The 229661-nt window shown below is 68.8% G+C and carries 206 protein-coding genes, 1 tRNA gene, 2 pseudogenes and 1 riboswitch (2 of these 210 only partly in view); of the genes and pseudogenes, 106 read left to right on the forward strand and 103 right to left on the reverse strand.

The genetic code is table 11. The features are described 5' to 3' along the window. From NVV32_RS03190 to NVV32_RS03200, 3 genes are all read left to right on the forward strand, one after another. Positions 1-1172, forward strand: the 3' portion of a protein-coding gene (locus NVV32_RS03190) for a purine-cytosine permease family protein (RefSeq protein ID WP_422391350.1). Its footprint begins 262 nt before the window's first position; 1172 of the gene's 1434 nt are visible here — the last part of the coding sequence; its start codon lies beyond the left edge, outside the window; the stop codon is at positions 1170-1172. Next, complete coding sequence (locus NVV32_RS03195) at positions 1169-2266, forward strand: alcohol dehydrogenase catalytic domain-containing protein (RefSeq protein ID WP_422391351.1); 1098 nt, start codon at positions 1169-1171, stop codon at positions 2264-2266. The genes NVV32_RS03190 and NVV32_RS03195 overlap by 4 nt, the downstream gene beginning before the upstream one ends. A gap of 86 nt (positions 2267-2352) precedes the next feature. Then, positions 2353-2967, forward strand: coding sequence for a TetR/AcrR family transcriptional regulator (locus tag NVV32_RS03200; protein ID WP_055769763.1), 615 nt, complete (start codon positions 2353-2355; stop codon positions 2965-2967). A 24-nt stretch (positions 2968-2991) separates the two neighbouring features. Here the strand turns inward: NVV32_RS03200 and NVV32_RS03205 are convergent, their stop codons facing one another. Together NVV32_RS03205 and NVV32_RS03210 are read right to left on the reverse strand one after the other, a co-directional pair. Beyond that, positions 2992-4362 carry an ammonium transporter gene (locus tag NVV32_RS03205; RefSeq protein ID WP_422391352.1) on the reverse strand — a complete coding sequence of 457 codons (1371 nt, stop codon included), beginning with the start codon at positions 4360-4362 and terminating at the stop codon, positions 2992-2994. Between the two features lie 124 nt (positions 4363-4486). Beyond that, a complete protein-coding gene (locus NVV32_RS03210) occupies positions 4487-5194 on the reverse strand; it encodes a TetR/AcrR family transcriptional regulator (protein WP_422391353.1) in 708 nt (235 codons plus the stop codon). Between the two features lie 191 nt (positions 5195-5385). Here NVV32_RS03210 and glnT point away from each other — a divergent pair, with 191 nt between their 5' ends. From glnT to NVV32_RS03225, 3 genes are all read left to right on the forward strand, one after another. Next, positions 5386-6747 carry a type III glutamate--ammonia ligase gene (glnT, locus tag NVV32_RS03215; protein WP_422391354.1) on the forward strand — a complete coding sequence of 454 codons (1362 nt, stop codon included), beginning with the start codon at positions 5386-5388 and terminating at the stop codon, positions 6745-6747. Between the two features lie 6 nt (positions 6748-6753). Then, complete coding sequence (locus tag NVV32_RS03220; protein WP_422391355.1) at positions 6754-7749, forward strand: alpha/beta fold hydrolase; 996 nt, start codon at positions 6754-6756, stop codon at positions 7747-7749. A 105-nt stretch (positions 7750-7854) separates the two neighbouring features. Further along, the gene (locus NVV32_RS03225) at positions 7855-8739 is read left to right on the forward strand and encodes an NAD-dependent epimerase/dehydratase family protein (protein WP_055769770.1); all 885 of its coding nucleotides are present in this window, start codon (positions 7855-7857) and stop codon (positions 8737-8739) included. 223 nt (positions 8740-8962) lie between these two features. On the opposite strand, the gene NVV32_RS03230 is transcribed toward NVV32_RS03225, so the two are convergent. The 7 genes from NVV32_RS03230 to NVV32_RS03260 form a co-directional block, all read right to left on the reverse strand. Continuing rightward, positions 8963-10663 carry a DUF222 domain-containing protein gene (locus tag NVV32_RS03230; protein WP_422391356.1) on the reverse strand — a complete coding sequence of 567 codons (1701 nt, stop codon included), beginning with the start codon at positions 10661-10663 and terminating at the stop codon, positions 8963-8965. A gap of 189 nt (positions 10664-10852) precedes the next feature. Continuing rightward, positions 10853-11731 (reverse strand): GntR family transcriptional regulator, encoded by an 879-nt coding sequence (locus tag NVV32_RS03235; RefSeq protein ID WP_422391357.1) that lies wholly within the window; start codon positions 11729-11731, stop codon positions 10853-10855. A 20-nt stretch (positions 11732-11751) separates the two neighbouring features. After that, a complete protein-coding gene (locus tag NVV32_RS03240) occupies positions 11752-11895 on the reverse strand; it encodes a hypothetical protein (protein WP_422391358.1) in 144 nt (47 codons plus the stop codon). Between the two features lie 97 nt (positions 11896-11992). Beyond that, a complete protein-coding gene (pdxA, locus tag NVV32_RS03245; protein ID WP_422391359.1) occupies positions 11993-13018 on the reverse strand; it encodes a 4-hydroxythreonine-4-phosphate dehydrogenase PdxA in 1026 nt (341 codons plus the stop codon). Continuing rightward, positions 13015-14310, reverse strand: coding sequence for a four-carbon acid sugar kinase family protein (locus NVV32_RS03250; protein WP_422391360.1), 1296 nt, complete (start codon positions 14308-14310; stop codon positions 13015-13017). Before NVV32_RS03250 ends, pdxA begins: the two co-directional genes overlap by 4 nt. Beyond that, positions 14307-15392, reverse strand: a complete 1086-nt coding sequence (locus NVV32_RS03255) for a 2-keto-3-deoxygluconate permease (protein WP_422391361.1) — start codon at positions 15390-15392, stop codon at positions 14307-14309. Before NVV32_RS03255 ends, NVV32_RS03250 begins: the two co-directional genes overlap by 4 nt. A 651-nt stretch (positions 15393-16043) precedes the next feature. Continuing rightward, positions 16044-16175, reverse strand: a complete 132-nt coding sequence (locus tag NVV32_RS03260; protein WP_422391362.1) for an NIPSNAP family protein — start codon at positions 16173-16175, stop codon at positions 16044-16046. Between the two features lie 250 nt (positions 16176-16425). Here NVV32_RS03260 and NVV32_RS03265 point away from each other — a divergent pair, with 250 nt between their 5' ends. After that, a complete protein-coding gene (locus NVV32_RS03265) occupies positions 16426-16884 on the forward strand; it encodes a hypothetical protein (protein WP_422391363.1) in 459 nt (152 codons plus the stop codon). Positions 16885-17384: 500 nt separating this feature from the next. Here NVV32_RS03265 and NVV32_RS03270 read toward each other — a convergent pair whose 3' ends face one another. The 6 genes and pseudogenes from NVV32_RS03270 to NVV32_RS03295 all read right to left on the reverse strand — a co-directional run. Next, positions 17385-18293, reverse strand: coding sequence for an HNH endonuclease (locus NVV32_RS03270; protein WP_422391364.1), 909 nt, complete (start codon positions 18291-18293; stop codon positions 17385-17387). 488 nt (positions 18294-18781) lie between these two features. Next, on the reverse strand, positions 18782-19393 hold the full coding sequence (locus NVV32_RS03275; RefSeq protein ID WP_422391365.1) for a hypothetical protein: 612 nt from the start codon (positions 19391-19393) through the stop codon (positions 18782-18784). Between the two features lie 1222 nt (positions 19394-20615). Continuing rightward, the gene (locus tag NVV32_RS03280) at positions 20616-20897 is read right to left on the reverse strand and encodes a hypothetical protein (RefSeq protein ID WP_422391366.1); all 282 of its coding nucleotides are present in this window, start codon (positions 20895-20897) and stop codon (positions 20616-20618) included. Positions 20898-21094: 197 nt separating this feature from the next. Beyond that, positions 21095-21490 carry a very short patch repair endonuclease gene (locus NVV32_RS03285; RefSeq protein WP_422391990.1) on the reverse strand — a complete coding sequence of 132 codons (396 nt, stop codon included), beginning with the start codon at positions 21488-21490 and terminating at the stop codon, positions 21095-21097. 453 nt (positions 21491-21943) lie between these two features. Then, entirely contained in the window at positions 21944-23068 is a 1125-nt protein-coding gene (locus tag NVV32_RS03290) for a DNA cytosine methyltransferase (protein WP_422391367.1), read from the reverse strand. Between the two features lie 62 nt (positions 23069-23130). Next, positions 23131-23398 (reverse strand): annotated as a pseudogene (locus NVV32_RS03295) (DDE-type integrase/transposase/recombinase); the annotation flags it as partial. A 791-nt stretch (positions 23399-24189) separates the two neighbouring features. Here NVV32_RS03295 and NVV32_RS03300 point away from each other — a divergent pair. From NVV32_RS03300 to NVV32_RS03310, 3 genes are read left to right on the forward strand one after another with little or no spacing between them, the layout of a single operon-like run. Further along, entirely contained in the window at positions 24190-24756 is a 567-nt protein-coding gene (locus NVV32_RS03300) for a hypothetical protein (protein WP_422391368.1), read from the forward strand. Next, complete coding sequence (locus NVV32_RS03305) at positions 24753-28037, forward strand: UvrD-helicase domain-containing protein (protein WP_422391369.1); 3285 nt, start codon at positions 24753-24755, stop codon at positions 28035-28037. Before NVV32_RS03300 ends, NVV32_RS03305 begins: the two co-directional genes overlap by 4 nt. A 21-nt stretch (positions 28038-28058) precedes the next feature. Continuing rightward, positions 28059-30815 carry a hypothetical protein gene (locus NVV32_RS03310; protein ID WP_422391370.1) on the forward strand — a complete coding sequence of 919 codons (2757 nt, stop codon included), beginning with the start codon at positions 28059-28061 and terminating at the stop codon, positions 30813-30815. 313 nt (positions 30816-31128) lie between these two features. Here NVV32_RS03310 and NVV32_RS03315 read toward each other — a convergent pair whose 3' ends face one another. Next, positions 31129-32211, reverse strand: a complete 1083-nt coding sequence (locus NVV32_RS03315) for a restriction endonuclease PLD domain-containing protein (RefSeq protein ID WP_422391371.1) — start codon at positions 32209-32211, stop codon at positions 31129-31131. Between the two features lie 297 nt (positions 32212-32508). On the opposite strand from NVV32_RS03315, the gene NVV32_RS03320 reads away from it, so the two are divergent. The 4 genes from NVV32_RS03320 to NVV32_RS03335 are packed head-to-tail and all read left to right on the forward strand — an operon-like array spanning position 32509 to position 38793. Next, a complete protein-coding gene (locus tag NVV32_RS03320) occupies positions 32509-35181 on the forward strand; it encodes a Z1 domain-containing protein (protein WP_422391372.1) in 2673 nt (890 codons plus the stop codon). Continuing rightward, the gene (locus tag NVV32_RS03325) at positions 35178-37148 is read left to right on the forward strand and encodes a hypothetical protein (RefSeq protein WP_422391373.1); all 1971 of its coding nucleotides are present in this window, start codon (positions 35178-35180) and stop codon (positions 37146-37148) included. The genes NVV32_RS03320 and NVV32_RS03325 overlap by 4 nt, the downstream gene beginning before the upstream one ends. Beyond that, entirely contained in the window at positions 37148-38056 is a 909-nt protein-coding gene (locus NVV32_RS03330; protein WP_422391374.1) for a hypothetical protein, read from the forward strand. The genes NVV32_RS03325 and NVV32_RS03330 overlap by 1 nt, the downstream gene beginning before the upstream one ends. Beyond that, positions 38053-38793, forward strand: coding sequence for a hypothetical protein (locus NVV32_RS03335; RefSeq protein ID WP_422391375.1), 741 nt, complete (start codon positions 38053-38055; stop codon positions 38791-38793). The genes NVV32_RS03330 and NVV32_RS03335 overlap by 4 nt, the downstream gene beginning before the upstream one ends. Positions 38794-39102: 309 nt before the next feature. Here the strand turns inward: NVV32_RS03335 and NVV32_RS03340 are convergent, their stop codons facing one another. Then, entirely contained in the window at positions 39103-39747 is a 645-nt protein-coding gene (locus tag NVV32_RS03340; protein WP_422391376.1) for an SHOCT domain-containing protein, read from the reverse strand. A gap of 1056 nt (positions 39748-40803) precedes the next feature. Continuing rightward, positions 40804-41505, reverse strand: a complete 702-nt coding sequence (locus tag NVV32_RS03345) for a hypothetical protein (protein ID WP_422391377.1) — start codon at positions 41503-41505, stop codon at positions 40804-40806. A 271-nt stretch (positions 41506-41776) separates the two neighbouring features. On the opposite strand from NVV32_RS03345, the gene NVV32_RS03350 reads away from it, so the two are divergent. Next, on the forward strand, positions 41777-43606 hold the full coding sequence (locus NVV32_RS03350; RefSeq protein WP_422391378.1) for a LuxR C-terminal-related transcriptional regulator: 1830 nt from the start codon (positions 41777-41779) through the stop codon (positions 43604-43606). Positions 43607-43681: 75 nt separating this feature from the next. Here the strand turns inward: NVV32_RS03350 and NVV32_RS03355 are convergent, their stop codons facing one another. Continuing rightward, entirely contained in the window at positions 43682-44473 is a 792-nt protein-coding gene (locus tag NVV32_RS03355) for an alpha/beta fold hydrolase (protein ID WP_422391379.1), read from the reverse strand. A 103-nt stretch (positions 44474-44576) separates the two neighbouring features. Between NVV32_RS03355 and NVV32_RS03360 the strand changes: the two genes are divergently transcribed. Beyond that, positions 44577-45077 carry an SRPBCC family protein gene (locus NVV32_RS03360; RefSeq protein ID WP_422391380.1) on the forward strand — a complete coding sequence of 167 codons (501 nt, stop codon included), beginning with the start codon at positions 44577-44579 and terminating at the stop codon, positions 45075-45077. A gap of 24 nt (positions 45078-45101) precedes the next feature. On the opposite strand, the gene NVV32_RS03365 is transcribed toward NVV32_RS03360, so the two are convergent. Further along, positions 45102-45539 carry a GlcG/HbpS family heme-binding protein gene (locus tag NVV32_RS03365; protein ID WP_422391381.1) on the reverse strand — a complete coding sequence of 146 codons (438 nt, stop codon included), beginning with the start codon at positions 45537-45539 and terminating at the stop codon, positions 45102-45104. 173 nt (positions 45540-45712) lie between these two features. Between NVV32_RS03365 and NVV32_RS03370 the strand changes: the two genes are divergently transcribed. From NVV32_RS03370 to NVV32_RS03390, 5 genes are all read left to right on the forward strand, one after another. Then, entirely contained in the window at positions 45713-46576 is an 864-nt protein-coding gene (locus NVV32_RS03370; protein ID WP_422391382.1) for a class II fructose-bisphosphate aldolase, read from the forward strand. Positions 46577-46578: 2 nt separating this feature from the next. After that, positions 46579-47391 carry an HAD-IA family hydrolase gene (locus NVV32_RS03375; RefSeq protein ID WP_422391383.1) on the forward strand — a complete coding sequence of 271 codons (813 nt, stop codon included), beginning with the start codon at positions 46579-46581 and terminating at the stop codon, positions 47389-47391. After that, a complete protein-coding gene (gene dhaL / locus NVV32_RS03380; RefSeq protein WP_422391384.1) occupies positions 47388-48020 on the forward strand; it encodes a dihydroxyacetone kinase subunit DhaL in 633 nt (210 codons plus the stop codon). The genes NVV32_RS03375 and dhaL overlap by 4 nt, the downstream gene beginning before the upstream one ends. A 49-nt stretch (positions 48021-48069) precedes the next feature. After that, a complete protein-coding gene (dhaK, locus tag NVV32_RS03385) occupies positions 48070-49065 on the forward strand; it encodes a dihydroxyacetone kinase subunit DhaK (RefSeq protein WP_422391385.1) in 996 nt (331 codons plus the stop codon). Between the two features lie 74 nt (positions 49066-49139). After that, positions 49140-49880, forward strand: coding sequence for a hypothetical protein (locus NVV32_RS03390; protein WP_422391386.1), 741 nt, complete (start codon positions 49140-49142; stop codon positions 49878-49880). A gap of 83 nt (positions 49881-49963) precedes the next feature. Here the strand turns inward: NVV32_RS03390 and NVV32_RS03395 are convergent, their stop codons facing one another. After that, a complete protein-coding gene (locus NVV32_RS03395; RefSeq protein WP_422391387.1) occupies positions 49964-50578 on the reverse strand; it encodes a DUF4230 domain-containing protein in 615 nt (204 codons plus the stop codon). Between the two features lie 225 nt (positions 50579-50803). On the opposite strand from NVV32_RS03395, the gene NVV32_RS03400 reads away from it, so the two are divergent. Both NVV32_RS03400 and NVV32_RS03405 read left to right on the forward strand, forming a co-directional pair. Beyond that, on the forward strand, positions 50804-51904 hold the full coding sequence (locus NVV32_RS03400) for a type I restriction endonuclease (RefSeq protein WP_422391388.1): 1101 nt from the start codon (positions 50804-50806) through the stop codon (positions 51902-51904). Between the two features lie 150 nt (positions 51905-52054). Next, on the forward strand, positions 52055-52777 hold the full coding sequence (locus NVV32_RS03405) for an EcsC family protein (RefSeq protein ID WP_422391389.1): 723 nt from the start codon (positions 52055-52057) through the stop codon (positions 52775-52777). 52 nt (positions 52778-52829) lie between these two features. Here the strand turns inward: NVV32_RS03405 and NVV32_RS03410 are convergent, their stop codons facing one another. Together NVV32_RS03410 and NVV32_RS03415 are read right to left on the reverse strand one after the other, a co-directional pair. Further along, positions 52830-53591: a hypothetical protein gene (locus tag NVV32_RS03410; protein ID WP_422391390.1), complete on the reverse strand. Its 762-nt coding sequence runs from the start codon at positions 53589-53591 to the stop codon at positions 52830-52832. A gap of 255 nt (positions 53592-53846) precedes the next feature. Then, complete coding sequence (locus NVV32_RS03415) at positions 53847-54530, reverse strand: class F sortase (RefSeq protein ID WP_422391391.1); 684 nt, start codon at positions 54528-54530, stop codon at positions 53847-53849. Between the two features lie 258 nt (positions 54531-54788). Here NVV32_RS03415 and NVV32_RS03420 point away from each other — a divergent pair, with 258 nt between their 5' ends. Then, positions 54789-56270, forward strand: a complete 1482-nt coding sequence (locus tag NVV32_RS03420; protein WP_422391392.1) for an excalibur calcium-binding domain-containing protein — start codon at positions 54789-54791, stop codon at positions 56268-56270. 76 nt (positions 56271-56346) lie between these two features. Here the strand turns inward: NVV32_RS03420 and NVV32_RS03425 are convergent, their stop codons facing one another. Continuing rightward, on the reverse strand, positions 56347-57249 hold the full coding sequence (locus tag NVV32_RS03425) for an aldo/keto reductase (RefSeq protein WP_422391393.1): 903 nt from the start codon (positions 57247-57249) through the stop codon (positions 56347-56349). A gap of 69 nt (positions 57250-57318) precedes the next feature. On the opposite strand from NVV32_RS03425, the gene NVV32_RS03430 reads away from it, so the two are divergent. Together NVV32_RS03430 and NVV32_RS03435 are read left to right on the forward strand one after the other, a co-directional pair. Then, positions 57319-57510, forward strand: coding sequence for a hypothetical protein (locus tag NVV32_RS03430; RefSeq protein WP_422391394.1), 192 nt, complete (start codon positions 57319-57321; stop codon positions 57508-57510). A gap of 7 nt (positions 57511-57517) precedes the next feature. Then, positions 57518-58909, forward strand: a complete 1392-nt coding sequence (locus tag NVV32_RS03435) for an amidase (protein ID WP_422391395.1) — start codon at positions 57518-57520, stop codon at positions 58907-58909. A gap of 38 nt (positions 58910-58947) precedes the next feature. Here NVV32_RS03435 and NVV32_RS03440 read toward each other — a convergent pair whose 3' ends face one another. Beyond that, positions 58948-59658: a DUF6318 family protein gene (locus tag NVV32_RS03440; RefSeq protein WP_422391396.1), complete on the reverse strand. Its 711-nt coding sequence runs from the start codon at positions 59656-59658 to the stop codon at positions 58948-58950. Between the two features lie 175 nt (positions 59659-59833). On the opposite strand from NVV32_RS03440, the gene NVV32_RS03445 reads away from it, so the two are divergent. Then, positions 59834-61066: an amidohydrolase gene (locus tag NVV32_RS03445; protein WP_422391397.1), complete on the forward strand. Its 1233-nt coding sequence runs from the start codon at positions 59834-59836 to the stop codon at positions 61064-61066. Then, a complete protein-coding gene (locus NVV32_RS03450; protein WP_422391398.1) occupies positions 61063-62472 on the forward strand; it encodes an amidase in 1410 nt (469 codons plus the stop codon). The genes NVV32_RS03445 and NVV32_RS03450 overlap by 4 nt, the downstream gene beginning before the upstream one ends. Positions 62473-62490: 18 nt before the next feature. Here the strand turns inward: NVV32_RS03450 and NVV32_RS03455 are convergent, their stop codons facing one another. The 7 genes from NVV32_RS03455 to NVV32_RS03485 form a co-directional block, all read right to left on the reverse strand. Beyond that, positions 62491-62859 (reverse strand): PH domain-containing protein, encoded by a 369-nt coding sequence (locus tag NVV32_RS03455; protein ID WP_055769840.1) that lies wholly within the window; start codon positions 62857-62859, stop codon positions 62491-62493. 89 nt (positions 62860-62948) lie between these two features. Beyond that, positions 62949-64112 carry a hypothetical protein gene (locus NVV32_RS03460; protein ID WP_422391399.1) on the reverse strand — a complete coding sequence of 388 codons (1164 nt, stop codon included), beginning with the start codon at positions 64110-64112 and terminating at the stop codon, positions 62949-62951. Positions 64113-64148: 36 nt separating this feature from the next. Then, positions 64149-64976 carry a nuclease-related domain-containing protein gene (locus NVV32_RS03465; protein WP_422391400.1) on the reverse strand — a complete coding sequence of 276 codons (828 nt, stop codon included), beginning with the start codon at positions 64974-64976 and terminating at the stop codon, positions 64149-64151. A 173-nt stretch (positions 64977-65149) separates the two neighbouring features. Beyond that, the gene (locus NVV32_RS03470; RefSeq protein ID WP_235498732.1) at positions 65150-66013 is read right to left on the reverse strand and encodes an ABC transporter permease; all 864 of its coding nucleotides are present in this window, start codon (positions 66011-66013) and stop codon (positions 65150-65152) included. Beyond that, positions 66003-66950, reverse strand: a complete 948-nt coding sequence (locus NVV32_RS03475) for an ABC transporter ATP-binding protein (protein ID WP_055770716.1) — start codon at positions 66948-66950, stop codon at positions 66003-66005. The genes NVV32_RS03470 and NVV32_RS03475 overlap by 11 nt, the downstream gene beginning before the upstream one ends. Before the next feature lie 55 nt (positions 66951-67005). Beyond that, the gene (locus NVV32_RS03480) at positions 67006-68202 is read right to left on the reverse strand and encodes a LolA family protein (protein WP_055769846.1); all 1197 of its coding nucleotides are present in this window, start codon (positions 68200-68202) and stop codon (positions 67006-67008) included. 220 nt (positions 68203-68422) lie between these two features. Continuing rightward, the gene (locus tag NVV32_RS03485; RefSeq protein ID WP_055769848.1) at positions 68423-68683 is read right to left on the reverse strand and encodes a GlsB/YeaQ/YmgE family stress response membrane protein; all 261 of its coding nucleotides are present in this window, start codon (positions 68681-68683) and stop codon (positions 68423-68425) included. Between the two features lie 191 nt (positions 68684-68874). On the opposite strand from NVV32_RS03485, the gene NVV32_RS03490 reads away from it, so the two are divergent. Both NVV32_RS03490 and NVV32_RS03495 read left to right on the forward strand, forming a co-directional pair. Beyond that, the gene (locus NVV32_RS03490; RefSeq protein ID WP_082471396.1) at positions 68875-69357 is read left to right on the forward strand and encodes a PGPGW domain-containing protein; all 483 of its coding nucleotides are present in this window, start codon (positions 68875-68877) and stop codon (positions 69355-69357) included. 110 nt (positions 69358-69467) lie between these two features. Further along, a complete protein-coding gene (locus NVV32_RS03495; RefSeq protein WP_422391401.1) occupies positions 69468-69872 on the forward strand; it encodes a four-helix bundle copper-binding protein in 405 nt (134 codons plus the stop codon). 37 nt (positions 69873-69909) lie between these two features. Here NVV32_RS03495 and NVV32_RS03500 read toward each other — a convergent pair whose 3' ends face one another. The 7 genes from NVV32_RS03500 to NVV32_RS03530 form a co-directional block, all read right to left on the reverse strand. Next, entirely contained in the window at positions 69910-71139 is a 1230-nt protein-coding gene (locus tag NVV32_RS03500) for a helix-turn-helix domain-containing protein (protein ID WP_422391402.1), read from the reverse strand. A gap of 102 nt (positions 71140-71241) precedes the next feature. Further along, entirely contained in the window at positions 71242-71940 is a 699-nt protein-coding gene (locus NVV32_RS03505) for a glycosyltransferase (protein ID WP_422391403.1), read from the reverse strand. Then, positions 71937-73304, reverse strand: a complete 1368-nt coding sequence (locus tag NVV32_RS03510) for a PIG-L family deacetylase (RefSeq protein WP_422391404.1) — start codon at positions 73302-73304, stop codon at positions 71937-71939. Before NVV32_RS03510 ends, NVV32_RS03505 begins: the two co-directional genes overlap by 4 nt. Next, positions 73298-74347 carry an acyl-CoA dehydrogenase gene (locus NVV32_RS03515; protein WP_422391405.1) on the reverse strand — a complete coding sequence of 350 codons (1050 nt, stop codon included), beginning with the start codon at positions 74345-74347 and terminating at the stop codon, positions 73298-73300. Before NVV32_RS03515 ends, NVV32_RS03510 begins: the two co-directional genes overlap by 7 nt. A 142-nt stretch (positions 74348-74489) precedes the next feature. Further along, on the reverse strand, positions 74490-75758 hold the full coding sequence (locus NVV32_RS03520) for an MFS transporter (RefSeq protein ID WP_422391406.1): 1269 nt from the start codon (positions 75756-75758) through the stop codon (positions 74490-74492). Continuing rightward, entirely contained in the window at positions 75755-76369 is a 615-nt protein-coding gene (locus NVV32_RS03525; RefSeq protein ID WP_422391407.1) for a TetR/AcrR family transcriptional regulator, read from the reverse strand. The genes NVV32_RS03520 and NVV32_RS03525 overlap by 4 nt, the downstream gene beginning before the upstream one ends. Before the next feature lie 154 nt (positions 76370-76523). Then, entirely contained in the window at positions 76524-76973 is a 450-nt protein-coding gene (locus NVV32_RS03530) for a hypothetical protein (protein ID WP_152815392.1), read from the reverse strand. Between the two features lie 291 nt (positions 76974-77264). Between NVV32_RS03530 and NVV32_RS03535 the strand changes: the two genes are divergently transcribed. Then, positions 77265-78647, forward strand: a complete 1383-nt coding sequence (locus NVV32_RS03535) for an MFS transporter (protein ID WP_422391408.1) — start codon at positions 77265-77267, stop codon at positions 78645-78647. A gap of 126 nt (positions 78648-78773) precedes the next feature. Here NVV32_RS03535 and NVV32_RS03540 read toward each other — a convergent pair whose 3' ends face one another. Further along, a complete protein-coding gene (locus NVV32_RS03540; RefSeq protein ID WP_422391409.1) occupies positions 78774-79679 on the reverse strand; it encodes a LysR family transcriptional regulator in 906 nt (301 codons plus the stop codon). 121 nt (positions 79680-79800) lie between these two features. Here NVV32_RS03540 and mmsB (NVV32_RS03545) point away from each other — a divergent pair, with 121 nt between their 5' ends. Then, entirely contained in the window at positions 79801-80691 is an 891-nt protein-coding gene (gene mmsB / locus NVV32_RS03545; protein WP_422391410.1) for a 3-hydroxyisobutyrate dehydrogenase, read from the forward strand. Between the two features lie 23 nt (positions 80692-80714). Continuing rightward, positions 80715-82199, forward strand: a complete 1485-nt coding sequence (locus NVV32_RS03550; protein WP_422391411.1) for a CoA-acylating methylmalonate-semialdehyde dehydrogenase — start codon at positions 80715-80717, stop codon at positions 82197-82199. Between the two features lie 120 nt (positions 82200-82319). Here NVV32_RS03550 and NVV32_RS03555 read toward each other — a convergent pair whose 3' ends face one another. The 3 genes from NVV32_RS03555 to NVV32_RS03565 all read right to left on the reverse strand — a co-directional run bounded on the left by NVV32_RS03555 (position 82320) and on the right by NVV32_RS03565 (position 85108). Continuing rightward, positions 82320-83162 carry an NAD(P)-dependent oxidoreductase gene (locus NVV32_RS03555; RefSeq protein ID WP_422391412.1) on the reverse strand — a complete coding sequence of 281 codons (843 nt, stop codon included), beginning with the start codon at positions 83160-83162 and terminating at the stop codon, positions 82320-82322. 62 nt (positions 83163-83224) lie between these two features. Next, positions 83225-83890 carry an SDR family NAD(P)-dependent oxidoreductase gene (locus NVV32_RS03560; RefSeq protein ID WP_422391413.1) on the reverse strand — a complete coding sequence of 222 codons (666 nt, stop codon included), beginning with the start codon at positions 83888-83890 and terminating at the stop codon, positions 83225-83227. A 78-nt stretch (positions 83891-83968) separates the two neighbouring features. Next, a complete protein-coding gene (locus NVV32_RS03565) occupies positions 83969-85108 on the reverse strand; it encodes an ROK family protein (RefSeq protein WP_422391414.1) in 1140 nt (379 codons plus the stop codon). A 205-nt stretch (positions 85109-85313) separates the two neighbouring features. Here NVV32_RS03565 and NVV32_RS03570 point away from each other — a divergent pair, with 205 nt between their 5' ends. Beyond that, positions 85314-86948: a glycoside hydrolase family 13 protein gene (locus NVV32_RS03570; RefSeq protein WP_422391991.1), complete on the forward strand. Its 1635-nt coding sequence runs from the start codon at positions 85314-85316 to the stop codon at positions 86946-86948. A 142-nt stretch (positions 86949-87090) separates the two neighbouring features. Continuing rightward, positions 87091-87855: a DUF1992 domain-containing protein gene (locus tag NVV32_RS03575; RefSeq protein WP_422391415.1), complete on the forward strand. Its 765-nt coding sequence runs from the start codon at positions 87091-87093 to the stop codon at positions 87853-87855. A gap of 13 nt (positions 87856-87868) precedes the next feature. Here NVV32_RS03575 and opgC read toward each other — a convergent pair whose 3' ends face one another. Beyond that, the gene (opgC, locus tag NVV32_RS03580; RefSeq protein WP_422391416.1) at positions 87869-90478 is read right to left on the reverse strand and encodes an OpgC domain-containing protein; all 2610 of its coding nucleotides are present in this window, start codon (positions 90476-90478) and stop codon (positions 87869-87871) included. Then, the gene (locus NVV32_RS03585; protein ID WP_082471399.1) at positions 90475-92547 is read right to left on the reverse strand and encodes a glycosyltransferase; all 2073 of its coding nucleotides are present in this window, start codon (positions 92545-92547) and stop codon (positions 90475-90477) included. The genes opgC and NVV32_RS03585 overlap by 4 nt, the downstream gene beginning before the upstream one ends. 274 nt (positions 92548-92821) lie before the next feature. After that, a riboswitch (cyclic di-GMP riboswitch) is annotated at positions 92822-92896 on the forward strand. Positions 92897-92911: 15 nt separating this feature from the next. Between NVV32_RS03585 and NVV32_RS03590 the strand changes: the two genes are divergently transcribed. Continuing rightward, positions 92912-94264, forward strand: a complete 1353-nt coding sequence (locus NVV32_RS03590; protein WP_422391417.1) for a hypothetical protein — start codon at positions 92912-92914, stop codon at positions 94262-94264. Between the two features lie 50 nt (positions 94265-94314). On the opposite strand, the gene NVV32_RS03595 is transcribed toward NVV32_RS03590, so the two are convergent. The 3 genes from NVV32_RS03595 to NVV32_RS03605 all read right to left on the reverse strand — a co-directional run bounded on the left by NVV32_RS03595 (position 94315) and on the right by NVV32_RS03605 (position 97419). Further along, positions 94315-94998, reverse strand: a complete 684-nt coding sequence (locus NVV32_RS03595) for an NADPH-dependent F420 reductase (RefSeq protein WP_055769880.1) — start codon at positions 94996-94998, stop codon at positions 94315-94317. Positions 94999-95077: 79 nt separating this feature from the next. Beyond that, on the reverse strand, positions 95078-95830 hold the full coding sequence (locus NVV32_RS03600) for a response regulator (protein ID WP_422391418.1): 753 nt from the start codon (positions 95828-95830) through the stop codon (positions 95078-95080). Next, on the reverse strand, positions 95827-97419 hold the full coding sequence (locus NVV32_RS03605; RefSeq protein WP_422391419.1) for an ATP-binding protein: 1593 nt from the start codon (positions 97417-97419) through the stop codon (positions 95827-95829). The genes NVV32_RS03600 and NVV32_RS03605 overlap by 4 nt, the downstream gene beginning before the upstream one ends. 218 nt (positions 97420-97637) lie before the next feature. Here NVV32_RS03605 and NVV32_RS03610 point away from each other — a divergent pair, with 218 nt between their 5' ends. The 5 genes from NVV32_RS03610 (at position 97638) to NVV32_RS03630 (ending at position 102052) form a co-directional block, all read left to right on the forward strand. Then, on the forward strand, positions 97638-98645 hold the full coding sequence (locus tag NVV32_RS03610; protein ID WP_055769886.1) for a Bug family tripartite tricarboxylate transporter substrate binding protein: 1008 nt from the start codon (positions 97638-97640) through the stop codon (positions 98643-98645). A gap of 3 nt (positions 98646-98648) precedes the next feature. Then, entirely contained in the window at positions 98649-99191 is a 543-nt protein-coding gene (locus NVV32_RS03615) for a tripartite tricarboxylate transporter TctB family protein (protein WP_055769887.1), read from the forward strand. Further along, positions 99184-100803, forward strand: coding sequence for a tripartite tricarboxylate transporter permease (locus NVV32_RS03620; RefSeq protein ID WP_082471400.1), 1620 nt, complete (start codon positions 99184-99186; stop codon positions 100801-100803). The genes NVV32_RS03615 and NVV32_RS03620 overlap by 8 nt, the downstream gene beginning before the upstream one ends. Then, positions 100800-101195, forward strand: a complete 396-nt coding sequence (locus NVV32_RS03625; protein WP_422391420.1) for a universal stress protein — start codon at positions 100800-100802, stop codon at positions 101193-101195. Before NVV32_RS03620 ends, NVV32_RS03625 begins: the two co-directional genes overlap by 4 nt. Before the next feature lie 260 nt (positions 101196-101455). Beyond that, on the forward strand, positions 101456-102052 hold the full coding sequence (locus NVV32_RS03630) for a GAF domain-containing protein (protein WP_082471401.1): 597 nt from the start codon (positions 101456-101458) through the stop codon (positions 102050-102052). A gap of 18 nt (positions 102053-102070) precedes the next feature. Here the strand turns inward: NVV32_RS03630 and NVV32_RS03635 are convergent, their stop codons facing one another. After that, a complete protein-coding gene (locus NVV32_RS03635) occupies positions 102071-102487 on the reverse strand; it encodes a VOC family protein (protein ID WP_055769893.1) in 417 nt (138 codons plus the stop codon). 108 nt (positions 102488-102595) lie between these two features. On the opposite strand from NVV32_RS03635, the gene NVV32_RS03640 reads away from it, so the two are divergent. Then, complete coding sequence (locus tag NVV32_RS03640; RefSeq protein ID WP_422391421.1) at positions 102596-103615, forward strand: LLM class flavin-dependent oxidoreductase; 1020 nt, start codon at positions 102596-102598, stop codon at positions 103613-103615. A 12-nt stretch (positions 103616-103627) separates the two neighbouring features. On the opposite strand, the gene NVV32_RS03645 is transcribed toward NVV32_RS03640, so the two are convergent. Next, on the reverse strand, positions 103628-104251 hold the full coding sequence (locus tag NVV32_RS03645; protein WP_422391422.1) for a sigma factor-like helix-turn-helix DNA-binding protein: 624 nt from the start codon (positions 104249-104251) through the stop codon (positions 103628-103630). After that, positions 104248-104535, reverse strand: coding sequence for a hypothetical protein (locus NVV32_RS03650; RefSeq protein ID WP_422391423.1), 288 nt, complete (start codon positions 104533-104535; stop codon positions 104248-104250). Before NVV32_RS03650 ends, NVV32_RS03645 begins: the two co-directional genes overlap by 4 nt. 411 nt (positions 104536-104946) lie before the next feature. On the opposite strand from NVV32_RS03650, the gene NVV32_RS03655 reads away from it, so the two are divergent. Next, the gene (locus NVV32_RS03655; RefSeq protein WP_422391424.1) at positions 104947-105867 is read left to right on the forward strand and encodes an alpha/beta hydrolase family protein; all 921 of its coding nucleotides are present in this window, start codon (positions 104947-104949) and stop codon (positions 105865-105867) included. A 79-nt stretch (positions 105868-105946) separates the two neighbouring features. On the opposite strand, the gene NVV32_RS03660 is transcribed toward NVV32_RS03655, so the two are convergent. Next, positions 105947-106666, reverse strand: coding sequence for a GAF and ANTAR domain-containing protein (locus NVV32_RS03660; protein WP_422391425.1), 720 nt, complete (start codon positions 106664-106666; stop codon positions 105947-105949). Positions 106667-106906: 240 nt separating this feature from the next. Between NVV32_RS03660 and NVV32_RS03665 the strand changes: the two genes are divergently transcribed. After that, positions 106907-107647 (forward strand): GAF and ANTAR domain-containing protein, encoded by a 741-nt coding sequence (locus NVV32_RS03665; RefSeq protein WP_422391426.1) that lies wholly within the window; start codon positions 106907-106909, stop codon positions 107645-107647. Positions 107648-107743: 96 nt separating this feature from the next. Here NVV32_RS03665 and NVV32_RS03670 read toward each other — a convergent pair whose 3' ends face one another. From NVV32_RS03670 to NVV32_RS03680, 3 genes are all read right to left on the reverse strand, one after another. Beyond that, positions 107744-108454: a GAF and ANTAR domain-containing protein gene (locus NVV32_RS03670; protein WP_422391427.1), complete on the reverse strand. Its 711-nt coding sequence runs from the start codon at positions 108452-108454 to the stop codon at positions 107744-107746. A gap of 118 nt (positions 108455-108572) precedes the next feature. After that, positions 108573-109541, reverse strand: a complete 969-nt coding sequence (locus tag NVV32_RS03675; RefSeq protein ID WP_422391428.1) for a hypothetical protein — start codon at positions 109539-109541, stop codon at positions 108573-108575. 61 nt (positions 109542-109602) lie between these two features. Then, complete coding sequence (locus NVV32_RS03680) at positions 109603-110346, reverse strand: DUF429 domain-containing protein (RefSeq protein WP_422391429.1); 744 nt, start codon at positions 110344-110346, stop codon at positions 109603-109605. 342 nt (positions 110347-110688) lie between these two features. Here NVV32_RS03680 and NVV32_RS03685 point away from each other — a divergent pair, with 342 nt between their 5' ends. Continuing rightward, complete coding sequence (locus NVV32_RS03685) at positions 110689-110844, forward strand: hypothetical protein (RefSeq protein WP_191931883.1); 156 nt, start codon at positions 110689-110691, stop codon at positions 110842-110844. A gap of 106 nt (positions 110845-110950) precedes the next feature. On the opposite strand, the gene NVV32_RS03690 is transcribed toward NVV32_RS03685, so the two are convergent. After that, entirely contained in the window at positions 110951-111184 is a 234-nt protein-coding gene (locus NVV32_RS03690; protein ID WP_055769911.1) for a hypothetical protein, read from the reverse strand. Positions 111185-111284: 100 nt separating this feature from the next. Continuing rightward, positions 111285-111731, reverse strand: coding sequence for a hypothetical protein (locus NVV32_RS03695; protein WP_422391430.1), 447 nt, complete (start codon positions 111729-111731; stop codon positions 111285-111287). An 83-nt stretch (positions 111732-111814) separates the two neighbouring features. Here NVV32_RS03695 and NVV32_RS03700 point away from each other — a divergent pair, with 83 nt between their 5' ends. After that, entirely contained in the window at positions 111815-112627 is an 813-nt protein-coding gene (locus tag NVV32_RS03700; RefSeq protein ID WP_422391431.1) for an SDR family oxidoreductase, read from the forward strand. A 108-nt stretch (positions 112628-112735) separates the two neighbouring features. Here the strand turns inward: NVV32_RS03700 and NVV32_RS03705 are convergent, their stop codons facing one another. Both NVV32_RS03705 and NVV32_RS03710 read right to left on the reverse strand, forming a co-directional pair. Then, positions 112736-114433, reverse strand: coding sequence for an amidohydrolase (locus NVV32_RS03705; protein WP_422391432.1), 1698 nt, complete (start codon positions 114431-114433; stop codon positions 112736-112738). A gap of 161 nt (positions 114434-114594) precedes the next feature. Then, entirely contained in the window at positions 114595-115569 is a 975-nt protein-coding gene (locus NVV32_RS03710) for an aldo/keto reductase (protein ID WP_422391433.1), read from the reverse strand. A 194-nt stretch (positions 115570-115763) separates the two neighbouring features. Here NVV32_RS03710 and NVV32_RS03715 point away from each other — a divergent pair, with 194 nt between their 5' ends. The 3 genes from NVV32_RS03715 (at position 115764) to NVV32_RS03725 (ending at position 120156) form a co-directional block, all read left to right on the forward strand. After that, positions 115764-117794: a putative bifunctional diguanylate cyclase/phosphodiesterase gene (locus tag NVV32_RS03715; RefSeq protein WP_422391434.1), complete on the forward strand. Its 2031-nt coding sequence runs from the start codon at positions 115764-115766 to the stop codon at positions 117792-117794. A gap of 66 nt (positions 117795-117860) precedes the next feature. Next, the gene (locus NVV32_RS03720; protein ID WP_422391435.1) at positions 117861-119186 is read left to right on the forward strand and encodes an AI-2E family transporter; all 1326 of its coding nucleotides are present in this window, start codon (positions 117861-117863) and stop codon (positions 119184-119186) included. Further along, on the forward strand, positions 119179-120156 hold the full coding sequence (locus NVV32_RS03725) for a D-2-hydroxyacid dehydrogenase (RefSeq protein ID WP_422391436.1): 978 nt from the start codon (positions 119179-119181) through the stop codon (positions 120154-120156). Before NVV32_RS03720 ends, NVV32_RS03725 begins: the two co-directional genes overlap by 8 nt. Here NVV32_RS03725 and NVV32_RS03730 read toward each other — a convergent pair. Continuing rightward, positions 120153-121100: an NAD-dependent epimerase/dehydratase family protein gene (locus NVV32_RS03730; RefSeq protein WP_422391992.1), complete on the reverse strand. Its 948-nt coding sequence runs from the start codon at positions 121098-121100 to the stop codon at positions 120153-120155. The two genes, NVV32_RS03725 and NVV32_RS03730, sit on opposite strands and share 4 nt — an antisense overlap. Before the next feature lie 129 nt (positions 121101-121229). Between NVV32_RS03730 and NVV32_RS03735 the strand changes: the two genes are divergently transcribed. Further along, positions 121230-121982, forward strand: coding sequence for a TetR/AcrR family transcriptional regulator (locus NVV32_RS03735; protein WP_422391437.1), 753 nt, complete (start codon positions 121230-121232; stop codon positions 121980-121982). A 42-nt stretch (positions 121983-122024) separates the two neighbouring features. Further along, positions 122025-123284 carry a hypothetical protein gene (locus NVV32_RS03740; RefSeq protein WP_422391438.1) on the forward strand — a complete coding sequence of 420 codons (1260 nt, stop codon included), beginning with the start codon at positions 122025-122027 and terminating at the stop codon, positions 123282-123284. On the opposite strand, the gene NVV32_RS03745 is transcribed toward NVV32_RS03740, so the two are convergent. Then, positions 123271-124122, reverse strand: a complete 852-nt coding sequence (locus tag NVV32_RS03745; RefSeq protein ID WP_422391439.1) for an NAD-dependent epimerase/dehydratase family protein — start codon at positions 124120-124122, stop codon at positions 123271-123273. The two genes, NVV32_RS03740 and NVV32_RS03745, sit on opposite strands and share 14 nt — an antisense overlap. Before the next feature lie 189 nt (positions 124123-124311). Between NVV32_RS03745 and NVV32_RS03750 the strand changes: the two genes are divergently transcribed. Continuing rightward, complete coding sequence (locus tag NVV32_RS03750; protein WP_422391440.1) at positions 124312-124809, forward strand: SRPBCC family protein; 498 nt, start codon at positions 124312-124314, stop codon at positions 124807-124809. Between the two features lie 242 nt (positions 124810-125051). On the opposite strand, the gene glsA is transcribed toward NVV32_RS03750, so the two are convergent. From glsA to NVV32_RS03765, 3 genes are all read right to left on the reverse strand, one after another. After that, positions 125052-126866: a glutaminase A gene (gene glsA / locus NVV32_RS03755; protein ID WP_422391441.1), complete on the reverse strand. Its 1815-nt coding sequence runs from the start codon at positions 126864-126866 to the stop codon at positions 125052-125054. Between the two features lie 45 nt (positions 126867-126911). Continuing rightward, a complete protein-coding gene (locus tag NVV32_RS03760; RefSeq protein ID WP_422391442.1) occupies positions 126912-127376 on the reverse strand; it encodes a hypothetical protein in 465 nt (154 codons plus the stop codon). Between the two features lie 70 nt (positions 127377-127446). Further along, positions 127447-127593 (reverse strand): hypothetical protein, encoded by a 147-nt coding sequence (locus tag NVV32_RS03765; RefSeq protein ID WP_157365831.1) that lies wholly within the window; start codon positions 127591-127593, stop codon positions 127447-127449. A gap of 39 nt (positions 127594-127632) precedes the next feature. On the opposite strand from NVV32_RS03765, the gene NVV32_RS03770 reads away from it, so the two are divergent. Continuing rightward, positions 127633-128304 carry a pentapeptide repeat-containing protein gene (locus tag NVV32_RS03770; RefSeq protein WP_422391443.1) on the forward strand — a complete coding sequence of 224 codons (672 nt, stop codon included), beginning with the start codon at positions 127633-127635 and terminating at the stop codon, positions 128302-128304. Between the two features lie 131 nt (positions 128305-128435). Here NVV32_RS03770 and NVV32_RS03775 read toward each other — a convergent pair whose 3' ends face one another. Both NVV32_RS03775 and NVV32_RS03780 read right to left on the reverse strand, forming a co-directional pair. Further along, positions 128436-129860: a type II CAAX prenyl endopeptidase Rce1 family protein gene (locus tag NVV32_RS03775; RefSeq protein ID WP_422391444.1), complete on the reverse strand. Its 1425-nt coding sequence runs from the start codon at positions 129858-129860 to the stop codon at positions 128436-128438. Between the two features lie 4 nt (positions 129861-129864). Then, complete coding sequence (locus NVV32_RS03780) at positions 129865-130605, reverse strand: YoaK family protein (RefSeq protein ID WP_422391445.1); 741 nt, start codon at positions 130603-130605, stop codon at positions 129865-129867. A 144-nt stretch (positions 130606-130749) separates the two neighbouring features. Here NVV32_RS03780 and NVV32_RS03785 point away from each other — a divergent pair, with 144 nt between their 5' ends. Genes NVV32_RS03785 through NVV32_RS03810 form a run of 6 tightly spaced genes read left to right on the forward strand, consistent with a single transcriptional unit; the run spans position 130750 to position 138448 of the window. After that, the gene (locus NVV32_RS03785) at positions 130750-132441 is read left to right on the forward strand and encodes an ABC transporter substrate-binding protein (RefSeq protein ID WP_422391446.1); all 1692 of its coding nucleotides are present in this window, start codon (positions 130750-130752) and stop codon (positions 132439-132441) included. A gap of 1 nt (position 132442) precedes the next feature. After that, positions 132443-133396: an ABC transporter permease gene (locus NVV32_RS03790; RefSeq protein ID WP_055769948.1), complete on the forward strand. Its 954-nt coding sequence runs from the start codon at positions 132443-132445 to the stop codon at positions 133394-133396. Next, on the forward strand, positions 133396-134286 hold the full coding sequence (locus NVV32_RS03795; protein ID WP_055769951.1) for an ABC transporter permease: 891 nt from the start codon (positions 133396-133398) through the stop codon (positions 134284-134286). The genes NVV32_RS03790 and NVV32_RS03795 overlap by 1 nt, the downstream gene beginning before the upstream one ends. Positions 134287-134291: 5 nt before the next feature. Further along, complete coding sequence (locus tag NVV32_RS03800; protein ID WP_422391447.1) at positions 134292-136100, forward strand: gamma-glutamyltransferase family protein; 1809 nt, start codon at positions 134292-134294, stop codon at positions 136098-136100. After that, entirely contained in the window at positions 136084-137742 is a 1659-nt protein-coding gene (locus tag NVV32_RS03805; RefSeq protein ID WP_422391448.1) for a dipeptide ABC transporter ATP-binding protein, read from the forward strand. Before NVV32_RS03800 ends, NVV32_RS03805 begins: the two co-directional genes overlap by 17 nt. Then, the gene (locus tag NVV32_RS03810; protein WP_422391449.1) at positions 137732-138448 is read left to right on the forward strand and encodes a GntR family transcriptional regulator; all 717 of its coding nucleotides are present in this window, start codon (positions 137732-137734) and stop codon (positions 138446-138448) included. Before NVV32_RS03805 ends, NVV32_RS03810 begins: the two co-directional genes overlap by 11 nt. Before the next feature lie 44 nt (positions 138449-138492). Here NVV32_RS03810 and NVV32_RS03815 read toward each other — a convergent pair whose 3' ends face one another. Together NVV32_RS03815 and NVV32_RS03820 are read right to left on the reverse strand one after the other, a co-directional pair. Beyond that, positions 138493-139749 (reverse strand): phospholipase D-like domain-containing protein, encoded by a 1257-nt coding sequence (locus NVV32_RS03815; protein ID WP_055769957.1) that lies wholly within the window; start codon positions 139747-139749, stop codon positions 138493-138495. A 51-nt stretch (positions 139750-139800) separates the two neighbouring features. Then, a complete protein-coding gene (locus NVV32_RS03820; RefSeq protein WP_422391450.1) occupies positions 139801-140544 on the reverse strand; it encodes an MBL fold metallo-hydrolase in 744 nt (247 codons plus the stop codon). A gap of 221 nt (positions 140545-140765) precedes the next feature. On the opposite strand from NVV32_RS03820, the gene NVV32_RS03825 reads away from it, so the two are divergent. Beyond that, on the forward strand, positions 140766-141035 hold the full coding sequence (locus tag NVV32_RS03825; protein ID WP_422391451.1) for a hypothetical protein: 270 nt from the start codon (positions 140766-140768) through the stop codon (positions 141033-141035). Here the strand turns inward: NVV32_RS03825 and NVV32_RS03830 are convergent. The 5 genes from NVV32_RS03830 to NVV32_RS03850 all read right to left on the reverse strand — a co-directional run bounded on the left by NVV32_RS03830 (position 141032) and on the right by NVV32_RS03850 (position 143922). Next, positions 141032-141787 (reverse strand): SOS response-associated peptidase, encoded by a 756-nt coding sequence (locus tag NVV32_RS03830; RefSeq protein WP_422391452.1) that lies wholly within the window; start codon positions 141785-141787, stop codon positions 141032-141034. The genes NVV32_RS03825 and NVV32_RS03830 overlap by 4 nt on opposite strands. A gap of 70 nt (positions 141788-141857) precedes the next feature. Then, positions 141858-142268 carry a hypothetical protein gene (locus tag NVV32_RS03835; protein ID WP_152815536.1) on the reverse strand — a complete coding sequence of 137 codons (411 nt, stop codon included), beginning with the start codon at positions 142266-142268 and terminating at the stop codon, positions 141858-141860. 75 nt (positions 142269-142343) lie between these two features. Beyond that, positions 142344-142742: a hypothetical protein gene (locus tag NVV32_RS03840; RefSeq protein WP_055769972.1), complete on the reverse strand. Its 399-nt coding sequence runs from the start codon at positions 142740-142742 to the stop codon at positions 142344-142346. Continuing rightward, positions 142739-143350, reverse strand: a complete 612-nt coding sequence (locus tag NVV32_RS03845; RefSeq protein WP_055769975.1) for an Asp23/Gls24 family envelope stress response protein — start codon at positions 143348-143350, stop codon at positions 142739-142741. The genes NVV32_RS03840 and NVV32_RS03845 overlap by 4 nt, the downstream gene beginning before the upstream one ends. Next, the gene (locus NVV32_RS03850; RefSeq protein WP_422391453.1) at positions 143347-143922 is read right to left on the reverse strand and encodes an RNA polymerase sigma factor; all 576 of its coding nucleotides are present in this window, start codon (positions 143920-143922) and stop codon (positions 143347-143349) included. The genes NVV32_RS03845 and NVV32_RS03850 overlap by 4 nt, the downstream gene beginning before the upstream one ends. A gap of 243 nt (positions 143923-144165) precedes the next feature. Here NVV32_RS03850 and NVV32_RS03855 point away from each other — a divergent pair, with 243 nt between their 5' ends. Further along, positions 144166-145035: a phosphodiesterase gene (locus NVV32_RS03855; protein WP_422391454.1), complete on the forward strand. Its 870-nt coding sequence runs from the start codon at positions 144166-144168 to the stop codon at positions 145033-145035. Between the two features lie 84 nt (positions 145036-145119). On the opposite strand, the gene NVV32_RS03860 is transcribed toward NVV32_RS03855, so the two are convergent. The 3 genes from NVV32_RS03860 to NVV32_RS03870 form a co-directional block, all read right to left on the reverse strand. Beyond that, positions 145120-145917, reverse strand: a complete 798-nt coding sequence (locus tag NVV32_RS03860; RefSeq protein WP_055769982.1) for an MSMEG_6728 family protein — start codon at positions 145915-145917, stop codon at positions 145120-145122. A gap of 42 nt (positions 145918-145959) precedes the next feature. Beyond that, entirely contained in the window at positions 145960-147585 is a 1626-nt protein-coding gene (locus NVV32_RS03865; protein ID WP_055770749.1) for a stealth family protein, read from the reverse strand. Positions 147586-147773: 188 nt separating this feature from the next. Beyond that, positions 147774-148409 carry a DUF1684 domain-containing protein gene (locus NVV32_RS03870; protein ID WP_422391455.1) on the reverse strand — a complete coding sequence of 212 codons (636 nt, stop codon included), beginning with the start codon at positions 148407-148409 and terminating at the stop codon, positions 147774-147776. Between the two features lie 58 nt (positions 148410-148467). Here NVV32_RS03870 and NVV32_RS03875 point away from each other — a divergent pair, with 58 nt between their 5' ends. Continuing rightward, positions 148468-149220 (forward strand): sulfite exporter TauE/SafE family protein, encoded by a 753-nt coding sequence (locus NVV32_RS03875; RefSeq protein ID WP_422391456.1) that lies wholly within the window; start codon positions 148468-148470, stop codon positions 149218-149220. Positions 149221-149310: 90 nt separating this feature from the next. Beyond that, entirely contained in the window at positions 149311-150591 is a 1281-nt protein-coding gene (locus tag NVV32_RS03880) for a DUF6350 family protein (RefSeq protein WP_422391457.1), read from the forward strand. Between the two features lie 12 nt (positions 150592-150603). Here the strand turns inward: NVV32_RS03880 and NVV32_RS03885 are convergent, their stop codons facing one another. Beyond that, complete coding sequence (locus NVV32_RS03885) at positions 150604-151041, reverse strand: hypothetical protein (protein ID WP_422391458.1); 438 nt, start codon at positions 151039-151041, stop codon at positions 150604-150606. 56 nt (positions 151042-151097) lie between these two features. Here NVV32_RS03885 and purN point away from each other — a divergent pair, with 56 nt between their 5' ends. Continuing rightward, positions 151098-151703 (forward strand): phosphoribosylglycinamide formyltransferase, encoded by a 606-nt coding sequence (gene purN / locus NVV32_RS03890; RefSeq protein ID WP_422391459.1) that lies wholly within the window; start codon positions 151098-151100, stop codon positions 151701-151703. Between the two features lies 1 nt (position 151704). Then, on the forward strand, positions 151705-152721 hold the full coding sequence (gene corA, locus NVV32_RS03895) for a magnesium/cobalt transporter CorA (RefSeq protein ID WP_055769998.1): 1017 nt from the start codon (positions 151705-151707) through the stop codon (positions 152719-152721). Positions 152722-153026: 305 nt separating this feature from the next. Here corA and NVV32_RS03900 read toward each other — a convergent pair whose 3' ends face one another. Next, on the reverse strand, positions 153027-155741 hold the full coding sequence (locus tag NVV32_RS03900) for an alpha-amylase family glycosyl hydrolase (protein WP_422391460.1): 2715 nt from the start codon (positions 155739-155741) through the stop codon (positions 153027-153029). Positions 155742-155883: 142 nt separating this feature from the next. Between NVV32_RS03900 and NVV32_RS03905 the strand changes: the two genes are divergently transcribed. Next, positions 155884-156486, forward strand: coding sequence for a DUF6318 family protein (locus NVV32_RS03905; protein WP_055770000.1), 603 nt, complete (start codon positions 155884-155886; stop codon positions 156484-156486). Positions 156487-156629: 143 nt separating this feature from the next. On the opposite strand, the gene NVV32_RS03910 is transcribed toward NVV32_RS03905, so the two are convergent. Next, the gene (locus NVV32_RS03910; RefSeq protein ID WP_422391461.1) at positions 156630-157982 is read right to left on the reverse strand and encodes an MFS transporter; all 1353 of its coding nucleotides are present in this window, start codon (positions 157980-157982) and stop codon (positions 156630-156632) included. Between the two features lie 246 nt (positions 157983-158228). On the opposite strand from NVV32_RS03910, the gene NVV32_RS03915 reads away from it, so the two are divergent. The 5 genes from NVV32_RS03915 to NVV32_RS03935 all read left to right on the forward strand — a co-directional run bounded on the left by NVV32_RS03915 (position 158229) and on the right by NVV32_RS03935 (position 166746). After that, positions 158229-159173, forward strand: coding sequence for an endonuclease domain-containing protein (locus NVV32_RS03915; RefSeq protein ID WP_422391462.1), 945 nt, complete (start codon positions 158229-158231; stop codon positions 159171-159173). A 274-nt stretch (positions 159174-159447) separates the two neighbouring features. Beyond that, positions 159448-161052, forward strand: a complete 1605-nt coding sequence (gene purH, locus NVV32_RS03920; protein ID WP_422391463.1) for a bifunctional phosphoribosylaminoimidazolecarboxamide formyltransferase/IMP cyclohydrolase — start codon at positions 159448-159450, stop codon at positions 161050-161052. Positions 161053-161223: 171 nt separating this feature from the next. Then, positions 161224-163446, forward strand: a complete 2223-nt coding sequence (locus NVV32_RS03925; RefSeq protein WP_055770008.1) for an NADP-dependent isocitrate dehydrogenase — start codon at positions 161224-161226, stop codon at positions 163444-163446. A gap of 134 nt (positions 163447-163580) precedes the next feature. Next, on the forward strand, positions 163581-164654 hold the full coding sequence (locus NVV32_RS03930) for a hypothetical protein (protein WP_422391464.1): 1074 nt from the start codon (positions 163581-163583) through the stop codon (positions 164652-164654). 85 nt (positions 164655-164739) lie between these two features. Continuing rightward, a complete protein-coding gene (locus NVV32_RS03935; RefSeq protein ID WP_422391465.1) occupies positions 164740-166746 on the forward strand; it encodes a hypothetical protein in 2007 nt (668 codons plus the stop codon). An 80-nt stretch (positions 166747-166826) separates the two neighbouring features. Here the strand turns inward: NVV32_RS03935 and NVV32_RS03940 are convergent, their stop codons facing one another. The 8 genes from NVV32_RS03940 to NVV32_RS03975 all read right to left on the reverse strand — a co-directional run bounded on the left by NVV32_RS03940 (position 166827) and on the right by NVV32_RS03975 (position 176090). Continuing rightward, positions 166827-167906: a Gfo/Idh/MocA family protein gene (locus NVV32_RS03940; RefSeq protein WP_422391466.1), complete on the reverse strand. Its 1080-nt coding sequence runs from the start codon at positions 167904-167906 to the stop codon at positions 166827-166829. Positions 167907-168065: 159 nt separating this feature from the next. Further along, positions 168066-169169, reverse strand: a complete 1104-nt coding sequence (locus NVV32_RS03945; RefSeq protein WP_055770021.1) for a sugar-binding protein — start codon at positions 169167-169169, stop codon at positions 168066-168068. Positions 169170-169245: 76 nt separating this feature from the next. Next, positions 169246-170547 carry a multiple monosaccharide ABC transporter permease gene (mmsB, locus tag NVV32_RS03950; RefSeq protein WP_055770024.1) on the reverse strand — a complete coding sequence of 434 codons (1302 nt, stop codon included), beginning with the start codon at positions 170545-170547 and terminating at the stop codon, positions 169246-169248. A 25-nt stretch (positions 170548-170572) separates the two neighbouring features. Further along, positions 170573-172111, reverse strand: coding sequence for a multiple monosaccharide ABC transporter ATP-binding protein (gene mmsA, locus NVV32_RS03955; RefSeq protein ID WP_152815606.1), 1539 nt, complete (start codon positions 172109-172111; stop codon positions 170573-170575). A 124-nt stretch (positions 172112-172235) separates the two neighbouring features. Continuing rightward, positions 172236-173459 (reverse strand): ROK family transcriptional regulator, encoded by a 1224-nt coding sequence (locus tag NVV32_RS03960; protein WP_055770029.1) that lies wholly within the window; start codon positions 173457-173459, stop codon positions 172236-172238. A gap of 32 nt (positions 173460-173491) precedes the next feature. Then, complete coding sequence (locus tag NVV32_RS03965) at positions 173492-174010, reverse strand: gamma carbonic anhydrase family protein (protein ID WP_055770032.1); 519 nt, start codon at positions 174008-174010, stop codon at positions 173492-173494. Between the two features lie 40 nt (positions 174011-174050). Next, positions 174051-174920: a formyltetrahydrofolate deformylase gene (purU, locus tag NVV32_RS03970; protein WP_422391467.1), complete on the reverse strand. Its 870-nt coding sequence runs from the start codon at positions 174918-174920 to the stop codon at positions 174051-174053. Next, positions 174921-176090, reverse strand: a complete 1170-nt coding sequence (locus tag NVV32_RS03975) for an FAD-dependent oxidoreductase (protein ID WP_422391468.1) — start codon at positions 176088-176090, stop codon at positions 174921-174923. A 343-nt stretch (positions 176091-176433) separates the two neighbouring features. Here NVV32_RS03975 and glyA point away from each other — a divergent pair, with 343 nt between their 5' ends. From glyA to NVV32_RS04000, 5 genes are all read left to right on the forward strand, one after another. Then, the gene (glyA, locus tag NVV32_RS03980) at positions 176434-177741 is read left to right on the forward strand and encodes a serine hydroxymethyltransferase (RefSeq protein WP_321166891.1); all 1308 of its coding nucleotides are present in this window, start codon (positions 176434-176436) and stop codon (positions 177739-177741) included. Between the two features lie 153 nt (positions 177742-177894). Continuing rightward, positions 177895-178785, forward strand: coding sequence for a bifunctional methylenetetrahydrofolate dehydrogenase/methenyltetrahydrofolate cyclohydrolase (locus NVV32_RS03985; RefSeq protein WP_422391469.1), 891 nt, complete (start codon positions 177895-177897; stop codon positions 178783-178785). Between the two features lie 55 nt (positions 178786-178840). Beyond that, positions 178841-179782 carry an ABC transporter ATP-binding protein gene (locus NVV32_RS03990; RefSeq protein WP_055770042.1) on the forward strand — a complete coding sequence of 314 codons (942 nt, stop codon included), beginning with the start codon at positions 178841-178843 and terminating at the stop codon, positions 179780-179782. Next, positions 179775-180647, forward strand: a complete 873-nt coding sequence (locus tag NVV32_RS03995) for an ABC transporter permease (protein ID WP_422391470.1) — start codon at positions 179775-179777, stop codon at positions 180645-180647. Before NVV32_RS03990 ends, NVV32_RS03995 begins: the two co-directional genes overlap by 8 nt. Beyond that, positions 180644-181477 carry an ABC transporter permease gene (locus NVV32_RS04000; protein WP_055770049.1) on the forward strand — a complete coding sequence of 278 codons (834 nt, stop codon included), beginning with the start codon at positions 180644-180646 and terminating at the stop codon, positions 181475-181477. Before NVV32_RS03995 ends, NVV32_RS04000 begins: the two co-directional genes overlap by 4 nt. A gap of 144 nt (positions 181478-181621) precedes the next feature. Here the strand turns inward: NVV32_RS04000 and NVV32_RS04005 are convergent, their stop codons facing one another. Both NVV32_RS04005 and NVV32_RS04010 read right to left on the reverse strand, forming a co-directional pair. Beyond that, positions 181622-182326 (reverse strand): class F sortase, encoded by a 705-nt coding sequence (locus tag NVV32_RS04005; protein WP_422391471.1) that lies wholly within the window; start codon positions 182324-182326, stop codon positions 181622-181624. Between the two features lie 13 nt (positions 182327-182339). Continuing rightward, the gene (locus NVV32_RS04010; protein WP_055770055.1) at positions 182340-183119 is read right to left on the reverse strand and encodes a hypothetical protein; all 780 of its coding nucleotides are present in this window, start codon (positions 183117-183119) and stop codon (positions 182340-182342) included. 171 nt (positions 183120-183290) lie between these two features. Here NVV32_RS04010 and NVV32_RS04015 point away from each other — a divergent pair, with 171 nt between their 5' ends. The 5 genes from NVV32_RS04015 to NVV32_RS04035 all read left to right on the forward strand — a co-directional run bounded on the left by NVV32_RS04015 (position 183291) and on the right by NVV32_RS04035 (position 187370). Further along, complete coding sequence (locus tag NVV32_RS04015) at positions 183291-183779, forward strand: hypothetical protein (protein ID WP_055770762.1); 489 nt, start codon at positions 183291-183293, stop codon at positions 183777-183779. A gap of 52 nt (positions 183780-183831) precedes the next feature. Further along, positions 183832-184683, forward strand: coding sequence for an exodeoxyribonuclease III (locus NVV32_RS04020; RefSeq protein WP_422391472.1), 852 nt, complete (start codon positions 183832-183834; stop codon positions 184681-184683). Beyond that, a complete protein-coding gene (gene trpS, locus NVV32_RS04025) occupies positions 184676-185719 on the forward strand; it encodes a tryptophan--tRNA ligase (RefSeq protein ID WP_055770063.1) in 1044 nt (347 codons plus the stop codon). Before NVV32_RS04020 ends, trpS begins: the two co-directional genes overlap by 8 nt. 75 nt (positions 185720-185794) lie before the next feature. After that, positions 185795-186322, forward strand: a complete 528-nt coding sequence (locus tag NVV32_RS04030) for a 2'-5' RNA ligase family protein (RefSeq protein WP_422391473.1) — start codon at positions 185795-185797, stop codon at positions 186320-186322. Further along, on the forward strand, positions 186282-187370 hold the full coding sequence (locus NVV32_RS04035) for a YihY/virulence factor BrkB family protein (protein WP_422391474.1): 1089 nt from the start codon (positions 186282-186284) through the stop codon (positions 187368-187370). Before NVV32_RS04030 ends, NVV32_RS04035 begins: the two co-directional genes overlap by 41 nt. Before the next feature lie 257 nt (positions 187371-187627). Here NVV32_RS04035 and NVV32_RS04040 read toward each other — a convergent pair whose 3' ends face one another. From NVV32_RS04040 to sdhC, 4 genes are all read right to left on the reverse strand, one after another. Continuing rightward, positions 187628-188416, reverse strand: a complete 789-nt coding sequence (locus NVV32_RS04040; RefSeq protein WP_055770072.1) for a succinate dehydrogenase iron-sulfur subunit — start codon at positions 188414-188416, stop codon at positions 187628-187630. Then, a complete protein-coding gene (gene sdhA / locus NVV32_RS04045) occupies positions 188416-190194 on the reverse strand; it encodes a succinate dehydrogenase flavoprotein subunit (RefSeq protein ID WP_055770074.1) in 1779 nt (592 codons plus the stop codon). The genes NVV32_RS04040 and sdhA overlap by 1 nt, the downstream gene beginning before the upstream one ends. A gap of 107 nt (positions 190195-190301) precedes the next feature. Continuing rightward, entirely contained in the window at positions 190302-190769 is a 468-nt protein-coding gene (locus NVV32_RS04050; protein WP_055770077.1) for a succinate dehydrogenase hydrophobic membrane anchor subunit, read from the reverse strand. Between the two features lie 5 nt (positions 190770-190774). Continuing rightward, positions 190775-191170 (reverse strand): succinate dehydrogenase, cytochrome b556 subunit, encoded by a 396-nt coding sequence (sdhC, locus tag NVV32_RS04055; protein ID WP_055770080.1) that lies wholly within the window; start codon positions 191168-191170, stop codon positions 190775-190777. Between the two features lie 201 nt (positions 191171-191371). Here sdhC and NVV32_RS04060 point away from each other — a divergent pair, with 201 nt between their 5' ends. From NVV32_RS04060 to NVV32_RS04150, 19 genes and pseudogenes are all read left to right on the forward strand, one after another. Further along, positions 191372-192511, forward strand: a complete 1140-nt coding sequence (locus NVV32_RS04060; RefSeq protein WP_055770083.1) for a mannose-1-phosphate guanylyltransferase — start codon at positions 191372-191374, stop codon at positions 192509-192511. Between the two features lie 191 nt (positions 192512-192702). Next, positions 192703-193902, forward strand: a complete 1200-nt coding sequence (locus tag NVV32_RS04065; protein ID WP_422391475.1) for an amidohydrolase — start codon at positions 192703-192705, stop codon at positions 193900-193902. A gap of 313 nt (positions 193903-194215) precedes the next feature. Beyond that, positions 194216-195331 (forward strand): BMP family lipoprotein, encoded by a 1116-nt coding sequence (locus NVV32_RS04070; RefSeq protein WP_055770089.1) that lies wholly within the window; start codon positions 194216-194218, stop codon positions 195329-195331. A 175-nt stretch (positions 195332-195506) separates the two neighbouring features. Further along, positions 195507-197051 carry an ABC transporter ATP-binding protein gene (locus tag NVV32_RS04075; RefSeq protein WP_055770091.1) on the forward strand — a complete coding sequence of 515 codons (1545 nt, stop codon included), beginning with the start codon at positions 195507-195509 and terminating at the stop codon, positions 197049-197051. Further along, positions 197048-198454 carry an ABC transporter permease gene (locus tag NVV32_RS04080; protein WP_422391476.1) on the forward strand — a complete coding sequence of 469 codons (1407 nt, stop codon included), beginning with the start codon at positions 197048-197050 and terminating at the stop codon, positions 198452-198454. Before NVV32_RS04075 ends, NVV32_RS04080 begins: the two co-directional genes overlap by 4 nt. After that, positions 198451-199737 carry an ABC transporter permease gene (locus NVV32_RS04085; protein ID WP_422391477.1) on the forward strand — a complete coding sequence of 429 codons (1287 nt, stop codon included), beginning with the start codon at positions 198451-198453 and terminating at the stop codon, positions 199735-199737. The genes NVV32_RS04080 and NVV32_RS04085 overlap by 4 nt, the downstream gene beginning before the upstream one ends. Positions 199738-199747: 10 nt before the next feature. Continuing rightward, complete coding sequence (locus tag NVV32_RS04090; protein WP_055770097.1) at positions 199748-200143, forward strand: cytidine deaminase; 396 nt, start codon at positions 199748-199750, stop codon at positions 200141-200143. 134 nt (positions 200144-200277) lie between these two features. After that, a pseudogene (locus tag NVV32_RS04095) lies at positions 200278-201563 on the forward strand (thymidine phosphorylase). A gap of 368 nt (positions 201564-201931) precedes the next feature. Continuing rightward, positions 201932-202615, forward strand: a complete 684-nt coding sequence (locus NVV32_RS04100; RefSeq protein WP_055770102.1) for a DedA family protein — start codon at positions 201932-201934, stop codon at positions 202613-202615. A gap of 24 nt (positions 202616-202639) precedes the next feature. Continuing rightward, the gene (locus tag NVV32_RS04105; RefSeq protein WP_055770105.1) at positions 202640-203797 is read left to right on the forward strand and encodes an adenosine deaminase; all 1158 of its coding nucleotides are present in this window, start codon (positions 202640-202642) and stop codon (positions 203795-203797) included. A gap of 7 nt (positions 203798-203804) precedes the next feature. Further along, positions 203805-204599, forward strand: a complete 795-nt coding sequence (locus tag NVV32_RS04110) for a MazG nucleotide pyrophosphohydrolase domain-containing protein (protein ID WP_235498737.1) — start codon at positions 203805-203807, stop codon at positions 204597-204599. 220 nt (positions 204600-204819) lie between these two features. Further along, positions 204820-206100: a phosphopyruvate hydratase gene (gene eno, locus NVV32_RS04115; RefSeq protein WP_055770108.1), complete on the forward strand. Its 1281-nt coding sequence runs from the start codon at positions 204820-204822 to the stop codon at positions 206098-206100. A 217-nt stretch (positions 206101-206317) separates the two neighbouring features. After that, on the forward strand, positions 206318-207031 hold the full coding sequence (locus NVV32_RS04120) for an FtsB family cell division protein (protein ID WP_422391478.1): 714 nt from the start codon (positions 206318-206320) through the stop codon (positions 207029-207031). A 134-nt stretch (positions 207032-207165) separates the two neighbouring features. Next, a complete protein-coding gene (locus NVV32_RS04125) occupies positions 207166-207969 on the forward strand; it encodes a DUF501 domain-containing protein (RefSeq protein ID WP_422391479.1) in 804 nt (267 codons plus the stop codon). Then, entirely contained in the window at positions 207969-208913 is a 945-nt protein-coding gene (locus NVV32_RS04130) for an exopolyphosphatase (protein WP_422391480.1), read from the forward strand. Before NVV32_RS04125 ends, NVV32_RS04130 begins: the two co-directional genes overlap by 1 nt. 4 nt (positions 208914-208917) lie before the next feature. Beyond that, entirely contained in the window at positions 208918-210423 is a 1506-nt protein-coding gene (locus tag NVV32_RS04135; RefSeq protein ID WP_422391481.1) for a S8 family serine peptidase, read from the forward strand. Positions 210424-210457: 34 nt separating this feature from the next. Next, the gene (locus NVV32_RS04140) at positions 210458-211897 is read left to right on the forward strand and encodes an NAD(P)/FAD-dependent oxidoreductase (RefSeq protein WP_422391482.1); all 1440 of its coding nucleotides are present in this window, start codon (positions 210458-210460) and stop codon (positions 211895-211897) included. Positions 211898-212037: 140 nt separating this feature from the next. Further along, positions 212038-212110: transfer RNA gene (locus NVV32_RS04145), tRNA-Leu, on the forward strand. 230 nt (positions 212111-212340) lie between these two features. Further along, positions 212341-213738 (forward strand): ABC transporter substrate-binding protein, encoded by a 1398-nt coding sequence (locus NVV32_RS04150; RefSeq protein ID WP_055770121.1) that lies wholly within the window; start codon positions 212341-212343, stop codon positions 213736-213738. A gap of 96 nt (positions 213739-213834) precedes the next feature. Here NVV32_RS04150 and NVV32_RS04155 read toward each other — a convergent pair whose 3' ends face one another. The 5 genes from NVV32_RS04155 to NVV32_RS04175 all read right to left on the reverse strand — a co-directional run bounded on the left by NVV32_RS04155 (position 213835) and on the right by NVV32_RS04175 (position 218911). Beyond that, positions 213835-214545, reverse strand: coding sequence for a hypothetical protein (locus tag NVV32_RS04155; protein WP_422391483.1), 711 nt, complete (start codon positions 214543-214545; stop codon positions 213835-213837). Between the two features lie 222 nt (positions 214546-214767). Then, entirely contained in the window at positions 214768-215514 is a 747-nt protein-coding gene (locus tag NVV32_RS04160) for an ABC transporter ATP-binding protein (RefSeq protein ID WP_055770124.1), read from the reverse strand. Next, positions 215511-216497, reverse strand: coding sequence for an ABC transporter ATP-binding protein (locus NVV32_RS04165; RefSeq protein WP_422391993.1), 987 nt, complete (start codon positions 216495-216497; stop codon positions 215511-215513). The genes NVV32_RS04160 and NVV32_RS04165 overlap by 4 nt, the downstream gene beginning before the upstream one ends. A 119-nt stretch (positions 216498-216616) precedes the next feature. Further along, complete coding sequence (locus NVV32_RS04170; protein ID WP_055770127.1) at positions 216617-217597, reverse strand: branched-chain amino acid ABC transporter permease; 981 nt, start codon at positions 217595-217597, stop codon at positions 216617-216619. Positions 217598-217606: 9 nt separating this feature from the next. Then, positions 217607-218911 carry a branched-chain amino acid ABC transporter permease gene (locus NVV32_RS04175; protein ID WP_082471469.1) on the reverse strand — a complete coding sequence of 435 codons (1305 nt, stop codon included), beginning with the start codon at positions 218909-218911 and terminating at the stop codon, positions 217607-217609. A 344-nt stretch (positions 218912-219255) separates the two neighbouring features. Between NVV32_RS04175 and NVV32_RS04180 the strand changes: the two genes are divergently transcribed. Further along, the gene (locus tag NVV32_RS04180; protein WP_422391484.1) at positions 219256-220104 is read left to right on the forward strand and encodes a Bax inhibitor-1/YccA family protein; all 849 of its coding nucleotides are present in this window, start codon (positions 219256-219258) and stop codon (positions 220102-220104) included. A 123-nt stretch (positions 220105-220227) separates the two neighbouring features. Here the strand turns inward: NVV32_RS04180 and galK are convergent, their stop codons facing one another. The 3 genes from galK to NVV32_RS04195 are packed head-to-tail and all read right to left on the reverse strand — an operon-like array spanning position 220228 to position 223342. Beyond that, the gene (gene galK / locus NVV32_RS04185) at positions 220228-221385 is read right to left on the reverse strand and encodes a galactokinase (RefSeq protein ID WP_055770133.1); all 1158 of its coding nucleotides are present in this window, start codon (positions 221383-221385) and stop codon (positions 220228-220230) included. Continuing rightward, the gene (gene galT / locus NVV32_RS04190) at positions 221382-222545 is read right to left on the reverse strand and encodes a galactose-1-phosphate uridylyltransferase (protein ID WP_422391485.1); all 1164 of its coding nucleotides are present in this window, start codon (positions 222543-222545) and stop codon (positions 221382-221384) included. Before galT ends, galK begins: the two co-directional genes overlap by 4 nt. Further along, positions 222542-223342: a DeoR/GlpR family DNA-binding transcription regulator gene (locus NVV32_RS04195; protein ID WP_422391486.1), complete on the reverse strand. Its 801-nt coding sequence runs from the start codon at positions 223340-223342 to the stop codon at positions 222542-222544. The genes galT and NVV32_RS04195 overlap by 4 nt, the downstream gene beginning before the upstream one ends. A gap of 132 nt (positions 223343-223474) precedes the next feature. On the opposite strand from NVV32_RS04195, the gene NVV32_RS04200 reads away from it, so the two are divergent. From NVV32_RS04200 to NVV32_RS04215, 4 genes are read left to right on the forward strand one after another with little or no spacing between them, the layout of a single operon-like run. Beyond that, the gene (locus NVV32_RS04200; protein WP_422391487.1) at positions 223475-224461 is read left to right on the forward strand and encodes an aldose 1-epimerase family protein; all 987 of its coding nucleotides are present in this window, start codon (positions 223475-223477) and stop codon (positions 224459-224461) included. A 35-nt stretch (positions 224462-224496) separates the two neighbouring features. Beyond that, positions 224497-225819, forward strand: a complete 1323-nt coding sequence (locus NVV32_RS04205; RefSeq protein ID WP_422391488.1) for an AI-2E family transporter — start codon at positions 224497-224499, stop codon at positions 225817-225819. After that, positions 225816-227156 (forward strand): threonine ammonia-lyase, encoded by a 1341-nt coding sequence (gene ilvA, locus NVV32_RS04210; RefSeq protein WP_422391489.1) that lies wholly within the window; start codon positions 225816-225818, stop codon positions 227154-227156. Before NVV32_RS04205 ends, ilvA begins: the two co-directional genes overlap by 4 nt. Positions 227157-227167: 11 nt before the next feature. Further along, positions 227168-227767 carry a rhomboid family intramembrane serine protease gene (locus tag NVV32_RS04215; RefSeq protein ID WP_422391490.1) on the forward strand — a complete coding sequence of 200 codons (600 nt, stop codon included), beginning with the start codon at positions 227168-227170 and terminating at the stop codon, positions 227765-227767. Positions 227768-227777: 10 nt separating this feature from the next. Here the strand turns inward: NVV32_RS04215 and greA are convergent, their stop codons facing one another. Together greA and NVV32_RS04225 are read right to left on the reverse strand one after the other, a co-directional pair. Beyond that, entirely contained in the window at positions 227778-228266 is a 489-nt protein-coding gene (gene greA / locus NVV32_RS04220; RefSeq protein ID WP_422391491.1) for a transcription elongation factor GreA, read from the reverse strand. Positions 228267-228468: 202 nt separating this feature from the next. Continuing rightward, positions 228469-228903 (reverse strand): DUF4307 domain-containing protein, encoded by a 435-nt coding sequence (locus NVV32_RS04225; RefSeq protein WP_235498739.1) that lies wholly within the window; start codon positions 228901-228903, stop codon positions 228469-228471. 72 nt (positions 228904-228975) lie between these two features. Here NVV32_RS04225 and mca point away from each other — a divergent pair, with 72 nt between their 5' ends. Then, a protein-coding gene (gene mca / locus NVV32_RS04230; RefSeq protein WP_422391492.1) for a mycothiol conjugate amidase Mca crosses the window boundary here: on the forward strand, positions 228976-229661 show its 5' portion. It continues 238 nt past the right edge of the window; only the first 686 of its 924 coding nucleotides appear in the window; the start codon lies at positions 228976-228978; the stop codon falls past the right edge of the window.

Consider the following 229661-nt stretch of genomic DNA (forward strand, 5'->3'; position numbering starts at 1 on the left):
CGATCCTCCGGCCGGTCTTCGGGGTCGTCGGCGTGGGCATCCTTGTCTTCACCGTCATCCTGATCACCGAGATGGGCTGGTCCTCACTGCTGGCCATCATGGTGGGCCGAGCGGTCACCCAGGTGTCCAATTCGGCGTTCGGCACCGGCTTCGACCCCGAGAGCCTGATGGTCACGTTCTTCGCGCTCGTCGCCATCGCCGTGTCCTGGTGGATCCTGTCGCGCGGCCCCGTGACGATCGGCCGGTTCAACAAGTTCGTCGCGCCTGGCCTGATCGTGGTGACCGTCTTCCTGATGATCTTCCTCGTCCTCAACACCTCCTGGGAAACCCTGCTCACCGCCGCCCCGCTCGCCCCGTTCGAGGACGACCGCCTCAACTTCGCCCTCGCCGTGGAGTTCAATGCCGGCGTCGGCGTCTCCTGGTACCCCGTCATGGGTTCACTCGCCCGGCTGACCAAGACCCCGAAAGCAGCCCTCTGGCCCTCCTACCTCGGGCTGCTCGGCGCCACGCTGATCGCGCAGGTCGTGGGGATGGCCGCAGCACTGACCCTCGGGGACTCGGACCCGACCGTCTGGATGCTGCCCTTCGGCGGACCCGTGCTCGGGGCGTTCATCCTGCTGTTCATCGCGTTCGCCAACATCACCAGTACGTCGTCGATCGTCTACTCGACCGTCCTCGCCATCCGGCAAGCCAGCGGCAACCTGCTCTCACGGGTCCGGTGGGCATGGCTCTGTGCCGCGTTCTTCGTGCTGCCGGCCATCCTCGCCTTCTTCCCGGGATTCATGTACCAGCGGTTCATGACCTTCGTGACGCTCAGTGGAGCCTTCCTCGCGCCCATGTGCGGTGCGATCATCGCCGACTACTTCCTGCTGCGCCGCCAACGGGTGGTGCTCGAGGACCTCTACCGGCACCGAGAGCAGAGCGCCTATCACTTCTCCGGTGGGATCAACTGGGCAGGGCTCGGGGCAGTCGTCGTCGGTGCTGCCTTCTACCTCGTGATCTACAACCCGGTCACCCTCACCACGCTGCCCGTCTTCAGCTACATCACGGCGTCGTTCCCGTCCGCGATCGTCGGCGCGCTGGTCTACCTCGTGCTCGCGCGCGTCCTGTACGTGGGCCGCGGCGTCGGCGACTACGCTCCCACCACCACGAAAGTCGAGGGCCGTTCATGAGCCGCACGTCCCGAGCAGCCGTCCACCGCAGCGGCAGGCCGGATCTCGACCTGACGACCGTCGACGTCGCCGATCCCGTACCCGGAACCGTCCTCGTCCGCATGGGTGCCTCGGGTGTCTGCGGGTCCGACCGGCACGTGCTCGACGGCGACTGGACGCTGCCCTCGCCCACGGTCATGGGCCACGAGGGCGCAGGAACCGTCGAGGCGATCGGCGACGGCGTCACCGACGTCGAAGTGGGCGACCACGTGATCCTCTCGTGGTTCTACCCCTGCCGGCGCTGCACCGCCTGCCTCTCCGGGAAGTCCTACGTCTGCTCCGGCAGCCGATCCGAGGAGTGCCTCCTGCCGGACGGCAGCACCCCGCTCTCGCTCGACGGCGAGCGCGTGTTCCCCTACCTGACCGTCGGGTCCATGAGCGAGTATGCCGTCGTGCCCGAAGCCGGCGCGATCCGCGTGCCGAAGGACGTCCCGTTCGACGTCGCCAGCCTCATCGGGTGCTCGGTTGCCACGGGCTTCGGCGCCGTGGTCAACGACGCCTGCGTGGAGGCGGGCACGTCCGCCGTCGTCGTCGGCACCGGGGGAGTGGGCCTCTCCATCATCATGGCGCTGCGGCTGGTCGGCGCGAACCCGATCATCGCCGTCGACCTCAGCGAGGAGAAGCTGACTGCCGCCCGGGACTTCGGGGCGACCCACACGCTCGTGCCCTCCGCGGACCTGGTGGAGGAGATCGGCACGCTGACGGGGGGAGGCGCGGCCTATGCGTTCGAGGCGATCGGCCGGGTGCAGACCATCGAGTCGCTCCCGTCGCTGATCGCAGCGGGTGGCAAGGCCGTCATCGTGGGGCTGCCGCCCGAGGACAGCCCGGTGTCGATCGACGCTCTGGCGCTCGCGGAGAGTGGCAAGTCGCTCATCGGCTCGAACTACGGGTCCACGGTACCGGGGCGGGACTTCCCCCGGCTCGCGGAGCTGTTCCTCGCCGGTAGGCTGCCTGTCGACCGGCTCATCTCGGACCGCATCGGGCTCGACGACGTCAACGAGGCCTTCGAGGCGATGCGGCGGGGGGAGCGCGCGCGGAGCGTTATCGTCTTCTAGCGACGGCTTGTCGGGCGACGACGGCGTTTTCCGCCTCGCGACCCGTAACATCACTCGGCGGCTCGGCCGCTTCTGTCAGGGGGACCATGGGGCGGCCACGCCAGGCGATTCTGTCGCCGGAGAAGATCTATAGGGCTGCACTGGACCTGGTGGACGAGTTCGGCGACTTCACGTTGCCCGGGCTCGCGAAACGGCTCTCGGTCAGTCCGTCGTCGATCTACCACCATGTGCAGGGGCGGCCGGAGATCATCAACGGGATCCGGTCCGTCATCGGCGCCGATGCCCTCGCGTCGGGCGACTTCTTCACGGCGGGAGCCGACTGGCGGGACAGGGCAGCGGCGTGGGCGCGGAGCTACCGGAGGGCCCTGGGGCAGCACGCGAAGTGCATTCCGCTGCTCGTCGGTGAGGCCGTGACGGACCACGCGACGCTCGAGATATACGAGCACCTCGCCGCGCTCTTCGTCGAGCAGGGATTCTCCGCGAATGACGTGGTGGTCGCGGTGACGGTGCTCGACAACTTCATGCTCGGATCAGCCCTGGACGTCGCTGCGCCCGAGTCGGCCTGGCTCGCCGATGCCGAGGCTCAGCCCGCGCTGCACGCCGCGTTCGCCGATGCATCGCTGGCTGGGCCGCGCTCCGATCTCAGCTTCGAGGTGGGGGTGGCGGCGATCATCGCGCACCTGGGGACGCTGGTGGCCTGACCGGCACCAGCGCCCCGGGTGCCGTCACGGATGACGCTGCGGCTCGACGTTCTCCGCGACATCGGACTCCACGCGCGGGTCGGCCTCCAGCTCATGCAACTGCTCGGCGTGGCCACGGGGTGAGTGGGCCTTGTCCGAGCCGTTCTCGTAGGCGTTCTCGGCGTGGAGCGCGAGATCGAGCCCGCGTGCTTCGACGTCGGCCGGGACCCGGATGCCCATGGTCCTGTCGAGGACCTTCGCCAGCACCCAGGTGACGGTGAAGGTGTAGGTGAAGACGGCCACGATGGCGATGGCCTGGCGGCCCAGGAGATCGAAGCCACCACCGTGGAGCAGGCCCGTCGCTCCGCTCGGGGCCTCCGGCGTCGCGATGAGGCCGATCAGCAGGCCGCCCACCACGCCCCCGATGAAGTGCAGGGCCGTGACGTCGAGCGCGTCATCGAAGCCCAGCTTGTACTTCAGCGACACGGCGAAGTAGCAGACGGCACCCGCCGCGGCACCGATGGCCAGGGCGCCGAGGGGCGTGACCGCACCGCACGACGGCGTGATCGCGACCAGCGCGGCGATGGCGCCGGAGGAGGCGCCGAGAGTGGTGGCGTGTCCGTCGCGGAGGCGCTCGACCAGGAGCCACACACAGACGCCGGCACAGGTGGCGGCGACCGTGTTGAAGGCCGCGACGGCTGCGTTGTTGTCGGCGGCACCGAGGCCGCTGCCGTCGAAGCCGATCCAGCCCGTGAACAGGAGCCCTACGCCGAGCAGCGTGAAGGGTAGGTTGTGTGCCTTCGGCTGGACGGGCCAGGTGCGGCGCTTGCCCAGGACCAGCGCCAGTGCGAGGGCGGCGACGCCCGAGTTGACGTGGATGGCTGTGCTTCCGGCGTAGTCGATGGCGCCGAGCGTGTTGGCGATCCAGCCGCCTTGCACAGCACCGTCCGCCGAATCGAAGGCGAAGACCCAGTGCGCCACCGGGAAGTACACGAGGGTGGCCCACAGGCCGGTGAAGACGAGCCAGGCGCTGAACTTCATGCGGTCTGCGGCGGCGCCGGCCACGATGCCTGCGGTGAGGCCGGCGAACATGAGATGCAGGGCGGCGAGGGCGAGGGGAGGCAGCGCGGCGTCGTCGGGGGCCGTGAGCAGCTGCCCCAGGCCGGCGTACTCGAGCGGGTTGCCGAGCAGGCCCAGCCCGCCGAGGGACGAACCGAAGACCGCGGAGTAGCCGAAGGCCACCCACAGGACTCCGACGACGCAGAAGGAGCCGAACACCATGAGCATCATGTTCATGGTGGTCCGACGGCTGACCATCCCGCCGTAGAAGAGGGCAAGCCCCGGAAGCATCAGTGCGACGGCGACGACGGCGGTCAGAACCCACGCCGTGTTGCCCGCGATTGCAGCAGTGTCCATTCGATTCTCCCTGACGGCTAGAAGCAGGCACCCCGCGGTGGCCGCAGGTAGCAGCGTTTCGATACGCTATCTAAATGCTCGGGGCATGCCTTTTCGATGCCATATCGATATCGTTACGGCCGCGTTAACTCTCGGTCGCCAGATCGACGCCCGCGGACAGGGTTGCCGCCTCGGTCTGGACCGCGGGAAGATCGTCGGGGGCCCGGAGGAGCGACGCGAGCGTGGTGTCGGCACTCAGGGCGGAGACGTCGTCGGACGTGTAGGTGCGCAGGCCGGGTAGTGGCTGGCGGTAGTGGCGCTGGAGGCCCTCGTTGAGGCTCAACGCGGCGGTCGCGGCGGCCTCCGGGTCGACGTCCCTCAGCTCGCCGGCGTCCATGCCCTGCCGGATGATCGATGAGGCAAGCCGATGCAGATCACCGTAGTCCTCGAAGAAGGCGCCGAAGTTCTGCGGTTGCGAGCGTGCGACGCGTTCGAACTCGTAGAAGTCCAGGGGAGAGGCGCACAGCTGGACGGCGTCCGCGTGGAGTACCGCATAGAGCCTGGCTGCTGCGGAGCCCGGTGCGGGTTCCAGCGCCTCTGCCACCTGGAGGGAGCCGCGATTCTCCTCGAGGAGGGCCTGCAGGATGTGCTCTTTGCGGGCGAACCAGTAGTAGACGGACGACTGCCGCAGCCCGGCGCTGCGGGCGATCTCGCTCATCGTCGTCTCGGCGTACCCTTTGGCGACGAACAGTGCCGTCGCCTCGCGGATGATCTCCTGGCGGGGGGATTCGCCGGTCGATCCGCTCAGGCGGGGACGGCCCGCCGTCGCTCCGGTGGTCTTCATCGCTTCCATCCCTGCTCCTAGTGTCATCCGGCGTGCGGCCCGACGGCAGACTATGTCCCCGATCCGTCGAGCAGGTGCGCCCGGCCCGGGTTTTACGCCGCCGTAACAATATCGACACTCTATCGAAATTGCTCGCCGCCAGACTTTCTATAGCTTATCGAAACACTGGTGGGCGTCCCGGAACCGAACAGGAGATCGTCATGAGCGTGACAACAGCAGAAGCAGCCGTCGAGACCGTCCAGCGCAGGCTTCGGGAGGCGGGCGTGAAGTATGCGATGTCGAGCTTCGTGGACCTCCACGGGAACATCAAGACAAAGTTCGTCCCCTTGGCCCACCTGCCGCAGATGGCCGCGGGATCGGAGCTCTTCACCGGCGCCGCGCTCGATGGACTTCCCCAGGACATCAGCGACGAGGAGCTCTCGGCGCGGCCCGATCTCGACAGTGCGGTCCAGCTGCCCTGGCGCAAGGAGGTCGCGTACTTCTCCAGCGACCTGTACCACGAGGGCCAGCCGTTCGAGGCGGCGTCGCGGAACATCCTCAAGCGCCAGCTGGAGGCCGCCAAGGAGCTCGGATTCACGTTCAACCTGGGCATCGAGACCGAGTTCTTCGTCCTCAAGGACACCCCCGACGGCCCCGTGGAGGTCAGCGACCGGGACAACCTCAGCAAGCCCTGCTACACGGCGCCCGCCGCGCTGGACAACTTCGAGTGGCTCACCGAGATAGTGGAGGCGATGAACGAGATGGGCTGGGGCGTCTACTCCTTCGACCATGAGGATGCCCAGGGCCAGTTCGAGATCGACTTCACGTACGCCGACGCCCTCACCATGGCGGACCGCGCCGTCTTCTTCCGCCTGATGGCCAACGAGATGGTCCGGAAGCACGGCTACTTCGCCACCTTCATGCCCAAGCCGTTCGCCGACCGCAGCGGATCCGGCGCGCACTTCAACATGTCCCTCGCGGACATCGAGACCGGCGAAAACCTCTTCGAGACCAACGACGACCCCCGCGGCTGCGGCATCTCCGCCCTCGGCTACCAGTTCATCGCTGGCGTCCTCAAGCACGCGCCCGCCATCTGCGCCGTCATCGCCCCCACGGTGAACAGCTACAAGCGGCTGGTCCGCAAGGGCAGCATGTCCGGATCGACGTGGGCGCCGGTGTTCGTGAGCTACGGCAACAACAACCGCACCAACATGATCCGGGTGCCCCTCGTGGGCGGCCGGGTGGAGTGCCGTGCCGCGGACATCAGCGGCAATCCCTACCTGGGTGCCGCGATCATCCTCGCCGCCGGACTGGAGGGCATCCGCGAGAACCTCGACCCGGGGGAGCCGCACACCGAGAATATGTACAACTACAGCGAGACGGAGATCATCTCCAACGGCCTCGGCCTGCTGCCCCGCAGCTTGGGGGAGGCCATCGAGGAGTTTGCGGCCGACAGCCTGTCCCGCGAGGTCTTCGGCGAGAAGATGTACAACGCCTACATCGACTACAAGAGCCAGGAATGGGACGAATACCAGGCACACGTCTCCGAGTGGGAGACCAAGCGCTACCTGAAGTTCTTCTAGGTCGCCATGCTCGCTGACGTCGACCTCGGCAGGTTCGGGCTGGTCTCCGGCTCGAACCTGCCCTCGGCGCGCCTGGCCTACGAGACGCACGGGAACCTGAACGACGACGGCAGCAACTGCGTTCTGCTGCCCTCCTACTACACGGGCACGTCTTCCAGTTACGCACGGTGGATCGGCCCGGGCCGGCTGTTCGATCCGGCGGACTGGTTCATCGTCGCGGTGAACCTCTTCGGGAACGGGGTGTCCACGTCGCCCTCGCTGGCCCATCCGGACATCGCGGGGGCGGACTTCCCCGACGTGGACATCGCCGACAACGTGATCGCCCAGCACCGGCTCCTCACCCAGCTGGGCGTGAGGCGGATCCGCCTCATCGCTGGCTGGTCGATGGGGGCCCTGCAGGCGTACGAGTGGGCGGCGCGGTACCCGGACCAGGTGGACGCGATCCTCCCGATCGCCGGGGCGGCACGGTGCTCACCGCACAATCTCGTCTTCCTCGAGGGCGTGAAGTCGGCTCTGCTGGCCGATCCGGCCTTTCGGGCGGGTCGTTACGCCGCACCACCGGTGCAGGGGCTCCGCGCATTCGGCACGGTCTACGCGGGGTGGGCGTACTCGCAGGCCTTCTTCCGCGACGGGATGTACCGAGAGTTCGGGTATGCGTCAGTGAACGCGGTGATCCAGGGCTGGGCCACCGATCATGAGCGGGAGGACGCGAACGACCTCCTCGCGATGCTCGGCACCTGGCAACGGGCCGACGTCGGGAAGCACCACCCCGGTGGATTCGAGGGGGCAATGGGAAGCATCACGGCCCGGGCGATCGTGATGCCCGGCAGCACCGACCTCTACTTCCCGCAGGCCGACAGCGAGCGGGAGGTGGAGCTTCTCCAGCATGGGGAGCTGCGTCCGCTGGTGTCCGACCTGGGTCATGTCGCGGGGCGTCCGGGTGTCCGGGAGGCCGAGACTGCGCAGATCGCCACCGTGGTGCGGGAGCTGCTGCGAGGGTGACTCCGTCGGGTGGATGACCGCGGCGTCGTGTATAGGTGAGGACATACGTTCAGAGGTCATCCGTGGCCTGATGCTCGTCACAGCCGTCACCCTCAAGGAGAGTTCATGAAAGTCCTGATCACCGGAGCACACGGCAAAGTAGGCCGAGCCACCACCCAGGCGATGATCGACGCCGGGCACGAGGTCATGACCACCGATCTGACCCGCCCGGGCTTCGACCGCAAGCCCGAGGGCGCCCCGAAGTACACGATGGCCGACCTGACGGACGCGGGCGAGGCTTATGCCGTCGTGCGCGGCGTGGACGCCGTCGTCCACATCGCTGCTATCCCGGAGCCGACCGGCAACCCACCCCACGTGGTCTTCCAGACCAATCTGATGGCGACGTTTAACGTCCTCGAGGCCGCCATCAGCTTCGGGATCAAGCGATTCGTGTACATCTCGAGCGAGACCGTGCCGGGCTTCTTCTTTCCGGAGCGGGATTTCCTCCCCGACTACGCTCCCGTGGACGAGGAGCACCCCATCCGTCCCCAGGATCCGTACGCACTATCAAAGCATTTCGGTGAGCAGCTGATGGACGCGGCCGTTCGGCGGTCGGACATCCAGTGCATCTCGATCCGCCCGTGCTGGGTGCAGTTCGAGGGCAACTACGAACTGAACCTCGGCCCGCAGATCCGCGACAGTTCCGTGTTGAGCCCCAATCTGTGGAGCTACATCGACGCCTACGACCTGGCCGACGCCATCGTGCTCGCCACGGAATCGGACCTGCCGGGTCACGAGGTGTTCTACATCGCGTCGCCCGACAACGTGGGGGGCTACGACTTCGCCGAAGTCCTCGCGCAGTACTACGGCGACCAGATCGAACTCCGTGAGCTGAGCCGGCCGGACGCCTCAGGCATCTCGAGCGCGAAGGCACAGCGGATGCTGGGCTGGACGCCCAAGCGTTCGTGGCGCGACTACCTCGATGCGGACGGCAAGGCCGTTCAGCAGTAGTGCCTGGTACGACACAGGGCGGGACTGGCGTCCCGCCCTGTGTCAGGTCTCGACCGCGCACCCCCTCTCAGTGGGTCCGGTCGGTCCCACGCCTGGCCGCGCTGTCCCTCGCGGGGAAGCTGCCCGTGGACCGGCTGATCTCGCACCGCATCGGCCTCGACGAGGTCAACGAGGCGTCCGACGCAATGCGTCGCGGCGAGCGCGCCCGGAGCGTCATAGTGTTCTAGCCGACGACGACGGCGGAGGTGGCTGGGGCGGCCGTCGTCGAGTACAGCAGCGGGGCGCTTGCAGCAGACCGTCCGCGTTCGGCGCCACGAAGCTGCTCGTGGACGGCGTCCTCCACCTGCCAGTAGGTATTTCTTCGGGGACTCCGATTCGGGTCAAGGTATCCCGGTGGAGTGAACCAAGGGATTCCGTACTTCGGTTCGACGTTCCACTTCCCTTCGTGAATCACATGATGATGCCGCGAGCACAGGAGGACGCCTTGGCTGATACTCGTTGTGCCACCTTTGGCCCAGGGCGTTATGTGGTGGGCCTCGCACCAGGTTGCCGGAATGGAGCAGTCCGGGAACGCGCAGCCCTTGTCTCTCGCAACGAGTGCCCGTCGCAGATGGGCGGGGAAGAGGCGTTGTGCCCGCCCGATGTCGAGGATCTGACCTTGTCCGCCGAGGACCATCGGAATGATGTCTGCATCACAGGCCAGCGTGCGGATGCTCCGTGCGCTCATCTGCTGCCCGAACACAGCGTGGCCGGCACGCTCCATCTGGCCAACGAGGTCGGAATAGCTGATGGTCACCATGACCTGGGGCCGGTGTCCGGCTGCTGCGGGAAGCCTGTCGGTCGACAAAGCGATCCTGCAGGCTGCGACCAGCCCGTCGAGGAGGCTTTGCGGGCGTGTCGGCCGATCTGTATCGCCCGCGCGGATGTCGGCCACGCCGTCATCGCCGGCTTCGCTCTGGCGCCTGCCCGTGGCGCTCCCACCGACGCCACACTCTTCGTTCTCGGCGGCCATCATGTCGGCTCTGTCTCCACCGATGATCGGGTCCCCGGTGTTCTGAAGGGTAATCACATTCCTCCTCGGATTCGTCGCGGTGTTCATGACGGTGACCAGATGCTCGAACTGCTCGTCGGTGGCGCCGATCTCCAGAAGATGCAGACCGTTGCGTCTGCCCTTGAGGAAGACACCCTGCCGTGCCTTGAGGACCTTTTCGGTGGGTTCCAGCCCGTCCTGGTTGAGCACGCCCTCCCAGCGTCGCGCGAGGACCCGCAGGAGGTCTTCGTCCGATTCGACTGCTTGCCGCGTGAGGTGCTGCTCCATCGAAGCGAGTTGCACCGGCGTTGCGAAGGACCGCACCCGTTGCACCGCCTCATGGACGATCGAAGCAGCGCGTCCGCTGACCTGGCCCGCGCTCGTTGCAGCACCGAGGGTGCTCATCGACGCGGGAGTGGCAGAGCCGATTGCAGTGACGCCGGGCAGGAGACTTGCCGCGAGCCTCAATCGGCGGTTCGCCTCAGTGCGGCTGATGCCGAGCCGGGCCCGCAGGAAGTCAGCACAGGTCCTGAATTCGGGGCGGAACCCATCATCGTTCCGCTGTTCGGCGCCTGCTGAAGTGCTGCCGCCGTCGTTGACGTCGTCCTGCACTGTCGACAGGCTTTGCTGCGCCCGCACGCGGAGGGATCCAGCGGCCTCCTGCTCCCCGGCGCCGGTGACTCCGTGTTCCTGCGCAGCTCCAGCGGCAACGATCTGGAGATGATCGATGACCTTCGAGAGCTCTTCGATGTCCACGAGTGCTCGCACGACGTCGTGCCTGCTGAGAAGGAGGTGACGCCCCTTCAGTTCCCGCGCGAAAGCGAGCAAGTCCGACCGCATCGACTCCAGGGAGGTACCAAGTCCCTCGGAATGCTCGAGCGGTGCGATGTCCATGCCTCATTTTATCGAACACGCGTACTATTACAGTGGGCCCGGACTCTTTGTGGAGGAGGAGTCGAGCACTCTTCCTCCACCGCCGTCGGCTGTCATCGCCGGTCGTGCCAGCGAGTCGGTGTACCGGAAAATCGCCGAGCCGTGGCGCCATCAGGCACATCTTGCTCGTACAGCCTGGGCTGAAGCCGATCAGCGCTCCGTGGTCGAGAGACCATCCGCGAAGCGCATGAGCTCTGCGCCCAGCCGGCGGGCGCGGTCGGCCAACGCCTCAGCGGTATCAACAGCAGACGGCGCCGGGCTGCCCGCCGGAACCTGCGCGACGGGCTCCCGCTGGATGTCGATGTCGAACACCACGTGGTCCGGGTGGTGCCAGGTCGAGAACACCTCGACCGGTCGACCGTCCTGATCGAAGCTCGTCCCCTCCAGCAGCAGCACGGGTGACGACGCTTCCAGCTGCAGCAGCCGCAGCAGGTCGCCGTCGCCCGGAACCGCCCGGATCTGCCGCTTGCCGGAGGTGATGCGCACTCCGTACTTCTCACCGAGCACCTCATGGAGGGACGCATCGTGTAGGGCTTCCGCGGTCAGGTCGGCGAATGTCGGTGCCGGTAGCCACGTGTGGATGACGGCGATGGGCACGCCGTCGGCCGTCCGCAACCGCTCGAGGAAGAGGACCTGCGGCGTCTCGAGGACCGCGGTCGATGGATCGGCGTCCTGCAGGGACAATGACAGCACTTCAGTACCGACGCTCGCCCCGGTACTGCCCAGCTGTGCCGATAGCCCTGAGGTGCGGTGCACCAGCCGGTGGTGTTCCCGCCGGGGGGCAACGGTGCTGCCGCGCCCGCGGCCGCGCTCGATCAGCCCTTCATCGGTCAGTGCACCGAGGGCCTGGCGCACCACGGACCGGGACACGCCGTAGCGCACCTGAAGCTGCGCCTCGCTGGGCAGCGAGGTGCCCGGCGGCAGTGAATGGTTCAGGATCTGCGCCCGCAGATGCCCTCGGAGCTGCAGGTGCAGCGGCTCGCTGCTCCCCGCGTCGAGGAGGCGGCCAGGGGTGTCAGGTGTGTCCATCTCGACCACTGTCCCTGCCGTCAGGACGCAGAGTCGGACTCATCCGACTGCGCCGGATTGTCGTCGTCGTGCTCTTCGAGGACCTTGCCGTCGTGGACCCGCTTGAGCTCGATGCCCTCGAGGTAGCTGGGGATGGGTGGGTCGAGGTCTTCGTCGCTGGTCATGATTCCGATCCTAGGCGTCCGGAGAGGACAAGCCGCGACGGCGTCGGTGGCTTGTCCTCTCCTGGTCGTCGGGCACGGTGGTTCACCGCGGGAAGACCTACTTCTTCTGCGCGGTCCGCCAGACGTGGTCCCAGCCTGGCGCCAGGGCAGCAGCCCGGCGCATCGACAGCACGAGGCTCGCCTCGCGGGCGATGCCCTGCCCGGCGATGTCGAACGCCGTGCCGTGGTCCACCGAGACACGGACGACAGGCAGGCCGACGGTGATGTTCACGCCGTCGTCGCCGTAGACCGCCTTGAAGGGTGCGTGGCCCTGGTCGTGGTAGCAGGCGATGACCATGTTCCACTTGCCCTTGACCGCGGCGGGGATGAGCGCGTCCGCGGGAATGGGTCCATGCACGTTGATGCCGTTCTCGCGGGCGGCGGCGACGGCGGGGGCGAGGATGTCGGCGTCCTCGTCGCCGAACAGGCGGTTCTCGCCGGCGTGCGGGTTGAGTCCGGCGAGGCCGATCGGCTCGTCCGGGTTGCCGAGGGCCTTCGTGAACGCACTGACGAGTTCGATCACGTTGGTGGTGCGTTCCGGCGTGACGTCCTCGATGGCCTGCCGCAGGGAGACGTGGGTGGTGAGGTGGAAGAAGTAGAGGTCGCCCGCGGAGAGGACGAGGCTGAAGTTCTCCACGCCGAACTCGTGCGCGAGCAGCTCGGTGTGGCCGGGCCATTTGTGCCCGCCGGCGTGCATCGCGGCCTTGTTGAGCGGTGCGGTGACGATGCCCTGGACCTTGCCTTCGCGGGCCAGGCGACAGGCCTCGACGACGAAGCGGTAGGAGCCGTCGCCCGCGGCGGGGCTGAGCTCGCCGAGCTTGACGTCTGCGAGTGACGGGCCGGTCTGGAGAAGCTCGATGATGCCGGGCTCGTTCGTCGCGTCCTCGATCGAGGACAGCACGCGGACCGTGTCCGGGTCGCCGCCCACGTTGGTGACGCCCTGGCGCATGGCGGCCTCGTCGCCGATGACGACGGGCACGCATTCCTGCCGGACGTCGTCGTGCCCGAGGAGGGACTTCGCGGTGATCTCCGGCCCGATGCCGGCGACGTCGCCGAGGGTGACGGCGAGGGTGGGGATGCTCATGTGGATGCCTCCGTGGGATGTTCGCGGGTGGTGAGGGTTCGGGTGAGTTCGGTGACAGTGTCGAGCAGGGCGGTGACGGGCCCGAAGCCGCCGGCCTTCGTGACGACAATCATTCCAGCGGCGGTGCCGCCTTCGACGACGCCGACCGGGATGCCCTCCTGGATGGCGCCGGTGATGCGCAGCGCCTGGGCGCGCGTGGCGTCGAGCACGGCGCGGGCTCCGTCGCCGCCGACGAGCACGAGGGCTCCGACGGAGGCGCGGGCCAGGGTCTGCTGCACCACCGACGCGAGGCTGTTCGCGATGGCGGCGCCGCTGAGGGTCTCGGAGCCACCAATCGCCTCGGGGGAGAGGATGACCACCACCCGCGGGAGGGACTCCGGTGACTCCAACTCCCCGGCGGCCCATTGCGCGAGGCCGTTCGGCAGGTCGAGCAGCGAGTCCCCGGGCTGCAGGATGCGGAGCTCGGACGCGTCCAGGTGGGCGCGCAGGTGGTCGGTCTGCGCGCGGGCGACGTCGTGCAAGGAACTGACGACGACGACGATCCGCTGCCCCTGCGCCGCGGGCGCCGGTTCCGGGGCAGTCAGCTCCCTGGCGGCGTCGGCCCAGGCTTCCGCCATCGCCGCGGCGAGACCCGCTGACCCGGCAGGGATCGCCGTCGGACCGGCGACGACGAGCGCGGCCGCGAGGGTGCCGAGGTCGTCGTCGGAGGCCGCATTGACGACGACGACGCCGCTACCCGCCGCGTCCCGAAGGGCCTGTGCATCCCGGTCGGCCGAGCCGCTGAGGCTGATCGTCGTCTTGCCGGGCAGGAGCTGCGAGAACTCGCTCGTCGGGACCGGCGTGACCGGATCACGGCCCGCGGGGGAGTCCTCGACCGGTCTGCCGTGCACGCGCAGCAGGCCGTCCTCGACGGTGCGCCCCATCGCCGGGTAGGCCGGGCAAACGACGGCGAAGGAGCCGGGGTGCCGCTCCTGCCAGGCGTCGAGGGCCCCGGCCACCTGTGCCGGGACGCTGCCGCGCATGGTGGAGTCGATCTTCAGGTACAGGCGGTCGGCCCCGGCGGTGACGAGGTTCCTGATGGCGCTCGCCGTGGCCTGCCGGGCGGTCGTCGGATCCATGGCGCGGGCGTCGGTGTTGACCGCCAGGGCGCTGCCGGGTGCCACCGAATCCGGGAGCAGTTCGCCCAGCAGCAGCCGGGAGGACCAGCCGGTGCGGGAGAACTGGACCACGGAGTCCGTGGCGCCGGTGACGTCGTCGGCCGCGATGCCGACGATGGGTGCGGACGGTGTCACGACTGGTCGTCGTCCTGCGTGCGGCGGCGTCGGGTGGTGGGCGCGGACGGATCACCCGCAGGTGGGAGTTCGGAGGCGGACGTCGGGGTGACCGCGACGGCGTCGTCCGTGTCCAGCCCGCCCTGGCGCTTGAGCACCCAGGTGGCCAGCAGCGGGGCGAAGATCGCGGTGACCAGGACGGCCGAGGCGACCTGCGCCGTCGCGACCTCCACGAACGGCGAGAAGGTCGGGTCGGCAGCTGCGACGATCGCCGGGGTCGCGATCGAATTGCCGGCCGTGGTCGCGGAGGCGATACCGATGCCTGACTTGATGCCGCGGCGGAGGATGAACCGGTAGCCGATGTAGACGAGGGTGCCGGTGATGAGGGTGGCGGCGATGCCGACGAAGATGCCGCTGAGGCCGCCAGTGATGACGTTGCGGAGGTCGATGCCGGTGCCGAGGGCGAAGGCGAAGAACGGGATCACGATGTTCGGCACGGGCCGCATGACCTCGGTCCACTTGGCGTCGAGGTTGCCGACGATGAAGCCGAGGATCAGGGGGATGACGGCGGCGAGCAAAGTGAGGAACGGAATGTTTCCGAGGCCGGAGATGCCGAGGAAGAGGAGTGTGAAGAAGGGGCCGTCGTTGACGGCGGACGCCATGTAGGCGCCGCGGTCGCGGTAGTCGCCGTAGCGTCCGGTGAAGGCGAGCCAGAGGCCACCGTTGCTGTTGTCGAAGCTCGCGAGGAGGGCGAGGATCGAGATCCCGAGGATGCCGTCGATGCCCACCACGAGGCCGAGGCCTGCCACGAGGGCGGCTGGGATGATCGTCTTGAACAGCAGGACGACGCCAGTGGTCGCGAGCACGGGGCCGGAGGCCTTGGCGGTGATCTGCATGCCGGTGGCGAAGATCAGCACGGCGATCAGCGGGAGGGCCGATTCGGCGAACAGGGCGGTGGTGAAGCTGCCGAGTTCGAGGAAGCCGGGAGCGAACGTCCCGACGATCGAACCGAGGATCAGGGGGATCAGCATGAGGCCGCCGGGGATGCGGTTCATGCCGTCGAACAGGGGAATGCGGGACTTTGGAAGCGATTCGGCTGCCATGGCGAATCTTCTCTCTGTGCGCGGAGGTGGGTGCGTACTTGGAGTACGGACAAGATGTACCAATGGTACGGGGAGTGCCGCGGGTCACACAAGCAATTCAGTAGCCTTCTGGTTTCCCAAGCCTTGGGAGCTACTGCCCGCTGATGATCGGAGTCTGGGAGACCATCCCAGACTCCGGCGCGGGCCCGCACCACGGCGGCAACGGCCCGGACGTGGCATACCGCTTCTTGAGGAACGGCACCGTTGCAATTCATGACGACGGCTGTTCACTTATCCGTGGGTGTGAAAGGGAGCGAGCCCGGGGCGCGCGGCACAACATGGATCGCCCGCGCGGACGGCACGCGCATCGCGGCGAGCTGCTTCCGCGGTGTGGGAGCGGGCTGGAGGAGCAGATAGGCGAGCAGTCCCAAGGCTTTCCGGCCGCGGGGCTACCGGTCTCCTTCCGTCGCCTGCGCGGTGGCTACCGGGCGGCGGCGACCGGGTAGAGGTCGGTGCCCTCGAGCATCACCGAGTCGATCTTCGCCGACAGCGCGCCGTCTACCTCGGACGCCGACTTCGCATCAATCTACCGCTGGTCCGCCTGGAAGGTTGCCCAGTTCACCTTCGGGTCGCCGTCGTGCTCGAGGATGTAGACGAGGACGTCGTCGGTTCCTAGGGGGCCCAATCGCCGAGGCTCTTCATGTTGTGCTCGGTGAGAAGATTGATCGTGTTGTCCCGGAAGCGCGCCATCAGGGCAGCCATCCTGCCCGGGTTGGCGGTGTAAGTGCGGAGTTCGTAGGTCATGCGTGCTCCTGTGCAGACGACGGCAGCGTGGACGACGAATGGAGGCGCTGGCGCCCACGACCCAGCCCAGCATAGGCACGGGCACCGCCGACTCGACGCATTCTTCGGACTGGCAGATTCCCGGTCCGGTGGTGGTCCACTGAAGCCCACGACGTCGCAATTCGTGCCGCCGGAGCTTGTTGTCTTTGCCCAAATGTCGGTGCCGCCACCGACCATGGTCCTTTATGGGAGCTGTTGCGATGGAGACTGAATGCTCGGAATAGCGGAACTGACCGATACCCACCTCGAACTGATGCTTGGTTTCCAGTGGGAGGAATCCCTGGAATGGCGGGCCCAGTTAGGCCGACGCCACACGGGCTGGCACGAGCTGACATCGGTCAGTCAACTGGTGGGACTCGTCCAGATGATTGGCGGAGAGGGTGACTGGTTCACGGCACAGACCAGGGGAGAGGCGCCCCGTCGGTATGCGCAGGCGATGAACACCGGTTCTGGGTACCTGGTGGAGGTTGCGCAGGTGGACGGCGGAATCACGCGTAACTGGCGGATCGGACTAGGTGTCGCGGCAGACAATGCAGGAAACCTGCCCTTCTCGGCCCCCACCCAGGCACAGAATCTCATTTTCGCAGCAGTGGTGGAGGTGCTCATCTCCTGGTTTCGAGGGAGCGGTCTCCCGCTGGGGTACGGAGCTGCACTGCGGATCTACGGCTGAGACCCGGTATCTTCGGCATTGCCAGACCGTGGTCTTCGGCTCCTTCTGGATTGAGCGCCGCGGAGCCTCATGTGAGTCAGTCGGGCTGTAGAAGTCACCGACGATTCGCTTATATCTACTCCGTCCTGTTGGCGGTGACGGTTCGTTCACTGGAGCCTGAAATCCTGATGCATTCCTGTACTTTTTCCTTCAGAGTCAGGCATCGGGGCTCTCCTAGGCTTACTCAGCAGAGACATGGGGCAGACAACGTGGAAGCAGGAAGTGGCGTTGCCGAGAAAGCGCAACGAATAGGTGAGTGTGTTTTCGGGTTGGAAGCAGAACTCAAGCAGCTGAAGGCCGACCTCGAGCAATCGCGGAAGGCGTAGCAGGCATGGCTCGCCGGCATAAGGGCAATAAGTTCGGCGCCTGGTTCCCGAGTAGCCGGCGTAGCTTTTGGAGAAGCGCTTTTGCCACGCCCCGGCGTGCCCGCTGCTCCTCAGGTCACCGACGTTTCATAGAGGTTACGCAAGCTCTTGCCGGTGTTGTTGCCAGTGAAGCTTCAACCACTTCCTCTGACCGGGGCTCAGGGTGACCTGCAGTGGCTGCGAATCAAGCCTTACGTACTCCGGGAACCCATCAAGGCCCCGCTGACTGATGAGCATTGTCGTAGGTTCTACCGCCAGGCACCCCAGGTCGAAAAGTTGGTGCAGGTCTTTTCGAAGTAGTAGACCGCCTTCCTCGTGGTGCTCTCCACTAGTTGCGAAGCTGTACAAGTGAGCGGCGTCAAGAGCTTCTTTAGGACAGGGGCCAGAGATTGCACAATTCTCTTTGTACCTATCCAGCAACCGTTGCCGGAACGCGGCCTGACCTATGCGCACACGCACAGTTGCGAGTGAGTGCCCTCCGGCGATCTGCTTTTGCAGGTTCACAACCTGTTGGAGCGGAGCGGAACCTGTTCTCTCAACTACTGCCTCGGAGAACTTCTTCCAGTCGATCCGCCTGATGCTGTGCTGCGTTCCCTCACTCCCAAGACACATAGCTCTGAGGTCCTGGCTCGGGACCGTGGTGAGGTTCTTCCACCCGAAGGAGTACAGCGCCGTGTAATGAGTAACCGCGACCTCCCTCGACGTCGGGTCGGTAAAGCCCTCCCGTCCTTTTTCGCAACTTCCGCACCGGTAGTTTCCAAGCGTCTTCCGGTAGTTGATGTTCGAACCTCCGCAGAACTTGCACCACCTCAGTGTTTTCACGCCGTCCTCGGGGACGACTCTTTCGATCACGGAGTATCCGAGACTGATCTTCTTGTTGCGAACCACGATGTAATCGCCATCTTTGATCTCTCTACTGTGGGCGACGTTGCTGTCCCAGCGGTACAGGGACTCTGGTTCGTCGGCATACCCGTCGTTTCCGCCGTAGGTCCGGACGTCCCCCATGGCTGAGACCAGCCAAGCATTACCTGTCATCTGCTTTGTGCCCCCGCATCTGCGTCTGATATCTGTACTCCGATAATCACACAGCTACGTGCGTGGGACGGGTTGCACGAAGTCGAGTCCTGGTAAATTTTCTTGTTTCTAAGGGGGGCGTCCATATGGGCAGTTCTCGGACGGCGTCGCGCCTTGCCCTCCGTCGCACCTGCAGCGCCAACCGTCAGGGAACGTCCATTGTCAGGAGTGTCCGAATGATGAAGATGCCCCGCTTTCGGCCACTTCGTACATGTAGCCGACGTACTCCTTGAGCTTCACCAGCTCGGCATGCCGCCGACCAAGGCCACCAACCTGGCTCGCAGACAATGCACAGGCTCCACGAGGGCGTACGTCTGCGACTATCCCACCGCGATTTCCTCGGTGACGCTAGACCCTGTCATGAAGCGGCACTAGTTGATTATCTGAAGACCATTTGGAAGCTTCGTCGGTGACGACCGCTATTCAGTGCGGCTCGCACCGTCCGGAACCCAGCCATAGTTATTCAGTTCTCGTTGCGCCTTTCGAGCTTGTGTACCAGCCTTGCTCAACTTTCGGAACTGAGAAGGCTCTATCCAGGCCAGCACGCTCTCCTTCACCGAAGCAATGAACGACGCCAATTGTCCAAAGATTGCGAAGGTATCAAGAGCCTTCGAAAGATCCTGATTCCCGACGAACTGGCGAACCACAAGCCAAAGCACAATTACACCTAAATATACGAGGATGGCAGTTGCGGCATCAACCCGTTGCTTCTGAGTGCCATGAGGGTGTGCGCCATAAGCAAAAGCGGTCAAAACAACCACGAAAGGTGTTGCGGAAAGCAGAAAAGGAAAGAATTGATCCGATCCCGAAAACCCAAGCCAAGCGGCGATGCAGACCGCACCCGCACCTATCGAAACGAGCATCTTCAATCCGTGGTCAGCAGCACCGTGCTCCCATTTCAAAGAGTCATCAATGTTGGCTTGTTCTTGCAGTTCGCGGTAAGGCTTGAGGGACGCTTGCTGCCGAGCAGGGAATGTTCGAGCCAATTCTTCTCGGGCGGCTTTGACCGTACTTGGCTTATGTCGTGTCACTTAGTTCCTAAGGTCGATTCTTCCAGTGGCTCCCAAACTTCCATTCAAGGAGCAACAACTCTCACTTTGAGCGCTGTCATAAGTATTCGGCAACCGTATCTAAAAATTCTCCTCGCCCAGGCCAAGCCTAAGCACTAACGTTGGAGTCGATGGCTCGCGTCCAGCGAACCAGAACGCAGCATCTTTCGTGCGTCCCTGCTACCGTCAACAGCGCTCCTCCTGGATAACACCTTATGCCGGCCCTTTGCTCGCAACTTCATCATTGACTGCCCACTCATGAGCGCTCTGAAGGATCAGCTGCGGCGGAAAGCTGCCTTGCCCGGGCGTTCAGCAATGCTTCAGCCATCCGGCACGGTACGGCCACGCATTTCGAGTGCACAACCACTGCACCTGCACGGTTGCCCAATTTCTCACCATAGCGCCCTTCACGACCTGGACGACTTCACCGGGATAGATGAGGCCAGCCCAAGCCGGTAGGGGCTTCTTTGTCGTCTGGTACATGCCTGGGTCGGCTCCGGTTGCGACGCGAGCGGAACGAACCGGTCCTGTTACGGAGGGGGCACGCCAGTCAGTGTAAGGTGCTTTCTCTGTGGATGACCGTGACGTTCCCCTATGGCTATGGGCCCTACCCGGGTTCACTTGGTAAGCCCTTTTGAGCCATTGCTTTGTCTTTCAGCGCTTTCGCCACGGCACTGGTTTGTGGCTGCTCCCTAGTGAGGCCATCTCGATTGATTGAGGTTTTGGCTTGAACAGGAGCCGGCGTTCCACGGCAAGAAGCGCATGCGCTTTGAAGACAGTGTTGGCGATGTCATGGAGATGCTTGAACCGGTTCCCGCCCCCGCTGTCCGCCCAGAACGTGCTGAAATGTCCGTCGAAGCTGTCATCCGGCGAATTGTCGCCAGCGGCACGCTAGGCGAGGATCCCGGCGGCGACGTCGTTGATGCACCCCTGCTGGTTGCTCTCCCCGTAGGTGATGACGAGCTTGGCCGCCGCGTCCTGCGCCAAAACGTCCGTCAACGAGGGGGTCGTATAGCAGCTGGAGGACGAAGGGACGGACCTCGAACTGCCAGGTCCATAAGTCTGCGCCTGTCGCGGCCGTTTTGGGAGACGCTGGGAAACTGGTGCTTCATGACCTGCTGCGTTAGCACCGGCGCCGGGTCCGCGCCCCGGGCAAGTGCTTCATCTGCAAGCGTCAGGAAGAGTCGGGACTCGGGTCCGTCCGTCACCCCGGGTGCCTCTTTAGGTTGAACACCAGCCCCAGGGAGATGAGCCACGCCATGTTGGTCCGGCCGCCTCGAGTCCCGTCGCGCCTGCGGCCGGGTCTCTTGATTTCTGCGTGTTCGAGCATCTCCTCGAAGCGCACGTGGACTTTGCATTGCCCGAACCACTCGGCCTCCGCCAGGACCTCCTCGACGAGGGCGAGCTCCAGCGGAACGACCGTCAACTCCCGGGCGGGTCGGGAGAACATTCGGTAGCGGTAGGACGGTTCGGTGGCGCCGAGCATGCGTTGAGATCCTTTTGTAGTGTGCCGGGAACGGGCCAACCACTGCGCCATCAGCGGAGCCAGACCATCGGCACCGGCGTATGCCGTCTGCCCGCTCACCAGGGGTGCGACAAGCTCAACAGCTTCACGCAGGCCCTCCGAAGAGTGCGAAATCCTCAAGAAGAGTGCGTTCTGCACACGGTGTCCTGGCTTCCCGCCTATTCCGGTGGATTGCGCGCTGGGGCCGGGGCCCGAGCCGCCGTCTCAACTGCGTCGGCCGCGTTCAATAAGTCCCCGTGCTCCCAAAATCTGAGAACTGTCCATCCTGCAACCTGCAACCGGTCGTTAGTGTCAGCGTCTCGCGCCCGGTTGCCATCAAGCTTGCGTTGCCACCAGGATTGATTGTTCTTCGGCTGAGTTCCGTGCATGGGGCACCCGTGCCAAAAGCATCCATCGATGAATACCGCCACCTTGGCACGCGTAAATAGGATGTCCGCTCGCCGGCGGGGAATGCCCGGGAGCGGAGCGTCCACCCGATACCGCAGACCCCGGCGGTGGAGTTCTCGGCGGAGAATCATCTCCGGAGCGGTGTCCCTCCTGGGGTAACGAGCCATACGAAGGGACAGAGCTGGATCCACCCATGCTTCTGCGGGGAAGGGAGGAATGACCAGCGAGCTCCGGTACTCATCGTCTTTCACGAACACTTCCTTTGTGTGGGAAGGCGGTCTTCAATGCATTCTGCAGGATTAATTCTCAGAGCCGATGCGATAAGTTGGAGAACCGTATAGGCCGATGACCTTCTGGTTGTGGTGGTCCAATCAGGCTGATGAGCGCCACCACTTTTGACGCAGTGTCGGCGGTGCCTTTCCTGGACGTGATTCCTTGATGCATTGGCTATTGGTCGAAGAGTGGGCCGGCGACGTGCGGGATCGCGTCTAGCCGATTGTGGTGAAGCATTTTAGGCGTACTAGGAAAGCCAGCTTCGTCTCCGATGTTCACTCGGTCCTCGTTGCAGGTTCCCGGCCGGGGCGCTAAGCCGTGGTATCCAAAACGGTACGAAAAGGGGTCTATTCCTTCGGAATAAGATTGGCCAAAGACGGCTCCACGGATTCATACTCCACGCCCGCGAAACTGTCTAGGAGAGCTTCGAAAATTACACGAGCGCCCTCGACTGGCACTGCCATACCAATTTGCTTTCGCACAGACTCCTTCGAGCCGTGGAAGATAAAGCGGTCTGGAAAGGTTTGAAGGCGCGCGCGCTCCCGGTTGGTTAGAGCACGAGGTTCCGTCCAGTGATAGATGTGGGTTCCGCCACCGCCCGAGCCGGTGACCGTGTAAGCGGGCCTTTCCGGATGCAGTCGCTTGTAGATCGAGGAAAGTTTCGTCTTAGTCTTGATCTGAAGGTGCTCCGGGATGTCTGCATGCCAGGCGTTGCCACCGGCCGGTATGAATCCCAGGCGCTCAATGACGGTGTCGGACTGCTTTGTTGGCTCCTGGTTGGTAGCCCACGTGGGTATGCCTTCCAAAGCAGTCCTGGCGCTCACGTCTCGATCAGCGTAGGGCTTTGGGCTGGGCACCTTGAATTCGACCTCCAGCTCCTTCTTGATGCCGATGACGATCATTCGGTGTCGAGCCTGCGGGACACCGTACTGCTCGAAGCGGTAGTAGTGCGGGTAGATGCGGTAGCCGGCCGCGATCATATCGGAGAAGATGCGCTTCAGTGCGACCCCGCCGTCGGCCCGAATGCCCCCGACGTTCTCGGCCAGAAACCAGTCGGGCTTGAACTCCTCTAGAGCCTTGACGCCGTAGGTGTAGAGCGGGCCGAACTTGCCGTCAAAGCCCTTACGCTCTCCTACGAGGCTGAAGTCGTTGCACGGGAAGCCGAACGCTAGACCGTCGATTCCGCCAAGTTGCTTGAGCACCTCGTAGTCCAATGTGCGGATGTCGTGCTGCACCACTGACTTATCATCGGGGTCGTTGCAGACGTTTTGGGCGTAGGTGCGGCAGGTGTCCGCGTCGTAGTCAGTTGCCCACTGGTGGACGATCTCGTATCCGGGTCGAGATGCCAGCTTCGCGGCCAGGCCGAGCCCGCCTGGACCGGAGAACAGCTCGCCGAACCGAAATGTCTTGGTTTTGGTACTTGCGGGAGTGTCGGCGGTGGTCTTTTGGGGGTGTTCAGCTGCGATGGTCACGAGACTCATCCTATCCGCGCAGCTGCTGTTCCGCAGCCTCGCGACCCCGACGTCGATTGCGTCACCGTCTCGGCCAGAGCACTGTCATGTGAGTCGCCAACAGTCCCCCATCGAAGGCGTAGCGCCGATCTCCGGGAGGCGTTGGCCGTAACGAATCGACGAGAACTAGCTGCCCGCATCGCTATGACAGCGCAAATCATCATGGTGGTCACCGCGGTTCCACCTCGCCATCTCGATCGCGTTGAGAACCGTCTCGGTACGCATGCGACTGGCACACCGCCAACCTACGATTATGCGCGAGTACGTATCGATAATGGAGCAGGCATAAGCGAGGTTACGAGACGGCGCAGCGGTGGCTTCAGCTCTCGCCGATCGGCGGCGGCATCCGGTGCGTCGAGAAAGGTATCCAACTGGCAGCGCCCCAGGAAACCGAAGCCTCGAGTCGCTTTCACGCGCTTTGTCGGGAGCACGGCGCCACAGGCGCGGGGTTCCTCCCCGTCCGTCAGGCAGAAGTTGATGGAGAACTGATCGACGCGGAGGATTGGGTCCGCGTAGGTGCCGCACTCGTGCGGGCGCTGGTCGAAGCGGGAATCTAAACCCAATGGCGTGGCGCGGGCGCTTTCAAAGCCATCCTTGATTCACTAACCGGTGTTGCAACCCCTTGGGGCCGACCTTTTAGTCCTATCACCGTCCACGTGCCGCGCACCGCGTCAAGAAGTTCCAATTCATTTCGGAGAATTTGTCGCCGACGTCCCTGATCCCGATTCGTCGACCCTGATGCCGTCGGGAATCGTTCACTCTTGGGTCGTCGGCGACGAAGCTCCAGCTATCGCCACGACCCTATGGAAGGAGACGTCGTTGCAGGGACAGGCAGCTCTCCTTCACCTGATGCCAGTGGCCCTCGCGTACTTCCGTCCGACCTGCGTGGTTAATCTGCAGCACAACATGCTTTTGAGCTCTAGCTTCTAGAGTGACCAGAATAGGTTGCTACAGCGAATAAATCTTCTGGCTGGGGGAAGCGGAGTGCTAGACAGTGCGGTCCAAGTGTTCACGGTGGCCAATTTACAGCCGTTGAGAACGGCATGACGGCACGACCGTACTCCCTACTGAAGATTTGGCAGTTGGAAGAACTCGCCCGGTCAGGAAAAGGTAATCCGGAGGTGTCGCGGCGCTTGATTGCCGAGCTCGAGCTACGCAAGAGCCCTAGAGCTCGGCTGCTCAAGTCCCAGCTGGAAAACCAGGATCAGTCCCGGCTTGACGGGGCACCAGTTCGAAGCCGGACTCGCAACACATCACGCCCGGCCCCGCTGCCTCCTGCGAAGCCGACCCAGGAGGTCACGGTCAATGCCGTCTTTCCTACGGTTCCATCACCGGCCGGAGAGGACGAGGCGTTGTTGCGGAAGTATGAGTCTCTCCGCGCGACGTTCACGGTTGAGGCCGAGCTGCTGGCCCGCTGGGGCATGACGGCCGCGCTTCCCCGTGATATGCAGGAGCTCATGTTCAAAGAGTGGTGCAAGAGGTTGCAGAGCGGGCCGGATGAGGTTGGGCGTTCCGCGGATGCCCTGGCTGAAGACCGGCTCCGGATCGCCCATGAGCGGGACGCTCTTCGCAGCGCTACAAAACCCCCTCGTGTCGTTCCTGCACTCTCCAACTTTGGTCGCGCAACCCTTGGTGGAAAAGAGCGATGAGACCAGAGCATGAGCAGGAGAACGCCGCATGGCGCCGGTGTGAGACAGCGTGGTCTGACTGGTTGCAGTCCGAGCGCTACACCGTTGTGCACCTCAGCGAAGCTGTGGGCAATACATCGGGGACGAGGGCGCCTCTGATTGCAGCCGGCGGCAAGCACTTGAGAGCGCCGGACCTGCTTGCAACAAAAGCTGGAACCAGCGAGTACTGGGAGGTCAAGTTCCGGAGTCGGCCCAACGTGGACCCGCTGACCGGCGAACGTGTGCACTGGACCGCGTACGAAGCGCTCAGGGACTACCTCAACGTCGTCAAGGAGACCGGATGCAAGGTCTGGCTGATCTTGTTCGAGGCGCCCACGTCGACGTCCCCGGGAAGGTGGATGCGTGCGGAGGTCCGTGAACTGCGCGAGCAGGGGCGGAAAGGCCTGCGCTTGGGGCGGGGAGGTGAGGAAGTCGCGGCCTGGATCTGGCCGGTTGCGGCGATGGAGGTCGTCCCCGGTCCTGGTGTGGACCTCCACGCTGCCCCGATGGACCTGCTACCAGCCGAGGGAATGCGCGAGGCCCTGGAGCCGGCACACCTGGAGTCGTTCGAGCGGAGGCTGAGAAAGCGCAGACCGGCTACAGGCGCAGAAGGAACGGACAACGCAGCCCCTATTGTGCCCGACCCCGCGACGATCCTGGAGAGCGATCCCGCGGTGGGCCTGGATGTCCTGCGCCGGTCACTGGGGATCCCGGCGCTTCCGCGGTACTCCGTCCTCAGGGTGGGCCTGGGTGGCGTGGACGTCGACGGTCTTCTCGGCCTTCTGCACTACGGAATCCGTGTGTTCCTGGTCAGCGGCACTGAAGCTGAGACCACTCTGGACCCGGCTGAGATGCAGGCGTTCAAGGACAGCCGCCTACTGGAGTGGGCGGTTGTCGGAAATGCCCTGGACGACGAGGTCGGTGCGTGGGTGGTTGATGGCGCCCTTCCTACTCCTCTTCCCGAAGGGCTGGCGCAGGCTTTCAGCGCCGCGGACGACGTGGGCGGGATCAACGTCGGGCAGTACCGCATCGTCCATGCTCCTTCGGACTCCGACCTGCTGGTCACCGCAGGAGCCGGCACGGGCAAGACGGAGACGATGTCGGAACGTGTGGTCTACCTGCTGGCCACGTGCCAGGGCACGGAGGACAGGCAGGAACCAGGTATCTCCAGGCCCTTTGACCTCCGCGCGGACGACATCGTCCTGATGACTTTCACCCGCGAGGCAGCCCGCCAGATGCGAGAAAGGATCGGCCGCACCCTCATGCTCCGGCAGAGGCTGTGCCGCCGTTGCGTGCTTCCTGCGCTGGCGTGGATGATGCAGCTCAGCAACGCTGAGATCGTCACCATCCACACCTATGCGAAGCACCTGGTGCAGTCGGGCGGTGGTGTACTCGGCCTCGGGCCGGGACTGGCAGTGAGCCGTCAGACCATGAATTTTCGGGCCCTCGTCCAAGAGGCCCTGTCACCCCGTCTTGCAGAGCTGATCGACCGGCACCACGCGCATGTGCCAGCGTCTCACCTCTGGCAGGACCACATCCAGGCTGTGTGGGACGCCCTTGAGAACAACGGTGTGGAGATGATGCCTGTCACCGGCTGCTCCGGAGAGGTTCCCCGTGTGGACTGGGGAGCGACGGGTTCAGACGGGTTGCGGGCCGCCGTGGAAGATGCGACCCGTCTCGTGGTGAACGAGGTGGCCGCCCGGTTCCGGGAGCTGTGCCTGCAGAACCAATCGATCCCTGCCTCTGAGCTCGTTTCCTTCGCACTGGCCACCATGAGGAGCAAGGATAGACCGCGTGTCAGGGAGCCGCGGTATCTCTTCGTCGACGAGTTCCAGGACACGGACGCCCTCCAGATGGACCTCATCCTGGAAGTCAGCACCAGACTCGGAGCCAGACTGTTCGTAGTCGGTGATGCGAAGCAGGGCATCTACCGGTTCCGGGGGGCGGAAGGCAACGCGTTCGAAGAGTTGCGGTCCAGAGTCCGAGTTCGAAGGCTTGACAGCTTGGAGGAATACCCGCTGACGCGGAACTTTCGCTCCGGTGCCCATCTTCTCAATTCCCTGCACCCCCATTTCACGGCGTGGGGCGTGGCCGACCTGCTGGTTTACGGGGAGTCAGAGCGTCTGCGGCCCCAAGTCCAGAGCCGGGACACCAGCAGGACGATTGACCTCCGGGAGGTTCCGTCCAAGGAGTTCGCACAGTATGCCGCGGCAGACGTGCAGAAATGGCGTTCAGAGAGTCCAGATGCGACGATCGCCATCCTCTGCCGCCGGAACCGGCACGCGATGCAGGTGCGGTCGGCGGTCCAAAAGCTGGGAATTTCGTGCAATCTGCTGGTTGGGGGCAGTTTCTTCACCTCGCCAGCAGTTAGGGAACTCCATGTCCTCCTCGAAGCTGTGGCGCAACCGTCCGACGACGCCGCCCTGCTCCAGCTCTGCGAAACGCGGTGGGCCGCTGGCATCCTCCACGGGCAACCGCCGCAGGGGGTGTCCGGCGCGGCGTGGGAAGCCCCCACCCCGCCGCTCTACGGATGGCACGACAGAATCGCGTCACTGGCGTCGTCGGATACATACGACAGGTCGGACCTCGAGCCGATGCGACAACGGATCAAGTCCCTAAGGACACTGCTCAACACCTTGCCGATGATGGCGTGGATTGTGGAGTGCGCCCGGGCGTTCGTCCCCGAGGGCTCGGCGCTTCCCTCCGTAGACGATGGTTCCGAACGGCGCCGGTACGCCCGTTGCTTCGACCACCTGGTCATACTCATGGATGCGAACTTCAAGGACGGACCAGCGACCCTGCACAGGGTCATCTCGTGGCTCCAGCTGCAGATCGCCACCAACCGGGCTGAGGACGAGCCGACCGAATGGGGCGACCTCCAGGGCAGGACCACCGCTCTCACCGTCCACAAGGCCAAGGGGCTGGAGTTCGACCGTGTGCTGGTGCCGAACACCTGGACAAAGTTCGAGACACCGAGTCACGTGAAGACACGGGTCTCAGTACTGCGCGACGAAGGCGACAGCCGACCCCGCCTCGCATGGCAGTGGAACGACGGGAATGGCCACAGGTTCTCCAACGTTTCTGCCGAGGAGAAGCACCTCTGGGACCAAGACGACTGGGAGACTGCCCGCGAAGAAGCCCGACTGCTCTACGTCGCACTCACACGCGCCAAGGACCAGCTACGGGTCTACCTGCCGAACGGCAGAAGCAGGCAAAACGTCCAGCACGCGTCTTGGGCTGATCTCATATCCCTCAGGAGGTAGACAGTGGGTGGATGGAAGGCCGTGTCCAGCGGCAAGGTCGACGAGCAGTCCCTGCGGGCACTCCTGAGCGCGCACGGGAGCAGCTGGGAGACCGTCTCTCACGTCACGGCTACAACCTCGCTGGCGAAGAGCATTAGGGATTCGCAAGTCGTTGGCCTGCCCATCGCGACTCTCACGGACCTCATCGTGCTTCCGGGCGTGCCAGACATGGCTTTGCCGCTCGACAGGTTCCCCGGACCGGACGTGCTGGGCGGGGAAGGCCCTGCGTCCTACAGACGAGCACTCTCGACCTGGCAGCAGTGGGCCACCGGCCGGAGGCTGAGAATGGGCATACAGTTCGACGACGCCCTGAGACGGTACTGCCGTGATGAATGTCCCGGTCAGGTGGCAGAAGAGCTGCTGGTCAGATCCCGGCGTGAGTTCTCCCGGACCGTACATGGATTGATTGCCGCGGGCATCCATCCCGACGAGCTCTCCGTGGACGGCGAGCTTCCCCGCGCCGCTGTGGCCGCGTGGAACCAGTTGGAGAAGGGTATCCCCTCGCTGACAGCCTTGCGGGACGACCTCTGGATCGATCTCGACGACTTCCAAAGGCAGTCAACCCCCCACGCCCGGAATCTTCGCGCCCGGATCGAGGAGGCCCTGCAGCGCGCGTTCGGCGTCCCCCGAGGCAGAAGGGTAGTGGTCCACCACGGCTTCTACTTTTTCACCCCGCCTCAGTGGGCCCTGTTCCAGCTGCTGCGGCGGATCCCCGATGTGGACCAGCTCTTCGTAGTCCACGACGACGGCGTCAACCCCGCGTTTGAGACGTGGCGGCGGTTTTTCGTGGACGAGTGGGACATGCCGGTGCCCATGGATGTCCGCCTCCCGCCAGGGAGTGAGCAGAGAGTCACGGGGCCCGGCCCTGGAGCGAAAGCACTTCTCCAGGCGCTCAGCGGCGAAGCGGTTGCTTCGGACGGTCTCGCAGAAAGCCTCACCGTTCTGGAGTGCCGCAACCCGGCGGAGCTCGTGCGCCATTGGCGGGACGAAACCACCGACCGAGAGAGGCCCCTTTCCCGCCGGTTCGCCGCGGATGCGGAGTCGGTCGAGCGGTTCGTCCGGCGGCTGGGCAGGGACGCTGACTCAGGCCCCACGGACCTGGCCCAGCTGCCGATCGGGTCGTTCCTCCTCGCCGTGCACGACTGCATCCAGCCGCGCGCTGGCGGCGGCGCAGATGTGGTCCTGAGCAGTGAGGCCGTCCTGGACATCGCGGCCAGCGGCTACCTCGAGACCCAGGGGCTGGAGAGGCCGACCACGGACTATGTCAGTGCCCTGCGGCGCGCACTGCCCTTCTTCCACGGATGCGTGACCGGAGACCAGTGGAAGGAACGGGCACAACACCTCCATCGCCTGGTCATCGCCGAGGTGGAGCCTCTGGGGGGCAGGGACCCCGGCGTGACGGATGTAGAGAGGATCCGGCTCGCTGCCCACAACCCCTTGCGACTGGTGCCATGGGGGGACCTGAGCCGTGATGAGGCGGCCGGAGTTGTACGAGTGGTCACCTCCACTGCGGCTTTGGTGGATCAAATAGCCGCACGTGAACGTGTCACGCTGAAGGGCCACATGCATTTCCTCAAGAGCAAGCTGGCGCAAGGCATGCGGGAGCTTCCCGAGGAGGAACGGCTCGAGATCACCGCCAAGGTGGACGGCTTCTCCGTCGGTCTTGACGACGAGATCGACGTCGAAGGCCTCGTCGACGTGGTGACCATGCTCCTGGGCCGGAAGGCTGAGTTCGATGCCCTCGGTGAGCGGGACACCAGCACCGGTGCGATCGGTGAGCTCCGTGCACTGGACGCACTCGGGCTCCACCCGCTGGCCCAGGACCTGCACGTGACGAACCTGGCCGAGGGGACCTTCCCCTCACCCGCCCCAGCAGTCTGGTGGCCCTTCCGCGCCGACGACATGGTCGGTGCCCCAGACCCAGCCGACCCCGTCACCGTCGAAATCCTGAAAGCACGGTCGGAGACCGCAGCCCTGAGCGACCTCTACCTGATGTGGCTGGCCCTGGACGGGGTCGAGCGCGGCCGCAGAGTCACCCTCAGCTGGATATCCGACATCGGAGGCGAACTGCGCAGTCCGTCCTCGATTCTCTCGCTCCTCACTCGCCCAGAAATGAAGGGCTCTGCGGTGCAGGCCAGGGCAGGCGGGCTCCAGGTGAAATCAGTGAGGTCCCCCGCGGACATGCCAGCTACCACGCAGCGCCCCGTGCCCGCTCTCCGCTCAGTCCCGGCGGCGCAGGTGGCTCAGTCCGTCGGAATGATCGATCCCTACGCAAGCGCCTCGGCAGTGGCCTGCGCCCGACGGCTGGCCCTCCAGTGGGTTCTCGGCCAATCACCCGCCTTCCAGTCCGAGCACCACCACGCGATGATGCACGGGAACGTCGCCGGCGCACTTGTCAAACTCAAGCTCATGAGCAGAGACGACGCGCTGAGGGCCGCCAACGATTTCTGGCGCCACTTCACGCCAGGGCAGAGGGCCAGCAGCCGCGAAAAGCGCGTAGTCCACCCGGTTGGACGCTCGGCAAAGGGGCCCTGGATCCTGACTCTCTCGGGTAGCTGGAAGGGGAAGGACCTGCTTAGCCAGGCCTACCGAATGGCGTCGCAGGAGGAGAGTCCGGCCCCAGAAATCCTCGTTCCCTCTGGTAGCGCGTACCTCCCCCCGGGGGTGAATGACGCTGAGGTCTGCAGGCACTGCCCAGTCCGTCTCAGCTGCGCCGTCTGGGCGGAGGACCCGGACTGAGGGCTAGCTGGGAGTAAAGCGTACTTCAGCCCGAGGGACTGATGGACGAATAGGTGACGTTGATGGTGGAAGGTCTTCATACCTTCGCCGATGCGGTGAAGGTAGGCGACTCGCTCCTGAGCCGGGCCTACCAGGTCAGACTGCAGTTTCCCATCCCCTGAAAGGGCTTTATGCCTGAAGGATGAGATTGGCCAGCGACGGCTCGACGGACTCGTACTCCACACCCGCGAAGCTGTCGAGCAGAGCTCCCGGACCATCGAAGAACCGGCGCCAGTAAGACCGTGCCACGGTGCGCTACTCGAGCCGGAGGGCGTCATCCCTCGTCCAGATCAGGAAGGCCTGCCTCCTCCAACCCTGTGAAGTCTCCGGGGCCGAGTGCGGAGAAGTCGAGGTAGTAGTCACCGCTCTGGAGGCGGGACAGCGTGAAATATGCCCGGCCGTAGTCAGAGAGTTCTTCCATGCCCACGTACTGACCGGACTGCAGACCCATCCGCCCCCGCAGGTAGGCGCCCAGGGTCGCGTTGGAGGGAATCGAGGTGAGGTCCTTTCCGGACGGCTGCTTCTCGTCCCCGCTGGCACCCCTGAGCACAAGGATCTCGCCGTCGTCGCAGTGCACCGTGATGGGGGTGTTCTTCAGCGGCAGGAAATCAGATCGGCTGACTGCGGCTGAGATTGCGGCATATGCCTCGTTGCGGTCTCTGGTGCCCCTGTGACCCCAGTTGATTCCGCCACCGGGCTCGTAGGCCTGGCCCTCCCGTTTCTTGTACAGGTAGAACTTGACCCTGCCGGCGTCAGCATCGGGTCGGCTAGGTCCGGGTTTGCCAGTGGGAGCAGCTGGCAACTGAACGTCGTCCTGGTGCACCGGAAAGTCAATGAGGTCCTCGACCCCGGGTGAAAGGCAGTCGAGAGCGAGACTGTAGCGCTGCTCGAAATACACGGAGACTGCAACAGGGTCGACATTGCTCATGACGTTCTCCTGGACGTGGTTGCCGATTCCCATGCCGGCGTTGGTCATGTTCGCCGAACCCGAGAACCCTGCCAGGGGGCGGAGTATCTCGTCCTTCCAAAGGTAGGCCTTCGTGTGGATGTCCGACTGGAAGTTCGGGTGAGGGTAACGGACCTCGAGGTGGCCCTGGGAGCCGGCACAGAGGCGCATGTACATTTCGTGCTCGGCACGAGTGACTCCGGAGGCCCCCGCCATGCCGATCAGCAGTCGAATTTTGGGCATGACCTGCGTGATCTTCAGCTCGGGGCTGGATGACACCATTCTGCTGGGGTCACCGTCTGAAAGGCACCACAAGAGGGCGGACGGTGAGGCGTACCCGCTCACCACATCGAGGTTCGTGCCATCCTGCGGGGCGCGCAGGATGAGTTCGGCGAGGTTGTCGTAGAACATGGGGCTCCGTCCCGTGGACGCCTGGACAGCCACCCAACCCGAGTGCGAGTGAGGAGGTATCCGGCGAAGCTGTGATGGGCCATCTGCGGGCAGATGGCCTCGGCGAGGGCTGTCTTGATCACCCTCAACATAGCAACCGTTCGGGCGGAAAGGCTTCCACTAACGGTGTTGTTAGCTGCGCGCCCGTGTCCTGGTTCCATGTCGTGTCGCTCCCCGCGCATAGGATTCAATTGGGAAATTCATTGGGTGAGATCTAATGAGGACCTTTCTCCACCGCCGATGAAGGAGCAATGCGAAGTGCTGAACAAGCCGGGTTTGAAAAAGATGATTGACGGCCACAAGCTCCTGGGTAACTCGTTCAACGAAGCCATCGGCTTCTACATGGAGCAGGTGGGCGCTTTCCCCGGGGTGGCCGAGCTCCTGGCGGAAATTAAGAAGGAGCACGAAGAGGGCATCGAGCAGTACAACGCGAAGAACAGCGGGGAAGTGGTCGACGGGAAGCCCGCAGAAGACGGCGGAGGGTGGTACGACAACAACAAGGACCCCGGACTCGTGTGGGGCCAGATCGAACAAAAGATGTCAGCCGGACCTCTTGCCGGTGCAGTGGCAATAATCGACAAGGAATCGGGTCTGATCGTCAAGGGCCTGGCCAACCCCAAGGTTAAGGGTGACAAGGTCAGAGGACTCGTAATCGGCTATGTCCAGTCCGGGAAGACTGCCAACTACACCGCAGTGGTGGCCAAGGCCCTCGACGAGGGATACCGGATGGTGATCGTCCTCGCTGGCATGCACAACAATCTCAGGCAGCAGACACAGGAGCGTCTCGACAGAGATCTCTTCAGCACCCGTGCTTCCTGGTATCCCCTGACGGACGCCACAGGTGATATTAGCGCGTCGCTGGCTGGCACCCAGGTCCTCGGGAAATCCAACTTTTACGTGACCGCCGTCGTCAAGAAGAATCCCAGCAGACTCACCAACCTCTTGAACTTCCTGAAAACGGCCCGGAGACTGGGCGCTCTGGCGAAGACGCCGGTCCTCATCATCGACGACGAGTCCGACCAGGCGACACCGAACACGGAGGCCAAGAAGGAGAAGTACTCGGGCATCAACAATCTGGTCCGTCAGGTCTGGGAACTCGTCGAGACCGGATCCTACGTCGCCTACACGGCCACTCCGTTCGCGAACATCTTCATGGACCCCGACGATGGCGGCGAGCTCTACCCTGCTAACTTCATCTACCCCCTGAGTCGACCCGAAACCTACATCGGTGCGAGGAAGGTCTTTGGGGTCTCTGGGGAGTTCTCGGAGGACGGCTCCGACGACGGAATGGGAATTGTCCGGTACGTTCCCGAGGAAGAAGTCGAGATCATCGTGCCCAAGTCACCGCAGGCGCAGGAGAAGACTGGCGAGTACTACGACCCCGAAATAGTGCCCTCGCTGGCGGCCGCGGTGCAGTGGTTTGTGATTGCCTCCGCGGTGCGACGATCCCGAGGCCACGGAGACTTCCACTCCTCCATGCTCGTCCACACAGCCGCGTGGAAAGACTCCCACTTCGCCCTCCAGGCAGTCCTGCAGGAGTATGTGCACGAACTGCGCGAAACGGTCGCATCTGGAGACTGCACGCGCCTTGAAGCGCTCTACAGCGCTGAAAACACACAGGTCGAGCCTGAAGGCCAGGCCAACCCCGCATGGGACCAGATCCGACCCATGGTGGCGGACGTGCTCGCAGACCTGGAGGTGCTGGCGGACAACGGCGCATCCAGCTACAGGGTGAAATATCCTGACGGACGTCCTCGTACGGTGGTTGTTGTGGGCGGCAACACCCTCGCCAGGGGCCTCACCCTTGAAGGCCTCGTCACGTCCTACTTTGTCCGCGGCGCGTCTGCCTACGACACGTTGTTGCAGATGGGACGGTGGTTCGGCTACCGACCGGACTACGCAGACCTCCTCCGCATCTGGACTTCCGCGGAACTCGCCGTGGACTACGCCTTCCTCGCAGGCGTCGAAGAAGAGCTCAGGGACAAGGTTCGTCAGATGGCTCAGGCCGGTAGCCCGCCCAGTGAGGTGGGAGTCGCAGTTAGGACCCACCCCGGACGGCTCGAGATCACCTCACGCAACAAGATGACAATGACCGAGAAGGTAACCCTGGCGCTGGGAGGCCACCGCCACCAGACGACCAGGTTCGAGGAGCACGACGGCGCCACTCTGAGAAGCAACCAGGAAAAGGCTAACGAGCTCGTCCAGGGGGCCCTTGCAGGGGGCATCACACCTATCGTGGACAAGCTCACCGGGTCCGTGATGCTCCGTGAGGTCCCAGCTTCTCTGGTGGCGGCCTTCCTTTCCGGATACGCCGTCAACCCAGATCACACGCCGCTACAGCCTGAGAGAACAGTTCCCTGGATTGAGAAGCACGCCGACCGGGGCTGGAACGTCGTGCTGCGGGCCTCGAGCAACGCGGAATCGAAGAGCGGAGGTACCTACTCCTACGCGCACGGGGCCGACGTCCCGCTGACACAGCGGCCCCCGTTGCAGGAGTCCGGATGCACCGCCAGTGCCAATATCAAGGCACTCATGGCTGGCAACGACGTTCTGATCGATCTCCAAATCCAGGAGCGCCGAGCTGGCACCACTGGCGGGTCGAAGGAACAGAAGACCGTCGAAGAGCAACTAAGATTCCGCCAGCTGAACGGCAACGTCCCCCTGCTGGTGCTCTACGCCATCGACAAGGACTCACAGGCCGACCACTACGGCAAGGCATCGAAGAACCGGCGCAACATGGACGCCGATGAGCACATCATCGGGTTGGGACTGGTGCTGCCCGACGCTGGGCACGGAGACGTCGAGTACGTCGCCGTCACCCCCACCCTCGACGACGGGGACCTCGACGTCGTTGTCGACTTCGTGGTCGAAGACGACAACGAAGAGGACTACGTGCCCGCTCCGCCCGCTGACGGGGGAGAAGCGCTTTGAATGCACTGTTCTCTCGTCGGAGGTCTCCAGAGACGGACGGGGAAGAGAGCGTTCCCGAAGAAACACTGGATTGGTTTCCGCTCGAGTTCGGGGTCGGCAGCATGGATGCCTCCGGAACTGATCGTCTGCTGGGGCAACCGGAGGTGGAGATCGTCGAGCTGCTCATCCGCGAGTCCGCACAGAATTCCTGGGACGCCCGTGAGCCGGGGGCTACGCCCGAGTTTGGCCTCCAGTGCAAGGTCTTCAGCCGGGAGGCTGAGCAGATGCTCAGCAGGGTGGTGTTCGCGCAGGGCACCGGGTTCACGAACCTCCATGAGAGCTTTGCACGGCAGTCCACAGGCGCTCTGGAGATCTGGGACCGGGGCACCACTGGGCTCAACGGACCGGTCCGCTCCGACCTCGCAGTGCCTTCCGGTACCCCCACCAACTTCATCGACTTGGTGTTCAACGTTGGCACTGCAAACAAGGGCGCAGGCACCGGGGGCTCCTTCGGCTTCGGAAAGAGCAGTGCATTCAAGGCGAGCCGAGCGAAAACAGTCGTCTACTGGTCGGTGTGCGCGACGGAAAACGGGAATCTCGAGCACCGGCTCATCGTCAGCGGCCTGGGGCGCGCGTTCGACCACGACGGCAGGCGGTACACAGGTCGCCACTGGTGGGGACACATCCCCGAGGCGGCCCAAGAGGGCGAGCGGACGAGGGTAGAGCCGTTGCGCGGAGCCCGGGCACGAAAGATTGGGGAGGCTCTGTTTGACAGAAGGTTCGAACCCGGGGAAACGGGAACTTCGATGCTCGTCCTGGACCCCGACCCGGCGACTCTGCTCTACAACGAGGAGTCCGATCTGGCAGTCGTCACGCACGGCGTCCTCGGCGGCATCCACGACCGTCTGAGAAAGCTGGTGGTGAAAAATCTCTGGCCGAAGCTGCTCGACTTCTCGGGCGTCCCGGCCTTGAGGATATTCGTCGGTGAGGAGGAGATGAACGCCGAGAGCCTGGACCTGATCCCAGGCATGGATGGCTACCGCTCAGCCCTGGAGACGGTGCGCAAGGTGCAGGCGGTAGTCGGGGCAGGTGAGCCATCAATCTCGCCGGGAACGCACACGAAGGAGATTTGGTGCGGGAGTCCACGCAGACTGCTGGGTCACCTCGGTGTGGACGTGGGACCGGCACCGGTGGCAAAAGACCCGTCCAAAGAGTACGCCGGACAGCAGGTCAAGGTGCCTGTCGATGCCGTGTGCCTGATGCGCAACCAGGCTGAGCTCGTGGTGAAGTACCTGCCCGTGGGCGAACCGATCGCGACGCAAGAGCTGTGCTGGACTGCCGTGTTCAAGCCCATTCCCGCCATGGACGATGCCTTCGCCCGGTCTGAGACCCCCGCACACGACGACTGGGTCCCCACATCCATGACCAAGTCCCACGCGAAGACCTTCGTCAGAGTGGCACTCAGAGAGATCCGGTCCGAAGTCCGTTCGCTGCTCAAGTCATACGGCGAAACCCCGGTGACCGTGTCGGAGGGCTCGGCGGCGGCTTTGTCTGCGGAGTTGTCGGACCTGGGCGGGTTTACGGCAGAGCCCGAAGTGAGACGCAAGGGCGGCACGGGGGGCGGCGGCACCAAGAGGGGCGGCGTGTCGCGGTCCTTGGAGATCGAGTCGATCGGTCTTCTCGGCGCGGAAGGTGCCGGACGTCAGCGCCAGCGCATCGGCCTCACCCTCGCAGGGAAGTGGGGGGACCGGGATAGGCTCATGCTGTCGGTCCGGGTGGCTACCGCTGAGGGCGGTCTGGACCTCGAGACCGACGAGAAGGTGGAGTTGCACTGGGGTCCTGCATTCGCAGAAGGTCAGCAGTGGATCGTGTCCGGTTCGGCAACCGCCGTCGTGGCATCCGGGGCGATAGGTTCGCGACCTCCGGCCTATGTGGACGTGGTCCTGCCCGATGACCTCTCATTCGCGATCGGGGCAGAGACTCTCTGATGGCTGGCCAGAAAATTGTAGCCTTCCCCCACATCACCGTCTCGCCTGGCGCGCTGGGATGGACTCCCTGGGAGATCGTGCACCCGTCAGGATTGGACTTCTCCACCGTGGCAGACCGGTGGGACTACGCCGTGGACCTCCACTTGCGGATCGCGGTGGAGTGCCCTGCGTCCGCCATAGTCCGTGCGGTTGGGCGCACGGAAGCTGTCGACGTCAAGCTAGTCGGAGAGGTGGTGTGCCGGGAGAGCGCCTGGCGTTCCACGGTCTCTGTCCCCCTGCTTTCTTTGAGCGAAGGCGTCCTCGGAGCCGAGCTCACTGTTCCAGTTCCCGGGAACCGGGTCGACGGACGGCTCGTGGCGTCCGCGCACCTGGTCGGCCCTGGACTCCGGCACGGACATCCGGAACGCACTCCTGGAGCCCGTCTGGCCAGGGGACCAGTCGAACAGGTCGACCTCTCGACCGCTCCTGATCAGTTGCCGATCACGCCGGTCAGCTTTCAGGAGCAGGGGTGGAACGCATCGCCGTGGCGGTTCATGGTCGACGTCGACGACCTCCAAGCTCCCTACGGACGATGCGCCCGGCTCTATCTCAACTCCGACCTCCCCGTCGCCCAGGAGCTGATGCAACCCGGCGGCGGTGAATTGCGGAGAAGGGCTTTGGCCAGCGTGCGCCGCGACGTGGTTCTCGCGCTGCTTTTGCAGATGTCAGCCAGAGCCGACGGAGACGCAGACCTCGCAGGAGCCGCTGACTGCGGGAAGGGAAGCCTGGGCCATGTGGCTGAGCAACTCTGCCGCCACCATTTTGGAATCAGTTTGTTGTCCACTGTACGCCGGATCTCTCACGCCCCCACCAACGTCGTGCTGGAGCTGGAGGAGTCGGTGGGCTACTACGGAGGAGCTCAAGAGTGAATACCGGTCAGTTGCTGTACCACCGGATCAACAAGCACGAGGCAGAGCGACGCCTCCAGGAGCTCCAAGCCGCAGGCCCCCTTCCTCCGGACTCGCCTGCCACCCCCGTGGACCTGGTCAGCGCCAGCCCTAGGGCAACAGGCGGAGTTCCCGTAACCCAGCAACACCTGCAACTCCTCCGGACCAGGACATCGGAGGTCATTGCAGAGTTGGACGGGCTGGGCGCCAACCAGGCATCCGCGGAGTTCGACCGCAGAATCAGCGCGGTGCTGTGGGACACCCTCGACATCGTCCCGGCGGAAGCAGCGTCCATGGAGGTCTGGTGGTTCCTCGGACTGGCGGTCCTTCCCGGAACGGCGGCGTCGCGGTTCCCTCTGAGCATCGCAGCACGGCATGTTGGTTCGCCCCGCCGCCATGTACTGCGTCGTCTGTGGTTCCGTCGCCAGGCCCTGGGCGATCTGCTGGACGCCTCAACCAACCCCCTGGTAGAGGACGAACTAGTGGGCCTCACAGAGCGCACGATTTTCGTCTCCGACCCACGGCTTGCTAGAGCTGCCGCGCAGTCCATTCTCGGGTACGAAGGTGTGGACCGCAGCCACCTGTACACCAGGAGATTCCTGCGCGAGATCCAAGCGCGGACCGGCACCACCGTCATCGGGGCGCTGAACGATACCGAGCTGGCAGGACTGGTGAACGGCGCGGATCAACGGGTCCGGCAGCACCTGGAGCGTATGTGAGCCCTGGTCCTGGGCGGCACAGTGTTGGCGTTCGCGCGGCTCGAGCGTGACAGCGGCCGGGCGAACCAGGGTAGGCATGGCAGTGGTTGCTGAGCACGGGCGAGGGCCGGCCGGCGGGAGATGACCGCTGACCATGCGAAGGTTAGACGCCCCCCCCGCCCCGCGAGTTGCAGGCCCAGGGGCTCAGTCCGGCGGAAATCGGAAGGTCATCGGTGCGAGCCGGGCGACGGTGTGCAGCTATCCGGATATCAGTCGTGATAAGCGGGAATGAGCGCGGTCCGGCATCACGGACGTCGCGCCAGCTGACACCTAGATTCGCTCGAGCAGCTCGGCCTTCTTGGATGTGAACTCTTCCTCAGTCAGGATCCCCGCATCTCTCAGGCTGGCAAGTTTGACCAGTTGATCTGCGATGTCGGGCTGCGGTGTCACCACTGACCCTGCGGCCTCTGGTCCGCCGGCACTTGTTTGCGATGTGCGGTCTCTAACGAAGCCAGAGAGAAGCGTAAGTGCTTGCTCGGTGACGCCAGGAGCTCCGAGTACTTGCTCTGCTTTCGGAACGGGCGTCTTTGCCGTCTCGACTTGACGGCTCTCGAGAACCAAGGCCAGGTGGGTGAAGAGCTTGTCGGGCAGTTTGATGAGTGATTGCTTTCCATCAACCCATGAGATGCGGACCGTTCGCGGGGGACGCATCGTGGAATCGATGGCCGCACCGACTGCGGTGGAAGCGTTCTTACTGATCAGGCGAGGGAGGACGGCTCCAGTGATAGCTTGGCCGACCGCGTTTGCTACTCCGGCCTTCTGGTCCGACAGGACCTCTTCCCACTCAGCAACCTGCGTTTCGTCGAGCTTCCGCCGTTTTAGGCCGGCCTGAACAACGAGGTCACTGCCGATGACCGCTGGCTGAACTGCGGCGTTCAAGTAGTGGCCTCCGATAACACGCCCATAAGTCAGCATAGGAGCATCATAACGGCGCCTGGCTACCTGCATCTTCTGTGGGCTTCGCGGAGGAGCGGGCAATGAGGTTCACTCGCCTCGTGCTAGCTAGGTGGTTTCCCGGCTAACATCAGCGGATGAAGCTTGATTGCGATGTTGCATGTAGATGGTTTGGGCTCGCGGTGTCAGGGTGGCATTGAGCCGGTGGGTACCGCCGAGCAGGGCAACCAACGACTCCACGGGGTCCTTGACTGGGGGCCAGCTTGGACATGCTTGATCTTTCCTCGAGAAGAGCGCTCAATCTTCATCGATGGTTTAGTCGGTTACCTGAGCTGCCATCCGTTGTCAGTTCGATAGATGAAATCATTGAAGTGACCGTCGTCGGATCTCTAGAAGTTCCGTAGTGCTCATGCAGGATGAAAAGGTGGGTGTCTTGACTGGCCATCCGCTGTGATTCAGAGGAGCGGCAGTTGACGATGCTCGTCGAAGCCTTGAAATTGCCGAAGCGAGAAGGGATTCCGCGAGATACCGACTTTATGGCAACGATTACTCTGAATTCGACCGACGGTCGCTGCCAGTTCTGGTTGAGGCACTGGAGGGTGAAGCTACTGCTCTATAGCTTGGCCATGCGATGATTGCAAGGCGGAGACAAACGTTGGAAACCTGCGCGTTGGTTCACTCCTGCAGAAGAACCTTCTCCATCGGCAGAGGTGCGCGACGAAGGAAGACCTGGGACTCGCGATCGTGACCTTGATCGAGCGGCGGACCTATCAGCGAAGGCCGCCAATGAGCCCTCGACGGACTGACCTGGTCCACTTCGAGGTACTAGGACAAGCCGACACTGAAGCGGCCCGAAACCAGCAACACCGACTGGACGCTAAACCTTTAGCAGTCCCGCCAGAGCCTGCTGGCGTCCTTGCTGAGGCTGCCGCAGGGCGCAGTAACTGCCGTTGCGTACGACTTGCGTCAAAGCCGCTCAGTCAGCGTCGTGTGCGAAGCTTCGATCGCCAAAGACTTGCAGGTGCCCCGGGGCGACGGTGGGCTGGCGTGCGTTTAGGGCTATCGGCCCGGCCTGCGTCAAGAGCTCCTGTAGCCGGCGCCAAAGCCGAACATGTCGAGCACCTTTGCCGCGGTGATCGCTCGCGAGCTTAGGTTGCCCGAGGCGAAATCGAGCGTCGTGTGCTGCTGGACCAGAGCATCGATCTCAGTACGGTGGGCCGAGTAGAACTGGCCTAAGAGAGTAAGCGAAGTGTCACTGACAGTTCTGAAGGCTGTTTCTTCCATGCGTCCTTCGGCGAGGCGCCTAAATCCCTTCATGAAATAAGTATCAAAAGATGGGATCACGCCCCAGACGCCCATCATCACTTTGCTTACAAGAGTCGTGTGAGATCCTCCCTTCGGGAGAAGCACGGAGCGAAGATCGCCGTACGCAGCGAGAATGGATTGTCGTGCGTGAGGATCTGCGTAGTCTCGAGCGTCGAGACCGTTCACGTCGGGGTTGTGCTTTTCGATTACACGAACAGCGTCTGAGTAATGCCGGGCGTTCGTGCTTGTGAATAGATACGACGAACCGCGTAGCATGCCCCAACTCGCCAGGTAGTAGCCGAGTTGAAGGCAACTCAACTCGATGTCGCCGGTTGGCCGGGGGTTTGACTGGAAGTGGTTGAAGCAAAAGTCCCAACTCCGCGTTCTGCTCGCGAGGGCTGGTTTTCCGTCCTCCCCAATCTCTAGGAAAGTTTCCACGCTTCGTGTTATCTGTGCAGCTTCTGCTTTCTCCATCTACGAAGGCTAGCCTTCTTCGGCACTAAGCGGGCACGCGCCACTCGAACCGAAGATCGCCGAGTCGTAGAGATCGAGTTTCGGCTCAGAGCTGCGCGACCGAGCAGAACCGGTCCTCATTCATTCCAAAGTTGTCTGTTGCCGAACAGATGCCGAGCGGAGCGCCCTGTCTGCGACGACTCACGTACTCTACTGTTCTCTATTGTTCGGCCCGCTATCCTGAAACCCCGTGCGCAGCGTCGCGCCGGGATGCAGGAGACAGGTGCCGTACATGCAGCAGCTTCCCACGCCCAGCAACACCCAGAACCAGCACAACCCTCCGCCCTCCCAACTGGACCGCATCACAGAACTCGCCGGCGACCTCGCCGGGCAGTTCGAACTGGTGCCGCTCCTCGAGCGCGTGCTCGGGCATGCCGTCGCACTGCTCGACTGCGAGAGCGGTTCTATCTCGATCGTTCACGAGGCCGAGGGGTACTACCGCAAGGAAGTGGACCAGGGCGTCGGCTGCCACCAGGGTCAGACCTTCCCACTGACCGAGGGTCTGACCGGCCAGATCGTCGCCACCCGCGGGACGGTCATTCTCGGCCGCTACGCCTCCGTGGCCATCGGACACATCGACCCCTCTGACCCGCGGTGGGGGAGCGCCGTCATTGGCGTACCCATAGCGTGGGACGGGGCCATCATCGGCACGTTCGCCATCTTCAGCAACGGGCCTGGCCGTATCTTCAGTGCAACCGATGCCTCGCTCGTGGAGCTCTTCGCCAACCACTCAGCCATCGCCATCATGAACTCCCGGCTCCACCAGGCCGCTGCAGCAAAGGCACGCGAGGCTGCTATTGCAGGCGAACGTGAACGCGCCGTACAGGAGGTCCACGAGACCATCGCCCGGTCCCTGGGCTCGCTCCTGTTGCACCTCGACCGCGCGGACAAGGCGACGCCGGGCGGCTCGTCCTCCACCCAGCACATCGACTCTGCCCGGGTGCTCGCCCACGAGGCGCTCTTCGAGACCCGCCGTACCGTGCTGGGACTCGGTCCCTCCAGCCTGGCGGACCGCTCACTCGAGGAAACGGTCCGCCAGGAACTCGACCGGGTGAGCGCGATCGACCCGATGGACGTGACGCTCCTCGTGACCGGCAACCCCCATGAACTGGCACCCGTCGTCGCCCATCAGCTCTTCATGATCATCCAGGAAGCCGTGGCCAACGCGGTGGCGCATGCCAGCGCCACTGCATGCCGGGTGGGCATCTTCTACGACACCACCGGCATCACGGCCGTCGTCGAGGACAACGGCCGCGGCTTCGAGGGCCGGGAGGTCACGGACCTGAAGGGCAGCCGGCTCGGCCTGCACGGCATGGCAGCACGGGCCCACTACCTCCGGGGCGAACTCCACGTGGAGTCGACGCTGGGCTGGGGGACGAGCATCCGGGCGCAGGTGCCGTACTCCTCGAACGGCGATGCCTCCCGCGAACGGTGGAAGGTCCTCGTCGCCTGCACCCAGCCCCTTCTCCGCGCCGGACTCGTCCGGCTGCTCGAGACGTCCGAGCCGTCGGTCCAGGTCCTCGGCGAGTTCGGGACACTCGAGGACCTCACGGAGTCGGTGTCCCTTCTGCAGCCGGACATGATCGTGCTCGACGAGCACCTGCTGTCCCGGTATGCCGAAGCCCGGGTGACGGAGGCGGACACCGTGGAGCGGCCGGTGGTCGCCGTCGTCGACCATTTCACGGACGAGCTGCTGGCGGCCGCGGCGTCGTCGGGCGTACGCGGCTTCCTTTCACTCTCCTCCACGCCCGCGGAGGTGGCGCGCGTCGTCGTCGCTGCCGCCCGCGGTGACGCCCTGCTGGACGGGGCGATGTTCACGCGGCTCACGGGGAGTCGCGCGGCGGACACAGGTGAGGCGATATCACTGACGGCCCGCGAACTCGAGGTACGGGACCTCCTGGCCGAGGGGCTGGCGGACAAGCAGATCGCCACGCGGCTCGCCATCTCGGTGAAGACGGTCGAGAAGCATGTGAGCGCCATGCTGCGGAAGACCGGCGCACGTAACCGCACCATGCTGGTGGGCCTGCAGCACCAAGGTCAGGCAATCGCGAACTCCAGGTAGGCGGCGGCGCCCGTTCCCAGCCGACGCACTGAGGCGCCAGCAGCACGCTTGCCAGGTGTGCGGCTCAGAGGATGGCTACGACGACCCAGCGGCGGTGGCGTCGAGGATGAACCGGGCCGTCTCCTGCGGCTGGTCCCAGTGCGGGAAGTGCCCGCAGTCCTCGAAGACATGCAGGGTGGCGTCCGGATAGAGAGACATGGCGACGGCGGCCTCACTGAGCGGGGTGACCCTGTCCGACCCGCCCCAGCCGAACGCCAGCGTGCCCTTGATCGTCCCCTGTGGCGCACCTGCCTGGCGCGGTCCGTGCGCGAGCGACTTACGCGCTTCGTCAAGACTGGGCGAGGTGGCGAATCCGCGGAGCTCCGTTAGGACGAGCTCCGGGTCGAGCTTCCAGGGGGCCGCCGAGAATTGGGCGAGCAGCGCCGTCCGGCCCGCAGCCTGCTGGACGAGTGACGGTAGGACGGGCTGGAGACGCCGTACCAGCGCAATGGACGCGGTGATGCTGCCGTTGAAGATGCGCACCTGGGTGTCGTTCCAGAATCCTCCGGGATCGAGGGCGACGACGTTGCCGGCGTGACCCCGACGCGCCAGCTCCACCACGATCCGCGCACCCATCGAGCTTCCGACGATATCCGCGTCTCGCAGGTTCTCCTGCTCAAGGAACTGCCCGACGGCGTTCGTGAGGGTCGCGACGGTCACCTCGCCTAAGAGCGGCTCGCTGCTGCCGAACCCGGGGAGGTCGATAGCGATGACCTCGCGCTGTTCCTGCAGCAGGGGGAGGACGGGGTCCCAGGTGCGGACGCTCGAGCCGAGCCCATGCACGAGGACGAGTGGCCTTCCGGTGCCGGTCCGTTCGGTGTTCAACATGTGAGGGCCTTCCGTAGGCAGCGCGAGGCCCCAGTCTATGCGTGCACAGATCGCTCCAGCCGATGCCCGCAGGACGAGGGGATTCCTCTGTGAGAATGGGCGCATGAGCCAGACCGAGATCCGCCACCACCAGGAGTCCGTCACGATTCAGGCGTCGATGGAGGCCGTCTACGACCTGGTCTCCGACATCACCCGCACGGGCGAGTGGAGCCCGGTGTGTACGCGGTGCTGGTGGGAGGACGACGCCGACGCCGGTCGGATCGGTGCGTGGTTCGTCGGGCGCAATGAGCTTCCGCACCGCACGTGGGAGACCCGGTCGCAGGTCGTGGCCGCGGAGCGCGGCCGTGAGTTCGCCTGGGTGGTTGGCGGCGACAGGGTCCGCTGGGGCTACACGCTGACGCCGGCCGGCACCGGGACCACCCTGATCGAATCCTGGGATTTCCTGCCGGGCGGCATCGCCTTCTTCGAGGAGAAATTCGGGGACGCTGCACCCGTGCAGATCGCCGACCGGACCCGGCTCGCACACGACGGCATCCCGAGGACCCTCGCCGCCATCAAGCGCATCGCCGAATCCGACACATCTCGCGAGGATGACCGGTCCTAGCGCGCTGACCCTGCGGGACCAGGGTCAGGCGATCGCGAACTCGAGGTAGGCAGCGGCGCCGGCGGAGGCGACTTCCTGGTCCTGCTCGATGGTGCCCGTGGAGACGCCGATGGCGCCCATGATGTTGCCGTCGCGCACCAGCGGGATGCCGCCGGGGAACACCGCGAGCCGGCCGCCGTGCGCGTCGCTCAGCCCGTAGATGGGCCCGTCCTGCCGGGTGACGCCCTGCAGGTCGCCGGTCTCGCACTGGAACGCGACGGACGTGTAGGCCTTGTTGATCGAGATGGTGATGCTGCCGATGTTCGCGCCGTCCATCCGCACGTGCGCCTTCAGGTTGCCGCCTGCATCGACCACGGCGATGTCCATGGGCTGGCCGATCTCCTCCGCCTTCGCGGCCGCGGCGTCGATGACGAGGCGGGCCTCTTTGGACGAGATGGTTTCGAGTACTGATCCGGGAGTCATAGGGGGTCCTTCGTCGTCGAAGTGGGTGGCCGGACAGCCGCGGCCCACTCAACCACGCGCATCCGTTGCTGACGAGGTGGTGATTACCCCCAGGGGGAGGGCGGGAGAACCCCCATACCCAGCGTGGCCTCGCCCACCTAGCGTGGGGGTCAGCCTGACAAGGAGGAATCACCATGGCCGTTGTGCCGCTGAAGGACATCGTCGACCCCGCATTCGAGGCACGCTACGGGGTGCCCGCCATCAACATCTTCAATGATCTGACCATGGAGGGCGTGCTCGCCGGAGCCGTGGAGGCCAACTCCCCGGTGATCCTGCAGACCTCCGTGAAGACCGTGCGCTCCATCGGCTCGCGGGTGCTGTTCGACATGTGGCAGTCCATGACGCGCGGCATCGAGGTGCCCGTCACCCTGCACCTGGACCACTGCCCCGACCGCGCGGTGGTCACCGAATGCCTGAAGGCCGGCTGGAACTCGGTGCTGTTCGACGCCTCCGAGCTGCCGGTGGAGGAGAACCAGCGCCAGACCATCGACGTCGTCGCCGAGGCCCGCAGCTACGGTGCCCAGGTGGAGGGCGAGATCGAGGCCATCACCGGCGTCGAGGACGATCACGGCTCCGACGAGGTGTCCAAGCAGCAGAGCCTCGAGGTGGCACTCGCGTTCATCGACGCCACCGGGATCGATGTCTTCGCCCCCTCGATCGGCAACGCCCACGGCAGCTACAAGGCGGCCCCCGTGCTCGACGTCGAACGCGTCACCCAGATCGTGGAGGCACGGAACCTGCCCATCGCCCTGCACGGCGGCAGCGGGCTCAGCCCCGAGCAGTTCGCCGACCTCATTGCCCGCGGCTGCGCGAAGGTCAACATCTCCACGGCCCTCAAGGAGCAGTACATGCAGTCCAGCCTGGCGTTCCTCAAGCAGGCCGAGCAGAACAACAAGTGGGATCCGCCGTCGCTGTTCAAGCACACCCGGGCCGACACCGTCGCGATGGTCATGGACCTCTGCACGCAGTTCGGCAGCGCGGGCAAGGGCGGCCGCTGAGCATGCCGGCCCTCATCTTCGACTGCGACGGCGTGCTCGCCGACACCGAGCAGTACGGCCACCTCCCCGCCTTCAACCAGACCTTCTCCGACTTCGGCGTGCCCGTGCAGTGGAGCGTTTCGGACTACGCGGAGAAGGTGAAAATCGGCGGCGGTAAGGAGCGGATGCGGAGCATCCTGACACCCGATCTGGCCGCCTCGCTCGGCCTGCAGGACGACGCCGTCGACGCCGCAATCCTCTCCTGGCACAAGCGGAAGACCGAGGTCTACAAGGGCCTCGTCGAAAGTGGTGTCATGCCGGCACGGCCGGGCATCGCGCGCATCGTGCAGGAGGCGCGCGACGCCGGCTGGACCCTCGCCGTCGCGTCCACGTCCGCCGAACCCGCGGTGCGCGCCGTCCTGACGCACGCCGTCGGGGAGTCGCTCGCCGCGCACTTCTCGGTGTTCGCCGGGGACGTGGTGCCGGCCAAGAAACCCGCCCCGGACATCTACCTCCTGGCCCTGCGGGAGCTCGAAGTGTCCACGGAGGATGCGATCGTCGTCGAGGACAGCGGCAACGGGCTGCGCGCAGCCGTCGCCGCCGGACTCCGGACCGTGGTGACCGTCAGCGGCTTCACGCGCGAGGAGGACTTCACGGGCGCTTCGCTCGTGGTCAGTTCCCTCGGGGATCCCGACGGCGAGCAGGCCGAAATCCTGGCGAGTCCCGCCGGCGTCGAGCCCTCCGGCGTCGTCACCCTCGCCACCCTGCAGGAGCTGCTGTCCGCCTCAGCCCCGACCACCGCGGCTCACCCATTCACCGAAACGGAGACCCAATGAGCGCCACCGACCTCGCCGACGTCGAATACGCCGTCCACTCCCTGGCGCAGACCGCCGTAAATAAGGAGAAGGAGTTCGCCGACCTCGACGCCGTGGTGGGCGACGGCGACCTCGGCTACTCCCTCGCCCGCGGCTTCGAGAAGGTGCTGGCGGACTGGGACTCGTTCAAGCGCGACGACGTCGCCACGTTCCTGCAGCAGATCGCGCTCGCCATCTCCAGCAGGATCGGCGGCACCTCGGGGCCGCTGTGGGGGACCGCGTTCCTGCGCGCCTCTGCGGCGGCGAAGGCGGCGGACACGATCGACGGTGCCGCCGTCGTCGCCATGCTGCGCGGAGCCACCGACGGCATCAAGGCCCGCGGCAATGCCGACCTCGGCGACAAGACCCTGCTCGACGCCCTGATCCCGGCGACCGACGAGCTCGAACGGCGGCTGGCAGCCGGTGCGTCGCCTGAGGAGTGCCGGACGGCGTTCGCGACGACGATCCGCGAGTGCGCGGATGCGACGTCGACCCTGCAGGCCAAGCGCGGCCGTGCCAGCTACAGCGGGGAACGCAGCATCGGTTCACCCGACGCCGGGGCGGTGGCCGTGGCCATCATCGTCGAAGGCATCGTGGCCGACTGGCCCTGACTCTCTACACCTACCAACTCACCCCTACTCACAATGATGTGGAGTCCCCATGAAGAAGTTCGTCAACGATCCGCAGCAGTTCGTCCCGGAGATGCTCGAGGGCCTGGCGCTCGCGAACCCGGACACCCTGAAGTACGTGCCCGAATACAACCTGATCATGCGCGCCGACGGTCCCGACCAGAACAAGGTGTCGATCGTGCAGGGCTCGGGGTCCGGGCACGAGCCGGCGCACGTGATGATCGTGGGCAAGGGCATGCTCGACGCCGCCTGCCCGGGTGACGTGTTCGCGGCGCCGCCGTTCGACTACGTGTACGAGACGACCAAGCTCATGGCCTCGCCGAAGGGCGTGCTGCTGCTGGTCAACAACTACACGGGCGACAAGATGGTCTTCGAGATGGCCCAGGAGATGAGCTCGGCGGAGGGTATCGAGGTGAAGACGCTCTTCATCAACGACGACGTCTCCGTGGAGGACTCGACCTACACGATCGGCCGCCGCGGGGTGGCGGGCAACTTCTTCGTGATCAAGGCCGTCGCCGCGGCCGCGGAGCGCGGGGCGGACCTCGACGAGGTCATCCGCATCGGCGAGAAGGTGAACTCCGTGACGCGCACCATGGGCGTCGCGCTCACCGCGTGTACTCCGCCGGCGAAGGGCAGCCCGCTGTTCGAGCTCGGCGAGGACGAGATCGAGATGGGTGTCGGCATCCACGGTGAGCCGGGACGCCGCCGGGCGAAGATGATGCCGGCCAACGAGATCGTCGAGGAGCTCCTGGCACCGGTGGTGAAGGACCTGCCGTTCGGCGACGGCGACCGCGTGGCCCTCATGGTCAACGGCCTTGGCGGCACCCCGATCAGCGAGTTGTACCTGCTGTACGGGCAGGCGCACAAGCGCCTCGCGGAGCAGGGCATCAGCGTGGGCCGCAGCTACGTGGGGGAGTACTGCACGTCCCTGGACATGGCCGGTGCATCCATCACGCTGGTGAAGCTTGACGACGAGATCGAGTCGCTGCTCATGGATCCGGCGGAGATTCCCATTCGCACGTTCTAGGTTCCGATGCACGACGGCGGGCCGGTCACCTGCGGGTGGGCGGCCCGCCGCTCTGCGTAGGAGAGGATGCTCCTATGGAATCTGCTGAGCTACCGCCGTCGATGATCGCCCGCCTGCTCGAGGAGATCTCATGGGAGAAGGCGACGAAGTACCGACGCGGCGGGCGCGGCATGGAAAACGTTCTGACGGCCGAGGTGCTGATCGCCCTGGATCTTTTGCCGCGCAGCCACTTTCTCGCTGCCGTGATCAATTCTTGTAGCGGAGCAGTGGCAACTCGGAAACGACTCATCGAGCAGACCGAGCAGGCGGAGATCTCGCTCCTGTCCGGGGATATGTCCGTCAACCCGTCGGAAGCGACGGCTTCCACGTTCATCGTCCAACCCGACGCTCTGATCACGTCGGCGGGTGTCTTTACATTCGTGGAGGCGAAGCGGATCAGGACCAGCGCTTTCCAGCCGGAACAGCTTGCGCGGGAGCTTGTTGCGGTGATGAGCAATGTAGGTGATCGGATACCTCTGCTGTTCCTCCTGGGCGTCGAGCCTCCCGTGGCGGTCAAAGGGCTGGGCAAGATGCCACTGCATGACGCGATACAGCTGCACCTCCCGGCAGTCCTCGAGCGTGCCGGGGACATCGGTACGAGCGAGGAGGAACTGATGACCAAGGTGGCCGACGTCGTCTGCTGGATTTCCTGGCCAACCCTAGCGGCGACAGTCGAAGCGCAGCTGGCTTCATTCTCGTGCGGGGATGACAGCACCGACGCTTCAATACAGCGAACAGGCAAGCAGCTGTTGAGCGCTATCGCCTGGCACTCCTAGTCGGCGTGATAATTGTGGCGTGTGGCCAGTGGACGGCGGCGCCATCTCCGAGCTCGGACAGTTCCTCTCCATAGTTGGAGTGATCAGTCGAGAAAAGCCACCTGCATGTCGAGCGACGCGAACATGCCGGTCAGCATCGCGCGAGTGTTCTCGGAAGCCTGCGCACGTAGCTCAGATTCCTCGGCGGCTGCGGTCATCCGCGTCTCCGCGTCTTGATAGAACTCGGACTGTTCAGGCAAAACAAACGCGTCGGCCACCCGCTCGAAGGCACCTCGATCCTGCGAGAAGAGGTACGAGCGTTCCTGGTCGAGATTGGGGTCGGCCAATTCCGCCTCAGGCAGCCGTATGGAGACAGTGGTGCCATCGGGAGACGTCACGAGGTCGCCGTCGCTCAAGCCTGACATGTCGACATACGCGTCGACGGATCCAGCCGCAACAAAGAGAGTGCGTCGTCCCGCAAGGACATCTGGCAACCACGGGACGTCGTCTTCGACATCGAGTAGAACCTCGAAATTTCCGACAGCGGCGTGGTACTGGCTGATGTCCTGGATCGAGGTCAGTAGTGCTGGCTGGCTCCGGTCGGTGCGATTGAGTTGAAACGGATTGATGCCGTTCAACGTCAGCAAGCCGACGCCTGTGATAATCACGAGAAGCATTCCCGTCACCACGAGTGCAAGATTCTTCAGTGCTCTCTTCATTACCGGTCCCCTTACCGCAGAAGGGCCGCTGAGAGACCGATCCTGTGTTGCCAGCTCGGACCTGACGCCGGCTGGTATGTGCGGTTGAAGTGTAGCGCGTGCGGTAGGGGATGGTTCGACCTGATACGAGCGCTGCTTGTTTGGGCGCGTGTCGCTGGCTCATCCGGCCACAGGAAACACCTCGGGGAATAGGGTGAGTACGACCAATTCGATGCAGGGGGATTTGTGGAGTTTGCAGAGCGATTGACCGCGCTGGCCGCGAAGGTGCGGCAGCAGATGTCTCAGATCGAGACGGAAGAAGCGACGAAGAACGCCTTCATCATGCCGTTCATTTCGACCATCCTCGGGTACGACGTCTTCAATCCGCTAGAGGTGGTACCCGAGTTCACAGCCGATGTGGGAGTGAAGAAGGGCGAGAAGATCGACTACGCGATCATGCATGGGGGGACCGTGCAGATACTGATCGAGTGCAAGAAGTCCAAGGAGCCTCTCAAGATCGAGCACGCTTCACAGCTCTACAGGTACTTCGCAGTGACCAACGCGCGAATCGCGATCCTCACGAACGGTGAGGTGTACGAGTTCTTCACGGATCTGGACGCGCCGAACAGGATGGACGTCAAGCCCTTCCTGGTGTTGGACCTTAACGAGATCGACGAGACACTGATACCTGAGCTGATGAAGCTCACGAAGGATGTCTTCGATCTCGACTCGATCATCAACGCAGCGGGCGAGCTTAAGTACATCGGGCAAATCAAGCGGACGCTGGCATCGCAGTTCAAGGAGCCGGATGCCGAATGGATCAAAGCACTCACCATGCGGGTGTATGACAGTGGCGCATACACGCAGAAGGTACGCGAGCAGTTCACTCCGCTGGTGACCAAAGCGACCAAGCAGTTCCTCAACGAGCAGGTGAATGAACGTCTTAAGGCGGCTCTTGGCGCTCCTAATTTCCCGATGGCCAGCGACTCGGTGATCGCTGCAACCGTCACAAGCGCAGAGGCTGTGGAGAATGATCTCGCCGAGACAGGTGTGGAGACGACGCTGGAGGAGATGGAAGGCTTCCAGATAGTCCGAGCGATCGTCTGTAACGAGGTTAAGCCCCCACGCGTTGTGCACCGCGACGCGAAGTCTTACTTTGCAGTCCTTCTCGATGACAACAATCGGAAGCCGATTGCCCGATTGCACTTCAACAGGGTGCAGAAGTACCTCGGTGTCTTCGACGAGCAAAAGGTGGAGCAACGCATCCCCATCAGCTCGCTCGATGAGATCTACGAGCACGCAGATGCGCTTCGTTCCAGCGTCAGGGCGTATCTGACGGCAGGATGACCTGTACCTGACAAGGACGCGTCAGGTGGAGGCCGCGTCTGGACAGATTGCTCTCGCGCAGTCCGTGCGTCGGTACTTCCGGTCACGGTGCACATACTTACCTGCCCATCGGCGTCGGACATAAAACGGCCTCACTAGGAAGGACGAATCATGGCGGATACGACAGAGTCAAAGGTCGACGAAGAACAGGGCGGGATCGCTCAGAAGGCTTCCGATCAACTTCAGAAGATGGTCGGCAGGGTAGTCGATACCGGGATCGGGCCTCTCACGGGGTCCATTCAGTGGGCCGAGGATCGGCTCGCCCGAGTTCAGGGCGAGCGTTATGTGCCGAACTCAGAACCAACTCGGCCGACAAGGATGGATGAGCAAGAGGACGTAGATAAAGTCATCAAGCGCCTGATCAGGGAGTCCGTCGAAGCTGCAGGAGTGAATGGCTTTGTGACCGGCTTGGGAGGCTTCATTGCCATGCCGGTCACCATCCCCGCAAACATGGCGGGTGGTTTGATCGTCAACGCGCGGCTGGCAGCAGCTATCGCTTACCTCCGTGGATACGACCCGTCGGATCCTCACGTACGCACTACCGTAACTCTCGTAGCTATTGGGTCGAGTACTCAGCAAATTGCAAGAACCATCGGAATGAAGGTGGGCGAGAAGGTCGCGATGAACGCCATTAGAAAGCTTCCCTACTCCGTGCTTAAGGAGATCAACAAGAAGGTCGGGTTCTCGCTCTTGGCAAAGTATGGAACAAAGCGCTCGGTAATCACGCTGGCGAAAGGCGTACCACTTGTGGGGGGCGTGGTGGGCGGTGGAGTGGATGCGACGATGACGGGTGTCATCGGTCGAACCTCGAAAGCGATGTTCCCCGCGGAGTGACTCGCCCCTACGGCCGTCTTGTACTTCTGCGGGATGTCTCGACTGCGGAGGACTAACCGCCCGCCAGCACGTCCACATGCACGTGGTCGATGTGCCGCAGGATCTCGTTCGCCGGCGCAGGGGCTTCGTAGGGGTGCCACCCGCCCTGGGCGATGCGGGCGCTCCAGAACTGGTCGTCGAAGATGACGTATTGGATGTCCAGGTCTTCGGCATGGGCGACGAGCCAGTGGGAGAGCACCCAGCCCTGACGCCGGTTCTCTTCGGACACGGGACGGAAGAACACATCGATGGCGCGCCCGTCGTAGTGCGTCGATTCCCCGCCGTGCCCGGAGCCGACGCCGCCGGGCTCGAATCCGCCGAGGCTCTGCTCGCCGAACACCTCGGCCATGGATGTCCGCACTTGCTCGGCCCTCGGCGTCAGGCCCGACGGCGTCAGCTCCTCCACCTGAAGGTCCGCGTCCACGCTGCCCCGGCAACTGAGGACCGGCCCGGCGTCATTCACGGGCCCGCTGGCAAGGGCCTGCAGAACGCCTTCCTCGACGTCCTCAGGCGCCGTAGCCTCGACGCCTCGCGCCTGCAGCGCTACCGCCGTCGTCGCCTGTTGGGCCTGATCGCGTGTCAGCCCGACCTCGCCGTCCGGCGTCTGCACCGTGCACTCCGACCCACCGAGGAGTGGACCGCTGCCGGCGCGCAGCCCACCGACGAACCCCGGACCCAGCAGCACGAGCACCGCTGCGACGGCTGCGACCACCACGAGCCCGAACAGGGCCGCGGCAGCGCGCCGTCGGCGCTGCGCAGCGCTGCTACTGACCACAGCTGGCACCAGCTTCGGGAAGAACCGGGAACGCACCCCACGCCGTCGCATCTCGGCAGGTATGCGTTGTGCTGGTCCAGCTCACTGAGGCCAACCCTTCCGTTGCGATGCGATGATTCGCCCGACCGTCGGGAAGAGCGTCTGAAGGATAAAGGGACGGGAGACCCGGAAGGTTCCTTGCAACGGATCAATGTCGGAGGAGTCGAGGACTGAGAGCAGAGGACCTGCCGGGCCACCCGCCTGCCAGCCAGCGGTTCAGGTCACCTGCAGGGTCGCGTAGACGACGTAGTTGTCATCGAACAGGCCGGTCTCCGGGTCGTACCCGTCGCAGGTGATCAGGCGCAGTTCCGCCCCGTTGGTGTTGCCGTAGACCTGGATCGTGGGGAACTCGTCCTTCGCGTACTGCTCGCCCCGCTGGACGACGAACGTCGCCACGGAGCCGTCCTTTCGGGTCACCTTGATCGTGTCGCCCTCGCCGAGGTCGCGGAGGGAGGCGAAGACACCCGCTCCGCCATCGGTGGCATTGACGTGCCCGAGGAAGACGGCGGGGCCGCGCTCGCCTGGCGTAGGCGACTGGTTGTACCAACCCGCGGGTGATCCCGGCTCGCCGGGTGGGACCTCGAGGGACCCGTCGTCCTGCAGCCCGAGCGACATGAGGTCCGTAGTCGTACCGGTGGACGGCAGGCTCAAGGTAACAGGCTCGGACCGTGGCAGAACCTCCGGCAGAGCGTCAGGAACGGCAGCGGGAGGGGTCGCGGCGTCGGGCGTCGGCACACCGGCCGTGGCCGTCGCCGTCGCCGTCGCGGATGCCGACGGCGGCGCCGGCGCGGGGGAGTTTACGACAGTTGCCTGCTCCGTGGCGCAGCCTGCCAGGAGATGAACGGCGATCGCCGCGGAGACGGCGAAGCGCCCATGGCGGACGAAGGAGGAGTCGATCATCGCCTCATTCTCTACGACGCGGCTGAACGGTGCGCGTGTACGGATGGTCCGGGGTACAGAGCTTCATCTCAGGCCGATATCCACCTACGCCCTCGTGTCCAATCTTCTGCGCGCGTTCATGCCTGAACGGACGTTCTACACTTCAGACTGTCGCGTCGTCACTCGATGACAGCGCCTCCTCACGTACACCAATGGGGTTCCATGCTGCCGTCTTCACCTCCGCCTGCCCCCAAGCCGTCACCCACGGGAGGCTTCTACGTGCAGAGGTCCACCGCTGTAGTTGCGGGTGTCGCCCTGTTCCTCGTCGTGATCGGCCTCATCGTCGGCGGTCTGAGCGGGGGCATCATCATGGCGGCCCTCGTCGCCCTCGTCACCGGTCTCTACACGGCTGTGACGAACCGGCCCTCATGGGTGCGGCTGAATGGGCGCAGGGCGGGCGCCATCACCGCCGGCGCGAGCGTCGTCGCGCTCCTCATCGGTGGAGCGATAGCGCCGGCCGACGAGTCCGTACCGACCGCAGTCGCCGAGCAGACCCAGGAGGCTGCGCCCGAGGCGACGCCGACGACGGCCGCCTCGACAGCCCCGGCCACGCCGTCGCCCTCCGCGCGCCCGACGCCCACGCGCACGCCGTCGGCCACTCCGACTCCGACGGTCTCCGACGTGGCACCCCTCGACGGCGACGCCGTCGTCGATGCAGCAGGGACGCCGCGTGCGCCGGCCGAGCAGCCGGCCGCGAACACGACGGCGCTGGCACTCCTCGAGACCCTGGCCATCAAGGGCCGTGCACCGAAGACCGGGTACGACCGCGAGCAGTTCGGCCAGGCCTGGCTCGACGTCGACAGGAACGGCTGCGACACCCGCAACGACATGCTCAACCGTGACCTGACGGACATCGTCCACACGAACTCCGTGCCCTGCAAGGTGCAGTCGGGCATGCTGGCCGACCCGTACACGGCGATGTCGATCGCCTTCCAGCGTGGACAGTCGACGAGCACGAAGGTGCAGATCGACCACGTCGTGGCCCTGTCCGACGCCTGGCAGAAGGGCGCACAGCAGCTCACCTTCGACCAGCGCGTCGCGTTCGCCAACGATCCGCTGAACCTGCAGTCCACCGACGGTCCGACGAACCAGCAGAAGGGTGCGGGCGACGCCGCCACCTGGCTGCCGCCGAACAAGGGCTACCGCTGCGAGTACGTCGCGCGGCAGGTCTCCGTGAAGGCGACCTACACCCTCTGGGTGACGCAGGCGGAGCACGACGCGATGGCGCGCATCCTCTCCGACTGCAACGGCATCCTCGCCCCGACCAACCAGATGGCGCCGTCGGTGACAGCACCGCCCGAGCCGATCGAGACCGCACCATCACCGGAGCCGGTACCGGAGGCGCCCGTCGTCGCGCCCGCGCCGGGCCCGTTCGCGAACTGCAGCGAGGCTGCAGCAGCCGGTTTCTCGAACATCCCCGTCGACTCGGCCGCCTACTCGCCGAACCAGGACGGCGACGGCGACGGCGTCGCCTGCGAGGGCGGAGCGTCGGAGCCGGTCGCTCCGGCACCGGTGCCGGCAGCGCCAGCTCCGGTGGTACCGGCTCCGGTGGCACCTGCTCCCGTCGCGCCGGCCCCCGCACCGTTCTACGCCAACTGTGACGCGGTCCGCGCAGCGGGTGCCGCACCGATCTACGCCGGCACACCTGGCTTCCAGCCGAAGTTCGACCGGGACGGCGACGGCATCGGCTGCGACAGCTAGCCCGGCTCCACCACGAGCGACGGCGGGGCAGTCACCGAGAGTGGCTGCCCCGCCGTCGTCGTCTGCGCGGGACGACCTACATGCTCCAGAGCTCCGCGTGCACATCCGTCTCGTCCGACCAGCGGCGCTGCAGGGCGAAGAGCTCGTCGACGATGTCCCGCGGCAGAGGCTCGATGTACCGGCTGAACGAGAGGAGCTCGCGCAGGTTCTCCTCGCGGCTCGCCGACCCGACCGTGGAGACGACCTGCGACGTGCTGTGCGCGAAGCGCAGGCAGAACTCCGCCCAGCTCGCGACGCCGGAACGCTCGAAGATGGGAGCCACCTCGACCGCACGCTCCTGCAGGTACGGCTTCCAGGCGGCGCCCGGCACGTCACGCAGGGCGTGGACGGGGGCGCCGGCGACGGTGCGCATCGAGATGATCGCCTTGTCCTGCGCGAGCAGCTCGTCCCACAGCTCGTTCGACGCGAAGCGCTGCAGCGGGTTGAGGTAGAAGATGTAGCCGTCGATCAGCCCGTCGAGGTGCCCGGCCCGGAGCGCTGCGAGGGGAGCCTCCGATGTCCAGGGGAAGATTTCGAGGACGAAGCGTCCCACCAGCCCTTCGTCCCTGATGCGCTGCAGCTCGCTGAGCACCGGCCCGCCGGTTCGCATGTCATCGGCGAACTCCCCGACTCCGGTGAGCTGGCCGATGTCGATGGAGCTGATTCCCAGCGGCTTGATGTTCTCCGCGATGGTCGCCCGGACGTCGTCGGCCGTCCCGCCGCCGAGCTTCACGATGACCGGCGGGACCTTCGCGCGGTCCTCGTCGAACGCGGCGCCGAGGACCTCGAGGGCGTGGTCGTACTGCCGGGAGGTGTGCAGCCACAGACCGGCGTCGATGGCGGTCCGGGCCATATGGGCCTGCTGGTCGCGGGGGACGTCGTCGTGCCCCAGCCGGGTGGTGCCGTAGATGTAGGGAGGGAGGTCTGCGAGAGGCTTCATTGCCTCAGGCTACCGGTCCTCTTCGGCGTCGACACCGAGGTGCTCCCGCGCACCGGCTACGGTCGAGGGATGAGCGAATCCACCCCTGACCAGGCGTTCGTGCGGGCCATCGCCCTGCAGGCCCGCCTAGACCTCCCCGAGGAGCGCGTCGCGGACCTGGCGGCGGCGGCCGCACCGATCCATGCCCGGCTCCGCACCCTCTCCGCCGTCGACCTCGGCGAGACCGCACCGGCCCTGTCCTTCGACGCGTCGTGGGACTGAGGCACCCATGCAGCCCTATGAACTGACCCTCACCGAGGCCTCCGCCCGCATCTCCTCCGGCGAGCTCTCACCCCGCGAACTGACCGAGTCCGCGCTCACCCGCATCGAGGCCGTGGAGGGGCGCGTCCATGCCTTCGCCGCCGTCACCGCGGAGATCGCGCTCGCCCAGGCGGACCGCGCCACCGCCGAGATCGCCCGGGGGACCTACCGCGGACCGCTGCACGGGATCCCCGTGGGCATCAAGGACCTGATGAACACCGCGGGGACCGCCACCACCGCCAGCTCGAAGGTCCGCGCGCAGTTCGTGCCCGACGCCGACGCAGCCGTCGTGGAGGCCGTCGGGCGCGCGGGGATGGTCATGGTGGGGAAGACCCACACCCACGAATTCGCGTACGGGGGAGTTACGCCCACCACCCGCAACCCGTGGAACCTCGAGCGCATGGCGGGTGGCTCGAGTGGCGGATCCGCCGCGGCGGTCGGCTACGGGGGAGTGCTCGCGGCCCTGGGCTCCGACACCGGCGGGTCCATCCGGATCCCGGCGTCGTTCTGTGGCACGGTGGGCCTCAAGCCGACCTTCGGCCGGGTCTCCCGCGTCGGCGTCGCCTCCCTGGCCTGGTCCCTGGACACCGTGGGGCCGCTGACCCGCAACGTCAGCGACGCGGCATTGGTCCTGAACGCGATCGCCGGCCACGACCCGCGCGACCCCGGGTCCGCGCGGACGCCCGTCCCCGACTTCACCGAGCGGCTGGAGGACGGCGTGGACGGCCTCCGGATCGGGATCCCGACCAACTTCTTCACGGAGGACCTCGACGGTGAGACGGACGCTGCCGTCGCGGCAGCCGTGCGGGTACTGGAGGGTCTCGGCGCCGTCGTCGTGCCCGTCGTGATCCCGCAGGCCGAGCACCTCGGTGCGGTGATCACCGGGATCATGATGCCCGAGGCCAGCGCCTACCACCGGCGGGCGCTGCGCGAGACGCCGGAACTGTTCACCGAGGAGGTCCGCAGCCTGCTGGAGGTGGGCGAGACCATCCTCGCGACCGACTACATCGACGCCCTCCGCTTCCGGCAGTCGATGAAGGACGCGTGGAAGGACATGATGCGGGCGGTGGACGTCGTCGTCGCCCCGACCGTCCTCACCCCGGCGCTCCCCGCGCAGGACACGGAACGCTTCCGGCCGGACGGCACCAGCGAGGACGCGAACGTCGAGTTCGGCCGGCTGTCCATCCCGGCGAATCTCCTCGGGTTGCCGTCGCTCCAGGTGCCCTGCGGGTTCTCCGCCGCGGGCCTGCCGCTGGGCGTGCAGATCATGGGCAGGCCCTTCGCCGAGCAGACCGTGCTCGCCGTCGGCCGGGCGTACGAGCTGGCGACGGACACGGTGGGGAGGATCGCGCCCCTCTGATGCGGGCCGACCAGCGGGAACCCCGTCCGCCGCTGTGCCTAGCCCTCGGGTGACTCGGTCACGGGTGGTGCCGTGTAGCCAATCAGCTGCCAGGCGCCATCGACATAGCGCGCCGTCACGGTGTACGGGGAGTTCGGGCTTGCCTCGCTCGAACCGAGCCACCCCTCGCCGGAGAAGTAGAAGATCTCGGCCTGCGTGGTGGTGATCTCCGCGGTGTAGGTCCCGGCGGCATCCGGGACGAAGTCGGTGGAGAAGTCTGCCAGGGTGGTGGCTCCTCCGAGAGCCCATCCGAGCTGATAGATCTGCGCCATAGCGGTTTCGGCGTCCGCGCAGAAGGTGCACGCCGGGTCGCTGACGGCTCGGAGTGGCTCGAGGTCGTTCGCCTCGTAGGAGTACGACAGCAGACTCAGCCAGTGCGACGTGAAGGCCTCCAGCCCCTCGCGCGACTCGTCGTCCGCTTCCGCCGGCACTGCCGGGATCGGCAGATTCGCGGCGGGCGCGGCCGACGACGCCGGCCTCGGCTCGGCGCGGGCAGCGGTGGGTTGCGCCGAGGCGTCGGGCGGCGCCGTCTCGGTCGCCGTTCCCGTCGACGGTGATGCCTCCGTAGCCGTAGCAGTAGCCGTCGTCGCCCTCGCCTCGCGCGCTTCGTCCCCCGTCCCTGCCGGCGCGTCGCAGGCCGTCAGCGACAATGCGACACCAAGGGCAAGGGCGAGCACGGAGCTGCGAGCCCGACTGAACGTGATGGACATACGATCTCCTCCTGCACGACGCCAGAGAAGGAGTGGAAGCCATCATGACCTATCGGGGAGGGCCGCGCGTCACCGTGGACGCAGTGTCGAGGTCGGAGTTCCGGGGCTCGCTCTCGCGTCGGGGAACCACCACCTGATGTACTCGTGAACGGGCCACTACTTCCGAAAGGACACCATGACCATCGACACCGCCGTCTTCGACCTCTCCGATGCGCACACCACCGCGATGCACGAGCTGTACCGGCACCTGCACGCGCACCCCGAGCTCTCCATGCAGGAGACGCACACCGCGGCCTTCATCCTCGAGAAGCTCACGCACCTCGGACTGGAGACGTTCATGTGCGGCGGGACCGGCGTCGTCGGGATCCTGCGCAACGGCGACGGACCGGTGGTCGGCTACCGTGCCGACACGGACGGCCTGCCCATGCAGGAGGACACGGGCCTCGACTACGCGAGCACGACGACGGGCACGCTGGCCGACGGGACGGACGTCCCGGTGATGCACGGCTGCGGCCACGACACGCACATCACCGTCGGCCTGACAGCGGCACAGCTGCTGACCGAGCACCGCGAGGCGTGGGCCGGCACGGTGGTGTTCATCTTCCAGCCCGGTGAGGAGATCGGTGAGGGCGCCGAGGCGATGGTCGAGGACGGGCTGTGGGACAAGGCGCCGAAGCCGTCCATCATCTACGGGCAGCACGTCTGGCCCGGACTGGCCGGGACCGTGAACATCAGCAAGGGTACGGCGATGGCGATGGCCGACTCCTGGCGGGTCACGGTGCACGGCAGGCAGGCCCACGGTTCGCAGCCCGAGCAGTCGATCGACCCCATCGTGCTCGGCGCCCACATGGTGGTCCGCATCCAGACGATCGTCTCGCGGGAGGTGCACCCCATGAAGTCGGCCGTTGTCACGATCGGCACGTTCCACGGCGGGCTCAAGGAGAACATCATCCCCGCCTCGGCGGAGTTCACCCTCAACGTGCGGACGTTCGATTCCGAGGTGCGGGACCGCGTGCTGGCCTCGCTCCGGCGGATCATCAGCGCCGAGGCCGCGGCGTCGGGTGCGCCGGAGCCGACCATCGAGGAGATCACCAGCTTCCCCCAGTGCTACAACGACCCCTCGTCCACCACGGACCTGATGGCCGTGCTCGGCGAGGTGCTGGGCGAGGACGCCGTCATCGAGGCGCCGCCCGTCATGGGCAGCGAGGACTTCGGCCTCCTCGCCGAGGCCATCGGCGTCCTCAGCGTCTACTGGTTCTTTGGCGGGCACGCGCAGGACAGGCTCGACGCCGGCACCCCGCCCGGCAACCACTCGCCGTTCTTCGCACCGGTGATCGAGCCGACCCTGACCACCGGCGTCCGCGCGGCGATGACCGCGCTGCTGTCGACGGTGGGGACGACGGCGTGAGCGCTGCGCTGCACGAGCTGTCCGCCGTCGAACTGACCGGTGCCATCCGCCGTCGCGAGGTGTCTGCGCGGGAGGCGCTCGACGCGCACGTCGCACGGATCGACGCCGTCAACGGGCCGATCAACGCGGTCATCACGGAGGACCGGGAGGGTGCGGCGGCGCTCGCGGCCGCGGCGGACCGGCTGACGACGTCGGGCGCTGATCTTCCGCCGCTCCACGGCCTGCCGATGACGCACAAGGACACCCACAACACGCGGGGACTGCGGACCACGCAGGGGTCGGCGATCTTCAAGGACTTCGTCCCGACGTTCGACGACCTCATCATCGGGCGCCTCAAAAAGGCCGGAGTCGTCACCACCGGCAAGACCAACGTGCCGGAGTTCGCCGCCGGATCGCACACCTTCAACGAGGTCTTCGGGACGACCCTGAATCCCTACGACACGAGCCGCAGTGCCGGGGGTAGCAGCGGGGGAGTGGCGGCATCGATCGCGGCACGGATCCAGCCGCTGGGCGACGGCAGCGACATGGGCGGGTCGCTGCGCATCCCGGCGTCGTTCTGCAACGTCGTCGGGTACCGGCCGTCCATCGGTGTGGTGCCGTCCCTGCCCACGCGGAACGCCTGGGCGTGGCTCTCGCGGCACGGGCTGATGGCGCGCGACGTCGAGGACATCGCCCTGGGGATGACCGCGATCGCCGGGCCCGACCCGGCGAGCCCGTTCGGCTACCCCATCACCGGCTCCTTCGCCGATCCCCTGCAGCGGGATCTCACGGGCCTGCGGATCGGGTGGTCACCGGACTTCGGTCTCGGCATGCCGGTGGACCGCGAGGTGCTCCGCGTGCTCGAGGTTCAGCTGCAGGTCTTCACGGACCTCGGCGCGACCGTCGAGGAGGCGGCGCCGGACCTGCGCGACGCCGACCAGGTGTTCGGGACGACGCGCGCCTTCGACTTCGTGCTCGGCCTCGGCGAACTGGCCGCGAAGCACGGCGACGCGATCAAGCCGGAGATCCGATGGAACATCGAGCAGGGGCGGAAGCTGACGGCGCAGGACCTGGTGGACGCGGCCCTCGCCCGGACCCGGCTCGACACCAGCGTGCGCCGCTACTTCGGCAGGTACGACGTCTTCGCGAGCCCTGCCGCGCAGGTGCTGCCCTTCGACGCGGCGTCTCGGTACCCGACGTCGGTCAACGGCGTCGACTTCGCGACGTACCTCGACTGGATGCGCTCGGCGTGCCTCGTCTCGGCAACCGGCCTGCCGGCGGTCTCGGTCCCGGCAGGGTTCAGCGAGGGCGGCCTGCCGGTCGGGCTGCAGCTCGCGATGCCGCACGGGAGCGACGTCGGACTCCTGCAGGTCGCGTACGCGTTCGAGCAGGCGACGGGCTGGGCGAAGCGGGCGCCGGCCCTGTAGGAGCTCCGTCACGACAGCTCATCGGTTGATGATGTGCCAGAGGATGACGTCGTGGGCGTGCTTCGCCTTCTCGTCACCCCGGAAGTCGGCCTCGAACGCCTTGGACCCCGCGGAGACGGCGATGGACGAGCTCGACGCGAACTTGCCGAGCATCGACTTGTTCGTCAGCATCGACACGGCCTGGATGTTCCGATAGGGCACTGACGTCAGCGCCACCTTGTTGCCGACGAAGCTCTTGTCCTGCAGGATCACGCGCTGGTTCGTCAGCCCGATGAATCCCGTGCCGACACCGATGCAGTCGTACACCGCGATGACCTGCTCGCCCTGTAGCAGGCCCGCGAGGATCATCTGGAGCTGTTCCGGCCGGTCGTGGACGATCTGGTTCATGCGGTTCCCCCTCGATGTGTCGGACTCGATGCCCGCCGTCCTGATCCTAGGCGTACTCAGGGTGGGCTGCCTCGCACTCCTCTCCTGGCTCACGTGCGGCGTGCGAGCCGGACGACCGACGGGTCCACCGGATCCTTGACCACCCCGACTCCTGCCGCCGCCGCCGCCTGCGCGAGGCACCACGTCACGAGGCCGCCGAGGGCAAGGCTCGCGAGCTTCCTGTCCCGGTCGAGGCGCTGCCCCACAAGTGCACCGAATTGCCCCACGTACACTCCGCTCGCGCGTAGCTGCCCGTCCTGCAGGGCCGCGAGGAAGGCCGCACGGACGTGCTCGGGACCGGCCGACGGTGGGACGTGCTGCACGACGTGTCGCCGCAGGTGTCCGCTGACCGAGGTGGTCCTCGGGGGCGTTCCGGCGACGGGAGGTGCTGCTGGTGGCGGGGCCACAACGGCCGGGGCACCCGCCGGCGCCTTCGCAGCGGCAACCGCTGCTGCCGGTCGCACCGGAACCGCGGCTGCCGCCGGGGCGGGTGCTGCTGCCGAAGTGAGCTCCTGCTCGGCGAGCGCAGCGAGTTCCAGATGTAGCGCAGCCAGTTCGCGGTGGATGGCAGCGACCCTCGACGGCGGGCCCGGCGTACCGGCACCGGTCGCGAGCTTGCGGCGGATCACGTTCGAGACTGCGCAGCGGAACAGCGCGGCCAGTGTCTCCGCGAGCGCAGTCCTCCCCGCGTCGGCCGCGACCACCAGGGATACGGGCGAGGAGCGGCTCTCGATGGTCCGGGCCAGTTCCTCGAGCGATCCGTGCACCGCCCCGAACCGCAGGCGCTCCTCCTGCGTCGCCGGCCCGACCTGCGGCGAGTAGACGCTCTGGAAGGGGTTGATGGAGACGAGGTCAGCGGACGGGAAGTGGTCCTTCGCAACGACCTGCCGGAGGACCCTGCGGACCGCGTCGAGTTGCCGCGCCACCTGTTCGACCGGGTTCGGCACGCCGGCGCCGGTCACGAGGACCCACGGCTCGCCCACGTCCCGCACCCGGGAGACCGCCGCCGGGTACCGTTTCCGCTCGCTGAGGATGAACGTGCCCCTGGTCTCGTTGTAGAAGAGCCAGTCCACCTCGGCGACCGGGAATCCCGGCGCGTCGACCCGACAGTTGCTGAACGCCCAGACGTGGTCGCCGAGAAGCTGATGCAGGCGGTGAACGTCTGCCGGAGCGGCCGTATGGGCGGCAGTGTTCGTCGAGGGGAAATGGAGCACGGGTGTCTTTTCGGCAGGAGGGGAGGGGCGGACCGGTCAGAACGGCGGCAGGACGCCGGCCACGGTGGCGAGGGCGGCGGCCGGCATGGCCAGGAGCCAGCCGATGCGCCGCCGTCGTGCCTGGTGCACCAGGTGCTGGAGGGCAGAGAACCGGGCGACGACGTCGGCGGGCGAGTGCAGCTCCGGTGGCGTGCGGCGCCAGGTGGACGGCTGGGCCGCTGCCGCTGCGAGGATGGCGACGTGGTCGGCGGTCAGGACCACGGGGCGACGGGTGAGCCAGCGGAGGAGCTGGTCGGAGGTCAGGACGGTGACGCTGCTGTGCTTCTCCTTGACCGTCAGCCTGCGGGCTCCGACGACGACGATCGCCGCGTCCACGGTGACCTGATGGCACACCGCTGCGGCCAGGAGCTTCGCGGCCCTGGTGGCCTCGTGCTCCGCGTTGCGGACGTGCGGCTGCCGCACACCGTTCACCATGAACGTGCCCTTCGCCGTCCAGATGGCCTGGCCCGCGTGATGCTTCGTGTTGAGCGTGTAGACACCGGTGGGGCCGATCACCACGTGGTCGATGTCGGAACCCTTCTCGCCGACCGGCACGGCGTGGAGCACCCGCCAGTCCGGGCCGAGGGCTGCCAGGCGCCGCCCGACGGCGCGCTCCCCGAGCGCGCCCTGGTACCAGGGCCAGGCGGAGGCTCCGAGCGGGCTGGCTCCGAAGAGGCGCTGCAGGCGTCCACGGGCCGGCTGCCCGGACTGGAGGGCCAGCACTTCCTCCATGACCGACTGTCCCGGCTCCCGCCGCATGAGGAGGCCGACCGTCTTCCCGGTCATCAGCCCCGGGTGCTCCTCCATCGGCTCGGCAATGCTCATCGCCTGTTCCTGCCCGTTCGATCGGTTCCCGACGGGACCCGTCCAGCCCCAAGGTGACCCGGGCGGTCTAAGCCCCGCCCGGGTCACCTTGAATCTATCGGGGAGTCCTCAGGGCGGATCCGTCACGAGCTGCCGTGGGACGGCAAGATTGCCTCAGGGTTTCCGCAGCCCCGTCAGCTCAGGATGTCCTTGGTGCTGAACCGCCCATAGGCCAGCGTGCCGAAGACGGCGATGTACCCGGTCTGCAGCACGGCGTTGTCGATGAAGGAGGACCAGACGATGGGCTGCCGCAGGAAGTCCGCGAAGCCCAGCCAGTAGTTCGTGAACAGCCAGGGGTGAAGCCATTCCAGCTGGGGCAGCGCTCCGAGGATCTGCGCGACGGCCGCGAGCGCCGCGGTCGCCGCCATCGCTCCGACCGGGATGGTGGTGAGCGTCGAGATGAACAGGCCGATGGCGCTGAGTCCCATGAGGGACACCGTGACGTAGAGGGCGAGCAGCAGGAGCCGCCCGAAGTACCCGCCGATGCCCACGGTGTCGCCGGACAGCAGCGTCACCGGACCCACGGGGAACAGCAGCGCGCCGATGATGGCGCCCGTGATCACGACCGTGAGCGTGGCGACGAAGCAGAACAGGGCCGCGCCGGCGTACTTCACGAGCAGCAGCCGGATGCGCCCGGCAGGAGCGACCAGCAGGTACCGCAGGGTGCCGAGGTTCGCCTCGCCGGCGATGGTATCGCCCGCCACGACCCCGATGGTCAGCGGGAGGAAGAGCGGGATGGCGACGGTGAGCGCGGTCAGCGACACGAACAGGCCGTTCTCCGTGATGCTGTTGAGGAAGGCGGGTCCGCGGCCGCTGGCCGAACCATCGGAGGACACGCGGACGACGACGGCGATCAGGATGGGGATCAGCGCGAGCGCCCCGATCATCGCCCACGTGCGGAGCCTCCGGAACAGCACGGTGACCTCGGACAGCACGAGCGTGAGCCCGAGCGATCCTCCGGCGCGAGGTGGGCGGGTGACTGCGGATTCAGCCGGCAACGTCGAACCCCTCTCCGGTGAGTGCGACGAAACGGTCCTCGAGCGAGGCACCGCTGGCTTCGAAGCCGCGGACCCGCACGTCGGCACGCACGAGTGCGGCGTTGACGGTCTCGGGCAGGAGCCCGGGTACCGAGAGTTCGGCCGTGATGACATCGTCGCGTCCGTGCGGTTCGGGCGTCAGCCCGAGTCCGCTGAGGACGCGGTGCGCGTCCGCGAAGTCCGGCGTGGCCACGCGGACGCGAGCCGTGCCTGCGGACCTGAGCTCGTCGAGAGTGCCCTGGGCGACCAGCTGACCGGCGCTCATGACCGCGATGCGGTCGCACATCTGCTCGACCTCGGCCAGCAGGTGGCTCGAGACGAAGATGGTGGTGCCGTCATCGGACAGGGACCGGATGAGGCTGCGGACCTCCCGGGTGCCCTGCGGATCGAGTCCGTTGGTCGGCTCGTCGAGGATGAGCAGGTCCCGCGGGGCGAGCAGCGCGTTCGCGATGCCCAGCCTCTGCTTCATGCCGAGGGAGTAGGCGTGCGCCCGCTTCTTCGCGGCATGGCTGAGGCCCACCCGTTCGAGGGCGGCGTCGACGCGGGCGTTCCGGGTGGCGGGCGAGGTGTGGCGGTCCGCGGCGTCGAAGCGCTGCAGGTTGGCGCGCCCCGAGAGGAACGGGTAGATGGCCGGGCCTTCGACCAGGGCGCCGACCCGCGGCAGGACCGCCCGCGCATCCTTCGGCATGACGCCGTCGAGCAGGCGGATCTCCCCGCTCGATGCGGCAGCCAGTCCGAGGAGCATGCGGATGGTGGTCGTCTTGCCTGAACCGTTCGGGCCGAGGAAGCCGAAGACCGAGCCACGGGGAACGGCGAGATCGACGCCATTGACGGCCTTCTGCCTGCCGAAGACCTTGGTCAGACCGAGCGTCTCGATCGCGAGGGTGTCCCCGCTCACGAGCGGGCCCGCACTGTCCGTGCGGGCCCGCTCGAGAACCTCGGTGGTGCTCCGGTCACTGCTGGGCGGCGGCGACGAGCTGGTCGACCCCGACCGCGCCTGCGAGGATTCGGCCGTCATCGGTGACGAGCACCGAAACGAGCGAGGTCTGCAGGGCCTTGCCGCCGTCCACCTCGGTGAGTGCCTGCTGCAGGAGCGCCTGGGCTCCGGCGACTTCCTCGGGGTCCATGCCGGGCTTGATCTCCATGATCTCGCCCATTCCCGCGGCTTCCCCGTCGCCGAGGTCCAGGCCGAGCTGACCCGCACTGCCGGCGGGCAGCTCCACGATGGTGCTCCAGTCCTCGCCGATGACGGTCGGCTGCTCCGGCGTCTCGGCCGGTGCTCCCTCTGCCTCCAGCTTCGCCCGGGCCTCGTCCGCGGTAGGTGCTTCCGTGACGGTGGCTCCGGCAGGAGGCGTGAAGTCGAAGATGCCGGCATCAGGGGTGCTGAAGTCGACGGCGCTGAAGCCCGCCGTGAAGGCCGGATCCTCCTGGCCCTTGGCCTGGACGGTGACGCTCAGCGGCACACCTGTCTCGGCGTCGACGCTGACGGCGATGGAGCCGATCAGTGTTGCAGGGTCCTCAGGGGTGAGCAGGAGCTGGTACGCGCTGCGTCCCGCGACGCGGCTGGTGCCGTCCACGGCCACCTCGGTGCTGGGGTCGATCCTCGCGAGGAAGGTCTGGGCCAGTTCGGCGGGTGTGCGGGGGACGTTCTGCAGCTCCGGGTATTCAGCAGCTTTCTGCTGCAGCTTCGCTTCGAGCTCGGCCTTCGCGGCGTCCTGGTCCGGCAGCACGGCGTGCGTGGCCTCGTTGGACTGCGAGTCGTAGTACCAGGCGTCGGTGGTGTTCACGACGACGTCCCGCTGCGCGAGCTGGTCCAGGACCTGGACGCGTGCCTTGTCCGGACCGTCGACGTACACCTGCGCGGTGTGGTCGCCGGTCAGCAGTTCGAGGGCCATGGAGGTCGGGTCCGAGCTCGATGTCCCGCCCGGGGGAGTGGCCATGCCGATGTCCGGGAGGCCGAGGTCCGAGGACTGCTCCACCGTGCCGGAGTAGGCGTCGTCGCTACTCGTCGCGACGAATTCGAGCAGCTCCTGCGCGGTCTTCGCGGGGAGTTGCGGTTGGGCTTCGGCCACTGCGGACCCACTCACGGCGGCAGCGACGATGACGACTGGGACGATGCCGGCGGGGAGCCAGCGCCAGTTCTTGTTCATGATTGAGCCTTCCGAACGTTTCTGTGCCCCATCTGATGTCAACGCTACACCTGCACGGTGACAGTTCTCCGGGCACGTGTACTGGGTGAACGAGCGGGAGGGCCGAGGCGTGCCGGCATCCGCAGGACGGCGTTGCACGGCGCGGAATACGGCGTCGGCGGCGGACCGGTGACACGAAGAAGGGGCGGCCGGAGCCGCCCCTTTCGTGCCTCGATGGGCCCTAGCGCGTGACGCGGCGGCGACCGGCGAGGGACTCGGCGACGCCGATGAGCAGCACGGCGGCGATCACGGCGAGGACGAAGCCCAAGACGTTGAGTTCGAAGATGCCGCCCGTGTTGAAGAACTGCGCGATGAGCCCGCCGATGATGGAGCCCACGAGGCCGAGCAGGAGGGTCGCGAGCAGCCCGAGGTTCTGCTTGCCCGGCTTGATGAGGCGGGCGAGTGCCCCGATGATGAGGCCTGCGACGAGGAATCCGATCATGATGTTCTCCTTCTGTAGCGGTCCGCCCTGAGGGCGGGAAGTCTGCGAGTGATCGTGCCGGTCACGGACCCTGATGTCGAACCACTTCCTCGAGGGGGAAGCAACCCGGTGCCGAGCGGTGTCGGAGTCCTTGCAACGATCTGGTGTCCCCCCAACGATAGAGGAATGCACAGCTGGCTGAGTACTTCGTGATGGCACGATCTCCTCGACAACGGCGCGGGCGCGGGTCCGTGTTCGCCGGACGGACGCGCCCCCACGGCGTCGGCCGCATCCTCGGCCTGGTGGTCGGGTGGCTGCTGGTGGTCGTCGGCCTCGCGGCGCTCGTGCTTCCCGGGCCCGGCCTCCTTGCGCTCGTGGCAGGCCTCGCGGTGCTCGCCCAGCAGTACGAATGGGCGCGGCGCTGGCTGCAACCCGTCAAACGCAAGGCCTTCGCCGCAGCCGCGCAGGGCGTGAAGAGCATCCGGAACATCGTCATCAGCTTCCTCGGCGCCCTGGTGCTGGTGCTGCTCGGTGTCCTCTGGGGTCTCAACCCGCCGGTGCCCGCCTGGTGGCCGCTCGATGAACGGTGGTGGTTGCCCGGTGGCTGGAGTGTCGGATCGAGCCTGATCCTCTCCGGGCTCCTTGCTGCGGCCTTCATCGTCTACAGCATCCGGCGCTTCCGCCCTGTGGGCTGACGATCACCGGTCGGTCCCGATCCGAGGATCCGGTGGCGGAACGGAAAGTAGTAAGCGTACTGTCGAATGCGTGTCCGGCCGGGCACGAGACCGATCCGAAGGAGTCTGCCATGACGAACGCCGGTGCGATGCTCGACACCTACCCGCAGGACCGCGACGGCTTCGACCGCGATCTGCTGGTCGCCTGCCTGGAAGCGTGCTTCGACTGCGCCCAGACGTGCTCGGCCTGTGCGGACGCCTGCCTTGCGGAGGACATGGTGGCCGAGCTGCGGACATGCATCGGGACCAACCTCGACTGCGCCGACATCTGCGTGACGACGGGGCGCATCCTGTCCCGCCACACGGGGTACGACGCGAACCTGAGCCGCGCCGTCCTCGAAGCCTGCCGTGCGGCCTGCACGGCCTGCGGTGACGAGTGCTCGCAGCACGCGGACATGCATGAGCACTGCCGGATCTGCGCCGAGGCCTGCCGTCGCTGCGAGCAGACCTGCGAGGCCCTGCTCGCGTCGATGTAGGCGACAGCCCGTACGGCCGAACGACCGAATCGTCGCTTCAGGCGTCGAGCGCTCGTATCTGGTCCGTCAGCTCACGGGCCTTCTCATCGGCGCCTGCCTCCGCGTACAGGCGGGCCGCCTCGCCGAGGTGGCGCGACGCCTGCCTGCCGGAGCCCAGAGCCGTGTAGTACAGCCCGAGGCACTCCTCCAGGTCTGTCAGGGTCTCGAAATCCAGAAGCTCCCTCTGCCCCGACACCGTCCCCAGGAAGCGGCCGGCGGTGTCGAGGTCGGCCACCAGCAGAGCGTACCGGGCGAGCGCGAGCGCGAGTTCGAGCCGTTGCGCCTCCGTGCCGATCACCGTGAACCCGAGCTCGGCGAAGTCCAGGGACCGGCGGACGGACGCGTCCGCGAGACCTGCCTGCAGGTGCAGGGTGGCACTCGATCGGTGGAACTGGGCCCACGCGGCCAGATCGGCCTGCGGCAGGAGGAGCCGTGCGGCGAGTGCGTGGTATTCGCGGCCCTTCTCGATGTCCCCCCGGCGGAAGGCGATGTTGCCGACGGCCCAGGCTCCCCGGGCGATGAGCAGTGACGGCACCGTCACCGAATCGGGTATCAGGTCGAGGCCGGTCGCGACGTCCCACGCGTCGTCGAGGTCGCCCTTCACCGACAGGGCGGCGATGAGGATGAACGTCGCCTGGAAGCGGACGGACGCGTCATGGTCCGCCAGGTGTTCGACGATCTGCACGGCCTCCTGCGCGAGCGCCACGGCCTCGTCGAGCCGTCCGAGGCTCCGCGCGATGATCGAGAGACGTCCGAGGACGATCGAGGACATCTCGGGTGTCGGGGCCAGCAGGGGCGAGCTATGCATGCGCCGGAGTACGGCCTCGGCCTCCTCGAGGCGACGCCGGGAGATCAGGGACTGCGCCTGGAGCATCGACATGTCCCACCAGGCCGGTGCGTTCTGCTGTTCGTGGGCGATGACGGCGGCGTGCTCGGCCTCCGAGGCGGCGAGGGAATCGTCCTGTAGGTCCCGGGCGTAGTTCGCGGCGAACATCGCGGTCGCGAGCGCGGGCTGGTCATCCGCGGCAGGAGATTCCACCCACCAGCCCAGCGTCTGCACGTCCATGCCGAGCTGTGCGGCGAAGTGCCGCACCATGTCCGGCGTCGGCTGGCGTTGCCCCTGCTCCAGCAGGGAGATGAAGCTCGGGGAGTAGACCTCGGCCCCCAGTTCGGCCTGTGTCAGCCCTTTGGCGCCGCGCGCCTGGCGCAGCATCTCCCCGAATCGCATGACCGTGTTCTTCCCCCCAAGGTGCCCCGCAACCCGCTCCGTACGGCGGGCCGCTGATGACAGGTCCTGTCTAACAGATCCCCCGGACATTCAGGAAAAACGTCAGACCGCCTGCACGCCGAGGGCTCCGAGGTAGGTCGAGAAGCCGGCGGGGACGCGTCCCACGGTGCGCGACGACGTCGTGACCTGCAGCGCCCCTGAGGCGGTCCACCGCGCCCCGGCTTCCCGGGCACGGTGCACGAGATCGACGTCCTCGTCCTGGGCCAGCGCCCGGAACCCGCCGATGTCCTCGTAGGTGCTGCCGCGGACACCGAGGTTGGCGCCGTGGACGTGGTGGTGCCCGTCGTCGGGTGTGTACGCCTTCGACCAGAGCTGCAGGCGGTCCGCGTTGTCCGCGGTCAGGGTGGGGCGGACCGTGCCGAGGACGACGTCGTGCGTGGAGCCGAGGCGGTGGTGGCCGACCAGCCAGTCGCGCGGGACGAGCGTGTCCGCGTCGGTGTTGGCCAACCACATGCGCGCAGGCTGGCTGCGGGACCGGGCGAGGGCGTAGCGCACACCGGCAGCGCGTGCCGCACCGACCGAGCCGAAGTTCCCGGCGATGACGGAGACACCGGGCATGCTGCGGGCCGCGGCCTCGGAGCGGTCGGTACAGCGATCGAGCACCACCGTGACCGAGACCAGGACGCGGGGGACGGTCCGCAGGAGATGCACGCGCGCGGTGTCGATCGCGGCGAGGCACGCGGGCAGCCACTGCTCCTCGTCGCGCGCGGGGACGACGACGGCGACGTGGCCGGGGATCACAGCAGGCCTTCGCGGCGTGCCACGGAAACGGCCGGCGCGGGGACGAGGACCTCCAGGAGGAAGTCCTCCTCGGTGTGGAGGGCCAGCGTCGCCAGGCCGGACTGCCGGCGGACGCGCTCGTGCACCGCGTCGCCGTCCAGCTCCCAGCCCTCGATGGGGTGGCGCCAGTGGCACAGGACCAGGACGCCGTCCTCGTCGAGGGAACCGAGGATCAGCCGGAGGACGTCGTCGAGCTGGTCCGACGAGAGGAAGTACCCGGTCTCGGACAGGACCACGAGGTCGAAGGGTCCGTCCTCCCGCGGCCAGTCGCGGGGCACCGTGGCGAGGCGGGCCGAGGCTGCGTCCGCCAGGACGAGCGCCTCGTTGGTGCGCCGGACCGCGGTCTCGCTCGTGTCGAGGGCCAGCAGGTTGTCCGAGATCGCCGCGAGCTCACGGGTCAGCGCCCCGACGGAGCAACCGATCTCCAGCGTGCGGGAGAAGCGGCTCCGCGGCAGGCTGGCCAGGGTCAGGGCGCGCTTGCGCTGCTCGTAGAACCGCTCGGCCACCTCCCAGGGATCGGCGTGGTCGCGGTGCAGCCGCTCGAAGGTGGAGCGGCCCTCGGTCACGAAGAACGCCTCGACGTTCCGGCTGAAGTGCTCCAGCACATCGGGCGTCAGCAGGACCTCGTCGCCTGGCGCGTCCGAGAGCGGCTGGGTCTGGGAGACGTGCGTGGCGAGCGCGGACTCCTTCCGGGTGTGGTCCTCCGCGCCGAGCGGCAGCAGGAGGATCCCGTCGAGCTCCTCCTCCTGCTCCTCGACGGACCCCCAGTGCCAGAGCCAGATCGGGTACTCGAGCAGGGGGATGTCGCGTTCGGTGCACACCCCTGCCGCCGCCCGGCCCGCGGCGTCGTGGTCGGGATGCCCGTCACTGCGCCACGGGGCGGCGACGAGCGTGCGGGTGTCCTCGCCGTCGGCGAGTTCGCGCCGCAGCACGGCGGCGACGTCGTCGTCGGCCACCCCGCCGTCAGGCAATCCCTCGAAGGACACCCGGGCGGCGGGTGCGAGCACCTGGACGGCGCTCAGGACCTCCTCGCGCCGCACCTCGGCCAGCCGCGCCGGCGTGTGCGTGGGGGAGTCCGGGTGCGAGCCCTCCCCGTCGGTGAGGACGACGACGTCGCACCGGACGCCGTCGTGCGCGAGCCGCGCCAGGAGGCCGCCGGCGCCGAGGGTTTCGTCGTCCGGGTGTGCTGCGAGCAGGAGGAACCGGGCCGGGAGCCGGCCGTCGAACAGGGCTTCGACCTGCAGGTCGCCTGCGGTGCGGTCGTGCTCCCACGTGCGCCAGTGCGATTCCGGCGTGCCTGCGCCGTCGTGCGTGAAGCTCACCATGCCGGACCTCCCGCCGCCGCGCGTTCGAGGACGCGCCGGCCGAGGGCGGCGTCGTCACGCTCGGCGTGGTGCTGGCGGAGGTAGAGGTGTAGGTCCGCGACGCGCCCGGCGTGGCGGTCGTCAAAGGCCAGCGGCGCGGGGCCGAGGCCGTGGGCGGCCGCGTCGAGCACGAGCTCGGCGCAGCGGAAGGCGGTCGCGCGGACGCGGGCCGCGAGGAGCGCTCCGTCCTGTCCGGTGGCGCGGCCGGCGTCCACCTCGTCCGCCGCCCGGGTGAGCAGGGTGCGCGTCTCGTGCAGGGCGGCGTCCACCCGGCCGAGGTGCATCAGCGCGATCTGGTCGGGGGTGCGGCGCCGGGCGGCGTCGAGCAGGGTGCGGGCGATGCCGAGGGCTCCGCCGTACCAGCAGGCCGCGACGCCGATGCCGCCCCAGGCGAAGCCGTCCCGCGTGAGGTACCAGTCGGTCCCGCCGATCGGTGCGGCCGTGACGCCGTCGAAGCGGACGGGCGCGCTCGTGACGGTCGGCAGGCCACGGCTGATCCACGTCCCCGCCGGCTCGGCCGTGACGCCGGCGCTGCGGAGGTCCACGGCGAAGGCCCGCCGGCCGCCGTCGTCCAGGTGTGCCGTGACGACCGCGCGGTCGAGGTGTCCGGCGAGGGAGCACCACGGTTTGGTGCCGGTCAGGGTCCAGGCGTCGCCCGTCCCCGAGGTGGCGGTGAGGGCGAGGCCGGGCTGCTCGGCCGCGAAGACGCCCCAGGTTCCGTGGTCGCCCGGAGCGGCCGCGTCGGGCAGTCCGGCCTGGTCGAGGATGGCGAGTGCATCGAGGTGGGGTTCGACGACGCGGGCCACGGTGAGGTCCGCCGCGGCGAGGGTGGTCAGCAGCTGCCAGGTCACGGCGGTGCGGCCCGAGCCGGGGAGGGGCACCGCGGCGCCGAGGTCGAGCGCGAGCTCGAGGGTCCGGGGGAGGGAGTCCCGTACGGCCTCGACCCTGTCCGTGAGGAACCGGAGCGAGGGGTCCGAGGTGTCCGCGGGCGATCCGGCCGTCACGCGAGGAGGTCCTGACTGCACCGCTGCGCCTGCGGCCCCGCTCGGCGGCGTCACGGACGTGGGATTCTCGGGGACCCGGCGGGGATGCGCAACATATTCGAAGTGTACTGACGTTCCCCGGAAGTGCTTGCGCCGTACGGCATCAGCGGTGGGGGTGTACCCTCCGCGGCAGCACGCCGGAGGCGAGCAGGGTGAGGATCCCGGCGAGCGGCACCACCACCAGGCCCACGCGGAGCGAGGAGACGTCCGCGATGGCCCCGACGATCGGGGGTGAGAGAAGGAACCCGAGGCGCATGAGCCAGCTGATCACGGTCAGGCCCGTCCCGGTACGCAGGCCCGGCAGTTCGTCCGCCGAGTGCATGGCCGCGGGCACCAGCGTGGCGACGCCGAGCCCGGCGAGGCCGAAGCCGAGGATGGTGAGCGGCACGGACGGGACGAGGAGCGCGATACCCATGCCAGCCGCCGTCAGCACCCCGCCCGCCTGGGCCACGGCACGCTGTCCGAACCGGTCCACGAGGCGGTCCCCGAAGAGCCGTCCCACGAACTGCAGCCCGACGAGCGCCACGAAGCCGAGCCCGGCGACGGTCGGCGTCGCCTCGAGGGAGGTGCTGAGGTAGACCGCGGCCCAGGTGCTGCCGGCATCCTCGACGAGGGCTCCGGCGATCCCGATGACCACGAGGGCGGCCAGGATGCCGGCGGTCGCGAGGGATCGCCGTCGGGCCCGCGCACCACCGGCACCCTCGGTGCCGGTACCTGCCGCGTCGGCGGTGCCGGATGTGTCCGCAGGGTCCGCAGGGTCCTTCGGGTCCGCGGGCTCGGCGCCGGGCAGGAGATGGCGGTAGCTCACGAGGGTCAGGGCGCTGAAGAGTAGGAAGGACACCGTCAGGTGGAGTCCGCGCGGAACGGCGAGACCTGCCGCCGCCGCGCCCATCAGCCCGCCGATCACCGCGCCGATGCTCCATACGGCATGGAAGGAGTTGAGGATGGAGCGCCGGTACAGCTTCTGCACGCGGAGGCCGTGCGAGTTCTGGGCGACGTCGGTGATCGCGTCCATCGCCCCGGCCAGGAACAGGGTGACGGTGAGGACCGCCCAGGAGGGTGCGATCCCGGCGAGGAGGATCGACAGGCCGATGATCCAGGTCCCCGCGGTGGCGACCCGGGAGGACCGGAAGCGGCGGACCAGGGCGCCCGAGGCCAGGCCCGCCGTGATCGCACCGAGCGGGAACGCGGCCACGGAGATGCCGAACGCCGCGTTGCTGAGGTCCAGGCCGTCCTTGATGGCCGGGTAGTGCGGCAGGATGTTCGCGAACAGGGCGCCGTTGGCGAGGAACAGGGCGCTGACGGCGAAGCGCGCGCGGGCGAGGCGGCGGGGTGTGTACTCCGTCTCCTGCGTCGGGGTGGTGGCGCTCATGGCCGGACGATCCTCAGGATCGCGGCGCGGACCGTCCCGACGCCCATGGGGTCGAGGGAGAGGGCGCGGTGGAGCGTGGTGCCCTCGATGAGTGCGTCGAGCATGAGTGCGGTCTCCGGATCGAAGTGGGTGTGCAGGGCGGCGCGGCTGCGCGCCATCCAAGCGTCGGTGATGCTGCGGAACGCGGGACGCCGGGCGGCCAGCGCATACAGCTCGAGGCTGGCGAGCATGGTCTCCGGCGACGTCAGGGTAGTGCCGGTGATGAGCCCGACGACGGCCTCGCCGGCGTCCGCCCTGCTGGTGGCGGCGGAGAGTGTCGCGTCGAAGACGTCCGCCGTCCGCTCGGCGAGCACGGTGAAGGCCGCGTGCAGGAGGTCGTCCATGCCGTCGAAGTGGTAGGTCATGGAGCCGAGCGGCACATCTGCGGCCGCTGCGATGCGGCGGTGCGTGGTGCCGGTGACACCGTGCTCGGCGATGACGCCGAGGGCCACGTCGATGAGCCGCTCGCGGCGCTGCGGGTCGTGGCGGCGGGCACGCGTCGGGTCTCCCGCGGCAGGAGCGGCTGGTGCCCCTCGGTCCGCAGACCTGTGCGCGGCCGGACCGGGCGTCACGGGGCGAGCCGGCGCATGGTACGTCCGTCGTCCTCGAGGAATTCGTGCCGGGTCATGCGTTACCTGCCGTCGTCGATACCGATGGGTACGATCGTACGCATCATACGTACAGATGTACACACCAGTCGTCGGAATTGACGGCGGCAGGAGCGGCTCAGGCCTCCGGGGGGAGCGCCTCGTGGTGTTCCTTGCCCTTGGTGCGGCGGTCTTCCTTCATCTCCGCCTCGAACAGGTGCCGCTTGCCCTGGACCAGCGAGTCGCGGGCTTCCTTCTCGAAGGACTTGAACTCGGAGTAGTAGTGGTCGTCGTAATCCTCCATGATCTGGAACGTCCACCGGCCCTCGATCACGTTGCGGCCGATGATCTCGGTGGCGAGCTTGTCCGCGATCTCGGTGTGGCCGGCCTTCCGGAACAGGTCCTCGGCATCGGACAGGTTGAGGTCGGCCTTGCCGGTGAGGCGGTGGAAGCCGTAGAGGTAGCCCCGGGCGTGCTCCACGACCTCGAGGGCCTCGGAGAGCTTTCCGAGGGCCTCGACGGTGAGGTCGGAGACGCCGTCGGGGCGCTGGTGGGTTGCATCGGGACCGGGGGTGTCAGGGGTAGCCATATGCGTACCGTACCCAGAAGCTCCGACACTCACACGGGTGCAACCGAGCCGGTGCACGTGGCCCGTCGGTTGCCGTGGTCGACGCCGGTGCGCCGGGAGTGGGCCGGACGGCGATGGTGGACCCTCCTGTGCGTAAATGCAGAAGTGGTCTGCACTAATCGGCGTTGATCAGCCCACTGGGCAGCGCAATACTCGTAACGCCCCGATGTGTGCTCCGTCACAGTGCGCATCGGCCAGCGGAGGCCGGTCACGGCCGGCCGTGTCAACGAAGACACCGAAGGAGCAGCCCGCATGAGTTCAGCGCAGCACACACCACCGCAGCGGCAGGAGCCCGACGTCGAGCAGTCGGGTCTCAAGAAGGTCGTGGTCGCCTCGATGGCCGGCACCGTGGTCGAGTGGTACGAGTTCTTCCTCTACGCCGCGGCGGCCACGCTCGTCTTCGCCACCGTCTTCTTCCCGAGCGCCGACTCCGAGCTCGACGCGATCATCGCCGGGTTCCTGACCTACGCTGTCGGCTTCGTCGCCCGGCCCATCGGCGGGATCGTCTTCGGACACTTCGGCGACAAGTACGGGCGCAAGCAGCTGCTCCAGCTCAGCATCGTCCTCGTGGGCGTCTCCACCTTCCTCATGGGCTGCCTTCCCACCTTCGACCAGGTGGGCTACTGGGCTCCCGGACTCCTCGTGGTGCTGCGGTTCATCCAGGGCTTCGCGGTCGGCGGCGAGTGGGGCGGAGCCGTCCTGCTGGTCGCCGAGCACAGCCCGAGCAGGAGCCGCGGCTTCTGGTCGAGCTGGCCGCAGTCCGCCGTGCCCATGGGCAACCTGCTCGCCACCGGCGTGCTCTTCGGCCTGTCGGCCGTCCTCGACGAGGCGTCCTTCCTCGGCTGGGGCTGGCGCGTGGCCTTCTGGCTCTCCGCCGTGATCGTGATCATCGGCTACTACATCCGCACCAAGGTCAATGACGCCCCGATCTTCCTCGAGGCCCGCAAGGAGGTCGTGGACGAGGCCAAGGGCTACGGCGTCGTCGAGGTGTTCAAGCGCTACCCGCGCGGCGTCTTCACCGCCATGGGTCTGCGCTTCGCCGAGAACATCCTCTACTACCTGGTGGTCACCTTCAGTATCACCTACCTCAGCACCGTGGTCGGGGAGGACCGGACGCGGATCCTGCTGCTGCTGCTCGTCGCGCACTTCCTTCACTTCTGCGCCGTGCCGATCGTCGGCCGGTACTCCGACCGCTTCGGCCGGAAGCCGGTGTACCTCGCCGGCGCCGTCCTCGGTGCGACCTGGGGCTTCTTCGCCTTCCCGATGATGGATACCGGCAATGACCTGATCATCCTCGCGGCCGTGACGATCGGGCTCTTCTTCCACGCCCTCATGTACGCGGGACAGCCGGCCATCATGGCCGAGATGTTCCCCACGCGCATGCGCTACTCCGGGGTGTCGCTCGGGTACCAGGTCACCTCGATCGTCGCCGGTTCACTTGCTCCGATCATCGCCGCGACCCTGCTGCGGGACTACGGCTCCTCGACGCCGGTGGCCATCTACCTGCTCCTGGCTTGCTGCGTGACGATCGTCGCCGTGCTCCTGCTGAAGGAGACCCGCGGCATCTCCCTGCTCGACGTGGACGAGGCCGACGCCCGCGGCACGGCGGACCTCCTCGCCGCCTCGAAGAAGTAACGGCCCGACGGCCATGGCACGGGACGACGACGGCGGCGGGACCGCGCCGTCGTCGTCCCGTGTCCTGAGCGGCATGACGGTGATGCTGCGATGTGGGCGCCCGAGGTGTCGGTGCGTGCCGAGCGGTCAGGCGGCCAGCTCGTCCGCGCGCTCGCCGATCTCCCGACGGATCGCCGCGACCGCGACCTGCACGGCTGCGGACCGGAGCGACTCCGGTCTCGCCACCGCCCAGATGGGCAGCTGACGGTGGAAACCGTCGTGGAGCACCGGCAGCAGCGCGGAGCCGGCGGGCACCATGAAGCTCGGCAGCAGGCCGATCCCCGCCCCCGCGTGGACCGCCTCGACCTGGGCGAAGATGCTCGTCGACTGGAAGGACGAGACGGGCAGGGGCAGCTGGGAGGAGCGGTGACCGAGCTCCTGCACCTGGAGCGCCGACTCCACGTAGGAGACGAAGCTGTGGTGCCGGATGTCCTCGAGCCGCTCGGGCAGGCCGCGCCGCTCCGCGTACGCCGGCCCGGCATAGAGGCGCAGGAAGTAGTTGGTGAGGAAGATGGGCTCCGCCGTCGCGGTCTCGGTGCGTCCCACCACCACCTCGAGATCGACGCCGGAGCGGTTCTGGCTGGCCTTCCGCGTGCCACTGAGCATCTCCACGTCGAGCCGTGGGTTCTCCTGCTGCAGCCGCACGAGCGCGGGGGTGACGAAGCGGGCGCCGAAGCCGTCGGGCGTGCTGATGCGGAGCATCCCGGTCAGGGCGTCGGACCTGGAGCGGCGCGCCTCGAGGTCCCCGAGGCTCTGCTCGATCGCCTCGGCGGCGGTGACGGCGTCCGCTCCGAGCGCGGTGAGCTCCCAGCCCTGCGGAGAGCGCTCGAGGGTGCGTCCACCCAGCTGCCGGTCGAGGGCGACGATCCGGCGGGAGATCGTGGTGTGCGTGGTGCCGAGTGCTTCCGCGACGGCGTTGAAGCGGCCCAGGCGGGCGACGGTCAGCAGGATGAGGAGATCGTCCGGACTCGGCAGGCGGCGGACGTCGACCATGGTCCTCCTCCGTCCGCGCCTGTGCAGAAACGTTCACACCGTCTGTGATTTCTTCCCTTGATCGCACTGTAACAGCGGGAGAGGCTGACATGGAGACACCCACGAGCAAAGGAGCTTGGACATGGCAACGATCGGCTGGATAGGACTCGGGAACATGGGCGGTCCGATGACCGCCAACCTGGTGCGGGCGGGCCACACGGTGCAGGGTTTCGACCTCAGCGCCGACGCCGTCGCGGCCGCAGTGGCGGAGGGCGTGACGGCGGTGGAGGGGATCGCCGGGGCCGTCCAGGGCGCGGACGTGGTCTTCACGATGCTGCCGAAGGGCGACCACGCACGGGCGGTGTACCTCGGTGAGGACGGCGTCCTCGCGCACGCGGACACCTCGACCCTCCTGATCGACTCCTCGACGATCGACATCGAGTCCGCAGCCGCGCTGCACGAGGCCGCCGCGGAGCGGGGCTTCCGGTTCGTCGACGCCCCGGTCTCGGGCGGCATCAGCGGGGCGAAGGCCGCGACCCTGACGTTCATGATCGGCGGCGAGGACGGCGCGGTGAAGGAAGCCACCGGATTCATCGAGCCGATGGCGAGGAACATCATCCCGACGGGCGGGGCAACCACCGGGCAGGCCGCCAAGATCTGCAACAACCTGATGCTGTTCGTCAACCTCGCCTCGACCGCGGAGGGAGCCGTGCTCGCCGACCGCCTGGGCCTCGACAAGCAGGTGTTCTGGGACATCGCGTCCGTGTCTTCCGGGGACAGCTGGGCCCTGCGCACCTGGTACCCGGTGCCCGGCGTCGTCGACACGGCGGCGTCGAACAACGACTTCGCCCCCACCTTCACCACCGAACTGGCGAACAAGGACATCGGACTCGCCATCGCCGCTGCGCGGGGCACCGATACGCCCCTCGAGATCGGCGAGCACGTCCAGCAGCTCTTCCAGCGCCTCATCGACCAGGGCGAGGGCGGCAGGGACTGCTCCATGATCATCAAACTCGTCGACGGCTCGCTCTGATCCCCCCGAGAGGACTCACCCCCATGCAGCAGATCCCGCACTACATCAACGGAGCACGCGTGGCCGACGCCGAGCGCTTCGGTCCCGTGTTCGACCCCGCCACGGGCCGGCAGGAAAAGGAGGTGGCCCTGGCCTCGCCGGCGCGCGTGGACGAAGCGGTCCGGGCTGCCGAGGCGGCCCTTCCCGGCTGGCGGTCGGCGAGCCTCGCGAAGCGTGCCGCGGTCTTCTACCGGGTCCGGCAGCTGCTCACCGAGCGGAAGTCCGAGCTCGCGGCGATCCTCACCAGTGAGCACGGCAAGGTGCTCTCCGACGCCGAGGGGGAGATCTCCCGCGGCCTCGAGAACATCGAGTTCGCCACGGGACTCGGCCACATGCTGAAGGGCGAGCGGTCCGAGCAGGTCTCCACGGGGGTGGACGTGCACTCGATCCGCCAGCCCGTCGGCGTCGTCGCCTGCATCACGCCCTTCAACTTCCCGGCGATGGTCCCGCTGTGGATGATCGGCAGCGCGATCGCCTGCGGCAACACCGTGCTGCTGAAGCCCAGCGAGAAGGATCCGTCCTCGTCCGTGTTCATCGCCGAGCTGTTCACCGAGGCGGGACTGCCGGACGGCGTGCTGAACGTGGTGCACGGTGATCGCGAGGCCGTGGAGACCATCCTCGACCACCCGGGCGTGAAGGCGGTGAGCTTCGTCGGCTCCACCCCGATCGCGAGGACCATCTACACGCGGGCCGCCGCCAACGGGAAGCGCGTCCAGGCGCTGGGCGGTGCGAAGAACCACATGGTGGTCCTGCCCGACGCGGACCTGGACATGGCTGCCGACGCCGCGATCTCCGCCGCCTACGGCTCCGCGGGGGAGCGCTGCATGGCGATCAGCGTCATGGTCGCGGTGGGCGAGATCGCGGACGATCTCGTCGAGGCGGTCCGCTCGCGCATGGCGGGCCTGAGGATCGGACCCGGCACGGACCCGTCGTCCGAGATGGGGCCGCTCATCACGGCCGAGCACCGCGACCGGGTCGCGTCCTACGTGACCGGCGCATCCTCCGAGGGCGCCACGGTGGTCGTCGACGGGACGCAGCAGGAGTTCGGCTCGGACGGCTTCTTCATCGGTGTCTCCCTCGTGGACCACGTGAAGCCGGGCATGAAGGTGTACGACGACGAGATCTTCGGGCCCGTGCTCTCCGTGGTCCGGGTGGCGACGTACGCCGACGCCGTCCGGCTCGTGAACGAGAACCAGTACGGCAACGGCGTCGCGATCTTCACGCGCGACGGCGGTGCGGCGCGGCAGTTCGAGGTCGAGGCCGAGGCCGGCATGGTGGGCGTCAACGTGCCCATCCCGGTGCCGGTGGGCACCTACTCCTTCGGCGGCTGGAAGGACTCCCTGTTCGGGGACACGCACATGTACGGCCCGGACAGCATCCGCTTCTACACGCGGGGGAAGGTCGTCACCACGCGCTGGCCGGACCCGTCGACGTCGGCGATAGACCTCGGCTTCCCGCAGGTCGACTGAGGCCTCGGCGGACGGGGCGCAGGTTCTCGCGGACGTGCGTCCCGCCCTTCGAGGAACCCCGCGCGGGTAGCGAGCCATCGCTGCCCGCAATGGGCGACGCAGGCCCGGACGGGCGGACGGCTACAGTTCGGGCTTCGCGATCACCGCGATGTCGTCGTCGCCCGCGCCGGCGCGCTGTGCCTCGGTGAGCGACTGGAGGACGGCCGTGACCGCGGGCAGGGGATCGGGCGTGGAGCGCAGCATGAGGCGCGCGTCCTTCGCGAGGAGATCCGCGGAGAACTGGGTGTCGCCGAAGGTCCCGTCGGTGATGACGGGGCCCTTCATCCCGGCGATCACGCCGAGGCCGGTGCCCTTCAGCAGGTCCAGGACGGCTGCGGCGTCGAGCCCGTTGGCCTTGCCGAGGCGCAGGGCCTCGACCAGGCCCTGCAGCGTGATCCCGAGGGCGAGGTTGGCGAGCAGCTTCCCGGTCGCGGCGTCCGCCGGCGTTGCCACGCGCCGCAGGCGCTCGGCGTCGGCCCAGAGGGCTGCGAGGGGCTCGACGACGTCGATGTCCTCCGCGGCACCCCCTAGGAGGACGCCCAGCTGTCCGGCCCGGGCCGGTGCGAGGCTCCCGATCACGGGTCCGTGGACGTAGCGGACGCCGGCGGCGGTCGCGTAGTCGGCGAACTCACGGGCATCCTCGGGGGAGACGGTGGTGACGTCGAACCAGACGGCCTCGGCCGGAACCTCCAGGCCCGAGAGCACCACCTCGCGGACGGTGTCCGGACCGAAGAGGACCGTCATGACGACGTCGGCGTCCTGCACCGCGGCCTCGGGGGAGTCGGCGTGCGTGGCGCCGGCATCACGGAGGCGCTCCGCGGCGGCGGGCGTCCGGTTCCAGACCGTGAGGTCGTGGCCCGCCTGGAGCAGGTGCACTCCGAGCTCGTGTCCCATGCGGCCGATGCCGAGCAGTGCGATCTTCATGAAGTCCTCCGGGTAGGGGTTCGTCGGGGTGGTCCGGGCCGCCGGTGCGGCGTACCGGCCGGTCAGTCGGCGCTGACCTGGTGGCGGAACGTGGAGCGCTGGGTGTGGAGGTCCCAGAGGATCCCGGCGAGGACCGCAGGGTCCTTCTCCGGATCGCCCTCGATGATACGGCCGCCGATGATGAGCTGCGACACCTGGATCCCCTCCTCGCCGAGCACCTCGTTCAGCAACTGGGCGTAGGCGGCCTGGCCGGCGAACGCGATCGAGGTGCCGGTCACCGCGCGGCCCGGCTTCACGGCGGATCCGCCGTTGACGAAGAGGATGGTCCCGCGGTTCTCGCCGAGGAAGCGCATGCCGGGCACCACCTGGTGGACGGCGGCCACGGGTCCGTAGATGGAGAACTCGATGGGCCCCTTGAGATCGGCCGGCGTGGTCTCGAGGACCGGCCGCATGAAGTCCTTCTGCGGCAGGGGGCTGTACTGGAGGACTTCGATGGGACCGAGCGTCTCCGTGGCCGCCTCGAGTGCTGCGGCGATGGATTCGGGATCGCGCACGTCGGCTGCGAATCCCCGGGCGTGGATGCCCTCCTTGCCCAGGTCCTCCGCGAGGGCGTCGAGCTTGCCCTGGCTGCGGGAGATGAGGGCCACGGCCATCCCCTCGGCTCCGAAACGCCGTGCCACGGCGGCGCCGAGGCCGCGTCCTGCTCCGATGATCGCGATAGTTGTCATGTGGGTGCAATTGATCAGGAGGCTGAATAATTCCGCGCGGACCGAGGCCCGCGTCCCGTCGCGAGCGGGGGAGCGCGATCAGTGCAGGGTGCCGAGGATGGTGCGCTGGATGACGACGGCGGACGCGCCCCGCGCCCACTGGGCGAAGTCGGTCGGCTGGCGGCTCAGCCGGATCGGGACGGCCTCCGGATCACGGTGATAGGCGATCGAGGCCTGCACGGCCGGTGCTGCGACCTCGGCGAGGTCCATGCCCTCGCCGGAGAGCACCACGAGGTCCACCATGGTCAGGTTGGCCACCGCCGAGATCAGCAGTCCCAGGGCCGTGCCCGCGGAGCGCACCACGCGGTCCGCGACGGGATGTCCGGCCACCGCCAGCGCGAGGATCTCGTCGTAGCTCCGCTGTTCCCCGGTCGACGCGGTGAACTGCGAGCGGATCGCGCGGATGGTCAGGACGGCGGACGAGCAGCCGACGTGTCCCTCGCTGCAGCGCGGCCCGGAGGGATCCAGCGGGTAGTGCCCCGCCAGACCGAGGCCGGCGTCCGGAGGGGCGATGACGGTGTCATTGATGACCAGCCCGTACCCCACGCCCGCTCCTACCGTCAGGACGGCGAAGTGCTTCTCCCCACGGCCCGCGCCGAACCACTGCTCCGCGACGGTCAGGGCGACGACGTCGTTCTCGACGACGACCGGCAGGCCCGTCCGCTCGTGCAGGAGATCCGCGAGGGGGACGTCCCGCCAGCCGAGGAACGGAGCCCGGAGGACCTCTCCGCCAGCGCCCACCTTGCCGCCGATGCTCACGCCGATCCCGCTGAACCCGGAGAGCGGGCCGAGATCGGCGATGGCCTCCACGATGGTGTCGAGGACGTCGCCCACCCCGTGGCCGGGCAGCCTGCGCTCGCCGGAGGCGACGACGTCGGCCTTCAGGTTCGTGACGACCACCGCTGCGGAGTCGCCGGTCAGTTTGACGCCGATGAAGCGGTGCGCATCCGGGCTGATCTCGAGCGGCCGGACGGGCCGTCCGATGGCCGCCGCGGTGGCTTCCTCCGATTCGCGCAGCACGCCGGCCTCCAGCAGCGGCCTGCTGAGCCGGGTGAGGCTCGCGACGGACAGGCCCAGGCGGGCCGCGAGGTCCGCCCGGGAGATGGGCCCGCGAACGAGCACCTCGCGCGCGAGGGCCCGGGCCGGGCTCTGGAGCGACAGGGACATGAGCGCCTGCATGGCATCACTTCCTTCAGGCTCGGTTCCTCGTTGACAGTATCTTTATTTCTACCGTAGAAATAAAGAGGGGAAGTCGATTGCCTTCCTCCGCAAAGCCGTTCCACCACCGAGAGGCCAGACCCACGTGACTTCGACCGTCAACCCCGATCTCGACTCGGCCGTCGACGCGACGGCGGACTTCGCCCCCGCTGCCCTCGACGAGCGCATGCAGGACCCGAACTGGTGGCGCCAGGCCGCCGTCTACCAGATCTACCCGCGCAGCTTCGCCGACTCCAACGGCGACGGCATCGGTGACCTCAAGGGCATCACCTCGCGGATCCCCTATCTGAAGTCCCTCGGCATCGACGCCGTCTGGCTCAGCCCGTTCTATCCGTCCGCCCTCGCGGACGGCGGCTACGACGTCGACGACTACCGCGACGTCGACCCGAAGCTCGGCACGCTCGAGGACTTCGACGAGATGATCGCCGCCCTGCACGAGGCCGGCATCAAGTTCATCGCGGACATCGTCCCCAACCACACCTCCAACCGGCACGTATGGTTCCAGGAGGCCCTCGCCTCGCCGAAGGGCTCGGCCGCACGCAACCGCTACATCTTCCGCGACGGGAAGGGACCGGACGGCGCCGAGCCGCCGTCGGACTGGGATTCCGTATTCGGCGGCCCCGCCTGGGAGCGCACCGAGGACGGGCAGTGGTACATGCACATTTTCGCCCGCGAGCAGCCGGACCTGAACTGGGACAACCGCGAGGTCCGGGACGATTTCCTCACCACCCTCCGCTTCTGGTCCGACCGCGGGGTGGACGGCTTCCGCGTCGACGTGGCGCACGCCCTCACCAAGGACATGACCGAGCCGCTGCCGCTGAAGGCCGCGCTCGGCTCCGAGAGCGAGAACAACAACGGGCAGCACCCCTTCTGGGACCGCGACGAGGTCCACGAAGTCTTCGCCGAGTGGCGGGCGGTGTTCAACGAGTACACCCCGCCGCGCACGGCCGTGGCCGAGGCCTGGGTCCATGCCGAGCGCCGCGCCCGGTACGCCAGCCCCGAGGGACTGGGCCAGGCCTTCAACTTCGACCTGCTGCAGGCCGACTGGAACCCGGCGCAGTTCCGCGAGATCATCACCAGGAACCTCACCGAGGCGACCTCCTCCGGGGCGTCGTCCACCTGGGTCTTCTCCAACCACGACGTCGTCCGGCACGCCACCCGCTACGGCCTGCCGGCCGCCGGCCCGGACAGCACCCCGGCGGAGACCAGCAGGAACTGGCTGCTGAGCGGCGGCACCGCACCCACGCTCGACCGCGGGCTGGGGGAGCGCCGGGCACGCGCGGTCTCGCAGCTCATGCTGGCCCTGCCCGGCTCGGCCTACGTCTACCAGGGCGAGGAGCTCGGGTTGCACGAGGTCGCGGACATCGCCGACGAGGACCGCCAGGACCCCACCTTCTTCCGCAACACCGGCGTCGACGTGGGCCGCGACGGCTGCCGCGTCCCGCTGCCCTGGACGAAGGACGGTACGTCCTTCGGCTTCGGCTTCGACGGGGCGCACCTGCCGCAGCCCGCCTGGTTCGGGGAGTACGCGGTCGAGGTGCAGGAGGGTGACCCCGGATCGCACCTCAGCTTCTACCGCCGCGCGCTCGACCTGCGGCGCGAGCTGCAGGGCGACGAGGACTTCACCTGGGAGGACGGGACCATCGCCGATGTCCTCCACTTCACGCGGCCCAGCGGCTGGCAGAGCATCACCAACTTCGGCTCGGCGTCGGTGGACCTGCCGGCGGGACGCGTGCTGCTGAGCAGCTCGCCCCTCGAGGACGGGAAGCTCCCCGCGGACACGACGGCCTGGCTGGTCTGACGAGCGGACCTACGACGGCGGGTCACCCCGGCTCCGGGGTGGCCCGCCGTCGTCGTGTGCGCCGTGCCCCGGGGCAGACGTGCGGGCTGCCGGATCCGCTCCGCCGGGCTCGACGCGCCACGTCCGGCTGCCGGATCGCGGGATGGCTGCCGGGCTGATGCGCCTGCCGGGCGTACACCCTCGGAGGGCAGGACGCTCGTCTGCGGGCACGGTTGCACAGCGTGCGGCGTCCTCGGAATACTGGGATGCCAGGCACGACGGCGGACCGACGCGGGAGGGCAGCGGCATCAGCAGGTCGAACGAGCACGAGGAGCGCCTGCGCAAGGCCGCCCAGTACCGCGCCGCGCACGAGGGCGGCGACGCCGCGGACGCCATGGCCGAACTCGACCGCCAGCACGACGACGGCGGTTCCGCGGACAGCGGGATGGCGCCCCTGCGCCAGGGTGAGGACGAGGTCAGACGGGCCCGGCTGATCGTGGACCGCGCGATCGCCCGCGGCGAGTTCGACAACCTGGCGCTCGCCGGCAAGCCCATCCCCGGGCTGGGGGAGGCCCATGACCCGGACTGGTGGGTCAAGAGCCTCATCCAGCGGGAGAACATCACGGGGCTCGGACCGCGGGCCATCCTGCTCCGTACCGAGGACGCCGAGCTCGACGACCGCCTGGACCGCCAGTACACCGAGAAGCAGGTGCGGGACATCCTCGAGGACTTCAACGACCGCGTCGTGGACGCGAGACGCCAGCTGCTCGGCGGTCCGCCCGTCATCACCGGACTCCGCGACGTCGACGCCGAGGTGGAGCGCTGGCGTGCGCGCCGGGACGCCGCCCGCCGCGCCGCCGAGGCAGCCGCTCCGCCCGAGCCCCGGAGGACGTCCTTCTGGCGGAGGGTGTGGCGCGGCTCGACCTAGGCCGGAGCCGGTATCAGTTGGGGATGACCGAGAACAGGACCTTCTTCTTCACCATGGCCCAGATGATCAGGGTGACCACGGCGTGGATGACCAGGCCCTGCCAGAAGCTGGTGCGGTCCAGTCCGGGCAGGTTCCCGACCGCGAGCACGAAGAACACGTGGACGATGAACACGTACAGGCTGGACTGCCCGAGCGGGATGTAGAGCCAGCCGAAGGCCCTGTTCAGCGGCTTCCAGAAGGAGGTCAGGATGGCGTGCGCCGCCACGACGAAGAACGCCAGGTCGATCAGGCGCCCCGGCTGCATGAAGACGCGGACGTACCCGGCGTCGTACAGGCTCTCGTAGAAGCCGGCGGGGATGAACGGGAGCTGCAGGCGGAACGTCGAATCGAGCCAGAGCAGGCCGAGGCCGAGTGCGTAGAGGCCGAGCAGCGTGCCGATGAGGAGCTTGCCCCAGCTCCGGCTCAGCGTGTCGATGATGCGGCGGCGGTAGAAGCCGATCACGATGCCGTGCACGAAGATCACCTGCCAGGTCAGCAGCGGGAACACGTCCTGGAACTGCGAGTCGAGCACACGGACGTGGACGATGCTGTCCAGCACGTACAGGGCCCAGCTGACCAGGAGCAGCAGCCACCACAGCTTCCTGCGCAGCAGCTCGACGAGCAGCGGTACCGAGAGGGTCAGCACCACGAACAGTCCCATGATGTTGAACGTCCACGGCCCCATGCTGAGCAGCAGCAGGTCCTGGATGGCATAGCCGGGCGGTGGGTAGTCGAAGAGGCGTGCCGCGTTCGGGTAGAGGTCGTAGACCCGCCCGACGGCGCCCTCCCCGGTGTCCCCCGTCCCGCGGTCGGTGAAGGTGGTGATCACGGAGGCGTCGATGAACGGCACGAGCGAGAGCAGGTAGACGGCGATCACGACGCCGAGGGCGGTGAGGTAGAGGCGCAGGGCGCGCTTCATGTTGCCCTTGAGGGCGGGCATCGGACCGAGCTTCCGGACGGCGATGGGATAGACCATCCCCATCACGACGCCGGAGAGCAGCACGAACAGCTCGGCCCCGGTGATCGCGCCGACGATGTTGAGCGCCACGAAGGACCACGGCCCCGCCACCTCGATGTGCGTGACGACGACGGCGGTGATGATCCAGCCGCGCAGCAGGTCCAGGCGCATGTCCCGCGGGTTCTGCTCGTTCGGGTAGCGCCACTGCGGCACGACCTTCCGGGCCAGGCCCGCGAGGAGCACCAGTAGGAACAGCCCGACGACGGAGGCCACCAACCAGCTCATCGCCGTGTTGGTCGAGGCCCCGGACTGCCAGACCTGCGACGTCGACTCGTTGGCGTCCTCCTGCCGGATGACGTCGGTGACGGGTCCCAGGCGGAGGTCCGCGGAGATGCCGAGCGTGTCCGTGAGCGCCGCCGTCGCCCCGTCCTCGACGCCCAGGCGCCAGTCGACGATGTGGCCCTCGGCCTCCGGTTCGGGCCTGGACGCCTCGAGCCAGGCGACCATCCCGAGCTCGGGGTACTCCGCGGCGATCGTGGGATCGAACAGCTGGTCCAGCCAGGCGGCCTTGATGTCGGCCTCGGGCGCACTGTCGGCGTCCTCGGGATCGAAGAGGGCCGCGGTCTGCACCAGGAACCGCTTGTCCTTCCCGGCGGCGTACACCTTGGCGAAGTCGATCGTCGGGGCACCGGGTGCGATGCCGTAGGTGCCGGCGAGCTGGTCGGCGAACTTGTCCGGCTCGGGGAGCACGGAGGTCTCGATGGCCCCGGAGTACTCGCGGGTGCCGTCGGCACTCGTCGTCGGGCCCTGCTCGTAGCTCCCGAAGTGGTACATCGACAGGCCCACCCAGTCCACAACGTCGTCGCCCGGGTAGTACGGGGCGTACGGGTCGTCGCCGCCGTCGATCAGGCCGTTGCCGTTCGTGTCGAGGGCGGTGACCGAGCCGGCCTCGAGCCCCTCGACGGCCCCGTACGCCTCGGTGAACGGGTAGCCGGCGGCGTAGGACGGTGCCCAGACCAGGGCGGCACCCGGTACGCGCCCGTGCACGGCGCCCGCCACGGCCCGGAAGGCGTCGACGTAGGCGTCCGGCTGCTGGCCCCAGCTGTGCCAGGTGCCGTTCATCTCGGGTGCGAAGCGGAGGAAGAAGGAGGTGCGGAACTCGTCGCCGATGCGCGCGAGCGTGTCCGCGAGGAGCTCGGCGTCCGCCGTGGTCAGTTCCTCGAGCGGCCTCGAGGGTTCGAGCGTCACGACGGCGAGCGCACCGAGCGGTGCGTCCTGGCGGGCGAGATCTGCGAGGTCCCGCTCGGCCTCGGCGTCAAGCGGATAGGCCACGGGCCGGCTGAAGAACGACGGCGTGATGCCGGTGCGGTCGGCGTAGGCGCGGGCGTTGTCGGCGGACCAGTCGAGCTCCGGGCCGAAGTACCGCCCCTTCGCGAGGCCGGTCGGGTCCTCGACCGGGAGCTGCTCGGCCCCCGCGCTGATGGTGGCATCCACCGTGGCGGCGGGCTGGTTCCCGGCCAGGGCGTGGGCAGGGGTGCCACCGCCGAGGATCCCGGTCACCAGGACCAGGAGGAGGACCAGGGCCCGCAGGCCGGCGGCTGTCGCCGTGGTCACCGTCGCGCTCACGCCTTCGCGTCCTGCCGGGCCTTCGCCTCCGCGATGTCCGCCTGGTAGTGCTCGTATCCGCGGTAGCGGACGGCCTCGATGATGACGCTGAAGATCACCAGGTCGAAGACGACCCAGACGATGTTCACCGAGGTGCCGAGGATGTCGGCCTGTCCCACGAGCATGCGGACGACGCCGATGATCACGGCGGCGACCAGCAGGCCCATCGCCCACAGCTGGGGTCTCACGAGGTCCCAGCGGAGCTGGTGGTCCTGCTGCAGGGTCTTCGGCGTGACGGCGAAGTCCAGGCTCCGGCCGAGGTAGACGTTGCCGAACGCCGAGGTGATGGACCGGATCCAGATGGGGAACAGGGCGAGCGAGTACTGCTGCCCGCGCCACGTCTTCACGCCCTTCCCGACGACGGCGAACAGCAGCTGGTTGACCAGCAGGAACGGGATCAGGCGGATGAAGAACTCCGTGCTGATGGAGCTGACGGGGAGGATGCCGAAGATCAGGTAGATGATCGGCGCGGCGATGTAGATGATCGCGGCGAAGCCCGAGAGGTAGCTCCACATGGTCGCCCCGTACATCAGTTTCTGGGCGATCGTGAGGCCCTTCTGCGCGAAGGGGTTCTCGCGGAACAGTACCTGGATGGTGCCCTGCGCCCAGCGCAGGCGCTGGGTGAGCATGGAGTTCAGGTCCTCGGGCGCCAGTCCGTCGGCGAGTTTCTCGTGGTGGTAGGCCGTCTCCCACTTGAGGGAGTGCAGGCGCATGCACGTGGCCATGTCCTCCGTGACGGAGATGGTGGCCATGGGCATCACGGCCTGCGCCTCGCCGCCGCGGTCCGCGTTGACCGACTCGATGAGCACCCGGACGGCGTCGATCGCGGCGAGGGGCGACCAGGAGCGCTGGGCCAGCTGGTCGAGCGCGGCGTCGTCGACGACGGCGAGCCCGGGCGTGCTGATGGAGGCGTCCTGCAGTCCCTCCTCCAGCCCGATGATGTCGAGGTCCGCGAGGGAGGCGAGGTCCTCGTGGAAGGCGGCGATGTCCGCGGCGACGAGCCCGCGGGTCACGGCCTGCATGCGCTGCTGGAACTCGTAGGTGACCTCGGAGATGCCGTGGCCCTTCCCGAGGCGCCGGCGCACGCGCCGGATGTCCTTCGCCACGAGGTCGAGGGCTTCCTCGACCCGCTCGGAGTCGGGGCCCAGGCCTTTCTTGGCCTTGGCGATGACCTTGTCCGAGGTCTTCAGCGCCTTGTGGAGGGCCAGTTCGATCTCCGTCACGTACCGCGTGACGCCGAGCTGCATGAGGGCCTCGCGGCGGATGATCGCGTTGGACCCGCAGAAGAACGCCGCGTTCCAGCCGTCCTTGCCCTGCTGGATGGGTCCATAGAACAGGGGGGCCTGGCTGCCCAGGGGATCGGAGTCCGGGACGTTGACGAAGACCTGCGGCGTCTGGACCAGGGCCATCTTCTCGTTGGTGAAGTAGCCGAGCGTCCTGTCGAGGATGAGCGGATCCGGGATCTGGTCGGCGTCCAGGATCACGAGGAATTCCCCGTCCGTGGACATCAGGGCGTTGTTGAGGTTGCCGGCCTTCGCGTGGCGCGGCATGTCCTTCCAGTCGGCGGAGCGCGTGATCCAGCCGATGCCCTCCGCCTCGGCTGCTGCGCGCACCTCGGCGCGGTTGCCGTCGTCGAGGATCCACGTCCGGTGCGGGTAGCGGATGGCCTTGGCGGCGCGCGCCGTGGTGAGGACGAGGTCCAGCGGCTCGTTGTAGGTGGTGATGAAGACGTCCACGGTGAGGCCCTCGGGTGCCTCGGGCGGCGTGCGCTTCTTCAGCCTCCACACCGTGAAGCCGAACAGCAGGGAGTCGATCAGCGAGTAGGTCTCCGCGAGGATCAGCGGGATGGCGATCCACCAGGCGTCCCAGTTGATGGAGAAGAGCCACCGCCACGCGATGTAGTTGATGCCGAGCACCGCGGTGACCAGCACGATCGCCCGGACGAGGAGCGTCCTGCCCTTCGGGAGGTCGTCGCTCGCGGCGCGGCGCCGGGTGCGCGCGGACAGCCCGGTCGTCGGAGTGTTCCCCATGCTTCTGTGCTCTCCATCTGCTGCGCACGCGCTGAGGCGCGTCGCTTCGGTGACTTGTGTGCGCCGGGCCGGCCGCACTGAGACGCTCACCGGGCCACGAGGGACCGTGCAGCATGCACCAAAGGTACCCGAGCGTGCTCCTGCTGCCACGTCGGGCATGGACTTGCGGCAATGCTGGGCACAATCTGCGCCGGCGCGTGGTTCCGGCCGCATGCCGGTGCGGGAGGATTGAACGGTCGGCAGCGCGAGCGTCGGCACCGCCGGGGCAGCCGCCCGGTGAGAAGGGCAAACCCGGTGCGAGCCGGAGACGCAAAGCCACGGGGCCCCAGGGGTCAGCCGGGCTACCGAACCAGAAGGCCTGTGCATGCTCCGTCGTCCAGCACTCCGTTCCGCCCTCAGCGGGGTCCTCGCGGCCCTCCTGCTCGCCGTCTCCGTGCCCACGCCGGTCGTCGCCGCGGACACGACCCCGATGGCTGCCGTTCCCGGTCCCGTGGGTGATTTCGCCTGGAAGGGCCTCAATTGGGAGAAGCGCTGGTGGAGCGGCGCACCGAACTACAACAAGCAGTTCGACCCCGCCAACGTCAGCAGCCCTGACGCCGACGGCCACGTGACCATGACGCTCTCGAATCCGACCGGCGCGGCCACCATCGGGGCCGAGTTCAACACGACCCGCCACGGTTTCGGCTACGGCACCTACAGCACCACCATCGAGAAGGACCTCACCACGCTCCAGAAGGAGGTGGTGTGGGGATGCCTGTTCACCTACGACCCCGCCGTCGCCCCGGGCTACAACGAGATGGACCTTTGCGAGGCCAGTTCATGGGGCGGTGGCAGCAACTACGGCCAGGTGTGGCCCATCACGCAGGGGCACGGCTACTGGTTCGACGCGAGCAAGGGACCCGGGGTCGGCAACGACACGGCGATCTTCGGCGTCACGGACCACCCGATCCTCACGCATCGCCTGGTGTGGGAGCCGGACAGGCTGACGTTCGAGACCTTCGCGGGGGAGGGCTACGGCGGCCCCCTGCTCAAGCGCACCGTGATGCAGGGCCCGAACGTCCCCGAGCCGGCCCGGGAGACCATCCACTTCAACCTCTGGGTGACCGACGGCGGGGGAGGGGATCCCGCGGCAGTGAAACCGGAGAAGGTGGTGGTGAGGGACTTCTCGTTCACGCCGGCGCCGGTGACGGCTCCCACCCCGTCGCCGACCGCTCCTGCGCCGTCGCCGTCCGCAAGCCCGTCGGCGACCCCGACGAAGCCGGCGCCGTCGCCGTCCGCGAGCCCGACAGCCGCACCGACGAGGCCGGCCCCGTCGCCGTCCGCGAGCCCGACAGCCGCACCGACGAGGCCGGCGCCGTCGCCGTCCGCGAGCCCGACACTTGCTCCGACGAAGCCGGCGCCGTCGCCGTCCGCGAGCCCGACACTTGCTCCGACGAAGCCGGCCCCGTCGCCGACCCCGACGAAGCCGTTGCCGAAGCCGACCGTCCAGCCCAAGGCCATCACGCTCGCGGCCAGGAACACCACGGCGCACCGCCTGTACGCGACGACGCTGACGTGGTCCCGGGCTCAGGGGTCCACGGTCACCCTGGTGGCGGACGGGAGCCGCCGCCCGGTCGTGAACTCGGGCCGGGTGGCGACCTCGTCGAAGTCACCCTCCGCGCGGTACCAGATCTGTGACGCGTCCCGCTGCTCACCGATCGTCCTCGGCGGGCGCTGACGCCACGGCCGACCAGGCGGTCGGCGACGGCTGACGGTCGGGCACCGGAGCTACATGTCGGCGTAGCGCCTGGCCTGCCCGAGTGCTTCGCGCATGGCGTCCGCGGAGAGCTGGGGCCCGTAGGCGGCCGTGTCCCGCTGGAAGCGCCAGCCCTCGGTGAGCGGTCCGGCATCGACGGTGTCGAAGCCGAACTCGTCGAGCAGCTCGGTGACGGCCTGCTTCGCGTCGGAATCGTCCCCGGCGATCGGCAGGGCGCGGCGGTCCGGTGTCCCCGCGGGCGTCCCGTCCGTCGTCAGCTGCGCGAAGTGGATGTTGTTGAAGACCTTCACCACGGAGGAACCGGGTAGGTGGCGCTGCACCAGCTCGCTCGTCGTCGTGCTCTCGTCGTCGAGCTCGGCGATGTGGCCGTCGCGCTCGGGGTAGTAGTTGCACGTGTCGATGACCAGCTTGCCGGCGAGTGGCTGCACGGGAACCGCGCCGATGTCCTTCAGCGGGATGGTGACGACGACGACGTCGCCCTGCGTCGCCGCGTCCTCCGCGGTGCCGGCGCGGGCTCCGTCACCGAGGTCCGCGACGAGGTCCTGAAGCGTCTCCGGACCACGGGAGTTGCTCATGATCACCTGGTAGCCGCGCTCCACGGCGAGGCGTGCCAGCTGCGAGCCGATGTTGCCGCTGCCGATGAAACCGATGGTGCTGCGGGGTGCGCCCGACGGTGCTGCCGTATTTTCTGTCATGTCCTGCACAACCCCCTCCAGCGGTGGATATTCCTGCCGGACGTCCTGCCCGGGGCAGCGACGACGCCGAGCCCGCAGGTCAGCCCTGCCCGCCGTCCGTCCACACGTAGAACTTCTCCGGCCGCCCTGCGGATCCGTACTGCGGCACGATGCGCGCCTGCCCGCGTGAGACCAGGAATTCCAGGTAGCGCCGGGCACTCACCCGGGCCATCCCGAGGCGGTCGGCCACATCCGACGCCGACGTCCCCCGGCCGTGCCCCCGGAGGTCCAGCATGACGGCGTCGAGCGTCGGCGCGGAGAGCCCTTTCGGGGTGACCAGCGTGGCCGTGCGGGCGGTGCCCGGGACCGCGCCGATCGGCGCCGTCGTGCGCAGGAGCTGATCGATCCGCCCCTGGTCGAGGGCAGAGGCACCCTGCGACGCATGCAAGTGGAGCTCGCGCCGGTACTCCACGTAGTGGTCCAGGCGCTGGTTGAGCACGGCGGCGCTGAACGGCTTCACGAGGTAGTGCAGCACGCCCCCCGCGACGGCGGCCCGCACGGTGTCGAGCTCCCGCGCCGCGGTGATGGCGATGACGTCGAGCGGCTCCCCGGGCCGGTTCCGCAGGGCGCGCAGCACGTCGATGCCCGTCATGTCGGGGAGGTGGATGTCGAGCAGGACGAGGCGGGGTCGCAGCAGCTCCGCGAGCTCCAGCGCGCGCGCACCCGTGTGGGCGGCGCCGACGACGTCGAAGGCGCCGTGCGCGAGCAGGAACCCCGTGTGGATGCCGGCCACCTCGTGGTCGTCGTCGACCACGAGCGTCGGGATCAGGGGTGCTGCGGGTGGGGTGCTCATGGCACCTGCAGGGTGGTGCGCGGGGCGTCGACGAGCGAGGGTGCCAGCCAGACGGTGAACTCCGCGCCGCCGAGCTCGGCGTCGTCCACCACCACGTGCCCCGACCGTCGCCGTGCGATGCGGTCGACGAGGGCGAGCCCGAAGCCCCGCGTCCCGGTGTGCCCGCCGTCCTTCGTGGAGTAGCCGGAGGAGAAGATGCCGTCGACGTCCCCGGGCGCCACACCCGGCCCGTTGTCAGCGACCTCGATCCGGACGGCGTCGGGCTCGGTGTGCAGGAGGACCGCGATGGCGCCGTCGGTCCGCCCGCTCCCCGTGACGGCCTCCATCGCGTTGTCGATCAGGATGCCGAGGACGGTGACGACGTCGGTGGTGCCGTCGGGCTCCAGCGTCGAGGTGTCGTCGATCGAGAGGGTGATGCCCTTCTCCGCGGCGATGGTGCTCTTGGTCATGAGCAGGCTCGCGGCGTCCGGGTCCTGGATGCCCGGCGCGATGGTGCCCGACACGAGGGAGCCGCCGTGCCCGGAGCGGGAGATGAAGTCGACCGCCTGGTCGGTGCGCCCGAGCTCGAGCAGACCGGAGATGGTGTGCATCCGGTTGGCGAACTCGTGCGCCTGCGCACGGAGGGCCTGTGTCACGTCGCGCTCGCCGTCGAGGTCGGTGAGCAGCTGGTAGAGCTCGGTGCGGTCGCGGAGAATCATGACGCGGCCCACGCGCGTGCCGTCCACGAGGGCGTCCGAGGTACGGGCGAGCAGCACGCGCTCGCCGGACAGGACGGTCTCGTCGGTGTCCGCGGGGTCGGTCAGGAGGCGGGCGAGGGCCGGCTCCATCACGTCCTCGGCGCGCAGCCCGGTAGCGGCGTCGTCGAGCCCCAGCAGCCGCTTGGCCTCGTCGTTCAGCAGGGCGATCCGGTGGTCCTCGTCGACCGCCACCATGCCCTCGCTGATGCCGTGGATCATGGCGTCCCGCGTCTCGAGGAGCGAGGCGATCTGCTCCGGCTCGAGACGGTAGATCCGCCGCCACACGAGCCGGGAGATCCAGATGGCGCCGGCGGATCCGACGAGGGCCGCGACGATCAGCCAGGCCAGCAGGCGGGGCAGGTCCTCGTACAGGTCGGCGTCGAGCTCGGACTCCAGCGTGCCCACCGACGCCGTGCCGATGATCTCGCCGCCGTCACCGTAGATGGGGACCTTGACGCGCCAGGACTTGCCGAGCGTGCCGGTCTGGGTCCCGACGAAGGTGTCACCGGAGAGGGGGATGGAGGGGTCGGTGGACACGAGCTGCCCGATGAGCTCGGGGTTGGGGTGCGAGTACCGGATCCCGTCGGCATCCGTGACCACCACGTAGGTCACCCCGGTGGACTGGCGGATGAGATCGGCGATCGGCTGGATGGCGGCGCTGGGGTCGGGCTGGTCGAAGGCCTCCACGACGGACGGCAGCTGCGCCACGGACTGCGCGACGCCGACCATGCGGTCCTCGTACTGCTCGCGGATCTGGAGACGCTGCATGGCGACGGCAGTGGACCCGGCGACGGCGACGATGACGAGCACGATGGTCAGCTGCAGGAAGAACAGCTGAGATCGAAGCGACATCGTCCTGATCATCCTCACAGTGTGACACGCTGCGTCGCGTCACACCCGGGCCGCCCGGCCTCGTGGACCGACTCCCGTGACCACAAAGACCAATACGAGCACTACGACCGCATGCTTTACCGCTGCGCAGGGGCCTTCCTACCCTGAGGACAGCAGTGGTGATCCGCATCACATCTCCCGCTCGGCACGAGCAACCACATCTCAAGGAAAAGAACATCATGACGATCGATCGCACAACGGCGCGCCGTTCGACCCTCACCGCCCTGGCCCTCGCCTCCGCCCTCGCCCTCTCGGCCTGCAGCTCCATGACGGAGAGCACGACGGCGGGCGAGGAGAGCGGCGCCATCGAGAAGCTCAACATCGTGGTCCCCGCCGATCCCGGCGGAGGATGGGACCAGACGGGCCGTGCCATGGAGGCGGACCTCAAGGAGAACGACCTCGTGGGCAACGCCTCCGTGGTCAACGTCGGTGGTGCCGGTGGCACCAACGGCCTCGCGCAGCTCGCCACGGAGACGGATCCCAACACGCTGATGGTCATGGGCTACGTCATGGTCGGCGCGGTGGAGACCAACAACGCCGCCAACCGGATCGAGGACACCACGCCGATCGCCCGCCTGACCGAGGAGCCCCTCGTGATCGTGGTCCCCGCGGACTCGCCGTACCAGACCGTGCAGGACCTGCTCGACGACATCGAGTCCAAGGGCCAGGGCGTCTCCATCACGGGCGGCTCCGCCGGCGGAGCCGACCACATCCTCGCCGGGTCCGTGCTGAAGGAAGCGGGCATCACCCCCGACAACCTGAACTACATCCCGTACTCGGGCGGCGGCGAGTCCCTCGCGGCGCTCCTCGGCAACAAGGTGAACGCCGGGATCTCGGGTGTCGGTGAGTACGCGGAGCAGGTGAACGCAGGCAAGCTGCGCGCCCTCGCGGTCTCCGGCGAGGAAGCCGCCCCGCAGCTGCCCGACACCCCCACCCTCACCGAGGAGGGCATCGACCTGGTCCTCACCAACTGGCGCGGCGTCGTGGCCCCCGGGAACATCGACGACGCCCAGGCGGAGAAGCTGACGCAGCTGGTCACCGACCTCCACGAGACCGAGACCTGGACGGCCACGCTCGAGGAGAACAACTGGTCGGACGCCTTCCTCGCCGGCGAGGAGTTCCAGACCTTCCTCGACGAGGACATCACCAGCGTCAAGACGACCCTCACCGACATCGGGCTGCTCTAGGCCATGAGTACCTCCGTACAGAACGCCCCCGGGAGCGGCACGGCCGCCGCTCCCGGAGCGCCGGTCGGTGAGCTGGTCTTCGCGCTCATCATCGTGAGCATCGGCGTGGTCGGGTTCGTGGCGGGCGCCGGTATCCAGACCCCGCCGTCGGCCAGCGACATCGGCCCCCGTGCCTTCCCCTTCGCCGTCTCCGCCCTGCTCGTGGTGGTCGGAGCGGGCCTGGTGCTCCAGGTCCTGCGCGGCCACCGCGGTGCGGCCGACGAGGGCGAGGACGTGGACCTCGAGGCGAAGACCGACTGGCTGACGGTCGGCAAGCTCAGCGGGTTCGTCCTCCTGCACGCCTTCCTGATCGTGCCGCTCGGCTGGCCCGTCGCCGCCGCGCTCCTGTTCTTCGGTGCCGCCTGGTCGCTCGGAGCCCGCCCGTGGTGGCGCAACCTCATGACCGCGATCATCCTGGCGCTGGTGCTGCAGTTCGTCTTCGGCGGGCTGCTCGGTGTGTCCCTGCCGCCCGGCTTCCTGGAAGGGTTCGGTGTCTTCGGTGGATAACTTCTTCCTGCTCATGGAGGGCTTCGCCACGGCGATGCAGCCCATGTACCTCCTCTACGCGCTCGGCGGCGTCCTCGTCGGCACCGCCGTCGGCGTGCTGCCGGGTATCGGGCCGGCCATGACCGTGGCCCTGCTGATGCCGATCACCTACAGCCTGGAGCCGACGGCGGCGATCATCGTCTTCGCCGGCATCTACTACGGCGGGATGTACGGCGGCTCGACGACCTCCATCCTGCTCAACACCCCCGGGGAGTCGTCGTCGATCGTCACGGCGCTCGAGGGCAACAAGATGGCCAAGGCCGGCAGGGGAGCGGCAGCCCTGGCGACGGCGGCGGTCGGCTCCTTCGTGGCCGGCACCATCGCGACGGTGCTGCTGAGCTTCGTGGCCCCCTATGTCGCGGCCTTCGCCGTGCAGATCGGCCCCGTCGAGTACGTGGCCCTGATGGTCGTCGCCTTCCTCACGGTGGGCGCGCTGCTCGGGTCCTCGGTGCTGCGCGGACTCGCTTCCCTGGGGCTCGGCCTGTTCATCGCCCTCGTCGGGTTCGATGCGCTCACCGCCCAGCAGCGCTACACCTTCGGCAGCCCCTTCCTCGCGGACGGGATCGACGTCGTCCTCGTGGCGGTCGCGCTCTTCGCCGTCGGCGAGGCGCTCTACGTGGGCTCGCGCCTGCGCCACGGCCCGATCAAGATCATCCCGGTGACCGGCGGCTGGACCAGCTGGCTCCGCAAGGAGGATCTGCGCCGCTCGTGGAAGCCCTGGCTCCGCGGCACGGCGATCGGCTTCCCCGTCGGGACCATCCCCGCCGGCGGTGCGGACGTCGCGACCTTCCTGTCCTACGCCTCCGAGCGCAAGCTCGCGAAGGGGAAGAACAAGAAGGAGTTCGGCAAGGGCGCCATCGAGGGCGTCGCCGGTCCGGAGGCCGCCAACAACGCGGCAGCCGCAGGTGTGCTCGTGCCTCTCCTGACGCTCGGCATCCCGACCACGGCGACCGCCGCCATGATGCTGGTGGCGTTCCAGCGCTACCAGATCCCGGTGGGCCCGCAGCTCTTCGAGTCCAACAGCACGCTGGTCTGGGCGCTCATCGCGAGCCTCTACGTCGGCAACCTGATGCTCCTGGTGCTCAACCTGCCGCTGGTCGGCATCTGGGTCAAGATCCTCCAGATCCCGCGGCCCTACCTGTACTCGGGCATCCTGGTGTTCGCTGTGCTCGGTGCGTTCTCCGTGAACTTCACGCCGATCGACGTCATCATCCTGCTGATCGTCGGCATCCTCGGGTTCTTCATGCGCCGCTACGGCTACCCGATCGCGCCGATGGTGGTGGGACTCATCCTCGGGCCCATCTTCGAGAGCCAGCTGCGGCGCTCGCTCGCGATCTCGCAGGGTGATCCCGTGGCGCTGGTGCAGTCGCCGGTCGCGGCCACCATCTACGTGGTGCTCCTGGTGATCTTCGCGCTGTCCATGCTCCTGAAGCGCCGGCAGCGCCAGTTCGAGGCGATGGTGGCGGCGAACGCCGACGCCCCCGACGTCGTCCGTGGTTCCGCCACGGCACCCGAGACCGCCGTCGCTCCCGTGACGCGCGCATCCGACACCCGAGAGGACACCGACCGATGAGCAGCATCGTGGTGGGCTACGTGCCCAACGCCCTGGGCGAGGCCGCCGTCACGCAGGCGGTGGAGGAGGCGCGGCGTCGCGGCACCGAGCTCGTGGTGATCAACACCACCCGGGCGGACCGCCTCGTCAACCCGGCGTACGCGGATTCCGAGGACGTCTCCAAGCTCGAGGGCATGCTGAACGCCACGGGGGTGCCCTACTCGATCCGGCACAGCATCTCCGAGGCCACGGCGGCCGAGGAGGTGGTCGACGTGGCGGAGGAGATCGATGCGGAGCTGATCGTGATCGGACTGCGCCACCGGACACCGGTGGGCAAGCTGATCATGGGCTCGACGGCGCAGACGATCCTGCTCTCCGCCCGTTGCAACGTGCTCGCGGTCAAGCTGCCCTGACGCACTGCCCTGACGCACTGTCCTGACGCACGGACGGACGACGCCGGCCCCTCCTCGGAGGCGGCCGGCGTCCTGCTGTGGCGGGCATCACAGGTTCTCCACCGTGCGGATCGGGTGTCCGGCAACGACCTACCTGTAGCAGGACGGGCCCCATCCGCCCCCTCGGGGCCCGTCCTGTCTCCCACGCTTGTGCAAACGTTCGGTAAAGCTTTGGTCCGGAGGGCCCGAATGACGCCCTGGCTTGATGCGGAGCAGGCAGGATGAAGATATCCCTCCCCACTTGCGGGACCTGGTCTCACCCCATCGAGCGGATCCACCTTTTGCCCTTCTCCCCACCCCCCGGAGCGCCCGTCGCCCTGGACCCGTCCATCACCCTCCCCTCGCGGCGGGAGTCCGAGCGCCAGCGCCTGCGCTCCCTGCGCCGCACCGGGCTGCTCGACTCGCCGCAGGAGGAGCGGTTCGACCGCCTGACCCGCGATGCCCAGTCCTATTTCGGCGTGCAGACCGTGATCATCTCCTTCATCTCCGAGGACCGTCAGTTCCTGAAGTCCTTCGTCGGAGACCTGCCACGCACCATCCCCCGGGACCTCGCCCTCTGCGACACCACGATCAAGCAGGACGGACTCCTGCTGATCCCGGACATGCGGATCGACCCGCGGTTCAGCACCCACCCCTTCGTGGTCGGGGAGCCCTTCGCCCGCTTCTACGCGGGCATACCGCTGCGCGGTCCGAGCGGCTGGTTCGTGGGAAGCCTGTGCCTCGTCGACACGGAGCCCCGCCACCTCTGCGCCAGGGAGCGGGCGTATCTCGGCACGCTGGCGGACCTGGCCGAGATCGAGGTGAACGCGGGCGCCTGAAGCCCGGACCGCTACCCGTCAGGCCTGCGGAGCGAAGAGTTCGAGGGCGATGTTGTCCGGGTCCCGGAACTCGAGGATGCAGCCCGCGCCGATGTCCTTCACGCCGCCGTGCGCGATGCCCCGACCGTCGAGGAACGACGCGGCATCGTCGAGCACGGAGCGGTCGGCGACGGTGAAGGCGAGGTGGTCGAGCCCCACACGGTTCTCGCTGAAGCGGTCCTCGGCCACCGGCCGCAGGCCGAGCAGGGTGTCGCCGAGCTGGTAGATCACGCCGCCGTACAGGAACCCGAGCTGCTCCCGGGTCGCGTCGTCCGCGTCGTCGGGTACCTCGAAGGCCACGGGCAGCCCGAAGACGGCGTCGTAGAAGGCACGGGAAGCATCGATGTCGGTGACCGTGAGGCGGACGTGGGCGTAGGCCTTGATGGGGATCGTCATGATCGGAGTCTCGCATGCTCCGCCCGATGGATGCTCCCGCGTCCACCCACCGGACAGCGCGGCCGCCGGCACGGGAATGCGCGACGCCCGCGGTGCGCTTCACCGGGTATGAAAAAGATCGGGTTCCTGTCCTTCGGCCACTACCAGGACGTGCGCGGCTCGCTGGTCCCCACCCCGCAGGAGGCCCTCGTGCAGGCCGTGGAGCTGGCCGTGGCCGCCGAGGAGCTCGGCGTCGACGGCGCGTACATGCGTGTCCACCACTTCGCGCCGCAGTACTCGGCACCATTCCCGCTGCTCGCAGCCATGGCCGCGCGGACGAGGACCATCGAACTCGGCACGAGCGTGATCGACATGCGCTACGAGAATCCGCTGTACATGGCGGAGGAGGCGGCCGTCACCGACCTCATCAGCAACAGGCGCCTCCAGCTCGGCATCAGCCGCGGTTCCCCGGAGACCGCACTCGAGGGCTCCCGTGCCTTCGGCTACCAGCCGGAGGAGGGTGGCACCGACGCCGACCTCGCGCGGGACAAGGCAGCGCTGTTCCGCCGGGCCATCGCGGGCCACGGCATCGCCGAGCCCAATCCCCGGATGTCCGGCAGCACTGCGCGGCTGCCGGTGGACCCGCTCTCGCCCGGTCTGCCCGAGCGCATCTGGTGGGGGTCGGGTACCAGGGCCACGGCACAGTGGGCGGGTGAGCAGGGCATGAACCTGATGAGCTCCACCCTGCTCACCGAGGACACCGGGGTCCCCTTCGACGAACTGCAGGCCGAGCAGATCGACATTTTCCGGAAGGCCTGGGCCGGGGCAGGGCACGGCTGGACGCCGAGGGTCTCGGTCAGCCGGAGCATCCTGCCGATCGTCAGCGAGGCGGACGAGTACTACTTCGGCCTCCAGGCCCAGCGCGAGTCCCGTGACCAGGTGGGTATCCTCGACGGCGCCCGGTCCCGCTTCGGCCGCAGCTACATCGGCGCACCGGACGTCATCGCCGAACAGCTCGCCGCCGATGCCGCCGTGCAGTCCGCGGACACCCTGCTCGTCACCATCCCCAACCAGCTCGGTGTGGATTTCAATGCCGCCCTGCTGGGTAACATCGTGTCCCTCGTGGGGCCGGCGGCCGGCCTCCGCTGAGAGCCTCCGCGGTCAGCGGGGCTTCCGTGGGAGCACGGCGATCGACGGCGGGGACTCCGGGGGTCGTGCGACGTCCATCCCCTGGTGCAGCCGGGCGAGGGCGGTGCTGACCCGGAGGCGCAGGGTGGAGCGGTCGACACCCAGTTTCCTAGCCGCATCGGCATGGGTCAGGCCGCCGAAGTAGGCGAGTTCGAGCGCCTCCACCTGCTCGGGCGTCAGCAGGGACAGCGAGCGCCCGGCCGCCCCGGCGGCGATCGCGGGCAGCAGGGGCTGCTCGTGTCGGGCCCGGGCGCTCGGGGCTGCGGCCGCCCTGGCGCCGTCGACCGCGCAGCGATGGGTGAGGCTGACGAGCCAGCTCTCGGCCGAGCCCAGCGTGCGCCGGTAGGTGTGGGCGCCGACCCAGATACGGACGTAGATGTCCCGCGTGACCTCGGCGCTCGCTGCCTCGTCCGCGAGGATGCGGCGCACCAGCGCGTAGACGCTGCCGGCCGTCCGGCGGTACAGCTCCTCGAAGGCCCGCCGATTACCCGTCGCGACACGCTCGATCAGGGCACCGAGGTCCGGGCGGGGGAGCTGGACGCCGGTGGCGTCCCGGCCGGGGAAGGAGATCCGGACCCTGCGCACCGGCGGCGTCATTGCGCGAGGCCGGATCCGATCAGCCGCCCGCCCTCTCCTGGCCGGGACAGCCGGTCCACCTCACGCAGGGCATGGAGTTGCTCATCGCAGCGGTGGATGTCACCGACGGCCCGCGCGAGTTCCCAGGCGGCGCCGTCGCGCTCCTCCGCCCGGAAGGGATCGGCGAACACGTCCGCGCAGGCGCAGCGCAGCGAGAACATCGTCTCGAGCAACCGGGCGCGGGTGTCCTCGAGGAGCGTCAGCTGCTCGTGCTCGGCGGCGGGCAGGGCGTTGTCGAAGTACATGTGAGACCTCACCGGCGTCGACCGTGCCGGTCCTTCCAGCACGGAACGTGCTTCGATGCGGATGCGTGGACGCCGGGGCGCCTGTGCCCAGAGTAGGCAGGGCCTGCGCGAAGAGGACAGTCCGACGCTCCCGGCGGCGATTCCCGATGCCCAAGCGTTACCGACCGCCACCACCGCCACCGCCGACGCGACCGTTCCGGCGGGCAACATCCCACCGTCCCACGACTCCCGCCCGAAGACCAGAGCCCGGCGAATTCCCTTGCCGGGTGCGGAACGCGGTCCTACTCTCGGTCGGGGACGGAGCTCACCGGCGTCGCGCCGCAGGTGGGTTCCGGCAGGATCTTCGCTTCCACCCGGATGTTCCGGCGCTTCCCTGCGCCCGCCATCGACACCACCCACGAGGAGAACCCCTTGAGACCGACACGCCTCACCCGCGCCTCCGCCACGGCAATCGTCGTCACCTCCCTCCTGCTCGGTACCGCGCTCAGCGGATCCGCGGCTCCCTCCGTTCCGGCCGTGACGGCCGCCGTCGAGCCCGCGGGGGTGGTGGCGGCCAACCCCTACGAGCGCGGCCCGGCCCCGACCCGGGCGAGCATCGAGGCGTCCCGCGGAAGCTTCGCCACGGCGACCACCACGGTGTCCCGCACTGCTGCGCGCTCCTTCGGTGGCGGCACCATCTACTACCCGAGCACGACGACGGCGGGCACCTTCGGTGCCGTGGCGATCTCGCCCGGGTACACGGCGTCGCAGTCGAGCATCTCGTGGCTGGGGCCGCGCCTCGCGTCGCAGGGCTTCGTGGTCATCACCATCGACACCCTCTCCCGCTACGACCAGCCCTCCGAGCGGGGTGACCAGCTCAACGCGGCCCTCACCTACCTGACGCAGTCGAGTTCCGTACGCGACCGCATCGACCCGACGCGCCTCGCGGTCATGGGCCACTCGATGGGTGGCGGCGGCACGCTGGAGGCCGCGAAGGACAACCCGGCGCTCCAGGCCACCATCGGCATGACCCCGTACAACCTGGACAAGACGTGGCCCGAGGTGACGACCCCGAGCCTCATCATCGGCGCGCAGAACGACAGCGTGGCGCCCGTCGGCCGCCACGCCATCCCCTTCTACAACGGCCTCACGAACCTGTCCCGGAAGGCGTACGTGGAACTGCGCGGAGCATCGCACTACGCACCGAACACGAGCAACACCACCATCGCGGCGACAAGCATCTCCTGGCTCAAGAGGTTCGTCGACGACGACCTGCGGTACTCGCAGTTCCTCTGCCCGGCGCCCGGCACCAGCACGGCCGTCGCCGACTACCGGACACCCTGCGGGTACTGACGGCTCCCGATCCCGGCCGGCCGACCGGCAGGAGCGTCAGCAGGACCGCCCCCGCCACACGGCGGCGGCGGTCCTGCTGTCAGGCGACCGGTGTGCCGGAACCGCCCGTCAGCTCCAGCGCGATGTCCGCCACCGATCGCCGGCCCTCCTCGGCCCGGGTCACCAGTTCCCGGAAGGCCGACCGGTCGTCGATGCCGAGTTGTGCCATGAGGATGCCCTTGGCCATGCCGATGCGGTCCCGCAGCTGCAGGGCGGCGGAGAGCTCCGAACGGATCTGCTGCGGCGTCTCGGTCGTCTGGACATGGCTGAGCAGGGCGGCGGCCGGGACGGCGAAGCGCGTCAGGGCCCGCTCCGTGGTCTCGTCGAACGCGCCGGCGTCCGTGGAGTAGACCTTCATGGCCCCGATCGTCGTGCGGCCCTGGATGAGGGGCACGCTCTGGCACGAGCGGACCGACATCGCGGCGGCGGCTGCGGCCCAGCGGGCCCACCGCTGGTCCGGCGCCAGGGTGTCGTCCGTCCTCACAGGGCTCGAGGTGGACCAGGCACTGAGGCACGGCCCCTCGGAGAGTTCGTACTGCAGTTCGTCCGCGCGGCGGACCAGGGTGTCGGTGGCACCGGTGCTGGTGCGCTGTCCCTGATGGATGAGGGATACCCCAGCGCCGAACGCGCCCGGGATGAGGTCGCGGGCTGCTTCCGCGAGGAGGTCGATGGCGTGCTGCACCGTCTGTTCCGTGAGGAGGAGGCCGCGGACGCGGCCGAAGACGACGGCTAGTTCGTTGAGGTTGGGCTCTGAGTCCAAGGGAGACCTCGAAATGTCCTGACGCCGGATGTGCCGGCTCTCTTCGGCGCCCCCTGCTGGACAAGGATCAAGATAGCGATTCCGGGGGTGGTCAGGCAAATCCCGGGCGGCCCGACACGCGGTCCGGTCTAGCCCGGAAGGATCCCGCGTCGGTAGCATGGTCCGCAGTTGTTGAGCAGCCGGCAGCTTTGTTGTTCGTGGTGCCCGTGCCCGGGCGCCCGAATCATGAGGGGGTAGGCGATGGGGAACGACGTCGGAATCCGTCCGGAGACGGATCTGCAGGGCTTCCTGCAGGACCTCGTGGTCGTCAGTGCGGGTCTCGACGATTTCCTCGAAGGATTCGTGGAAGCGACGTCGGCCGCTTCCGGGTTCGGACCCCACGACACGACCACGAGCGTCGCACTCCTCAGACCGCGGGCCCATCCCCTCCTCGTCGGATCGACGAGAGATGCACGGCGTCTCGCGCGGCTCGAGGTCCACCTGCACGACGGGCCCTCCGTGCGGGCCGCCGCGAGCGGCCGCACCGTGGAGGTGCCGGACTTCTCCTTCGCCGGTGAGGATCCCCTCTTCGGATCCGCCGCGCTCCGTCATGGGGTGCGCTCGGCCTTCTCGACGCCGATCGCCGTCCAAGGGCCGGAACGGGCGGTGATCACGTCCTACTCATCGAGGCCCTCATGCTTCACCGACGAACACCGCTGCGCTGCGGAGCGACTGGCCGCCGCAGGCGCCACGTCCCTGGGGCTGGCGTTGCGGCTGGCCCGGCTGAGGGACCGCGCCGATCACCTCGCGGCCGCCATGGAGTCCCGCACCACCATCGATCTCGCCGCGGGGGTCCTGATGGCCCAGAACAGGTGCAGCCAGGAGGAGGCCATCGAGATCCTTCGTGCTGCCTCGAGTGCGCGGAACATGAAGCTCCGTGAGCTCGCCCGGAACGTGCTGACCAGTACGGTCGACGCCCCCGTCTCCACGCACTTCGACTGAATCCCCCTGCGTCCGGCCGCTGCGCTCCGCCGTCGGTTCGGCGGCGCACAGCCGGGGCGCGGAGTGGATCGGGGGCTGTTCAGGGGGTTCCGTCGGTCAGGGACGCTCCGTCGCCGACGCGACGACGCGCTCGGCGACCAGCCGCAGCTTGACGTTCCGGCTGCTCGATGCGCGCTGCAGGATGGCCAGGGCATCCGCCTGCGAGCACTTGTTCTGGAACATGATGATCCCGACGGCGGTGTTGATGGTCTGCCGCGAGGACAGTGCAGCCTCCAGGTCGTGCCGCTCGTCATCAGCGGATGCTGCGCGCACGGCGAAGCGCAGGGAGGAGGACGCGGCCTCGGCCAGCGCCTCCGCGGCCCTGATGCCCGCCGGGTCGAACGCGTCGACCCGGCTCGAGTAGAGGTTGAGTGCGGCCATGCCGCTGGTCTCGAGGGCGAACGAGACACCGAGGATGGAGCGGATGTGCCCGGAGTCGAGCCTTGCGAGATAGGCGGGCCAGCGCGAGTCCGTCGACGTGTCGCGGCAGTACACGGATGACTGCGTCTGGGCGGCCTGCAGGCACGGTCCCTTGTGGAACCGGTTCTGGAACTCGTCCGCACGGCGCGCCACGTCGTCACTCGCGGCCAGGGTCCCGGCCCTCTTCCGACGCACGAGCGTGATGGCGCAGGAGGCGTCGCCGGTGGAGGACAGGCGCTGCGCAGCCATCACCGCGAACTCGTCGAGGAACTCCTGGATGCCTGCGGTCTCTGTCAACAGCGCGAACAAATCGTCGTTGACGTCGCTCAGTACTTCCTGTTCGGTCACGGTTCCTTCCTGGCGTCGCGGGCCCATCTCGTCCGACACATCCTACGCCGCGCCTCCGGTTCGGGGCCCGGTCCCGGATCCCGTCGGCCGGCACGCCGTAGCCCGATCCCGCCTCACATCAGGGATCGAGGTCGGCGAGCGAGCTCCTGGCAGCCCTGACGGCCTGCTCGGCACCCTCGAGCGCTTCCTGCGCGGACTCCTGTTCACGACGCCGGTCCGCGGCCTCCTCATCGAGGTCCGCCAGCTCCCTGCGCAGTGCGCCGATGCGGTCCTCGAGGTCCTCGAGGGTAGCTGTCAGGCCGTCCCTCCGCATGGCGATCCGCTGCACGGCCCGCTCCGTCCGGGCTGCCTCGTCCTGGGCACTCTCGAGGGCGTCCCGGGCCGCCCTCGCCGTAGCCTCCGCGACCCGCCGGCCGGCGGCGGACCGCTTCTGGGGCGATGCCCGTCCCGGCCGGCGGGCGTCCTCGGCGCCGCCCCTGCCGCGACTGTCCGTGCTGTCGTCCGTGTCGTCCGTGTTGTCCGCGTCGTCCGTGTCGTTCGCGTCGTCCGCGTCGTCCACCGGGCGCGCCGGGGCGTCGAACGGGCCGCCGACCGCGCCGTCCAGGTCCACGGCCTCCCACCCCGTGGCTTCCAGCGTCCGGACGAGCCGCCCGGTCAGGACCGCCTCCGCCGCAGCGGGATCGGCGAGTGCCGCCCGGAGCGTCTGTTCGACGTCGGGCAGGGCGGCAGGTCCGACGTCGTGCCCCGCCTCGGACGCCGCGTCGAGGGATTGCCGGGCGACGGCGGCGAGGAGGCGCTGCCGCTGCTGCCCGAGGGCATGCAGCTGCGCGCGGTCGGGACTCGACTGCGCCTCCCTCAGGGACGCGGCGAGCTCGAGCACCTGCTCCACCTCCTCCCGACGGCGGGAGACGAGCAGGTTGACGAGCCACGCGGCGGACGAGGGCTTGGGGAGCTTCCTCAGGGTAGCGGCGAGGTCCTTGTCACCGCCCTGCGCGGCCTCCTTCGCGGCGAGGTTCCTCGCGGCGACGAACCCGTCGAGGGGGAGTGCGTAGAGGGCTGCAGCCCTGCCCACCAGATCCATGCTCAAGCGCTCCTCGTCTCCGATGTGTCGGGTGGTGCGGTCGGGTGTGGTCGGAAGTCCGCCCCGGTCAGGGCGCCAGGTCCTCCAAGCGGCCCACGGGCAGCGCGATCCAGCCCTCGCGGCCCGCCTGGTCGCGGTACTCCTCGGGGACGGGATGCGTCAGCCCGAGGGCATGGGCCCGGGCTGCCAGCGCGGCGATCACGGCGTCGAACGCATCGTCGGAGACCTCCATCAGGCGCCGGTCCTCCGGTCGGAGGAGCAGCCACGGCGCGCGCTCGAGGACGCGGGCCAGCAGTGCGGCGCGGATGACCGCGTCGTTCTTGTAGCCCTTCGTCCCGAAGTCCCAGCCGCGCAGGGTGGCTCCGGGATAGACCTCGACGGCGGTCCCGCCACCGGAGCGGTCGACGGGCGTCCCGAGGGCTGCGCTCACCGCGTCGAGGAGCACGGCGCAGTGCATGGCGGTCAGGCCGAGGCGGTCCGTGGCGACGCTGAGCGGCCACCTGCCCGTGATCTCCCGCGTGGCGCGGTCCGTCGCGCGGTAGGAGAGCCGGCGTCGCCAGGCCATCCCCTCGTCGAGGCCCGCGTCCACCCGCTCCCCGGCGGCATGGCGCGTGATGAACGTGACGAAGTCGTCCGGCCAGCCGAAGGCGCAGTCGATCCCGAGACGCTCGACGTCCGGGGCGACGGCGGCGATGGCCTCGTCGGCGATGCCGAGCTCCACGTGGACCGTGACGGAGGTCCCGGACCAGTCGAGGACGGCCAGGGCCGTCCCCCGGGATTCGGCGGCGAGATCCACTCCGGCTGTGAGCACCCCCGATTATAGGCATCGAAGCGGCACCTGACGACGGGGATCCGGCCCTGTGCCGACCCGACGGGCAGGGGGTCGGATGGATACGGCCCGCCGGGCGTGGACGCCGTCCGACGCATCCCAGCAGATCCCGTCTACGCCCCGGCTCGCCCGAGCGCCGACATCCTCGGGCGGCGCGGAGGGCGGGCTAGCCGCCGGCGCGCCGTCCGTCACGTCCCCCCGGCGTACGGCACGCGTGTGGCGCCGCGTGTCCGGGCGGTGTGTACTGGGCTGATCGCCACTCCGGCAGCCGGTACCGTCCGCATCGATCCGGCGCCGACCCCGACGCATGGAGAGGACGTACCGATGGAAGCCCGATGCCCCAGCTGCGGTTCCGCCCTGATCGAACTGAGCGAGGACCAGTGGCCTGCGGAAGGGCCCGTACCGGCGGGAACGCTCGCCGTGTACCAGTGCGAGCGGAACCACCGCATCACCGTGGGGGAGACACAGGTCTCCGCCTGACCGGACCGACGGGGCAGCCGGAGGTCTCGCAGCCAGGCGTCGTCCGGCCATCACGTCGACGAATGATCAGTCGGTCGCCGTCAGGGACCCGTGGTCATCGTGCGGATCAGGGTCCGCCGGTCCTGGCGTCGTCGATCAGGCGGGTCAGTTCGTCGCGGAGTGCGCGCGCCTCGTCCACCGAGAGTTCGAGCTGCTGGTCCTGTTCCACCCAGCCGATGTGCACCATCGGATTCCCGTCCGGACCGGGAGAGGGCGAGAGTCCGACGGCGAGCGCCCGGCCTCCCGTGTGCGTCACGTCGCCGACGATCAGTTCGCCGCCGTCGTCCTCCGCTACTGCCATGGTGCCTCCCGGTCGTCGCGTCCTGCTGTCCGTGTCCCCCATGCTAGGCGCGCCCCGCACCACTGTGTCCAGCAGGAGATGTGCGCGGCGGGTGGACGGGTCATCCGGCGTCGGCGGGCCGGACCGCCAGGTTCGGATGCAGTAGCTCGAAGCCCTCGTCCGTGAGGTCGTTGCGGTCGACGTCGTCGGGCAGGAGGACCGCGGTCACCCGGCTGTCGCGGATGGTCGCGCCGGCTGCCCCGCGGGCGAGCGGTGCGCACTCGAGCCCCACACCGATCCCTTCCTCGATCAGGAGGCACACCGTGTCCTCGTCGCTGTTCCCCTGCACCGGCCGTGCCGCGAAGTACTCGACGCCCTCGCGCTCGGCGAGGAAGCGGGTGGTCGCGAGGTCGATCCCGTCGAGGTCCGTCCGGATGGTCAGCCGGTCCCGATCGGTCTGCTCCTGATCCAGGAGGCCGAGCACCGGGCCCGAGCAGGCCGCCAGGCCGAGGACGGAGAGACCGATGCCTGCTGCCAGGAGGCGGGAGCGGGGGACCGGACGGTGCATGGGACTCCTAGGGCGACGGGACGGGATGGGGACCGCCGGACGTGGTCCCAGCCTAGCGAAGCCCACCGACCTAGGCTGGGCGGATGGACACCACCTACCCCCTCAGCGGGCGCTCCTTCGTCGTGACCGGGGTGAGCCGCCGCAAGGGCATCGGCCACGCCGTCGCCGCACGCCTGGCCGACCTGGGCGCCGGCCTGTTCCTCCACCACTACGCGCCCCACGACGAGGAGCAGCCGTGGGGCGCGGATCGACTCGAGGACGTCGTCGACTCCATCGGCGCACGGCTCCGCGGGGGCGCCTCCCTCGCGCACGGCAGTGTCGACCTCGCGGAGGACGACGGCGCCGAGCGGCTCATCGAGCTGGCCGGCGCCTCGCTCGGACACCTGGACGGTCTCATCTGCAACCACGCGCGCAGCGGCGGGGACGGCACCCTCGACGAGATCACAGGCGAAGCCCTCGACGCCCACTGGCGGGTGAACACGCGGTCCACCATCCTCGCCACCAGGTTCTTCGCCGACCAGCACGACGGCCGAGAGGGCGGGCGCGTCATCTGGATGACGTCCGGGCAGGTGGCGGGCCCCATGCCGTCGGAGATCGCCTACGCGGCGTCGAAGGCCGCGCTCGCAGGGCTGACGGCGTCGGTCGCGGACCGGCTCATCGAGCGGCGGATCGTCCTCAACACGGTGAATCCGGGACCGGTGAACACGGGCTATCTCGACCCGGACACCGCGGACCGGCCGCTCGAGACGCTCCAAGCCGTGCTGGCGCACTTCCCGGGCGGGCGCTTCGGGGAGCCGGACGATCCCGCGCGGCTCATCGCGTGGCTGGTGAGTGACGAGGGCCGGTGGATGGTGGGCCAGGTGCTCAGCTCGGAGGGCGGCTTCCGCCGCTGGTGACGCCGGCAGCGCCGGGCTGGTCGCTGGTGACGCCGGCAGCGCCGGGCTGGTCGGTGCGGAGGGCGACGACGGCGGACGCCGCCCGGTCAGCAGTTCGACGGGGATGGTTCATGCGCGGTGGGCTGCCCGCTCGAACACCACGCGGCCGCCCACGATCGTCAGGTCCGCGCGGGTCCGGTGCAGGGCGGGAGCGTCCGGCCCGAACGGATCGGAGGAGAGGACCGCGAGATCTGCCGGTGCCCCTGGCCGCAGCACGCCTGCGGGCGAGCGCGTCACCCGGGCAGACCCGGCGGTGTAGGCACTCAGCGCCGTCGTGAGATCCAGGGCCTCCGCGGCAACCAGCGGTCCGGTGTCGCCGTGGTCCGGGTGCGCCCGATGCACTGCGACGTGGATGGCCTGCCAAGGATCGGCGTCGGAGACGGGCCAGTCCGAGCCCATCGCCAGGGGTGCTCCGCCCGCGAGCATCGACGCGAACGGGTACTGCCAGCGCGCGCGCTCCGCCCCGATCAGCGGGACGGTGAGGGAACGCATCTGCTCGTCGCTGCAGGCCCAGAGCGCCTGGGCGTTGACCGTGACCCCGAGGTGGCCGAAGCGGGGGACGTCGTCCGGGTGCACGAGTTGCACGTGCGCCATCGTGTGCCGGGGCTCCCAGGATCGCGATCCGCCCGGCGTCGGGTGCAGGACCACCGCGGCGCGGCCGACGGCGTCGAGGGCCGTCCGGACGGCCCGGTCCCCGATGGCGTGCAGGTGGAGGTCGAACCGGGCCGCCTCCAGGGCCTCGGCCGCGGCGTCCAGCACCTCGGGTGGGAGGTACGTGGGGCCTCGGTCCGTCCCGGTCCGGCCCCCGCACGTGCACCCGGCGCTTTCGTAGGGCTCGAGCATGGCAGCGGTGCGGTTCTCCGGGACGCCGTCGACCATGATCTTGGCGCTCGACGTCGGGAACCCGGCGGCGGCGTTCAGGTCCCGGCGGGCACGGAACGAGTCGACGAGGCCGGGGAGGTCCCCGAGCGTGAGGCCGCGGGGCACCCAGAGAGCACCCGAGGCCCGTCCGGTCAGGCGGCCGGAGGCGGCGAGGGAGCGGTACGCCGGGGCGGCGTCGGGGTAGCCGGCGTACTCGCCGATGATCGCCTCCTGCCACCCCGTGACGCCGAGAGCGTGCAGGTGCGCCTGACCGTGGAGGATGCCCGCTTCCACGGCCTCCCGGGTGATCGGCGGGAGCAGCCGGGCCACGAGCGACATGGCGCCCTCGTGCAGGATCCCGCTCGCCGAGCCGTCCGGCCTCCGGCCGATCCTCCCGTCCGCCGGATCCGGGGTGCGGTCGTCGATCCCGGCGAGGTGAAGCGCCGCGGTGTTCACCCACGCGCTGTGGTGGTCGCGGTTGATGAGGTAGACGGGTCGGTGGGGGACGGCGGCGTCGAGCACGGAGGCGTCCGGGAACCCGCCGTCGTAGTGTCCCTTGTACCAGCCGGCGCCGGTGATCCAGGGGGAGTCGCCGGGATCGGTGGAGCGGGCATACCGGGACACCTCGGCCTGCACCTCGTCGGCGCCCCCGCAGTGCCCGACGTCGCACGCGAGCGCCTCGATGCCTCCCATGAACGTGTGGGCGTGCGCGTCGATGAGACCCGGGCTCACGAGGCGGCCCTGCAGATCCACGATCTCGGTGCGGGATCCTGCGGCGGCTCGGACCGCTGCCTCCGGTCCGACGGCGGTGATCCTGCCGCCCTCGACGGCGACAGCGGTGGCGGTGGGGTGCACGGAGAACCCGTCGAACACCCGGCCACCCCGCAGGACGAGGTCAGCCGTCACGGCGCCCGGACTCCTGTGGCGCCGCGCCCGGCGCGTCCCGGCCGATCGGCGTCGTGCGGCCCGTGCCGGCTGCCGGCCGCGCTGGACGTGCCCTCGTCGCTCGTCCTTCCGCCGGTCCGTCGGCCGGCACCACCGGGGTGAGGTGCAGCATCCGGGAGCGGCTAGAAGCCGACGAGCGGATGCGGGACGTAGTGCTCCTCGAGGGCACGGACCTCGTCCTCGGTCAGCTCGATGTCCAGGGACGCGAGGGCGTCCTCGAGGTGGTGGGGCTTGCCGACGCCGACGATCGGGGCGGAGACCACCGGGTTCCGCGACACCCAGGCGAGGGCCACCTGCGCCCGCGTCACCCCGCGGTCCGCCGCGACGGCCCCGACGGCATCCGAGACGCGGCGGTCGGCGTCGAGCGTGCCGTAGAGGGTCTTACCGAACTGGTCGGATTCGGACCGCGACGTCGTCTCGTCCCAGCGCCGGGCGAGCTTGCCGCGGGCGAGCGGGCTCCAGGGGAGGACGCCGATGCCCTGGTCCGCGCAGAGTCCGTACATCTCGCGTTCCTCCTCGCGGTTGATCAGGTTGTAGTGGTCCTGCATCGACACGAAGCGGGACCAGCCGTTCATGCGCTGCAGGTACAGGGCCTTGGAGAACTGCCACGCGTACATGGAGGACGCACCGAGGTAGCGCACCTTGCCGGCCTTCACGACGTCGTGCAGTGCCTCGAGCGTCTCCTCCAGCGGTGTCGCCGGGTCGAACCGGTGGATCTGGTACAGGTCCACGTAGTCCGTGCCGAGGCGCCGCAGGCTGTTGTCCAGCTCCGCGATGATCGCCTTGCGGGAGAGGCCCGCGCCGTTCGGGCCCTCGTGCATGCGGCCGTGCACCTTCGTGGCGATCACGATGTCCTCGCGGCGCGTGAACTCGGCCAGCGCCCGGCCCACGATCTCCTCGCTCGAGCCGTCGGAGTAGACGTTGGCGGTGTCGAAGAACGTGATGCCGGCGTCGACCGCCGCCCTGATCAGGGGGCGGCTCTCCTCCTCGGGCAGAGTCCAGGCGTGGTTGCCGCGATCCGGCGTTCCGTAGCTCATGCAGCCGAGGGCGATGGGGGAGATGTCGAGTCCGGTGGAGCCGAGTTTCACGGAGCGCATGGGTGACCTTCTGCCGACGTCGGGGATGTCCTCCCCACCCTAGTCCCGGGGATCGGCGAGCGGTGCGCCAGGACGCGCGGGTCAGGCGCCCATCACCCATTCTGGGTCAGGCGGCTACGATCCTTGCTAGGAGGCCGCCAGGCCACGGACCGCGGCCGGGATCACCGTGGCACTGCGCAGCGGGAGGGCGGAACATGCACGGGGTGAACGGGCCGCACTTCGGCGAGGGCAGGGTGCCGGAGGATCTGCTCATCCAGGCGATGGCCGCCACGTCCGAGATCTCGCTCATCGCCGACGCCGACCAGAAGATCCTGCACGTTTCCGACTCCTTCGTGAACATCACCGGGTACGGCCGTGAGGAGGCCCTCGGGCGCAATTGCCGCATGCTGCAGGGCCCGGGCACCGACCCGGAGACGACGGCGGCCATCCGCCACGCCCTCACCGCCGGCACGCCCTTCAACGGGGAGATCCTCAACTACCGCAAGGACGGTTCTGCCTTCTGGAACGCGCTGCGCATCACGCCGCTGCGGTCCGCGAGCGGCGCCGTCACGCATTTCGTCAGTGTCCAGCGGGACATCAACACCAGGATGGCGCTTCACGAACAGCTGCGTTTCCAGGCCCTGCACGACCAGGTGACGGGTCTGCCCAACCGCGCGGCCATGGGGGAGCGCATCAGGCTGCTCCTCGGGTCCGGCACCGCGGGGGAGCACGTCCCCGCCATCGGGCTGATCGACCTCGACGACTTCCGCGACATCAACAACAGCTACGGTCACGAGGCCGGCGACGAGCTCCTGCGGGAGTGGGCGCTGCGGCTCCAGGGGCTGCTCCGCGACGGGGACGTCCTCGGCAGGATGGGTGGCGACGAGTTCCTCGTGATCTTCAGGGACATCCCGCCGGCGGACGCGGACGCTGCCTTCCGCCGGTTGCTCGAGCCTCTGCTCGAGATGGCGGGGACGCCCTTCCTGGTCGGCGGCAGCGACGTCACGATCGGGATGAGCATGGGGATCGCCCTGCTGCCTGCCGAGGGCGCCGATGATGCCGACGTCCTCCGTGCGGCCGACGAAGCGCTCTACGCCGTGAAGCAGCGCAAGGCCGACCGCGTGCAGTGGTGGGAACTCGGGGCCGCCGTCGGAGGGGAGCCGGACCCGGACGTCACGGGCGACGATGGCCCTGTGCGACCGCCCGAGGAGATCGGGCGGTCCTACCGGCGGGCCCTGGACACGGGTGTCGTGGTACACCTCCAGCCGGTGGTCGACCTCAGGAAGGGGGGCGTCCACCTCTTCGAGGCGCTCGCACGGCTGGAGCTGCCGGGCGGTCGTCTCGCCGCGCCCGGTGAGTTCCTGCCCCACCTCGACGCCGCCGATCTCGACCGGCTGTTCTCGCGGGTGCTCGACGAGTCGCTGGACCGTTTCAGCGCCTGGTACCGCGACGGGGTCTGCGACGGGATCTCGGTGAACCTGCCGCCCTCCGTGCTCCTGCGCCCGGCCCTGGTCGGCGACCTGGCATCCTCGCTCGCCCGGCACGCCGTGCCCGCCGGATGCCTCACGCTGGAGCTGCTGGAATCGGACAGCGTCGACTCCGAGGCGCAGAGCGAGGTGCTGCAGGAGATCGCCGGGCTCGGCGTCGGTGTGGCGATGGATGATCTCGGAGCCGGCTACAGCAGTCTCAAGCGTCTCTCCACGCTGCCGTTCACCACCATCAAGCTGGACCGTGATCTCCTTGCAGGCATCCACACGCGCCCCACGGATGCGCTGAGCATGATCGCCACCCTGATCCAGATGGGCCGGGACTTCGGGATGAAGGTGGTGATCGAGGGCATCGAGGACCGCAGCGTCGCCGAGGCCGTCACGGTGCTGGGTGCCGCCCTCGGGCAGGGGTACTACTTCTGCCGGCCCATCCCGGCCGCCGAGGTGCCCGCCTTCGCCGGCCGCTTCGGCGAGGCCTTCCACCCCGATCTCTTCCGGACCCACCTCGGAGCGCTCGCCTACCACTGGCAGTTCGCGCGCCTCGGGTCCCCGCACCCGCGCGAGCTCGCCGACTGTCCGCTCAGCCACTTCCTGTCCGCGGTCGGCTCGCCGACCGACGTGGAGCGCTGGCACGCACAGCAGCATGACGGGCGCGCCGTGCACCTCGGCGCCGGACAGCTCATGGTCGACTGGCTCGTCCAGCAGGTCCGGCTGACGGCCGAGCAGGTCAGCGCCCTCCCGGTGGCCGGCGCATCCTGAGTTGCAAGGGGTCACGCCGCCCTGCGCGGTGAGCCCGCAGCCGCCCGCTTAGGGCAGGATGGCTACGTGACAGAAGCAGACGCCGGTAGCCCGGACACCGAGACCCCATCTCCACGACGGTCTGCGCGGCGATGGAAACCCGCGCCCCGGCCTGTCCCCGCGGCACACGGCTCCTCCGTCGCCCGCCGCTTCAGGCCGCACGCCTTCGCCGACGGCCTCACGGTGAGTGCCGCGTGGACGGCGCGTTCCATCATCGTCCTCGCCGGGCTGGTGGTCCTCTGGTACCTCACGAAGGCACTCTGGTCCATCGTCCTGCCCACGCTCTTCGCCCTCCTGCTCGCCTCGGTGCTCTGGCCCGTCAACAGGTTCCTGCGCCGCGGCCTCCCGAAGGTCCTCGCCGCACTCGTGACTCTGCTGGGGTTCATCGGGATCGTCGTGGGGATCGGGGCGCTGACCATCCCCGCGATCGCGAGCGGCGTCACGGACCTCTCCGGACTCGCGCGGGACAACATCGCCGACCTCGCCGCGTTCGTGGCCGGGCCGCCGCTGAACCTCGACACCCCGAACCTCGACAGCATCGTGGACACGGCACTGAGCCAGGTCCAGGCCAACGTGGGGAACATCGTCAGCGGCATCACGACGGGCCTGGGCGAGCTGACGTCCGGCACGGTGGTGGTGCTGCTGGCCCTCGTCTTCACCTTCTTCTGCCTCAAGGACGGCGACCGCTTCATGCCCTGGGCGGCGCGCTGGACCAATTCGACGGCGTTCGGCCATGCGTCCATGATCGCGAGCGGGACGTGGAGGGCCCTCTCCTCCTACATCTTCGCGCAGGCCACGGTGGCTCTGGTCGATGCCGTGTTCATCGGGCTCGGCCTGGTGCTCCTCGACATCCCGCTCGCCATCCCGCTGGCCGTGCTGGTGTTCTTCTCCGCCTTCATCCCGGTGGTCGGGGCGATCGTCTCCGGGCTCGTCGCGACGCTCGTCGCGTTCCTCGCCTACGGCTGGGTGAGCGCGCTCGCGGTGCTCGGTCTCGTGGTCCTGGTCCAGCAGCTCGAGAGCAACTTCATCCAGCCCCTGCTCGTGGGGCGGACCCTCGAGATCCATCCCGCCGTCGTGCTCGCCTCGGTGACGGCCGGCGGCACGCTCTTCGGGATCATCGGGGCGTTCCTCGCGGTCCCCACGACGGCGGTGGCGATCGTGGTGCTGCGGTACCTGCGCGACCAGTCGATCGAGAACAGACCGGCGACCGGCGTCGCCTCCGGGGACCCCGGCGCCGTTCCGCCCGCGCCGAGCACGGCGTCCGGCGAGGGCCCGGCCGCGACGGCGTCGGACGACGAGCCCAGTGCCCCGGCGGGGCCGGTGGGGCACCGCTCGGAGCAGTCCGGTGGCTAGGCGGCCGGTCGTCGCAGTCCTCGAGGGAGCCCGCCCGGTGCGTGGGCTCGAGCGCGTGGCCGGACTCGCCGACGTCCGCATCGCGCAGGCCGGGGACCTGGACCGGGCGCTCGACGGCGCGGAGGTGCTCTACCTCTGGGACTACTTCTCGGGAGCGCTGCCCGCGGCCTGGCACGCCGCGGGCTCGCTGCGCTGGCTGCACGTCGCGGCGGCCGGGGTGGACAGGCTGCTGTTCCCCGGGCTGGTGGCCTCCGGCGTCGTCGTCACCAACGCCCACGGCATCTTCGACCAGCCGATGGCCGAGTACGTCCTCGGCGGCATGCTGCACGCGGCCAAGGGGTTCGGTCCCCTCCGCGACCGGCAGAACGAGGGGGTCTGGGCGTGGCGTGAGGGCAGGAACATCGCCGGGACCCGAGCCCTGGTGGTGGGTACCGGCAGCATCGGCCGCCACACGGCCCGCCTGCTCCGCGCGGTCGGCGTGCGGGTCGAGGGGGTGGGTCGCACCGCGCGCGGGGACGACGCCGACTTCGGCCGCGTGCACGCCTCGAGCGACCTGGAGCGGATCGTCGGGGACGTCGACTGGCTCGTCCTCGTCGCACCGCTCACCCCGGCCACCGAGCATCTCGTGGACGCCCGGGTCATCGACGCGCTCCCGTCCACTGCCGTGCTGGTCAACGCCGGCCGCGGCCGGCTCGTCGACGAGGACGCCCTCGTGCGGCGCCTGACCGCGGGAACCCTGGCGGGAGCCGTGCTCGACACCTTCGCCGTCGAGCCGCTGCCCGGGGACCACCCGTTCTGGTCCCTGCCGTCGGTGCTCGTGACGCCGCACATGGCGAGCAATGCCGATTCCTGGCTGGATGATCTCGCCGCTCAGTTCGAACGCAACTTCCTGCTGTGGGCCGCGGGGGAGCCGCTCCCCGGCGTGGTCGACAAGGCCCTCGGGTACGTACCGTCACGCCCCGTGCCCTAGGCGGCTGATCCGGCCACGGCCAGGTCCTCCCGCCACCACCGGACGGTCTCCGCGGCACCCTGTTCGAGGGGAGTAGGGGCGAGCCCGAGGAGCCGCTCGGAGGCCGAGGAATCCATGACGAAGGGCCGGTCGAACTGGTACGCCAGCTCGGCGATCTCCCGCACGGACGGCAGTACGGTGCCGAGCGCCCGCAGCAGCCACCCGGGAATGCCCCTGAGCGGAGGCACGACGACGCCCGCCGCCAGGGCGAACGCCTCCGCCATCGCGCGCTGGGACAGCGCCGGGAGGGTGGGTGCGTGCAGCATCCGGTCCGCGGCGCGGGGCAGGCCGGCCGCGGTGATCATCGCCGCCGCGAGATCGGGCACGTACGTGAAGGAGTGCGGTGCCCCGGGATCGCCGACCAGCTGGATCGCCTTGCCCGCCAGGATGGCCGGGATCATCCGTTCACCCGCGTGGGCCATGCGGGCCCGCGGACCGTAGAAGTCCGAGGCGATCACCAAGACCGTGCACGCCGGCGAGGCCGCCCGCGCCGCCAGGAGTGCCGTCCGGACGCCGCGCTTGCCTCCGGTGGCCGCGCGCTCGCCGTCCTCGGTCATGACGGTGTCCGGGTGGCTGTAGGAGTAGAGGCTCTCCGGGAACACGACGACGGTGCCGGCGCGATGTGCCGCGTCGAGCACCACGGCCTCGGCGGCGGGCAGTTCGCGCCGCCAGGATCCGGCGGTGTAGGCGCTGCCGTGGATGCAGTGGAAGACGGCGGCGGCCCCGGCGATGGCCGAGGCCAGTGCCCCGGGGTCCGAGGCGTCTGCCCGCAGCTTCTCCACCGACGGGTGGTCGGGACCGCTGCCCGAGCGGGTGAGGAGACGGACGGTGTCTCCGCGCTCGGCGAGCTGCTCGGCGATGGTCCAGCCGACGGGTCCTGCTCCGGTGACGACGTAGAGCGTCATGATCGTGCCTTTCGTGAATGGAAGTGAGAGCACTGCTCTCAGAACAAGTGTGCGCGTCCTCCCCGTCGAGGTCAAGAGCACTGCTCTCATCAGTTGACGGTGCTCTCTCCCGCATGCAAGGCTGGCGCCATGCCAGGAACACCGAGGGCCCGGGCCCGGGAGCAGACACTCGGGGACATCACCAGCATCGGGCGCCGCCACCTCGGCGAGGTCGGCGCCGCCGCGCTCTCCCTGCGCGCGGTGGCGCGGGAGCTCGGCGTCGTCTCGTCCGCCGTCTACCGGTACGTGGCCAACCGTGACGAGTTGCTGACGCTCCTCGTCGTCGATGCCTACACCGAACTGGGGGACGAGGTCGACGCCGCGGTGGAGGCCGCGGGGACGGCCGCCGCCGACCGCTTCAGGGCGCTGGCGCAGGCGGTGCGCGCCTGGGCCGTCCGCGAGCCGTCCCGCTATGCGCTGCTCTACGGCAGTCCCGTCCCGGGGTACGCCGCTCCGGCCGAACGCACCACCGCCGAGGGCACGCGCGTGGTCACGCTGCTCGCTCTGATCATCGACGGTGCCTGGCGATCGGGGGAGCTCGACGGCACGGCCGAACCCGTCGCGCCCGTGCTCGCACCGGATCTGCGGGCCATCCGCGACCAGCTCTCACTCGCCGTGCCGGACCGGGTGATCGCGGCAACGGTGCAGGCCTGGTCCGCCCTCTTCGGTGCCGTCTCCTTCGAGGTCTTCGGCCAGTACGGTCCCTCCACCTTCGCCGACCCGGCGGCGCTGTTCGACCTCGTGGTGGACCGGATCGCCGTCCAGCTCGGCCTCCGGCGGCTGACGCATCCCGTCCCCGCCGGGAGCAGGCGGAAAGATTGGCGCACGCCGCGCACCGGGTGAGAGACTGGCCGCTGCCGCCACCACCCCGACCAGGAGCAACCCGTGCGCATCCGCCTGCCCAGCCCGGAGACCCGGAACACCGCCCGCTCGGTCTGGCTGTTCTTCGCGGTCATCCACGCGGGCTTCCTGGCCCGGCTGCTGCCGTTCATCATCGGTGGGGGAGTGCTCAGTGACATCCGCTTCTACCGCGAATGGGCCTACAGCGCACTGAACGACGGCGTCTGGGAAGGCATCGACACGGCGTGGGTGTACCCCGTGGGGGCGCTCGCGCCCATGGTGCTCGCCGCGGCCTTCGGTCCGTTCCTCTACCAGCTGGCCTGGTTCGCGCTCTTCGCCGGGCTCAACGCCCTGGGAACCGCCGCCCTGCTGCGACGCGGCACGCCGTCGGCGTTCACCGCCGCGTACTGGTGGCTGACCGCCACCGCGTTGCTCGGCCCCGTCGCCGTCGGCAGGATCGACGGGCTGACGGCCCCGCTCGTCATCACAGGGCTCCTCGTCGTCGCCGCCCGCCCCTTCGTGGCCTCCCTGCTCCTCAGCGCCGCCACCTGGATGAAGGTGTGGCCCGCCGCCGTGGTGCTCGCGGCACTCGTGGTGGTCCGTGACGGCAGGCTGCGCATCGTGGGGGCCGGCCTCGCCCTCACCGCCGCGATCGCCGCAGCGGTCACGGCCTTCGGGGACGTCCGGAACCTCACCGGCTTCCTCAGTGCCCAGGGCGCCCGCGGCATGCAGCTCGAGGCCCCGCTCAGCACCCCCGGTGTCTGGCAGGCCATCACCGGTTCCTCGGGCGCCTACTTCTTCGAGGACGAGGTCATCAACACCATGGAGGTCCGGGGCGCGCTCAGCGGCGTGGTCGGCGACCTCATGACACCGCTGCTGGTCCTGACCGTGCTGGTGGTGGCTGCCGCCCTGGCCGTCGCCCTGCACCGCGGGGCCGCCGCCGGGAGCCTGCTCGCCACCGGTTCGCTCGCCCTCGTCGCCACGCTCGTGGTCTTCAACAAGGTCGGCTCGCCGCAGTTCATGCTGTGGATCGCGGCGGTGATCGCCGCAGGGCTGGTCCTGGACGGCGTGGCGGGCTGGCGGTACCCCGCCCTCGCGATGCTGGCCACGGCCGCCCTCACCACGCTGGTCTACCCGGTGTTCTACGACGCCCTGCGCTACGAGCTCAACCCCGCTGTCGCCGTCCTGCTCACCCTGCGCAACCTGCTCGTCGTGAGTATCTTCGTCTGGTCCCTCGTGCGCCTCGGACGGCTCGCAGCCGGCACGCGCACGGCGGGGTCCGCACCATCCGTCAGGGGTGCCTGACGCCCTCCCCGGCGAGCACGGCGCGATACCCCACACGGTAGGTCGGGTAGGTGAACGAGAAGCCCGACGCGCGCAGGCGCCTACTGTCCACGCGGCGGGCCCCGCCCCGGACCGGACCGCCGGAGCCGTCGCCGGCCGGCGGCTCCGGGAGGGTGAGCTCGGCGGCGAGGAAGCGCAGCACCTCGGCGAGGTCCACGGGCAGTTCGTCGCTGCCGAGGTAGATCCGCTCCGGTTCCTCGACGTCCAGCACGAGGTGCACGATCGCGGCGGCGGCGTCGTCCCGGTGGATCCGGTTGGTCCACTGCACCTCCTGCGGCAGGACCGCGCTGCCGCCGGTCACCTGGTCGATGAGACGCGTGCGCCCCGGACCGTAGATCCCCGAGAGGCGCAGCACCGTCCCGTGGTCGGTCCGTGTGAGGAGGACGTCCTCGGCCTCCTTCACGAGGCGCGCGGTCGGGGCGGTGCTCTCCGCGGGTGAGTCCTCCGAGACCCAGCAACCGCCGAAATCCCCGTACACGGCGGTGGAGGAGACGAAGAGGACCCGGCGCGGGGTGACGCCGTCGCGCTCGAGGGCATCGAGCACGTTGCCGGTCGCGTCCACGTAGGCGCTGCGGTACGCCTCCTCCGTCCTGCCGCCCGCCGCGGTGGCGATGACGACGACGTCGGTATCAGCCGGGACCGGGGGCAGCGGCTGCGTCAGGTCGGCGCGCACCCCCTCGATGCCGGCCGGCAGGCGCTCCGGCGAGCGGCGCCAGCCGACCACGCGCTCCCCCCGGGCGGCGAGCCGCAGCCCGACCTCCGTGCCCAGGTCCCCGCATCCCGCGATCAGTACCGTCATGCGCCGTCCGTCCTTCCGTCACGGGCCTGGTTCGGCCATGTCCGACCGCCAGTCTAGGGCGGTGCCGACCGTGGCGGTGCCGGTCGGGACGCCGGCGGGGAGGGAAGGGGAGGCGCCGTAGACTGGCCCGCGGCGCCCCGCTCCCACCGGGCCGGGTCCGGCCAGGTATCCGAGCGAGGGGGGGAACGCATGGGACGGGTGATCTCGGTCCAGGACAGCGTGGTGATCGCGCAGTCGCCGCAGGTGCTGTACGGCATGGTCAGCGACGTGGTGCGGATGGGCGAGTGGAGCCCGGAGAACAGGGGAGCGGTGCTCGCGGCACCGGGCGTGCCCATCGGGGTCGGGACGGTGTTCGACGGCGCCAACACGCGGGGACGGGTCAGCTGGACCACCCGCTGCACCGTGACGGCCGCGGAGCCGGGCCGGGAGTTCGCCTTCCGCGTCCATGCGATCGGCGGGCGGACGCGGCGGCTGCCCGCGAGGATCGCCGCATGGCGCTACACCTTCGAGGAGGGCGACGGCGGCACGCTCGTCACCGAGACCTGGACGGACGACCGACCCTGGCACGATGCCGCGGCACGCGCCTTCGACTACGTCGCGACGGGTGGCACGACCTTCGCCGCCTTCCAGCGCGGCAACATCCGCCGGACCCTCAGGAACCTGAAGGCCGCGGCCGAGACCGCCTGAGGCCCGCCGCATACCGGACGTCCCGGCATAGAGGAGGCAGGATCACCGTGACGGTGATCCTGCCTTTTTCGGAGCCAGTGCTCAGCGGCGGCTTCGCCTGGTCGCCGTCCGCAGCTGGATGATCCGCACCGCACCCACGAGAGCGACGATGGCCCCGCCGCCGACGGCGGCGATGAACAGAGCCAGGCCGAGGGCGATGGATCCCTCGAAGCCGAACGGGGTCCAGGACGCAGGCAGGGTCGTCAGCCGCGGATGCGCACCGCGGTCTCCCGGAGGTAGAGGTCCACCCGCGTGTAGGCGTCCCGGGTCAGGGCCTTCCACAGTTCCACGGCGAGCGGCGGATCCTCCTTCTCGATGCTCCTGATGGCCTGCGCCGTGAGGACCTTCACATGGACGTCCTCGAGGGCCTTCACGGTGGTCTCCTGCCGGTCGTCGTTGCCGAGGGCCAGCTCCCCGAAGGTCATGCCGGCGCTCAGCGTGGTCAGCCTGAGCCGCTCGCCGGAAGGACCGGGTACCGACGTGGCGATCTTCCCGGACAGGATGAAGAACACCCCGCCGAAGCTCTGCCCGACGCGGCGCACCACGTGCCCCTTCTCGTAGGTCCTGTCCTCCATCCGGAGCGTCAGTGCCTCGACGGCCTCCTCGGACAGCGGGCTCAGGGCGGGGCACTGGGCCACCTCCACCCGTGCGGGCAGGACCAGATCGCCGCCGTAGCGGGTGATCAGCTCGTTCTCGCACCACTCCACGGCGGCCGTGCGCGTGTCGAAGGTCGGCACGGCCCGGTCGACGTCCTTGAAGGTCTCGGCGAGGGTGCTCTCGCCGTCGATCAGCACCAGCTCGCAGTCCACCGCCTCGAGGTTCGCCCGGACCTCGCCGAGCAGGCGCAGCGACACGTCCGCCACCTCGTCGACGCGGCGCAGGTCGAGGATCACGACATCGACGTCGTCGTCCAGCCCGCTGAGCTCGCGCACCATCGACTCGGTCCCCGCGAAGAGCAGGTCCCCGTGGAGCTCGATCACCATGGCGCGGTGGCCGTGGTCGCGGAGGACCTCCATGGCCTCGTCGGTCCTGCGGATACCCGACGGCGCCGCCGTGATGTCGTAGGTGGCGCGGATGGCCGAGCGCCCGGCGCGCGCGGCCCGGACGAAGTGCAGTTCCATGTCGCGGGAGAGCCGCTGGCTGGTGGCCATCCCGCGGACGCTGCTCCCGTGCTCGTCCAGGGGCGGGGAGTACACGGCGAGCCCCACCTGGCCGGGCAGGACGGCGATGGTACCGCCGCCCACCCCGCTCTTCGCCGGCATGCCGACGGTGCTGATCCACGAACCGGCGTCGTCGTACATCCCGCACGTCGTCATCACCGAGAGGACGCGCTCGACGGCGAGGATGTCCATCGCCTCCACCCCGGTGAGCGGATTACGGCCCGAATTCGCGAGCGTCGCGGCCATGACGGAGAGGTCGACGCAGTTGACCATGACCGAGCACTGCCGGAAGTAGTCCTCGATGACCGGCGTCGGATCGTCCTCGATGATGTCGAAGGAGCGCAGGAGGTAGGCGAGGGCGCGGTTCCGGTGCCCGTGTTCCAGCTCCGACCGGAAGATCTCCTGGTTCACGCCGAGCTGGCGGCCGGCGAACGCCGAATAGGCGTTCACGATCCGCTTGAACCGGGTGTTGCCGCCGCGCGACTGCACCAGCGACGTGGCCGTCAGGGCTCCGGCGTTGATCATCGCGTTCGACGGGCGTCCCGTCCCGGGGGCGAGGGAGACCTCGTTGAAGGAATCCCCCGACGGCTCGACGTCCACCTTCGCGTCCACCGCCTCCATGCCGAGGTCCGCGAGGGCGAGCCCGTACGTGAAGGGCTTGGAGATCGACTGGATGGTGAACTCCTCGCGGGTGTCACCGACCTCGTACATGTAGCCGTCCACGGTTGTCAGGCAGATGCCGAAGTTGTCCGGATCGACGTTCGCCATGGCGGGGATGGTGCTGTAAGGCTTGCCGTCCCGCAGCTCGGAGATCTCTCGGTGGATGGTCCTGAGGTACGTGTCGATCGGCGATTCCATGCTTCCCAGCCTACGGGCGCGGCCGGTGGCGGACTGCCCGCCCGGTCAGCGCGTGCGCAGGGTGTGCCGGATGGAGAGGACGAAGAGCTGGGCGACGGCGGTCGCCAGGCCGAGGAGGATCAGCGGCGGGGCCGCCAGCACCGTGGTGTTGAACCAGGGGTTGACGTACATCCCGTTCGCCTGTCCGTTCATCATGGCTTCGTCGAAGGCCCTCTGGTACATGCTCGGCGCAGCGAAGAAGTACACCCCGAGCGCGGTGAGGACGGCGGCCGCCACCCAGATCCAGACGTCGAGAGGATTGCGGGGTCGTGGCTCCTCGGTCTCCTGCGCGGTGTCCGGTCCCACCTCGACGATCCCCGGGATGGCTGCCTCGTCGGGCGGGGCGACGGGAAGGGCGGGAGCGGGAGGGGCCTCGGAGGTCATCCGCGGCACCGCATCGGTGGCGCCGCCCCGCTGGTAGATGCCCTCGTAGCGGGGATCGTAGGTGCCCTGCAGCCGGTCCGTGCTCATCGCTGTTCCTCCCCCTGGACTGCCGAATGCTGTCCAGTAAAGCACGGCGGCTGATCGTCGGGCCCCGCCCTCACCTGCGCGCGGCGAGCTCGTCGAGCAGGCGCTCCTCGGCGTCGTGCGGGGTGACGCAGAGGAGGACCGCGATCCAGCCGATGAGCGCGCCCCCGTTGCCCGCGCTGCCCGATCCGACACCGGCCCGTGATTGGATCAGGATCACCTGCCCAGCCGGTGGAGCGGGTCAGGACCGGAAGGAACCATGCCACCCCGATCAGCACGCACGTCGACCGAAGCCCCTCGCCTCGCCCTGCACGCACCGTCGAACCTCACGCGGGTCGATGACCCCGTCCTCCTCGACGGCGAGCACCGGGAGGGCGAGCTCTACGCGCGCGCCGTCCTCGATGCGGGCGACCTCGCGGGCATCACGCTGCAGGAGTGCCTGCTGCAGAATGTCTCCCTCGACGGGACGGAACTGCGGGGCGCGCGCTTCCTCGAGTGTTCCTTCGAGGATCTGTTCGCGCCGGTTTTCCGGGCCTCCCGCACCAGCTGGCGGGGGACGTCGCTGCGCGGTACGCGCTGGGGATCCGCCGAGCTGTACGACAGCAGGTTCGACGCCGTGCACCTCGACGGCGGGAAGCTCGACTTCGTGAACCTGCGCGGTGCCCGTCTCACGGATGTCCTGATCAGCGGGTGCATCATCGGAGAACTGGACCTTACGGGCTGCACGGCCACGCGCGTGGCCCTGCAGGACTGCACGGTCGGCACACTCACGCTCGACGGGGCCCGGCTCAGGGACACGGATCTGCGGACGAGCAGCTTCCGCACCATCAACGGTATCGACGGGTTGCGGGGAGCGACCATCGACGACGGGCAGATGCTCCTCCTCGCGCCGTTCCTCGCCGAGAGCATGGGTCTCCGGGTGGAGGGTTGACGCCGGTGCCGGAGGTGCCGGCGGGCGTCGTCGGGTAGGGGTGGCGCCGGGCTCGTCCCCGGACCGATGGCCGTCGTCCTGGGCCGGCGCCCGGCGCCCGGCGTCGTGCCAGTGGGCGTCGCGGGGCAGGGTCAGCGTCCGGGCTCGTCCCCGGACCGATCGCCGTCGTCGTCCCGGGCCTCCTGGCCGTCACCAGAGTCCGGGCGCGCCGCGGACGCGGCCGAGGTCGCCGCGGGGTAGCCGGGACCGGACGGGTAGGGCGTGCCGGCGGGGTAGCCCGGACCGCCGGGATGAGAGGGTCCGGGCGGATGACGGTCGGCGGTGTAGTCGCGCCCCGGCGCGGGCTGCGCAGCGCCTGCCCGCGGGCGGTCGACGGGCGATCCGAACGGGTCCTGCCATGCCGGGCGCTGCAGGGGTGCCGGCGTCGGCCCGGCCGGATGCTGGACCAGCGGGGCGGCGGAGGGGGCAGTGATCGGGGCGTCGACGTGCCCGTCGGTCCCGTGCCGGCCCGTCCCGTACTGGGTCGGGTCCCATGATCGGACCTGGACCGGGACCCCGGCGACGGCGTGCATCCCCCCGGGGAAGCCGGGGTGTGCGCCCTGGCCGGCTCCCGCCGGTACGGGGTCGGGCCGGGCCGCCGTGGGACCGGCCGCACCGGGGCGTGTCCGTCCGATCCCGCGCCGGTTCGCCAGCCGCACGATCACGGCTGCCGTGACGGCCATGGTCGCCACCGAGACGACCAGCCCGCCCACCGAGCCCTCGGTGTTGTTCACGTCCACCACCCCGACGGCGCCGAGGACGAAGATGGTCATGTTGTTGATGGCGTGGACGGCGATCGCCGCCTCCAGTCCGCCTGTACGCCAGGTGATCCACCCGGCGAAGAGGGCGAAGACCGCGACGTCGGCCTGGCCGAGGGGATCGTACCCGTGACCGAGCACGAAGAGGGGGATGGGGAGGAGGATCGCGAACGCCGGATGCCGCAGCCAGCCACCGATCGCCTGCATCAGGTATCCACGGAACACGTACTCCTCGGCGGCTGCCTGGAACGGGACCGCGAGCAGGGAGAGCGCGAGCAAGATCCAGAGGGCCGACGTGTCCTGCTGAGCGGACGGCGCTGGGCCGTCCTCGGGGAACACCACGGTGAGGAGGGTCGAGACGAGCAGGCTCGCGAGGAAGACGGCGATCGCCGTGACGACGCAGGTCACCAGCCAGCGCCAGCGGATCCGCCCCGCCACGGAGGAGAGCAGGCCGATGGGCTTCGGGCCGATGATGAACGTCGCCATGCCCAGGGCGGGGATCATGAGGATCAGGGACACCAGGGTGAAGGCGAAGATCACCGGGTTGCTGAGATCGAGCGCCTCCGCAGCCTCCATGATCCGCTGCGTGTCGGCGGAGGTCGCGAGCGCCGCGACCACGCCGACGACGAGCAGCAGTACCGTGAGCGCGAGGTAGAAGGCCAGTCCGAGCAGCCCGGTCAGGAGCGGTTTCCACCACCGGTACTGCGGCCATGAACGGGCGAGGCGGTGGTACGCGTAGTGCTGGTCGAGCTGATCCATACTCCTACCGTAATGCGGTTTCCTTGGCGTTCTCCGCCGTCGCCGAGCGGCGGTCCGTCCGATGGCGCAGGTGCCCCACCAGGGTCACGACGCCGGACAGCAGCGCGGACACGGCGATGCCCAGCCACAGGTCCACCGTCAGGGTGAGCGCCCCGACGACGGCACCGGCCATGATGAGCGCGATGGCGGAGAAGCGGCGCGCCCAGAAGGGACTCCTGCCGCCGGCCAGCCGGGAGTCGGACGCGAGGCCCGTGATGGTGGAGGTGACGACGACGGTGGTGATCTCGGCGACCTTGAGGCGTTTCGCCGTGGCGGCCTGGATGCCCATCGCGGTGGCGAGCACCGACGTCGTGATGCTGCCCAGGATCTCCGCGGCATGCACGTCGACGAGGGCCACGTAGACGGCGAGCGCGGTGAGTCCGAGCGTCACCGTGAGCAGCGTGCTCGAGGTGCGCCCCGACCAGCCCTCCGGTCCCTTCCGCAGCACGCGCCCGGCCAGAGCCGCGCCGACCATGAAGAAGACGAGGGCGAGGGCGGGCCGGAGGATCGGGAGGTCCGCCCCGCCGGCGAAGGCCATCCCGAGGAGGACGACGTTCCCCGTCATGTTCCCGGTGAAGACGCGGTCGAGCCCGAGGTAGCCGACGGCGTCGATCACGCCCGTCGAGAAGGTGAGGACGAGCATGAGCCACAGGTGCAGGCGGTCCGTCGCGACGCGCGGGTTCTTCTTCGCCTTCTTCTTCGCCATGAATTCCCTCGGTAACAGTCTTGAAACGAATGTATACGAAGCTTATCGTCGTACGAGCGATTGTATTCAATCCTTTCGCCCGTGCAGAAGCTGTATCCCGCAGCGCAGCAGCAGTTCCGTCCCGTCCGTTCGTGAGGAACCCCCATGCAGCACCAGAACCAGCACCTGCAGGCCCGCAGTGCGCGCGGCAGGAGGTACGGCAGAGCCGCCGGACTCCTGGCCGCTGCCGCCATCGCGGTCACGGCCTTGACCGCCTGCCAACCGATCCAGCCCCTGCCGGCAGCGCCGGTCCGCGAGGACGTGACGGGCGTTCCCCTCGGGGAAGCCATGGTCCGGGAGGGCGGTGACCTCGTGATGGCGCTCTCGGCCGAACCGGACCGCCTCGACCCGACGACGTCGTCCTCCCTCTACACGCGGTACGTCATGCAGACCATGTGCCAGAAGCTCTACGACATCGACGCCGAGGGGGAGATCGTCCCGCAGCTCGCCACCGCGCTGCCGGAGGTCTCCGAGGACGGCCTCACGGTCACCATCCCGGTCCGCACGGACGCCGTGTTCGCGGACGGCGTCCCGTTCGACGCCGAGGCCGTCCGGACCACGCTCGAACGCCACCTGACCCTCGAGGGCTCGACCCGCAAGAGTGAACTGGGCCCGATCACCGGGATCCGCGCGGTCGGCGAGGACCGCGTCGAGATCAGCTACGAGCGGCCGTTCGCTCCCCTGACCGCCGCGCTCGCCGACCGCGCCGGGATGATGCTCTCGCCGCAGGCCATCGCCGAGAACGGGGCGGACTTCGGCGTCAGCCCGGTCTGCGTGGGGCCGTTCAAGTTCGTGGACCGCGTGCCCCAGACCTCGATCACCGTGGAGCGCGATCCGCTCTACTACGACGCCGAGGACGTCCACCTCGACACCATCACCTACCGCATCATCACGGACGCCAACATCAGGGCCGCGAACCTGCGCTCCGGCGACGTCCAGGTGGCGGACACCATCTCCCCGCAGGACGTCGACGCGCTGCTCAAGGAGGACGGCGTGGGCGTGCTCCAGGTCGGCTCCCTCGGCTACCAGGCCCTCACCGTGAACGTCGGTAACGTGGACGGGGCGGGGGAGCCGCCCGGCACCATCGACACGCCCATCGCCCAGGAGAGCGCCATCAGGATGGCGCTGTCCATGTCGATCGACCGTGAGGCACTGGTCAACACCGTGTTCAACAGCTGGTTCGAACCCGCCTGCTCCCCGGTGTCCCCGGACAGCCCGTACTCCTCCGCACTGAGCGAGGCCTGCCCACCCTACGACCCGGAGGGCGCGCGGCAGCTGCTCGAGGACGCCGGCGTCGAGACCCCGTACCCGCTGGAGATGCAGGTCACCAACACCCCGGACACCCTGCGCTTCGGCCAGGCCCTGCAGGCCGCGGTGGCGGACGGCGGCTTCGACCTCACCGTGGTGCCCGTGGAGTACTCGACGCTCCTCGACGTGCAGTCGCAGGGCGATTTCGAGGCGCTGCAGCTCGGCTGGTCCGGGCGGATCGACCCGCACGGCAACATGTTCAACTTCCTCTCGACCGGTGGCGGCAACAACTACTCGGGCTACAGCAACCCGGAACTGGACGAGGTGCTCACGAGTGCGGCGCAGATCAACGACGTCGAGGGCCGCGCGGAGCTCTACGGCAAGGCCGTCGAGCTCGTGCAGCGCGACAACCCGATCATCTACCTCTACCGCCAGCGGAACCTGACCGCCTACAGCACCGACGTCGTCGGCGTCGAGACCTTCACGGACGGCGTGGTCCACCTGAGCGACGCCGCGTTCATCGAGCCCACCGACGAGACGGAGAACTGACATGGGCCGCTACCTCCTCACCCGGCTCTGGCAGTCGGTCGTCACCCTCGTCCTCGCCTCCCTCGTCGTCTTCATCGGCGTGCGCCAGCTGCCCGGGGACCCCGCCCTCGCCATGGCGGGGGAGGAGGCGACGCCGGAACAGCTCGCTGCCGTGCGCGCCGACATGGGACTCGACCAGCCGCTCGTGACCCAGTACCTGGCGTTCGTGCGCAACACGTTCAGCGGCGACTTCGGTGAATCGACCCGCACGGGGACCCCGGTCACCGAACTGATCGCCACCACGCTGCCCGTCACGCTGTGGCTCTCGGCCTACGCGATCGTGGTGGCCATCGTGATCGGCATCCTCTTCGGGGTGATCGCGGAGCGGTTCCGTGGCCGCTGGCCCGAGTGGGTCGCCAACGCCTTCGCCCTCGTCGGCCTGTCCGTGCCGAACTTCTGGCTCGGCATCCTCGCCATCCTCTACCTCGCGGTGACGCTCGGCTGGTTTCCCGCCTCCGGCTACGTCGACGTGCTCTCGGATCCGCTGCGGGGGCTGTACTACCTGACCCTGCCCGCCCTGATCCTCGGCACGGGTCTCGCCGCGGTCATCATGCGCCAGACGAGGGCGTCGATGATCGAGACCATGACCACCGACTACGTGCGGACCGCGCGGGCCAAGGGGCTCGGCCGCGGGCGGGTCCTCGTGCGCTACGGCCTGCGGAACTCCCTGATCGTCGTCGTGACCATCGTGGGTCTCCAGCTCGGCGGCCTCATCTCGGGCGCCGTGGTCACCGAGCGGATCTTCGCCCTGCCGGGCTTCGGCAAGCTCACGCTCGACGCCGTCTTCACCCGCGACTATCCCGTGATCCAGGCCGTGGTGCTCATCATCACCGTCAGCTACATCCTCATCAACCTCGCCGTGGACATCCTGTACTCGGTGGTCAATCCCAAGATCCGCGTCGGAGGAGCCAACTGATGGCCGTCGAAACCCTGCCCCCGAAAGCGGGAGGCGCCGGCCTCGGCTCCGGCCGCGGCCGCATCCTGTCCTCCCTCCGGCACAACCCGCTGGGCATCACGGGCGGCATCATGCTCGTCGCCGTGGTGCTGGCCGGACTGCTCGCCCCGCTCCTCGCGCCCTACTCGCCGTCGGAGGTGCACTTCGACACACCCTTCCAGCGGCCGCTGACCGAGGGCTTCCCGCTCGGCACGGACGATCTCGGGCGGGACATCCTCTCGCGCCTGCTCTTCGGCATCCAGACCTCGCTGCAGGTCGGTGTGCTCTCGGTCCTCCTCGCCGTCGTCATCGGGACGCCCCTCGGCCTGCTCGCGGGCTACTCCCGCGGGTTCGACGCCGTGATCTCCCGTCTCACCGACGTCACCCTCGCCTTCCCGTTCCTCATCATCGCCGTCGGACTCGCCGCCATCAGCGGGCCGAGCCTCGGCAATGCGGCGATCGCCCTCGGTATCGCCCAGATCCCCACCATGATCCGGGTGGTCCGTGGCGAGACGCTGCGCATCAAGGAGAGCGACTTCGTGCTCGGGGCCCGCACCATGGACGCCTCGCCCACCTGGATCATGCTGCGGCACGTGCTGCCCAACGCGACGTCCGCCATCATCGTCCAGGCCACGGTCATCATGCCCGTCGCCGTGATCGGGGAGGCACTCCTGTCCTTCCTGGGGCTCGGCATCCAGCCGCCCACGCCGAGCCTCGGCATCATGCTCTCCGACGCCCAGCAGTACATCTTCCGCGCGCCCAGCGCGGCGATCTTCCCGGGCATCGCGATCGCGCTGATCTGCCTGGCCTTCAATCTCTTCGGCGATGCCCTGCGCGACGCCTTCGACCCGACGAACACCACCCGGAAGTGACCACGATGACGTACACACCCCCTCCCTCCTTCACCACCCGGCCCACCCTGCAGGGGACGTTCGGCATGACCGCCTCGACGCACTGGCTCGCCACCGCATCAGCCCAGGCCGTGCTCGAGCGCGGCGGCAACGCCTTCGACGCCGCCGTGGCCGGGGCGTTCGTCCTGCACGTCGTCGAGCCGCACCTCAACGGCCCCGGCGGGGACATGACGGGGGTGTTCGCGACCGCGGCGGAACCCGGCAGGCCCGTGGTCCTCATGGGCCAGGGCCCCGCACCCGCGGCCGCGACCCGTGAGCACTACCTCGCCGAAGGCCTCGAACTCGTCCCCGGCGCCGGGGCGCTCGCCGCAGCGGTCCCCGCCGCCGTCGACGCCTGGCTGGTCCTGCTCCGCGACCACGGGACCTGGGAACTGGAGGACGTCCTGGCCTTCGCCATCGGGTACGCCCGTGACGGCCACCCGATCGTCGGGCGCGTCGGCGCGACCATCGCCGCCGTCGCCGACCTCTTCACCGAGCACTGGCCCACCTCGGCCGCGCTGTGGATGCCCGAGGGCCGGCCGCCACGGGAGGGCGAGGTCATCCGCAACGAGGCCTACGCCCGCGTGCTCGGGTCACTGGTCGCTGCGGCGGCCGACGGCGGGACGCGCGAGGAGCGCATCGACGCGGCCCGGCTCGAGTGGCGGACCGGCCTCGTGGCCCAGGCCGCCGCGGAGTTCGTGCGGACGCCGCACCGGCACTCCTCCGGACTCGACCACGCCGGAGTGATCACCGTGGAGGACTTCGCAGGCTTCGAGGCGGGCTACGAGGAGGCGACCACCCTCGAGTTCCGCGGGCACACCATCGCGAAGACCGGGCCCTGGGGCCAGGGCCCGGCCCTGCTGCAGACCCTCGCGATCCTCGACGGATTCGACGACGAGCGCCTGGACCCCTCGACGGCGATCGGTGCCCACACCATTCTCGAGGCGCAGAAGCTCGCGATCGCCGACCGTGAGGCGTACTACGGTGACGCCGACGTGCCCATGGAGTACCTGCTCTCGGCGGAGTACGCCGCCGAACGCCGCGCGCTCATCACCGACGACGCCTCCCGGGAGTTCCGGCCGGGCACGGTCCCGGGCGTCGAGCCCTTCACGCCACCGCTCCGCACGGGCTACACGCCGCCGGCGCTGGCCGACGGCAGCGGCTTCGCCGGGGTCGGGGAGCCGACGGTGTCCCGCAGCGGCGAGACCCGCGGGGACACCTGCCACATCGACGTCGTCGACGCGCACGGCAACATGGTCTCCGCGACACCGAGCGGCGGCTGGCTGCAGTCCTCGCCGGCCATCCCCGAGCTCGGCTTCTGCCTGGGTTCGCGCCTGCAGATGACCTGGCTCGAGGAGGGCGGCCCGTCCACGCTGCAGGCCGGGAAGCGGCCCCGCACCACGCTCACCCCGACCCTCGTCCTGAAGGACGGACGGCCCGTGGTCGCCCTCGGGTCCCCGGGCGGGGACCAGCAGGACCAGTGGCAGCTGCTGTACCTCCTGCGGACGATCGTCGGCGGGTACTCGCCCCAGCAGGCCGTCGACGCGCCGTCCCTGCACACCACGTCCATCCCCGGGTCCTTCTGGCCCCGGACCTGGGAGCCGGGCGGCGCCGTGGTCGAGGACCGGCTCGGCGAGGACGTGATCGCGGACCTCGAACGCCGCGGCCATGTCGTCACGCGCGCCGGGGACTGGTCGCTCGGCCGCCTCTCCTCCGTCACCAAGGACCACGCGACCGGCGTGCTGTCCGCCTCCGCCAACCCCCGAGGAGCACAGGGCTATGCTGCAGGACGCTGAGAACATCCTGGAGGTCTCCGACCTCGACGTCACCTTCGGCGGGACCCCCGTGCTGCACCGCATCGGGTTCTCGATGCGGCGCGGGGAGCGCGTGGCGATCGTCGGCCAGTCCGGTTCGGGCAAGTCGACGGCCATCGGCGCGATCCTCCGCCTGCTGCCCGGGAGCGGACGCATCACCCACGGATCGATCGTCCTCGGCGCCGGACGGACGCGCGGTGGAGTCGAGGACCTGGCGACGGCGACCGAGCCGGTCATGCGGAGCATCCGGGGCCAGCGCGTCGGACTCGTGCCCCAGGACCCCATGTCCAACCTCAACCCGGCCATGAAGATCGGTCCGCAGGTCGCCGACGCCCTCGTCGCCAGCCGCCGCGATCTCGGGGCCGAGGGGAAGCTGGACCGCGGCGAGGTGAAGAGGCGTGCGGTCGCCCTCCTCACGGAGGCGGGCATCCCCGACGCCGAGCGGCGGTACGGCCAGTACCCGCACGAATTCTCGGGCGGCATGCGCCAGCGGGTCCTCATCGCCATCGCCCTCGCGGGCGAGCCCGAGCTGCTGATCGCCGACGAGCCGACCTCCGCCCTGGACGTCACGGTGCAGCGCCAGATCCTCAACCACCTGCAGTCGCTCGTGGACGCGCGCGGCACCTCCCTGCTGTTCATCACGCACGATCTCGGGCTCGCCGCGGACCGCACCGACCGCATCATCGTCATGTCCGAGGGCCGGATCGTGGAGGTCGGGACGCCCCGGCAGATCCTCCTCGACCCGCAGGAGGAGTACACGAGGCAGCTGGTCGCGGCTGCCCCCTCGGTCGCGGCGGCGCTCGACGCCGACCCCCTCGCCGAGACTCCGGCCGCACGGAGCGAACCCATCCTGGTGGTGCGCAACCTCGTGAAGGAGTTCGCCCTGCGCGGGCAGCGCGGCGGGACGGTGCGTGCCGTGAACGACGTCTCCTTCCAGGTGGAGCGCGGCACCACCACGGCGGTGGTGGGCGAGTCCGGTTCGGGCAAGACCACGGTGGCGCGCATCATCCTCGGGCTGGAGTCGGCGTCCTCCGGGGAGGCCCTGATCGACGGCGCGTCGCTCACCACCACGCGGGGCGCACAACGGCGCGCGCTGCGCCGCACGGTGCAGCCCGTGTTCCAGGACCCCTACGGATCGCTCGATCCGACCTACAGCATCGAGCGGCTCATCGACGAGCCGCTGCGCATCTTCGGCGTCGGGGACCGGGAGAGCAGGCGCGAGCGGGTCGCGGAACTCCTGGACCAGGTGGCGCTGCCGCGCGGGGTGGCCCAGCGCCGCCCGAACGAGCTCTCCGGAGGCCAGCGGCAGCGCGTCGCGATCGCCCGGGCCCTCGCGCTCGAACCCGAGCTGCTCATCTGCGACGAGGCGGTCTCGGCGCTCGACGTCCTCGTCCAGGACCAGATCCTCACGCTGCTCGCCGACCTGCAGGACCGGCTCGGCCTGACCTACCTGTTCATCACGCACGATCTCTCGGTGGTGCGGCAGATCGCCCACGACGTCGTCGTCATGAGATCGGGTGATGTGGTGGAGAGCGGTACCGTGGACGAGGTCTTCAACCGCCCTCGGGCGGACTACACGAAGGAGCTTCTTGGAGCCATCCCGGGCGCGGCGTTTGCGGCCTGAGCAGGATGCCGCGGCCCCGCAGCGCGTCCTCGACGCGATCCGCCGCGACATCATCTTCGGGACGCTCCTGCCCGGCGTCCGGGTGACGGAGGCGGCTCTGGCCACGAAGTACGGTGTCTCTCGCGTCCCCGTCCGCGAGGCGCTGCGGGCCCTGGAGGCCGAAGGCTTCGTGGAGTCGAAGCCTTATGCGGGGTCCACGGTCGCGGAGATCCCGCTCGACGACGCCGAGGACCTCTTCGCGGTGCGCGGCGTCATCGAGTCCACCATCGCGCGCCGGGCGGCGCGCCGCGCGGCCGCGCAGTTCGCCGCGGACGCGCCCAGCACGCAGTGGTGGTCGGCGCGCCGGGCCCTTGCCGACATCCTCGACGACGGCGACCGCGCGGTGGCCGTCGATGCCCTCGCGGACCTCCCCGAACTCAACATCCGCTTCCACCTGGGCGTCGCGGAACTCAGCGGCAGTGCCTCGCTCGCGGCCCTGCTGCGCCAGATCTCGGGGAAGATCGAGTGGCTGTACGCGGCGGACGTGGACAACCGCGGCAAGCAGTCCTGGGGTGAGCACCGGCTGATCATGGCGGCCATCGACGCGGGCAGCGAGGCGGAGGCCGAACGCCTGATGGCCGGCCACGTGGGCTCCTCGCACCGCGGGTACATGGAGCGGTTCGCCGCGCCGCGGGACGCGGACGGCGGGACCGTCCACCGGGGCTGAGGCCGCGCCGCGCCACGACGCGGGAAGCCCCGCAGGTGCTCCGGCTACAGGAACGGGCGCAGCGGCGCGAGGATCGCCTCGCTCACGCGGGCCACGAGGTGCCGGCTGTCCCATTCCTCCTTGCTGAGCACGCGGCTGTTGGAGGTGTCCACCTCGAAGATCCGCTCCATGGTCGCGGCGAGGGCGCGGTCGAAGATCTCGAGGTTGATCTCGTAGTTGCCCGTCAGGCTCAGGCGGTCGATGTTGGCGGTACCGACGGTGCTCCACTCGCCGTCGATCGTCGCGGTCTTCGCGTGGATCATGGAGTTCTGGTACAGCAGGATCTGGACGCCCGCGTCGATCAGGGAGGAGTAGAACCCGCGCGAGAGCCAGTCCGAGACCACGTGGTTGGAGTCCTCGGGCAGGATCACGCGGACGTCCACGCCCCGGCGGCTCGCCCGCAGCAGGGCGTCGAGGATCTGCCGGTCCGGGATGAAGTAGGCCGTCGTGATGAAGATGTGGTGCCGCGCCCGGTTGATCGCGTCCAGGTAGATCCCCCGGATGGGGAACACGAGGTTCGCGGGGATGTTGTTCACGGCGCGGATGCGCGGCTCCCAGAAGGATGCACTGAGATCGGGGAGCTCGGGCCTGCGCGGGATGGCCCGCAGGTTCCAGAACCCGACGAAGGCCTCGCGGAGCTCCCAGACCGAGGGGCCGCGGATCTCCAGGTGCGTGTCCCGCCACTTGGTGGCGTAGAGGGAGCCGATGTTGTAGCCGCCCACGAAGCCCACCTCGTCGTCGACCACCAGGACCTTGCGGTGGTCCAGCCCGGTGCCACGGATGTTCGTGAAGACGATGGAGGGCCGGAGCACGGGGAAGCGGTAGGCATTGACGCGTGGATGCCAGGCGTAGAAGAACGGGTTGACCACGAGGTTCGCGAACCCGTCGTAGATCACGAAGACCTTCACTCCACGCTCCGCAGCGCGGTTCACGGCGTCGCGGAACCGCGCACCGACCTCGTCACCCTTCCAGATGTACGTCTCGAGGAGTACCTGGTGCTCGGCCCGGTCGATCGCGGCGATCATCGCGTCGAAGAGGTCCTCGCCGTACGTGTAGACCGTGGTGTCCGTGTCGGCGATCCTCGTGTGGAACGTCCCCGGTTGCGGGAAGCCCGGCCGCTTGCGGCGCTGGCGCTTCTGGTAGGTGTCCACGGCGACCAGGCCCGCGATCACCACCGCCTGCGCCGAGAACAGGCCGAGAGCGGCCCGCTTCATCGTGACCCGGGCGAAGCCCATCACCGTCTTCTGCTTGAACCAGCCCATACATCCAGCGTATCGCCTCGTCGGTACCGGCCCGCCGGGGGGGCGGCCGGATCAGTGCCCGCCGACCTCGAGGGCCTGCGCGACGGCGGTGGCGACGCCCGCACGCCAGGGGAAGCCGTGCCCCGGGAGCACCGTCCTCGCTGCAGTGGCCCGCAGCGCCTCCAGCGACCGCAGCGCCGTGGCGGTGTCCGCGGTCGCCGCGCGCGCGACCACCTGCGGTCCGGGGTGGCCGGTGTACGGATCGAGCGTCACGAGGGCATCACCGCTGATCACGGCGTCGCGGTCGGGGAAGTGGAGCCCGCAGTGACCCTTCGTGTGACCGGGCGTCGGCACGAGCAGCGGCGCGCCGGGCAGCGCCGCGGCCGCCTCGGGGGTGAGCGGGAGGGTGTCCGCCACGCCCTTGACCATCAGGGCGCCGGCCGCGGTCATCCGGGCGAGGCCGGGGACGGCGCGGGGATACCGGAGCGGATACAGGAAGGGCGTGCGCTCGCGCTCGTAGCTGTAGGGGTGCGCCGCGATGCGGGCGTCGTCGGGATGGCAGTACACGGGGATCCCGTAGCGCGACCTCAGGTGCTCGGCGGTGCCCACGTGGTCGAAGTGCCCGTGGGTCAGGACGATCGCCCGGAGGTCCCCGACGGGACGGCCGATCCGCTCCATCGCCTCCAGCAGCAGGCCCTTCGAGCGCGGCAGGCCCGTGTCCACGAGCAGCACGCCGTCGTCGTCCTCCACGAGGTAGACGTTCGTCCTCGCGTGCTCGAGGTAGTGGATCCCCGGGGCGATGTCCGTCCTGATCATGCTGTGCCTCACTCGTGCTCGTGGTGTGCCGGTCCCTGGTTCCGACCCTAGGCAGGCGGTGGCGTGGCGACAAGGAGGACGATGCGGCGCTGCCGGGGTTTCCATCGGCGCCCGCAGTGGCTACCTTGGGGACAGCAGGACGGGCACGGCACCCGAGCGCGGCAGCGGCGCGCCCGAGGGCCGGGAGGCCGATCCTCGGGAGGTACGGGATGACGACGGGCATGAGCCAGCAGGAGCAGCAGCGCCTGACGTGCGCCGCTTTCCGCTCGACCTCGCTGTCGACGTACGACCTGTGGCTGCGGTACTTCAGCCTCGGCGGCAACGCCGGTGAGGAGGAGGTGGACGCCTACCTCTACAGCTCCCTGTTGCTCCCGCCCTTCGAGCGGGACGTCCTCGCGCTCGCCGTCAACGAATTCATCGCCGACCAGCCCCCGGCGCCCCGGGCGCCGTACGGCGGCATGGAGGGCCCGACGGCGCCCGCCGCCGGCTAGAGCAGGGTCTGCTGTTCGGCGTCCGCCGTCACGTCCCCCGGCAGCGGGTCGATGAGATCGGGGCCGTTGTTGCGCACGGACCCGACGCGGGATCCCACGAGCCGGGGCAGCAGGTGCGGGTCGGGGATGGCGTCCAGCAGTTCCTGCACCGCCGGGCGCGCATCATTCCGGGGGTCGAGCCAGTCGCCGCGCAGGTCGGCGGGGACGATCACCGGGGTGCGGTCGTGGATCTCACCCAGGGCGTCGCTCGCCGGTCGGGTGATGATGCTGCAGCTGACCACCCAGGTGCCCTTCGGGTGTTCCTCGGACGCCGTCGCCGGGTCACGCCAGAACTCGTACAGGCCGGCGATTCCGAGGTGCCCGCCGTCCGGGCCGTGCAGGTAGATGGGGGTCTTGGTGCCGTCGTCGTTCTTCCGCCACTCGTAGTAGCCGTCCGCCGGGACAATCCCGCGGCGCTTGAGGGCCGCGGCGCGGAAGGAGGGCTTCTCGAGGAGGGTCTCGCTGCGGGCGTTGATCATGCGCGAGCCCACGGACGCGGACTTCGACCAGGACGGGATGAGTCCCCACCGGGCCGGTTCCAGCCATCGGGTCAGTTCACCCGTCTCCGGGTCGAGGCGTTCGACGACGAGCTGCACGGTGTCGGTGGGAGCCACGTTCCAGGACGGCTCGATCTCGTCCTCGACCGCCTCGTCCACCTCGAAGGCGTCGATGAGGTCGGCCTTGTTGCCGGCGATCACGAATCGTCCGCACATGGCGCCCGGGTCCTTCCGTCGTCTGCCGCGCCGGTGGCCCCGCGGGTGAGCGGGCCACCGGCGGGGGTGCCTACTTCTTCTTGCGGTCCAGCAGCAGTGCGAGGGCGATCCCGACCATCCAGATGTCCTTCGCGACGGACGTGCCGTCCTGCGTGGGACGGACACCGTCCTCCTGCGTGAGCTCCGGGGTGCGGAAGTACATGGTCATCATGCCGGCCGAGAAGGCCAGGAGCCCGAGGCCCGCGAGCCGGCTGGGGATGAACGGTGCCAGCAGCGCCGAGCCGACGGCGATCTCCGAGGCGGCGAGGACCTTGCCGAACTGCTGGGCCTCGAGCTGGCTGAACTGCGGGAAGGCCTTCGACGCCATGGCCTGCAGGTAACCGGCCGAGCCCTCGTCGAGGCTCGTCTTGCCCAGGCCGGAGTTGAGGATGAAGGCGCCGGTGGTGAGGCGGAGCGGTACGTGGCTGGGGCGGAAACCCATGGTGGTGCCTTTCGTCGGAGGGGAGTTCGGGAGCATGGTCCGCCTGTGAGCCTACGGCCGCTACGGTCGGGGCCGCTAGTCCTGTCCGGGGGGTCCGGCGACACCACCGGCCCCAGGGGTGCCCGCGACGTCGGGGAGGTCCGCACCGGCCATGAAGGCGCAGAGCTGGACGCGCACTTCCGCACCCTCCGCCCGGTCACCGAGGGCGTGCCGGACGGCGGTCGCGACGCGCCGCACGAGCGCAGGGCCCGGATACTCGGACAGCCCGGCGAAGCGGATGTGCACCACGAGGGTGCCGGCCTCCTCCCGGAGTCCCACGAGTCCCTCCCCGTCCGTGGCGGCCACCGTGCGGGCACGGCCCGCCTCGAGGATGGTGCGGAGGGCGGAGTGCGGGGGATAGAGGCCCGCGACACCCTCGGTCGCCATGACCTGCGCCTCGATCGCGCGGGCGAGGTCCGGGAGGTCGGTGGTCATGGCTGGTCCTCTCCGGCGCCGTCGGTCCCGAACAGGTCGGTGACCGTGATGTCCACTCCCTGGAGATCGAGCTCGGTGTGGGTGGTGAGCGCCTCGGCGACGGCGGAGCGCAGCGCGTCCACGAGGGTGGGGAGGCGATACCCGTGCAGGGCCGTGACACTGAGCTCCACGCGGGTCTGCGCACCGGGCTCGGTGATGTCGCCGTGCAGGCGGCACTTGCCGATGGTCACGCCGTCGATGCCGTCGCCGGTCCGCCGGATGAGGGCGACGACGGCACCCTCTGTCTCCGAGAGGCCGTCATCGGGATCGTCCGAGGCGACCGGGATGGAGCGGCCGGCACGGGTCTCCAGCCGGAGGTTGGAGAGGATGTCCTGCAGCCAGCCGTCGGACTCGGCGGCGATGCGGGCGTCGTCCTCCGCGAGCGACCGCGTCAGGTCCCCGAGCGAGCGGAGGCTCGCGAGGCCCGACTGGCACTGGGGACACTGCCGGTAGTGCCCCTCGTAGGGCGAGCTGCCGGTGGCCAGGTAGTCGGCGAGCTCGTCGATGGAGTGGCCGCAGTCGTCCGCGGGGGAGTGATCGCCGACCCCGCGCGTGTCGTCCTCGCTCATCGCCACCCCTCCATGTCCCTCATCAGCCTAGCGCGGGCCCGGGCGAGGCGTCCTCGGACGCTCTCGCTGGTCAGGCCGAGCTGCTCCGCGATCTCGTCGTAGGAGAGACCGCCCATCTCCTTGAGGACCCAGCACTGGCGCTGCTCGGCGGGCAGTGCCTCGAGGGAGCGGGCGAGGGCGTCGAGCCCCGACCCGGAGATCGTGGCGCTCTCGGGGCTGGGGGAGCTGTCCGAGACCTCGGCGAGGGTATCGGCGTCGGCGTGCTCGCGCCGGCGCCGCACGATGTCGATGCTCCGCCTGCCGCAGATCCGCATGAGCCAGGACTTGACCACGGAGCCGTCGCGGAGTTCCCCGAGGTGGTCCCACGCGTGGATCAGGGTCTCCTGGACGGCGTCGTCCGCGTCCGCCGTCGAACCGGTCAGGCGGACCGCGTAGCCGCGCATCATCGGACCGTAGCGGCGCGCGAGCACCTCGAACGCGGCGGTGTCGCCGTCGGTCGCGCGTTCACACAGCACCACGTCGGGCAGTGCGTCCAGCTGGATGTTCCGTTCAGGAGGTGTCACCCTCGGCATCTCCCTCGACCTCGATATGCCCCTCCTGCCCAGTGAACCGCACTTCGGTTGAAGCTCAAACTCACCGGGCCGGATCGATGCAAGTTTCCACAATGTTTCTCGACCTGCCGCGGTGAGTTCACGATCTTCGCCGGCGGCTCTGCTTTGATGACAAGCAGCGAGCGAGACCCATCGGCTATCGGAGTAGGTTTCATGGTCCCCCGGACTGCAGAACACCCCCGGCATCAGCACTTCATCCTCCACATGAGCGACACGCACCTGCTCGGAGGTGATGCGCCCCTCTACGGCGCGGTGGACAGCGAACTCCGGCTCCGCGAGGTCTTCGAGGACCTCGAGCAGTCAGGGGCACGGCCGCAGGCCATCGTGTTCACGGGGGACCTCGCGGACAAGGGCGAGCCGGGCGCCTACGCGAAGCTCCGCGCCATCGTCGATCCAGCAGCCGCCCGCCTCGGCGCCACGGTCATCTGGGCGATGGGGAACCACGACGACCGCGCGGCCTTCCGCCGGGGGCTGCTCGACGAGGAACCCTCGGCCGGGGCGGGGGCACCCGTGGACGCGGTGCACTTCATCGACGGGCTCCGCATCATCACGATGGACTCCACCGTCCCCGGCCACCACCACGGCGAGTTCAGCCAGGAGCAGCTCCGCTGGCTCGCGCGCGAGCTCGTGGTACCTGCTCCGCACGGCACCATCCTGGCCCTCCACCACCCGCCTGTCCCGAGCGTGCAGGATCTCGCGGTGCTCGTGGAGCTCCGGGACCAGCGGTCGCTCGCGGAGGTGGTCCGCGGCTCCGATGTCCGCACCATCCTCGCCGGGCACCTGCACTACTCGACCACGGCGATGTTCGCCGGCGTGCCGGTCTCGGTGGCCAGCGCCACCTGCTACACCCAGGACCTGCTGTTCGACGGCGGCGGATCGCGCGGGCGGGACGGCGCCCAGTCCTACAACCTCGTGCACGTGTACGAGGAGACGATCGTCCACTCGGTGGTGCCCGCGGGCCGCCACGCCTCCGTCGGTGAGGTGGTCCCCCGCGAGGAGACACGACGGCGGCTCGAGGCGCACGGCGTGGTCATCGCCGAGGGCGGCCGCACCCGGCACCTCACCTCCGCCTGACCGGCGGCGTGCGCGGCCGTCTGCCCGGGTGGCCGTCCCGGCGAGCGCCCAGCCGATGACTCGACCAGCAGGCCGGCCGGCGGCTCAGCCCAGCGAGGCAGGAAGACCCACACTGAACAGGGTCCTGGGGTCCTGCAGCAGCGCGGGCGGTTCGATGTCCGAGCGGCGCAGCCAGCCGCTGAGCCGGGCGGCACGGATCAGCCCGTCCTCGTGCATGAGCACGGGGCCCACGTGCCCCGTCCGGAAGTGCTCGCCGTCCGGGTCGGCGATCGCCACGGCGTCGCCGTCCTCCACCGCCTCCTCGAAGGTGTGGAGCTGGCGCTCCCATTTCGGCGCAGCCCGTCCGCCCGGGGGATCGGGCGGCATGAGCAGGGTCGCATCACCCTCCGGCGGGTGGGACGCCGCCCGCCAGACCCACAGCCGCCGGCCCTCGGGTTCGGTGGGGATGCGTTCCACGTCAGGTTCCGGCCACAGGTACGGGAGGTCCTCCGGAGTGCCGGGGAACCGGCTGCGGTAGATCTCCGGGGCCTTCTGGATCAGGTTGGAGCGGTGGCTCACGTGGAGTGCGGCTTCACCCAGCCAGGGAGGCATCGGCACGTCGGGGTCCTCGAGCACGTGCGGCGCGAACTCCAGGATCAGGCGGTGCGTGGAGTCCGCGTGGCCGCGGGAGACCCATTCGGACACCATCGCGAGCCCGTACAGCGTGAGGGCAGGCACGTGCCCCATCCACATCCGGATGGCGGGATGCCGACGCCACCCGTAGTCGGGGATCACGAGGGCGCGGAGGGCCTGCAGGGTCTCGACCCGCTGCTTGCCGAGCCTCGCCTGGTCGAGGACCCGTGCGCTCGCCCCGAAGTCCGGATACGGCAGGAAGGTCTGCATGACGCCAGTGTTCCACGCGGCAGAGGCGCCCTGCCCGGAGGACTAGATCTCCCAGGGAGCCTTGACCGGGAAGTACTTCTCGAGGAAGTCCGTGACCAGGTGGGCACGTTCCTCCGCCTCGACCTCGGGGAAACTGCCGTCGTTCAGGCAGAAGAAGTCGTGGTTGCGCTTGTCGAGCATCTTGTTCAGGCTCTTCAGCCCGGAGCGCTGCGTGGTGTCCACGTAGAGGACGCGGGCCAGCTCCTGCGTGACGGCACGGCCCGTGAGCAGCGCGTAGTAGTGGTAGAGCGAGTTGGTGACGGAGATGTTGTCCTTGGCGCGGAACCGGGACGCCGCCGTCGCCTCGAACTCCGCGGCGAATTCCGTCTCCATCTCCAGGAGGACGCTCTTGCGCAGCGGCGCGGCGGTGTGTTCGAGGTGGCGCGTCGTGATCCGGCCGAAGCGCTCGTGCAGCAGGCGCCGGTTGACCCGGGCGGCGTTCTCGAAGCCGCTGCGTTCGGCGTCGTTCTCGCCGAGGCCGATCCTCGTGTCCGCCTCGATGAACTTGGTGACACCGCCGGGGGAGAAGAACATGTCCGGTGCCACGGGCCGGCCGAAGAACATGTCGTCGTTGGAGTAGAGGAAGTACTCCGAGAGGCCCGGGATGTGCTGCAACTGGGCCTCGACGGCCTGCGAGTTGTGGGTGGGGAGGACCGAGGGGTCCTTGAAGTGCTCCTCCGAGCGGACGAGCGTCACCGAGGGATGGTCGGCGAGCCACGCGGGCCGGTCCGAGTCCGTCGCGATGAAGATCCGCCGGACCCACGGCGCGAACATGTAGACCGACCGGAGCGCGTACTTCAGCTCGTCGATCTGGCGGAAGCGGGCCTCGTGGTCGTCGCCCTCACCCACCACGACCCCCTGCATGCGCGCTGCCCGGGCGGCCCGGTACTCGGGGCTGCTGCCGTCCACCCAGGAGAAGACGAGGTCGACGTCGAAGTCGATGTCCGTGGCGTGATCGGCGAACATGTTGTCGATGGTCGGCCAGGTGTGGCCGTGGCGCTCCACCTCGCCGCGCACCACCTCGGCCGCAGGCAGGGTCCGGCGGGTCAGGGAGTTCTCCACGGGCAGTTCGATCGCGGTCTCGCCGAGCGCCCACAGTTCGATCTGCACGCCGGCGGAGGGGCCGTAGGCGAGCCCGCCGAGCGGTTCGATCCGGGGACGGAAGAGGCGGAAGATCCGGGCCTTGCCGCTCTTGGAGAGCTCGCCGTCACTCACCAGGAGCGTGGTGCGGCGCTTGGTGTCCACGGTGCGCGAGTAGAAGGGTTCGTCGCGGCACGCCTCGACCAGGGCCGCGCGCAGTCGCTCCCGGTCGGCGAGGTCGACGGCGATGACGGGCCGCTGGTCGTTGCCCCGGACGAGGAGGAACCCGATGCCGGCGTCGTCGAGTGCGGCGCGGATGAAGAGGAGGTCCTCGACCATGGCCTGGTGCGGTGTCCGGTCCTGGTTGATGAGGGTGAAGCGCCGCTTGATGGTGGTGATGTCCGAGCGGCCCTCGAAGCGAGCCACCGCCGCGCGAGACGCCGATTCGAGGATCTCGGCTTCATTCTCCGGTTCGGGTGCACCGAAGTAGATGTCGTGTTGGGCAGCGATGTCGGTAATCGGATCCTCCTGGAGTGGGTTCGCTCCCATGATAGGGCCTGACGGCAGGGCCTGGATGCGGATGGGCACCCTACCCCTCCCGGGAGGCGCAGTCCAGCCTTCTGCGCCGGGTCCGTCTGCTCGCCCCGCTCCTTCGTCGTATGTCCCCGGCGCGATCCGTGCCCCGGGTGGCGCGCGACGGTGTCGATCCGGACGCCGACGCCGGTGCGGGGGAACCGTCAGGAGGAGCGGTAGAGCTCGCCCACCGGCACGTCGTCCGTCAGCCGGTTGTCCGGCCCGGGCAGGGGACAGGCCCAGGCCTCGTCGTAGGCGCACGAGGGGTTGTAGGCGAAGTTGAGATCCACCACGAGGCTGCCCGGAGTGCGTCCCTCGCCGAGGTGCGCACCCTTGACCGTGTCGAGGACGTAGCGCCCGCCGCCGTAGGTGCCGCCGGGCCTGCCCGCCGTACCGTCGCGCAGGGGGAGGAAGAGTCCGCCGCCGTAGGAGGCGAGCTTCCACAGGGCCAGCCGGCCGAGGCCTGGCAGGGTCAGCGTCCCGAGACGGCGGAAGGGGACGACGCCGTCGGTACCGGTCGCCACGTCCATGACCTCGCCCGCGCCGTCGTCGTCCACGGGCGCCTCGAACCGGAACGCCGGGTCGTAGGGCGCGATCTCGAGTCCCGGAAAGGACTCCTTCGCGGACGCCGAGAGCGCCGACGCGGGGTGGTCCCGGAACAGGACGTCGCGGCCCATCCGCCACAGCGTGTGCGCCGCCTCGGGGGACTCCGTCGCGGCGCGTTCCCGGACGTCGTCGTAGAGGCCGAAGACGCGGCGGCGCCAGTCCGCCGTCGCGAGGGCCGTGGTGAGAGCCGTCATGCTCTCAGGCTACCCCCGGCAGCGCGGCCCTTGGTTGCCCCGGCGTACTGTAACTGGGGTGACTCTCGGCATCTTCTTCATCGTGCTCGCCTCCATCCTCGTGGGGGCCGTGGCGCAGCGCATCGCCGGACTCGGGTTCGCCCTCCTGATCGCCCCGTTCCTCGTCATCATCCTGGGACCGCACGCGGGCGTCCTGCTGGTGAACATCTGCGGAGTGGTCTCCTCCGCGATCATCGTGGGCCGCGTGTGGAGGGACATCGACTGGAGCATGTTCCGCTGGCTCGTCGTCCCCTCGCTCTTCGGATCCGTCCCCGGGTCCTTCCTCGCCGTCGCCGTCCCCTCGGCGCCCCTGTCCGTCACCGTGGGCGCGGTGGTGCTCGTGGCACTGACCATCTCGCTGGTGCTGCAGCGTTCCGACGTGGTGGTGCGCGGCAACCCCCCGAAGGTCGTCGCCGGTTTCACCGCGGGCCTCACCAACTCGATGGCGGGCGTCGGCGGCCCGGCGGTCAGTGCCTACGCCCTGCTGTCGCGGTGGCCGCAGCGGCAGTTCGCAGCGACGCTCCAGCCGTTCTTCGTGTGCATCGGCACCGTCACGCTCGTCGCCAAGCTGCTGCTCGATCCGTCCCAGGCGCCCGTGCTGGCGCCCTGGATGTGGATCGCTATCGGGGTGGTGATCGTGGCGGGCATCTTCACGGGGGAGAAGCTCGCCCGGTTCGTCCGCGACGATCAGGCCCGGCTCTTCGTCGTCGTCATCGCTTTCATCGGCGCGGGCCTCGCCGTCATCAAGGGGCTCGTGGACATCCTCGGCTGAGGTACGGGCCCGCCTGCCGGCCCGTGCAACCCCGGACCGCTCCGCGTCGCTCGCCGGCCGCGACACCCGCCGGTGGCACCATTGGAGGTGATGAAACTCCCCACCAAACCCCGTGCCCTTCCCATGCCCCTGTGGCTGCAGGGAGTGTTCGAGCTCGGGCAGGCCGCCGTGATCTCGGCCCTGCTCGTCGTGCTCCCGGTCGCCGCGGTGTGGCTGACCGGGGGCTTCGCCGACCGCAGCCCCGAAGCCGCCGCGCGGCTCGCCGGCCAGGGCTGGCTCGTGATGCACGGGGTGCCCCTGGTCCTGCAGTTCCCGGCCGGCGTCGCGGGGGACCGGGCGATGGCGGGACTGCTGCACGTGGTGCCGCTCGGGCTCATCCTCATCCCCCTGCTGCTGGCCTGGCGGGCCGGGCGCCGGCTAGCCCGCGCCTCCTACACGGACCAGCTCTGGCAGGCACTGCTCGGTGCGCTCCTCACCTACGCGGCCATCGGGGCCGGGGTGGCGTACCTGTCCACCACCCCTGATGCCGCCGCGCCACTGGCTGCCGGCGCGCTGATCCCCCCGGTCGCCGCAGGGATCGGGCTGATCACGGGCGCCTACCGCGAGGCGGGGGCCTGGAGCCGCCTCGTGGGGGTGGACTTCGCCGCCTGGGTCGGGCGGACGAGCCAGCACTCCCGCTGGGCCGGTTCCTACGCCTGGTCGGTCCTCCGCTCCGGGTTCCTGGCCGTGCTGGTGGCCCTGTCCCTCTCCGCGGCACTCCTCGCGGTGGCGATCGGCCTCAGCTGGGCGGGCATCGCGGCCGTCTACGAACGGCTCGACGGCGGGATCGCCGGCGCCTCCGTGGTGACCCTGTTCCAGCTCGGGCTCCTGCCCAACCTCGCTGTCTGGACCATGTCCTGGTCCACGGGGGCAGGATTCGCCCTCGGCACGGGCAGCTCCCTCACGCCGCTCGGCAGCGCTGTCGGGCCGCTGCCCGCCCTGCCGATCCTGGGGGCACTGCCGGCCGGAACGCTCGAGTACGGCTACGCGGCCCTCGCGATCCCCGTCCTCGCAGGACTCCTCGCGGGATGGTGGTTCTTCCGGGAAGGCGAGAACCACTTCGACGAATGGCTCGTCCTCCACAGTCCCCGCCGCTGGCTCACCGCGACGGCGTCCACCCTGGCGCTCGCGGTGCTGATCGGCACAACAGCGGGTCTTGGTGGTGCGGTCGTGGCGCTGCTGTCGCGGGCCTCGCTCGGGCTCGGGCGGTTCACGGACCTCGGCCCGGACCCGCTCGTCGTCGGTCTGTGGCTGGCCGCCGAGGTGGCCGTGGGAGCGCTGCTGGGCCACGCCGTCGGGCCCCTGCTCGAGCGGGAACCGCGCCGCCGCTGAGCCCGCCCGTGCTCAGCCCAGGCCGTCGAGCCGCTTCAGCCCGTCCTGGCAGTCCTCCTGGGCCTGCAGGGTGAGGGCGCGCGCGATGCAGTCCTCGTAGGTCCTGGTCACGGACCAGAGCAGTACCGAGGCGGCTGTGCCCGCGGCGAGGAAGAGCGCGGCTGCGAGCCCCATCGAGGTGGCCAGGACCACGAGCCTCGGCAGCTTGAGCCTGATCGCCTTGACGAGCGCGACGACGCCGGCCGCCAGCGCGAAGAGCGAGAGCACGAGCGTGAGGACCTTCCACGGCAGCACGAGGCTGCTGGTCAGCACGCCGAGGAGGAGGGCCAGCAGGAAGAGCCGGAGCCAGAGCCGGGCGGACGCCATGGCACCGCCGGAGCCGCCGTCGTGCCCCGTCCCCCCGGTTCCCGACGGGCCCGCGCCCCGCTGTCCCGTGCCGTGCTGCGTCATCGTCGCTCCGTTGCCATGGTTCAACCCTAGGCGAGGCCAGACCCTAAGGTTGAGCCATGCGCATCGTCGTCCTCGTCTCCGGCACCGGATCGAACCTGCAAGCCGTCATCGACGCCGTCCTGGCCGGGTCCCTGGACATCACCATCGCCGCCGTGGGTGCCGATCGTCCCGGCACGGGCGGGGTGCGACGGGCAGCCGACGCCGGCATCCCCACCTTCGAGGTGGACTTCCGGAGCCACGCCGAACGGTCCGGCTGGAACCGGGCGCTGACCGAGGCCGTCGCGGCCCACGAGCCGGACTACGTGGTGTCCTCGGGCTTCATGCGGATCGTCGACCAGCACTTCCTCGACCGCTTCCCGAACCGCTACCTGAACACGCACCCCGCACTCCTGCCGAGCTTCCCCGGTGCCCACGGCGTGCGCGATGCGCTCGCCTACGGGGTCAAGGTCACGGGCTGCACGGTCATGATCGCGGACGCCGGCGTGGACACGGGGCCCATCCTGGCCCAGACCGCCGTCCCCGTCCTGCCCGGTGACACCGAGGAGACCCTGCACGAGCGCATCAAGGTGGAGGAGCGCGCGCTGCTGATCGAGACGCTGCGCTCGCTCGCCGCCGACGCCGACACCGGAGGACCGGCCTCCGACGACACGGTGGGTGCCTGAGGTGCCACTCGTCGCCAACGCCGTCTACGTCGACGGCCGGAAGCGCATCAACCCCGAGACCCTCGACCAGACGTTCGAGCTCATGCGGGACAGCGGCGGTATGGGCTGGATCGGCCTCTACCGTCCCGAGGCCGCGGAGATCAGCGCTGTGGCCGCCGAGTTCGGCCTGCACCCGCTGGCCGTCGAGGACGCCACCAACGGCCACCAGCGCGCCAAGCTCGAACGCTACGAGGACACCCTGTTCGTCGTCCTCCGGCCGGCCCGTTACCTCGACGCGGAGGAGAAGGTGGAGTTCGGCGAACTGCACGTCTTCATCGGCCGCGACTTCGTGGTGACGATCCGCCACGCCGAATCGCCGGACCTCGGGATCGTGCGCCGCCGCCTCGAAGCGGACCCCGAACTCCTCGGAACCGGCCCCCAGGCCGTGCTCTACGCCCTGCTGGACCAGGTGGTGGACGAGTACGAGCCGGTGGTGCTGGGTCTGGAGAACGACATCGACGAGATCGAGAACGAGCTGTTCGGGGGAGCGCCGGACGTGTCACGGCGCATCTACGAGCTGCACCGCGAGGTGATCCTCTTCCAGCGTGCCGCGCAACCACTGCAGAGCATGATGGACCTGCTGCTCCGGGGCTCGGACAAGTACCAGATGGACGCCGAGCTCAGCCGCAACCTGCGCGACGTGCAGGACCACGTGATCCGCGTCGTCGAGCGCATCAACACCTTCCGGACGCTGCTGCAGAATGCGCTGACCGTCCACTCCACACTCGTGGCGCAGCGCCAGAACGAGGAGATGACCCGGCTCACGGAGACCTCCCTCACCCAGGGCGAGGAGGTCAAGCGCATCTCCTCCTGGGCGGCCATCCTCTTCGCGCCGACCCTGATCGCCTCGATCTACGGCATGAACTTCGACGTCATGCCCGAGCTGCACTGGCTGCTCGGCTACCCCTTTGCCCTCCTGCTGATGGCGGCGATGGGCGTAGGACTGTGGTGGACCTTCAAGCGGAACGACTGGCTCTAGGACACCCCGGGGCCACCGCCCGATCGGCCTCCTGCTGCCTGCGCGCCAGGTCGGCGGGTACACCGGGACGCTCCGGCAGGAGCTCCTCGGGCCACCGCTTCAGGTGCCGCTCGGAGCCGACGGTTCGCCGTGTCCGCCGGCACGCCGGGTTCGACGCGGCCGTGTTCCACCTGCGGGCCGCGAGCCCGAGCCGCTCGTCGTCGGGCACCCCGTTCGGGAAGGCCCCCCGAGGGAGGGCGTCGGTGCACACGGGGACGGCCGGGACCCGAGGGCCCCGGCCGTGCTCCTGCCGCAGTGCGGGACGGTCAGCGCGTGCCGATCACCTTGCTTCGGTGGTCGTAGACGAAGGTGACCGGACCGCCCGGGTGCGTCAGGGCGATGTTGGCGCCGTCGAAGGCTCCGTCGGCGCCGTAGTTCTCGGTCCAGCTCCGATCGAGTGCCGCCTTGTACTCGTAGGACCCGGCCGGCAGGTCTGCGACCTCGAGGACCCAGGTCTGCGTGGCGTCGTCGAACGTCATTTGCGCCTCGTCGCAGGCGGGATCCCAGTCGTTCCCGCAGCCGAGCTCGGAGTCGAGGCTGCCGGCGACCGCCACGGTGCCCGGCTGGTCCACCAGGGAGCCGACGGTCACGGTCCTGACGTCACTCACCGACGTGCCGAGCACCGCCCGGTACTGCACCTGGGTGCCCTCCGCGAGGTCCAGTGCGGCGAGATCGTCGACCGCGGTGTAGGTCGGTGACGAGTCGTCGGTGCCGATCGCTGCCCAGTCCCCGCCCGCGATGCTGCGTTCGAGCGTCACGGCGTAGTCGGAGTTCTCCGGGCTCGCGGTGGCGGTCACCTCGACGTCACCCTGTACCTGTGTGCCCTCGGCAGGCAGGCCCATCGTCAGCCGCGGCTGCGGCACGGTAGCCGGCGCCGTCGTCGAGGTCCGGGTGTGGCGTGCGTTGTCGAGGACCACGGCGCGGTACTCCACGGCCGATCCTGCGGGCAGGGCGCTCGTGTCGTGGTAGACGCTGTAGGGCGCGTTGTCGTCCGTGCCGATGTTCGTCCAGCCCGATCCTGGCGTCCGCGCCTCGAAGGTGACCTCGTAGAACGAGGAACCGGCGACGTCGGCGGCCACCCTCATGCGGCCGTTGTCCTCGGCGGCGGGTGCCGGCTGCTGCAGGCTGATGGCCGGCGCGGCCTTGGAGTTCGGGATCTTCCCCGAGAGCTCGTAGACCACGGATGACAGTGCGGGGACGGTGACGCTGAGGGTGCCGTCAGCGGCGGACCGTACGCGCTTCGCCGCGTCGCCGTAGACGAGGCCGAAGGAGCGCTTGCCCGCGTAGGTGGGGATCGCGGCCGTCTTCGGCTCGGTGCTGTTGTTCAGTGCCACCACGTACTCGCGCTGGTCCGTCGCATCGGTGCGTGAGAACGCGTAGATACCCGGGCCGTCCGAGGCGTACCGGTGCTGGTGGGCGCCGTCGCGCAGGGCCGGATGCTCCGCCGTCACATCGGCCAGCGTCGCGATGCCCCGGTAAAGCGGATGGGTGGTGTCGAAGTTGTCGGTCGCGTGGGTGGCGTCGGTGCCGAGGAGGTCGTCGTCGAGGTACTCGCCGACCTGGCTCGCGAACAGCGTCTGGCGGGCGTCCTGGTCGCCGCCCGGTCCGGTGAAGCCCTGCTCGTCGCCGTAGTAGATCACCGGGTTGCCGCGGGAGAAGTACATCAGTTCGTGGGCGAGTGTGTCCCGTGCCAGCAGCTCGTCCTCGGCGGCGCCCGGGTTGTCGGCCGCGATGAAGCCGCCGATCCGCCCCATGTCGTGGTTGCCGAGGAAGGTGGGCAGGCTGTACGCGTTGGAGTCGGCGTCGGTGTACCAGTCGTCACCCGCGAAGAAGGTCTCGAGGTCTGATGCCGGGGCACCCTGCGATGCGTAGCCGCGGGCTGCCGCCTGGAAGGGGAAATCGAGGACGGACTGCATCCTGTTGCGCGTGGTGAACTGCGAGGTGAAGGACTTGGTGGTGTCGAAGACCTCGCCGAACATGAAGAACTCGTCCTTGCCCTGCTCCTGGGCGTAGGTCAGCACCTCGGGGCCGAAGGCCTGCCAGAACTCGTCGTTGACGTGCTTCATGGTGTCGATCCGGAACCCGTCGACGCCGAAGTCCGCGATCCAGGTCTTGTAGATGTCGATCATGCCGTCGACCACGCGCGGGTTCTCGGTGGCGAGGTCGTCGAGGCCGAAGAAGTCTCCGTAGAAGGAGTCCTCACCGGCGAAGGTCGTGTCGCCACGGTTGTGGTAGAGCGTCGTGTCGTTGAGCCATGCGGGTACCTTGAGGTCCTTGTCGGCCTCGGGGACCACCGGGACGTAGGGGAAGGAGGTTGCCGGGTCGAGCTCCGGGAACGTGTCGGTACCGGCATAGTCGCGGTCGTCGAACGCGTTGCCCTCGGCGTCGCGGTAGGGCACCTCGTCCTTCGAGACGTAGGGCGCCCGTTCGCCGGCGTCGTACGCGATCACGTCCGCGGTGTGGTTGGTGATGATGTCGAAGTAGACCTTCATCCCGCGCTGGTGGGCGGCGTCGATGAGTGCCTTGAGGTCCTCGTTGGAGCCGAGGTGCGGGTCGATCTGCGTGAAGTCGGTGATCCAGTAGCCGTGGTAGCCCGCGGAGTTGTCCTCGGGCTGGACAGCACGGTTCTTGAAGCTCGGAGTGAGCCAGATGGACGTGGTGCCCATGCCCTGGATGTAGTCGAGCTCCTGGAGCAGGCCCTGGAGGTCTCCGCCGTTGTAGTAGCCCTTGCGGCTGGGGTCGAAGCCGGACACCGACGGATTGGCTCCCAGCCCGCCGTCGTCGTTGGCTGTGCTGCCGTTCTGGAAGCGGTCGGCCATGACGAAGTAGAAGTTCTCGTCGGTGACGGCGGTTCGGAGGGAGTGCTGGGCGGTGACCGGGGGATTCCCGGGCTCCTTCGGGGCGGCGGCGGCGGGCAGTGTCGTGATCGAACCGGCGACGAGGGCGGTCAGCACGACGACGGTGGCGTGGCGGGGTCTCACAGGGTCTCCTTCGTGGGGTGGGACCAGCGTGTCCCACGTCACAGGGGGAGTCAATCCTTGGGCGCAAATTACGTGAAACTTATCTCCAGCGCTGCGCGCGATAAGGTGCCTAAGGCTACTTTCCCCTTTCGACAGGACCATCATGAACAGCACGCGCCGCACCGTGGCCGCAGCCATCACCCTGCTCGCCCTCACCGGGTGCGCCGGAACCGCCGAGCAGGCACCCGCCGCCTCCGCGGACACCCGCCCCTCGCCGGCCAGCTCCTCCGCGGCCGCCGTCAACATCGAGCGGCCAGCGACGAACGACCTGGTGGGGGAGCCCACCGCCGACGGCGCCCGTGCGTTCCTCTACTACTACTTCGACCTGAAGGCCTACGTCCTGCAGACCGGGGACGCCGCGGCGATGCTCGAGCAGCTCGACGGCGCCGCCTCCGAGCAGGCGGAGGCGGAGCGGCTGCAGGGCGTGTACGACGACGGCGGCTGGGTCCTCGGTGGCCAGCCCAAGGTCGAGAACGTCCTCCTCACCACGCCCGAGGAGGAGGTCGTCGAAGGAGCGGAGGTCACCGCCCTGATCCCGGTGAACCCCGACGCCTACACCGAGTTCGCCGAGGACGGCTCCGTTGCCGAGCAGCGCCCCTTCACGCCGGAGGGCACCATCTACACGGCGACCGTCCGGTTCGACGACGGCGCGTGGAAGGTCGCGTCGCTCGAGGAGACGCCGGACGCGGAACTGCCCGAGGCCTGATCACGACGACGGGAGGCTGCCACCCGCGCGGGTGGCAAACTCCTGCCGGCAAGGATCGGCCGCCCGTCAGTGCAGTGTGGCGGCGCGGGTCTCGGGGGCGTTGAACGCCATGAAGAGGACGGCCAGTAGCACCAGGCCGCCCGTCAGGGAAGTGTGGCGGCGCGGGTCTCGGGGGCGTTGAACGCCATGAAGAGGACCGCCAGCAGCACCAGGCCGCCCGTCAGCGCGAAGGTGAGCGGCAGGCCGAGGTAGGGCCAGAGGAGGCTGCCGAAGATCAGCGGGACCAGACCGGCCCCGATGCGCGAGATGGTCGAGGCCCAGCCGAACCCGCTGCCCCGCAGGTCGGTCGGATACAGCTCCGACACGTACGTGTAGAGCACGGGGATGGCCACCTGCACCACGAAGCCGAAGGCCAGCAGCCATGCTGTCGCGACCGCGGGCAGGTCGAGCGTGAGCGCGAACACCACGAGGAGCGCCGCGGACCCGGGGCCCGTGATCGCGAGCAGCCACTTGCGGCCCACGCGCTCCACCAGCAGCGCGGCCGCGATCACGCCGAGGAAGCCGACTCCGGTCATGAACGTGGTGGTGATGAAGGCGACGGACTGCGCGTAGCCGGAGGCGATGAGGATGCGCGGCATCCAGGTCAGTGCGCCGTAGTAGACCAGCAGGATCGTGAGGAAGAGGCTCCAGGCGGTCAGGGTGATGCGCCAGTTGTACCGCCACAGGCCGGTCAGCTGCCCGGAGATGCTGCCGATCGAGAGCTTCGGTGTCTCCTCAGGCTCGGGCAGGCGCCACTCGCGCTGCCCGCCTCCCGTCCGGGCCACGAGCTCGTCGATGACGGCCCGCGCCTCTTCGCGCCGTCCCCGCTGGACGAGGTAGAGAGGGGATTCGGGCACCCCGCGCCGTACCCAGAACACGAGGAGGGCGGGGAGCACCATGACGAGCATCGCGTAGCGCCACTCACCCGTCTGCGCCACGACCGCCGTCGTCACCACGCCGCAGAGGAAGGCGCCGATGGGCCACCAGGCGTCCATCGCCGTCAGGACGCGCCCGCGCTGGCGCCGCGGCGTGAACTCCCCGACCAGCGCGTAGTCCACCGGGATGCAGCCGCCCAGGCCGAACCCGGCGAGGAAGCGGAAGATGCAGAACCACACGATGTCGGGGGAGAAGGCACCGAGGACGGTGAAGACCGAGAAGACGAGCAGCGTCAGGGTGAAGGCCCGCTTCCGGCCGATGAGGTCGGCCACCGACCCCCACGCGAAAGCGCCGACGGCCATCCCGATCAGGTTCGAGGTGGCGATCCACGCCGACTGGCCGGACGTCAGGCCCCAGTCGCCGATCAGCAGGGGGATCAGATAGGCGTTGAGGGTCACGTCCCACGCGTCGAACATGAAGCCGAGGCCGCCGATGAGGAAGATCTTCCCCTGGACCTTCCAGCGCCAGGGAAGATCCTGCACCACCTGGTCGCCGGTGGGGAGCTGCGTATTGATGCTCATGATGCCTTCGTGGAGGGGCCGGATACTGCAGAAACTGTACCGCCGCCGGTGGGAGCGGGCCGCCGGATGGCCGACGTCGTTCCTTGCCCGGGGCCGGTGCTGTCCGGGCCCGCGGCTGGGCCGAGAAGACAGACGTGACCGCCGATGACCCCTTGTGCCGGTCATGTCTGCCCTCTCGACGGGCGATCACTGGGCCGACCCTGTGGAGAACGTCGATGCTCCGATGCGCGGGCGCACTATGGGGCGATGCCGACAGATCCTTACGCAACGGCCCTGCTGAACCTGACCTCGACGCGGTGCTTCTCGGTGGAGGCTGCCCGCGACCTCGGGATCCCCGCCAGTGTGCTCCGCCGCTCCCACTACCGGCGCACGACACGGAGCCTCCATGTTCTCGATGCTGCACCCGCCGACCTGTCCGACGTCGTCGCCTGCCTCGCAGCGCTGACGCCGGGCACGGTCGCGAGCCACCAGACGGCTGCGGTCCTGTGGGGGCTGCCGCTTCCATGCCGATCGGTGGATGGACTCCTGCATCTCACCCGATCGACGGGATGCTCGCGGCCGCGCAGGTCCGGCGTCGTGGGTCACGTCGCGAGGCTGGGCCCGGGCGACGTCGTCACGGCGTTCGGGGTGCCGCTCACCTCGCCCGAACGCACCTGGTGCGACCTGGCCGCGACACTTCCAGTTCCGGAACTCGTCGCACTGGGTGACGCGCTGCTTCGCCGATGGGATGCTCCGCGGCGGCCCGCAGCCATCAACGCACCGGACCCTCTCAGCAGCGTCGAGGCGCTGGCGGCAGTCCTTGCCCGGCGATCGGGCGCGCGGGGACTGGCTACCGCGCGAAAGGCGCTGCCGCTCCTCCGATCGGGAGTCGACTCCGCGCCGGAGAGCCTGCTCCGGTTGCTCATCACCGACGCAGGACTACCCGAACCAGAGGTGAACCAGTGGATCCTGGACAGCGCCGGGCGCCGCGTGTCGCGACCGGATCTGCAGTACCGCGCGCGGTGCATCGCCCTCGAGTACGAAGGGGAACACCACCTCACCGACCCTCGCCAATGGGCGCGGGACATCGAGCGTGACGACCGCCTGCGGGCACTCGGATGGATCGTGCTGCGCTTCACGAAGAGACATCTAGGCGCCGGCCGCGACGACGGGCTGGAGCGGATCCGGCAGGCGCTGGCGCTGCGAGCGTGACCTGCGGCACCGACGTCGGCGATTTCCGCCTGACTCCCTTGCGACGTTCGCCAGGACGAGAGGACAGAAAAGACCGGGGGACGACGTATTCATCGGTCTTTTCTGCCCTCTCGACGCGAGACCCGGTGGGAGAAGCCCGGCGCGAGGCCTGTCACCGGGACGCTCGCCGCCGGCAGGCCAGGAACGCTGCCGCGGCCCCCACCATTCGACGCCGGGAGCGGCGCCTATACACTTGTGGGCGACCCCCCAGCGAAGCAATGTGACGGAGATCTGCGTGAGCCTGACCCACCTCGACCGTGTCCCCATCCGCCGAGCACTGATCTCGGTGTTCGACAAGACCGGTCTGGAGGAGCTGGCGCAGGGCCTGCACCGCGCCGGCGTCGCCATCGTCTCGACCGGCTCGACGGCGCAGCGCATCGCCGCAGCGGGCGTGCCCGTGACCGAGGTGTCCGAGGTCACCGGTTTCCAGGAGACGCTCGACGGCCGGGTCAAGACCCTCCACCCGAAGGTGCACGCCGGGATCCTCGCCGATCGTCGCCGCCAGGAACACATCGACCAGCTCGCCGAGCTCGACATCGAGGCGTTCGACCTCGTCGTCGTCAACCTCTACCCCTTCGTCGAGACCGTGCGGTCCGGCGCTGAGCCGGACGCCGTCGTCGAGCAGATCGACATCGGCGGACCCGCCATGGTCCGCTCCGCGGCCAAGAACCACCCCTCGGTCGCGATCGTCGTGGACCCCGCGCGGTATGCGGACGTCGTCACGGCCGCCGGTGAGGGCGGCTTCGATCTCACGGCACGACGCCGGCTGGCCGCGCTCGCCTTCGCCCACACCGCGGCCTACGACACCGCCGTCGCGTCCTGGACGGCCGAGCAGTTCGACACGGACGAAGAAGCCTTCACCTTCCCGGGGTACGCCGGTCTCGCCCTCGAGCGGTCCGAGGTACTGCGCTACGGCGAGAACCCGCACCAGCAGGCCGCGCTGTACGTCGAGAAGGGAGCCACGCCCGGCATCGCCCAGGCCGACCAGCTCCACGGCAAGGCCATGAGCTACAACAACTTCGTCGATGCCGACGCCGCGCTGCGCGCCGCCTTCGACTTCGACGAGCCCGCCGTCGCGATCATCAAGCACGCCAACCCGTGCGGTGTGGCCGTCGGGAGCGCAGACGCGGAGGATCCGATCGCGGACGCCCATGCTAAGGCGCACGCCTGCGACCCCGTGTCGGCGTTCGGTGGTGTGATCGCCGCGAACCGCGAGGTGACCGCGCGCATGGCCGCCACCGTGAAGGACATCTTCACCGAGGTCGTCATCGCTCCTTCCTTCTCCGAGGAAGCCGTGGAGATCCTCTCGCAGAAGAAGAACATCCGCCTCCTGACGCTGCCCGACGGCTACGGCCGCAATCCGGTCGAGTTCCGTCAGGTGTCCGGGGGAGTGCTCATGCAGGTCGCGGACACGCTCGACGCCGACGGCGACGACCCCGCACGCTGGACGCTCGCCGCCGGTGAGGCTGCCGACCCGGCGACCCTCGCGGACCTCGCCTTCGCCTGGAAGGCCTGCCGCGCCGCGAAGTCGAACGCCATCCTGCTCGCGTCCGACGGCGCGTCCGTCGGAGTGGGCATGGGGCAGGTCAATCGTGTGGACTCCTGCCGCCTCGCCGTCGAGCGGGCCAATTCCCTCGCCGGGACCGAGCGGGCCCGGGGGTCCGTCGCCGCGTCCGACGCTTTCTTCCCCTTCGCCGACGGATTGCAGATCCTGCTCGACGCCGGCGTCCGCGCCGTGGTCCAGCCGGGCGGCTCGGTGCGCGACCAGGAGGTCATCGACGCGGCGAACGCGGCCGGGGTCACGCTGTACCTGACCGGAGCCCGTCACTTCTTCCACTGACGCCTCAACGGGTCGCCGGGCTGACACCACCGCGCGGCGACCCGCGCCCGTCAACGCTGCCGTTCCGGGGCGCATACCGTTAGGTGATGCCCGAAGGACCTCGGTAGGTTAGAGCAGATGGGCAACCCCCAACCGACCGCACAACGCAAGAGCACCAGGGAGAAGCCACCCATGGCCAAGATCATCTACACCCACACCGACGAAGCGCCGATGCTGGCCACCTACTCGTTCCTGCCGATCATCGAGGCGTTCGCGTCCACGGCGGGCGTCGAGGTGGAAACCAGGGACATCTCGCTCTCCGGCCGCATCATCGCGCTCTTCAACGACCGCCTCCCCGAGGACCAGCAGGTGGCTGACGCGCTGGCCGAGCTCGGCGCCCTGGCGAAGACGCCGGACGCCAACATCATCAAACTGCCGAACATCAGCGCCTCGGTACCCCAGCTGAAGGCTGCGATCGCCGAGCTGCAGTCGCAGGGCTATGCCCTCCCGGACTACCCCGACCACCCCGCCACCGACGAGGAGAAGGACGTCCGCGCGCGGTACGACAAGGTCAAGGGCAGCGCCGTCAACCCCGTCCTGCGCGAGGGCAACTCGGACCGCCGCGCCCCGGCGTCGGTGAAGAACTACGCGCGCCAGAACCCGCACAGCATGGGGGCCTGGACGCCGGAGTCGAAGACGAACGTGGCGCACATGACGAGCGACGACTTCCGTTCCAACGAGCAGTCCGTCGTCATCCCCGCCGAGACGACCGTCAGTATCCAGCACGTCGCCACCGACGGCACCGTCACCGAGCTCAAGGGCGCCTTCCCGGTGCTGGCGGGAGAGGTGCTCGACGGCACGGTCCTGCGCGCCGATGCCCTCAACGCCTTCCTCAAGGCCCAGGTGGCCCGGGCGAAGGACGAGGGCGTACTGTTCTCGGCCCACCTCAAGGCCACCATGATGAAGGTCTCGGACCCCATCATCTTCGGCCACGTGGTCCGCGCCTTCCTGCCCGAGCTGTTCGAGACCTACGGCGAGCAGCTCGCGACGGCGGGCCTCAGCCCGAACAACGGCCTCGCCTCGATCATCGGTGGCCTCGACAAGCTCCCGGAGGACGTACGCGAGGGTGTCCAGCAGCTCATCGCCAAGGGCATGGAGGACGGCCCGGCGATCGCGATGGTCGATTCCGACAAGGGCATCACCAACCTGCACGTCCCCAGCGACGTGATCGTGGACGCTTCCATGCCGGCCATGATCCGCAGCTCCGGCCACATGTGGGGGCCGGACGGCGAGGAGGCGGACACGCTCGCCGTCATCCCCGACAGCAGCTACGCCGGGATCTACCAGGTCGTCATCGACGACTGCCGCGCGAACGGCGCCTTCGACCCGACCACCATGGGCACGGTTCCCAACGTGGGCCTGATGGCCCAGGCGGCCGAGGAGTACGGCAGCCACAACAAGACGTTCGAGATCCCTGCCGCCGGGAAGGTCCAGGTCGTCGACGCCGACGGCGCCGTGCTGATCGAGCACGACGTCGCTCCGGGTGACATCTGGCGCGCCTGCCAGACCAAGGATGCCGCGATCCAGGACTGGGTGAAGCTCGCCGTCACGCGCGCCCGCGCCTCGGCGACGCCGGCCGTCTTCTGGCTCGACAAGGGCCGCGCCCACGACGCCAACCTCATCGCGAAGGTCGAGGAGTACCTGGCAGCCAACGACAGCGACGACGTGACGCTCGAGATCATGACGCCGGTCGACGCCACCGCGTTCACGCTCGAGCGCATCCGCAAGGGCGAAGACACCATCTCGGTGACGGGGAACGTCCTCCGCGACTACCTGACGGACCTCTTCCCCATCCTCGAGCTGGGCACGAGCGCCAAGATGCTCTCCGTGGTGCCCCTCATGAACGGTGGCGGGCTCTTCGAGACGGGCGCCGGCGGGTCCGCTCCCAAGCACGTGCAGCAGCTCGTCAGGGAGAACCACCTGCGCTGGGACAGCCTGGGCGAGTTCCTCGCCCTCGCGGTCAGCTTCGAACACCTGGCGACGACGACGGGGAACGAGCGCGCGCAGGTCCTCGCCGACACACTGGACCGAGCCACGGGGACGTTCCTGCTCGAGAACAAGTCGCCGAGCCGCCGCGTGGGCGAGATCGACAACCGCGGCAGCCACTACTTCCTCGCCCGCTACTGGGCCGAGGAGCTGGCGAAGCAGGAGCAGGACGCGGCGCTGGCCGAGAGCTTCGCGCGCGTCGCCGAGGCGCTGACCGGCAACGAGGACACCATCGTGGCCGAGTTGCTCGAGGTCCAGGGCCGCCCGGCGGACATCGGCGGGTACTTCCACCCGGACGTCACGAAGGTCAGTCAGATCATGCGCCCTTCCGCGAAGCTGACCGAGGTCCTCGCGATCCTCGCCCCGTAACACCCCACCGAGGGATCGACAGCCGGTGGTCCGCTTGTGCGGACCACCGGCTTCTTCGTGAAACCCGTCATTTACAGGCCGCACTCCGCGGGTCTATGGTTGCACCACGGTCTCAGCCTGGGGGTGCATGTGCGATGAAGATGCGGAAGCGTCGGTCTCTCGCCACCTCTGTGCGCCTCTCACTCCTCGTCGGCGCCGGTGCCCTCGGATGGATGGCCCTCGGTGCGTCGGGCGCCTCCGCCGCCGACCTCCCCGCCGAACGCGGCCTGCTCGGGTCCGTGACGGACGTCGTCGAAACGACGGCGGCTCCCGCCCTCGCTGCTGTCACAGAGCCCGCTGCCCCGCTGGTGGCCGCGACAGGTCTGCAGCAGACACCCGTGCTTCCGCTCGTCGGTGACGTCGCCGCCCGCGTGCCCCAGCTTCTCTCGGAGCCTGTCGGCTCGGTGCTGTCACCCGTGACGACGACGGTGGACCGGACCCTTGCGCAGGTGCCCGTCGTCGGACAGATCGTTCCGACGGGAACGGTCAGCGGGATCACCACGCCGGTGACCGGCATCGTGGACGGCGCCGTCGGTGGCGTCGTCGAGCCCGTACTCGGGGTCGTTGCTCCCGTGACCGATATCGTGGCCCCCGTGGTCGAGGCGCTGCCCGTGCCAGTGGCCGTACCGCCGGTCGCCGTGCTGCCGTCCCCGGTGGTGACCGCTCCTGTCGCCGTCGTGCCGCAGGCGCCCGTCCCCGCCGAACCGGTTGAAGCCGTCGCAGTTCCGGAGCCGGCCGTGCCGACTGCCGGCTCCGCGCAGACTCCGGTCACCAGGGACGCCTCGGCCGATCCCGCGCAGGCGGCGAGCCGGATCGCGACCCCTGCGGCGATCGGAGCGATTGGCTCTCTTCCCGCTGACCTCGTTCCCTCGGCCCCGGTATCGACCGTTCTCGAGCGTCTGGTCGAGCCACTCACCAGCGTTGCGGGCGCGACCCTGACCGCCTGGGTCGCCTCGACCGACGAAACGTCCGGGGCCCTCCCGACCGTCCTGTCGTCCTTCTCGGGCGGGACGTCGTCCATGACGGGTGCGGGTTCGGCGGCACCGCTCGCGGCACTCGCTGCAGCCGCATTCCTCGTCGTCCTCCTGCTGACCGGACGGCGCGGTCACCCCGCGAACGCTGACCTTCCGTCCGGCCCCAGTTTCGATCCCGGCTCTTCTCCCGATTAGTGGTGGCCTCGCCGTGCTCTCGCGCGGCTGACGGCTCACGGTGCCACGCGCACCTCCACACCACTTTCATCACCAGGAGAACATCATGCGTACATGCGTGCAGCGAGGCCTCTACGGAGTCCTCCTAGCCGGGGGCGTCGTCGTCCTCGGAGCAGGAGCAGCGACAGCTGCGGACCTGTCATCATCGTCGACGACATCACTGACGGCGCCAACCACCGGGGTATTCACAGCGGGGGCGGAGGCAGGCCTTGCCGCCGCCATCGTTGCGCCACTGCAGGCGGGTACGACCAGCGGGGCGATCATCGACATCACCGCGGTGGCCCTCGGCGCCTCATCCGGCGCCTCTCCAGGCCTCGCGGGCTCATCCGACGGTCTGTTGGACGGCGGCCTCCTCAATGGGGGCCTGCTGAACGGGAACGTGGTCTCTCCGGAGGTCGTGGTACCCGTGAACGTGTCGGGAAATTCGCTGTCGGTGGTCGGGGATTCATCGTCGACCGGGACGTCGGGTTCGACCGGTTCGACCAGCGGTTCTGCCCCGGTGCCTGCCCCGGCCCCAGTCGGGAACAGCCTCCTCGGCGGGGGTCTGCTGGATGGGAACGTGATCTCTCCTGAGATCGTGGTGCCCGTGAACGTGTCGGGGAATTCGGTGTCGGTGGTCGGGGATTCATCGTCGACCGGGACGTCGGGTTCGACCGGTACCGGAGGCACGGGTGGGACCGTGGGGGGTCCGACCGGTGGGTTCGTCGACGGCGGGATCCTCGACGGCGGGATCCTCGACGGTAATGTCATCGCACCTGTGGTCACTGTTCCGGTGAATGTCAGCTGCAATGGCGTGACCCTGATCGGTGACAGCTCCTCGGATTGCACCACCGGCTCGGCCGGGGGCACGACGGGTGGCAGCACGGGTGGGACCGTGGGGGGTCCGACCGGTGACTACGTCGACGGCGGGATCCTCGACGGGAATGTGATCGCTCCTGTGGTCACTGTTCCGGTGAATGTCAGCTGCAATGGCGTGACCCTGATCGGTGACAGCTCCTCGGATTGCACCACCGGCTCGGCCGGGGGCACGACGGGTGGCAGCACCGGCGGAAACACCGGCGGGAACACCGGCGGGGGCATCCTGGACGGCGGGATCCTCGACGGGAACGTCATCGCTCCTGTGGTCACTGTTCCGGTGAATGTCAGCTGTAATGGCGTGAGCCTGATCGGTGACAGCTCCTCGGATTGCACCACCGGCTCAGCCGGGGGCGCGACGGGTGGCAGCACCGGCGGAAACACCGGCGGGAACACCGGCGGTGGCATCCTGGACGGCGGGATCCTCGACGGGAATGTGATCGCTCCTGTGGTCACCGTTCCGGTGAATGTCAGCTGCAATGGCGTGAGCCTGATCGGTGACAGCTCCTCGGATTGCACCACCGGCTCGACCGGGGGCACGACGGGTGGAAACACCGGCGGAAACACCGGCGGAAACACCGGCGGAAACACCGGCGGGGGCATCCTGGACGGCGGGATCCTCGACGGGAACGTCATCACACCGGTGATCACCGTGCCGGTCGTGATCGGATGCAACGGACTCACCCTGATCGGGGATAGCAACACCGAGTGCGGGACGGGCTCAACCACGCCGACGACGCCGACGACGCCGACGACTCCGACGACGCCGACGGCGCCGACGACGCCGACCACCCCGACGACGCCGACCACCCCGACGACGCCGACGACTCCGACGACTCCGACCACGCCGACCACCCCGGCCAGTCCGACGACGCCGACCACCCCGACCGATCCCGCAGATCCGGATACCGGCGGGGCCCCCACGGGCCCCACGACCCCCGGACCAGTCCCCACGGGAACAGGTACACCTGCACCGGGCACCGTCTCGGTCGCCAGCGGCACCGTGAAGGTCACCGCTCCGGCCGCGTCGCTGTCACCCGGCAAGGCTGCCGGCCAGGCGGCGGGGGCAGTCACCGCCCCGACGGCGCTGGCTTCGACGGGCTTCGCCGAGCAGCACATCGTCCTGTTCGGCTCGCTCCTGGTGCTCGGTGGCCTGGGTGGGCTGGTGCTCGCGCGCCGCGGCAGGGCATCCGTCTAGGCGGATTTGGCAGGACGAACGAAAGGACGGGCCCCGGCAGCAGTGGCTGCGGGGGCCCGTCCTTCGGCGCGCCGGTTGGCTCAGGCGTCGTCGTTGGCGTACCGGAGCCCGATCTGCGCCCGGACGTCATCCAGCAGGTGCATGGTCCTGAGAGTGTCACTGATCGGCATCGTCGGGCTCTCCGTCAGGCCCTCCTGGATACAGCGGGTCACCTCGCGCAGCTCGTAGGTGTACCCGGCGCCCACCTGCTCGAAGTGCTCCACGCGGACCTTGTCGGGCCCTGCACTGATCGTCAGTTCCCGGGGGTTGTGCAGCGGTCCGCCGCCGGTCTTCAGCCAGCCCTCGGACCCGCAGACGGTGGCCTGACCCGGGCAGGACGCGATGAACGACGACGACAGCTGCGCATAGGCTCCGTTCCCATAGCTGAGCGTGACCGCAGCCTGCAGGTCGACGCCGTCGTCGTTGAGGGTGCCCACCGCAGACACGGAATCGGGGAAGCCGAGCGAGCCGAGCGCCCAGGTCAGCGGGTACACGGTGAGGTCGAGGAGGGCGCCGCCTCCGGCCTTCGGATCCCACAGCCGGCTCGTCGGATCCTCCGGCGCCGCGAAGCCCAGATCGCCCTGCACCCACCGGATGTCACCGAGCTCGCCGGCGTGGATGATCTCCCAGGCGCGGTTCACGCTCGGCAGGAAGCGGGTCCACACCGCTTCCATCATGAACAGTCCGCGCTCGGCGGCGAGGGCGGCGAGTTCCTCGGCCTCGACGGCATTGATCGTGAAGGGCTTCTCGCACAGGACGTGCTTGCCGCCGGTCAGTGCAGCCTTCGCGACGTCGTAGTGCTGCCCGTGCGGCGTGGTGATGTAGACGACGTCGACGTCGGGGTCATCCACGAGGCGCTGGTAGCCGGCCACGTCGCCGTCGTTGCCGTAGCTGGTGGCGAAGCCGAAGCGCTCGGCGAAGGCTGCTGCGCTCTCGGCACTGCGGGAGCTGACCGCGTGGAGCACGGCATCCTCGAGCAGGGCGATGTCCGCCGTGACCTTGGAGGCGATGCCGCCGGTGGCGATGACGCCCCACTTCAGGGGTCGGCCCGTCGCCGTGATCGGGCTGGGGGCGCCTGCTTCCGCGCAGGGGGGAACGGCGATTCTGGTCTGAGGGTTCATGGACCTATCCTTGCCGCTGACGGGTGCCGCGTCCATCGGCCTGCGCCGGATGGGCGAGGAACCGCACTCGCGTGCATCCTTCCCTCCGGCCGGTGCACGAAAAGATGCCCCGGCCGAAGCCGGGGCATCTCCTCAGGACTGCTGTCGCTCGAACCCGGACTACGGGTTCGTGATCGCCGACAGCGTGGGGTCGTCGGCGTAGGCGTCCGCCGCGTTGTCCTTGGTGACGATCTGCGGCTCGAGGAGGAATGCGGGAACGGTCTTCACGCCGTTCTCGTAGGAGTCGGGATCGTTGATCTCGGGCTCCTCGCCGGCCTGGAGGTTGCCGACCATGGTGATCGACTGCTCCACGAGTGCGCGGGTGTCCTTGTTGATGGTGGAGTACTGCTTGCCCTCCATGATGGACTTCACGGACTCGACCTCGGAGTCCTGGCCCGTGACGACCGGCAGGGTCTTGCCGGCACCCTCCACGGAGGTCAGGATCGCACGGGCGAGCGTGTCGTTGGGGGAGAGGACGCCGTCGAGCTCTGTGGAGCCGTAGCTGCCGGAGAGCAGCGTGTCCGCACGCTTCTGGGCGTTCTCGGCCTTCCAGCCCTGGGTGACAGCCTGCTCGAAGGTCGTCTGCCCGGAGGCGACGACGAGGTTGCCGTTGTCGATCTCGGGCTGGAGGATGCTCATGGCGCCGTCGAAGAAGACCTTCGCATTGGCGTCGTCGGGTGATCCGGCGAAGAGCTCGATGTTGTAGGGGCCTTCGGGCTTGGCGGCCTTCATGCCGTCGAGGAGGGCCTGGCCCTGCAGCTCGCCGACCTTGAAGTTGTCGTAGGCCACGTAGTAGTCGACCGCGTCGGTGTTCAGGAGCAGGCGGTCGTAGGCGATGACCGTGATACCGGCCTCCTTGGCCTGCGCGAGCTGGGTGCCGAGCTGGGCGCCGTCGATGGCACCGACGATCAGGACCTTCACACCGTTGGTGATCATGGAGCTGATCTGGTTCTGCTGCTCGGAGACACCGCCGTTGGCGAACTGCACGTCCGGCTCGTAGCCGGCCTCGGTCAGGCCGTCGTTGAACAGCTTCTCCGCGAGGACCCAGTTCTCCGAGGTCTTCTGGGGCAGTGCGACGCCGATGGAGGAACCTGCCTCGAAGCCCGTCGCAGCGGCGGATTCTCCGCCTTCCGTGGCCGGGGCTGCTTCTTCGCGACCGCAGCCGGTCAGCGCCAGTGCTGAAATCGCAGCGATCGCTGCGAAGGACTTTGCGAACTTACGCATTGCTTTCTCTTTCTGTTGCTCGTGCTCTGGTGGACGGGTGGAGCATTGGGTCCGGGTGCCCGGTAGTGGCGGGCGCCTAGACGTCGTGGGAGATGACTTCCTTCGTTCCGACGGCCTGCTCCGTGGGAGCGGGTTTCGGGGCTTCGGCGTCGGCCTTTCGGCTGCCGCCACCTCCGCCGAAGTTCCTGGTGAGCAGGCCGATGATCGACGGCTTGCCCTGGCTCTTGTTGTAGACGTCGAAGGCGACCGCGACGAGGAGGACGATGCCCTTGATGATCTGGGTGTCGTCGGCGCCGGCTCCGAGCAGCTGCAGGCCGTTGTTGAGGACGGCCATCACGAGTCCGCCGATGATCGAACCGACCACGGTGCCGACGCCGCCGGTCACGGCCGCGCCACCGATGAAGACCGCCGCGATGGCGTCCAGTTCCCATCCGACGCCGTCGGACGGCCCGGATGCCGTGGACCGGCCCACGAAGATCATCCCGGCGAGCGCCGCGAGGATCGACATGTTCATCATGACCATGAAGTTCACGCGCTTGCTCTGCACGCCGGACAGCTCGGCGGCGTGACGGTTGCCACCGACGGCGTAGACGTGGCGGCCGAGGATGGTCTTGTTCGAGATGAACGCGTAGATGATGACCAGGACGCCGAGGATCAGGCCGGGGACGGGGAAGGAGGTGCCCGGACGGCCCGTCGCGAAGAGGTACGTCGCGTACAGGATGACGGCGGAGAGCAGGACGACCTTCACGATGGGCACCCAGGTGGGGGGCACCGTCGCGCCGATCTTCTCGAGCTTGCGACGGCCGCGGACTTCGCTGTAGACGACGAACGCGACGAGTGCGAAGCCGATCAGCAGGGTCAGGTTGTTGTAGCCGAGATCCGGTCCCACCTCGGGGAGGTAGCCCGCACCGAGGTAGCGGAAGCCCTCGGGCACCGGCACGGTGAGGGAGTTGCCGACCGACTGGTTGGCACCCCGGAACAGGAGCATCCCCGCGAGGGTCACGATGAAGGCCGGGATGCCGACGTAGGCCACCCAGAAGCCCTGCCAGATGCCGATGACCGCACCGAGCACGAGGCCGAGGAGGACGCCGAGGTACCAGGGGATACCCCAGTCACGCATCGCGATGGCGACGACGATGCCGACGAAGGCCGCGATGGAGCCCACCGAGAGGTCGATGTGCCCGGCGATGATGACGAGCACCATGCCGATGGCGAGGATCAGGATGTAGGAGTTGCCGTTGAACAGGTTCATCATGTTCACGGACGTGAGTGTCTTGCCGCCGGTCTGCCACTGGAAGAACACGACCAGCGCGACCAGGGCGAAGATCATCCCGAACTGGCGGGTGTTCCCGCCGAAGATTTGTTTGAAGGAATTCATGGTGTGTCTTTCCTAGGAGCGTCGGTCAGGCAGCGGTTCGGCTGGCGGTCATGCGTTTCATCAGGGACTCCTGATTGGCGTCCTCGCGGGTCAGTTCCCCGGTGATGGCGCCTTCGAAGATCGTGTAGATGCGGTCGGAGAGACCGAGCAGTTCAGGCAGTTCGGAGGAGATGACGATGACGCCCTTCCCCTGGTCCGCCAGTTTCTGGATGATGCCGTAGATCTCGTACTTCGCACCGACGTCGATCCCGCGCGTGGGCTCGTCGAGGATGAGCAGATCGGGGTCGGTGAACATCCATTTCGCGAGGACCACCTTCTGCTGGTTCCCGCCGGACAGCTTGGCCACACCCTCGTTGACGCTCGGCGTCTTGGTGCGCAGCGACTTCCGGTATTCCTCGGCGACGCGGAACTCCTCGTCCTTGTCGACGACGAGGCCGTGCGTGATGCGCTGCAGGTCGGCCGAGACCGTGGTGGTCTTGATGTCGTCCAGGAGGTTCAGTCCCAGCGACTTGCGGTCCTCGGTGACATAGGCGAGGCCGGCCTTGATGGCCTGGGGCACCGAGCGCAGCGTCACCTCCTTGCCGTCGATGAGGATCTGCCCGGACTTGAAGTTCCCGTAGGAGCGGCCGAAGACCGAACGCACCAGCTCGGTCCGCCCGGCGCCCATCAGCCCGGCGAAGCCGACGATCTCGCCACGTCGGACGTGGAAGCTCGAGTTCTTGCAGACGAGGCGGTCCGCCACGGTGGGGTGGGCCACGGTCCAGTCGCGCACCTCGAAGAACGTCTCGCCGATGTTGGGCGTGTGGTCGGGGAACCTCGACTCGAGCGAGCGGCCCACCATGCCTCGGATGATGCGGTCCTCGTCGACGCCGTCGTCCTTGACGTGAAGCGTCTCGATCGACTTGCCGTCGCGGATGATGGTGATCGAGTCGGCGATCTGCTCGATCTCGTTGAGCTTGTGCGAGATCATGATGCAGGAGATCCCCTTGGACCGCAGGCCCGACATGAGGTCCAGCAGGTGCTGGGAGTCCGATTCGTTGAGGGCCGCCGTCGGCTCGTCGAGGATGAGCAGCTTCACGGACTTGTTGAGTGCCTTCGCGATCTCGACGAGCTGCTGCTTGCCCACCCCGATGTCCTTGACCTTCGTGATCGGGTCCTCGCGGAGCCCCACGCGGGCCATCAGCTCGAGGGTGGTCCGGTTCACGTAGTCCCAGTCGATCACGCCGAACCGGGTGGGCTCGTTCCCGAGGAAGATGTTCTCGGCGATGGACAGCTCGGGGATCAGCGCGAGTTCCTGGTGGATGATCACGATCCCGGCCGCTTCGCTGGAGCGGATGTCCTTGAACTGGACCTCCTGGCCCTGGAACACGATGTCGCCGGAGTAGTCGCCGTAGGGGTAGAGGCCCGAGAGCACCTTCATGAGGGTGGACTTCCCGGCACCGTTCTCGCCGCAGATGGCGTGGATCTCGCCGGCCCGGACCTCGAGCGAGACGTCGGAGAGGGCTTTGACTCCCGGGAACTCCTTGGTGATGGAGCGCATCTCCAGGATGGTGTGGTTGTTCATGGGGCCTCCCGCGGCGACGGCGTTGTCTTGGTGCAGGCCAACCTCGACCCGAAAGAATTGAACACGCTGGTATGCCTTGTCGTCAACTGTTGAACACAAAGCACGGAGAAAACAGAGGAAAACTTCAGGCTGAGCTGGCGAGCGCGGGAGCGAGCCCCTGCTGTGCCAGGACGACGGCGGCCGCTCCGAGGGCTTCGGCGCGATCGCCGAGCGAGGACATGCAGACGTTCGTCGTGTCACCGATGATCGGCACGGCGTGCCGGGCGAGGCCACGCCGCACGGGCTCCAGCAAAATCTCCCCGAGACCGGTCAGGGGCCCTCCGATGACGATCGTCTCGGGGTTGATGAGGTTCGCCATGTGCGCGAGTGCGCGGCCGATGGCCACGCCGGCGTCGTCGATCACGCGCAGCGCCGCGGTATCACCGGCGAGCACCCAGTCGATGATCCGCTGCGTGTCCACCGTCTCGTTGCTGCCCCGGCCGAGGAGTTCGATCATGGTGGACGTCGACGCCACCGTCTCGAGGCAGCCGCGGTTGCCGCACCGGCAGATGACACCCTGCTCGTTGATGGTCGTGTGGCCCAGCTCGCCGGTCACCCCGACGTTGCCGTAGTAGAGCGAGCCGTTCAGCACCAGCCCGGCACCGATGCCCGATCCCACCTTCATGAACATCAGGTTGTCGACAGCACTGTGCGGGCCCCAGGTCACCTGTGCCAGGGCGCCGAGGTTCGCGTCGTTGTCGATGAAGACGGGAACCCGCAGTCGTTCGCTGAAGGTCTCGTGGATGTTGATGCCGACCCACTCCGGCAGGATGGCGCCCTGCACCACGGTTCCGGTGCGCCTGTCGATCGGTCCGGGGATGCCGATCCCGGCACCGAGGAGCGCGCGGCGGCGGATGCCGCCGTTCTCCAGGAGGGAATCGAGGAGGTCGGACGCCGCGGTCAGTCCGTCGACTGCACTGTGCCCGAGGGGGAGCGCGACGGACGCCTCCTGCAGCACGCGGTAGTTCGGGCTGGCGAGGACCACCCGGAGGTGGCGGCGCCCGATGTCGATCCCCGCGGCGACCTGCCCGTTGTCGTTGAGGATCACCGAGAGGGCGCGGCGGCCGGAACTCGTGGTGGGTGCAGTACTGACGATGCCGGTCGCCGCCATCACCTTGACGATGTTGGAGACCGTCGCCGTCGAGAGGCCGGTCTGCCGGGAGAGTTCGGCCTGGGTCTGCGGCCCGCCGCTCATCAGTGCCGCGATGACGCGCTGCTGGTTCTGCTCGCGCAGTGCGGACTGGGAGCCCGGCTTGGGAAGCGGGGCGCTCAGGCTTGTCCTCGCCGTCGAGGGGGAGTCTGCGGGCATGATCCCAAGGGTGCCGTAGCTCCCGCTTGTAGTCAAGAAGTTAACGCTTGGCGGTACTCATGGGCGAGAAGCCTGTAGTCGGCAGCGTTCGCTCGGACGCCGTCCACCTCGCCGTCGTCCAGCGTCCGGCGCACCTTCGCGGGGACACCGGCGACCAGGGAGCGGGGCGGGACCACCGTGCCCTCGAGCACGACGGCGCCGGCCGCCACGAGGGAGCCGGTACCGATGACGGCGCCGTTCATGACGGTCGCGCTCATGCCGATCAGGCAGTCGTCCTCGATGGTGCAGCCGTGCACCACGGCACTGTGGCCGACACTGACGCGGTCGCCGATGCGCGCCGGGAAACCCGGATCGGCATGCACCACCACATTGTCCTGGAGGTTCGTCCCCTCCCCGACGCTGATGGAGGAGGTGTCCGCGCGCAGGGTGGCGCCGAAGAACACGCTCGCGTGCCCGCCGATCGTCACCTCCCCGATGAGGGAGGCGGTGGGGGCGACGAAGGCGGAGTCGGAGACGCGGGGAGTCCTGCCGCGGAAGGTGTGGTTGGCCATGCCGCCAGCCTAGGCGACGCCTCCCGCGGCGGCGGGACGATCAGTTGAAGACGATGGTCCTGCGGCCGTCGAGGAGGACGCGCCGTTCCGCGTGCCATTGCACGGCCTGCACCAGGGCGCGGCCCTCGAGTTCCCGGCCGATCGCGGTAAGCTGCTCGGCCGTCCGCGCGTGGTCCACGCGGATGACCTCCTGTTCGATGATCGGGCCCTCGTCCAGGGCACCCGTGACGTAGTGGGCTGTCGCACCGATGAGCTTGACGCCGCGGGCATGGGCCTGGTGGTAGGGCCGTGCCCCCTTGAAGGACGGCAGGAACGAGTGGTGGATGTTGATCGCCCTGCCCAGGAGGTCACCGCAGAGCCGGTCACTGAGGATCTGCATGTACCGCGCCAGGACCACCAGTTCGACGTCGTGCTGCCGCATCAGCGCACGCAGTGCGTCCTCCGCCTCGTCCTTGGTCTCCGGCGTGACCGGGATGTGGTGGAACTCGATGCCGTAGAAGGCGGCGAGGTCCTCGAGGTCCCGGTGGTTCGACACGATGACGGGGATGTCGATGGCGAGGGTGCCCGAGCGGTGCTGGAAGAGGAGGTCGTTGAGGCAGTGCGCTGCTTTCGAGACCATGATGAGGGTCCGGGTCCGGCGGGAGGCCTCGTTGAGCGACCACTCCATGCCGAACTCGCGGGCCACCGGTTCCAGGGCGGTGCGGAGCCCGTCCGCGGACGCCTCCGTGGTCAGGGCGACGCGCATGAAGAACGTGCCCGTCTCCGGGCTGCCGTACTGCTGGGATTCCGTGATGTTCGCGCCGAGTCCCACGAGGGCGCCGGAGACGCCGTGGACGATTCCCGGCCTGTCGGGGCAGGAGAGCGTCAGGGAGTAGGACGAGGGCGGACGGGAGGTCTCGGGGGAGGTCACCTACGCCAGATTACCGGCCACTGCCCGCCCGGCGCCCGCGCGGAGCCGTGTGACGGCGGCGACCGCCGCCGCCCGTCCGGCGCGGGAGGCCCCGCGGGTCGAGGCGGACGCACCGTAGCCCACGAGCAGGAGTCGGGGCTCCTTCGCCACATGGACCCCGTCCATCAGGATGCCGCCCCCGGGTTCGCGGAGGCGCAGCGGTGCGAGATGGTCCAGGGCGGCGCGGAACCCGGTGGCCCACAGGACGGCGTCGACGGGTTCCACCGACCCGTCCGCGAAGACGGCCGAATGCTCTCGGAGTTCGGCGAGGGGCCCGCGGGAGACCAGGATCCCGGCGTCGATCCCGGCCCGGTACTGCGCCGTGAGCGACAGCCCGGTGACGGAGACGACGCTGGCGGGCGGCAGCCCCGCGGCGGTCCGTGCGTTGACCTCCGCCTCGACCTCGCGACCCCACTCCGGATCGAAGGCGCGGCGCGTGAACGACGGCGGTCGGCGTGTCGACCAGACGGGTGCAGCTCCGGCCTCGTGGAGCTGCAGGACGAACTGCACCGCGGACGTACCGCCGCCGACGACCAGCACGCGCTGTCCCTCGAACTCCGCTGCCGAGCGGTAGTCGTGCGTGTGGAGCTGCCGGCCCGCGAAGACGTCCCGGCCGCGGTAGTAGGGCCAGTACGGGCGGTCCCAGGTACCGGTCGCACTGATGACGACGTCGGCGATCCAGGTACCCGCCGTCGTCGTGATGCGCAGCGGTCCGTCTCCGTGGCCGGACGAACCGGCCGGCCCGTCCTCTGGCTCCACCGCCAGGACGGAGACGGGACGGTGCACGGGGAGGTGGAAGGTCCGCTCGTACGCGCCGTAGTAGCGGGACACGACATCGGCCGCCGGTTCCTTCGGGTCCGGTGTTCCGAGCGGTAGGCCGGGCAGGTCGTGGAGCGCGTGCGCGGCGTCGAAGGTGAGGGCGGGCCAGCGGTGCAGCCAGGCGCCACCGGGCGCCGGATTCGCATCGAGGACGACGACGTCGCGCTCTGCCTCCAGCCCCCGGCGCAGGAGGTGGTAGGCACTGCTGAGGCCGGCCTGGCCGGCGCCGATGACGAGGACGCGCACGCGCCCGGCGCCACCGGTCCCTGCGCCCGCCCGCACCGGCGTATCACCGGGGGTTGTCCGGTCCATCGCGTCCCACCTCTCCTGGCGGTCCCGGTCTCCGGGCCCGCTCACTCTCAGCGAACGGCCGGGCAGTGGTGACTATTCCGGGCTCCGCGTCATCGCGTGGCGGTCGCCGCTCGGGAGCGGCTAGCATGGGAGCGTCGCGACTGGCGTAGGGTGGGCAACCACCAGGAAGCGGCGTGGAGCTGCCGCCGTCCTCCGGGCGCGGCGCGGACTTCCAGTGCAGACCACGGATCGCACGCCTGGGCCGCGGGTCACGTTTCATGAGCGGCCGGGGCACGGACCAGCGGTCCGACGCCCGCCCGCGACTCAAGCTGACCTCGTGCGAGACCCAGAGAAGGATCAACCGATGACCACGTCGCCCATGGCCCCGTCCCATTCCGCAGCGGATACCGTCACCAACGCGCCCCTGTCCGAGGTGGATCCCGAGATCGCCGCCGTCCTCCGGGACGAGCTCGCGCGTCAGCGCGACACCCTCGAGATGATCGCGTCGGAGAACTTCGCTCCGCGCGCGGTCCTCGAGGCCCAGGGCAGTGTCCTCACGAACAAGTACGCCGAAGGGTACCCGGGACGTCGCTACTACGGCGGCTGCGAGCACGTCGACGTCGCCGAGAACCTCGCGATCGAGCGCGTCAAGGCGCTCTTCGGTGCAGAGTTCGCGAACGTCCAGCCCCACTCCGGCGCCCAGGCGAATGCCGCCGCACTCTCCGCGATGATCAAGCCCGGTGACAAGATCATGGGCCTCTCCCTCGCCCACGGCGGACACCTCACGCACGGCATGAAGCTCAACTTCTCCGGGAAGCTCTACGAGGTCGCGGCGTACGGCGTCGAGGAGGACACCCATCGCCTGGACATGGACCGCGTGCGGGCCCAGGCGGTCGCCGAGAAGCCGCAGGTGCTGATCGCCGGCTGGTCGGCCTACCCGCGGCAGCTCGACTTCGCCGCCTTCCGCTCCATCGCCGACGAGGTCGGCGCCCTCCTCTGGACCGACATGGCCCACTTCGCCGGACTCGTCGCGGCCGGCGTCCACCCCAGCCCGGTGCCCTACTCCGACGTCGTCACCTCCACGGTGCACAAGACGCTGGCCGGTCCCCGTTCCGGGGTCATCCTGGCCAAGCAGGAATGGGCCAAGAAGCTCAACTCCAACGTCTTCCCGGGACAGCAGGGCGGTCCGCTCATGCACGTGATCGCGGGCAAGGCCACGGCCTTCAAGATCGCCGGATCGCCGGAATTCCGTGAGCGCCAGGAGCGTGTCCTCGAGGGTGCCCGCATCATCGCCGAGCGCCTCACCGGGTCCGACGTCGCCGAGCACGGCGTCTCGGTCCTCACCGGTGGAACCGACGTCCACCTCGTCCTCGTGGACCTCCGCAACTCCTCGCTCGACGGGCAGCAGGCCGAGGACGTCCTGCACTCCGTCGGCATCACGGTCAACCGCAACGCCGTGCCGTTCGATCCCCGCCCGCCCATGGTGACCTCCGGCCTCCGCATCGGCACGCCGGCCCTCGCGACCCGCGGCTTCGGCGCCGCCGAGTTCACCGAGGTCGGGGAGATCATCGCGGCCGCCCTGAAGCCGTCGCCCGACGTCGTGGCACTACGCGCGCGCGTCTCCGCGCTCGCGGCGGACTTCCCGCTCTACCCGGGCCAGGAGGAGTGGTAGATCCGATCCCACGCGCCGCCCTCTCCTCGAGGGCGGCGGCGTCGCCGGACTTCGACATCCCCGCCGCGGAATGCTGCTTCACCGGCTGCTGCGACCGCGGCGAGGCATTCCTGCTCGAACAGCTGGACGAGCGACCAGAGAAGGATCCCTCCCATGAACAACGCCCGCATCCTTGACGGCAAGGCGACCGCCGCACGCATCAAGGAGGAACTGACCGAGCGCGTGAGCGCCCTGCGCGAGCGCGGGGTGACCCCCGGGCTCGGCACCGTCCTCGTCGGCGACGATCCCGGAAGCCACTCCTATGTCGCGGGCAAGCACCGCGACTGTGCCCAGGTCGGCATCACCTCGGTCCGGCGCGACCTGCCGGACACCATCACCCAGGAGGAACTCGAAGCAGTCCTCGACGAGCTGAACGCCGACGACGCCACGACCGGCTACATCGTCCAGCTCCCGCTTCCCGCCCACATCGACACCAACGCCATCCTCGAACGCATCGATCCGGCGAAGGACGCGGACGGCCTGCACCCGACCAACCTCGGGAAGCTGGTCCTCAACGTCAACGCGCCGATGGACTCACCCTTGCCGTGCACCCCGCACGGCATCGTCGAGCTCCTGCTCCGCCACGACGTCGCACTGAAGGGCCTCGACGTGCTCGTCGTCGGCCGTGGTGTGACGGTCGGCCGCCCGCTCGGACTGCTGCTCACCCGGAAGCAGATCAACGCGACGGTGACGCTGGCGCACACCGGGACGGCGGACCTCGCCGATCATCTCGGACGGGCCGACGTCGTCGTCGCCGCGGCAGGGATCCCGCACATGATCGGCGCGGACCAGGTGAAGCCCGGGGCGATCGTCCTGGATGTCGGCGTGAGCCGGGTGGAGGACCCGGAGACGGGCAGGGCGAAGCTCACGGGCGACGTCGATCCCGCCGTCGCCTCGGTGGCGAGCTGGCTGTCGCCGAATCCCGGGGGAGTGGGGCCCATGACCCGGGCCATGCTGCTGACCAACGTCGTCGAGGCGGCGGAGCGTTCGGCTGCCGGCAGCTAGTCCGCGCAACACCCATTGGCTTCTACCAATGGGAGTTCTCGCCTAGGCTGGGCGAGTGCCCACACTCTCCGCCGGTCCGCCGGTCATCTCCGCCCGTCAGCTGAGCAAGCACTACGGTGACTTCAAGGCCGTCGACGGCATCTCCTTCGAGGTCCCCGCGGGGGAGTCCTTCGGTCTGCTCGGGCCCAACGGTGCCGGTAAGTCGACGACCATGCGCATGATCGGCGGGGTGTCACAGCGGACCTCCGGAGACCTCACCATCATGGGGCTCGATCCCGAAGAGCACGGCCCGGAGGTGAGGGCGCACCTCGGGGTGGTGCCGCAGCAGGACAACCTCGACGAGGAACTCAGGGTCCGCGACAACCTCCTCGTCTACGGCCGCTACTTCGGTCTGCCCATGAGCTACCTGAGACCGAAGGCGGACGAGCTCCTGGAGTTCGCGCAGCTGACTGAGAAGGCGTCCGCGAAGGTGGACGCGCTCTCGGGCGGGATGAAGCGCCGCCTGACCATCGCGCGGTCGCTCATCAACGAGCCGAAGATCCTGCTGCTCGACGAACCCACCACCGGGCTCGACCCGCAGGCCCGGCACATCCTCTGGGACCGGCTCTTCCGCCTCAAGGAATCCGGCGTGACCCTGATCCTCACCACGCACTACATGGACGAGGCGGAGCAGCTCTGCGACCGGCTGGTGGTCGTCGACAAGGGCCGGATCATGGCGGAGGGATCCCCTGCTCAGCTCATCCGCGAGCACTCGACGCGGGAGGTGCTCGAGCTGCGCTTCGGCTCGGAACGCAACACGACCGTCGCCGCCGAACTGCAGGGCATCGGTGCCCGGCTCGAGCCGCTGCCCGACCGCGTCCTCATCTACGCCCAGGACGGCGAAGCCGCTCTCGAGCAGGTCATCTCGCGGGGCCTCCGTCCGATCACCTCCCTGGTCCGCCGCTCCTCGCTCGAGGACGTCTTCCTGCGCCTGACGGGAAGGAGCCTCGTTGACTGAGCGGGTGCCCACCACCGACGGCGCGGTGACGGCTCCGCCGTACCGGCTGCACGCCCACAAGCCGGAGGTCTCGGCGTCCCGGGCGCGCGCGTTCGGCTCCTGGTACTACGCCGAGCACGTCCTGCGGTCCATGAACAGCTACCGGTGGACCCTCCTCGCCTCGAGCGTCGGGACGCCGGTGATGTACCTCTTCGCCATGGGGATCGGCCTCGCGACCCTCGTCGACCGGAACTCGGCCGGCGCGTTCGGCGAGGTCAGCTACCTCGCCTTCATCGCCCCGGCCCTCCTGGCCTCCGCGGCGATCATGACCGCCGCCACCGAGTTCACCTATCCCGTGATGGACGGCTTCAAGTGGCGGCGCGTCTACTACGGCCCGCACGCCTCGCCCCTGAACACCGACCAGATCGTGCAGGGCCACATCATCGCCGTCACCGTCCGGTTGACGGTCACCACCATCATCTACTTCGTCATCGTCGCGGCGTTCGGAGCCTCATCGTCCGCCGCCGGCCCCGTGGCCATCCCCGTCGCGGTGCTGAGCGGCCTCGCCTTCGGGCTCCCGCTCATGGCCTACTCGGCCCGGATCGAAGAGGACAAGGGGCAGTTCGCGCTCGTCATGCGGTTCATCGTCACGCCGCTGTTCCTGTTCTCCGGGACCTTCTTCCCGCTCGACACCCTGCCGGTGTTCCTCCGCTGGATCGGCTGGATCTCGCCGTTGTGGCACGGCACGGAGCTGGGCCGGGCGCTGACCTACGGCTACGAGCTCCCCCTCTGGCTCGCCGTGGTGCACGTGCTGTACCTCGTGGTGCTCGCCGTCGTCGGACTCAAGCTGGCCCGCGCGGTGTACGCGAGGAGGCTGGGGAAATGAGCGTGCACCTCACCGCGCAGGACTACGCGCTGGAAGGGTCCAGGCGACCGCTGGCGGCGCTCTACTCCCGCAACGCCCGCGCCGTGATCGCGCGCGGACTGCTCGCCACGCGCAGCAGCAACTGGCTGGTCATGGTCTCCGGGTTCTTCGAACCCGTGCTCTACCTCGTGTCCATGGGAGTGGGACTGGGAGCGCTCGTCGGGTCGGTCGAGGGCCCCAACGGTGAGCCGATCAGCTATGCCGCCTACATCGCGCCGGCACTCCTCGCGGTGTCCGCCATGAACGGGGCGGTCTACGACAGCACGTGGAACGTGTTCTTCAAGATGAACTTCGCCAAGCTCTACCAGGGCATGCTCTACACGTCGTTGGGTCCGCTGGACGTCGCGATCGGGGAGATCTTCCTCGCCCTCCTGCGCGGCGCCATGTATGCCACCGGCTTCACCGCGGTCATGGCGCTCATGGGCCTCATCACCACACCGGTGGCGTTGCTCATGATCCCGGCGTCCGTCGTGATCGCCTTCGGCTTCGCGTCCTTCGGAATGGGCATCACGAGCTTCATGAAGACCTTCCAGCAGATGGAGTGGGTCAACTTCGTGATGCTGCCGATGTTCCTGTTCTCGGCCACCTTCTATCCGCTGAGCGTCTACCCGCAGGGAGTCCAGTGGTTCATCCAGGCCCTGCCGCTGTGGCACGGCGTGGAACTGCTGCGTCAGATCAGCATCGCCTCCTTCACCCCTGCCGCGGCGGTCCACCTGAGCTACTTCCTGGTGATGATCGCCGTCGGCATGCTGCTCACCACCCTTCGGCTGCGGAAGCTGTTCCTCAAGTAGGTCCGGCGGGCTGCGGTCAGGACGCGCGGGACGCAGGACGTGGGACACCGTATCGATCCGGAGTCCTGCCTTGGACGACGGCATCGGCGGGGCTGTGGCCCCGCCGCCGGTCGAAGCGTCCTGATGCCGCCGGTGTAGCCGGCCCTAGAGAACCAGGGTGGCGTACACCACGTAGTTGTCGTCGAACTCGCCCGTGTCGGGGTTGTAGCCGTCGCACGTGATCAGCCTGAGCTCAGAGCCGGGCGTGTTCCCGTACACCGTGAGGGTCGGGAAGTCGTTCTTCTGGTACGCCTCGCCGCGCTGGAACTCGAACACCGCGGTCGTCCCGTCCTCGCGGACCACGGTGATCCGATCGCCGGCCTTGAGGGCGCGGAGATCGGCGAAGACACCCTTGCCGCCGTCGGTCGCGTTGACATGGCCGAGCATGACGGCCGGTCCGCGGTCGCCCGGGGTGGGCGACTGGTCGTACCAGCTCGCGGGTGCTCCGGGTCCGTCAGGTGGCACCTCGAGACTGTTGTTCTCGCGGAGGCCCAGGGCCAGCAGGTCGGTGCGGACACCGATCGAGGGGATCTCCAGCGTGACCGGGGCGGAGGCGGGAAGGATGTCGGGACCTTCGGATGCGACCGGGGCGGGTGCCGCAGCGGGCGCGGAGGACGGAGCGGCAGTGGGCACGGCCGTGGGCGCGGGGCTCGGTGCCTCGACCGGCGCCGCGCTCGTCACTGCGGAGGACGACGACGGGGCCGGCGTCGAAGCGGGAGCATCGGCCGATCCGCAGCCGGCGAGGAGAAAGAGGGCGGCCACCGCCGGGGCCGTGAAGCCCCAGCGATGGCCGGTGTTCCTACTGATCATGTGGGATCAGGGATTATGCGTTGTGTGCTGCGCGGCGGCGCACTGCGAAGGTTCCACCGGCTGCTGCCGCGAGGACCAGGCCGCCACCGAGGGCGATCATGCCCGCGGAGTTGGAGGAGGACTCGGTAGCGACACCCGTGTCGGCTCCGCCGGCAGGCATGGCGCCCATCTGCGTCTTCACGAGCGTTCCACACAGGGCGGGGGAGGTCGCGCCGAGGGGGAGCTCGGGTGCGATCTCGGACGGGCTGCCGAAGACCTCGGAGGAGACGCCGGCGGTCGCCGGGTCCAGGCCGTGCACGACGACGACGGCTACGCCGGCCTCGAGCGACTTCTGGGTATCGGCGTCCAGGGTGATGGTGCGCTGGATCGAGTACGTTCCACCCTGGCCACCGAGCTGGAGGTTCAGGCCCTCTGCCGGAGTGGTGGCACCCGACGTGGTCAGCGTGGTCTGGATGGCGCCGTATCCGGGTACACCCTCGGCGACGTTGACGATGCCGTCGCCATTGGCGTCATCGGCGGGCGTGGGGCACTTGCCTGCCGCACCGCCGTGGATGTGCTGGACGTGGGGGTACGGGGCGTCCATGAAGGTCTGGGCGAGGCCCGAGACCTGCAGGTTGACCGTGGCCTGATCGCCCACGACGTCGAGGGTGATGGTGCCGGTGCCGGTCGTGCCGTTCAGCTGGCCGAGGGTCGAGGAGTAGGAGCCGTCAGCGGCCATCGCGGGGGAGCCCGCGAGAGCGACTGCGCCGATGGCGAGGGCCGGTACTGCGAGGAAGCGCATCTTCTTGTTCATGGGAAAGTCCTCCATAGTGCGAATGAGGCGCACCGTGGGGCGCGCACGACTGTACTTCGGGGTGATCCCGATCACGGATGGGAGCGGATGGGAAAAAACTTCGAAACCCCTGTGAGTTCGCCTGCGGTGGAAGACCGGGGGGTCGGTCGGCCGATGCGGGAGAATGGCCTGATGCAGTCTCTTGGAAGCAATGGGCGGCCTCAGGGCCGGGGTGTGAGCATGCGCATGGGCACGGCCGGGATGGCCGTCATGGTGGTCGTGTTCCTCGTGGCGGTCGTCTTCGCGGCCAACCAGAACGATGTGATCGGCTGGTTGGTCGCCATCATCTCCCTGGGCTGGCTCCTGATCTTCAGCTACGTGGTGCTGAGTCTCCGCTCCGCGGCACGGAAGGCCGCGGATCGGATCCAGGCGCACGGCGGGTTCGGCGGTGCCGGTGCGTCACCCGCGGGTCCGGTGGCCGTCGACAGGGCGAGGGACCTGAAGCTCGACCACAGCTTCAAGATCGTCCAGGTGCAGGTGGGCGTCGTGCGCGAGTACCTCGGCAAGGACGAGGGCATGGTGGAACGTGCACTCGAGACCATCGAGATCACCTCGCACAACGCGAGGTCCATGATGAAGGGCTCCACCGAGGGTCCGGTGGAGGGCACGGTCGTCGACTGAGCACCTCCCGACCGAGGTGAAGGGACACACCCTCCGGGGTAAGGTTGATCGAGTGAGTCCGGCATCGAACCCCCTGCAGGAACCCCTGCGTATCGCGTCCGTGAACGTCAACGGGATCCGCGCCGCCTACAAGCGCGGCATGCAGGAATGGCTGGACGGACGGGATGTCGACATCCTCTGCCTGCAGGAGGTACGGGCTCCCGACGCCGTGGTGCGGAGCCTCCTCGGCGAGGGCTGGTTCATCCTCCACACCGAGGCCGAGGCCAAGGGGCGGGCGGGGGTCGCGATAGCGTCCCGCCAGGAGCCTCTCGCCACCCGCACGACCATCGGTGACAGCTACTTCGACACGTCCGGTCGATGGGTAGAAGCCGATTTCCAGGTGGGGGGATCGACCCTTACCGTCGTCAGCGCCTACGTCCATTCGGGCGAGGTCGGGACCCCGAAGCAGGATGACAAATACCGGTTCCTCGAGGCGATGGTCGCACGCCTGCCACAGCTCCGAGACGCAGCCGACCACGCCGTGGTCATGGGCGACCTCAACGTGGGTCACACGCAGCTCGATATCAGGAACTGGAAGGGCAACGTGAAGAACGCGGGCTTCCTTCCCGAGGAACGCGCGTACTTCGATCGTTTCTTCTCCGACGAATGCGGCTTCGTGGATGTCGCCCGGAACCTCGCGGGCGAGGTCGACGGGCCGTACACCTGGTGGTCCTGGCGGGGCAAGGCGTTCGACAACGACACGGGCTGGCGGATCGACTACCAGCTGGCCACCGAGGCGCTCGCGCAGAGTGCAGCCACCGCCGACGTCGATCGGGCACCGAGCTGGGACACCAGGTTCTCCGACCATGCCCCGCTCGTCGTCGACTACCGGATCCAACCCTCCAGGAACTCCTCTGATGACTGAACAGCACCACACGCCCGCCCCCGCCCGGCGGCAACGGATCCTCTCCGGCATGCAGCCGTCGGCAGGATCCCTGCACCTAGGCAACTACCTCGGTGCGCTCGTGCACTGGGTGCGCCTGCAGGAAACCCACGACGCGGTGTTCTTCATCCCCGACCTGCATGCGATCACGGTCCCGCAGGACCCGGCGGAACTCATGCAGCGCACGCGGACGACCGCCGCCCAGTACATCGCTGCGGGGGTGGATCCCGATCGTGCCACGCTGTTCGTCCAGTCCCAGGTCCCCGAGCACGCGCAGCTCGCGTGGGTGCTCAACTGCCTCACGGGCTTCGGCGAGGCGTCCAGGATGACGCAGTTCAAGGACAAGGCGTCGAAGCAGGGCACCGATTCCGCCAGCGTGGGACTCTTCACCTATCCCATCCTGCAGGCCGCCGACATCCTCCTCTACCAACCGGACGGAGTCCCGGTGGGGGAGGACCAGCGCCAGCACGTGGAATTGAGCCGGGACCTCGCGCAGCGGTTCAACACGCGCTTCGGCGAGACCTTCGTGGTGCCCCAGCCCTTCATCCAGAAGGAGACGGCGAAGATCTACGACCTGCAGAACCCGACGGCCAAGATGTCGAAATCGGCACCGTCGCCCGCCGGGCTCGTCAACCTGCTCGACGACCCGAAGGTCACGACGAAACGGATCAAGTCGGCGGTCACCGACGCCGGGACGGAGATCCGCTTCGACCGTGAGGAGAAGCCGGGCATCTCGAACCTGCTCGCGATCTTCTCGTCCCTGTCCGGGCGAAGCATCGCCGAGCTGGAGGACGAGTACGCGGGCCGGATGTACGGGCACCTGAAGGTGGACCTCGCCGACGTCGTCGCCGAGACCCTCGCACCCATCCGCACCCGGGCCGAGGGGCTGCTCTCGGACCCCGCAGAGCTTGATCGGCTGCTGGCGAAGGGTGCCGCGAAGGCCCGTGAGCTGGCGGCGCCGACGCTCGCGGAGGTCTACGCACGCGTGGGATTCCTTCCCGCGGCGGGAGCCCGCTGACCCATGTGTGCTTCCACGGGTCTCCCCGGCCGGCTGGCGACGCCGTCGTCTCCGCCGGGACCGAGCGGCAGCTGCGTGGGCATCACCATCCCGATCCCCGAACCGCTCGCGGGTGACCTCGAGGCCTGGCGCGCGTCGTTCGGCGACCCCATGGCAGCCGTGGTGCCCCCGCACATCACCCTGATCACGACGACGCCGGCCTCCGACTGGGAGGCGACGATCGAGCACGTCCGGGCGGTCGCGCAGCACCAGCGGCCCTTCAGAGTCAGGCTCTGCAGCACCGGCTCCTTCCGGCCGGTCTCACCGGTGGTGTTCCTCAAGCTGGCCGACGGCTTCGACGAATGCGTAGCCCTGCATGCGAGGCTGCAGACGGGCCCGCTCGAACGTGACCTCGAGTTCCCCTTCCATCCGCACGTGACCGTCGCGCATGATGTCTCGGAGGCAGGAATGGATGCGGCGGTGGAGGAACTGGAGTCCTTCGAGGCGTCCTTCGACGTCCGGTCCATGGGACTGTACGAACACGTGCCGTCGGGGTTGTGGAAACTGAGGGAGGAGCTACGTTTTGGCGAAGTCGCTGACGGCTCCGAAACCACCACCCGTTGAGCAGCCCTCCCCGGCGAACCTGGCGGATCTGCGCCGGAAGGTGATCGATGCCCAGGTCCGGGTCGGGAGGCTGAAGCGCTCCGGCGATGGCGGCGCGGGTCTCCTCCTGGCGAGGGTGGATCTTGCGATCTCGCGGTTCTACACGCTGAGGCCCGTGCGCGTGGTCCTGCTGTACAACGAGCGCCGCGGCCCGTTGATGGCGGCGGGGCTCGCCTATCGCCTGTTCTTCGCCATCTCCGCTCTGCTCGTCGTGGGATTCGCCGCACTCGGGCTGGTGGTCGCCGGCGACGAGAGCCTGCGCGAACTGTCCGTGGACGCCCTCGACAAGGCGGTACCGGGGCTGATCGACCTGCAGGACGACGGGGGCGGCCTCGTCACTCCCACCCGCCTCTTCGACGCGACCAGTGGCCTCGGCTGGGCCATCGTCGTATCCTCGGCCGTCATGCTCGTGACGGCGCTCGGCTGGATCGGTGGCATGCGCCAGGCCATGCGCGGGATCTTCGCGCTGAAGCCCGTCGCCGCGCCGCCCGTGGTCCTCTGGGCGAAGGACCTCGGGACCCTCGCGATCCTGGGTGTGATCATGGTCGTGACGACCGCCCTCGGCATCGTGGCGACGAATACGCTGGGGGCCCTCCTGAGCTTCCTCAACCTGACGAGCGTGAGCCAGCTCCTGACACAGATGGCCGGATTCGTGGTGATGATCCTGCTGGACATCCTCGTGGCCGTGGTCCTGTTCCGGTCCGCGTCCGCCATCGAGATGCCGCGTCCCGTCCTGATCCAGGGTGCGGTGATCGCCGGTGTCGGCACCACGCTGCTCCGCACCTTCTCCACCCAGATCCTCGGAAGCTTCGGCAACAATCCGCTCCTGCTGTCCTTCGCCGTGATCCTCGCGCTGTTCGTCTGGTTCTTCCTCTTGAGCCAGGTGTACCTGGTGGCGACGGCCTGGTGCGCCGTCGGAACCGCTGACGCCGAGACCGACGCCGAGCGGCAGCACCACGCGAAGGGCGGCACCCTCCGTCAGCGCAGCCGCCGGGGGAACCGCACCTGACCGTCCGCACTGGATCGTGCGCACCGGATCGTGCGCACCGGATCGTGTGCACCTGACCGTCCGCACCTGACCGTCCGCACTGGACCGTGCACACCGGATCGTGCACACCGGATCGTGCGCACCTGACCGTCCGCACCTGACCGTCCGCATCTGCAGGGAGACGACGAAGGCGGCCCGTCGTGTGACGGGCCGCCTTCGGGCGGAGCATGGTGCTCAGGACCGAACGCCGCATCCGGCGTCGGATCCCGAGCAGCGAGTCAGACCTTACGGGTCAGGATCGCCTGCTTGACCTCCGAGATGGCCTTGGTGACCTGGATGCCGCGAGGGCAGGCCTCGGAGCAGTTGAAGGTGGTCCGGCAGCGCCAGACACCCTCCTTGTCGTTGAGGATCTCGAGGCGCATGTCCCCGGCGTCGTCCCGCGAGTCGAAGATGAACCGGTGGGCGTTGACGATCGCGGCCGGCCCGAAGTACTGGCCGTCCGTCCAGAAGACCGGGCAGGAGGAGGTGCAGGCCGCGCAGAGGATGCACTTCGTGGTGTCGTCGTAGCGGTCGCGCTCCTCGGCGGACTGCAGGCGCTCCTTCGTGGGCTCGTGGCCCTTGCTGACGAGGAACGGCATGATCTCGCGGTAGGACTGGAAGAACGGCTCCATGTCCACGATCAGGTCCTTCTCCACCGGCAGTCCCTTGATGGGTTCAACCAGGATCGGCTTGGACGTGTCGAGATCCTTCAGCAGCGTCTTGCAGGCCAGCCGGTTGCGGCCGTTGATGCGCATGGCATCGGAGCCGCACACGCCGTGCGCGCAGGACCGGCGGAAGGAGACGGAACCGTCGTGCTCCCACTTGACCTTGTGCAGGGCGTCCAGCACGCGGTCCGTGCCGTACATGGTCAGCTGCCATTCGTCCCAGTGCGCCTCGTCGGACACCTCGGGGTTGTAGCGCCGGACCTTCAGGGTGATGTCGAAGGTGGGGATCTCTCCACCGCCGCCGACGCCGGGCGCGAGCTCGACCTTGGAGGCCGGCTCCTTTTCCATCGTTTCGGTGCTCATCAGTACTTACGCTCCATGGGCTGGTATCGGGTGAAGATCACCGGTTTGGTCTCAAGGCGAACGCCACTGGTCTCGGTGGCGCGGGGGTCCTTGTAGGCCATGGAATGGGTCATGAAATTCTCGTCGTCCCGCTCGGGGTAGTCCTCACGGAAGTGGCCACCACGGGACTCCTTGCGGTGCAGGGCAGCGGCAGTCATGACCTTGGCCATGTCCAGGAGGAAGCCTAGTTCGACGGCCTCCAGCAGGTCGAGGTTGAACCGCTTGCCCTTGTCCTGCACGGTGATCCGCGTATAGCGCTCCTCCAGCGTATCGATCACGCGCAGGGCCTCGACGAGCGTCTCTTCGGTGCGGAACACCTGGACATTCGCGTCCATGATGTCCTGCAGCTCCTTGCGGATGAGGGCCACGCGCTCCCCGCCCTCCGAGCTGCGGGCCCGGTTCAGGAGCTCCTCCGTCTCGGTGGTCGGGTTCTCGGGGATCTCCACGAAGTCGGCGGTGAGGGCGTACTCTGCCGCAGCGAGGCCGGCGCGCTTGCCGAATACGTTGATGTCGAGGAGCGAGTTGGTGCCGAGGCGGTTCGAGCCGTGCACGGATACGCAGGCGACCTCACCGGCGGCGTACAGGCCGGGTACCACCGTGTCGTTGTCCGAGAGCACCTCCGCCTTGATGTTCGTCGGGATGCCACCCATCGCGTAGTGCGCCGTCGGGAACACGGGCACGGGCTCTGTGTAGGGCTCCACGCCGAGGTACGTGCGGGCGAACTCCGTGATGTCGGGCAGCTTCGCGTCGATGTGTGCGGGTTCGAGGTGGGTCAGGTCGAGGAGGACGTAGTCCTTGTTCGGCCCGGCTCCGCGTCCTTCGCGGACCTCGTTGGCCATCGACCGGGCGACGATGTCGCGCGGCGCGAGGTCCTTGATGGTGGGGGCGTAACGCTCCATGAAGCGCTCACCCTCCGAGTTGCGGAGGATCGCGCCCTCGCCGCGTGCGGCCTCCGAGAGGAGGATGCCGAGGCCTGCGAGGCCGGTCGGATGGAACTGGAAGAACTCCATGTCCTCGAGGGGGATGCCCCTGCGGAACGCGATACCCATGCCGTCGCCCGTGAGGGTGTGGGCGTTGGAGGTCGTCTTGTAGACCTTGCCGACACCGCCCGAGGCGAACACCACGGACTTCGCCTGGAAGACGTGCAGTTCGCCGGAGGCGAGGTCGTAGGAGACGACCCCGGCCACGCGCTTCTGGATGCGGGTGACACCGTCCTCGGTGACCTCCTGGTCGACCATCAGCAGATCGAGGACGTAGTACTCGTTGTAGAACTCGACGTTGTGCTTGACGCAGTTCTGGTAGAGCGTCTGGAGAATCATGTGACCCGTACGGTCCGCCGCGTAGCAGGAGCGCCGGACGGGTGCCTTGCCGTGGTCCCGGGTGTGTCCGCCGAAGCGTCGCTGGTCGATCCGGCCCTCGGGCGTGCGGTTGAAGGGCAGACCCATCTTCTCGAGGTCCAGGACCGCCTCGATGGCTTCCTTGGCCATGACTTCGGCCGCGTCCTGGTCCACCAGGTAGTCACCGCCCTTGACGGTGTCGAACGTGTGCCACTCCCAGTTGTCCTCTTCGACATTCGCGAGTGCGGCGCACATGCCACCCTGTGCTGCGCCGGTGTGGGAGCGGGTCGGGTAGAGCTTGGTCAGCACGGCGGTGCGAGCCCGCTGGCCGGACTCGATAGCTGCGCGCATTCCCGCGCCGCCCGCGCCGACGATGACGACGTCGTACTTGTGGACCTGCATGCTGGTCGCTCTTTCTGTTGAAACCGGTGAGGATGCATGAGGCCGCCCCAGTGGGCCTGTCATGCGGGAACTGCCGACCTGCGGCAGGGACGGACTGCGGGGTGGCGTCAGGGAGCGGGGCAGTAGTCCGCGACGTGAGCCACACCGTCGATCACGGGGCACGGATCGAAGGTGAAGATCACGAGGGTGCCGAGGACCACGATGACGACCGTCGAGGTGTACAGGACACCCTTGAGCCACATGCGGGTGCTGTTCTTCTCGGCGTAGTCGTTGATGATCACGCGGATGCCGTTGGTGCCGTGCAGCATCGAGAGCCACAGGAGCGTCAGGTCCCAGATCTGCCAGACCGGGTCGGCCCACTTGCCGGCGACGAAGCCGAAGTCGATCCCGCTGATGCCGTCACCCGCGACGAGGTTGACGTAGAGGTGGACGAAGATGAGTACCACGAGGATGGCTCCGGAGAGGCGCATGAACAGCCAGGCGACCATTTCGAAGTTCCCGCGGGAGCCCGGGGTGCGTGAGTAGCCGGGGGAGACGCGGCCGGAGCGCGGGCTCTCGATGGTTGGGGTAGCCATGGGTACTAACCTCCGAAGACGTGCGAGAGATGGCGGATCGAGAAGGCGATCATGACGACGGCCCAGAGGCCAATGACGCTCCAGAGCATCTGGCGGTGGTACTTGGGACCCTTCTTCCAGAAGTCCACGAGGATCACGCGGATGCCGTTGAAGGCGTGGAAGACGATGGCCGCGACCAGTCCGAGCTCCCCGAGACCCATGATGGGGTTCTTGTAGGAGGCGATCACGGCGTCGTACGCCTCGGGCGAGACCCGGACGAGGGACGTGTCCAGCACGTGGACCAGGAGGAAGAAGAAAATCACGACCCCGGTGATGCGGTGGGCGACCCAGGACCATTGGCCTTCGCGGCCACGGTAGAGGGTGCCCGCTGGTGTCAGCGACTTAGTCAGTGTCTTCGGCATTGAAATTACCTCCCTGCATCGCCTGGGCGTTAGCGCGCTATACGCAGGGATACGCCGGTGCGACAGCACTCTTCGATAAGAATAATCTAGGCCGGTGACACTCCTGGATCAATTTAGGGGCCCCTCACCTGTGACCTTGTTAACACCGGAGGGCGGCCGGAGGTTCCGGGCCGCCCGGGCGCGTCGGTTACCGTGGAACGGATGAGTACCGAGAGGGCGGCTGCCCGTACCCCTGACAATGTGTTGGAGCGCTTCCACGGCGTGATCCCCGCCGGAGGGACCGGCACCCGGCTGTGGCCTCTGTCGCGTGCCGCGGCGCCGAAGTTCCTCCACGACCTCACCGGCTCCGGGAGCACGCTGATCCGCGCGACCTACGATCGCCTGCGCCCCCTCTGCGACGGCCGCACCATGGTCGTCACCGGCATCGTCCACCGCCGTGCCGTCCTCGAGCAGTTGCCCGAGATCGAGGACATGAACCTCGTCCTCGAGTCCGAGCCCAAGGACTCCGGTGCGGCCATCGGGCTCGCCGCGGCCATCCTCCACCGGCGGGATCCGGGCATCATCATGGGATCCTTCGCCGCGGACCAGGTGATCGCACCGGTCGAGGTCTTCCAGGATGCGGTGCGCGAGGCGATCCACACGGCCGCCGAGGGGTACATCGTGACCATCGGGATCAAGCCGACGCACCCCTCCACCGGTTTCGGCTACATCAGGGCCGGCGAGCCCCTGGCGATCGACGGCGCCCCCAGCGCGCGCGCCGTGATCGAGTTCGTCGAGAAGCCCTCACAGGAGGTCGCGGACGGCTACATCGCCGGCGGCGACTACTCCTGGAACGCGGGCATGTTCGTGGCGCCGGTCGACCTCATGCTCAAGCACCTCTCGGCGAACGAGCCCGACCTCTACGCCGGCCTGATGGAGATCGCCGAGGCGTGGGACACCCCGCAGCGCGTCGAGGTGGCCCGAAGGGTCTGGCCGACGCTGCCCAAGATCGCCATCGACTACGCGGTGGCCGAACCGGCTGCGGCGGCAGGTGACGTCGCCATGATCCCGGGTGAGTTCAACTGGGACGACGTCGGCGACTTCGCCGCGATCGGCCGACTGAACCCGGCCGAGGAGAACAGCGAGCTGACGGTGATGGGGGAGGGCGCACGCGTGTTCTCCGAGAACGCCTCGGGCATCGTCGTGTCGGACACCAAGCGCGTGATCGCCCTCATCGGCATCGACGACGTCGTCATCGTCGACACGCCGGACGCCCTGCTGGTGACCACCAAGGAGCACGCGCAGGAGGTCAAGAAGGCCGTCGAACGCCTGCGGGCCAGCGGCGACACCGACGTCCTGTAGCGGACAGGTCCCCGACCGGGCCGGCCTGGCCGGACGGCGTGACCCGTGGGAAGGGGCACACGCCCCGGGGACCTGGCGTCGGGCGGCCCCCGGCCCTCGGCCCCCGGCCCTCGGAGGGGCGCGGAGGTCCCGTGACGCGGCCCCGACACAGGAGTGCTGGTCGCCGCGCCACCGGTCGGTAGGCTGAGGACGTGGAAACGTCCAGCACCCAGAGCCCTCCGGCCTCCCGCGTCGGTGCCGCCCTCGATCCCCTGCTCGACGAGCTGACCGACATCCGGCGTGACATCCACCGTCACCCGGAACTGTCCTACAAGGAGCACCGCACCACGGACCTCGTCGTGGCCCGGCTCGCGCAGGCGGGTCTGTCCCCCCGTCGCCTCGAGGGGACCGGCGCGTACGTCGACATCGGTAGCGGCCCCCTGCGGCTCGGTCTCCGCGCCGATATCGACGCGTTGCCGATCATCGAGGAGACCGGCCTGCCCTTCGCGTCCGCATCGACGGGCGTCACGCACGCCTGCGGCCATGACATCCACACCACCGTGATGCTCGGCGTCGCCCTGGTCCTCGCGGACATCGATGCCGCGACACCGCTCCCCGGCACGGTGCGCATCATCTTCCAGCCCGCCGAGGAGATGATGCCCGGGGGAGCGATCGACGTCATCGCCCAGGGTGTGCTGGACGGCCTGCCACGCATCCTCGCGCTGCACTGCGACCCGAGGATCGACGTCGGCCTGGTCGGCACGCGCATCGGTGCGATCACCTCGGCATCGGACACGATCCGGGTGGAGCTGAGCGGACGCGGCGGGCACACCTCGCGCCCGCACCTCACCGAGGACCTCGTCTTCGCGCTCGCGACCATCGCCGTCAACGTGCCGGCCGTCCTGTCCCGCCGGATCGACGTGCGCAGCGCCGTGTCCGTGGTGTGGGGCCAGATCCACGCGGGCTCCGCGCCCAATGCCATCCCCGCGCACGGCTTCATGTCCGGCACGCTCCGCTGCCTCGACGGCGAGGCCTGGGAGTCGGCCGGGGAGCTGCTCGACCGGGCCGTCCGTGAGGTCGCCGCGCCCTTCGGCGTCGACGTGAAGCTCGAGCACATCCGGGGGGTCCCACCGGTGGTCAACCAGGAGGCGGAGACCGGCCTCCTGGAGGCGGCCGCCCGGGCCGAACTCGGGTCGGGCGCCGTCGTGCTCACACCGCAGTCCATGGGAGGCGAGGACTTCGCGTGGATGACGCAGGAGGTCCCCGGCGCCATGATGCGCCTCGGGACGAGGACCCCGGGTGGTGAGACGTTCGACCTCCACCGCGGCGACTACACGCCCGACGAGCGTGCCATCGGGTACGGCGTGAGGGTCATGGCGGCGGCGGCCCTGCAGGCGGTCCTCGAACACTGACCGCAGGCTGTGCGGCTGCGTGGGCTCCGTCGGGGCTCCGTCGGGGGTCCCGCCCGGGGCGCGGAGCGGCAGGTCCGCCGGACCCGGCCGTCCTCAGCCACCTGCGCATAACGAAAGCCGAACGATCGACCGCCCTGGACGGCCCGTGTAGTGTTCCGCGTCACTTGGCCCTTAGGATGTTCGCATACGTGCTGCACCGACGGTGTCGCGGCGCCACGGTCTTCAGTGAAAACAGAGCCTCGGATCAATCGTGACCCGTGATGGACACTCACTGGCAGTCGTCCCCGTGGCGCATTTCTTTCCTGGAGGCATTTTGAAGAACTCACTGCGCACCTTCTCGCGCGGAACCGGCCTGTCCGCCGCCGTCCTCGGCGTCTCGGCCCTCGTCCTCTCCGGCTGCGGTGCGCCGCCCGCCGAGGATGCCCCCGCCGCAGGCGGTAGCAGCGCCGCCGCAGGCACCGACTACCTCGGCTGCATCGTCTCCGACTCCGGTGGATTCGACGACCGCTCGTTCAACCAGTCGAGCTACGAGGGTCTGAAGAAGGCCGAGACGGACCTCGGCATCCAGACCAACCAGGCCGAGTCGCAGGCCGAGACGGACTTCGGCCCCAACGTCGACCAGATGGTCCAGGGCGGCTGCAACCTCATCGTGACGGTGGGCTTCCTGCTCGCCGACACCACGAAGGAGGCCGCGGAGGCGAACACCGAGACGAACTTCGCGATCGTCGACGACAACTCGATCGACCTCCCCAATGTCAAGCCCATCATCTACGACACGGCCCAGGCGGCGTTCCTCGCCGGGTATGCGGCAGCGGCGACGAGCGAGACCGGGAAGGTGGCGACGTACGGCGGCATCAACATCCCGACCGTGACCATCTTCATGGACGGCTTCGCCGAAGGCGTGAACTACTTCAACGAGGAGACCGGCGGCGAGGTCGAGCTCCTGGGCTGGGACAAGGAGAGCCAGAACGGCACCTTCGTCGGCAACTTCGAGGACCAGGCAGCCGGCAAGACCAACACCCAGAACTTCATCAACGAGGGTGCGGACATCATCATGCCTGTGGCCGGTCCGGTCGGTTCCGGAACGCTCGACGCCGTCATCGAGGCGAACGCGGGCGGCAAGGACGTCAAGGCCATCTGGGTCGACTCCGACGGCTACGAGACCGCCGGCAAGGGCGAGGAGTTCATCCTCACCTCGGTCATGAAGCTCATGGGTGACGCCGTCGAGGACGTCATCAGCACCGACGTCGACGGCGAGTTCGACAACACGCCGTACGTCGGCACGCTCGAGAACGGTGGAGTGGCCCTCGCGCCGTTCCACGACCAGGAGGCCAACGTCCCCGACGACCTGCAGGCCACGCTCGACGGTCTGACGGAACAGATCGTCGCCGGCGAGATCGCGGTCGACTCGGCCGCCAGCCCCCAGTAGGACCGCGCCACACGAGTACCACCGCACCGCCTTCCTCCCCGCGGAACCCCCGCCCGGAGGAAGGCGGTTTGCGTTTGTCCCGGCTGCGTGTCCGCAGGCCGCACCCGGTATCCTTCACGTGACTTCCGCTCGATTCCGACGCGAAGACAACAGAACAGAACAGGCTGGTTGAGTTGTGAAACTCGAACTGATCGGCATCACGAAGCGCTTCGGATCGCTCGTCGCCAACGATCACATCGATCTCGTCGTCGAACCGGGACAGGTCCACAGCCTGCTCGGCGAGAACGGGGCCGGCAAGTCCACGCTCATGAACGTGCTGTACGGACTGTACGACCCCACCGAGGGTGAGATCCTCGTCAATGACAAGCCGGTGACCTTCAAGGGTCCCGGGGATGCGATGGCCGCGGGTATCGGGATGGTGCACCAGCACTTCATGCTCGTCCCGGTCTTCACCGTCGCGGAGAACGTCGCCCTCGGCAACGAGGCCACGAAAGCCGGCGGCATGCTCGACCTCCAGGAGACGCGGACGCGTATCCGCCGGATCTCCGACCAGTACGGGTTCGACGTCGATCCCGATGCCGTGGTCGAGGACCTGCCCGTCGGGGTGCAGCAGCGCGTCGAGATCATCAAGGCTCTCGTGCGGGACGCCGAGGTCCTGATCCTCGACGAGCCGACCGCCGTGCTGACGCCGAAGGAGACCGACGAACTGCTCGGGATCATGGCGCAGCTGAAGGCCGACGGCAAGTCCATCGTCTTCATCTCCCACAAGCTCCGCGAGGTCAAGGCCGTCTCCGACGTCATCACCGTCGTGCGGCGCGGCAAGGTGGTCGGCACCGCGGACCCGAGCGCCCCGACCACGGAGCTGGCCTCCCTCATGGTCGGCCGGTCCGTGAGCCTCACCCTCGACAAGAAGCCGGCCACACCCGGTGAGGTGACCTTCCGGGTGCAGGACCTCACGGTGCAGGCTCCCAACGGGCAGCACGTCGTCGACGGGCTCAGCTTCGAGGTCGCCGAGGGGGAGATCCTGGCGATCGCGGGCGTGCAGGGGAACGGCCAGACGGAACTGACCGAGGCGATCATGGGTCTCCAGGACCACGTGACCGGGTCCATCACGCTGAACGGCAACCAGTTGCTGGGCCGCAGCGTGAAGGAGGTCATCCGTGCCGGTGTCGGGTTCGTCCCCGAGGACCGGAGCGTCGAGGGCCTCGTGGGCACCTTCTCGGTGGCGGAGAACCTCATCCTCAACCGGTACGACGACGCCCCCTTCGCCCGGGGACTCTCGATGTCGCAGTCGGCGATGGAGCAGAATGCCCAGGCGAAGATCGCCGAGTACGACGTCCGGACGCAGTCCGCCCAGTCCGCGGCCGGGACCCTGTCCGGCGGCAACCAGCAGAAGGTGGTCATGGCGCGCGAGTTCTCGCGTCCCCTCAAGCTGTTCATCGCCTCGCAGCCCACCCGCGGCGTCGACGTCGGATCCATCGAGTTCCTGCACCGCCGCATCGTCGCCGAGCGCGACGGCGGCACCCCCGTCATCATCGTGTCCACAGAGCTCGACGAGGTCCTCGAGCTCGCCGACCGGATCGCGGTCCTGTACCGCGGCCGCCTCATGGGGATCGTGCCGGGCACGGTCTCGCGTGATGTCCTCGGCCTGATGATGGCCGGCATGCCCGCCGACGAAGCGCTCGCGCAGGCACACGACGTACAAGGAGGAGACCTGTGAACCCGCAGGACGACCGGCCGGTGAACCCGGCCACCGGCGGGGGAGCACACCCCACCCGACGCGACGCGAAGGACGCCGCCCGGCAGGACGAGATCCGGCTCGAGACGGCGGCCGAGACAGCGGGCGGCGAGGTGCCGCCCCCGGCCGTGCCGGCCACCACGGCGGGCCTCGGGGTCGGTCCGGGCGCCGAGGCACCCCTCATGCAGCGCATCATGACCGGCAACGCGCTCGTCGCCTTCCTCTCCGTGGTGCTGTCCCTCATCCTCGGCGGCCTGCTCATCGCGGTGACCGACCAGGAGGTGGCGAGTGCGTCGTCGTATTTCTTCAGCCGTCCGCAGGACACCATCGCTGCCGCCTGGACGGCGGCCTCGAGTGCCTACATCGCGCTCTTCCAGGGCTCGGTCTTCAACTTCGAGGGCGACACCTTCACCCGGATGATCTACCCGCTGACCCAGACCCTGACCGTGGCGACGCCGCTGATCTGCGCGGGCCTCGGCGTGGCGCTCGCCTTCCGCGCGGGCCTCTTCAACATCGGTGCGCAGGGCCAGATCCTCATCGGGGCGACATTCGCCGGCTGGGTCGGCTTCACGCTGCACCTGCCGGTCGGGATCCACCTGCTCCTGGTGATCCTCGCGGGAATGGTCGGCGGTGCCCTCTGGGGCGGCCTCGTCGGACTCCTCAAGGCACGCACGGGCGCCCACGAGGTGATCCTCACCATCATGTTCAACTACATCGCGACGAACCTGGTGCTGTACTTCCTGAGCACGCCGGCCTTCCAGCGGCCCGGTTCCACCAACCCCATCAGTCCGCAGCTGGACGCGACGGCGGTGTACCCGCCGTTGCTCGGGGCCTCCTTCCGCCTGCACTGGGGCTTCGTCGTCGCCGTGCTCGCCACGGTCTTCGTCTGGTGGCTGCTGAACAGATCCACCGTGGGCTTCGAGCTCCGCGCCGTCGGTGCGAACCCGAGCGCCGCGCGGACCGCGGGTGTGAATGTCAGCAAGGGCTACATCCTCGCCATGGCGATCGCCGGTGCACTCGCGGGCCTCGCGGGCGTCGCCCAGGTCTCCGGCACCGAGAAGGTCCTGACGTCGGGCGTCGCGGCGAGCTTCGGGTTCGACGCGATCACGGTGGCCCTGCTCGGGCGGTCGTCCCCCTGGGGCACCTTCGCGGCAGGCATCCTGTTCGGGGCCTTCCGCGCCGGTGGCGTGGCCATGCAGGCCTCCACGGGGACGAGCATCGACATCGTCCTCGTCGTGCAGTCGCTGATCGTCCTCTTCATCGCGGCGCCGCCCCTCGTCCGGGCGCTCTTCCGCCTCCCCGCCCCGGGCGCCACGCGCGCCGGCAAGGGCGGCTCCTCCACCTCCACGACCCCGACGCCAGCCTCGACCGGAGCAGCAGCATGAGCACAGCAACCACCAGCGCACCGGCGCGCAGCGCGAGCGACGCGACCGTCCGGAGCTGGAAGAACCCGATCATCCTGTCCGTCGTGGCACTCTTCGCGCTCTTCGTCTTCGCCGTCGGAGCGCCGGGCAACGACGTCACGTTCCGGTTGTCCGAGGAGAACGATCCGATCGTCCTCCCGTCGATCGTCGTCTCGGCGCCCGTCATCGGGTGGGTCGCGGCCCTGGCCATGATCGCCCTCGCCGTCCTCGCGATCCTCCGGACCCGGTCCGGGCGGAAGATCCCGGTCTGGGTCCTGGCGGTCTTCGCCGTCCTGTTCCTGATCGCCTTCCTCACGTGGGTGGTCGGCAGCGCCCGGACACCGAATGTCGCCCTGTACGGGCTCCTCGCCGGCTCGGTGACCCTCGCGGTGCCGCTCATCTTCGGCTCGCTCTCGGGTGTGCTCTGTGAGCGCTCGGGCGTCGTGAACATCGCGATCGAGGGCCAGCTCCTCTTCGGGGCGTTCGCAGCCGCCGTCGCCGCGTCGCTCTCCGGCAGCGCGTTCGTGGGCCTCCTCGCGGCAGCGGTCGCCGGAGTCCTCGTCTCGCTCGTCCTCGCGGTCTTCAGCATCCGGTACGTCGTCAATCAGGTGATCGTCGGCGTCGTCCTGAACGTGCTCGTCTCCGGGCTCACGGGTTTCCTGTTCTCCGCCGTCCTCAGCGAGGACTCGGAGCGCTGGAACTCCCCGCCGCGCCTGCCCGTCATCGACATCCCGTTGCTCGCCGACATCCCCGTGATCGGGCCGATCCTCTTCCAGCAGACGATCGTCGGCTACCTCATGTACATCGCCGTCGCCGTCGTGTACGTGGCGCTGTACCACTCGCGGTGGGGCCTTCGGACCCGCGCAGTGGGCGAGCACCCCAAGGCCGCCGACACGCTGGGCGTCAACGTCAACCGCATGCGGTTCATGAACGTGCTGCTGGCGGGCGTCGTGGCGGGTATCGGCGGATCCTTCTTCACGCTCGTGGCCGTCTCCGGCTTCGGGCGGGACATGACGGCGGGGCAGGGCTACATCGCGCTGGCAGCCCTGATCTTCGGCCGCTGGAACCCGATCGGTGCGTTCTTCGCGGCGCTGCTCTTCGGCTTCGCCACCAACCTCTCCAATGTCCTCAGCCTGCTCGGCACCCCGGTGCCGGACCAGTTCCTGCGCATGCTGCCGTACGTGGTGACGGTGTTCGCCGTCGCCGGGCTCGTCGGCCGGTCCCGCGCACCGGGCGCGAGCGGCATTCCGTACATCAAGGGCTAGGAGGCTCCGCATGACCGAGAACGACATCCCCTGGGAGGACCTCGCCGCCGCCGCGCGAACCGCGATGGCGAAAGCGTACGTCCCCTATTCCACGTACCCGGTAGGGGCGGCGGCTCTGCTCGACGACGGCCGGATCATCTCCGGCTGCAACGTCGAGAACGCGTCCTACGGGCTGACCCTGTGCGCCGAGTGCGCCCTCGTCAGCGCGCTCGCGATGAGCGGGGGCGGACGCATCCGCGCCTTCAGCTGCGTGGACGGCGAGGGGAACACCCTCATGCCGTGCGGCCGCTGCCGGCAGTTGCTGTACGAGTTCCGGGCGCCCGACATGGTGCTCATGACCGTCAGCGGCATCCGCACCATGGACGAGGTCCTGCCCGACGCCTTCGGGCCGCAGCATCTCGCCTGACCCGGGCCCCGCCCGACCAGCGCCGCGAGGGGCGCGGCCCTTCCGGCCGCGCCCCTCGCACGTCACGGCCGCCCCATCGGCCGCCGGCACCATGTGACCCACGCCCGACCACCGCTCGACCAGAGGACACCACCATGACTGAAGCCTTCGACGCCGTCGACATCATCCGCATCAAGCGCGACCGCGGCACCCTGACGCCCGAGCAGATCGACTGGACCATCGACGCCTACACGCGCAGCGCCATCGCCGACGAGCAGATGTCCGCCCTGAACATGGCCATCCTGCTCAACGGGATGGACCGCGCCGAGATCTCCCGCTGGACCGCCGCGATGATCGCCTCGGGGGAACGGATGGACTTCTCCTCCCTGGGTCGGCCGACGAGCGACAAGCACTCGACCGGCGGGGTCGGGGACAAGATCACCCTTCCGCTGGCACCGCTCGTCGCGGTCTTCGGTGTCGCGGTACCGCAGCTCTCCGGTCGCGGCCTCGGTCACACGGGTGGCACGCTGGACAAGCTCGAATCGATCCCCGGCTGGCAGGCGCACCTCAGCAACGAGGACATGATGCGCCAGCTCGCGGAGGTGGGAGCGGTCATCTGCGCCGCCGGGACCGGCCTCGCTCCGGCGGACAAGAAGCTGTACGCCCTGCGCGACGTCACGGGCACCGTCGAGGCCATCCCCCTCATCGCCTCCTCGATCATGAGCAAGAAGATCGCCGAGGGCACGGGGTCGCTCGTCCTCGACGTGAAGGTGGGCAGCGGGGCGTTCATGAAGAACGTGGACCAGGCACGCGAACTGGCCGAGACGATGGTGGCGCTCGGGAAGGACGCCGGCGTCAACACCGTCGCGCTCCTGACCGACATGAGTACGCCGCTGGGCCTGACGGCCGGCAACGCCATCGAGGTCGAGGAGTCCGTCGAGGTGCTCGCGGGCGGTGGTCCGTCCGACGTCGTCGAGCTCACGGTCCGCCTCGCGGAGGAGATGCTCGCCTGCGCGGGTGTGCACGACGCCGATCCGGCCGCTGCGCTGAAGGACGGCCGCGCCATGGACGTCTGGAACCGGATGATCGAGGCGCAGGGCGGCGACCCTCGTGCCACGCTCCCGGTCGCGAAGGAGTCCGAGGTGGTCCTGGCGCCGACCGACGGAGTCCTCGTGGGTCTCGATGCCCTCGCCGTGGGCGTCGCGGCCTGGCGCCTCGGAGCCGGGCGTGCCCGCAAGGAGGACCAGGTGCAGGCCGGCGCGGGTGTGCGTCTGCACGCGAAGCCCGGTGCCACCGTCCGTGCGGGCGAACCCCTCATGACGCTGCTCACCGACACTCCCGACAAGTTCGATCGCGCCCGCGAGGCTCTCACCGACGCCGTCGTCATCGCCCCCGAGGGATCACGGACCGCCCAGCACTCATCATCGACCGGATCGCCTGAGGGTCCCCGCCCGGTTCCCGCCCGGTTCCCGCCCGGTTCCCGCCCGGTTCCCGCCCGGTTCCCGCCCGGTTCCCGTCCCGTCTCAACGCGGCACTGCTGGTCCCCGCTCCGGGGCGCGTCGGGGATGATCCCTAGGGGGTCCGACGGCCGGCCTCATCCCCAGGGGTGAGGCTCGCCGTCGCCGATGTCGGCCGGAAGGGCGACGACCCGGAGGTGGGCCCCCGGGTAGCGTCGACGGCAGGCGCACGGCAGCGTATCGCGGCTCGCCCCGAGCCGCGCCGCACGGCGCCATGTCCCGTCCCGACCATCCCGCGGCATCCTCCGCCGGGACGGCGCCGGTGGGGCGGACGAGCGGCAGGAGCCCCTGGATGGACGAGATCATCAGTGCACTGGACGGCATCAGCGGGTTCGTCCTCGCTGCGGCCGAGCAGCCCTGGGTCTATCTGCTGGTCCTCGTCTGCTGCCTCGTCGACGGGTTCTTCCCGCCGTTCCCGAGCGAGTCCGTCGTCGTCGGCCTCGCCTCCCTCGTCATCACGCAGGGCGTCCCCGATCCGTGGCTGCTGATCCTCGCCGCGGCCCTCGGGGCGTTCCTCGGTGACAACATCGCGTACATGATCGGCCGGGGGATCGGGACCACCCGGTTCCGGTGGATGCGGCGGCCCCGCCCGCAGCGCTCCTTCGCCTGGGCGGGCCGGGAGCTGTCGAAACGTGCCGCCTCACTCATCCTGGTGGCCAGGTTCATCCCGATCGGCCGGGTGGCCGTCAACCTGACCGCGGGAGCAACCGGCTACTCGCAACGGCGCTTCGTCGCCCTGACCGCGCTGTCCGGCATCGTCTGGGCGGGCTACTCCGTGGGCATCGGTGCCGTCGCCGGTACGTGGTTCCAGCACAACCACCTGCTCGGTGTGGCGGTGGCGATCGGGATCGCCGTGGTCATCGGGTTCGTCGTGGACCGGGTCATCGCGCTCGTGCGGGGATCGACGCCCCTGCAGGAAGCTGTCGAGGCGCACCAGGACGAGCCCGAACCAGCGCGCGAGACGAGCCCGCCCTGAAAGGGATCGCGTAGGCTGGTCGCCGTGACCCAGACCCAGAACGACGCCGTCCCCACCGCTGCCGTCGACATCCAGACCCTGCCGAAGATCTCCCTCCACGACCACCTGGACGGCGGCCTCCGTCCGGCCACCATCCTCGAGCTCGCCGCCGAGATCGGCCACGAACTGCCCGCCGCGGATGCCGAATCGCTCGGTGCGTGGTTCCGCGAGTCGGCGGACTCCGGCTCGCTGGTCCGGTACCTCGAGACCTTCGACCACACCATAGCCGTCATGCAGACGCGCGAGGGACTCATCCGGGTGGCCCGCGAGTTCGTCGAGGACCTCGCGCTCGACGGCGTCGTCTACGGCGAGGTGCGCTGGGCTCCCGAGCAGCACACGCAGAAGGGACTGTCCCTGGACGAGGCCGTCGAGGCCGTGCAGGAGGGCCTCGAGGCCGGGGCCGCCGCGGCGATCGCCGCCGGCCGGGTCATCCAGGTGGGACAGCTCATCACCGCCATGCGTCACGCGGACCGTGGCCAGGAGATCGCGGAACTCGCCGTCCGCCACCGCGACCGCGGTGCTGTCGGCTTCGACATCGCCGGAGCCGAGAACGGCTTCCTGCCCTCGCGCTTCGCCGAGGCGTTCACCTATCTCGCCTCCGAGCAGTTCCCGGTGACCATCCACGCCGGCGAGGCCGCCGGCCTGGACAGCATCAAGGACGCCCTCGTCGCGGGCCGTGCGCTGCGCCTGGGGCACGGCGTGCGCATCGCCGAGGACATCGAGATCGAGGAGTCGGAGGACGAGCAGGCCGGTGACAGCGAGGAGATCGGGATCGCGAACCTCGGGCGCGTCGCGTCGTGGGTCCGTGACCGGGGCATCCCCCTGGAGCTGTGCCCGTCGTCGAACCTGCAGACCGGGGCCATCGAGGCCTTCGGGACCACGATCGACAGCCATCCCTTCGACCTGCTCTACCAACTCGGCTTCAAGGTCACGGTGAACACGGACAACCGGCTCATGAGCGGTGTCACGCTGACCGGCGAGTTCGAACTGCTGGTCGACACCTTCGGCTACGACCTCGCGGACCTCCTCGATCTCACCCTCAACGCCGTGGACGCCTCGTTCCTCCCGCTCGAGGACCGCGATGCCCTCGCCGAGCACATCGCCGAGGCCTTCGACGCCGCTGCCCGCCAGGCATCCGCCTAGCAGCGCCGTGCAGCACGAGGCCCCGTCGACGCCGGCCGCCGCGACCGGACCGGGCGTGGCGGTCGAGCGGCTTGTCGAGGTGGTGGACCTCCTGCGCAGGCACTGCCGCTGGACGGCGGCCCTGACCCACGAAGCGCTGCTCGCCTACCTCGTCGAGGAGACCTACGAACTCTACGAGGCGGTCGACGACGTCGCGCGAGCGTCCGTGCCGTCACCCGGGCTCGTCGACGAACTGCGCGGCGAACTCGGTGACGTGCTGTTCCAGGTGGTGCTGCACGCCCGGTTGGCGGCCGAGCAGGACCACTTCGATCTGGCGGACGTCGTGGCGGGCCTGACGGCGAAGCTGGTGCGCCGCAACCCCCATGTGTTCACCGCGGACGGTGCCCTCCTGGAGCTGCCGGGAACTGCGGCGGGTCCAGGAGGTGCAGCGGGCGCGCCGGTTTCGGCCGAGGAGATCGTCGAGACCTGGCACGCCGTCAAGCGCCGCGAGAAGCCCTCGCGCACATCGCCGTTCGACGGTATCCCGCACCACCTGCCCGCCTTGGCGTTCGCCGCCAAGACGCTGGCCCGGGCGGGCGAATCCGCCGGGCCGTCGGAGGGTGCACCGGGCGGTCGACCGGAGGGTGGTCCGGAGAGCAGATCGGTCGGTACGCAGCAGGGAGAGGTTCCGCCCGGCGACGAAGCCACCCTGGGCCAGGCCCTCCTGGAGCTGACCCGCCGGGCGGTCCACCTCGGCCTCGATCCAGAGCGCGCGCTGCGCCGGGCCGTGCTGGAGTACCAGGCGGGCTCGGAGCGAGGGTGAGACCGGCCGTGTCGCTGCGGCATCCTGATCGCCGCCTGACCGGTTCCCCGCACGCGCCGTGCAGCGTGGACGGGGCGATGCGGCGCCGCGTCACACGTCGGGTTCCCACCCGACGTCCGGAAGCCGCGTGAACTAGGCTGGGAGCAACACCTCCGTTGCTCCGACAAAGACGTCCCAACACGATGTGAATCCCGATACTCCAACGAAGAGGAGCAATTCCATGGCCATTATCGATGCCATCCACGCGAGGGAGATCCTCGACTCCCGCGGCAACCCCACGGTCGAGGTCGAGGTCCTGCTCGACGACGACACCTTCGGCCGCGCGGCGGTCCCCTCCGGTGCGTCCACCGGAGCCTTCGAGGCCAACGAGCGTCGCGACGGCGAGAAGGACCGCTACCTCGGCAAGGGCGTCCTGCAGGCCGTCGAAGCCGTCATCGAGCAGATCCAGCCGGCCCTCCTCGGCTTCGACGCTGCGGACCAGCGCGCCATCGACCAGGCGATGATCGACCTGGACGGTACGGAGAACAAGTCGAACCTGGGCGCCAACGCGATGCTGGGCGTCTCGCTCGCCATCGCCCGCGCTGCTGCCGAGTCCTCCGCCCTGCCGCTCTACCGCTACCTCGGCGGCCCCAACGCGCACGTGCTGCCCGTGCCCCTCATGAACATCCTCAACGGTGGTTCGCACGCGGATTCCGACGTCGACATCCAGGAGTTCATGATCGTTCCTCTGGGCGCCCAGACCTACTCCGAGGGCCTCCGCTGGGGCGTCGAGGTGTACCACGAGCTCAAGTCCGTGCTGAAGGAGAAGGGCCTCGCGACGGGTCTCGGCGACGAGGGTGGCTTCGCGCCGAACCTCCCGTCCAACCGCGATGCCCTGGACCTCATCACCACCGCCGTCGAGCGGGCCGGCTACACGCCCGGGACCGATATCGCCTTCGCCCTCGACGTCGCCGCCTCCGAGTTCTACGAGGACGGCGCGTACCAGTTCGAGGGCAAGGCGCTCAGCACCGAGGAGATGAGCGCCTACTACGTGGAGCTCGTCCGCGACTACCCCCTGGTCTCCATCGAGGATCCCCTCGACGAGGACGACTGGGAGGGCTGGAAGCACCTGACCGACGCGATCGGCGACAAGGTGCAGCTCGTGGGTGATGACCTCTTCGTCACCAACCCCGTCCGCCTGGCCAAGGGCATCCAGAACCAGACGGCCAACTCGCTGCTGGTGAAGGTCAACCAGATCGGTACCCTCACCGAGACCCTGGACGCCATCTCGATGGCCCAGCGCGCCGGCTACACGACGATCACCTCCCACCGCTCCGGCGAGACCGAGGACACGACGATCGCGGACATCTGCGTCGCGACGAACGCCGGACAGATCAAGACCGGAGCGCCCGCGCGGAGCGAGCGCGTCGCGAAGTACAACCAGCTGCTGCGCATCGAGGAGGAGCTCGACGACGCCGCACGCTACGCCGGTCGCTCCGCCTTCCCGCGTTTCACCGCCTAGGTGATCCTCGGGTGAGCGGCTGGGCGGTTACCCTCGTTAGACGGGTTCCGCGAGGAATCCGACGCGAACCGACGCGACTGCACTGACGAGGAGCTCCATGACTGCCCGCCGCCCTAACGTGCCGCGAGCCGGCCGACCGACGCCAGTGGCGGACGATCGGCCGGTTCCCGGAGCGGCCAAGGGCCAGACCTCACCGCACGGAGATCACCGGTCCGGCGTGGCCACGCCCGGAGCCGGCTCCCGGCAGGGGACGCATCCGTCCACCTCCCGCGGGTCGGAGCCCCGGTCCGGGGGATCGTCGCAGCGGGCGCCCGGGGTGCCGCGGACGGTGGGCCCCTCCGCGACGAAGGATCCACGGGACGCTGCGAAGACTGTTCCGGCCCGGAAGGGCACGGCCCCTGCGGGGGCAGGCTCCACCCGGAAGCCCGCGGCGACGACTCCCTCGGACGTGCGTGCGGCCGAGAGGTCCCAGCTGGCCGCGAGCATCCGCCGCGGCCGCCTCGGATCGCGCCGCGCGGAGTCGCCGATCCAGCCTGCCGAAGAGGCGACGCCCATCCCGGCGAAGTCGTTCTCCGGCCGGCTGCTGGCCCTCGCCGTCGTCCTGATCGCCGTGATCGTGCTGCTGGCACCCTCGGTGAGCCGTTACGTCCAGCAGCAGTCCGAGCTCGATGCCCTCCGCGCGGACATTGCCCGGCAGGAGCAGCAGCAGGCGGACTACCAGTCGGAACTGGCCCGGTGGGACGACCCCGCCTTCGTGAAGCAGCAGGCGCGCGAACGGATCTTCCTCGTGATGCCCGGCGAGACCCGCTACCTCGTCAAGGGCAGCGAGGGCATCGAGAAGGGGACGGGCGAAGGATCGGCCGCCGAGCCGGCCGATCTCCCCTGGGTCGATTCCCTGTGGAGCTCGGTGGAGCGCGCCGCGACGGATTGAAACCGGATGGATCGGGCGTCGGGACGAGCGGCCGGACCGGTCGTGCCTGACCGGCGCGGTGGAGACCCGGCACGGCCGGGAAGTGGCACGGCCGAGAATCGGCGCTCGCGGAGCGCTCCCCAGGAAGGAACAGCGTGACCCAGCAGGACCACGACGACCAGCACGACCAGGACGGTCAGCCCGACGGGCGGGCCGAACAGTCCCGGCAGCCCGATCAGGGTGGACCCCGCGACGATCCCAGGACCCCGAGTGAGCATGACCTCGACGTCCTCAGCCGACAGCTCGGACGCCCGGTGCGTGACGTCGTGGAGATCGGCGCGCGGTGCGTCTGCGGCAACCCGCTCGTCGCCACGACGGCACCCCGCCTCTCGAACGGCATCCCCTTCCCGACCACCTACTACCTCAGCCACCCCGTCGTGACAGCGGCGGTGTCCCGTCTCGAGGCCGAGGGTGTCATGACCGAGATGAGTGAGCGCCTCACCGCCGATGCCGGTCTCGCAGCGGGCCACCGGAAAGCGCATGCGGCGTACCTCGAGGCCCGGAACGACGTCGGGGCGCGGGCCGGGACCGGCGCGGTGCCCGAGATCGACGGGGTATCGGCCGGCGGCATGCCGACGCGCGTCAAATGCCTCCACGTGCTGGTGGGCCACGCGCTCGCCGCGGGGCCGGGAGTGAACCCCCTCGGGGACGAGGCGATCGAGCGGATCGCCCCGTGGTGGACACGGGAGCGATGCTCCTGCGACGGTGCCTGGGACACCACCGGCCAGGCTCCCGACGCCGACCTCAGCAGGCACACCCGGACCCAGGGGCTGACCGCCGAGGAACTCGCCGCGAAGCGGGACGCCCGACGGCGCGGGGGAGCAGATGCGCCCGACACCACCCACACCCCCGACACGTCCGACGTACCCGGGACCATCGCACCCTCTGAGGAGACGTAATGCGCACAGCTGCCATCGACTGCGGGACCAACTCCATCCGGCTCCTGATCGCGGACATCGAGGACGGCGTGCTCACCGATGTCGTCAGGCTCATGCGGGTGGTCCGGCTCGGTGAGGGGGTGGATGCGACGGGGCGTCTCTCGGAGGCCGCACTCGAGCGCACCTTCACCGCTGCCGAGGAGTATGCGGCGCTGATCGAGCAGCACGGTGCGCCACCGGTGCGGTTCGTCGCCACCTCGGCCTCCCGTGACGCGGAGAACCGCCAGGTCTTCGTCGACGGCATCCGGGAGCGGCTCGGCGTGGAACCCGAGGTCATCACGGGCGACGAGGAGGCGCGGCTCTCCTTCGACGGAGCGGTCAGCGTCCTCGCGACGGCGGACGACGAGACGGTCCTGGTGATCGACCTCGGCGGCGGCAGCACGGAGTTCGTGGCCGGGACCGCAGGCGGCCTGATCGCGGCGCGCAGCACCGACATGGGCTGCGTCCGCTTCACCGAGCGCTTCCTCCAGGACGACCCGCCGACCGAGGCGCAGATCGCGTCGATGAGCACCGCGGTGGGCCTCCTCATGGACGAGGCAGCGGCACAGGTGCCCTTCGAGCGGATCACGAAGCTCGTCGGTGTGGCCGGGAGCGTCACGACGGTCACGGCGCATGCCCTCGACCTGCCCGCGTACGAGCCGGACTCGATCCACGGGGCGGAGCTGACGGTCGACGCCATCTCCACTGCCGCAGCGGACCTCCTGCACCTGGCGTGCGGGGACCGGGCGGCGCTTCCCTACATGCACCCCGGACGGGTGGACGTCATCGGTGCCGGCGCCCTCATCTGGATGTCCATCGTGCAGCGGGTGGCAGAGGCCACCTCCGGCCGCGTGTCGACGGCCGTCACCAGCGAGCACGACATCCTCGACGGGATCGCCCTGAGCGTCGCCGCGCGGGGCGTGTGACCTGATGGACACCCGGGCAGCCCGGGCGGCAGGCTCCGTCGTCCTGTCGTTCGCCCTGCTCCTGCCCGGAGCCGTGCAGGCCTCCGCCGACGACATCCGGGCCAAGGAGTACTGGCTCGAGGACTACGGCATCGCACAAGCCTGGAAGAGCACGCGAGGGGAGGGCGTCACCGTCGCCGTGATCGACAGTGGTGTCGACGGTACCCACCCCGACCTCGTGGGTGCGGTGGTGGGCGGGACGGACGCCTCGGGTGCCGGTGACCCCGGCGGGCAGCGCGGCCTCGGCGAGGTGCAGGGCCACGGGACCCTGGTCAGCACGCTCCTCGCCGGCCGCGGGCACACCGCTGCCACCGATCCCGACGTCCCGCGACCCGAGGGCTCCGGCGCTCCGACGGCCACCGCCGGAGCGGACGATGACCGGGACGACGCCGGCGGGGGTGCGGAGGATCCCGCGGCCCGTGCTCCGGAGACCCCGGCGCCCGGGCCCTTCGCCCAGTACGGCGAAGGTCCGGACGGTATCGTCGGCGTCGCGCCCGCAGCAGACCTGCTGGCGATCTCCCTGTGGATCGAGGGCCCCGGCAGCGGCCCCAACCCGGCGGGGATCCCGGTGGACGAGCAGGTGCCGAAGGCTGTCCACTGGGCGGTCGACAACGGGGCCGATGTCATCAACATGTCCCTGGGCAGTACCAGCACCGCGTGGCCCGAGAGCTGGGACGAGGCGTTCCTGTACGCCGAGCAGAACGACGTCGTCATCATCGCCGCCGCCGGGAACCGCGCCGGAGGACTGACGCAGGTCGGAGCGCCGGCGACGATCCCTGGTGTGCTCGCGGTGGCGGGACTCGACCGGGCGGGCCGCGCGAGCGCCGAGGCGTCGTCCGAGGGCATCAGCATCGCCGTCGCGGCCCCGTCAGAGAACCTCGTGGGAGGGCTGCCGGGCGGGCTGTACGCCGACTGGTCCGGGACATCGGGGGCCGCCCCGCTGGTGTCCGGGGTCGCCGCCCTCATCCGCTCGCGGTACCCCGAGCTGTCGGCTGCGGAGGTGGTCAACCGGATCGTCGACACGGCGCGGGACGCCGGCGAGCCCGGCTTCGACACGCTGTACGGCTACGGCGTCCTGGACGTCGCGGCGGCGGTCGGCGAGGACATCACGGTGCCCCAGGAGAGCCGCCTCGGCACCATGGCCGACTGGATCGAGCTGTACCGGCGCCACAATCTGACGCCCACTGCGCCACCTGCCCCACCGAGCGAGGAGCCGGCCGAGGTCATCCCCGCCCCGGCGCCTCCGCAGGCGCAGGACCCGCTGCGTCCGATGCACGATGTACCGGCCCTGGTCGTCCTGGGTTACGGCGGGCTGGCGCTCGCCGTACTGCTCGCCGGGGCCCTGCACGTGACCCGCGTCCGACGGCGCCAGGCCGCCCTCCCGGAGGAGGTCGCCGATGACGCCGAGCCGGGCGGATCGGCGGCGAACGAGCGGGCCGACCGGGGAGTTCCGGAGGCACCCGCGAGCTAGTGAAGATTTTCACAAAGTCCGGTAGCATCGAGGAATGGCATCGAATCCACATTTCTCCGACCGCCCGCGCATCCTCGTCGTCGGTGGCGGTTACGTAGGCCTCTACGTCGCGCACAGGCTCCAGAAGCAGGTCAAGAACCACGGCGGCATCGTCACGCTGGTCGACCCCCTTCCCTACATGACGTACCAGCCCTTCCTCCCCGAGGTCGCGGCCGGCAGCATCGAGCCACGCCATGCGATCGTCTCGCACCGCAAGCACCTGAAGAAGACGGAGTTGATCTCCGGCAAGGTCACCTCGATCAACCACGCGGGCCGCACGGCCACCATCGCCCCGACGGGCGACGGTGAGCCCTTCGAGCTGGCCTACACGGACGTCGTCGTCGCCGCCGGCTCCATCACCCGCACTTTCCCCATCGACGGTCTCAAGGACCAGGGCATCGGGCTCAAGACCATCGAGGAAGCCGTCGCCCTGCGCAACCGCATGTTCGAGCGCATCGAGACCGCCTCCGTCCTCCCCGAGGGCCCCGAGCGGGACCGTGCGCTCACGTTCGTCGTCGTCGGCGGTGGGTTCGCCGGTATCGAGACCATCACCGAGATGGAGGACGCCGCACGCGACGCGGTGAAGGCCAACGCCCGGCTCGACCGGTCGGACCTCCGCTTCGTCCTCGTCGAGGCCATGGGACGCATCATGCCCGAGGTCACCGCCGAGCAGGCGGAGTGGGTCGTCGGCCACCTCCGCTCCCGCCAGATCGAGGTCCTCCTCAACACCTCGCTCTCCAGCGCGGTCGACGGCACCCTGAAGCTCATCAACATGCCGGACAAGACCCCGGCCGACCAGTTCGAGACCGACACCCTGATCTGGACCGCAGGTGTCCAGGCCAGCCCGGTGGTGCGCTCCACCGACTTCCCCGTCGACGAGCGCGGTCGCGTCCGCGCCATTCCCGAGCTGCGCATCACCGGCGACGACGGACCCATCGACCATGCATGGACCGCCGGTGACGTCGCGGCGGTGCCCGATCTCACGGGTGGGGGAGTGGGGGGCTTCTGCGTCCCCAACGCCCAGCACGCCGTGCGCCAGGCGAAGCTGCTCGCCGCCAACATCCTCGCCGCCAACTACGGCATCGGCGAGGTCAAGGAATACCGCCACACCAACCTCGGCGCGGTCGCGGGCTTCGGCCAGTTCAAGGGTGTCGCGAACATCATGGGCTTCGGCTTGAAGGGCTTCCCGGCCTGGCTGGCGCACCGTGGGTACCACGGCTTCGCCATGCCGATGTACGAGCGGAAGGCGCGCGTCATCATCAACTGGAGCATGAGCTTCCTCTTCGGTCGCGACCTCGCCCCGATCTCGGACCTGCAGGAGCCGAGGCGTCAGTTCCGCGAAGCGGCCACCCCGCCGCCGAAGAAGGACACCGCCCTGCAGAGCCAGCCTCCGACGCCCGCCGGCAAGGCCGCTTCGGCGAAGGCCTCCGCCTGACGCACGGCCTGAGTACCCCTGCATGAAGCGACGGCGGCTCCCCCGAGGGGCCGCCGTCGCCGTGTCCGCCGATCGCCGTGCACGCCTGATCGGCGCCGCCCGGCCGGCCGTCCTCGCGGGGTAGGCTGATCCGGCGGCCGGCCCCAGTAGCCCAATGGCAGAGGCAGCAGACTTAAAATCTGTTCAGTCAGGGTTCGAGTCCCTGCTGGGGCACCGGAGGCTCCTCCCGGGCCTGTAGGCGGGCGCCCCTCCATGGCGAGGCCTTGCACTCCGGCGGCGCCTACTGTCAAGAGTGCCGATCATCGCCTGTGACGAGCGTTACAAGGATGTAACCCGATTCGCTTACCTCAGACACAAATGTGGATTAGCTTTTCCTACAAGCCAGGAACACCTGGCGATCGCATCAAAGGCAGCAAGAGCCTTTCGGTCGAGGAGAACAATTCATGACTGCAACACGCAACTCCGCGCGGTTCGGCATCGGGGAGAATGCCCCGCGCGCGGCGAAGGTCGCTGCCCTGAGCCTGGGTATCGCGCTCTTCGCCTCAGGCTGCGGTGGCGGCGGGACCACGGGTTCCGAGGGTGAGGGTGGCGACACCGAGACCACCGCTGCGGCTGCCACATCGGCCCTGGCATGCCCCGAGAGCGAAGGCGGCACCGGCGAGGAGCAGGGCGAGAAGGGTGACCCTGCAGCCGTACCGGCCAGCACCACCACCAGCCCCACCCCGCTCAAGCTGGGCTCCATCCTGCCCACCACCGGAACGCTCGCGTTCCTCGGCCCGCCGGAGATCGCCGGCGTCAACCTCGCTGTCAACGAAGTCAACGAGGCAGGCGGCGTCCTCGGCCAGGACATCTCGATCACCCACCGCGATTCCGGTGACACCACGACGGACATCGCCACGCAGTCCGTCACGGACCTGCTGTCCCAGGACGTCAGCGCCATCATCGGTGCCGCGTCCTCCGGCGTCTCGAAGACCGTCATCAACCAGATCACCGGCGCGGGAGTCATCCAGTTCTCGCCCGCCAACACCTCGCCCGAGTTCACCGACTGGGACGATCAGGGACTGTACTTCCGTACGGCTCCCTCCGACGTCCTCCAGGGCCGCACGCTCGGCAACTACATCATGACCTGTGGTGCCCAGACCGTCGGCATGATCACCCTCAACGACTCCTACGGCACCGGTCTGCAGACCAACATCCAGGAGACCGTCGAGTCCGCCGGCGGCGAGGTCGTCGCGAACGAGATGTTCAACACCGGTGATTCGCAGTTCTCGAGCCAGGTGGACGCCATCGCGGCGGCCAAGCCCGACGCGATCGTCCTGATCAGCTTCGACGAGGCCAAGAGCATCATCCCGCTGCTGGTCGCCAAGGGCGTCGAGGCGAGCTCGATCTTCATGGTCGACGGCAACACCACCGACTACAGCAAGGACCTCGATCCCGGAACCCTCGAAGGGGCCCAGGGCACCATCCCCGGCCCGTTCACCGGTACCGGCTTCCAGGAGGCCCTGGCCACGGTCGACCCGGCCCTGACCAGCCTGGCCTACGCCGGGGAGAGCTACGACGCGGTCAACCTGATCTCGCTCGCAGCGGAAGCCGCCGGCAGCGTCGAGGGTGCCGAGATCGCCAAGCAGCTCGAGAGCGTGTCGAAGGACGGGACGAAGTGCTTCGACTTCGCCGGTTGTGTCACCCTGCTGCGCGGCGGCGAGGACATCGACTACGACGGCATCTCCGGACCGGTCTCCTTCGACGCGAAGGGTGATCCCACCGAGGCTGCCATCGGTATCTACAAGTACGATGCCGACAACGTCCCCCAGCCGAGCCGTTCCGAGGTCGGACAGCTCTAGGGTTCGCCCCGGGCACTGCCCCGGTCGTCGACAGCAGTACAGAGGCCCCGGCCGCTTCCGTGAAGCGGCCGGGGCCTCTGTCATGTCCTCGGGCAGTCAGGCGTCGCCCGGCGCACGCCTGGACAGGGCGTAGGAGGGTTCCCGCACCCGCCGGGCCCATTCATAGGTCCGGGCACCCGCGAGCGGGTGGAGGACGGCGTCGAAGCGCAGGTCCGTGTCCTCGGCAGCGGGGCCGAGGGTCAGCGTGAGTGTTCCGAAGTGCTGCCATGGGCCAAGCGGTGTCGCGAAGTAGAGGCCCAGGTGCCAGGGCGATGATCCCAGCGAGCGGCGGAAGGCGCGCAGGGACGAGGGAAGGCCCGCGGGGCCGACGGTACGGGCGCCGAGCAGGACGGGGCCGTCGTCGCCCCGATAGGGCATCATCGTGCCCAGCGGCGCCCGTGAGACGCTGAGCCGCGGGAGGAGCAGGTAGCGGCCCGGGACGGACCACCCCGTGGAGGACAGGAGGACGTCCGAGAACGTGGACGGTGCTGGACCCGGCTCGGGGTGATGCAACCGCAGGGCGAGCCCGATCACGTCCGGTAGCCCGTCGGGCGTTCCCGCGGAGCGGGAGATCCGGGCCGTCGCCGGGCTCCGGCCGGGCGCGTCGATCCAGGAGATACCGCTGCGGAGCCCGTGTACATGCACCATCACGTGCCCCTCGAGCCGGAGCCCCCTCGTATGGATGGGGCGATTCCTGCGCACCTGCTTGATGCCCCTGAAGAGGACCTCGAAGCCGGTGCCGATCGCGCTGCTGAAGATCCGTGCCATGTGCCGGGCGTCCCTCCCGAAGTGTCGCCTGTCGTCTCCTTCAACGTAGCGGGCCGGGAACGACGATGGGCGGGACCGTCTCCGGTCCCGCCCATCCTTGCCATCCGCCGCATCGTCCGCAAGCACCGGGCGTCCGGGGTTCCGTGACGCCCGCCCCGCCGGACGTCCCGCGGGGCGGCGACTCCCTGCCGTCAGGGTGTCGCCGTACCCCTCCGTTCCGCCCTAGGCGGTGTCGGCGAGTGTGCCGAGGTAGAGCTGGATGACCTTCGGGTCCTTCATGAGCTCGCGGCCCGTGCCCGTGTAGGCGTCCTTGCCCTGATCCAGGACGTACGCGCGGTCGCAGATCTGCAGGCACCGCCGGGCATTCTGCTCGACCATGATCACCGACACGCCCGCGCGGTTGATCTCGTGCACGCGGAGGAAGGTCTCGTCCTGCTTGACCGGGGACAGGCCGGCCGACGGTTCGTCGAGGAGCAGCACCGCCGGGTCCATCATCAGGGCCCTCCCCATCGCGACCATCTGGCGCTCGCCGCCGGAGAGCGACCCGGCGCGCTGGGCTCGCCGCTTGCCCAGCTCGGGGAACAGCCCTGCGACGAACTCGAAGCGCTCCTTGAAGTCCTTGGGCCGCTGGTACATGCCCATCTGGAGGTTCTCCTCGATGGTCAGGGTGGCGAAGACGTTGTTGTTCTGCGGCACGAAGCCCACGCCGCGGCTCACCAGCCGGTTCGCCTTCAGCCCGGTGAGATCCTGGCCGCGCACCACGACGGTGCCGGAGTGGACCTTGACGAGCCCGAACATCGCCTTGAGCAGCGTGGACTTCCCCGCGCCGTTCGGGCCGATGATGCCGATCAGCTCACCCCGGCGGGCCTCGATGCTGCAGCCGTTGAGGATGTTCACGCCCGGGAGGTAGCCGGCGACGAGGTCCGTGACCTTGACGACGGAGTCGCCCTCGAATTCTGCCTCGGTCATCGCTTCGTCTCCTCATCCGTGTGCGTGGATCCGGCGGCGTGCGCGCCGCCGACCTCGGTGACGCCGTGCCCGAGGATGCCCTCGTCCTCGGTGCCGACCACCGACTCGGCGTCGTGGGCCAGCTCCTCCTCCAGGCGCTCGATCCCGGTGGAGTCACCGAGGTCGACGTCGTGGTGGGCGCCCAGGTACGCGTCGATCACCGCCTGGTCCTTCATGACGATGTCCGGCGGCCCTTCCGCCACGACCTTGCCCTCGGCCATCACGACGACCCAGTCCGCGATGTGCCGGACCATGTGCATGTCGTGCTCGACGAAGAGGACGGTCATGCCCTCGGCCTTCAGGTTCTTGATGTGGTCCAGCAGCGACTGCGTCAGTGCCGGGTTGACGCCGGCCATCGGCTCGTCGAGCATCACGAGCCGCGGCCGGACCATCAGGGCCCGTGCCATCTCGAGGAGCTTGCGCTGGCCGCCGGAGAGCGAGGCCGCGTAGTCGTCGCGCTTGGTGTCGAGCTTGAACTTGGTCAGCAGGACCTCCGCCTGCTCGGTGATCTCGCGCTCACGTCCACCCCAGATGCCCTTGAAGAGCGCCCGGGCCAGGCTCTCGCCCGGCTGGTCCGTGGCGCCGAGCCGCATGTTCTCCATGACGGTGAGCTTGCCCATGACCTTGGTGAGCTGGAAGGTGCGCACCATGCCCATGCGGGCCACCTTGTGCGAGGCGACCTTGGCCAGCGGCTTGCCGTCGAACTCCCAGTCCCCGCTGTTGGGGACGTCGAAGCCGGTCAACAGGTTGAACAGCGTGGTCTTGCCGGCGCCGTTCGGACCGATGAGTGCGGTGATCTTGTGGCGGGGGATCTCGAGGTGCTCGACGTCGACCGCGTTGATCCCGCCGAAGCTCCGCGTGACGTTCCGTGCGATGACGATGGGATCCCGCTTGCGGCAGCCCGGACGGGTCTCCTCCTCGGTGATCGGCGAGGCGTCGGTCATGTAGTCGTGGCCGCCACCGACGGCGTCCACAGGGGCGTCGGCGGCGTGCGCGCCGGCGGGCTGGGTGCCACCGGCGGAGGGTCCGCCCGGTGCGGGATTGCCGTGCTCGTTGTCGGAGGTCATGCGAACGCCAACTCCTTCTTGTTACCCAGGACGCCCTGCGGCCTGAAGACCATGAGCAGCATCAGTGCCACACCCACGAGGATGTAGCGCAGCTGACCCGCCTGCGAGTTGGACAGGAACGTGATGGCGCCGATCTCGATGGCGCCGTACAGCAGCCCCTGCGTGAGGGAGAGGACCACCCAGAAGATCATCGCTCCGATGACCGGCCCGAGGACGGTGGCCATGCCGCCGAGGAGGAGGCAGGTGTAGAGGAAGAACGTCAGCTCCGTGGCGTAGTTGGCCGGCTGCACCGCGCCGCGCGGCAGGGTGAAGATGATGCCGGCCAGCGACCCGAGCACACCGCCGATGACGAGGGCCTGCATCTTGTAGGCGTACACGTTCTTGCCGAGCGAGCGGACCGCGTTCTCGTCCTCGCGGATGCCCTTGAGGACACGACCCCAGGGGCTCCGCATGAGGAGCCACACGACGAGGCACGCGACAATGACGACGGTCCAGCCGACGATGCGGATCCAGAGATCGCGCTCGTTCATGGCCAGGGGGCCGACGTTGTAGGTGCCCGGGGAGAACGGGTTGAGGGAGAAGAAGCCGCCCTCGAAGGCCGCGAGTCCGTTCGCGGAACCGGTCACGTCCGTGAGCCCGTTGGTGGTGACGATGTAGCGGATGATCTCCGCCGCGGCGATCGTGACGATGGCCAGGTAGTCCGCCCTGAGGCGCAGGGTCGGGATGCCGAGGACGATCGCGAAGACGACCGAGGCGAGGATCGCCACCAGGACCGCCACCGGGAGCGGCGCGTTGAACGTCAGCGTCGAGATCGCGTAGCCGTAGGCTCCGACGGCCATGAACCCGGCCTGCCCGAAGTTCAGGAGGCCCGAGTAGCCGAAGTGGACGGCGAGTCCGAGGGCCGCAAGGGCGTAGGCCGCCGTCGTCGGGCTGATCAGCTCGCCGAAGGCGTTGATGAGGATGTTTCCGAAGTCCATGAAGAGTCCCTAACCTATGCGCTCTCGGCGGCCGAGGATACCCTGCGGCCGGAACAGGAGAACGAGAATCAAGATCAGCAGCGCTCCGACGTACTTGAGGTCTGCCTCGAGCCAGATCGTGGAGATCTCCACGAAGAGGCCGACGATGATGGAGCCGACGAGGGCGCCGAAGACCGTCCCCAGGCCGCCGAGCGTGACGCCGGCGAAGATGAGCAGCAGGATCTGCTGGCCCATGTTGTAGGAGACACCCGGCCGGTAGTAGGCCCACAGGACGCCACCGAGCGCAGCCAGCATGCCGCCGATGACCCAGACGATCCTGATGACGCGGTCGACGTCGATACCCGATGCCGCGGCCAGGGCCGGGTTGTCGGCGACGGCGCGCGTGGCCTTGCCGATGCGCGTGCGCAGCAGCAGGAACGCCACGACCAGGATGATCACGAGGCTGACGACCAGCGACGTGAGGTTGTTGCGGGAGATGGACACCGAGCCGAGGTCGATGATCGGGCTCTGCGAACCCGGCAGCTGCTGCGTCGCACCGCCGAAGAAGAACTGGATGATGTACCGCAGGGCCAGGGCGAGGCCGATGCTGACGATCATCATCGGCACCAGGCCCGTCCCGCGCCGGCGCAACGGCTTCCAGAGCCCTGCATCCTGCACGTAGCCGAGAAGGCCTCCTCCGACGACCGCGAGGACGATCGACACCGCGATCGGCAGCCCCATCGCCGCGAAGGCGAAGGCGAGGACCGCACCGAGGGTGACCATCTCGCCGTGCGCGAAGTTGGTCAGTCCCGTGGTGCCGAAGATGAGGGAGAGGCCGACGGCGCTGAGTGCGAGGAGGAGACCGAAGCTGAAGCCCGCGAGGGCACGCTCGGCCAGCGTCTCGAGGAACGGCGTCTGCTGCGCGACGATGCCCTCGCCGAACAGGAACAGCGTCGAGGCGCTCGAGGTGTTGGCGAAGGTGACCTCACGCGGGTTCTCCTGGCCCTCCGCCAGGGCGATGCCCTCGGGCAGGGTCTCCTCGTCGATCGCCACCTCGTACGTCCCCTGCTCGGGTACGCCGATGCTCCAGGCACCGTTGGGACCGGACGTGGCCTCGCCGTCGAAGCCGTTGCCGGTCGCCGTCACGGTGACGTCCGCGATGGGGCCGTCGACGCCGCGCAGCACCCCGCTGATGCGATTGTCGAATTCCTGGGCCTGGACGCTCGTAGGGGTCTGCTGATGGACTGCCGTGGCGCTCATCGCGTGCGCGGGCGGGTGGGTGAACGCCTGCGCCGCGGGGGCGCCGACCAGCACGAGCAACAGGAGACCGAGCATCAGGAGCAACGACCTCCTGATCCGTGCAGGCGTCGATAGGGTGAACAAGATGGGAACCTCCACGGTGGGGGCAGACCCGGCGGCTGTGCACCGGGAGCAACAGTTGTGACGAGTGTCACGGACGTGGGGATCATGTTACTAGCGGCATGTTTCGGCAATTCGCAAAAGTGCCGGGACAAGGTAGCGATTCGGTAACGAAAGTTTTACCAAGGAGCCTTCCTGTTGTAATTCCGCAGCTCGACGGGAAGGCGTGCCGGTCGTCGAGGGAACAAAAAATGGGCCGGACCGTTGCCATTGGTAGGGTTGAACAACCACGCAGCCCCCTATTGGAGGACAAAGACACCATGGCACTTGGCGGTAATCCGGTCTTCAACGGAAAGACCTTCCGTTCCGCGACCCGAGGCAACCAGGCGGCAGGATTCGGCACCGCGACCTATGCCGGGCAGGCGGTCGCGAACCAGCAGCAGCTGGAGCACATGTACAACCAGCCGTCGGCGGGTCCGGCCCAGACCGGACGGATGACGTTCGACGACGTCATCGTGAAGACGCTGCTCTGCCTCGGCGTCGTCCTGGTCGGTGCGGCGATCCCAGCGTTCGTCCTGCCCGGGCTCGCGCTCCCCCTCATGGTGGTCGGAGCCCTCGGTGGATTCGTCCTCGGGCTCGTCAACGCCTTCAAGCGGGAGCCGTCTCCCGCGCTGATCATCGCGTACGCGGCCCTCGAGGGTCTCTTCGTCGGTGGCTTCACGATGTTCCTCGAGGCCCAGTTCCCCGGGATCGCGATGCAGGCCGTGCTCGGCACGCTCGTGGTCTTCGGCGTGACCCTCGCGCTGTTCAAGAGCGGCAAGGTCCGCGCGACCCCGAAGGCGATGAAGTTCTTCATGATCGCGATGATCAGCTACGCGCTGTTCTCGCTCGTGAACCTCGGGCTGATGCTGTTCAACGTCACCGACGATCCCTGGGGCCTTCGCGGCGCCGAGATCGCGGGGATCCCGGTCGGTGTGATCATCGGTCTCCTGGCCATCGGTCTGGCTGCCTTCTCCCTGATTATCGATTTCACCTCGATCAGTGAGGGCGTCCGTCAGGGCGCGCCGATGAAGTACTCCTGGACCGCTGCTTTCGGCCTGACCGTCACGCTGATCTGGCTGTACGTCGAGATCCTCCGCGTCCTCGCGATCCTCCGCGGCAGCGACTGAGGCTCACGCACCTGGCTCCGGGCAGATCCGGGGCCGAAGCGCTCTTCTACGACGAAGGACCCGCAACCGGAGGGTGCGGGTCCTTCGTCGTTCCCGGGCGGGATCCGACCGGGTCTGCTCTGCTCAGGCCACCCGCGCGGCGCCGGCGCCGGGAAGCACGCTGAAGATCACCGGGGACCGGAATCCGGCGGCGGAGAACGCACCTTCGACGGCGTCCCGGATGGCGGTGACGTCACCGACCCGCGCCAGCGCGATCGCCGCACCGCCGAAGCCGCCACCCGTCATGCGCGCCCCGATGGCTCCCGCGTCGAGCGCGGTGTCCACGGCGGTGTCGAGTTCGGCGCAGGAGATCTCGAAGTCGTCCCGCATCGATGCATGGCTCGCGATGAGGAGCGGGCCGATCTCCGCGGGTCCCTTCTCGCTGAGCACCCTCACGGTGTCCTCCACCCGGGCGTTCTCCGTCACGATGTGCCGGACGCGCCGGAACGTCTCCTCGTCCAGCAGCCCCGCGGCCTCCGCGAGGTCCTTGACGGACAGGTCCCGGAGCGCAGGGACTCCCATCAGCTCGGCGCCGAGTTCGCAGGAGCGGCGGCGGGCCGCATAGCCACCCGTCGAGTGCGAGTGGCTGACCCGGGTGTCGATGACCATGAGCTCCAGTCCGGCGCCCTCGAGGTCGAGCGGCACGAGCCGGGATTCGCCGGAGCGGCAATCGAGGAACACGGCATGCCCCGCCTCGCCGAGCAGCGATGCGGACTGGTCCATGATGCCGGTCGGCGCCCCCACCATGCGGTTCTCGGCGAGCTGCCCGATGCCCGCGAGTTCCCGCCGGGAGATGCCGGCGTGTGCGAGGTCATTGGCGGCGACGGCCACGGAGCACTCGAGGGCGGCCGAGGAGGACAGTCCGGCGCCCACCGGCACCGACGAGTCCACCAGGAGGTCCATGCCCTGGATCCGGTAGCCCGACTGCTCCATGGCCCACAGGACGCCGAGCGGGTAGGCGGCCCAGCCGTCCACGCCGCCTTCCTCGAGACTGTCGAGGTCCGCGGTCACGGGAGCCTCGTCCGGCGCGAAGGTCGAGGCGACGCGGACCAGGCGGTCGGTGCGCAGTGCCGCGGCGACGGTCGTCGAGTGGTTGATGGCGAAGGGGAGGACGAAGCCGTCGTTGTAGTCGGTGTGTTCGCCGATGACGTTGACGCGGCCGGGGGCGGCCCACAGGCCGTCCGGCTCCGTGCCGAACCGATCGGTGAAGGCAACTGCGAGGTCGTGCGGTGTGGAGGTCATGCCTGGTCCTTCCGAGCTGGTGCAGAGCGTGGTGCCGATACCTGAACCGGCGTGAGCGGCGTGGCTGCGCGGAGCGCGTCGGCGACCTTCTCGGGGGTCGTGTCGTTGATGAAGGCGCCCATCGCCGCCTCCGAGCCGGCGAGGAACTTGAGCTTGTCGGCAGCCCTGCGCGGCGAGGTCAGCTGCAGGTGCAGGTAGCTCGCGGGGCGGAGCACGTCATCGATCGGTGCCTGCTGCCAGGCGGCGATGTACGGCGTAGGAGTGGGGTAGAGGGCGTCGAGCCGGCCGAGCAGTTCGAGGTAGACGGTGGTGAGCTCGTCGCGCTCCTCGCCGGTGAGGCCGGCGATGTCCGCGACCTGGCGATGGGGGACCAGGTGCACCTCGAGGGGCCAGCGGGCCGCGAACGGCACGAAGGCGCTGAAGTGCTCTCCTTCGATCACCATGCGGTCACCGGATGCCCGCTCGGCCGCGAGGGCATGACCCATCAGGGTCTGCGTCCCGTCGGAAGCCTCGAAGAACGCGTGCGCCCGGGCGGCGAGTGTCGCCGCACGCGGCGGGATGAACGGGTAGGCGTAGATCTGGCCGTGCGGGTGGAGCAGGGTCACACCGATGTCGGCGCCGCGGTTCTCGAAGCAGAAGACCTGCTTGATGCCCGGCATCGCCGACAGGGCCTCCGTCCGGTGGGCCCAGGCGTCGATGACGGTCCTGGCCCGCTCGGGACTCAGCGACCCGAAGGACCCCTCGTGGGCCTGATCGAACGCGACGACCTCACACCGGCCGAAGGCCGTCGTCGTCGTACCCCATTCCGGTGCGTCCGGCAGGTGGCCGAGGTCGGGGCCGAAGGAGGAGAACCGGTTCTCGAACACCACCACCTCGTAGTCGGAGGCGGGGATCTCGGACAGGTTCGCGGGCGTCGTCGGGCACAGGGGGCACTGATCAGCGGGGGGCAGGTGCGTGCGCGACTGCCGGTGCGCGGCGACAGCGATCCACTCGCCGGACAGTGCGTCGAACCGGGCGGTGCCGGACGGGCCTCTCGGCGGGAGTCCGCGGGCATCGTGGACGGCGGCGGCGTCGCGGTGCCGCGCGGCGCTCTCCTCCCGCGCATCGAAGTAGATCAGCTCGCGCCCGTCGGACAGGCGGGTGGGGGTGATGTGGGTCATGGGCGTTCTTCCGGATCGGGGTCGGGGACGGGGTCGAAGAGGATGCGGGTCAGGGCGGTGTAGTCGTCACCGGGCGGATGGTCGGTGACGAGCACCGCGGCGGCGTTCAGCGGAGCCACGCGCGCGAGGCTCACGACGCCGATCTTGCTGGCGTCGGCGAGGACCACGAGTTCTCCGCAGGTCCGCGCGAACGCCTGGTTCGTGTCCGCCTCGGCGAGGTTGGGGGTGGTGATGCCGGAGGACGCGTCCACCCCGTGCGCCCCCATGAAGCAGAGGTCCGCCCGCAGGGAGGAGATGGCGCGCGTGGCGAGCGGACCGACGAGCGCCTTCGACGGCGTCAGCTGGCCACCCGAGAGCAGGACCTGAGGCCGGTCCCCGCCCGGCGCTCCGGCGTCGAGCCGGTGCAGTTCGTCCGCGAGCGGCAGCGAATTGGTGATGACGGTCAGACCTGGTACCCGGGCCAGGAGGGGTGCGAGGGCGTAGGTGGTACTGCCGCCCGTGATCGAGACCGTCATGCCCGGGCTCAGCAGGGACACGGCCGCCTCGGCGATCCGCTGCTTCGCCTCCCCGCCACGGGTCCTGTTGACGTCGAAGCCCGCCTCCACGGAACTCAGGCTCCCCGGGCGGACGGCTCCGCCGTGGACCCGGACGAGAGCGCCCCGCGCCTCGAGGACGTCGATGTCCCGCCGGACGGTCATCTCCGACACGCCGAGGTCGAGGGCCAGGCCGCTGACGCGGACCGCAGGACGCCGGACCAGCCGGTCGAGGATCATGGCGTGGCGTTCCGCTGCGAGCACGACTGTCCTCCCGTCCTTCTTCTCCCGATCATCCGAACGAGTCCGCACGGAAACGAACAAAACCTATCATGTGGCGTGACGCCACCACCAGAGCCGGGCGATCGGGATCACTGGGCGCAGTAGCATCGCTGCATGACCACGCCGGCCACCGATGCCACCTCCGCCGTCACCTCCGCTGCCGTCTCCGACCCGTCGACCGGGCAGTCCCCGCACGCGCCCCGGCCCGCCAGCGGCATCAATGTCACCCTGCGGTCGGGACCCGCCACCGTCGTCGTCGCGAGCCTGGCGGCGGCCCTGCGCTCCTACGAGTACGACGGCGTCGCGCTGACGGAGACCTGGGGCGATGCCGACATCCCGGCCGGAGGCGGCGGGATCCTCCTCGCGCCCTGGCCGAACCGCGTGGCGGGCGGGCGCTGGATGCTGGACGGGAAGGAGCAGCGGCTCGACATCACGGAGCCCTCGAAGGGCAACGCGAGCCATGGGCTGCTCCGCAACACCGGCTACCGGGCGGTGGACGTCGGGCCGTCCAGGGCCGTCCTCGAAGCGGAGATCTTCCCGCAGCACGGGTATCCGTTCCACCTGATGCACCGCGCCACCTACGAGCTGACGGAGGAGCAGCTGACCGTGACCCAGCACCTGAGCAACCTCTCGGCCGCCCCTGCTCCCTTCGCACTCGGAGCGCATCCCTACCTGAAGATCTCCGGCGTACCCACCGAGGACCTGACGCTGACGGTGCGCGCGGACAGCCGGTTCGAGACCGACGAGCGATCCATCCCCACGGGCAAGGTCGCCGTCGCCGGCCAGTACGACCTGCGGCAGGGGCAGCGCATCGGCGACATCCGCTTCGACACCGCCTTCACCGACCTCGCACCCACGCGGGAGCGTCATGAGCATGTGCTCTCGGCTCCCGACGGCCGCAGCGTCACCCTCTGGGCCGAGGCCGCCTTCGCCTACGCTCACGTGTACATCAGCACCAGCTACCCGGGCGTGGACACGGCCGTGGCGATCGAGCCCATGACGGCACCGGCCGATGCGCTCAACTCGGGCGAGGGTCTCCGGTGGCTGCAGCCGGGTGCCTCCTTCGCCGCTTCATGGGGCATACTGCCAGGTCTCGAATAGGGGAGGGGCCGGCCTTCTATGGAAGGATTGGCCCCATGCAGCGCCTCCCCGGAGCGAAACCACAGCGCGTGCTCCAGCGTGCTGTGAGCCGCGGCGCTGCGGCACTGCCCGAGCCCCTGCCGCAGCCTCCCACCGGGCTGCGTCCCCGGCGTGTCGAGGACCGGAGCGACGTCCCCTTCGCCCTCCGCGTCGCCGCCTCCTGGTCCTGGCGCCTCGGGCTCGTGATCCTCGTGGCAGGAGTGCTCATCTTCCTGCTGAGCCAGGTCTCCCTGCTTGTCATACCCCTCATGATCGCGGGTCTGGTCGCGGCACTCCTGATGCCGCTGACGAACATCCTGCGGCGTCGGCTGCCGAACGGACTGGCCGTCGGCGCGACACTGGTCACCTTCTTCGGTGTGATCACCGGTGCGCTGCTGCTCGTCGGCCAGCAGCTCGCCGTCGGGTTCGCCAGCCTGTGGAGCCAGGCGCGGGAAGGTCTCCAGCAGACGCTCGACAGCCTGGCCCAGGGTCCGCTCCGGCTCACCACGTCGCAGATCGACCAGTACCTCCAGGACCTCGGCGGTGCCGTGCAGAACAACAGTGCCTCGATCCTCAGCGGCGCCCTGTCCTTCGGCACGACCGCGGGGCACGTTGCGGCGGGGACCCTGCTCACCGTGTTCGCCCTGATCTTCTTCCTGCTCGACGGCGGTCGTATCTGGCGGTTCGTCGTCGGGCTCGCGCCCTCGAGGGCCCGCGCAGCCGTGGACGGCGCGGGCCGCCGCGGTTGGACGTCGATGGCGAGCTACGTCCGCGTGCAGATGCTCGTCGCGGCCGTCGACGCCGTCGGGATCGGGGTCGGCGCAGCCATCATCGGTGTCCCGCTCGCCCTGCCGCTCGGGGTGCTGGTCTTCCTCGGCTCCTTCATCCCGATCGTCGGCGCGCTCGCCACGGGATCCGTCGCCGTCCTGCTCGCGCTGGTGGCGAACGGCTGGGTGAACGCGCTGATCATGCTGGCCATCGTGCTGCTCGTGCAGCAGGTGGAGGGCCACATCCTGCAGCCCCTCATCATGGGACCCGCCGTCGCGCTCCACCCGCTCGCCGTCGTCCTCGCGGTGGCCGGAGGGACGCTGCTCGCAGGGATCCCCGGTGCGCTGTTCTCCGTGCCGGTCCTCGCGGTGCTGAACACGTCCGTCCGCTACATCGCGCACCGGGCCTGGGAGTACGATCCGGTCGTGACGGTGGAGGGCGGACCGTACACCGGTGGATCCGGGATTAGGGAGCCGGCGACGGCGGGGCACGAGAGCCCCGCAGCGCCGGCCAGCACCCCGGATCCCCGCGCCTCCGTGGCGCCCCTCCTCCAGGAAGAGACCGCACCGTGACCGACCAGACCGTCGCCCTCCGCACGAGCACCCCGGGTTCGCCCGACCCCACCCACGCCGGCAGCGCCGTCCGCACCCACCCCGACCCCGCCGTCCCGGCCCTCTCGGTCACGCTCGCTGACGTCGAGGCGGCCCACCGCACGCTCGACGGCGTCATCGCGCGTACACCCATCGAGCAGTCACGCGCGCTCGGACGGCTGACCGGGTCCACGGTGTCCTTCAAGTGCGAGAACCTGCAGCGCGCCGGATCCTTCAAGGTCCGCGGCGCCTACAACCGGATGGCGAAGCTGACCGAGGCCGAGCGAGCCCGCGGCGTGGTCGCCGCCTCGGCCGGTAACCACGCGCAGGGCGTGGCGGTGGCCGCCGCCCGCCTGGGCATCTCCGCACGGATCTACATGCCGCTCGGCGTCGCCCTGCCGAAGCTGGCGGCGACCCGCGGGCACGGCGCTGAGGTGATCCTGCACGGCCACACGGTGGACGAGGCGCTCGCCGAGGCGAAGAGGTACGCGGACTCCACCGGCGCCGTGTTCGTGCACCCGTTCGACAATGTCGACGTCGTGGCGGGTCAGGGCACCATCGGGCTCGAGATCCTCGAGCAGGTGCCCGACGTCGACACGATCCTCATGGGTGTCGGTGGCGGCGGACTGCTGGCCGGCGTCGCCGTGGCCGTCAAGGCGCGGGCGAAGGAACTGGGCCGCGAGATCCGCATCATCGGTGTCCAGGCGGAGAACGCGGCGGCGTATCCGCCGTCCCTCGCGGCGGACGCGCTCGTCCCGCTCACCAAGGTCTCCACGATCGCCGACGGCATCGCCGTCGGCCGGCCGGGCCAGCTGCCGTTCTCGATCATCCGCGAACTCGTCGACGACGTCGTCACCGTCAGCGAGGACTCCCTGGCCCGCGCCCTGATCTTCCTGCTGGAGCGCTCCAAGATGGTCGTCGAGCCGGCCGGAGCCGTGGGCGTGGCGGCCCTGCTCGACGGCAAGCTGACCGAGGACGGAGCCGATCCGGGGAACACCGTCGTCGTGCTCTCGGGCGGCAACATCGACCCGATGCTGATGCTCAAGGTCATCCAGCGCGGACTCGCGGCGGCGGGACGCTTCCTCGTGGTGCGCATGCTGCTCGACGACCGGCCGGGATCCCTGGCCACCATCTCGCGCATCATCGCCGAATCGGATGCGAACGTGACCGGCGTGGACCACACGCGCGTGGGCGGGTCGATCAGTATGGGCGACGTCGCCATCACCATCAACATGGAGACCAAGGGCGACGAGCACTGCGAGCAGGTCCTCAGCAACCTGCGCGCCGAAGGCTTCCAGCCGGTGGTCATCCAGGGCTGATCGACGGCACCATGACACTCCTCGCGCGTCGCGCCCGTACGGGCCTGATCACCGTTCTCGGACTCGTCGGCGTCATGTGGGCCGTGTTCTTCCTGAATCTCCTGCTCGGCAACCGTCTCGTGCGGACGCTCGGGATCGGACCACGCGAGGTGGACGGACTCGACGGCGTCGTCTTCGGCCCGTTGCTGCACGGCGGCGTGGAGCACCTCGCGAGCAATTCCTTCCCGCTCGTGGTGCTCGGCTTCCTGGCCTTCCTCGAGGGCGCGCGGCGTTTCGTGGTCGCGGTCGGGATCAGCTGGCTCGTCTCGGGCCTCGGCACGTGGGTGTTCGGCGGGGGACTGACCATCGGTGCGTCCGGCGTCGTCTTCGGCCTGTTCACCTACCTGATCACGCGCGGCTTCTACAACCGGGACTGGAGGCAGCTCCTGCTCGCCGTCGTCCTCTTCATCGCCTACGGGTCCATCCTGTGGGGCGTCCTGCCGACCGTCGGCTCGAACATCTCGTGGCAGGCGCACCTGTCCGGGGCCGTCGGCGGGGTGATCGCGGCCTTCCTGCTCAAACGGAAGCGGCCCGCCCCGGTGGGGACGGACCGCTTCGCGTCGGACCTGTAGCGCGCGGGGATCAGCCGGCGTACGGGGTCGCGGAGATGATCTCGACGGTGATCTGCTTGCCGTTCGGCGCGGCGTAGGTGACGGTGTCGCCGGCCTTGGTGCCCTGGATCGCGGCACCCAGCGGGGACTTCTCGCTGTACACGTCGATATCGGTGTCGCCTGCGACCTCGCGGCTTCCGAGCAGGAAGTTCTCGACGTCGCCCGCGATCTTGGCGGAGACCATCATGCCGGGCTCCACGATGCCGTCGTCGGCAGGCGCCTCGCCGACGTGCGCGTCGTTGAGGAGTTGCGTGAGCTGGCGGATCCGGGCCTCGGACTTGCCCTGCTCCTCCTTGGCGGCGTGGTATCCGCCGTTCTCCTTGAGATCGCCCTCGGAGCGGGCCTGCTCGATGCGGGCCACGATCTCGGTGCGCCCGGGACCGGACAGGTATTCGAGTTCGGCCTTGAGCCGGTCGTAGGACTCCTGCGTGAGCCAGGCGGCGGCGCTGTTCGTGGACACGGATAACTCCTTAGGTACGGCCTCCGCCTGGTGCGGCGTGGCTCATGGTCGCTCCGCCGGCGGTGACACGGGGTCACCGCCCGGCAAGCAAACACCCCGCCTCGTGGGACCGGTTGCCCGGTACGCCGGTGAAGCGGGGCGATACGTATCCGTCCATTCTAGAGCGGGGCGGGCTAGAACCCAAGAAGTGCCGGTCTCTAGCTCAGTCCTCGACGACCCAGCAGGCGTTGACGCCACCGGAGACGCCCGGCGAATCCGTCCGCACGTCCGTCCGGTGCGCCGTGGTGCCGCCGCCGTTGGCGCCGTCGTCCGCGCTGTTCGGTCCGATGGTCACGACCGTCCAGCCGACCACCGCATAGTTCTCACTGAGGACCTGCACCGCGCACTGGGCCGTGGCCGCGCGGTCCTTGGTGACCTCGAAGTCCACGCTGGCCCGTCCGTCGCCGATCAGGGCGAACCCCACATCCTTGGAGGACACCTCGGGGCTACCCGTCGTCAGGGCGACGGCGGCGACGGCCGCCACGGCGGCGAGGAGCACGGCGACGACCAGCGTCCGCACGCGGCCGAGGGGTTTCCTCGGCTTTGGGGTGCCGTAGCGATTGGCTACTCTTGGTGGTGGCGCATAGGAGGAGCTCACCCCTCCATTTTACCGCCCACCGATGGCGTCCCGATCCGGTCGCCGTCCCACTCGCAGAGCCAGGAGCACGTGTTGCCAAGCCACGATCAATCCCGTGTGTCCCGCGAGGGCTTCCGCCTCCTCGCGGTCCATGCCCACCCCGACGACGAATCGAGCAAGGGTGCGGCCACCATGGCCGGCTATGTCGCAGCAGGTGCGGAGGTCATGGTCGCCACCTGCACGGGTGGCGAGCGGGGGGACATCCTGAACGCCGCCATGAACGACGATCCGCGCGGCAAGCGGGATCTGCCCGGGCTGCGACGGGTCGAGATGGCGAACGCCGCCGCGGAGCTCGGCATCCGGCAGGGCTGGCTGGGATTCACGGACTCAGGCCTGCCCGAGGGGGATCCGCTGCCGGACCTGCCGTTCGGGTGCTTCGCACTCCAGCCCCTCGAGCGTGCCGCGGCGCCTCTGGTGAAGCTGGTCCGCGAGTTCCGCCCGCACGTGATCATCAGCTACGACGAGAACGGCGGGTACCCGCACCCCGACCACATCATGGCGCACCGTGTCGCCGTGGAGGCGTTCGAGGCCGCGGCGGATCCCGCCCGCTATCCGGGGACCGGTGAGGCGTGGGGCACGTCCAAGCTGTACTACGACCGCGCCTTCAACCCCGAGCGTTTCCGAGCGCTGCACTTCGCGCTGGAGGAGGCCGGGCTGCAGTCGCCGTACGCGGAACGCCTGGCGCAGTGGCTCGAGGCCGACGCCGAGGGCCACCAGCC

The organism is Arthrobacter sp. N1 (genome assembly GCF_048288285.1).
In the GTDB taxonomy this organism is placed as follows: domain Bacteria; phylum Actinomycetota; class Actinomycetes; order Actinomycetales; family Micrococcaceae; genus Arthrobacter_D.

Coding starts and splice junctions, on each gene's coding strand:
- NVV32_RS03425 (WP_422391393.1), bottom strand. CDS start 57,249: ATGAAGCCTCTCGCAGACCTCCCTCCCTACATCTACGGCACCACCCGG.
- NVV32_RS03635 (WP_055769893.1), bottom strand. CDS start 102,487: ATGACGATCCCCATCAAGGCCTACGCCCACGTCCGCCTCACGGTCACC.
- NVV32_RS03235 (WP_422391357.1), bottom strand. CDS start 11,731: ATGGACACACCTGACACCCCTGGCCGCCTCCTCGACGCGGGGAGCAGC.
- NVV32_RS03975 (WP_422391468.1), bottom strand. CDS start 176,090: ATGGACCGGACAACCCCCGGTGATACGCCGGTGCGGGCGGGCGCAGGG.
- NVV32_RS04015 (WP_055770762.1), top strand. CDS start 183,291: ATGCAGTCTCTTGGAAGCAATGGGCGGCCTCAGGGCCGGGGTGTGAGC.
- NVV32_RS03840 (WP_055769972.1), bottom strand. CDS start 142,742: ATGACCACCGACCTCCCGGACCTCGCCCGCGCGATCGAGGCGCAGGTC.
- dhaL (WP_422391384.1), top strand. CDS start 47,388: ATGAGCGCCACCGACCTCGCCGACGTCGAATACGCCGTCCACTCCCTG.
- NVV32_RS04050 (WP_055770077.1), bottom strand. CDS start 190,769: ATGGCTACCCCAACCATCGAGAGCCCGCGCTCCGGCCGCGTCTCCCCC.
- NVV32_RS03355 (WP_422391379.1), bottom strand. CDS start 44,473: ATGTTGAACACCGAACGGACCGGCACCGGAAGGCCACTCGTCCTCGTG.
- NVV32_RS03455 (WP_055769840.1), bottom strand. CDS start 62,859: ATGAACCAGATCGTCCACGACCGGCCGGAACAGCTCCAGATGATCCTC.
- NVV32_RS03560 (WP_422391413.1), bottom strand. CDS start 83,890: ATGACAACTATCGCGATCATCGGAGCAGGACGCGGCCTCGGCGCCGCC.
- trpS (WP_055770063.1), top strand. CDS start 184,676: ATGACTGAACAGCACCACACGCCCGCCCCCGCCCGGCGGCAACGGATC.
- NVV32_RS03855 (WP_422391454.1), top strand. CDS start 144,166: ATGAGCGACACGCACCTGCTCGGAGGTGATGCGCCCCTCTACGGCGCG.
- NVV32_RS03760 (WP_422391442.1), bottom strand. CDS start 127,376: ATGAGCACGGACCGGCTGCAGGGCACCTACGATCCCCGCTACGAGGGC.
- NVV32_RS03555 (WP_422391412.1), bottom strand. CDS start 83,162: ATGAAGATCGCACTGCTCGGCATCGGCCGCATGGGACACGAGCTCGGA.
- NVV32_RS03735 (WP_422391437.1), top strand. CDS start 121,230: ATGCCAGGAACACCGAGGGCCCGGGCCCGGGAGCAGACACTCGGGGAC.
- pdxA (WP_422391359.1), bottom strand. CDS start 13,018: ATGAGCATCCCCACCCTCGCCGTCACCCTCGGCGACGTCGCCGGCATC.
- NVV32_RS03495 (WP_422391401.1), top strand. CDS start 69,468: ATGACGAACGCCGGTGCGATGCTCGACACCTACCCGCAGGACCGCGAC.
- NVV32_RS03330 (WP_422391374.1), top strand. CDS start 37,148: ATGGCTGGCCAGAAAATTGTAGCCTTCCCCCACATCACCGTCTCGCCT.
- NVV32_RS03985 (WP_422391469.1), top strand. CDS start 177,895: ATGAACAACGCCCGCATCCTTGACGGCAAGGCGACCGCCGCACGCATC.
- NVV32_RS03435 (WP_422391395.1), top strand. CDS start 57,518: ATGCAGCCCTATGAACTGACCCTCACCGAGGCCTCCGCCCGCATCTCC.
- NVV32_RS03750 (WP_422391440.1), top strand. CDS start 124,312: ATGGGACGGGTGATCTCGGTCCAGGACAGCGTGGTGATCGCGCAGTCG.
- NVV32_RS04165 (WP_422391993.1), bottom strand. CDS start 216,497: ATGACCGACGCCTCGCCGATCACCGAGGAGGAGACCCGTCCGGGCTGC.
- NVV32_RS03530 (WP_152815392.1), bottom strand. CDS start 76,973: ATGGCTACCCCTGACACCCCCGGTCCCGATGCAACCCACCAGCGCCCC.
- NVV32_RS03440 (WP_422391396.1), bottom strand. CDS start 59,658: ATGTCCATCACGTTCAGTCGGGCTCGCAGCTCCGTGCTCGCCCTTGCC.
- NVV32_RS03535 (WP_422391408.1), top strand. CDS start 77,265: ATGAGTTCAGCGCAGCACACACCACCGCAGCGGCAGGAGCCCGACGTC.
- sdhC (WP_055770080.1), bottom strand. CDS start 191,170: ATGCCGAAGACACTGACTAAGTCGCTGACACCAGCGGGCACCCTCTAC.
- NVV32_RS03500 (WP_422391402.1), bottom strand. CDS start 71,139: ATGCGATTCGGGGAGATGCTGCGCCAGGCGCGCGGCGCCAAAGGGCTG.
- NVV32_RS03935 (WP_422391465.1), top strand. CDS start 164,740: ATGCGTACATGCGTGCAGCGAGGCCTCTACGGAGTCCTCCTAGCCGGG.
- NVV32_RS03255 (WP_422391361.1), bottom strand. CDS start 15,392: ATGGCAGCCGAATCGCTTCCAAAGTCCCGCATTCCCCTGTTCGACGGC.
- NVV32_RS03390 (WP_422391386.1), top strand. CDS start 49,140: ATGGAATCTGCTGAGCTACCGCCGTCGATGATCGCCCGCCTGCTCGAG.
- NVV32_RS03700 (WP_422391431.1), top strand. CDS start 111,815: ATGGACACCACCTACCCCCTCAGCGGGCGCTCCTTCGTCGTGACCGGG.
- glsA (WP_422391441.1), bottom strand. CDS start 126,866: ATGGAATCGCCGATCGACACGTACCTCAGGACCATCCACCGAGAGATC.
- NVV32_RS04160 (WP_055770124.1), bottom strand. CDS start 215,514: ATGACCGAGGCAGAATTCGAGGGCGACTCCGTCGTCAAGGTCACGGAC.
- NVV32_RS03695 (WP_422391430.1), bottom strand. CDS start 111,731: ATGCACCGTCCGGTCCCCCGCTCCCGCCTCCTGGCAGCAGGCATCGGT.
- NVV32_RS04010 (WP_055770055.1), bottom strand. CDS start 183,119: ATGAACAAGAAGATGCGCTTCCTCGCAGTACCGGCCCTCGCCATCGGC.
- glnT (WP_422391354.1), top strand. CDS start 5,386: ATGAGCGTGACAACAGCAGAAGCAGCCGTCGAGACCGTCCAGCGCAGG.
- NVV32_RS04005 (WP_422391471.1), bottom strand. CDS start 182,326: ATGATCAGTAGGAACACCGGCCATCGCTGGGGCTTCACGGCCCCGGCG.
- NVV32_RS03715 (WP_422391434.1), top strand. CDS start 115,764: ATGCACGGGGTGAACGGGCCGCACTTCGGCGAGGGCAGGGTGCCGGAG.
- dhaK (WP_422391385.1), top strand. CDS start 48,070: ATGAAGAAGTTCGTCAACGATCCGCAGCAGTTCGTCCCGGAGATGCTC.
- mmsB (WP_422391410.1), top strand. CDS start 79,801: ATGGCAACGATCGGCTGGATAGGACTCGGGAACATGGGCGGTCCGATG.
- NVV32_RS03340 (WP_422391376.1), bottom strand. CDS start 39,747: ATGCTGACTTATGGGCGTGTTATCGGAGGCCACTACTTGAACGCCGCA.
- NVV32_RS03595 (WP_055769880.1), bottom strand. CDS start 94,998: ATGACAGAAAATACGGCAGCACCGTCGGGCGCACCCCGCAGCACCATC.
- NVV32_RS03345 (WP_422391377.1), bottom strand. CDS start 41,505: ATGGAGAAAGCAGAAGCTGCACAGATAACACGAAGCGTGGAAACTTTC.
- NVV32_RS03905 (WP_055770000.1), top strand. CDS start 155,884: ATGAACAGCACGCGCCGCACCGTGGCCGCAGCCATCACCCTGCTCGCC.
- NVV32_RS03405 (WP_422391389.1), top strand. CDS start 52,055: ATGGCGGATACGACAGAGTCAAAGGTCGACGAAGAACAGGGCGGGATC.
- NVV32_RS04180 (WP_422391484.1), top strand. CDS start 219,256: ATGGCACTTGGCGGTAATCCGGTCTTCAACGGAAAGACCTTCCGTTCC.
- NVV32_RS03195 (WP_422391351.1), top strand. CDS start 1,169: ATGAGCCGCACGTCCCGAGCAGCCGTCCACCGCAGCGGCAGGCCGGAT.
- NVV32_RS03210 (WP_422391353.1), bottom strand. CDS start 5,194: ATGGAAGCGATGAAGACCACCGGAGCGACGGCGGGCCGTCCCCGCCTG.
- NVV32_RS03280 (WP_422391366.1), bottom strand. CDS start 20,897: ATGCTCGGCGCCACCGAACCGTCCTACCGCTACCGAATGTTCTCCCGA.
- NVV32_RS03240 (WP_422391358.1), bottom strand. CDS start 11,895: ATGACCAGCGACGAAGACCTCGACCCACCCATCCCCAGCTACCTCGAG.
- NVV32_RS03480 (WP_055769846.1), bottom strand. CDS start 68,202: ATGAACAAGAACTGGCGCTGGCTCCCCGCCGGCATCGTCCCAGTCGTC.
- NVV32_RS03510 (WP_422391404.1), bottom strand. CDS start 73,304: ATGGTGAGCTTCACGCACGACGGCGCAGGCACGCCGGAATCGCACTGG.
- NVV32_RS03365 (WP_422391381.1), bottom strand. CDS start 45,539: ATGACTCCCGGATCAGTACTCGAAACCATCTCGTCCAAAGAGGCCCGC.
- NVV32_RS03625 (WP_422391420.1), top strand. CDS start 100,800: ATGAGCAGCATCGTGGTGGGCTACGTGCCCAACGCCCTGGGCGAGGCC.
- NVV32_RS03305 (WP_422391369.1), top strand. CDS start 24,753: ATGAGACCAGAGCATGAGCAGGAGAACGCCGCATGGCGCCGGTGTGAG.
- NVV32_RS03885 (WP_422391458.1), bottom strand. CDS start 151,041: ATGACGCAGCACGGCACGGGACAGCGGGGCGCGGGCCCGTCGGGAACC.
- NVV32_RS03800 (WP_422391447.1), top strand. CDS start 134,292: ATGACGTACACACCCCCTCCCTCCTTCACCACCCGGCCCACCCTGCAG.
- mmsB (WP_055770024.1), bottom strand. CDS start 170,547: ATGAATTCCTTCAAACAAATCTTCGGCGGGAACACCCGCCAGTTCGGG.
- galT (WP_422391485.1), bottom strand. CDS start 222,545: ATGACCCACATCACCCCCACCCGCCTGTCCGACGGGCGCGAGCTGATC.
- NVV32_RS04155 (WP_422391483.1), bottom strand. CDS start 214,545: ATGGCACGGATCTTCAGCAGCGCGATCGGCACCGGCTTCGAGGTCCTC.
- NVV32_RS04085 (WP_422391477.1), top strand. CDS start 198,451: ATGAGCACAGCAACCACCAGCGCACCGGCGCGCAGCGCGAGCGACGCG.
- NVV32_RS04140 (WP_422391482.1), top strand. CDS start 210,458: ATGGCATCGAATCCACATTTCTCCGACCGCCCGCGCATCCTCGTCGTC.
- mmsA (WP_152815606.1), bottom strand. CDS start 172,111: ATGAACAACCACACCATCCTGGAGATGCGCTCCATCACCAAGGAGTTC.
- NVV32_RS04000 (WP_055770049.1), top strand. CDS start 180,644: ATGAGCGTGCACCTCACCGCGCAGGACTACGCGCTGGAAGGGTCCAGG.
- NVV32_RS03205 (WP_422391352.1), bottom strand. CDS start 4,362: ATGGACACTGCTGCAATCGCGGGCAACACGGCGTGGGTTCTGACCGCC.
- purN (WP_422391459.1), top strand. CDS start 151,098: ATGCGCATCGTCGTCCTCGTCTCCGGCACCGGATCGAACCTGCAAGCC.
- NVV32_RS03315 (WP_422391371.1), bottom strand. CDS start 32,211: ATGTTCTACGACAACCTCGCCGAACTCATCCTGCGCGCCCCGCAGGAT.
- NVV32_RS04090 (WP_055770097.1), top strand. CDS start 199,748: ATGACCGAGAACGACATCCCCTGGGAGGACCTCGCCGCCGCCGCGCGA.
- NVV32_RS03375 (WP_422391383.1), top strand. CDS start 46,579: ATGCCGGCCCTCATCTTCGACTGCGACGGCGTGCTCGCCGACACCGAG.
- NVV32_RS03485 (WP_055769848.1), bottom strand. CDS start 68,683: ATGATCGGATTCCTCGTCGCAGGCCTCATCATCGGGGCACTCGCCCGC.
- NVV32_RS03780 (WP_422391445.1), bottom strand. CDS start 130,605: ATGGCGAAGAAGAAGGCGAAGAAGAACCCGCGCGTCGCGACGGACCGC.
- NVV32_RS03915 (WP_422391462.1), top strand. CDS start 158,229: ATGCCGACAGATCCTTACGCAACGGCCCTGCTGAACCTGACCTCGACG.
- NVV32_RS03610 (WP_055769886.1), top strand. CDS start 97,638: ATGACGATCGATCGCACAACGGCGCGCCGTTCGACCCTCACCGCCCTG.
- NVV32_RS03690 (WP_055769911.1), bottom strand. CDS start 111,184: ATGGCAGTAGCGGAGGACGACGGCGGCGAACTGATCGTCGGCGACGTG.
- NVV32_RS03665 (WP_422391426.1), top strand. CDS start 106,907: ATGGGGAACGACGTCGGAATCCGTCCGGAGACGGATCTGCAGGGCTTC.
- NVV32_RS03745 (WP_422391439.1), bottom strand. CDS start 124,122: ATGACGGTACTGATCGCGGGATGCGGGGACCTGGGCACGGAGGTCGGG.
- NVV32_RS03585 (WP_082471399.1), bottom strand. CDS start 92,547: ATGGGGAACACTCCGACGACCGGGCTGTCCGCGCGCACCCGGCGCCGC.
- NVV32_RS03395 (WP_422391387.1), bottom strand. CDS start 50,578: ATGAAGAGAGCACTGAAGAATCTTGCACTCGTGGTGACGGGAATGCTT.
- NVV32_RS03225 (WP_055769770.1), top strand. CDS start 7,855: ATGAAAGTCCTGATCACCGGAGCACACGGCAAAGTAGGCCGAGCCACC.
- NVV32_RS03605 (WP_422391419.1), bottom strand. CDS start 97,419: ATGTCGCTTCGATCTCAGCTGTTCTTCCTGCAGCTGACCATCGTGCTC.
- NVV32_RS03880 (WP_422391457.1), top strand. CDS start 149,311: ATGAAACTCCCCACCAAACCCCGTGCCCTTCCCATGCCCCTGTGGCTG.
- NVV32_RS03645 (WP_422391422.1), bottom strand. CDS start 104,251: ATGACGCCGCCGGTGCGCAGGGTCCGGATCTCCTTCCCCGGCCGGGAC.
- NVV32_RS03270 (WP_422391364.1), bottom strand. CDS start 18,293: ATGGGGGACGTCCGGACCTACGGCGGAAACGACGGGTATGCCGACGAA.
- NVV32_RS03940 (WP_422391466.1), bottom strand. CDS start 167,906: ATGAACCCTCAGACCAGAATCGCCGTTCCCCCCTGCGCGGAAGCAGGC.
- NVV32_RS03835 (WP_152815536.1), bottom strand. CDS start 142,268: ATGGGTTTCCGCCCCAGCCACGTACCGCTCCGCCTCACCACCGGCGCC.
- NVV32_RS03730 (WP_422391992.1), bottom strand. CDS start 121,100: ATGACGCTCTACGTCGTCACCGGAGCAGGACCCGTCGGCTGGACCATC.
- NVV32_RS03540 (WP_422391409.1), bottom strand. CDS start 79,679: ATGGTCGACGTCCGCCGCCTGCCGAGTCCGGACGATCTCCTCATCCTG.
- NVV32_RS03775 (WP_422391444.1), bottom strand. CDS start 129,860: ATGGATCAGCTCGACCAGCACTACGCGTACCACCGCCTCGCCCGTTCA.
- NVV32_RS03860 (WP_055769982.1), bottom strand. CDS start 145,917: ATGCAGACCTTCCTGCCGTATCCGGACTTCGGGGCGAGCGCACGGGTC.
- NVV32_RS03825 (WP_422391451.1), top strand. CDS start 140,766: ATGAGCCAGCAGGAGCAGCAGCGCCTGACGTGCGCCGCTTTCCGCTCG.
- NVV32_RS03685 (WP_191931883.1), top strand. CDS start 110,689: ATGGAAGCCCGATGCCCCAGCTGCGGTTCCGCCCTGATCGAACTGAGC.
- NVV32_RS03650 (WP_422391423.1), bottom strand. CDS start 104,535: ATGTACTTCGACAACGCCCTGCCCGCCGCCGAGCACGAGCAGCTGACG.
- NVV32_RS03200 (WP_055769763.1), top strand. CDS start 2,353: ATGGGGCGGCCACGCCAGGCGATTCTGTCGCCGGAGAAGATCTATAGG.
- NVV32_RS03795 (WP_055769951.1), top strand. CDS start 133,396: ATGGCCGTCGAAACCCTGCCCCCGAAAGCGGGAGGCGCCGGCCTCGGC.
- NVV32_RS03785 (WP_422391446.1), top strand. CDS start 130,750: ATGCAGCACCAGAACCAGCACCTGCAGGCCCGCAGTGCGCGCGGCAGG.
- NVV32_RS03370 (WP_422391382.1), top strand. CDS start 45,713: ATGGCCGTTGTGCCGCTGAAGGACATCGTCGACCCCGCATTCGAGGCA.
- NVV32_RS03640 (WP_422391421.1), top strand. CDS start 102,596: ATGAAAAAGATCGGGTTCCTGTCCTTCGGCCACTACCAGGACGTGCGC.
- NVV32_RS03445 (WP_422391397.1), top strand. CDS start 59,834: ATGACCATCGACACCGCCGTCTTCGACCTCTCCGATGCGCACACCACC.
- NVV32_RS04135 (WP_422391481.1), top strand. CDS start 208,918: ATGGACACCCGGGCAGCCCGGGCGGCAGGCTCCGTCGTCCTGTCGTTC.
- NVV32_RS04200 (WP_422391487.1), top strand. CDS start 223,475: ATGACCACGCCGGCCACCGATGCCACCTCCGCCGTCACCTCCGCTGCC.
- NVV32_RS03910 (WP_422391461.1), bottom strand. CDS start 157,982: ATGAGCATCAATACGCAGCTCCCCACCGGCGACCAGGTGGTGCAGGAT.
- NVV32_RS03285 (WP_422391990.1), bottom strand. CDS start 21,490: ATGGCTCGTTACCCCAGGAGGGACACCGCTCCGGAGATGATTCTCCGC.
- NVV32_RS03430 (WP_422391394.1), top strand. CDS start 57,319: ATGAGCGAATCCACCCCTGACCAGGCGTTCGTGCGGGCCATCGCCCTG.
- NVV32_RS03805 (WP_422391448.1), top strand. CDS start 136,084: ATGCTGCAGGACGCTGAGAACATCCTGGAGGTCTCCGACCTCGACGTC.
- NVV32_RS04205 (WP_422391488.1), top strand. CDS start 224,497: ATGCAGCGCCTCCCCGGAGCGAAACCACAGCGCGTGCTCCAGCGTGCT.
- NVV32_RS03565 (WP_422391414.1), bottom strand. CDS start 85,108: ATGCAGGCGCTCATGTCCCTGTCGCTCCAGAGCCCGGCCCGGGCCCTC.
- NVV32_RS03415 (WP_422391391.1), bottom strand. CDS start 54,530: ATGATCGACTCCTCCTTCGTCCGCCATGGGCGCTTCGCCGTCTCCGCG.
- NVV32_RS03265 (WP_422391363.1), top strand. CDS start 16,426: ATGCTCGGAATAGCGGAACTGACCGATACCCACCTCGAACTGATGCTT.
- NVV32_RS04060 (WP_055770083.1), top strand. CDS start 191,372: ATGAGTACCGAGAGGGCGGCTGCCCGTACCCCTGACAATGTGTTGGAG.
- NVV32_RS03630 (WP_082471401.1), top strand. CDS start 101,456: ATGAAGATATCCCTCCCCACTTGCGGGACCTGGTCTCACCCCATCGAG.
- NVV32_RS03520 (WP_422391406.1), bottom strand. CDS start 75,758: ATGAGCGCCACCACCCCGACGCAGGAGACGGAGTACACACCCCGCCGC.
- NVV32_RS03710 (WP_422391433.1), bottom strand. CDS start 115,569: ATGCGCTCCGTGAAACTCGGCTCCACCGGACTCGACATCTCCCCCATC.
- NVV32_RS03260 (WP_422391362.1), bottom strand. CDS start 16,175: ATGACCTACGAACTCCGCACTTACACCGCCAACCCGGGCAGGATGGCT.
- NVV32_RS03770 (WP_422391443.1), top strand. CDS start 127,633: ATGCCACCCCGATCAGCACGCACGTCGACCGAAGCCCCTCGCCTCGCC.
- glyA (WP_321166891.1), top strand. CDS start 176,434: ATGACCACGTCGCCCATGGCCCCGTCCCATTCCGCAGCGGATACCGTC.
- NVV32_RS03960 (WP_055770029.1), bottom strand. CDS start 173,459: ATGCCCGCAGACTCCCCCTCGACGGCGAGGACAAGCCTGAGCGCCCCG.
- sdhA (WP_055770074.1), bottom strand. CDS start 190,194: ATGCAGGTCCACAAGTACGACGTCGTCATCGTCGGCGCGGGCGGCGCG.
- NVV32_RS04130 (WP_422391480.1), top strand. CDS start 207,969: ATGCGCACAGCTGCCATCGACTGCGGGACCAACTCCATCCGGCTCCTG.
- NVV32_RS03790 (WP_055769948.1), top strand. CDS start 132,443: ATGGGCCGCTACCTCCTCACCCGGCTCTGGCAGTCGGTCGTCACCCTC.
- NVV32_RS03615 (WP_055769887.1), top strand. CDS start 98,649: ATGAGTACCTCCGTACAGAACGCCCCCGGGAGCGGCACGGCCGCCGCT.
- NVV32_RS03360 (WP_422391380.1), top strand. CDS start 44,577: ATGAGCCAGACCGAGATCCGCCACCACCAGGAGTCCGTCACGATTCAG.
- NVV32_RS03815 (WP_055769957.1), bottom strand. CDS start 139,749: ATGGGCTGGTTCAAGCAGAAGACGGTGATGGGCTTCGCCCGGGTCACG.
- NVV32_RS04150 (WP_055770121.1), top strand. CDS start 212,341: ATGACTGCAACACGCAACTCCGCGCGGTTCGGCATCGGGGAGAATGCC.
- NVV32_RS03965 (WP_055770032.1), bottom strand. CDS start 174,010: ATGGCCAACCACACCTTCCGCGGCAGGACTCCCCGCGTCTCCGACTCC.
- NVV32_RS03830 (WP_422391452.1), bottom strand. CDS start 141,787: ATGTGCGGACGATTCGTGATCGCCGGCAACAAGGCCGACCTCATCGAC.
- NVV32_RS03600 (WP_422391418.1), bottom strand. CDS start 95,830: ATGAGCACCCCACCCGCAGCACCCCTGATCCCGACGCTCGTGGTCGAC.
- galK (WP_055770133.1), bottom strand. CDS start 221,385: ATGACCTCCACACCGCACGACCTCGCAGTTGCCTTCACCGATCGGTTC.
- NVV32_RS04215 (WP_422391490.1), top strand. CDS start 227,168: ATGACACTCCTCGCGCGTCGCGCCCGTACGGGCCTGATCACCGTTCTC.
- NVV32_RS03925 (WP_055770008.1), top strand. CDS start 161,224: ATGGCCAAGATCATCTACACCCACACCGACGAAGCGCCGATGCTGGCC.
- NVV32_RS03945 (WP_055770021.1), bottom strand. CDS start 169,169: ATGCGTAAGTTCGCAAAGTCCTTCGCAGCGATCGCTGCGATTTCAGCA.
- NVV32_RS03550 (WP_422391411.1), top strand. CDS start 80,715: ATGCAGCAGATCCCGCACTACATCAACGGAGCACGCGTGGCCGACGCC.
- NVV32_RS04100 (WP_055770102.1), top strand. CDS start 201,932: ATGGACGAGATCATCAGTGCACTGGACGGCATCAGCGGGTTCGTCCTC.
- NVV32_RS03220 (WP_422391355.1), top strand. CDS start 6,754: ATGCTCGCTGACGTCGACCTCGGCAGGTTCGGGCTGGTCTCCGGCTCG.
- NVV32_RS04175 (WP_082471469.1), bottom strand. CDS start 218,911: ATGCTCGGTCTCCTGTTGCTCGTGCTGGTCGGCGCCCCCGCGGCGCAG.
- NVV32_RS03820 (WP_422391450.1), bottom strand. CDS start 140,544: ATGATCAGGACGGACATCGCCCCGGGGATCCACTACCTCGAGCACGCG.
- NVV32_RS03230 (WP_422391356.1), bottom strand. CDS start 10,663: ATGGACATCGCACCGCTCGAGCATTCCGAGGGACTTGGTACCTCCCTG.
- NVV32_RS04170 (WP_055770127.1), bottom strand. CDS start 217,597: ATGGACTTCGGAAACATCCTCATCAACGCCTTCGGCGAGCTGATCAGC.
- NVV32_RS03350 (WP_422391378.1), top strand. CDS start 41,777: ATGCAGCAGCTTCCCACGCCCAGCAACACCCAGAACCAGCACAACCCT.
- NVV32_RS03850 (WP_422391453.1), bottom strand. CDS start 143,922: ATGCCGAGGGTGACACCTCCTGAACGGAACATCCAGCTGGACGCACTG.
- eno (WP_055770108.1), top strand. CDS start 204,820: ATGGCCATTATCGATGCCATCCACGCGAGGGAGATCCTCGACTCCCGC.
- NVV32_RS03845 (WP_055769975.1), bottom strand. CDS start 143,350: ATGAGCGAGGACGACACGCGCGGGGTCGGCGATCACTCCCCCGCGGAC.
- NVV32_RS03490 (WP_082471396.1), top strand. CDS start 68,875: ATGGCACGATCTCCTCGACAACGGCGCGGGCGCGGGTCCGTGTTCGCC.
- NVV32_RS04040 (WP_055770072.1), bottom strand. CDS start 188,416: ATGAGCACCGAAACGATGGAAAAGGAGCCGGCCTCCAAGGTCGAGCTC.
- NVV32_RS03870 (WP_422391455.1), bottom strand. CDS start 148,409: ATGACGGCTCTCACCACGGCCCTCGCGACGGCGGACTGGCGCCGCCGC.
- NVV32_RS03930 (WP_422391464.1), top strand. CDS start 163,581: ATGAAGATGCGGAAGCGTCGGTCTCTCGCCACCTCTGTGCGCCTCTCA.
- NVV32_RS03465 (WP_422391400.1), bottom strand. CDS start 64,976: ATGAGCATTGCCGAGCCGATGGAGGAGCACCCGGGGCTGATGACCGGG.
- NVV32_RS03575 (WP_422391415.1), top strand. CDS start 87,091: ATGGCTGCCGGGCTGATGCGCCTGCCGGGCGTACACCCTCGGAGGGCA.
- NVV32_RS03590 (WP_422391417.1), top strand. CDS start 92,912: ATGCTCCGTCGTCCAGCACTCCGTTCCGCCCTCAGCGGGGTCCTCGCG.
- NVV32_RS03865 (WP_055770749.1), bottom strand. CDS start 147,585: ATGGGAGCGAACCCACTCCAGGAGGATCCGATTACCGACATCGCTGCC.
- NVV32_RS03570 (WP_422391991.1), top strand. CDS start 85,314: ATGCAGGACCCGAACTGGTGGCGCCAGGCCGCCGTCTACCAGATCTAC.